General features: G+C 43.4%; 157 protein-coding genes and 2 tRNA genes (2 of these 159 cut by a window edge). 71 read left to right on the top strand and 88 right to left on the bottom strand.

Going from position 1 to position 177329, the window contains the following annotated elements; translation table 11 throughout:
- Together gppA and rhlB are read right to left on the bottom strand one after the other, a co-directional pair.
- Positions 1–1413: the 5' portion of a guanosine-5'-triphosphate,3'-diphosphate diphosphatase gene (gppA, locus tag JF50_RS20745; protein WP_039611270.1), read on the bottom strand. It extends 90 nt beyond the left edge of the window; 1413 of the gene's 1503 nt are visible here — the first part of the coding sequence; its start codon is at positions 1411–1413; its stop codon lies beyond the left edge, outside the window.
- Between the two features lie 30 nt (positions 1414–1443).
- Positions 1444–2727, bottom strand: coding sequence for an ATP-dependent RNA helicase RhlB (gene rhlB / locus JF50_RS20740; RefSeq protein WP_039611269.1), 1284 nt, complete (start codon positions 2725–2727; stop codon positions 1444–1446).
- Between the two features lie 92 nt (positions 2728–2819).
- On the opposite strand from rhlB, the gene trxA reads away from it, so the two are divergent.
- The 3 genes from trxA (at position 2820) to JF50_RS20725 (ending at position 6022) form a co-directional block, all read left to right on the top strand.
- Positions 2820–3146, top strand: coding sequence for a thioredoxin TrxA (gene trxA / locus JF50_RS20735; protein ID WP_039611268.1), 327 nt, complete (start codon positions 2820–2822; stop codon positions 3144–3146).
- A gap of 210 nt (positions 3147–3356) precedes the next feature.
- On the top strand, positions 3357–4616 hold the full coding sequence (gene rho / locus JF50_RS20730) for a transcription termination factor Rho (RefSeq protein WP_023399073.1): 1260 nt from the start codon (positions 3357–3359) through the stop codon (positions 4614–4616).
- 131 nt (positions 4617–4747) lie between these two features.
- A complete protein-coding gene (locus JF50_RS20725; RefSeq protein WP_039611267.1) occupies positions 4748–6022 on the top strand; it encodes a methyl-accepting chemotaxis protein in 1275 nt (424 codons plus the stop codon).
- Here JF50_RS20725 and JF50_RS20720 read toward each other — a convergent pair.
- Positions 5993–8848, bottom strand: a complete 2856-nt coding sequence (locus JF50_RS20720) for an ATP-binding protein (RefSeq protein ID WP_080760316.1) — start codon at positions 8846–8848, stop codon at positions 5993–5995. The two genes, JF50_RS20725 and JF50_RS20720, sit on opposite strands and share 30 nt — an antisense overlap.
- A 68-nt stretch (positions 8849–8916) precedes the next feature.
- On the opposite strand from JF50_RS20720, the gene JF50_RS20715 reads away from it, so the two are divergent.
- Positions 8917–9519, top strand: coding sequence for a DNA-J related domain-containing protein (locus JF50_RS20715; RefSeq protein WP_235423488.1), 603 nt, complete (start codon positions 8917–8919; stop codon positions 9517–9519).
- 15 nt (positions 9520–9534) lie between these two features.
- Here JF50_RS20715 and dbpA read toward each other — a convergent pair whose 3' ends face one another.
- Positions 9535–10917: an ATP-dependent RNA helicase DbpA gene (dbpA, locus tag JF50_RS20710; protein ID WP_039611265.1), complete on the bottom strand. Its 1383-nt coding sequence runs from the start codon at positions 10915–10917 to the stop codon at positions 9535–9537.
- Positions 10918–11135: 218 nt separating this feature from the next.
- On the opposite strand from dbpA, the gene JF50_RS20705 reads away from it, so the two are divergent.
- Both JF50_RS20705 and JF50_RS20700 read left to right on the top strand, forming a co-directional pair.
- Positions 11136–12545 carry a M20/M25/M40 family metallo-hydrolase gene (locus JF50_RS20705; protein WP_039611264.1) on the top strand — a complete coding sequence of 470 codons (1410 nt, stop codon included), beginning with the start codon at positions 11136–11138 and terminating at the stop codon, positions 12543–12545.
- Between the two features lie 78 nt (positions 12546–12623).
- Positions 12624–13400 carry a sel1 repeat family protein gene (locus JF50_RS20700; RefSeq protein WP_039611263.1) on the top strand — a complete coding sequence of 259 codons (777 nt, stop codon included), beginning with the start codon at positions 12624–12626 and terminating at the stop codon, positions 13398–13400.
- On the opposite strand, the gene JF50_RS20695 is transcribed toward JF50_RS20700, so the two are convergent.
- Positions 13385–16000 (bottom strand): GGDEF and EAL domain-containing protein, encoded by a 2616-nt coding sequence (locus JF50_RS20695; RefSeq protein ID WP_080760317.1) that lies wholly within the window; start codon positions 15998–16000, stop codon positions 13385–13387. The two genes, JF50_RS20700 and JF50_RS20695, sit on opposite strands and share 16 nt — an antisense overlap.
- Before the next feature lie 288 nt (positions 16001–16288).
- Between JF50_RS20695 and ubiD the strand changes: the two genes are divergently transcribed.
- From ubiD to JF50_RS20680, 3 genes are all read left to right on the top strand, one after another.
- Positions 16289–17761, top strand: a complete 1473-nt coding sequence (ubiD, locus tag JF50_RS20690; protein ID WP_039611262.1) for a 4-hydroxy-3-polyprenylbenzoate decarboxylase — start codon at positions 16289–16291, stop codon at positions 17759–17761.
- 145 nt (positions 17762–17906) lie between these two features.
- Positions 17907–18620 (top strand): NAD(P)H-flavin reductase, encoded by a 714-nt coding sequence (fre, locus tag JF50_RS20685; RefSeq protein WP_039611261.1) that lies wholly within the window; start codon positions 17907–17909, stop codon positions 18618–18620.
- 129 nt (positions 18621–18749) lie between these two features.
- Positions 18750–19160: a CBS domain-containing protein gene (locus JF50_RS20680; RefSeq protein WP_039611260.1), complete on the top strand. Its 411-nt coding sequence runs from the start codon at positions 18750–18752 to the stop codon at positions 19158–19160.
- A 13-nt stretch (positions 19161–19173) separates the two neighbouring features.
- Here JF50_RS20680 and add read toward each other — a convergent pair whose 3' ends face one another.
- From add to cyaY, 7 genes are all read right to left on the bottom strand, one after another.
- Positions 19174–20169, bottom strand: coding sequence for an adenosine deaminase (add, locus tag JF50_RS20675; RefSeq protein ID WP_039611259.1), 996 nt, complete (start codon positions 20167–20169; stop codon positions 19174–19176).
- Positions 20170–20335: 166 nt separating this feature from the next.
- A complete protein-coding gene (locus tag JF50_RS20670) occupies positions 20336–21460 on the bottom strand; it encodes a heme biosynthesis HemY N-terminal domain-containing protein (RefSeq protein WP_039611258.1) in 1125 nt (374 codons plus the stop codon).
- Positions 21457–23280 (bottom strand): uroporphyrinogen-III synthase, encoded by a 1824-nt coding sequence (locus JF50_RS20665; RefSeq protein ID WP_039611257.1) that lies wholly within the window; start codon positions 23278–23280, stop codon positions 21457–21459. The genes JF50_RS20670 and JF50_RS20665 overlap by 4 nt, the downstream gene beginning before the upstream one ends.
- A 1-nt stretch (position 23281) precedes the next feature.
- Entirely contained in the window at positions 23282–24220 is a 939-nt protein-coding gene (hemC, locus tag JF50_RS20660) for a hydroxymethylbilane synthase (protein WP_039611256.1), read from the bottom strand.
- Between the two features lie 18 nt (positions 24221–24238).
- Positions 24239–25084, bottom strand: coding sequence for a DUF2914 domain-containing protein (locus tag JF50_RS26425; RefSeq protein WP_052262604.1), 846 nt, complete (start codon positions 25082–25084; stop codon positions 24239–24241).
- Positions 25085–25100: 16 nt separating this feature from the next.
- A complete protein-coding gene (locus tag JF50_RS20650) occupies positions 25101–25754 on the bottom strand; it encodes an alpha/beta hydrolase (RefSeq protein ID WP_039611255.1) in 654 nt (217 codons plus the stop codon).
- Positions 25754–26074 carry an iron donor protein CyaY gene (gene cyaY, locus JF50_RS20645; protein ID WP_039611254.1) on the bottom strand — a complete coding sequence of 107 codons (321 nt, stop codon included), beginning with the start codon at positions 26072–26074 and terminating at the stop codon, positions 25754–25756. Before cyaY ends, JF50_RS20650 begins: the two co-directional genes overlap by 1 nt.
- 132 nt (positions 26075–26206) lie before the next feature.
- Between cyaY and lptM the strand changes: the two genes are divergently transcribed.
- The 9 genes from lptM (at position 26207) to JF50_RS20600 (ending at position 34716) form a co-directional block, all read left to right on the top strand.
- The gene (gene lptM, locus JF50_RS27945) at positions 26207–26386 is read left to right on the top strand and encodes an LPS translocon maturation chaperone LptM (RefSeq protein ID WP_039611253.1); all 180 of its coding nucleotides are present in this window, start codon (positions 26207–26209) and stop codon (positions 26384–26386) included.
- Positions 26387–27643: a diaminopimelate decarboxylase gene (gene lysA, locus JF50_RS20635; protein ID WP_039611252.1), complete on the top strand. Its 1257-nt coding sequence runs from the start codon at positions 26387–26389 to the stop codon at positions 27641–27643.
- 46 nt (positions 27644–27689) lie between these two features.
- Positions 27690–28520: a diaminopimelate epimerase gene (gene dapF, locus JF50_RS20630; RefSeq protein ID WP_039611251.1), complete on the top strand. Its 831-nt coding sequence runs from the start codon at positions 27690–27692 to the stop codon at positions 28518–28520.
- On the top strand, positions 28517–29143 hold the full coding sequence (locus tag JF50_RS20625; protein WP_039611250.1) for a DUF484 family protein: 627 nt from the start codon (positions 28517–28519) through the stop codon (positions 29141–29143). Before dapF ends, JF50_RS20625 begins: the two co-directional genes overlap by 4 nt.
- Complete coding sequence (locus tag JF50_RS20620; protein ID WP_039611249.1) at positions 29140–30060, top strand: tyrosine recombinase XerC; 921 nt, start codon at positions 29140–29142, stop codon at positions 30058–30060. Before JF50_RS20625 ends, JF50_RS20620 begins: the two co-directional genes overlap by 4 nt.
- Positions 30061–30136: 76 nt before the next feature.
- Positions 30137–30841 carry an HAD-IA family hydrolase gene (locus JF50_RS20615; protein ID WP_039611248.1) on the top strand — a complete coding sequence of 235 codons (705 nt, stop codon included), beginning with the start codon at positions 30137–30139 and terminating at the stop codon, positions 30839–30841.
- A gap of 158 nt (positions 30842–30999) precedes the next feature.
- Positions 31000–32523: a peptide MFS transporter gene (locus JF50_RS20610; RefSeq protein ID WP_052262602.1), complete on the top strand. Its 1524-nt coding sequence runs from the start codon at positions 31000–31002 to the stop codon at positions 32521–32523.
- A 151-nt stretch (positions 32524–32674) separates the two neighbouring features.
- On the top strand, positions 32675–33553 hold the full coding sequence (locus JF50_RS20605; RefSeq protein WP_039611247.1) for a dTDP-4-dehydrorhamnose reductase family protein: 879 nt from the start codon (positions 32675–32677) through the stop codon (positions 33551–33553).
- 23 nt (positions 33554–33576) lie between these two features.
- The gene (locus tag JF50_RS20600; protein WP_039611246.1) at positions 33577–34716 is read left to right on the top strand and encodes a retropepsin-like aspartic protease; all 1140 of its coding nucleotides are present in this window, start codon (positions 33577–33579) and stop codon (positions 34714–34716) included.
- Positions 34717–34738: 22 nt separating this feature from the next.
- Here JF50_RS20600 and JF50_RS20595 read toward each other — a convergent pair whose 3' ends face one another.
- Together JF50_RS20595 and JF50_RS20590 are read right to left on the bottom strand one after the other, a co-directional pair.
- A complete protein-coding gene (locus JF50_RS20595) occupies positions 34739–35476 on the bottom strand; it encodes a hypothetical protein (RefSeq protein ID WP_039611245.1) in 738 nt (245 codons plus the stop codon).
- Positions 35477–35709: 233 nt separating this feature from the next.
- Complete coding sequence (locus JF50_RS20590) at positions 35710–36015, bottom strand: DUF6482 family protein (protein WP_039611244.1); 306 nt, start codon at positions 36013–36015, stop codon at positions 35710–35712.
- A 115-nt stretch (positions 36016–36130) separates the two neighbouring features.
- Here JF50_RS20590 and JF50_RS20585 point away from each other — a divergent pair, with 115 nt between their 5' ends.
- Positions 36131–36835: a pseudouridine synthase gene (locus JF50_RS20585; protein WP_039611294.1), complete on the top strand. Its 705-nt coding sequence runs from the start codon at positions 36131–36133 to the stop codon at positions 36833–36835.
- Between the two features lie 15 nt (positions 36836–36850).
- On the opposite strand, the gene JF50_RS20580 is transcribed toward JF50_RS20585, so the two are convergent.
- A complete protein-coding gene (locus JF50_RS20580) occupies positions 36851–37234 on the bottom strand; it encodes an MAPEG family protein (RefSeq protein ID WP_039611243.1) in 384 nt (127 codons plus the stop codon).
- 287 nt (positions 37235–37521) lie between these two features.
- Here JF50_RS20580 and JF50_RS20575 point away from each other — a divergent pair, with 287 nt between their 5' ends.
- Together JF50_RS20575 and JF50_RS20570 are read left to right on the top strand one after the other, a co-directional pair.
- Complete coding sequence (locus JF50_RS20575; RefSeq protein WP_039611242.1) at positions 37522–38403, top strand: DMT family transporter; 882 nt, start codon at positions 37522–37524, stop codon at positions 38401–38403.
- 122 nt (positions 38404–38525) lie between these two features.
- Positions 38526–39593, top strand: a complete 1068-nt coding sequence (locus JF50_RS20570) for a GGDEF domain-containing protein (RefSeq protein WP_039611241.1) — start codon at positions 38526–38528, stop codon at positions 39591–39593.
- An 11-nt stretch (positions 39594–39604) separates the two neighbouring features.
- Here JF50_RS20570 and JF50_RS20565 read toward each other — a convergent pair whose 3' ends face one another.
- Positions 39605–41905 carry a penicillin acylase family protein gene (locus JF50_RS20565; protein WP_039611240.1) on the bottom strand — a complete coding sequence of 767 codons (2301 nt, stop codon included), beginning with the start codon at positions 41903–41905 and terminating at the stop codon, positions 39605–39607.
- Positions 41906–42129: 224 nt separating this feature from the next.
- On the opposite strand from JF50_RS20565, the gene JF50_RS20560 reads away from it, so the two are divergent.
- The 6 genes from JF50_RS20560 (at position 42130) to folX (ending at position 49063) form a co-directional block, all read left to right on the top strand.
- On the top strand, positions 42130–45459 hold the full coding sequence (locus tag JF50_RS20560) for an ATP-binding protein (RefSeq protein ID WP_039611239.1): 3330 nt from the start codon (positions 42130–42132) through the stop codon (positions 45457–45459).
- Between the two features lie 97 nt (positions 45460–45556).
- Complete coding sequence (locus tag JF50_RS20555) at positions 45557–46174, top strand: YceH family protein (protein ID WP_039611238.1); 618 nt, start codon at positions 45557–45559, stop codon at positions 46172–46174.
- Between the two features lie 89 nt (positions 46175–46263).
- A complete protein-coding gene (nadE, locus tag JF50_RS20550; RefSeq protein WP_039611237.1) occupies positions 46264–47097 on the top strand; it encodes an ammonia-dependent NAD(+) synthetase in 834 nt (277 codons plus the stop codon).
- Between the two features lie 250 nt (positions 47098–47347).
- Positions 47348–48055 (top strand): dihydromonapterin reductase, encoded by a 708-nt coding sequence (folM, locus tag JF50_RS20545; protein WP_039611236.1) that lies wholly within the window; start codon positions 47348–47350, stop codon positions 48053–48055.
- Positions 48056–48111: 56 nt separating this feature from the next.
- Positions 48112–48669 carry a GTP cyclohydrolase I FolE gene (folE, locus tag JF50_RS20540; RefSeq protein ID WP_039611293.1) on the top strand — a complete coding sequence of 186 codons (558 nt, stop codon included), beginning with the start codon at positions 48112–48114 and terminating at the stop codon, positions 48667–48669.
- A gap of 19 nt (positions 48670–48688) precedes the next feature.
- Complete coding sequence (gene folX, locus JF50_RS20535; RefSeq protein WP_039611292.1) at positions 48689–49063, top strand: dihydroneopterin triphosphate 2'-epimerase; 375 nt, start codon at positions 48689–48691, stop codon at positions 49061–49063.
- Positions 49064–49108: 45 nt separating this feature from the next.
- Here the strand turns inward: folX and JF50_RS20530 are convergent, their stop codons facing one another.
- Positions 49109–49534, bottom strand: a complete 426-nt coding sequence (locus JF50_RS20530; protein WP_039611235.1) for a YqaA family protein — start codon at positions 49532–49534, stop codon at positions 49109–49111.
- A 98-nt stretch (positions 49535–49632) separates the two neighbouring features.
- Here JF50_RS20530 and JF50_RS20525 point away from each other — a divergent pair, with 98 nt between their 5' ends.
- Together JF50_RS20525 and JF50_RS20520 are read left to right on the top strand one after the other, a co-directional pair.
- Positions 49633–50136, top strand: coding sequence for a TlpA family protein disulfide reductase (locus JF50_RS20525; RefSeq protein WP_039611234.1), 504 nt, complete (start codon positions 49633–49635; stop codon positions 50134–50136).
- Entirely contained in the window at positions 50127–50594 is a 468-nt protein-coding gene (locus JF50_RS20520; protein WP_039611233.1) for a DUF2721 domain-containing protein, read from the top strand. Before JF50_RS20525 ends, JF50_RS20520 begins: the two co-directional genes overlap by 10 nt.
- Before the next feature lie 214 nt (positions 50595–50808).
- Here the strand turns inward: JF50_RS20520 and JF50_RS20515 are convergent, their stop codons facing one another.
- The gene (locus tag JF50_RS20515; RefSeq protein ID WP_039611232.1) at positions 50809–54876 is read right to left on the bottom strand and encodes a S8 family serine peptidase; all 4068 of its coding nucleotides are present in this window, start codon (positions 54874–54876) and stop codon (positions 50809–50811) included.
- A gap of 364 nt (positions 54877–55240) precedes the next feature.
- Between JF50_RS20515 and JF50_RS20510 the strand changes: the two genes are divergently transcribed.
- Positions 55241–55690 carry a c-type cytochrome gene (locus tag JF50_RS20510; protein WP_039611231.1) on the top strand — a complete coding sequence of 150 codons (450 nt, stop codon included), beginning with the start codon at positions 55241–55243 and terminating at the stop codon, positions 55688–55690.
- Between the two features lie 54 nt (positions 55691–55744).
- On the opposite strand, the gene JF50_RS20505 is transcribed toward JF50_RS20510, so the two are convergent.
- Complete coding sequence (locus JF50_RS20505; protein ID WP_039611230.1) at positions 55745–55927, bottom strand: PA3496 family putative envelope integrity protein; 183 nt, start codon at positions 55925–55927, stop codon at positions 55745–55747.
- 347 nt (positions 55928–56274) lie between these two features.
- On the opposite strand from JF50_RS20505, the gene JF50_RS20500 reads away from it, so the two are divergent.
- The gene (locus JF50_RS20500) at positions 56275–57063 is read left to right on the top strand and encodes a DUF2884 family protein (protein WP_039611229.1); all 789 of its coding nucleotides are present in this window, start codon (positions 56275–56277) and stop codon (positions 57061–57063) included.
- 33 nt (positions 57064–57096) lie between these two features.
- Here JF50_RS20500 and JF50_RS20495 read toward each other — a convergent pair whose 3' ends face one another.
- Positions 57097–58530: a PLP-dependent aminotransferase family protein gene (locus JF50_RS20495; RefSeq protein ID WP_039611228.1), complete on the bottom strand. Its 1434-nt coding sequence runs from the start codon at positions 58528–58530 to the stop codon at positions 57097–57099.
- A 113-nt stretch (positions 58531–58643) separates the two neighbouring features.
- Between JF50_RS20495 and JF50_RS20490 the strand changes: the two genes are divergently transcribed.
- Positions 58644–59567, top strand: coding sequence for a DMT family transporter (locus tag JF50_RS20490; protein WP_039611227.1), 924 nt, complete (start codon positions 58644–58646; stop codon positions 59565–59567).
- Here the strand turns inward: JF50_RS20490 and JF50_RS20485 are convergent.
- Positions 59545–60429 carry a diacylglycerol/lipid kinase family protein gene (locus JF50_RS20485; protein ID WP_039611226.1) on the bottom strand — a complete coding sequence of 295 codons (885 nt, stop codon included), beginning with the start codon at positions 60427–60429 and terminating at the stop codon, positions 59545–59547. The two genes, JF50_RS20490 and JF50_RS20485, sit on opposite strands and share 23 nt — an antisense overlap.
- Positions 60430–60671: 242 nt before the next feature.
- On the opposite strand from JF50_RS20485, the gene JF50_RS27275 reads away from it, so the two are divergent.
- The 4 genes from JF50_RS27275 to JF50_RS20470 all read left to right on the top strand — a co-directional run bounded on the left by JF50_RS27275 (position 60672) and on the right by JF50_RS20470 (position 62147).
- Positions 60672–60821, top strand: coding sequence for a hypothetical protein (locus tag JF50_RS27275; protein WP_160290503.1), 150 nt, complete (start codon positions 60672–60674; stop codon positions 60819–60821).
- A 200-nt stretch (positions 60822–61021) separates the two neighbouring features.
- Positions 61022–61112, top strand: a tRNA-Ser gene (locus tag JF50_RS20480).
- 18 nt (positions 61113–61130) lie between these two features.
- Positions 61131–61223, top strand: a tRNA-Ser gene (locus JF50_RS20475).
- 156 nt (positions 61224–61379) lie between these two features.
- The gene (locus JF50_RS20470; protein WP_039611225.1) at positions 61380–62147 is read left to right on the top strand and encodes an MBL fold metallo-hydrolase; all 768 of its coding nucleotides are present in this window, start codon (positions 61380–61382) and stop codon (positions 62145–62147) included.
- Here the strand turns inward: JF50_RS20470 and JF50_RS20465 are convergent.
- Positions 62140–63249: an aminotransferase class V-fold PLP-dependent enzyme gene (locus tag JF50_RS20465; RefSeq protein WP_039611224.1), complete on the bottom strand. Its 1110-nt coding sequence runs from the start codon at positions 63247–63249 to the stop codon at positions 62140–62142. The genes JF50_RS20470 and JF50_RS20465 overlap by 8 nt on opposite strands.
- Positions 63239–64432: a PrnB family protein gene (locus JF50_RS20460; RefSeq protein ID WP_039611223.1), complete on the bottom strand. Its 1194-nt coding sequence runs from the start codon at positions 64430–64432 to the stop codon at positions 63239–63241. Before JF50_RS20460 ends, JF50_RS20465 begins: the two co-directional genes overlap by 11 nt.
- 137 nt (positions 64433–64569) lie before the next feature.
- Between JF50_RS20460 and JF50_RS20455 the strand changes: the two genes are divergently transcribed.
- The 4 genes from JF50_RS20455 to JF50_RS20440 are packed head-to-tail and all read left to right on the top strand — an operon-like array spanning position 64570 to position 70199.
- Positions 64570–65031, top strand: a complete 462-nt coding sequence (locus JF50_RS20455) for an Lrp/AsnC family transcriptional regulator (protein WP_039611222.1) — start codon at positions 64570–64572, stop codon at positions 65029–65031.
- A gap of 20 nt (positions 65032–65051) precedes the next feature.
- Positions 65052–67802 carry an ATP-binding protein gene (locus JF50_RS20450; protein ID WP_039611221.1) on the top strand — a complete coding sequence of 917 codons (2751 nt, stop codon included), beginning with the start codon at positions 65052–65054 and terminating at the stop codon, positions 67800–67802.
- A complete protein-coding gene (locus JF50_RS20445) occupies positions 67778–69049 on the top strand; it encodes an alpha/beta hydrolase (RefSeq protein WP_052262599.1) in 1272 nt (423 codons plus the stop codon). Before JF50_RS20450 ends, JF50_RS20445 begins: the two co-directional genes overlap by 25 nt.
- Positions 69045–70199, top strand: coding sequence for a GNAT family N-acetyltransferase (locus tag JF50_RS20440; protein ID WP_152614620.1), 1155 nt, complete (start codon positions 69045–69047; stop codon positions 70197–70199). The genes JF50_RS20445 and JF50_RS20440 overlap by 5 nt, the downstream gene beginning before the upstream one ends.
- On the opposite strand, the gene JF50_RS20435 is transcribed toward JF50_RS20440, so the two are convergent.
- Positions 70176–70766 (bottom strand): DUF938 domain-containing protein, encoded by a 591-nt coding sequence (locus JF50_RS20435; RefSeq protein WP_039611219.1) that lies wholly within the window; start codon positions 70764–70766, stop codon positions 70176–70178. The two genes, JF50_RS20440 and JF50_RS20435, sit on opposite strands and share 24 nt — an antisense overlap.
- Before the next feature lie 197 nt (positions 70767–70963).
- Here JF50_RS20435 and JF50_RS27270 point away from each other — a divergent pair, with 197 nt between their 5' ends.
- From JF50_RS27270 to JF50_RS20415, 5 genes are all read left to right on the top strand, one after another.
- On the top strand, positions 70964–71134 hold the full coding sequence (locus tag JF50_RS27270) for a hypothetical protein (RefSeq protein ID WP_155735588.1): 171 nt from the start codon (positions 70964–70966) through the stop codon (positions 71132–71134).
- Between the two features lie 95 nt (positions 71135–71229).
- On the top strand, positions 71230–71601 hold the full coding sequence (locus JF50_RS20430; RefSeq protein ID WP_046354893.1) for a hypothetical protein: 372 nt from the start codon (positions 71230–71232) through the stop codon (positions 71599–71601).
- Positions 71602–71609: 8 nt separating this feature from the next.
- Complete coding sequence (locus tag JF50_RS20425) at positions 71610–72986, top strand: class II fumarate hydratase (RefSeq protein WP_039611218.1); 1377 nt, start codon at positions 71610–71612, stop codon at positions 72984–72986.
- Positions 72987–73177: 191 nt separating this feature from the next.
- Positions 73178–73774: a hypothetical protein gene (locus JF50_RS26420; RefSeq protein ID WP_052262598.1), complete on the top strand. Its 597-nt coding sequence runs from the start codon at positions 73178–73180 to the stop codon at positions 73772–73774.
- On the top strand, positions 73771–74154 hold the full coding sequence (locus tag JF50_RS20415) for a hypothetical protein (protein WP_039611217.1): 384 nt from the start codon (positions 73771–73773) through the stop codon (positions 74152–74154). The genes JF50_RS26420 and JF50_RS20415 overlap by 4 nt, the downstream gene beginning before the upstream one ends.
- A gap of 316 nt (positions 74155–74470) precedes the next feature.
- Here JF50_RS20415 and JF50_RS20410 read toward each other — a convergent pair whose 3' ends face one another.
- Positions 74471–75463 carry a zinc-dependent alcohol dehydrogenase family protein gene (locus JF50_RS20410; RefSeq protein WP_039611216.1) on the bottom strand — a complete coding sequence of 331 codons (993 nt, stop codon included), beginning with the start codon at positions 75461–75463 and terminating at the stop codon, positions 74471–74473.
- A 98-nt stretch (positions 75464–75561) separates the two neighbouring features.
- On the opposite strand from JF50_RS20410, the gene JF50_RS20405 reads away from it, so the two are divergent.
- On the top strand, positions 75562–76452 hold the full coding sequence (locus tag JF50_RS20405) for a LysR family transcriptional regulator (protein ID WP_039611215.1): 891 nt from the start codon (positions 75562–75564) through the stop codon (positions 76450–76452).
- On the opposite strand, the gene JF50_RS20400 is transcribed toward JF50_RS20405, so the two are convergent.
- On the bottom strand, positions 76449–77261 hold the full coding sequence (locus JF50_RS20400; protein WP_039611214.1) for an SDR family NAD(P)-dependent oxidoreductase: 813 nt from the start codon (positions 77259–77261) through the stop codon (positions 76449–76451). The genes JF50_RS20405 and JF50_RS20400 overlap by 4 nt on opposite strands.
- A 161-nt stretch (positions 77262–77422) precedes the next feature.
- Positions 77423–78136: a DUF2306 domain-containing protein gene (locus JF50_RS26415; protein ID WP_052262596.1), complete on the bottom strand. Its 714-nt coding sequence runs from the start codon at positions 78134–78136 to the stop codon at positions 77423–77425.
- A 188-nt stretch (positions 78137–78324) separates the two neighbouring features.
- Between JF50_RS26415 and JF50_RS26410 the strand changes: the two genes are divergently transcribed.
- Complete coding sequence (locus JF50_RS26410; protein ID WP_052262594.1) at positions 78325–79539, top strand: helix-turn-helix domain-containing protein; 1215 nt, start codon at positions 78325–78327, stop codon at positions 79537–79539.
- 2 nt (positions 79540–79541) lie between these two features.
- On the opposite strand, the gene JF50_RS20385 is transcribed toward JF50_RS26410, so the two are convergent.
- From JF50_RS20385 to JF50_RS20375, 3 genes are all read right to left on the bottom strand, one after another.
- Positions 79542–79760: a TIGR02450 family Trp-rich protein gene (locus tag JF50_RS20385; RefSeq protein WP_039611213.1), complete on the bottom strand. Its 219-nt coding sequence runs from the start codon at positions 79758–79760 to the stop codon at positions 79542–79544.
- A gap of 98 nt (positions 79761–79858) precedes the next feature.
- Complete coding sequence (locus tag JF50_RS20380) at positions 79859–81877, bottom strand: methyl-accepting chemotaxis protein (protein ID WP_235423487.1); 2019 nt, start codon at positions 81875–81877, stop codon at positions 79859–79861.
- 254 nt (positions 81878–82131) lie between these two features.
- Positions 82132–83319, bottom strand: a complete 1188-nt coding sequence (locus JF50_RS20375; RefSeq protein WP_039611212.1) for a cellulase family glycosylhydrolase — start codon at positions 83317–83319, stop codon at positions 82132–82134.
- A 302-nt stretch (positions 83320–83621) separates the two neighbouring features.
- Between JF50_RS20375 and JF50_RS20370 the strand changes: the two genes are divergently transcribed.
- From JF50_RS20370 to JF50_RS20300, 14 genes are all read left to right on the top strand, one after another.
- A complete protein-coding gene (locus JF50_RS20370; RefSeq protein WP_039611211.1) occupies positions 83622–84233 on the top strand; it encodes a biliverdin-producing heme oxygenase in 612 nt (203 codons plus the stop codon).
- Positions 84202–84717 (top strand): YbaN family protein, encoded by a 516-nt coding sequence (locus JF50_RS20365; RefSeq protein ID WP_080760312.1) that lies wholly within the window; start codon positions 84202–84204, stop codon positions 84715–84717. Before JF50_RS20370 ends, JF50_RS20365 begins: the two co-directional genes overlap by 32 nt.
- Before the next feature lie 168 nt (positions 84718–84885).
- Positions 84886–85416 carry a TlpA disulfide reductase family protein gene (locus JF50_RS26405; RefSeq protein ID WP_052262589.1) on the top strand — a complete coding sequence of 177 codons (531 nt, stop codon included), beginning with the start codon at positions 84886–84888 and terminating at the stop codon, positions 85414–85416.
- Between the two features lie 472 nt (positions 85417–85888).
- Entirely contained in the window at positions 85889–86392 is a 504-nt protein-coding gene (locus JF50_RS20355; RefSeq protein WP_052262586.1) for a sigma-70 family RNA polymerase sigma factor, read from the top strand.
- Positions 86393–86406: 14 nt separating this feature from the next.
- Positions 86407–87372 carry a FecR family protein gene (locus JF50_RS26400; RefSeq protein ID WP_052262584.1) on the top strand — a complete coding sequence of 322 codons (966 nt, stop codon included), beginning with the start codon at positions 86407–86409 and terminating at the stop codon, positions 87370–87372.
- Between the two features lie 111 nt (positions 87373–87483).
- The gene (locus JF50_RS20345; RefSeq protein WP_052262582.1) at positions 87484–89991 is read left to right on the top strand and encodes a TonB-dependent receptor; all 2508 of its coding nucleotides are present in this window, start codon (positions 87484–87486) and stop codon (positions 89989–89991) included.
- Between the two features lie 21 nt (positions 89992–90012).
- The gene (locus tag JF50_RS27055) at positions 90013–91905 is read left to right on the top strand and encodes a choice-of-anchor tandem repeat GloVer-containing protein (protein WP_152614618.1); all 1893 of its coding nucleotides are present in this window, start codon (positions 90013–90015) and stop codon (positions 91903–91905) included.
- Positions 91906–92034: 129 nt separating this feature from the next.
- The gene (locus JF50_RS20330; RefSeq protein WP_052262581.1) at positions 92035–92652 is read left to right on the top strand and encodes a heme acquisition protein HasA; all 618 of its coding nucleotides are present in this window, start codon (positions 92035–92037) and stop codon (positions 92650–92652) included.
- Between the two features lie 55 nt (positions 92653–92707).
- A complete protein-coding gene (locus tag JF50_RS20325; protein WP_039611210.1) occupies positions 92708–94600 on the top strand; it encodes a choice-of-anchor tandem repeat GloVer-containing protein in 1893 nt (630 codons plus the stop codon).
- The gene (locus JF50_RS20320) at positions 94600–96309 is read left to right on the top strand and encodes a type I secretion system permease/ATPase (RefSeq protein ID WP_039611209.1); all 1710 of its coding nucleotides are present in this window, start codon (positions 94600–94602) and stop codon (positions 96307–96309) included. Before JF50_RS20325 ends, JF50_RS20320 begins: the two co-directional genes overlap by 1 nt.
- Positions 96306–97589 carry an HlyD family type I secretion periplasmic adaptor subunit gene (locus JF50_RS20315; protein WP_039611208.1) on the top strand — a complete coding sequence of 428 codons (1284 nt, stop codon included), beginning with the start codon at positions 96306–96308 and terminating at the stop codon, positions 97587–97589. Before JF50_RS20320 ends, JF50_RS20315 begins: the two co-directional genes overlap by 4 nt.
- A gap of 85 nt (positions 97590–97674) precedes the next feature.
- The gene (gene exbB / locus JF50_RS20310) at positions 97675–98385 is read left to right on the top strand and encodes a tonB-system energizer ExbB (protein ID WP_080760311.1); all 711 of its coding nucleotides are present in this window, start codon (positions 97675–97677) and stop codon (positions 98383–98385) included.
- 1 nt (position 98386) lies between these two features.
- Positions 98387–98806, top strand: coding sequence for a biopolymer transporter ExbD (locus JF50_RS20305; protein WP_039611207.1), 420 nt, complete (start codon positions 98387–98389; stop codon positions 98804–98806).
- A complete protein-coding gene (locus tag JF50_RS20300; protein WP_039611206.1) occupies positions 98807–99631 on the top strand; it encodes an energy transducer TonB in 825 nt (274 codons plus the stop codon).
- 100 nt (positions 99632–99731) lie between these two features.
- On the opposite strand, the gene JF50_RS20295 is transcribed toward JF50_RS20300, so the two are convergent.
- The 37 genes from JF50_RS20295 to JF50_RS20190 all read right to left on the bottom strand — a co-directional run bounded on the left by JF50_RS20295 (position 99732) and on the right by JF50_RS20190 (position 132509).
- The gene (locus JF50_RS20295) at positions 99732–100010 is read right to left on the bottom strand and encodes a helix-turn-helix transcriptional regulator (RefSeq protein ID WP_039611205.1); all 279 of its coding nucleotides are present in this window, start codon (positions 100008–100010) and stop codon (positions 99732–99734) included.
- Positions 100011–100944: 934 nt separating this feature from the next.
- Positions 100945–101067 (bottom strand): thiazolylpeptide-type bacteriocin, encoded by a 123-nt coding sequence (locus tag JF50_RS27050; protein WP_152614617.1) that lies wholly within the window; start codon positions 101065–101067, stop codon positions 100945–100947.
- A 98-nt stretch (positions 101068–101165) separates the two neighbouring features.
- On the bottom strand, positions 101166–101288 hold the full coding sequence (locus tag JF50_RS27045) for a thiazolylpeptide-type bacteriocin (protein WP_152614616.1): 123 nt from the start codon (positions 101286–101288) through the stop codon (positions 101166–101168).
- A gap of 98 nt (positions 101289–101386) precedes the next feature.
- Complete coding sequence (locus JF50_RS27040; protein ID WP_152614616.1) at positions 101387–101509, bottom strand: thiazolylpeptide-type bacteriocin; 123 nt, start codon at positions 101507–101509, stop codon at positions 101387–101389.
- 98 nt (positions 101510–101607) lie between these two features.
- A complete protein-coding gene (locus tag JF50_RS27035) occupies positions 101608–101730 on the bottom strand; it encodes a thiazolylpeptide-type bacteriocin (protein ID WP_152614615.1) in 123 nt (40 codons plus the stop codon).
- 60 nt (positions 101731–101790) lie between these two features.
- Positions 101791–101928, bottom strand: coding sequence for a thiazolylpeptide-type bacteriocin (locus JF50_RS27030; protein ID WP_152614613.1), 138 nt, complete (start codon positions 101926–101928; stop codon positions 101791–101793).
- Positions 101929–101990: 62 nt separating this feature from the next.
- Positions 101991–102125: a thiazolylpeptide-type bacteriocin gene (locus tag JF50_RS27025; protein WP_152614612.1), complete on the bottom strand. Its 135-nt coding sequence runs from the start codon at positions 102123–102125 to the stop codon at positions 101991–101993.
- 62 nt (positions 102126–102187) lie between these two features.
- Complete coding sequence (locus JF50_RS27020) at positions 102188–102325, bottom strand: thiazolylpeptide-type bacteriocin (protein WP_152614614.1); 138 nt, start codon at positions 102323–102325, stop codon at positions 102188–102190.
- 69 nt (positions 102326–102394) lie between these two features.
- Complete coding sequence (locus JF50_RS27015; RefSeq protein WP_152614613.1) at positions 102395–102532, bottom strand: thiazolylpeptide-type bacteriocin; 138 nt, start codon at positions 102530–102532, stop codon at positions 102395–102397.
- A gap of 62 nt (positions 102533–102594) precedes the next feature.
- Positions 102595–102729, bottom strand: coding sequence for a thiazolylpeptide-type bacteriocin (locus JF50_RS27010; RefSeq protein ID WP_152614612.1), 135 nt, complete (start codon positions 102727–102729; stop codon positions 102595–102597).
- Positions 102730–102791: 62 nt separating this feature from the next.
- Positions 102792–102926 (bottom strand): thiazolylpeptide-type bacteriocin, encoded by a 135-nt coding sequence (locus JF50_RS27005; RefSeq protein WP_152614611.1) that lies wholly within the window; start codon positions 102924–102926, stop codon positions 102792–102794.
- A 43-nt stretch (positions 102927–102969) separates the two neighbouring features.
- Positions 102970–103104: a thiazolylpeptide-type bacteriocin gene (locus JF50_RS27000; RefSeq protein ID WP_152614611.1), complete on the bottom strand. Its 135-nt coding sequence runs from the start codon at positions 103102–103104 to the stop codon at positions 102970–102972.
- A gap of 43 nt (positions 103105–103147) precedes the next feature.
- A complete protein-coding gene (locus tag JF50_RS26995) occupies positions 103148–103282 on the bottom strand; it encodes a thiazolylpeptide-type bacteriocin (RefSeq protein WP_152614610.1) in 135 nt (44 codons plus the stop codon).
- Between the two features lie 53 nt (positions 103283–103335).
- A complete protein-coding gene (locus tag JF50_RS27725; RefSeq protein WP_235423486.1) occupies positions 103336–103470 on the bottom strand; it encodes a thiopeptide-type bacteriocin in 135 nt (44 codons plus the stop codon).
- Between the two features lie 102 nt (positions 103471–103572).
- Positions 103573–103695, bottom strand: coding sequence for a thiopeptide-type bacteriocin (locus tag JF50_RS27720; protein ID WP_235423485.1), 123 nt, complete (start codon positions 103693–103695; stop codon positions 103573–103575).
- A 53-nt stretch (positions 103696–103748) separates the two neighbouring features.
- Complete coding sequence (locus JF50_RS27265; RefSeq protein ID WP_160290502.1) at positions 103749–103886, bottom strand: thiopeptide-type bacteriocin; 138 nt, start codon at positions 103884–103886, stop codon at positions 103749–103751.
- 136 nt (positions 103887–104022) lie between these two features.
- Positions 104023–104142, bottom strand: a complete 120-nt coding sequence (locus tag JF50_RS27715; RefSeq protein WP_235423484.1) for a thiopeptide-type bacteriocin — start codon at positions 104140–104142, stop codon at positions 104023–104025.
- A 1-nt stretch (position 104143) separates the two neighbouring features.
- A complete protein-coding gene (locus JF50_RS20285) occupies positions 104144–105214 on the bottom strand; it encodes a hypothetical protein (RefSeq protein WP_039611203.1) in 1071 nt (356 codons plus the stop codon).
- Positions 105189–106034 (bottom strand): thiopeptide-type bacteriocin biosynthesis protein, encoded by an 846-nt coding sequence (locus JF50_RS20280; RefSeq protein ID WP_039611202.1) that lies wholly within the window; start codon positions 106032–106034, stop codon positions 105189–105191. Before JF50_RS20280 ends, JF50_RS20285 begins: the two co-directional genes overlap by 26 nt.
- A gap of 705 nt (positions 106035–106739) precedes the next feature.
- A complete protein-coding gene (locus JF50_RS20275) occupies positions 106740–109157 on the bottom strand; it encodes an ABC transporter permease (RefSeq protein ID WP_039611201.1) in 2418 nt (805 codons plus the stop codon).
- On the bottom strand, positions 109147–109851 hold the full coding sequence (locus JF50_RS20270) for an ABC transporter ATP-binding protein (RefSeq protein ID WP_039611200.1): 705 nt from the start codon (positions 109849–109851) through the stop codon (positions 109147–109149). The genes JF50_RS20275 and JF50_RS20270 overlap by 11 nt, the downstream gene beginning before the upstream one ends.
- 10 nt (positions 109852–109861) lie before the next feature.
- Positions 109862–111115: an efflux RND transporter periplasmic adaptor subunit gene (locus JF50_RS20265; protein ID WP_039611199.1), complete on the bottom strand. Its 1254-nt coding sequence runs from the start codon at positions 111113–111115 to the stop codon at positions 109862–109864.
- Between the two features lie 262 nt (positions 111116–111377).
- Positions 111378–111833, bottom strand: a complete 456-nt coding sequence (locus JF50_RS20260) for a hypothetical protein (RefSeq protein ID WP_039611198.1) — start codon at positions 111831–111833, stop codon at positions 111378–111380.
- Positions 111834–111844: 11 nt separating this feature from the next.
- The gene (locus tag JF50_RS20255) at positions 111845–113239 is read right to left on the bottom strand and encodes an MATE family efflux transporter (protein ID WP_039611197.1); all 1395 of its coding nucleotides are present in this window, start codon (positions 113237–113239) and stop codon (positions 111845–111847) included.
- Positions 113226–115688, bottom strand: a complete 2463-nt coding sequence (locus JF50_RS20250; protein ID WP_039611196.1) for a lantibiotic dehydratase — start codon at positions 115686–115688, stop codon at positions 113226–113228. The genes JF50_RS20255 and JF50_RS20250 overlap by 14 nt, the downstream gene beginning before the upstream one ends.
- A gap of 12 nt (positions 115689–115700) precedes the next feature.
- Positions 115701–116117 carry a hypothetical protein gene (locus JF50_RS20245; RefSeq protein ID WP_039611195.1) on the bottom strand — a complete coding sequence of 139 codons (417 nt, stop codon included), beginning with the start codon at positions 116115–116117 and terminating at the stop codon, positions 115701–115703.
- Positions 116096–116905, bottom strand: coding sequence for a hypothetical protein (locus JF50_RS20240; protein ID WP_039611194.1), 810 nt, complete (start codon positions 116903–116905; stop codon positions 116096–116098). The genes JF50_RS20245 and JF50_RS20240 overlap by 22 nt, the downstream gene beginning before the upstream one ends.
- A 3-nt stretch (positions 116906–116908) precedes the next feature.
- A complete protein-coding gene (locus tag JF50_RS20235; RefSeq protein ID WP_039611193.1) occupies positions 116909–118573 on the bottom strand; it encodes a YcaO-like family protein in 1665 nt (554 codons plus the stop codon).
- A complete protein-coding gene (locus JF50_RS20230) occupies positions 118557–120056 on the bottom strand; it encodes a hypothetical protein (RefSeq protein WP_039611192.1) in 1500 nt (499 codons plus the stop codon). The genes JF50_RS20235 and JF50_RS20230 overlap by 17 nt, the downstream gene beginning before the upstream one ends.
- A gap of 227 nt (positions 120057–120283) precedes the next feature.
- Positions 120284–121345 (bottom strand): sigma 54-interacting transcriptional regulator, encoded by a 1062-nt coding sequence (locus JF50_RS26395; protein WP_052262579.1) that lies wholly within the window; start codon positions 121343–121345, stop codon positions 120284–120286.
- A 724-nt stretch (positions 121346–122069) separates the two neighbouring features.
- Positions 122070–122207, bottom strand: coding sequence for a hypothetical protein (locus JF50_RS27260; protein ID WP_160290501.1), 138 nt, complete (start codon positions 122205–122207; stop codon positions 122070–122072).
- A gap of 629 nt (positions 122208–122836) precedes the next feature.
- Positions 122837–125044: a winged helix-turn-helix domain-containing protein gene (locus JF50_RS20220; RefSeq protein ID WP_039611191.1), complete on the bottom strand. Its 2208-nt coding sequence runs from the start codon at positions 125042–125044 to the stop codon at positions 122837–122839.
- A gap of 897 nt (positions 125045–125941) precedes the next feature.
- The gene (locus JF50_RS26390; RefSeq protein WP_052262577.1) at positions 125942–126535 is read right to left on the bottom strand and encodes a condensin complex protein MksE; all 594 of its coding nucleotides are present in this window, start codon (positions 126533–126535) and stop codon (positions 125942–125944) included.
- A 2-nt stretch (positions 126536–126537) separates the two neighbouring features.
- Positions 126538–127956, bottom strand: a complete 1419-nt coding sequence (locus JF50_RS20205; protein WP_039611189.1) for a hypothetical protein — start codon at positions 127954–127956, stop codon at positions 126538–126540.
- Entirely contained in the window at positions 127957–130872 is a 2916-nt protein-coding gene (locus JF50_RS20200) for a hypothetical protein (RefSeq protein ID WP_039611188.1), read from the bottom strand.
- Positions 130865–131650 carry a Wadjet anti-phage system protein JetD domain-containing protein gene (locus JF50_RS20195; protein WP_039611187.1) on the bottom strand — a complete coding sequence of 262 codons (786 nt, stop codon included), beginning with the start codon at positions 131648–131650 and terminating at the stop codon, positions 130865–130867. The genes JF50_RS20200 and JF50_RS20195 overlap by 8 nt, the downstream gene beginning before the upstream one ends.
- Before the next feature lies 1 nt (position 131651).
- Positions 131652–132509 (bottom strand): WYL domain-containing protein, encoded by an 858-nt coding sequence (locus JF50_RS20190; RefSeq protein WP_039611186.1) that lies wholly within the window; start codon positions 132507–132509, stop codon positions 131652–131654.
- A gap of 273 nt (positions 132510–132782) precedes the next feature.
- Here JF50_RS20190 and JF50_RS20185 point away from each other — a divergent pair, with 273 nt between their 5' ends.
- The 3 genes from JF50_RS20185 to JF50_RS20175 are packed head-to-tail and all read left to right on the top strand — an operon-like array spanning position 132783 to position 140978.
- Positions 132783–133862 (top strand): hypothetical protein, encoded by a 1080-nt coding sequence (locus JF50_RS20185; RefSeq protein ID WP_039611185.1) that lies wholly within the window; start codon positions 132783–132785, stop codon positions 133860–133862.
- Between the two features lie 2 nt (positions 133863–133864).
- Entirely contained in the window at positions 133865–138367 is a 4503-nt protein-coding gene (locus JF50_RS20180; RefSeq protein ID WP_039611184.1) for a hypothetical protein, read from the top strand.
- A gap of 40 nt (positions 138368–138407) precedes the next feature.
- Complete coding sequence (locus tag JF50_RS20175) at positions 138408–140978, top strand: hypothetical protein (protein ID WP_039611183.1); 2571 nt, start codon at positions 138408–138410, stop codon at positions 140976–140978.
- Between the two features lie 146 nt (positions 140979–141124).
- Here the strand turns inward: JF50_RS20175 and JF50_RS20170 are convergent, their stop codons facing one another.
- Genes JF50_RS20170 through JF50_RS20150 form a run of 5 tightly spaced genes read right to left on the bottom strand, consistent with a single transcriptional unit; the run spans position 141125 to position 148824 of the window.
- Entirely contained in the window at positions 141125–142753 is a 1629-nt protein-coding gene (locus JF50_RS20170; protein WP_039611182.1) for a Tn7-like element transposition protein TnsE, read from the bottom strand.
- A complete protein-coding gene (locus JF50_RS20165) occupies positions 142740–144257 on the bottom strand; it encodes a TnsD family Tn7-like transposition protein (protein ID WP_039611181.1) in 1518 nt (505 codons plus the stop codon). Before JF50_RS20165 ends, JF50_RS20170 begins: the two co-directional genes overlap by 14 nt.
- 1 nt (position 144258) lies before the next feature.
- Positions 144259–145929, bottom strand: a complete 1671-nt coding sequence (locus JF50_RS20160) for an AAA family ATPase (protein WP_039611180.1) — start codon at positions 145927–145929, stop codon at positions 144259–144261.
- Complete coding sequence (locus JF50_RS20155; RefSeq protein WP_039611179.1) at positions 145926–148013, bottom strand: Mu transposase C-terminal domain-containing protein; 2088 nt, start codon at positions 148011–148013, stop codon at positions 145926–145928. Before JF50_RS20155 ends, JF50_RS20160 begins: the two co-directional genes overlap by 4 nt.
- Entirely contained in the window at positions 147997–148824 is an 828-nt protein-coding gene (locus JF50_RS20150) for a heteromeric transposase endonuclease subunit TnsA (protein ID WP_039611178.1), read from the bottom strand. Before JF50_RS20150 ends, JF50_RS20155 begins: the two co-directional genes overlap by 17 nt.
- A gap of 339 nt (positions 148825–149163) precedes the next feature.
- Between JF50_RS20150 and JF50_RS20145 the strand changes: the two genes are divergently transcribed.
- On the top strand, positions 149164–150087 hold the full coding sequence (locus JF50_RS20145) for a hypothetical protein (protein WP_039611177.1): 924 nt from the start codon (positions 149164–149166) through the stop codon (positions 150085–150087).
- A gap of 171 nt (positions 150088–150258) precedes the next feature.
- Here the strand turns inward: JF50_RS20145 and glmS are convergent, their stop codons facing one another.
- Together glmS and JF50_RS20135 are read right to left on the bottom strand one after the other, a co-directional pair.
- Complete coding sequence (gene glmS, locus JF50_RS20140) at positions 150259–152079, bottom strand: glutamine--fructose-6-phosphate transaminase (isomerizing) (protein WP_039611176.1); 1821 nt, start codon at positions 152077–152079, stop codon at positions 150259–150261.
- Between the two features lie 30 nt (positions 152080–152109).
- Positions 152110–152886 carry a DeoR/GlpR family DNA-binding transcription regulator gene (locus JF50_RS20135; RefSeq protein WP_039611175.1) on the bottom strand — a complete coding sequence of 259 codons (777 nt, stop codon included), beginning with the start codon at positions 152884–152886 and terminating at the stop codon, positions 152110–152112.
- Positions 152887–153142: 256 nt separating this feature from the next.
- On the opposite strand from JF50_RS20135, the gene JF50_RS20130 reads away from it, so the two are divergent.
- Positions 153143–154042 carry an aspartyl protease family protein gene (locus tag JF50_RS20130; protein ID WP_039611174.1) on the top strand — a complete coding sequence of 300 codons (900 nt, stop codon included), beginning with the start codon at positions 153143–153145 and terminating at the stop codon, positions 154040–154042.
- Positions 154043–154228: 186 nt separating this feature from the next.
- Here the strand turns inward: JF50_RS20130 and JF50_RS20125 are convergent, their stop codons facing one another.
- The gene (locus tag JF50_RS20125) at positions 154229–154522 is read right to left on the bottom strand and encodes an ABC transporter permease (RefSeq protein ID WP_039611173.1); all 294 of its coding nucleotides are present in this window, start codon (positions 154520–154522) and stop codon (positions 154229–154231) included.
- A 139-nt stretch (positions 154523–154661) separates the two neighbouring features.
- Between JF50_RS20125 and JF50_RS20120 the strand changes: the two genes are divergently transcribed.
- Complete coding sequence (locus JF50_RS20120; protein ID WP_080760309.1) at positions 154662–155414, top strand: LytR/AlgR family response regulator transcription factor; 753 nt, start codon at positions 154662–154664, stop codon at positions 155412–155414.
- Between the two features lie 159 nt (positions 155415–155573).
- Positions 155574–157568 (top strand): TonB-dependent receptor, encoded by a 1995-nt coding sequence (locus tag JF50_RS20115; RefSeq protein ID WP_039611171.1) that lies wholly within the window; start codon positions 155574–155576, stop codon positions 157566–157568.
- A gap of 25 nt (positions 157569–157593) precedes the next feature.
- On the opposite strand, the gene JF50_RS20110 is transcribed toward JF50_RS20115, so the two are convergent.
- Positions 157594–157890 carry a DUF6482 family protein gene (locus tag JF50_RS20110; RefSeq protein ID WP_039611170.1) on the bottom strand — a complete coding sequence of 99 codons (297 nt, stop codon included), beginning with the start codon at positions 157888–157890 and terminating at the stop codon, positions 157594–157596.
- A 176-nt stretch (positions 157891–158066) separates the two neighbouring features.
- On the opposite strand from JF50_RS20110, the gene JF50_RS20105 reads away from it, so the two are divergent.
- From JF50_RS20105 to JF50_RS20095, 3 genes are read left to right on the top strand one after another with little or no spacing between them, the layout of a single operon-like run.
- Positions 158067–159350 carry a LysM peptidoglycan-binding domain-containing protein gene (locus JF50_RS20105; protein ID WP_039611169.1) on the top strand — a complete coding sequence of 428 codons (1284 nt, stop codon included), beginning with the start codon at positions 158067–158069 and terminating at the stop codon, positions 159348–159350.
- 21 nt (positions 159351–159371) lie between these two features.
- Positions 159372–160076 carry a hypothetical protein gene (locus JF50_RS20100; RefSeq protein ID WP_052262573.1) on the top strand — a complete coding sequence of 235 codons (705 nt, stop codon included), beginning with the start codon at positions 159372–159374 and terminating at the stop codon, positions 160074–160076.
- On the top strand, positions 160055–160705 hold the full coding sequence (locus JF50_RS20095) for a pesticin C-terminus-like muramidase (RefSeq protein WP_052262571.1): 651 nt from the start codon (positions 160055–160057) through the stop codon (positions 160703–160705). Before JF50_RS20100 ends, JF50_RS20095 begins: the two co-directional genes overlap by 22 nt.
- On the opposite strand, the gene thpR is transcribed toward JF50_RS20095, so the two are convergent.
- From thpR to JF50_RS20040, 12 genes are all read right to left on the bottom strand, one after another.
- Positions 160695–161219: an RNA 2',3'-cyclic phosphodiesterase gene (thpR, locus tag JF50_RS20090; RefSeq protein ID WP_039611168.1), complete on the bottom strand. Its 525-nt coding sequence runs from the start codon at positions 161217–161219 to the stop codon at positions 160695–160697. The genes JF50_RS20095 and thpR overlap by 11 nt on opposite strands.
- Complete coding sequence (locus JF50_RS20085) at positions 161219–161737, bottom strand: hypothetical protein (RefSeq protein WP_039611167.1); 519 nt, start codon at positions 161735–161737, stop codon at positions 161219–161221. Before JF50_RS20085 ends, thpR begins: the two co-directional genes overlap by 1 nt.
- Before the next feature lie 101 nt (positions 161738–161838).
- Entirely contained in the window at positions 161839–164985 is a 3147-nt protein-coding gene (locus JF50_RS20080; RefSeq protein WP_039611166.1) for a lantibiotic dehydratase, read from the bottom strand.
- Positions 164986–164995: 10 nt separating this feature from the next.
- Complete coding sequence (locus JF50_RS20075; RefSeq protein ID WP_039611165.1) at positions 164996–166216, bottom strand: lanthionine synthetase C family protein; 1221 nt, start codon at positions 166214–166216, stop codon at positions 164996–164998.
- Between the two features lie 186 nt (positions 166217–166402).
- Complete coding sequence (locus JF50_RS20070; protein WP_039611164.1) at positions 166403–168532, bottom strand: peptidase domain-containing ABC transporter; 2130 nt, start codon at positions 168530–168532, stop codon at positions 166403–166405.
- A 29-nt stretch (positions 168533–168561) separates the two neighbouring features.
- A complete protein-coding gene (locus JF50_RS20065; RefSeq protein WP_039611163.1) occupies positions 168562–169806 on the bottom strand; it encodes an HlyD family efflux transporter periplasmic adaptor subunit in 1245 nt (414 codons plus the stop codon).
- Positions 169807–169940: 134 nt separating this feature from the next.
- Complete coding sequence (gene glmU, locus JF50_RS20060) at positions 169941–171302, bottom strand: bifunctional UDP-N-acetylglucosamine diphosphorylase/glucosamine-1-phosphate N-acetyltransferase GlmU (protein ID WP_039611162.1); 1362 nt, start codon at positions 171300–171302, stop codon at positions 169941–169943.
- Between the two features lie 738 nt (positions 171303–172040).
- A complete protein-coding gene (locus JF50_RS26385) occupies positions 172041–172724 on the bottom strand; it encodes a helix-turn-helix transcriptional regulator (protein ID WP_052262569.1) in 684 nt (227 codons plus the stop codon).
- Between the two features lie 757 nt (positions 172725–173481).
- Positions 173482–174033: a hypothetical protein gene (locus JF50_RS20050; RefSeq protein ID WP_039611161.1), complete on the bottom strand. Its 552-nt coding sequence runs from the start codon at positions 174031–174033 to the stop codon at positions 173482–173484.
- Between the two features lie 701 nt (positions 174034–174734).
- On the bottom strand, positions 174735–174917 hold the full coding sequence (locus JF50_RS20045) for a hypothetical protein (RefSeq protein ID WP_039611160.1): 183 nt from the start codon (positions 174915–174917) through the stop codon (positions 174735–174737).
- A gap of 57 nt (positions 174918–174974) precedes the next feature.
- Positions 174975–175130 (bottom strand): hypothetical protein, encoded by a 156-nt coding sequence (locus JF50_RS27255; RefSeq protein WP_160290500.1) that lies wholly within the window; start codon positions 175128–175130, stop codon positions 174975–174977.
- A 425-nt stretch (positions 175131–175555) separates the two neighbouring features.
- Positions 175556–177329, bottom strand: partial view of a winged helix-turn-helix domain-containing protein gene (locus JF50_RS20040; RefSeq protein WP_039611159.1) — the 3' portion only. 407 nt of this gene lie beyond the right edge of the window; 1774 of the gene's 2181 nt are visible here — the last part of the coding sequence; its start codon lies beyond the right edge, outside the window; the stop codon is at positions 175556–175558.

Raw genomic sequence — 177329 nt, 5'->3', positions numbered from 1 at the left:
AAGCCAACTTTTAGGCATAGTAAGTGTTAACGTTTCTGGCTCAGATGCCGTCAGAAACAATTCGGGTAGCACATCATCCTGACGACGCATTGATAGTATTACCCCAATACGTAATAGACGAATTAATACTTCAGCCAAATGTTGATGAACACCTAATTGCGAAAATGCATCAGTATCTATATCTAGACGATGGCAACTCACCAACGCTGCTATAAGCTGTTTTTGCGCGCGCGTGTACCCTGGCATCACACTATTATCTAATATATATGCGCTATGAAGATGATACTCTTTAAAATCAATCAAAAGGCCAATTTCATGCATAACAGATGCGGCTTTAAGCGCATCACTTCCGAAACGCATATCGACAGACCAATAACCTTCAAGCTGATTTAAAAAACCATTGCTAATTTCAAAGACACGCTGAGCTTGCAAGTTGTCTACATGATAGCGCGAAATAAAGCAGTTCAGGGTACGCTTTCTAATATCTGCCACACTCAGGTCATCGATCATGCTATATAAGACACCTTCACGCAGTGCCCCGCCAGCCAATCCCATGTATTCAATGTCCAATGATTCAAACAACGCAATCAAAATTGCTAAGCCTGAAACAAATACCAACCTTCTCTCTTCACTTAACCCCGGTAGATCAAGCTGGGGAATTGTCTTACATTGAATAGCGAGTGATTTGATGTGATAAAGCTTGTCCAATGACAGGTATTCATCCAACCCTAATGCAGAAAATATTTCCTGTATTGCCTGAACCGTGCCCGATGCACCAATGGCAAGCTCCCACCCGACTTGCTGAAAGGCAGGAACATGGGGACCTACCGTGCTTTTAGCCTCTGCAATAGCATTCGCAAAGTTCTCTTCGCTTAAGCGATCGTCTTTAAAAAACTTTTCAAGATAGGTCACACACCCCATATTTAGGCTGTGATAAATCTCAGCATCAAAACCTCTACCAATAACAACTTCGGTACTGGCACCACCAATATCTACCACCAGTTGCTTGCCATGACACGCAGAGGTATGCGCAACGCCCTTGTAAATAGTGCAAGCTTCCAATTCACCACTAATAATTTCGATTTTATGGTTCAGTATACTTTCAGCCCGCTGTTTAAATTCTTGCGCATTCGTCGCCAAACGTAATGTAGCGGTGGCAACAATTTTGATATTTTGCGCTGGAATATCCTGCAATCGCTCTGCAAATAAGGATAGACATTCCCACCCGCGCTCCATCGCCTCTTGTGATAAAACATATTGTTCATTTAGCCCTGCGGCTAATCTCACTTTGCGTTTTACTCTGCCAATCGTATGGACCCCTCCAGCCATATGTTTTGCAATTAACATATGAAAACTGTTAGAGCCCAAATCTATAACGGCATATACATTATTCAGTGGTGAGTTGTATCCCACGCTTGTGACCTCTACTTACCTTTACTACTTTTAACTGTGCTTAGGCGATGCTTTTTTATAATTACCTTGGCGTCGTGTATTTCCACGCTTTCTAGGGCCTGATTGGTAATTTCTACGATGTTGCTTTACAGGCGCTTTTAAATCATCTAACAATGCTGATTTATCATACTGAGAAATAGGGATTGCATGCTCGATGTATTCCTCAATCTCATGTAGGTTGTAAGCATATTGTTCACACGCAAAACTAATCGCATGACCCGATGCACCAGCTCGACCGGTACGTCCAATTCTGTGTACGTAATCTTCTCTGTCATCTGGCAGATCAAAATTGAACACATGGCTCACTTCAGGAATATGCAATCCTCGTGCAGCAACATCCGTCGCTACCAATAAGTCCAATTCACCTTTTGTAAACCTTGTCAGAATTGATAAACGCTTTTTCTGATTCACATCGCCTGTCAATAAGCCGACACGATGGCCATCTGCTTTTAACCATTCATAAACGTTTTCACAGCTATGTTTAGTATTCGCAAACACAATTGCCTTCTCAGGCCAATCTTCCTCAATTAGAGTCAGAAGTAAAGGCAATTTGTCCTCTTGTGAAGGTTGGAACAGCTCTTCTTGAATGCGCTTGCCAGTTTTAACATCTGGCTCAATTTGAACATGGATAGGGTTGTGCATATGCTCAAAAGCGAGCTCTTGTACGCGATAAGATAAAGTCGCTGAGAACAATAAGTTCATGCGCTCTTGCGTACCAGGCATGCGGTTAAACAAATACCTAATGTCTTTAATGAAGCCCAGATCGAACATTCTATCTGCTTCATCCAATACAACGACTTCAATACTGTTTAAATTGAATGCGCCTTGTTTATAAAAATCAATCAGCCTTCCAGTTGTGCCAATTAAAATATCAACACCTTTTTCTAACTGCGCCCGTTGTTTTTCATATTCTTCGCCACCATATACTAATCCTAGATTTAATTTACAGTGCGGTGCGATAATTTGAGCATCTTTGTGAATTTGAATTGCAAGCTCTCGTGTCGGTGCCATGATAATAGCTCGCGGCTGTCCTGATGCTTGCTGCTCTGGTTGCGTTTGCATTAAACGATGACAAGTCGCGGTTAGGAACGCCAATGTTTTACCTGTTCCTGTTTGCGCTTGACCCGCAATGTCCCTGCCTTCACATACGTAAGGCATACACTTTGCTTGAATTGGCGTACAATGTTCGAAGCCATTCGCTGTTAAACCGGCGACCACTTCCGGTGCTAAAGCAAAGTCTGAAAATTTCGTGTTGGTCAAATGTGTCTTAGTCATAGCAATAAAGCATAACGTTTAAACTTGCAATAAGAAACAAGAGTGTTTAAATACGCACTAAATAATTCGCCAAATTTCTATCGGAGAACGTAATGAGCGACAAAATAATTCAATTAACTGACGATAGCTTCGAAGCTGACGTACTAAATGCAAGCGGCCCTGTTCTTGTGGACTTTTGGGCTGAGTGGTGTGGTCCTTGTAAAATGATCGCGCCAATCCTTGATGAAGTTGCGGAAGAGTTTGCAGGTAAAGTGAGCATTGGTAAACTAAACATTGACCAAAATTCAGGTACACCTGGTAAGTTCGGTATTCGTGGTATCCCTACTTTACTTCTGTTCAAAGATGGTGCTGTTGCTGCGACTAAAGTAGGCGCATTGTCGAAGACTCAACTTGTTGAGTTCTTAAACGACAACGTTTAATACTTCTGCGAAAAAGCCCAAACACGATATGTTTGGGCTTTTTGTTCACTAACTAGCGACCATTTATTAGATTAATGGATTTATTTTTTGTATAAAGACTGGACGACTCGCTAGCTAGCTGCTAACTTATAGAGCCACTAACCTTTTATCAAATATCAACTCAATCCCTCGTGCGACGAGAAGACAAAGTTAATTAAAGAACCCACCAATATGCATTTACGCGAACTTAAAGACAAGTCAATAAATGAGCTTGTAAAACTTGCCGAGTCAATGGGACTCGAAAACGTAGCCCGTCTAAGAAAACAAGATATTATTTTTGCTATTTTGAAAGCGCATGCTAAAAGCGGCGAAAACATTTACGGCGGCGGTGTTTTAGAAATTCTCCAAGACGGCTTTGGCTTTTTACGCTCTTCCGAAGCTTCATATTTAGCAGGACCAGATGACATCTATGTATCGCCGAGTCAAATCAGACGCTTCAGTTTGCGTACTGGTGATTCAATTAGCGGTCTGATCCGTCCACCTAAAGACGGCGAGCGTTACTTCGCACTTTTAAAAGTGAACGAAGTTAACTTTGATAAGCCAGAAAACTCTAGAACAAAGATCTTATTCGAAAACTTGACGCCGATTCATGCAAATGAGCGTCTAGTTATGCAGCGTGGTAATGGTAGTACTGAAGATATTACAGCGCGTGTATTAGACCTTGCCTCACCGATTGGTAAAGGTCAACGTGCACTTATCGTAGCGCCACCAAAAGCTGGTAAAACAATGTTGCTACAAAACATTGCGCAATCTATCTCTTACAACAACCCTGATGCAACCTTGATGGTACTGCTTATCGATGAGCGTCCGGAAGAAGTGACAGAAATGCAGCGTTTAGTACAAGGAGAAGTTGTCGCTTCTACCTTTGATGAACCAGCGAGCCGTCACGTGCAAGTTGCAGAGATGGTTATTGAAAAAGCAAAACGCCTTGTAGAACACAAAAAAGACGTGGTTATCTTGCTTGACTCTATCACTCGTTTAGCACGTGCATATAACACCGTTATTCCTTCATCAGGTAAAGTCTTAACGGGTGGTGTTGATGCAAACGCACTACATAAGCCAAAACGCTTCTTTGGTGCTGCGCGTAACGTTGAAGAAGGCGGCAGCTTAACCATTATCGCAACGGCACTGATTGATACCGGCTCTAAGATGGATGAAGTTATCTACGAAGAGTTTAAAGGTACTGGTAACATGGAATTACACCTAAATCGTAAGATTGCTGAAAAGCGAGTGTTCCCAGCGATTGACTTTAACCGTTCAGGTACTCGTCGCGAAGAGTTATTAACGAAGCCTGATGAGTTACAAAAAATGTGGATCTTACGCAAGATCGTACATGAAATGAGTGAAATAGACGCCATGGAATTCCTTATCGACAAACTGTCGATGAGTAAAACGAATGATGAGTTCTTTGATTCCATGAAGCGAAAATAGTGAAGAAACCTGCTCCGGCAGGTTTTTTTTCGTCTAACACCAGCTTGGATTTCTTTTTGAACTAGACTATACCTATTAATCTAATTGGAAAAAGTCTAGTTTTTAAACCCATAGAAAGGAGTATCAAGTATATGCGTTTAAACGTCGGTGTTGTTAGTACCACGTGCGCCAATATTGTCATTACGGTAGCTTGCGCCGCCTACTTTGATTTCACTTTAACCGCAACACTTCTTCTCTGTACTCTCATGGTCATCAGTGCAACGATGATTTATTACACCATTTCAAAGTATCATGATAAAGGCGGTTATCTCGATAACTTAGTGAATGCCTTATTGGCTGAAACGCATATTGATCTAACGTATCGATTTGACGACCAAAATAAACACATCCCGCCAGCTTGTTTAGCACTTAATGCGGGCTTAGCGACAATTGAACATCTGATCTGTGAAGTGTATACCTGCTCAGCACGACTCGCACCGATGGCAGATGACCTCAGGGATACGTATGCATCAATGACACAAAAAGCCACCATACAGCATGCTCATGGCGAAGATCTCGCGGAATCAATTAATCGCATGTTGGTGGTTTCTCGAGAACTTGATGAAAATCTGGAAAAAATTTATAACTCGGTCGAAAGTGCCACTGAGGCTGTCAAAAAAACGCGAATAGACACTGACAACAGCCAACAAAGTTTGCTGAGTCTTGCCAGCCATATTCGCCAAACTAGCGAACAAATTGAAACATTAAAAACGGACAGTGATGCCATTAGTGCCGTTATCGATGTGATCAACTCAATTGCCGAGCAAACCAATTTACTTGCGCTAAACGCTGCAATTGAAGCCGCTCGTGCCGGTGAACAAGGCCGAGGGTTTGCAGTCGTTGCAGACGAAGTTCGTAATCTAGCTGCGCGTACCAGTCAATCAACGCAAGAAGTCCGTTCCATGGTAAGTAAAATACAGGCGGGCACTGACAGTGCACATTCGTTAATGTTGCTCGCACTAGAAGAGACTGATAAAACAGTGCAACTGTCGGAAGAGTCTACCAAAGAAGTTGACCAAATTGAGCATGCCATGTTAGATATCAATGCGATGTCGCACAGTATTCACGCTCAAGTGTCTCAGCAAAAGCTGGTATCAGATGAAGCGCAATCAAGTATAGAATCTATGGTAGAGCTTAACTCTGATGCATTATCAAGCTCAAAAATCCAAGCCGTTTCAAGTGCCGATTTGTTAAACTTATCCTCCAGCATTCATGAAAAGCTCAGTATTTTCAAAACTGAAACACCTGATCCTGATTTAGACCCTAGGGTTGATAAAAGCCGCTCTACCCCCGCAGCGGCACCCGTTACAAGCCAACCCAAAGCACAACCTGATGACTCAGACTCCAGTGACATCGAATTGTTCTGAGTAGGCTTGCACCTTCAGTTCATCACACAAAATCAAAAACAAATCTTGATATTGTGCCTGCTTTTGCTCTTTAAGGGCTTGCTCAAATTGTTTCGCTATGTCAGCAATGGCAGTAAAACCAAACACGGCCGCCGCACCAGCGATTTTGTGACAATGATATTGTAACCCATCATGATCTGAGTCTTGCCAGAGATCAATTAACTTATATCGCTCTTGCTCTAAAGTTGATGCAAAACTCTGTTTCAAGTCACTCATATCTAAGCACATTTCAGCATGATTGTTTTGCTGTTCATTCTCTTGTAATTCTTTGTGCAACACGGTCACTAACTTGTTATGCTCAATCGGTTTGCTTAAGTGTCCACTAAAGCCATTTTTAAGATAATAACTTATTTCATGTTCCATCACATTCGCAGTAAGTGCATAAACAGGCCCCTCATATCCTGCTTGGCGAAGTAGTTTAAGTGCCTCCAAACCATCCATTTCTGGCATTTGTATATCCATCAGTACTAAATCAGGAAAGCTACTTAAACACTTTTCTACAACCTGTCGACCATCCGCTGCCGACTCAACTTTCACACCAAGTTGATGCAAAATCCGCTCAAATAGCGCACGATTATCATCATGGTCTTCCGCGACCAATACTTCACCACTAAACATTGCCGCAGGCCTTACCTGAGATTGTTGTGCCGTATTTTCACAATGTGAAGCATTTAAACGTTTGCAAGGAAGCCAAAACGAAAACCGACTGCCTACATGCAGTTCACTCATCGCTCGAATGGTCCCCCCCATCATGTTGGCTAACTGCTGAGATAAGCTTAGGCCCAATCCAGACCCGCCAAAACGGCGAGAGATACTGTTATCTCCCTGCTGAAAGTAATCAAAAATTTTATCCAATTGCTCACCAGACATCCCAATCCCTGTATCCGTTACTGTAAATCTGATCCCCCCTTCTGAAGGTTCTGCTATCAGCTCGACATGCCCTTTATGAGTGAATTTTATGGCGTTACTTAGCAAATTAATAAGTACTTGTTTGACGCGTACATAATCTAGACACACCCAATAGGGTGTCTCCAGGTGATGATCAACGATTAACTCGAGTGATTTTTCAATGCAGGGATGGTGAAACATATCCGTAATGTCGGTGAGTAGTGCCTCTACATTAAACTCGGTCATTTCTAACTCAAGTTGCTCAGCTTCTATCTTACTCAGATCTAGTACATCACTAATCAATTCTTTTAAATGCACACCCTGCCTAAGCAGCACTTCCAGCGGCTCTTTCAACTCAAGGTTGTGCTGATTTTCACGCAACATATTTTCACTGTACCCAAGAATTGCGGTCAATGGTGTTCTAATCTCATGACTGATATTTGCTAAGAACTGGCTTTTTATTTGATTTGCACTGCGCAGTTGGTCTGCAGTCTTTTGCAATTCCGCCGTGCGCAATGCAACCTCATGACGCAAATCCAGTTTGGCCTTGTGTTCAAGGCTTCTTCGATACCAAGCAATGGATGCTAATAGTGCAAACCCAACCACAAGCATGCTCATCCAAATCAACTGCTGCTGTTGTTTACTCTTGAGCTCTTGAAGCTGCTGGGCTTGTTTTAATTTTGCCAACTCTTGGCTTAGCTCGCTCTCTTCAAATTGCTTTTGATATTTTTCAGCTTCTGAGAATAACGCCTGATTTAGTAGCTGTGTCCGCGCTTTGTTATATTCCACCATAATCGACAAAGCATTGGCTGTTTCACCTTGTGCCGCTTTTGTCAGTGCAAAAAGTAACATGGACTCTTTTTCTCGTAAGGAGCTACCTAAATCGCGACTTATTTCCATACTTCGCTGAGCAGCTTCCATTGCCGCTACAATCTGGCCTTTGATTAAATCTACCTGCGCTTGTACATGAAGTGCTTCAGCCATATTCGCCAAGTTTCCTGATTTTTCGGCGTAATATATTGCGAAGTTTACTTCCACTTCAGCCCGTTCAACCTCACCTAAAACCACACTTACTCTTGCCAAGTTTGCATACTCATAAGAAAGATGTTTAATATCATTGGCCGCTTCATAATAATCTACGGCTTTTTGCAAAAAAGTACGTGCTTCCTCATATCGCCCAGTATGGGTATACATCACACCCAGATTAGCCTGAGCTAACGCAAGACCATAGCTATCAGAGAGCACATTGAATAATTTTATGGCTTTGAGAGACAACTCTTCCGCTTTTTCGTATCGCAGCAAACGAATATAAACACCTGCAATATTGAGAATAATATCGGCTTCATCTTGATCGTCACCATGGGTTTGATATATCGAATACGCCTCAGTAAACGATGACAAGGCACCGATTAAATCATGCATCTGTAAACGCGCTAGCCCAAGGTTATTAAGAATGTGGCCAAGTTCAATGGAAGGTAAATGCAGTCGCGCCAGCACCAATGCTCGTTCATATTCAGTGACCGCCGCTGAAAAACCACCAGAGTGGTACCAGCCAATGCCTTGCATTTTCATTGCTTGATATAAGAGTTCAGGGTCAAGATCACCATCCACGGACAGTTCCAACTCTTTAAAATAACCTATACCATCTGTAATTTGGCCAGAAGAAAAGGCGGCACTGCCCATATTTTGAAGTAATGTAATACGCTGTTTTGACAATAACATAGGGTGATTAAGCAATTGCTCAGTCGCCATTTTCTTTTCTTGCCAATCATCTAGTTGCGTAATATTTTCGATTTGCTGTTGTAACGACTGAACCTCACTAAGCGGCTCAGTTGCCATGGTGTAAAAACTGAATCCTAATGCCACTATCAACATACAGCATGTCTTTATAACTGCCATCCGTGCTAATCCCAATTTGCAATAGCGTAATATTTAATCAACAATATCCTATGCAATGAAGATACACTATGTTTACAGACCGAACAATGACCAACCCATTACTAGATGTTATTTTTGAAATTCTCTCCACTGGAACACACTACAAAGTTCATGAGTTAGCAGCGCAGATCACCTCACATAAGGCGCTCCCTAACTTAGACTCTGATCCACACAAAGAATTGTTTAAGAAAAACTTTTTAATCATGAATGCGCTATATCAATTACAAAATGAACTACATGAATATGGTCATCACTTGCACGTATCAAATATGGATATCTACCTTCATCAAGCCGCAGTGGATACACCCAATTCAAACGCACCTCAAGTTGAAAGCTCAGCAGCGCTTAGACATTATTATTTAGATTGGAGCAATTATGAAACAAGTGAAGAGGACATCGAAGCATTGTTAACGAGCTTTTGGCAAAAGTATCTCCTCACTACCCCAAGCCTCGGTTCTGAAGCGCGCGCACAGTTACAAAAAAAATGGCAGCTACCAACACAGTATTCTGCAACTGAACTGCAAAAACGATGGCGTCAGCTAGCCATCGAAAACCACCCTGATAAAGGCGGTGATGCAGCCATCTTTAAACAAATAAAGCAAGAATATGAGCAGCTCAAAAGCACACTATAAGCTGCTCTTAAATAACTAAACTAGCCGTTTTGCTTTGATGCGTTTACCTTTTATCTTGTCCGCCTGTAACTTACGAATAGCAGGCTTAACCGCATCTCGATATACCGCCACATAAACCTGGTTGTCTTGTACCGTGATATTGCCAATTTGCGCAGCACTGATGCCATTTTCACCAGTTAAGCAACCGACGATGTCTCCAGCCCTGACTTTTTGCTTTTTACCAACATCAAGTACCACGGTAACCATGCTCGGTTTATATACTGGTTTATCCAATAAGCTCAACGGTGGTGTGGGAGAAGGATTAAATTCTCTTTCATACAGCTCGCTGAGCTGTTTGACTTTGAATGTTTCATTTTCTCCATACAAAGAACACGCAAACCCTTTTTTGCCCCCTCTGCCCGTGCGACCTACACGGTGCACATGAGTTTGTGGTTCAAGTGCCATATGATAGTTAACAACCATATCGATATCATCAATATCGAGCCCTCTGGCCGCCACATCTGTGGCAACAAGAATAGAGGCACTTTTATTAGCAAAGCGGAGTAACATGCGCTGACGTTCAATTTGCGCCAAATCACCGTGCAATACCACAACTTGTAAACCCGTTTGTTGTAATTCAGTATACAACTTTTTGGTCTCAACTTTGGTGTTACAAAATACGATACAACTTTGCGGTTTGTGCTGTAATAACAATAGTTTTAAAGTATTAAATCGCAGCTTATTATTTTTTAAATGATAAAACTGTTGTTTGATCTGCTTGTTAAGCGCTTCAGTTTCGCCTTTCACGACAACTGGCGATTGCATAAACTGCTTTGCGAGCTTTTCTATGTCTTTAGGGTATGTCGCGCTAAACATCATCGTTTGACGAGTAGGTGATAAATAGACGGCAATGTTTTCAATGGCATCGATGAATCCCATTTCTAACATTTGATCGGCCTCATCCAAAACAAAGTGACTGACACCGGTTAAATCTAATGTCCCTTTAAACAAATGCTCTTCAACACGACCTGGAGTACCCACCACAATATGTGCACCATGTTCTAATGAGCTGACCTGTGGACCAATCGGTTCTCCGCCACAAATCGTCAGTACTTTGATATTCGCCAATGATTTTGCCAGTTTCCTGACTTCATCCGCCACTTGCGATGCTAATTCGCGTGTTGGAGTCAGAATTAGCCCTTGAATTTGCTGTGCATGCGGGTCCAATTGTTGCAACACCCCCAGACTAAAAGCCAGCGTCTTACCAGAGCCCGTTTTAGCTTGTGCGACAACATCCTTGCCACTTAATAACTCCGGTATCGCCTGCGACTGAATCGGCGTCATTTTATTAAAGCCGGCGTTTGACAAAGAAGTAAACAACTCTTGGCGCAGGGGAAGTTGAGAAAATAGCAAATTCACATGGATGTCCTAACAAATCAAATTACGTCAATTTTACCAAAAACCTCGACTCTTAGTATATAACTGTATTCTGGCATTCAAAGCACAATACACACTGTCATCCCACACAAGACAACAATAATCCTACAGTGCATATTCATGTCATTCATCTTATTAACGTTTAAATTAAATAGTTTCGATGTCAAAATAAAACTCAATTTATCTATCAAGGATTATTCATGAAACATGCATTTCGTACGCTGATTAAATCCAGCATACTGCCGCTTGTCGCACTCTGTACCAGCCATATCGCTTATGCCCAAGAGTTTACAAAAGCAGAGTTGGAGATGGTTGAAAAAGTGCGCGAACACGCTCGACAAAGCGACCTCAGCTGGCAGTTGGTTGAGTCCCTTACAACCGAGGTAGGCCCACGCTTACCGGGTACTGAAAATGATAAAATGGCCGTTGCATGGGCTAAGCAGAAGTTTCAAAAACTTGGTTTTGATAAAGTGTGGTTGGAACCTTCCAAATTTCCAGAGTGGCGTCGCTACCACGAATCCGGTTTTATTCTAACGCCAAGTAAGCAACCACTCCATTTAACTGCGCTTGGTAATAGTATCAGTACACCTGAAACAGGCCTGTCTGGCGAAGTCGTCTTGTTTGAAACTTTCGATGAATTAATTGCAGCACCTGCTAACAGTTTGCAAGGCAAGATAGCTTTTGTGAACTATCGTATGAATCGTGATATCGACGGTAATGGCTATGGGCCTGCTGTTAAAGCACGTAATAAAGGTGCCGTTGAAGCCGCTAAAAAAGGCGCTATCGCCTACATGATGCGATCGGTCAGTACCAGTCATCACCGATTTGCGCACACTGGTGGCAGCCACTACACCAAAGGGGTAACAAAAATCCCAGCAACCGCAGTTGCAAACCCTGATGCGGACCAATTAGCGCGCCTGATCGCGCTTGGAAAGCCAGTCAAAGTTGAGTTAAATATTCAAACTGAAGATCTTGGTGAAGGTACGAGCTACAACGTCATCGGTGAAATTACCGGTTCTAAATACCCACAGCAATATGTCTTACTGGGCAGCCACCTAGACTCATGGGATTTAGGGACTGGCGCACTCGATGACGGTGCAGGGGTGGCATTAACCATGGCTGCGGCTAAGCATATCGCCGACCACACCCGCCCAGAGCGCAGTATCCGCGTTGTGTTATTTGCCGCAGAAGAGCTTGGTTTGTGGGGTGCTAAGGCCTATTTCAAACACTATGAAAAACAACTCGATAATATTGTTGCTGCCGCAGAGTCTGATTTTGGCGCTGATATCGTGTATGCATTTGAGTCAAACGTGAATGCCGCGTCGCTCCCAGTCGTCAGAGCCATCGCTGAGCAGTTAAAACCGCTTGGGGTAAAATATATTCGTAAAAATGCAGCCCGTGGTGGACCTGACCTTATTCCACTCAAGCAAACTGCCTCGGCACCAATTTTCGATCTGCATCAAGTCGGCACTGATTACTTCGACTATCACCACACTGCCGATGATACTCTGGATAAAGTAGACCCAGATAAATTGAAGCAAAACACGGCCGCTTATGCCGTTTTTGCTTTGATGGCAGCCAATGCAGAAACCAAAATGGCAGGTAAATAAACCCACTTTGTGCCAAGACAAAGGCATGCTATCTTTGTCTTGGCAATACAATAATCATAATCACCCACGGAGCTGGCGATGATCAAAAACGCAATTTTTCGTTCTCATGACATCATTTCGGAATTACTGAGTCGCTACAAAGCCATTGCGATCGCGTTTATCCTCATTGGTGTGTGTGCCCATTGGATTGTGCAACACCAACGCACTCAACAATTGCAGCATGCTTGGTTAGAAACTCCTAAAGTGGATGATGTGATCATGGTTGATATTGGCAGGATGCAAACGGACAGAGTCTATCAACCACAATTTCGTATCGCTCAAGTCATTGCCGTCAATGATACCCAATTAACCCTCAAGCAGGGCCGTTATACTTACTCGCGAAAGCGTGATGCAAAGCGTGCTATTCAGCTTGATAACTTAATGGTCGATGATTACTTTCAGGCAGAACCTTGGCATATCCCCAGAGCACAAATCATGCCCTACTACCAAAGTGGCGCAATCTACGCAGCCTATCGTCCAAATGACATTTATGTCATGGGCGGTATTGTCAAACAGCGTGCACTGCCGCACTTTCCGAAACATCAACGCGCGGTATTCTCTGCAGCCAATAGCCAAGGTATTGGCTTTTATCAACGAGGTGATTTAGTCGCGGCAAGGGCTGAGTTTGAGATCGCGACAAAAAATAAAGATCAATGGGGTATGTATAACTTAGCGACCATGCTGATCGCAGCAGAAGGTGGAGAGCAAGATTTACAACGCGGTTTTGAATTGCTCAAAGCCGCCCATGAACAAGGTAACGTCAAAGCCAAAGAAGCGCTTGCGTCACTGTGTATGATGCATCAAATCTGCGAATGAGTCGGTGCATCGTAATATTGTCTTAAGAATACTTCAAATTCATCGGCACTGCAGGGCTTGGCATGCAAATACCCTTGGGTAAAGTCACAGCCAAGCTCTTGCAACAAACTTAATTGCGCCTCGGTTTCTACCCCTTCAGCTATGACTGTCAGCTTCAGCTTGCTGGCCATCGAAATAATCGCGCTAATCAGCGTTTTATCTTCTTCATCATCGGGTAAATCTTTGATAAACGCACGGTCAATCTTAAGTTTAGAAAGCGGAAAGCGTTTCAAATAACCCAGTGATGAATACCCCGTTCCAAAGTCATCTATTGCCAACCCAACACCCATCGCTCGCAGTTGCTCTAGTTGTCTTTCGATATCGTCTGAATTGTCAGCTAATACAGTTTCGGTGATCTCAAGCGTCAAGCACTCCGCTGGTAACCCTGTGTCCTTAAGTACTTTTGCCACCAAAGCAACCACATTTTGACGCTTAAATTGTATACTAGACACATTGACCGAGACAAAGAATGGCCGTTGGGTCTTCGTCAGCCATGCGCGAGCTTGTGCACAAGCCTGATATAGCACCCACTCGCCCATTGAAATAATCAGCCCCAACTCTTCACTGATGGGGATAAAATCAACGGGAGATACCTCGCCCAATGTGTCATTATGCCAGCGCAATAACGCTTCACATCCCAGCTTTTGCTCACCCACAATAGGCTGATAGACCACTCGCAACTCTTGATTCGCCAATGCACGGTGCAGGGCCCCTTCAAGCTGACTGCGTGCTTTGGCGTGCTCGTGCATTGCGGTAGTAAAAAACTGATAGCAATTACGACCGCTTTCTTTTGCTTTATACATCGCACTATCTGCGTTACGCAATAATACTTTGCGATCCTCACCATCATCAGGGTAAAAGGTGATCCCCATACTGCCTGAGACATATGCCTCATGACCTTCAAGATGAAACGGCGCACTCAGTGCAGTCAGAATCTTTTCCGCTAACTTTTCCATATCACTGATCATATCCATATCGGGCAATAACAAGGCAAACTCATCGCCACCCAAGCGCGCTACAGTGTCTGAATTTCGTGTACACTCTCGGATCCGGTTTGCCGCCTCTATCAACAGTAAATCGCCAATATGATGGCCTAGCGTGTCATTTACTGCTTTAAATCGATCAAGGTCAATGAAACACACAGCCACTCGTGATTGTTTACGTTGCGCTTGTGCCAAGGCAATATCAAACTTGGCATGATAGTGATGGCGATTGGCAAGATCCGTTAAATTATCAAAATTAGCCTGCTGCCACATCAATTGCTCATTGCGCTTGCGTGATGTGATGTCATTAAACAAAGCAACATACATATCTATATCACCATGCTGATCAAATACCGCAGAGACTTGCAACCAACTAGGGTACACCTCTCCATTTTTGCGCTTATTCCAAATTTCTCCTTCCCAGTGACCTCGCGTACTTAACGCATCATATAACTGGGTAAAGTAGGCGGTGTCATGACGCCCGGAATTAAAGATTGCAGGTGTTTTCCCCATCACTTCGGGCCCGCTGAATCCGGTAATATCGGTGAAGGCACGATTGACCATCTGAATACAATTATCTTTGTCAGAAACCAATACCCCTTCACTCGTCGTTGAGAAGACGGTGCTGGCTAAACGCTGTTCTTTCTCATCCGCCAGACGCTGGGTGATATTTTGGAGCAAGAAGATATGCCCATACAGCCCCCCATTGTGATCCAATACATCTGTTTTGCTTATCTCTACATCCAATGTGCCAAAATTGGTCGTGATCTGACATTCTTTGGGCTCAAACTGGAGCTGCTCAAGGCACACACACTTGGATAACACATCCCCTATCGGTTTGTTATCCAATTCACCTAAGTCTTGATATGCCGCACGATTGGCAGACAGTACCTTATCATTTACATCAGTAAAAATAAGATAGTCACCAATGGCGTCAAAAATGGCATTGAGTCTGGCACGATGAAATTCAGAGCGCTTTTTGGTTTTTCGTAATCGGAGAAACCCCCAGCCTAATATCACGGTCGTACCGACAAAAATGCCAATGACACTGCTGAGTAAAAAGACTTGCACTGTGCTGCCATGCTTAATTTCCCGTGTTTGCTGAGCGACTTGCTGCTCAAGATTACTCTGGTAGTGCCACAATGCATGCTCTAGCTGGCGTCTTGCACTGATATCTTGTATCACTGAGAACAACAGGGCTTCACCATTGCTAGCCATAAAAGGAGAGGAATACACAGACACGGTTCGATTTTCACCGCTCGCTAAACGATGTTGAAAGATAAAATAATTTCGTCCTTCATTGAGCGCAGAGAGCCGCTCTTTTTCCACTTGCTGAGGTGAGAACTGATTAATTTCTTGGATATATAAGGCTTCGAGCTGCGTTTTGTTATAACCATAAAAATCAGCCGCAGCTTGATTGGCCCGTACGATTTTTCCGCTGTCAGGCTCGATTAACAGCATGACTGCACTATGATTATCAAACACTTCTGTTGGCAATGTTTGTGCGAGAGATTGTGTGGCATGCAGCCCAATACACGCAAAGAGTAAACGCTGCGCTATTTTTGTTATTGTCTTCAAGCCGCCTCCACCCAATACTCCGTCGACTCTGACAGAATATAGCCTATAGACTAGGGCAATGAAACCTAAGAGTGCATAACATAGACAAAAATATGATCAGTGTTAAACCAAATACTTACTTAATTCGTACCCAATTTAACCATTCTCTTCGCATCGTAAACGTATGCGCATAGTTACATTATGACATGTCTCAATTATGGCTGTTGAACCGTTTGACTATGTGCTGTGTTGTTGGGAATTGATATACTCCACTTACCAATAAGCGTACTCACTGCGTAAAAGGCAAAAATGAAATATAAAGACTTAAGAGAGTTTATCGAGTTGCTTGAAAAGCAAGGTGAACTCGTGCGCGTCAGCCAACCCATTTCGACAAAATTAGAGATGACAGAGATCGCCGACCGTACATTGCGAGCTGGCGGGCCCGCTATTTTATTTGAAAACCCCGAAGGGTTTGATATCCCTGTGTTAGCGAATCTCTTCGGCACGCCAAAGCGCGTTGCTATGGGGATGGGACAAACGGATGTCAACGAATTACGTGAAGTTGGCAAATTACTGGCATTTTTAAAAGAGCCTGAGCCGCCAAAAGGCATCAAAGAAGCCATTGGCCAGATCCCTGTCTTTAAGCAAGTGCTGAACATGCCTGCAAAAGAAGTGAGAAAAGCACCATGCCAACAAGTTGTGCTGTCGGGCGATCAAGTCGACCTCACTAAATTACCAATCCAGCATTGCTGGCCTGGTGATGCAGCTCCTCTCATCACTTGGGGCTTAACCGTCACAAAAGGTCCGCACAAAAAGCGCCAAAACTTAGGTATTTATCGCCAGCAATTACTGGGTAAAAACAAGATCATCATGCGTTGGCTATCCCACCGCGGTGGTGCACTGGATTTCCAAGAGTGGTGTAAAGAGCACCCTGGCGAGCCTTACCCAGTGTCGGTCGCGCTCGGTGCAGATCCAGCCACGATTTTAGGGGCCGTGACACCAGTGCCAGATACGCTCAGCGAGTACGCATTTGCGGGCTTACTGCGAGGCAGCAAAACCGAAGTCGTTAAATCTGTCTCTAATGATTTACAAGTTCCAGCCAGTGCAGAAATTGTACTAGAAGGCTACATTGAGCAAGGTGAAACCGCACCTGAAGGCCCATATGGTGATCACACCGGTTATTACAACGAAGTCGATGATTTCCCTGTGATGACTGTTACGCATATCACGCATCGTGAAAACCCGATTTATCACAGCACTTATACAGGCCGTCCACCTGATGAACCTGCAATTTTAGGTGTGGCACTAAACGAAGTATTTGTACCCATTTTGCAAAAGCAATTCCCTGAAATTGTTGACTTCTATTTGCCACCAGAAGGCTGTTCATATCGCATGGCGGTCGTGACAATGAAAAAGCAATATCCGGGTCACGCTAAACGCGTAATGATGGGGGTATGGTCTTTCTTACGTCAATTTATGTACACAAAATTTGTCATTGTCTGTGATGATGATGTCAATGCGCGCGACTGGAATGATGTTATCTGGGCAATTACCACCCGTATGGACCCTGCCAGAGACACCACCATGATCGAAAGCACCCCAATCGATTACTTAGACTTTGCATCACCGGTATCTGGACTCGGGTCAAAAATGGGGATGGACGCAACCAATAAATGGCCAGGTGAAACCGACCGTGAATGGGGTGTGCCTATCGTCATGGATGATGAAGTCAAACGTAAAGTCGATGAGATCTGGGATAGCTTGGGGATCATGAAGAAGTAAACACGGTGTCATACGATGCGCACTGATTACCTGCACATGTTTACAAGTTGGGTAAACAATCGCGGTGGACGATATATCAAATCGACAACCAAATATGTTACAGTGCGCATACTTTCGCCAAGGTGCTTAATTATTAAGGTTTGAAATGCAAATACTAAAAGCGCGTGTAGAGGCCATTTCTCCTCTCACTGAATTTGTTCATAAAGTGCTACTAAAGCCACAACATGATGCAGAATTTTCTGCGGGTCACTATTTACAACTCGTACTTGGCGAGAAAGATAAACGTGCTTTCTCTATTGCCAGCAGCCCTTCTAGAAAACAAGAACTTGAGCTGCATATCGGTGCATCTGGTGCTGACTCTTATGCAATGCAGGCACTTGATCATTTGAGAGAAGCGCACAGCAATAATGTTGAAGTTGATCTTGAAGTGGGATTGGGTATCTCACAAGTTCGCCCTGAACACTCAAGACCTTTAGTATTGCTCGCGGGCGGAACTGGCTTTTCTTATGTTAAATCAATGGCCGATTATCTAGCTGAAATTGACTACGACCAACCGGTTTTATTCTACTGGGGTGTGAAAGAAGAATCTGCACTCTACGCGAAAGCTGAAATGGAAGCGTGGGCTAACAGCAAAACGCACTTCCAATTCATTCCTGTTGTCGAAAACGCATCTGACACTTGGACAGGTCATACTGGCTATGTACACCAAGCCGTGATGAAAGACATCGTATCATTAGAACCATACAGTGTTTATATGGCAGGACGTTTTGACATGATTGGTATTGTACGTGATGACTTTATCAATCACGGTGCACAGCGCGACTTTATGTTCGCGGATGCCTTTGCATTTATCAAATAATGCACCCTATGCGCGGTGACCAAACCGCGCATTCAATCTATAAAACCTATCAATATAATATAAATAATCAATTTTAAAAATGATTACCCATCGCCCATACTAGCTCTATCACTCAACAGGAGAGCTATCATGGCAAAACAATTTATCTCTGACATCATGTCGGCGCAATTTCCAAAAATCACACCGGATACTGACATTACGGATGCGATTGCACAATTACAACAATTTGGTTTATTTGGTGCCCCAGTGCAAGACAGCGAAGGCCATCTCGTCGGCTTTATTTCTGAGCAGCAGTTACTTGCCCCGCTTCTTCAAAGTAGTTATTTCTGTGATGGGAGTAGTCAAGTTGCCGAATTAATGAGTACAGAGACGCTATCAGTCACTAAGGCAACCACAGTGGTAGATTTAGCCACTCAAATGCAGCAAAACAAACCCAAGATTTACCCAGTCCTAGAAGATGAAAAAGTGGTTGCCATCGTGACGCGTAGTCAGGTCATCGCGGCATTGAAAGAGAATTATTTGAGCTGCTCAGCGCACTGAGCAGCTTAATGAATTAGGCGTATTTGTTCATAAGCGCTTGCTTGTCCGCATCACTCAAAAATGCGATTTCGATGGCATTGTGTTGTGCTTTAATGATGTCTGATGCGCTCAAGCCAGCTAATGGCGCCGCTTTTTCAAACTCATTATCAAGCTCTATACCTTGCACAGCTGGGTCATCGGTATTGATGGTCGCCAATATACCATGATCTAAGAACTGCTTGAGTGGGTGTGTTTCAATGCTTGCAACTGTGCTGGTTTGTAGGTTACTGGTTAAGCAAGACTCAATACCAATGCGGTTGTCACGTAAATAGTCCATGAGCTTAGGGTCTTCAATGGCCTTTACACCATGACCGATACGTGTGGCACCGAGCTCTTGAATGGCCTGCCAAATACTGCTTGCGCCTTTTGCTTCACCCGCATGAATCGTCGCGCCAAGGTAGGCATCGCGAACTTGCCTAAAGTGATCAATGAATAACTCACCAGGGAAACCGATTTCGTCACCCGCCAAATCAATCGCAACCAAGTCATTTTTAAATGCCAACAATGCATCTAGCTCGTACTGACATTTTTCGACACCAAACGTACGTGACATAATACCGATTAAATTCACTTTGATATCACGCTCGGCACTGGCTGACTTTATGCCATCCACAACCGCTTCTACCACACCTTGCGGATGTAAATTATGTGTTTTTGCCATGTAATATGGACTGAAACGAAGTTCTGTGTAATCCATATTTTGCGCGATGGCATCTTCAACATTCTCAACTGCAATACGACGACATGCGTCATAATCACCCAGCACCTTCACACCCCAATCTAATTTGGCTAAAAATGCCATCAAGTTTGGTGCGTTATCGAGTACTTGCACATGCGGCCTCAGGCCTTCAACATCCTGTGCTGGCAACGGCATGTTAAATTTTTGACCGAGGTCTAAAATTGTTTCAGCACGCACATTACCGTCTAAGTGGCGGTGTAAATCAAGTAAAGGTAGTTTGGTATTGATCATAAGGCACTCGGTTTGCAGATAAAATTTTTCAGATCATACGCATCTTAAGTTTAGATACAAGGACAATTATCCGCAAAAACAAACTAAACAGACCTCTTAGAATTAATTGTCCACGTACAGATAAGTATTGAGATACAAAAAAGCCAGCGTGATAGCTGGCTTTGAATTAGTGATACTGGTCGCTCAACAGTAAATAGGCCTTTTCATACTGCCCTGTTTTGGCAAATGCCCTCTGTGCCTGATACTGCCATAACGTTTGCCACGGTTCACTCGATAGCGTATCGAAAATTTTTGCAGCCAGGCTATGATCTCCCTCACCATTGGCTAAGCATGCTAAGCAAAACAGTAAATCGCTTTGCTCTGGCTGTTTTTTCAATTTACTTTGTACCAGTTTGCGCAATTCGATATCCGCACCATCTAGGTGCTGTAAAATCTCAGCAAGCTCGCTAATTTGGTCTTTTTTCAAAAGTTTGACCAACTCTTTACGCACTGGCGCTAATTGACCTGTTCGTACACACACTGCCATAAATGCAGGATAACTCATTGCCCTAAGCCCACGCGGCAATGACCCCTGCAAGGCTTGAAGATCTTTATCTGTGTGCTGTGCAATGGCAGAAAAATAATCAGTAAAGAAACCATCCCACTGCGATTCACTCCAGTGTAGCTGCTTATGGCGCTGTATAATTGTCGACTGTAAGGTATCCCAATCTTTCGCTTGCAGCAGCGCACTCACATACGCATGCAGTTGCGTCGGGGTGGCTTTTTTCATCTGTGCTTGGGGCGCCAAACTCTCCAGCGCTTGTCCCTCTTGCTCTGCTGCCAGCCACAATTGACTAACCTTACTTTGCGCCGGTTCACTCAGTTGTTGCAAATACTCCCTGGCCACCACTTTTTTCCCGGCATACAGTGCCGCTTTCGCTTGGATTGCACATTGCATATCACGCCACTTCTCGGGAAACTCGGCTTTTTGCAGGGCGTAACTCAAACTGTCTTCTTGACCATTGATCAACGCCCACATGCTCTGCTCCAGCGCCGCTTCCTGACGCGCATTACGCTTTTTGCTGCGGCGCTTAGAAACGCCAACAACCACACGCCATATGGCTTTACCTATTTTTAAGATAATCGCGCCAATAGCGAGCGCCAAACACAGCATGAATACTAAGGAAACCAATGTGCTCTCTATGGTATACACACCCGCCGATACTAAGACGTAGCCCTTTTCATCGATCAACATATGTGCACCAGCCATCACAATGAAAAACAGTATGGCCACCAATAACCAGCGTATCATTGTAACCACTCCTTCAGTGCTGTGGGTGTCGCCAACTGAGGAGATTGAGCCACTGGATGTTCTGTTCGTTGCAACACCTGTAATTGCTCCATCACCATATTGCTCGCTGACTCATTTGTTCGGTAGTAGCGGTTCAAAGTCGCTATCGCGCCCGATAAAGCTTGGTCAAAAATACTCGCTTGCTGGTCTAAAAATGCGGTTTGTGCTTGCTGTAAATAACTGCGTAGCTGGGCTCGGATCAATTGTTGCTCTTGTGCATCTAACAGCGGATCAATCACAGGTCTATCATGCTGACGGATGGTTAAAAAGTCCGCCTTAATTTTTTGCCAACTACGAATAATGTTGGCTTGCCAGTCACTGATATCACGGCTGAGTTCGGCACTTTCAACTGCGCGCTCTTTGGGTTTATCAATGGTTTTAAGTGGTAATTTATCCACCTGAGAAATCAAGCCCGCCAGTGCCATATATACCGCTTCAGTACTGGGTTTTGGCAAGGCGCGAAGCATCGCAATATCTTGATTAATGGCAAGCTTTAAAGCATCTGTTGCAGGTTCTTCTGAGAGCGCGCCATCTAAGCGTTTCAATACCATAACAGCACCTAAATAATCTCGCTCACTGGCCGCTTTAAACTCAGCATAGCGGGCCAATGCACGCAATTCAGAGCTGACCGCACCACCGACCTGCTGGCGTGCTTGTGACAGGGTTTGTTGCAATGTTTTCTGCACTTGTTGCTGCTGTTGTTGCAATTGCGAAGTCATCGACTTTTGCTGAGCTTGCCACTGATTTTGTAAGCCGTTCAATGTCGATTGAGCCGTCTGCAACTGCGACAGTAATTGCGAATTCTGCGCGCTTAGCTGCGCTATCTGTCCACTTTGCTGTGTTATTTGTTGCTGATTATATACGTAGACTCCCCCAGCAGCGCCCACTCCCGCCAAGGCGACCAATAAAGCAAGTACCGCTGTTTTGCTCAATTTAGCCGTATTGTTATTCGCCTGGGTTTCCACCTGCTGCGGCTCATTCGTTGGGATTGAAGCCGGCGTTTCTTGCTGTTTTTCCGTCATTGCATTGCCCTGTTGGGAAATTAAAGCACCAATCGTCTGAGCCAAGGCATCATTGCTCGCACCTGAACTCACCACGATCTGTGTATCGGTTATTTTATACTGAATTTTAAGATGTTGCGCTGTCCGCTCACTGACAACCACAAACATACATGTTTGCAACCAAGCTTGATTGGCTGCTTGTTGCGTGTTGAAAATCGCATCAACCGCTGCGTTACTGGTGACCACTATACCGTCAATTTTAGATGCCCGCCAGAGGTCTAACCAGTCATCCGAGCTACTTTGTTCTGCAATTCGTTCATAGACATTACAAGTACTTAGTCGCGCGCCTCGGGCTTTTAGGGTTTTTGCAATATGCGTGCGACCACCTCGGCCTTTGATGATCACCACACTTAAATCTTGTATCTCTTCGAGTTCTGCAAGCGCCACTAGCCCCTCAGAATCTTGCCGTTTGGGTACTTTGGCCCGGCGAGATAAATACTCGCTCACCGCATCAGCTGTTTGTGTGCCAACTGCAAATATTTGGCAAGTAGAGGATAATGACAAGCTATCCGCTTGTAATTGCAACGCAAAATTAAGCACCGCATCTTGCGAAATAAAAATGAGGATATCAGCGTCACAGGCGCTGAGTAATTGTTGAGGTGATGCTTGAACTGAACAGAGCTTCAGCACTGGTGTACACAGTGCTGATAGATGAGATTTTGCCAACTCAGTGGCAAGCGCCTCTCCCTTTCCTTGCGGCCGAGTGATGGCAAACTTCACATTAAGCGTCTCTATACACTTCCGCTAAAATACTGTCCGCACCTTGCGCTAAAAGTGCTTCAGCAAGTTCGATACCCAGTGCTTCAGCATTGGCAATATCACCGGTGAGCTCTGCACGCAGAATTTGACTTCCATCCACAGCGCCCACTAAGCCGCGCAAGTATAACTGGTCTTGTTGTAGTTCAGCATACGCGCCGATAGGCACCTGACAACCCCCTTCGAGGCGTCGATTCATCGCTCTTTCTGAAAGAACACGCGCTCTCGTTTCGGCGTGCTCCAAAGGCGCTAGCAACCCTTGAATGCGCGTATCATTGCTGCGACATTCAATGCCAACCGCACCTTGTCCATTGGCAGGCAATGACTCTTCGACTGAGACAAAGCTTGCAATGCGCTCTGGCATTTCCAAGCGGATCAGACCCGCAGCAGCCAATATGATTGCATCATATTCACCCGCGTCTAATTTAGCCAAGCGCGTGTTTACATTGCCACGCAAATCCTTAATGACTAGATCAGGGCGTGCTTCGCGGATCTGACACTGGCGACGTAAACTGGAAGTGCCCACCACGGCACCTGCTGGCAATTCACTTATGTGCTTGTATTGATTAGACACGAAAGCGTCACGTGGATCTTCACGCTCACAAATGGTGTGCAGTTCTAACCCCTCTGGGAAATCTACGGGCACATCTTTCATTGAGTGCACGGCAATGTCTGCGCGGCCTTCTAACATGGCTTGTTCAAGTTCTTTTACAAACAAGCCTTTACCACCAATTTTAGCCAAGGGCGTATCCAAAATTTTATCACCTTTGGTCGACATCGGCACCAATTCCACTACAAGTCCAGGGTGAAAGTGCTCTAGTCGCGCTTTAACGTATTCTGCTTGCCAAAGTGCCAGTGCGCTTTTACGTGTCGCAATGCGCACAGTATTTTTTGTATCTGTCATGTTTTGCCTTGTCGGCTCCTAGGGAGCCTTCGCTAAAATTCGAAATGATTTTTGTGCCAACAGCTGTCCACCCTGGGTGATCACTTCAACGCGCCATTCTCCGGTTTGACTCGGCATAATATTCTTGCTCGAGTAAGTGCGGTATCTCGGCGTGCTGACTGGCAAAGTAATGTCTGCCATCAATTGGTCTTGATGAAACCACAAATGTTGCACCACTTCGCCTTGAAGTCCTTTGATCTCGGTAAAGAAATAGAGTTTTTCTTGAAATCTGCTGGGTTCAACTAAGTGCTTAAGCACGTTGATTGGCTCTCGATTTTCAATGCCAGAGGTCAATACGGCTCGGCTGATATGACTGGTATCTACCTTGGCATTGAGCGCAACACTGGCCACTTGTGCATCAGCGGCAAATTGTGTTTGTACTGGCAGCGCATTTTGTGGGGCTGTCATTCTCGGTTCAGTCGGTATTTGTTCTTCAAGCACAACGGTAGGTGCAGACTTTTCCTGCCCTACAGTCTCGTTAGTTACCTCTACCGCTTTTTCAGCTTGTACTGTCAACGCATCTGCCGATGGTGCTGAATCCTCGATATGCGTGCTCTGCACACTCCCCTCTGCCATAGATGCTGACTCAATCATGTCAGACGATGGCATGGCCACTGCGCTTACCGGCGCACTCATTGGTGTCTGTGCTTCATCAGCATAAACAGACGTAAACACACCATATGACAACGCAGTCACACCAAAACTTGCCACACACACCGCGCTGATAATACGCCGCCAATGATATTGATACCCGACGGTTTCAATGCGATGAGGCTGAGATTTAGCCTCTGTCATTTTGGTTTTGATCACTATACGTTGAGTCATATGTATGTCCTGTTCACTATGACAAGCGTGCGATTAGCCACGCTCGGATCGCTTTAAGCTCTTCGATGCACACTTGGTGCTCCATTGGGTAGTCTTGCCAGCTGACCTCATACCCTTGCTCAACCAGCGCATCGTGTGCAGTGCGCCCCGCTTGCATCGGTACAACTGGGTCGTGACTGCCGTGCGCCATAAAAATATTTAATGCCGGTTGGGTGGCTTCTGCACTTAGCTTTTGTGGTGCGCACATATACGTAGACAATGCCATCACGCCAGCCAATGTATGTGATAAACGCGGAGCCAAATGAAGACTGATCACGCCACCTTGTGAAAAGCCTGCTAGGATAATTTTATCTGCCGGGATCCCTGCTGCCATTTCTTGTTCAATAAGCGCAGAAACGGCTGCCGCCGACTCGCGTACACCAACTTCATCAGCACGGTTTTCAAGATCCATACTTTTAATGTCATACCAAGCACGCATTTCCATACCGCCATTTACTGTCACAGGCTGTATCGGTGCATGTGGGAAAATAAAACGCACACCCAGTGAATCAGGCAAGTCTAACTCTGGCGCAATCGGTAAAAAACCGTTACCGGAGTCGCCTAATCCATGTAACCAAATCACTGTTGCTTTGTGCTGCGCTTTAGCAGCATATTCTACAAATTCTAACATCAGTCGTGTTGCCACTCTATTTTTTGACCCGCCTGACGTGTTGCCGCGTCGGCCATAAACTGCCAAAACTCGGAGCCAGAACGGTTATCTATCCATTTATCATCACGTAATTCAAAGTGATGGCCATTAAATTTGGTTGCTACCCATACTTGATGCAGTGGTGCTTGCTTATTGATAATAATCTTAGAACTATCAGCAAAAATGATCTCTAAAATACCGGAAGCAGATTCATAATCTAAATCAGCATCACAATCGTCGATCTGCTCTTCAATTGTTAACATTAACGCTTCGGCTAACTGATGATACTCGTTATCTGTCATGACGAACTCCTTAAATACGGCTAAGCGACAACCAGCTTTCCCGATACAGGGAATAAATTTCAACCGCAAAAGCTGCTTTTTTCGCGAATTCTGTTACTCTGCGATTATAAAGGCACTGACATCATTAATCTAATGAAAGCGACATACACTCAATTTAGCTTACTTGCCCTAGCATTGACTAGCACCTTAACGTTAACAGCTTGCGGGCAACGTGGTCCACTGTATTTACCTGAAGACGCAGATAAAAATCGCGCCTCCACCACGCAACCATCCTCGCAAGAAACGAAAAAAACTGACGAAAAGGATAAGTAAATGGACTTTTTCCAGTATCAAAATAATGAATTGTACGCAGAACAAGTCGCTATCAAAGATATCGCGGCTCAATATGGTACACCTTGCTATGTATACTCTCGTAAAACGCTAGAGCGCCACTATCGCGCATTTACTGACGCTGCCGCCAGTCACAAACACTTAGTTTGCTACGCTGTTAAAGCGAATAGCAACCTTGCTGTACTCAATGTCTTGGCAAAAATGGGCGCGGGCTTTGATATCGTCTCTCAGGGAGAGTTAGCACGTGTATTAAAAGCAGGTGGTGATGCTAAAAAAGTGGTGTTTTCTGGGGTAGCGAAAACACAACAAGAAATCATTTACGCGCTTGAGCAAAATATCAAGTGCTTTAATGTCGAATCTAAGGCAGAGCTAGAGCGTATCTCTGATATTGCCACGCAAATGAACGTACAAGCGCCAGTATCTATTCGTGTAAACCCAGATATTGATGCAAAAACACACCCCTATATTTCAACGGGGTTGAAAGAAAATAAGTTTGGTATCGATATCAAACAGGCATTTGACGTTTATCAATTAGCTTGTGCCCTACCGGGTATTCAAGTGGTGGGGGTTGATTTTCATATCGGTTCGCAACTCACTGAAGTTGAGCCCTTTTTAGCTGCATTGGATAAAGTATTAGACTTGGTCGACACCTTAAAATCAGCTGGGATCACCCTACACCACCTCGATATTGGCGGGGGACTTGGTGTACCTTACGATGGTGAAAAACCACCTCACCCAAGCGCATACGCAGCTCAGGTAATTGCACGACTTGAGTCGCATAGTGAATTGGAATTAATTTTTGAGCCTGGGCGTGCTATTGCGGCCAATGCTGGCCTGCTAGTCACCAAAGTAGAATACTTAAAGCCAACAGCGGATAAGCACTTTGCCATTGTTGATGCAGGTATGAATGATATGTTGCGCCCATCATTATACCAAGCATGGCAAGAGATCATTGCTGTCAGCCCACGTAATGATGGCACACCAGAACATGCTTATGATGTTGTCGGGCCAGTCTGTGAAACAGGCGACTTTATTGGTAAAGATCGAACCTTGGCCATTTTACCTGGTGATTTACTTGCTCAACGCAGCGCAGGTGCTTATGGTTTTACCATGAGCTCTAACTATAACTCGCGCCCTAGGGTCGCTGAGATCATGGTTGATGGTGATCGCGCTCAAGTGATACGTGCCAGAGAATCACTTGAATCGCTATGGCAGGGCGAAGCCTTACTTTCAGAATAATAAAAGCGATAGTGCATCGCATTGAGCGGCTAAATAGTAAAATAATATGTTTGTAAATTTTTCAAAAATGCATGGCTTAGGAAACGACTTTGTGGTGATTGATAACGTCACACAAAACGTTTTTTTGTCACGCGATCAAATTAAAAAGCTCGCAGATAGACATTTTGGGATTGGGTTCGATCAATTATTACTCGTAGAGCCTCCTTACTCTCCCGATCTTGATTTTCACTACCGTATTTTTAATGCCGATGGCACCGAAGTGGAGCAATGTGGCAATGGTGCACGCTGCTTTGCTCGCTTTATCAGAATGAAAGGACTAACCAACAAGCACAAAGTCAACGTTTCCACCAAAGGCGGAGATATTACGCTTTATACAGAAAAAGACGGCCAAGTGACGGTCAATATGGGCACCCCCCAGTTTGCGCCTCAGGATATTCCATTTAAAGCCCAGCAGAGTGAACTTACCTATGTACTTAGGGCACAAGAGCACACCATTTTTTGTGGCGCAGTCTCCATGGGTAACCCACACTGTATCATCGAGGTTGATGATATAAGCACCGCCGACGTCGAGACCCTAGGTCCGCTCATTGAGCACCATGAACGCTTTCCAAAACGCACCAATGTGGGTTTTATGCAGATCATCAATCGCGAGCATGTAAAGCTGAGAGTGTGGGAGCGCGGTGCAAACGAAACTTTAGCATGTGGCAGTGGTGCTTGTGGTGCCGTTGCAGTCGGTATTGCCCAGGGTAAACTGGCCGATACTGTACGTGTTGATTTGCCTGGGGGGACATTACAAATACGCTGGAACGGCGGAAATAAACCAGTCAAAATGACAGGCCCCGCTGAACATGTTTTTGATGGACAGGTCGCTATATGAGTAATAAGTCGCATCCTTTAACAGCTCAAGAAGTCATGGATTATTTACAAAAAAATCCGGGCTTTATGCTGGAACACCCTTACTTGTTGCTGGATATGAATCTGCATGTACAGCATCAGGGTGCACCTAACCTTGCACTCATGCAGCAGCGTGTATTACGTGAAGAAAATGCCAAACTCAAAAAGCAAATAGCCGCAATGGTGGACTCGGCTAGAGAAAATGAGCTGATCTTTAAATTGTTCAGTGATTGTCAACGCGCATTGTGGTACTGCAATAACTTTCAAGAACTCGCCGACATTCTCGCTGATACATTATCTCAATCTCCGAAAATATCTGTCTGCCAGCTCATCCCTTACGACAATACTCTTGAAGAGCTGGTGAGCAGACGACTCAATAAATTGTCTCGTTACTTAGGGCGATTAGACTTACAAGAGCAAACACTCCTATTCAGTGGATTTGCCTGCAATTCAGTTGCTTTGTACTTACTTGGACCGAGCGATAAACCCACTGCAATTTTAGCTTTTGCCAGTGAATGTGCCGATCACTTTTCACCTGATAATGGCAACCTGTTCGTCAATGAGTTGGTCTCTTCGCTGCAAATTAGACTGAAGGAATTAGCATGAGCGAGACATCGCTCAGCGCACAATGGCAAAACCCAATTGATGAGTTTATGGCCTACTTGCGCTACGAAAAGCAGTATTCTGCTCACACCTTGAAGCAATATCAAACCCAGTTGCTCCTAGCTGCAGAGTTTTTTGCACCACATTGTCAAAATTGGTCCTCAGTCAGCAGTGACCTGATCCGACGTTTTTCAATGCAACTGCGTTCGCAACAATACAACCCAAGGAGTATTAATCTCAAACTCAGCTGCATTCGCAGCCTGTATAAGTTTTTAAAAACCAAGCATCAAGACTCCCATGGTTTACACGACCCAGCTGCAACCCAAAAAGGTCCCAAGTTCCAAAAGCCCCTGCCAAAAAACCTTGACGTCGACCAGATGATGCAATTACTCGATATTGACGATGAAGATGCTTTGGCTGTGCGTGATAAAGCGATGATGGAACTGATGTATTCAAGTGGGCTGCGGATCAGTGAACTGGTTAACACCAATTTATACGATATTCGCGAAGGCGAAATTCGGGTCATAGGTAAAGGTAACAAAGAACGTGTCGTGCCAGTGGGGAGCAAAGCCCGTGAAGCCATTGCTGCATGGTTAACACTGCGCCCAATGTATGCGCATGAAGAAGAGCTTGCTATGTTTGTTAGCAGCCGTAGATCGCGTATTTCTGTCCGTCATGTCAGAGCAAGAATGAAAGAATGGGGTATAAAACAAGGGATCAGTGCCAATGTACATCCTCACAAACTGCGCCACTCCTTTGCCAGTCACTTATTGGAATCCAGTGGTGATTTGCGCGGTATCCAAGAAATGCTTGGCCACAGCAGCTTATCTGCAACCCAGGTATACACGCATGTAGACTTTCAGCACCTTTCCAAGGTGTACGATCAGGCGCACCCAAGAGCTAAGCAAAAGAAGTCTTAACACTGTATTTTACAGACTTCACTCACCTCATGCTTTTCGCATACAATAGAAAAATTGTTGCCCTACTTCACTGTGTATTATGCGATTTAATCGATCAATTTCACCCATTCAAGTTTTAAGTTTTGACTTAGACGACACGCTCTATAATAACCACCCCATTATTCTTAATGCCATCAATGCCATGCAAACCTATTTACAGTCTATCCCACAGTGGGCGGCTCAAAATAGCGACTATTGGCTAGTCTGTAGACGCCATGTAAGTAAGATACAGCCTCACTTACAAAGTGATGTCACTCAGTGGAGGAAAGTCGCGCTAGAGTATGGCTTGTCGCAATTAGGCTTAGCAAAAGAAGAAATTACACGACATACACACCTTGCCTACCAAGCATTTTCCGATGCCCGAAGCCAAATCACAGTTGCAGATTCAGTGTTGACTCTATTGGATAATTTAGCGAAAAAATACACGTTAATTGCCATCACCAATGGCAATGTTGACGTCGATAAATTTAACTTGGCCGGAGTATTTTCACGTGTTTACTTAGCGGGCCCAGATGGTGAAGCAAAGCCCAGTGATGCGCTATTTAAACGCGCCTGTCGAGATTTGAAAATACAACCCAACCAGATCTTACACATCGGAGACAGCTTAGATACAGATGTTCAAGGTGCGAATCATGCCGGATGCCATAGCGTATGGCTAAATAATCAAGGGATAACCTACCAATATCAAGGACTCGCAGACATCGAAATCTCTGATATCCACCAGCTTAAGGCACTTTATTAACCTCAAAGATGACGCGCTCAGCCAAGCGATGTATGACGTAAATGGCAATAATACTGAGCGCTGTCAATTCGCCATTAGTCTGCTAAAGTTGCATTCACAGTACAGATAACGTACTAATATTGGCTTTCAACTATAACAACATAAAATCGGAAGTCATTATGTCATCTCACGAAGCAGCTTCTGCCGAGTCACCAGACAACAAGCTAGACACGGGATTTTTTGGTCATCCACAAGGCCTTTCAACCCTGTTTTTCACTGAAATGTGGGAGCGTATGAGCTATTACGGCATGCGCGCACTGCTGGTCTTATTTATGACCGCCAGCCTGCAAGAAGAGGGCCTAGCCTTCACCGTTGCCACCGCAACCGCCATTTATGGCCTATATACTGGCGCGGTTTATTTCCTAGGCCTGCCAGGTGGTTGGATAGCAGACCGCCTACTCGGTGGACAACGCACCGTCTGGTACGGTGGTATCATCATTATGCTCGGGCATATTGTCCTCGCAATTCCCGCACAAAGTACCTTTTTCATCGGCCTGATATTAGTGGCAATGGGTACTGGGTTATTAAAACCCAATATCAGTGCGATGGTCGGCCAATTATACAGCAGTGAAGATGTGCGCCGTGACAGTGGCTATGCCATATACTACATGGGTATTAACATCGGCTCGGTGATTGGCTACATGGTATGCGGCTACTTTATGGAAAATGTTGGCTGGCACTGGGCATTTGGTGCAGCGGCGGTGGGTATGGCCATTGGCCTTGTTCAATATCGTTTGACGCTTGGCAACATTGCAGGGGTTGGTGACAAACCGAGCCACCCGTTAACGCCTGCAGGCAGCAAGAATGCATGGTTTGCAATCGGTGCCGTGCTGGCAGCGACCACGGCGATTGTAGCCATGACTTATGCAGGCATAATCGTGATTGAGCCGGTCACGCTTGCACAATATGTGGCAGTTGCCTTTACCGTGATTTTTCTGGGCTATTATGGCTACATCTATTTTGCAGGTGACCTTGATGAAGGTGAAAAGAAAAAGCTGTGGGCACTGTTTTTAGTCTGTGTGGCATCGGCGTGCTTTTGGTCTGGTTTTGAACAGGCGGGCTCCTCTTTAAACCTATTCGCGCAAGATTATACTGACCGAGTGATCGCAGGCTTTACCGTCCCGACTGCATGGTTCCAATCTTCTAACTCATTCTTCATCATTATTTTATCGCCCTTCTTTGCCGCACTTTGGATCAACCTTGCCAAACGTATGATCACCCCCTCATACAGCCTTAAATGCGCGGTTGGCCTCATCATCATGGCAACAGGCTTTATTGTGATGTTCTTTGCCTCTCAGTACGCAGCACAAGGCTTAAAAGTCGCACCAATGTGGCTTATTACAACTTATTTCTTGCATACCGTTGGCGAGTTATGCCTAAGTCCAGTGGCGCTGAGCGCGGTAAGTAAGTTGTCACCAAAACGTTTTGCAGGACAAATGATGGGGATATTTGTACTGACTTACTCTATCGGTAATATCATTTCTGGGTTGTTAGCGGGTAACTTTGACCCAGAGCAAGTGGATCAAATCCCAAATCTTTACCTACAGATCAGTTTATTTGGTATTGGTGTCGGTATTCTGATTTTACTATTCAGCTTCAGAGCGAAAATTTGGGAAGGCCAAACACAGCAACAATCGACTTAATTTGTTCCAGCCAGATACGGCATCTTAGATAAGGTGTCGTATCCCTCTCTAGCTACGTATCTATTTTTCTCATTTATTTCACCGCATTTTCGCTTCTTTACATGCAATCCTAGCGTTAAGATACTTATGTGATAAAAAAGATGAGAAAACAATGAATAAAATTGTCGTTACAGGTGCAACGGGACTACTCGGACGCGCTTTGGTAAAAGTATTATCCCAATCAAATACCGTCATTGGCACAGGGTTCAGTCGAGCGGCTCCCCCCATTGAGCAATTAGATTTGCATGACCAGGCGGCTATCACCGCATTTTTAGATACTCATCGACCCAACATATTGGTTCACGCAGCCGCTGAGCGCAAACCAGATATATGTGAAAATGATCACCAAGCAACCATTGCTTTGAATGTCCAAGCAGCTGAGTTTCTCGCTCAACTGTGTAAAGACAGGGATATCCAATTTGTATTGGTGAGTACTGATTATGTGTTCGATGGCAAATCTGCACCTTATATCGAAAATGCAGTAACCTCGCCAGTCAATTTTTATGGCGAAAGTAAAGTACAAGCAGAGCAAGCCGTTTTAGCGGTAAGCCCACAGCATACCGTCGTGCGAGTTCCGGTATTATATGGCGATGTGGAATACCTAGCAGAGTCTGCGGTGACCATCATTGCTGAACATGTGTTAAATAATCCACACAGTGAACACGACCACTGGGCTATACGCTACCCCACTCATGTAGAAGATATTGCACTCACCCTAAACGATTTGTTTGCCCAATTACCGGAAAAGCAAGCAGGGATATTTCACATCTCAGACAACCAGTCAATGTCGAAATATGAGATGGCTGTACATATCGCTAAAGCACTCAACCTAGATACTCAAGACCTAGTTGCTTTGCCAGAGCCATCACAGACAGCTGCAAGACCCTATAACTGTGCGCTTAAAGATACCCGACTCAATGCCATGGGCATTGCGCATCATAGAGACTTTGCCACAGCCATTGCCAATGTGCTGAGCAAGCACACTTTATAAAATCATTAAAGGAGCACACAGCGATGCGGTACTTAACTTGGCTATTACTGGTGTGCTCTTTAACGCTTAATGTCTATTTCGAATGGCAGCGTCCTCATTCAATTTTACAGCGCCTTTTCAATGCCCAGCCTGTACAGCAAACCGCAAGCGTGGATATACCAGCAATAGCGGTTGAGCCGCATGCAGATACCCTGCAGTCACACGAACCGCTCGCTGACGCCATACGCGACTTCAAACAAGGCAATATTTTAAGCGCAGTTAATGAGTGGAGCGATACCGACCATCCACTCCAACACCTTGAACAGGTGTATCGTTGGCTAGAACAACTCAGAGGTAAGTTAGCACACCAAAATACCCAACAATTAGCTGACATCTTATTATTCGTGCAGCGTGTTTTATCTATTTCACCAACCGACTTTTCGGCCCTGCAATTAGAAGCTGATGTCTATTTTGCACAAGGCGAATACAATGAAGCCATTGATCGCTATATCAAGCTGCTACACCTTTACCCCGAATACACGCAGTTACAAGACATCATCACCAACTTAATTACACAGCAGTTAGCGCACCTCAAAAAACAAAACAACTGGCATGAAACCATTGCTCAGGGGCAGATATGGCTTAGTGAGCAGCCCAGTAGCATCCCTATTATTGCCGCCATGGTCGAAGCACACTTAGCACTTAACAATGCTTTAGAAGCAGAATTATTACTCTCACAACTCAGTGAGCAGCAACGTCAGCATCAAGCCATTGCACCACTCAAAAAAGCCTTGGATAACACCACCCAACAGGTAGAGAGAATTCCCCTTGTTCGCCAAGGAGAGCATTATGTTTTAAAAGCAAAAATAGCGGGTCAAGACATTGCGCTAATGATAGATACTGGCGCCAGCGTAACGGCTCTTACAGCAGCGCAGTTTGAGCAACTGGCTTATGATGTAAGCTATATAAACTCTCGACGCGTCAGTACTGCCAATGGCATTACAGAAGTGCCATTTTACCAAAGCACAGGCATTCAAATTGGCACAAAGCAAAGAACCCCATTTGAATTTGGAGTGATGGAGCAAAGCCATTATGGGCCAGGTTTACTGGGTATGAATTTTTTACGGCATTTCGATTTTGAAATCGATCAACAAAAGGCTGAGCTAATATTAAAACCTAGATAGGATTTCGTTTAGCACATATTGATCAGCGCGAGAGTCTTTTGTTCATAAAGGTCAATTCTAGGGGCGCTTCCAAACAGCCCACAGAAGACACTTGGTCAACATCAACGCCATTACTAGAGACATTAACAATATCAAAGCAGTTAGACAGCTGGTTTATCAACCCCTCAACCTCATTCATATTGGTTGGTAAAGGTGTCAGTTCAATAGTAACGACACTCAGCATACTCTCTAACGCAATGATGTCTTCTAGCAAGTGGCATTGCTGGCAAGACATAGTGACATTTAACATCGTCGCGTTGTCATCAATCGTGCCATAAACTGCAATTAAGGTTTCTAAACTAATATCGACTTCATTGGTTTGGTTACTCACACGGCGGCGCAGTAAACGGTTGCTGCTGTTGTAAAAGATGTACAGTAAAACCTGATTGAGCAGCGTTTGTGCATGTCGTTTGCTTTGTTTTATTTTACCCAACAAAGCACTACGTAACAGCTTAACGCTACTGCTCAATGCTTCACTCAGTACTGACGATAAACTGAGGTTATGATCTACCGCAACAACTTGGCACTCAGGGTTTAACTCCTGAAATGCTTTATCGAAGCGCCAGTTATCATTCACGCCCAAAGATAATAATGTCTTAGTTTTTGAAATCGCACGAGCGGGGATCAAATGACCACGTTCGTGTGGTCCACCTACTCGAACGAGATCACCACAATGGCTCAAACGCCTTTGTAATTGATTGATCTCCACAACAAGTAACACCAAGTTAACCCAAGTTGTATTAAGTGTAACTCCAATATATATGATTGTTTTAATAAAGTGTGAAAAAACTTTGGTAATAAATTTTTTTATACAAGGGTACGTTCTCTTCAAAAATCATAAAACCCATATTTGTCATCACTTTAAAGAAAGATGCACAATTTTAAAATTTTAATTAATTAAACAGTACTTAGGTCACAAAGAGTAAAAAGTAACACATTGTGTCAACATTTAATCTAATATAGCTTGTTGTCGCCAAATGGTACTTCAAGTTGGTTGCTGCCCTCACGCAGTGGCTGCCCTATCATTTCGTCATATGCGCTTTGCTGACGTAGTGTCATTTTTTGATAAGGTAAATGCTGAACTCGCTTTTGCAACGCCAGCGGGTTATGTGCTCTTAGGGTCTCACCGCGCTCATCAACCACCACATATTCAGTGTCTCCAAGACAGACTGTCAGTTGATACAATGCCTGATCGAGGGAATTTACGACAAATTTATCTATGGTTGCTTTGTCGCCCAGCGCCGCTAACGTAATTTTCATTTTTTCACCTCCAAAAATTGTGTTATACGGGCCACGACGGTGTATAGTTTATTGCGCACAACGGGTCCTATTTTTGTTATCATGCCAGCCCTATTTTTATAACTCGATGTCACTGATGAGCGAACCGATATCTCACCCACCTATGCGTTTGGCAAAATACCTCAGTCACTGTGGTATTTGCTCAAGGCGACAAGCTTCAAGACTCATTGAGCAAGGACTGGTACAGGTAAACGGGCGACCCGCAAATCATATTGACCATGTCACTGAACAAGATGACATTTGGGTAGAAGGCAAAAGGATAGCGGGACTTGCACCTAAACGCTTATATATCTATCACAAACCCGTTGGTATTGACTGTAAATTGAATACGGATGATCCCGCCAGTTTGGTGCATTATTTACCATACACTACTCGGGTTTATCCAATAGGTCGGTTAGATAAAGATAGTCGCGGGTTGCTCTTACTGACCAATGACGGTGAACTATGTCATGCATTGATCCACCCAGACCAACATCAAGAGAAAGAATACCGAGTCACCGTTGATAAAGAAATTGACGAGGCATTTTGTCTTGCAATGTCTCAGGGGGTCCCCGTAGATGGACAATTAACATTACCATGTTCAGTTAAAAAAATAGGCCCAAACACCTTTATTATCATCCTCAAACAGGGGTTAAATCGACAGATCAGGAAAATGGCGAAACACTGTAATCGCCGCGTCGTCGATTTATATCGCACCCGCATTGCCAATATCACACTAGACCCTAATACCTTACCTGAAGGGGATTACTGCCAGATAGATATCGATACATTAACCCTATAACTTAATCCGCCATTTTTAGAGGCACATCACAATCATTGCGATTGGACACAATACGCCCACAGTCCAACTGATAGAGCGCAATAAATCCAAATCACACCAGTAGCAAACACAATATACACATCGTGCAATGATGTGCGCGATGGCTAACCCCTGTATTGTCATGTTTATTGTTCCTGTTGAAAGCACAATCGCCACCGCGATACCAAAAACAATTAAAGACTCAAAACAATTATAATGGGCGGCAACGGCACGAGCACCAAGCCCGGACAACTGACTCTGCTGTGCGCGCGGCTGTTTGTTGTCATAGCCACCCACTTTATTGGCAGCGATGATGATAGGGACTTTGGCCAAGTACGGCAGGAACACGGCAATTAATGCACACATGATAATTACATTCATAGTCACTCCTTGAAATTCAACCTGAGTGCTATTTAATCGCATTTTATCTAAATATAAAACAAAAGAAATTGCCATAATTGAGGAAAATAAAGCCACTCAAATACATAGCTGTGGCTTTATGAGTAACATCCATCACAGTATAGATAACTTACCCCCCGCTGACACTGCGACAGATTGTCGCACTCGTGTCTAGTCACGCTTTGAAATACTCGCCATCACAAAAATTCATTATGGATACAAGCGCTAACATAGTAATTTAAATAACAAATAATCAATGAAGGTGATCTATGGGGTGGATTTTATTTACGTGTTTAGCAGCATTCAGTCAAGCGTGGCGCAATGCCTTGCAAAGCCAACTCAGCAATCATGCCAGCGTCAGTGTGGTCACCTTGGCAAGGTTCCTATTTGCCACTCCTATCGCCGCACTCTATGTCTATCTGCTCTATGCATTTGAGCCCGCACCGGCTATACAGCCCTCATTCACTTTAGGTGCTTATGTACTCGCAGCCAGCCTCATGCAAATCACTGCAACCGCCCTGATGGTGGTGCTGTTCAAACAAAAGAACTTTACAACCGGTGCGGGCTTAGCAAAAAGTGAAGCGTTAATGGCTGCGATCTTAGGTATGTTATTCTTCGGTTCCACCTTAACGCCTTTTGGCTGGATGGGCGTTTTAATCGGTGCAGTGGCAGTTCTACTACTGAGCGGTTTCAGTTTGAAGCAGTTTAATCTAAAAACGGCCGCCATCGGCTTACTATGCGGCACCTGTTTTGCCTTAACCTCACTTTGGGTGAGAGAGGCCGCACTTGCTTCAGGGTTGCCCTTTCCGCACAGTGCGGGGTGGGTATTGTTATACGTACTGGGCTGTCAAACACTCATTTTAAGTCTTTATATCAGTATCAAAACACCTCAAGCTTGGGGAACACTCAAGTCGCATTTGCCCTTGGTACTGTTGATCAGCACCACCAGCTGTATCGGCTCAATTGGCTGGTTCAGTGCCATGAGTCTCCAGCATGTTGCTTATGTCAAAACACTGGGGCAAATTGAAGTCTTCTTTACACTCCTGATCGCTGCTTTTTGGCTTAAATCTCCTCCTAAAAAACGCGATACGCTTGGACTTAGTTTAATCGCGATAGCCGCCGTCATGGTCATGTGGGGTGATGTATTTTAAGCAACCATCACACACGACTTTACCATATGGGATCTGCTTGAACCTTGTCCCTTAGGGACAAGTGTTCAGCTTGAGATCCATCTTCTATACTGAAGTAATCATCACATATTCTTGGAGTTGGTGTGGCAACACGTCAACATTATTTCAGTCAACCTGACACCGTAGAACAAGTTAAAAATAGGCTCTTCAAACAGCTGGCATATTATTGCTTAGGGCTGCATTGCCTATTATTGGTGTTGTTTTGGTATTGTGACATTACCATATTGGCGATGGTCAATGTTGGCAGTGTGATCGCTTGGGCAGTGGGCATCATGCTTCTATATGAGCACAAAAGCCACCTTGCCCTGAGACTGTTTTGTGTTGAAGTCACGCTCCATTCCATATTCGTATGTGCAGTGCTTGGCATGGGCTATGGCTTTCAATATTATCTATGGACCATCGCGAGTCTCATCTTACTCGACTACCAACTCAAGTTAAAAATTGCGTCAGCATTAGCGCTATTGCTCATCCTCACCTTTGCCGCTTTATTTGAGCTTTTTGGCAGCGTTCAAGACAGCTTTGTATTGAGTCATCTCGCGCCCTACATCCACTTCATCAATGTCTTGATCTGTGCACTACCGAGCATATATACCATTGGTCATATTCGTGAGGTCACCTTTTCTAACCGTTATCAACTGGCACAACTCGCAGCCAAAGATCCGTTAACGAGCCTGTTTAATCGCCGCTATGCCAAGGAGCTCATCAAAAACGCACAAGAAAATTGCGTCAATACATCGCAGCAGCTCACCATTGTGATGGCGGACATTGACCATTTTAAGGGCATCAATGATAAATATGGCCATGACATCGGTGATGATGTATTAATCGAAGTGGCACTGAAAATAAAACACCACACACTGCACTCTGATATTGCCGTTCGGTGGGGGGGCGAAGAGTTTTTATTGGTGTTTGTCAATTGTGATTTGGAGACCGCACAAGCGCGAATTGAAAGCCTACGCCGCGAAATTGAAACGCATACTTTCAATGCCGATGCGCTGCAAGTGACCATGAGTTTTGGTATCGCCCAATGGCATCCCGCACTGCCTTTTCGGATGGCCATAAAACTGGCTGACGATGCCTTGTATATAAGTAAAACACAAGGGCGTAATCGAACGACTAGCGCCCCGTCAAAAACAGTGCAAAGTACCTGACGTTTTAAGTCCTATTTATTTGAAAATTCAATTACATGATGTGTTTCACCTGGCAGTAATGGCGTCAACTCCCCTTCCGCGTATGCCGCAAACCCACTGCGGTAGTAAGGTGATAATGGGTGACCGCTTTGCCCTCCAGCAACAGTCATTACCGCCTTGTTTAAGTACCCTGGCTGAGCAATAAATCGTTGCGATGCGCCAAAGCTTCTCCTTTGGACTGCCGGCATAAAGCTATCTCCAAACCCCGGCACTGAAGGCATATCTAAAAAGTGGCTCAAAAATGGCATCTGCTGACTGAATGGGTGCTGTACTTGGAGTTGGTTCACGTTACCCCAGCGCCAATTTGCCATATTCGCACCAAAGCGGCTTTGTAAGGTGTGTTGAGCCTCAGAAAAAGAGCGCTCCAGTACCGCCTGCCAATCTTGATGCCCAGCCAACCAATTGTGTGGCTTAGTTTCGATCAGCTGCCAAAGTGCGGGTTCAAAATAACGCTTAAGATGGCTGAGCGTTTCCTCTTTTGCTTTTAAGTGATTTTCAATTGGGCTAAATACGGTGTCTATCACACGCATTCTAAAATACTTCACTAAGGTATAACCTACGGAGTCACTGCACGCACACGCTCGCCAATTTGCCAAATACTCGAGTGCTTGCTGGTATTCATCTTTTGGCTTTGCAGAATTGGTCAGTGTATCTACCAAGAGTGCATGCCAAGGCAATAAAAAGCGTGCTTCATTATCAAGCTGTAGCTGATTAAAATCAGATTCACTGAATTGATTTTGTGCAAGTAGTCGATCTCGAATTTGTACAGCGCGGGCACCTAAAGCATACCCACCATCACCAAAGCGACGATGTGCTATCGCAGACATCACTCGAGAGTTCGCCGTCCATAACTTACCATTATTCGGATTAATCACTTGCGGTCGTACCAGCTCATTTTTTTGCCATAATGCAGGCTCCGCACGATTAGAAGGCACAGCTAAGTCACTGGGAAAGACCCGCGCAGGCACAGCACCAATAGGCTGCCAAGCAGCATTACCTTGCTCATCTACAACCATCAAGTTTTGTACAGGGATCCCAACATGGTTAGCAACATCCAGCACCTGTGCTACCGTCTTGGCGGTCTCTAGTTTGAGTAAGTTTAAATTCACCGCGTAAGGCTGGTGCGCAACCCACTGTAATGCATAGCGCTTGCCATTGAATTGCTGTACAGGCCCAAACTCACTCATCATCAGTTCAAAGGCATGTGATTGGCCGTCTGGTAAGAGAATTTCTTCTGTGACTGTCTTCACGGTATCTTGTGCGGTCAGTTCAACCCAATCAGCAGTGTCTAAATAGCCGTTTGTAAACCCCCACGCAATGTGATCATTACTTCCCACCACAATCGCGGGCACGCCAGGTAAGCTGACACCAGTCACCGTCACAGGCTGGTTATCTGTTGTTTGGTAATTTAATTGGGCTCGGTACCAGATAGAAGGCACATTCAGACCTAAGTGCATATCATCAGATACCATCGCAGCGCCAGTTGCCGTCAATTGCCCCGTTACAGCCCAATTATTGCTGCCATAAAGTGGCGTATCTTCAATGTGTGAGATATGTTTTGCCACAGAATTAGGAGCCTTAAGCGCAGGGACTAAGATTGACGTCGCTGGCAACTGACTGTCATCCAGCGCCGCTTGATAGCTGCTTGGTTGAAGCATAAAGTCGACCATTGATTGACCAAAATGCTCAGCAATATGGATGAGCGTTTTATCACGTTTATAAGTCACTGACTGCAAGTCCAAATACATACTAAAAATCACCAGCAACGAATCTGCGGGCTGCCAAGGCTGCGCATCCACACCGAGGAGTAAGTATTCAAAACTCGACATGCCGGCTTGCAGACGACCATCATTAACACCTTGGGTATAGACGCTCAGCAGGTTCCTGTCTGTGTCATCCATGGCGGCAACGATCTGCTCGCTGCGCTGTCTGAATTGGTGAAAACGATGAGCCTCATCCAGCTTCAAGGCCGCTGAGCCAAACAACTCACTGAGTTCTCCGGCTGCATTGCGACGGAGTATATCCATCTGGAAAAACCGATCTTGACCATGGGCATAACCCATCGTGTATGCTGCATCTTGTCGATTTTTGGCATGAATTATCGCCTGTCCCATACTATCTCGACTTAACCTACTCGGTGCGGTAATTCTATCGCTAAGGGCGTGTCCATCTAATGCCGGTAAACTGAGTGAGAGCACTCCATAAACAGTCGCAGTCACTATTAATACCCCAATGACAACAACTGATATGCCTAATTTAAACCATTTAAACATATATGTTCCTTTGTGTTCCTTTCTAAACGTGAGCAAGCGAGTCTTGCTAGCAACCTTCTCCAATATGTCCACCAGTTATAGCAAGTCATTGAGTCAGGTTCAAAGACACTTTTGAGACATAATAACTATCATGCTTTTTTGCGGTTCATTTACCCGAGTTTGATTTGGCGACTTTTTAGCAAGGCAACTATAGTTAAGATATTCATGGAACCGACAGACAAGACATGCAAACAGAGAATGTTGTGCCGCCAAGGAAAGCAATACTATCCAAGTTTGGAGTACTCATCCTATTAGCTGTGATCATTGCCACTGGCTGGTATGTTGATCGAGTTAATCATAAACACCTCATCGAAGTGCAAAAAAACCGGGCCTATGAACAGGTAAACCTTTACCGAACCCGTATAGAAGGTCAGCTGGCTGCCAATATTCAGCTGGTAAGGGGGCTCGCAATCGCCCTCGGCAATACAGATAATCTCACGCAACAAACATTTGCCAATATTGCTTCGCCGCTATTCGAGTCAGACGAGGTCCTGCGTAACTTGGGCGCCGCGCCAAATATGATATTAAAATTTATCTATCCACTGGAAGGCAATGAGCAAGCGCTGGGTTTAAACTACAGCACCCATCCCATTCAACGCGTCGAAGCACTCAGAGCACAAAGTACCGGTGAAATCGTTTTAGCCGGTCCATTACGGCTTGTTCAGGGAGGCGATGCATTAATCGCCAGGGTCCCAGTTTATGACGCACAAAAGCAGTTTTGGGGGCTACTTTCGGTGGTCATTGATATGCAAAAGCTGTATCAAAGTGCCAACCTAAGTGAATTGGAAGACAATTATCAAATTGCAATGCGTGGGCAACATGCTCGCGGTGAACAAGGTGCCTACTTTTATGGTTCCAGTGATATTCATCAGCTCAATCCGTTGAAGTTTGAAATCAATGTGCCATCGGGGTCATGGGTATTGTATGCTGCGCCTCGCTTTGGCTGGTCTGGAGAAGACTCTGCGTTGTGGCCATTTCGCCTAGCGCTACTCACCATTGTAATTATCTTTATGATTGCATTTGTCTTTTTCACACGGCTGTTAAAGCAATTGGAAGATCAAGCTAACTCCCTCACCAGCATGGGCTCACTGGCTGAAGTCGGTGCTTGGTCTGTTGATTTAAGTGACCATCACATTGCCTGGTCCACGGTCACTCAACAAATTTTTAATGTCCCCACACACTATCACCCCTCTTGGATGGGCAGTACTGAGTTTTTTAAAGAAGGCCCACAGCGGAAAAAGTTTCAAGATGCCATGGGTCTGGCTATTAAAAAAGGGAAAAGCTTTCAAGGTGAGTTTTTAATTGTGCCTAAAGATAAGCCTCCCTGCTGGGTGCTTATCAAAGCGCAAACAAAGCGGGTGGGTCGCAAAACGCAGGAAGTGTTTGGTTCTATTCAAAACATACACCAACGTAAAACCATGGAGGTAGAACACGAAAAAGTGGCAAAAAACAATGAGCTACTAGCACAGCTCAGTACACATGAAGCCATTTTGAACAACCACCTTGACCGTGCTCAAGAGCTGTGTATCGATACCATTTGCCATGGTGTTAACGCTGCGCGAGCGAGTATCTGGCTATTCAGTGAAGAGCAAACACATTTATACCCAGTGTGCTTTAGCAATACCAAACGAGACAGTCTGCAACACTACCCACCTTGGCGAAAAACGTCACAATCCGCACTTTTTAGCGCTTTATTGAACAAAAATAGTGTTGAAGCTTGGTCAGCTAAAAGCCATGCCGTGACACGTACAATCAATGAGCAATATCTTTCACCTTTTGAAATAGATGCCATTGTATTCGTCCCCATTTTTTTCAAAGACACTTTGTATGGAACGCTAACCGCAGAGTTTAATACGCCCTATCCACAGTGGACACAAAGTGATAAACGCTTTCTTAAAGCCATTGCCGCCATGTTGGCCAGTTTATTTAGCAGCCAACAACAGCAGCAAGCGCAGCATAAAGCGGTTATGGAGAAAGAACTCGCTGAACAATCAGCAAAAGTAAAAGCCTCATTTTTAGCGAGTATGAGTCACGAGATCCGCACACCTATGAATGGGATCTTAGGCATGCTGAACATTTTAAGCAGTTCTAATTTAAATGAAGGTCAACAACGCCACCTCACTCTGGCTCAAAGCTCAGCGGAATCTCTACTGACCATCATCAATGACATTCTCGATTTCTCGAAAATCGAAGCAGGCAAAATGTCAATTGATACTATCCAATGTGACCTCATCCAAATCATCAGCGATTGCTTTGCCGCCTTCGCGCCAAAAGCCATTGATCAACATACAGAGCTGTTTTTAGATAGCCGAAATATGCAGTATCAACTCGCAAAGACCGATCCACACCGCTTGAAGCAAATTTTAAATAACTTAATCAGTAATGCCATTAAGTTTACTGAAAACGGTAAGATCACGCTGACTTGTTACACTGAGCAAAGTAATAAAAATACGCGTTTGTGGTGCAGTATTGAAGATACGGGCATTGGGATAAGCAAAGCACAACTCGATAAAATCTTTGATTCATTTACTCAGGCTGATCCCTCGACTACACGTAAATTTGGCGGTACGGGATTGGGCCTGACCATCGCCAAGCAACTGTGTGAGCTACTCGGCGGCGCGCTGCATGCATACAGCAAACTGGGGGTCGGTAGTACATTTACTTTTTATATCGAATTACAAGAAGCTCAGCCAATCAAGGCATTAGAAAGTAATACTGACAATTTATTGATCATAGATCAACACCCGCAAACGGAGCTCAGTGCAAGGCACATGCTTAACGCGTGGCGAGTGCCCACTGAGCATTTCTTAACGATACCTGACGCACTGGAGTTTTGTGAATCGCAGAACAATGCACATCCAGCGCTCATCGTTACCGCAACGGTGCTGACGCAGAGTTCAGAATTGATCTCTCAAGCTTTATTTTCTTTTATAAAAAAACATCAGCTCAACTATGCGATTTTATGCCACACGCCAGATGAATTGGCTGCACTACCAAAGAGTCATGAAAGCAATACTATTCTTGCCCCATTAACGCCAGCTAATGCTTTGGCCTTGGTGCAGAAAAAGCAAGCCTCACATACTGACAAGCAAGACATTCAGCTCAACTGCTCTGTATTATTGGTGGAAGATAACAAAATCAATCAGACCGTGGCACTCAGCTTATTATCAAAAGTCGGTATCAAAGCCGACTGTGCTGCCAATGGGCGATTAGCCATTGAACAACTACAAAAACTAGAGAGGCCCTACGATATCATTCTCATGGACTGCCAAATGCCTGAAATGGACGGTTACACCGCAACCAAAGTCATCCGCCAAGGTAAGAGCGGTCAGCAGCATCAAAATACGGTTATCATTGCGCTGACAGCCAATGCGATGGAGGGGGATGAAGAAAAATGCCTTGCGGCAGGTATGGATGCGTATTTGAGTAAACCGATTAATTTTGAACTGTTGATAAAATCGCTACAAGAATGGACTCGCTCAACTAGGAAAATTTCTTTAAATAGCATAGAGTAAGGTCATTGCATTGGTTCTAACTCTATGTTCACAGACGCTTACATGTCGATAGAGAAAGGCCTCGTTTCATATTACGATATTACTGAAGAGGGAAACTATGAAGCTCACCACAATCGAACAGCGCTTAATTGGTTGTCTACTAGAAAAAGAAACCACAACCCCCGATCAATACCCGCTTTCTTTGAATGCCCTCACGAATGCTTGCAACCAAAAATCCAATAGAGAGCCTGTACTATCGCTCACAGAAGCTGATGTACTAGATGGGTTGGAGCAGCTCAAGGATCAGCGTTTAGTGATGTCGGATGAGGCATTATCTGGACGTGTGACTAAATATACACATCGTTTTTGCAATACCGAGTTTAGTAGCTTACAACTAGACGAGCAGCAACGTGCCATCGTTTGCTTACTGCTGTTACGAGGGCCACAAACACCAGGAGAGTTACGAACTCGTAGTGGTCGTCTCGCTGAGTTTAGCAATGTTAGCGACGTTGAAGCCGCACTCAATAAGTTACAAGAGCAAGAACTCGTCATAAAATTGGAGCGAGAACCAGGCAAGCGAGAAAGCCGTTACCAACATTTGTTCGGTGATGCACCGACTGCGCAAGCAACGCCGCAAGCCGATATTAATCATCCCAATGAGTTAAATTCTTTGCTTGAAGAAATCAATCAGCTGAAAGCAGAATTGAAAGTCATCAAACAACATCTTGGGCTTTAAAGCATACCGCCATGAAAACATCATTGCCCAGAGACTTGAGGATCAATTACACTATTTATGAAGATAATAAATAGGTCCGAGGATATTCAATGCGTGACGCAATAATTGCCGAAATGAAAGTTAAGCCTAATATCAATGTGGCTGAAGAAATAACCCGTCGAGTACAATTCATAAAACAGCGATTGCTATCTGCACACTGCACAAGTCTTGTCCTAGGGATCAGTGGGGGTGTTGACTCTTCAACCTGTGGCAGGCTTTGTCAGCTGGCAGTTGATGAACTAAACCAAGCTCACCCAGATAAATCTTACCAGTTTATTGCAATGCGTTTACCTTATGGTATTCAAGCGGATGAAGATGAAGCCCAACTTGCCATGGACTTTATTCAACCGACCCAGCGCCTAACTGTAAATATTAAGCCTGCTGCTGACGCTATGCATGAACAAGCGATTCAAGCGATGCATGATGCTCGCCTCTCGCTACCAGCACAAAATCACGTCGATTTTGTCAAAGGCAATGTCAAAGCAAGGCAGCGTATGGTCGCACAATATGAAATCGCAGGGTTGACCGCTGGGTTAGTAGTGGGTACCGATCACAGTGCAGAAAACATCACGGGGTTTTACACTAAATTCGGTGATGGCGCCTGTGATTTAGCTCCATTATTCGGCCTTTCCAAACGCCAAGTTCGTGCCCTTGCTGCACAGTTAGGTGCCCCCGCTCAGTTGGTTGAGAAAGTGCCTACCGCAGACCTGGAGTGTGACAGACCGGGTTTAACAGATGAAGCCGCATTAGGGCTAAGTTATGACAACATCGACGACTTTTTAGAAGGCAAAGATGTGCCCAAAGAGGTTGAAGACAAACTCACAGCTATTTATCTGCGCACTCAACATAAGCGACAGCCGATCCCAACGGTGTACGACGAATAAGAAAGATACAGCTAAAGATTGGGTGCACTGAGCACCCTTTTTTATCTTACCTAAGCCACACATCGACTTTAACATTATTGTAACAACATGCTATACAGCCAGTGAAAAGCCATGATAAGTTAGTGATCATAAAGGTAACTAACCCCGTATTACAGAGGGAATCGTGTCACTTTTAGCCTTAACTACATCATTTTATCAGGGTAAGCATGAAGTTTATGACCATACGACACACAGACTTTAAGGAATTCTTATGGCAGCCCCAATCTTAATTACAGGCGGAGCACAGCGTATCGGGCTGGCACTTGCGCAGCACCTCATTAAGGCCGATGCACCACTGATCGTCACGTATCGTACCCGACATAAGGCCGTCGACGAATTAGAAGCCAGCGGAGTAAAGTGTATCCAAGTGGACTTCAATGAACATAATGCCATTGAGTCGCTGGTTGACGAGGTAAAACAACACACCTCAACGCTGCGTGCGGTCATACACAATGCCTCGAGCTGGGATTGCGAAAAGCTTAACCCAGACCATAACGCGCTTTTTGACAACATGATGCGTATCCACGCTAAAGTGCCTTACTTGCTTAATATGGCGCTTGCCCCGCTACTACAAGCATCGACCGAGGTCAGCGACATTATCCATATTACTGATTATGTCGCTGAAAAAGGCAGTCCAAAACACATCGCATACGCGGCAAGCAAAGCCGCCTTAGATAACTTAAGCCGCTCATTTGCGGCCAAGTACGCGCCTCAAATTAAAGTCAACTCGGTCTCTCCATCACTGATCATTTTCAATGAACATGATGATGATGATTATAAGGTCAAAACCTTAAAGAAATCTCTCATGGGTATTGAACCAGGCTGCCAAGAAGTCATTGCCAGCATTGAGCTATTGCTCAATAGCAACTATATAACAGGTAGAACACTCGCCGTAGATGGTGGTAGACACTTAAAGTAAATTTGAGCAAAGCACCTTTTAGCTCGAATTCAAATAATGAAATTGTGAGTCACATTATGCATGAAGATTTAAAAAACAGTTACACAGAGATCATTAAAGCCGTTGGCGAAGACGCTGACAGAGAAGGGTTATTAGACACCCCTAAACGTGCAGCCAAAGCCATGGAGTATTTGACCCAAGGCTATCGTCAAACTTTGAATGAAATCACCAACAATGCGGTATTCTCATCAGATGCGGACGATATGGTACTTATACAAGACATAGAACTCTATTCCATGTGTGAGCACCACCTATTACCGTTTGTCGGCCGCTGTCACATTGCTTACATTCCCAATGGTAAAGTGTTAGGCTTGTCTAAGTTTGCTCGAATCGTAGACATGTATGCACGTCGTTTCCAGATCCAAGAACAGCTAACACATCAAATCGCAAAAGCGGTTGAAGAGGTCACTGGAGCAAGAGGTGTAGGGGTTATCGTCGAAGCTAAACATATGTGCATGATGATGCGTGGTGTAGAAAAGCAAAACTCCAAAATGCGCACATCAGTCATGCTAGGTAACTTTAGAGAAGATGCAAAAACTCGCAATGAATTTTTACAGCTTGTCAAACACGGCTAAATAGCAAGGATAGGCCATGATGCATAATGCGATAATCAATATCACAAACCTCAGGTTGCGCACTTTTATTGGATTCAATGATGAAGAGCGTGAAAAGAAACAAGATGTCGTCATTAATATTGAGATACATTATCCCGCTGACACGGAATGCGTGCAGCTGGACGAAGTAGACCATGCTCTGAACTATAAAACGATCACCAAATCAGTGATCAAGCTCGTTGAGACTGGACATTTTCTTTTACTTGAAAAGCTGGTTGCCGACATATTGGCCGAATGTCACCAACACCCTGATGTGACCTTCGCACGCGTGCGTGTTGATAAGCCTCATGCACTCAGATTTGCAGACTCAGTATCACTCACGCTTGAGTGGCAAAAAAAGCGCAACATTGATTGACGTTTTCTCTGCTCCAAAGTCACTGCTTTGGAGCACTTCATTGGTCTAAAATAACCCTAAAGCCAACGCTATTACTAACCCATACCTCAGCCCTTTACCGATACTCACCAGCAATAAGAACACACCAAATTTCACTCTAAAGACACCTGCAATTAATGTCAGTGGATCACCTACCACAGGCAGCCAAGCAAACAATAAACTTGCACTGCCATATTTTTGAAAGTGACCACGCGCTTTTCCCATCGCGTTTTGTGATACAGGAAACCAGCGATGATGGCTAAACCGCTCTACTTGCCTCCCCAAATAGTAATTTACGCAACTCCCAAGCACATTGCCCAGAGTCGCACTGAGCCACAACAGCCACAGCTGTCCTGACTGATTGGCAACCATGCCCGTGAGCAACAATTCTGACGACGCAGGAAGTAATGTAGCAGCAATGAACGCACTGAGAAAAAGACTGAGATAAGCCATAAATAAACATCAACTGTAGTGAAAACACGCATCGCGAAGCTTGCTATGTAATTAAAAATACGCGTAAATAACGCCAGCCTACCATAAGGAAATACACAATGATAAAAAGTCTGCTCACAATCAGCTTAATTACCACCCTCAATTTAACACTCAGTGCCTGTGGCACAATGGATACAGCCCCTCAAGATTACGAGACTTATATTCATCAAGGAGACACATTTAAACATTTATCCCTGACTGATATTCATGGACAAACATATGACTTATCGAAAATTAACTCTAAAAAACTGGTGATTTTTTTCGCTACATGGTGTTCGGATTCACAGCGAATGTTTAACCAACTCAACACCTCTTCTTTAATCACCGACAAGACACTCACCATTCTCGCCATTGGACGAGAAGAAACAAATGCATCACTGGCGCAGTTTGCTAAGAATTATCAGCTGACCTTCCCTCTTATCAGCGATGAACAGCGCATTATCTACAGCCAGTATGCGAATAAAGGGGTGCCTCGATTAATCTTACTTGATGAACATAACCGTGTGGTCAACACTTTAATTGGCGAGACAGATAATATTATTGAGCAAGTTAAATGGAACTAAATTCTGAAGTAGTGAGCATATTAACCATGGCTAAGGTGATCCAAACCGCCGTTGCCCCCGTCTTTTTATTGACAGGGATAGCTGCGTTTTTAGGGGTTTTATCAAATCGACTAGCGCGTATTACGGATAGAGCTCGATTACTAGATAGAAAACTGAATGCCAATCAAGATGAACCATTAAACTTTACGCTCACGCAAGAAATGCGTGCTTTATTAAAGCGCTCTCGCTGTATTCATATCGCCTTTAGTATGAGTGTGCTCAGTGCATTGATGGTATGTGCTGTCGTGGTCTTCTTATTTATCTCTCATTTATATACATGGCCGCTTGGGATCACTGTTTCAAGTTGCTTTATCGCAGCGATGTTTCTGCTCATCGGGGCTTTTCTCGCCTTGTTAACTGAAGTCATGCTAGCGACACGCAGTATGCGCCGCGGTATGATTTTTAAAGACATAGGCTAAAATCCAGCAACTCGACCTACTCCAATAGTGACATCCCCAATCGCTTAAAACCAGAATATAAGCCATGGTCCATCGCCCTAATTTAGCTAACTAAACAGGTCTTCCATGGACACCAAGGCTATTACGCCGCATATTTTGGATATAAAAAAACACCGGCTTGAAGCCGGTGTTTATTACATATTGTCGTTATCAGACTAAGCTGATATCGATATGATTATTTTTGCTTACGGCGACGTAATGCAGCAAATGGTGCAGCAAGTAATGTCAACCAAGCTAGTGAACCTGAGTCATCATCATCACCATTGTCTTCATCAACATCCACCAAGCGAACTTCTACACGAACTTCATCTGAGTATTTGTCTTGTGCATCTTTTGCTTTCACATCAAAGCTGAACTGACGGTCATATTCAAAGTCTAGGTTGCCCGCAACAATTAATTGACCTTGCTCATTCACTGTAACTAGCGAAGTACCCGCAACTGAGAACTCAACAACATCATTGTCGAAATCAGAGAAAGTTAACTGACCGATAACCGTACCGATTGGGCTGTTTTCTTCGATGTTGAAGCTCTGGCCTTCTTCGATCATTGGCTTACCTTCGTACTCATCTTCTTCAACATTGAATACGACAGTAACAGCTTTAGACTCTAAGCCATCTTCATCAACTGCTTTAACAGTCACTTCAAAAGACGCACCTAGGTCAAAGTCAACTTCACCAACCACTGTGATTAGGCCATCAGCGTCAATTGCGATGACGTCTGAACCGTCTACCACAAACTCTGCAACGTTGTCGTCTTGGTCCATAAACTCAAGGTGACCTACTTCAGTGCCAAGCTCTGCGTTTTCATCAACGTCGAATTCCTGACCTTCAGCAACATATGGTGCTTTTTCAGAGTCTTCATCAACCGCATTTAGAATATCAACGATGATAGTTGTCGGCTCTGATTTGAAGCCTTTTTCATCATGTGCTACCACGGTAAGTTCAACATGCATTAGACCTGCGTCGTAATCAAGCGGAGTATCGCTTTCAGCAACAACTACAGAACCATCTTTGTGAACCGTGATGCCTGAATGTGACTGAGCAACTAGCTCAAACATATCAAGGTTCGCGCCACCATCTTGTTCAACCAGCGCTAGCTGACCAATGACATGACCCACTTCAGCATCTTCAGATACTTCAAGTTCAACATCAGCAACCAGTGGTACTACGACTTCTGGTAGTAAGTCTGACGTGACACTTGCAAGGATTTGGTTATCAGATGAAACCGTCATCGGCATGTAGCTCATTGCATATGCAGACGCGCCAGGTGCAAGTTCAGTGACTCGATTACCTGCGTCATCAACAAGCGCAGAAGCTGTGCCATCAAATCTCGCGTAACCAGTTACTGAGTCAGTCACTTCGTAAATACCTAGCTGATAGTTGTTGTGACCAACCATCGCTTGGATCATCATGTCTTGACCAAGTGACGCACCGTCTAGACCGATGATATCACTACAACCTGAGAACTTAACTGTGTTAGAACCACCTTCATGGTACATCGCAGTTAGGAATCTCCACTGTGGTGCACCGTCAACAATTGGACCACTCACTGTACGTGCACGACCAACAACTGCTGCGCTACGACCTACATCATAGTAGTTAGCTAGTGCGTAGTCATAAATACCGTCGTTATCGATATCTAGGTTCATTTGGTAACCAGCGCGACGGTGAATTGTTAGCTCATCACGCATTTCAATAGATGCATTGAAGAATAGGCCAGTGTCACAGAATTCATTTGCGAATAGGCTAAATGAAGAACTGATGATGTTATACGCTTTATCTTCTTTCGTTGCTTCTACACCTGTTGCAATCAATTGCTCAGGATACACGTTCAGCGTTGTGAAACCGTCATTGGTAACTTTGATACGGCCTTCATCTTCAATAAGTTCAAGCGCGACGCTCTCTGCTGCACGCGGTAACACGTGGTAAACCATGTGAAGGTCGTGGTCACCGTCAAGCGATGTATCATCAAATACAAGTGCACCATCAAGCTCTGACAATGTCAGTGCATCTGCACGTGCCGTTAAGTCATTCGCGCTTTGTGGGTTAGGTAGACTCCACGCAGGTAGCTTGCTTGGATCAATGGTTAGCTTAACTTCAAATGCAAGTTGCTCACCTGCAGGCACTGTGATTGACGCTGGGAATTCCCAAGCTGTTGCACCCAATGCTGCGTCATTATCAAAACGTGCTTCAGTGCGAAGGTTATACGTTTTATCAGTCGCAGAGAAGTTCTTAACGTGAACCGTCTTCGTGTAAGTTGTTGTTTCATCTAGTACATCAAAACCAAATGATAGCGCAGCTTGTGCTGTGTCATAATCAGTTTGATTAACCCAAGCAACCGTTTGTGAAGCCACTGCTTTTTCAACATCAACTAGACCCGCACCAATGATACTGATCGGCGCTAATGCCGCATCTGCATTGATTGACTTAGGCTCCATGAATACATTCAAGTTCGCTGTATTCATCAGTACCGCTTTAACTTGTGATGCACTTAGTTCAGGACGAGCTTCACGTACAAGTGCAACCGCACCCGCAGTAATTGGACCAGAGAATGAAGTACCCGTCGCACCGTCTAGCTCAGTGTATGTACCTGTTGCTGCAACCTGAATGTTTACGCCTGGCGCTGTAATTTCTGGCTTCAATAGGCCATCCATTGAAGGACCACGAGAAGAGAAGTCAGCGACCGTGTCGATTGCAAGGTGAGCTTCAATACCGAACTTGAAGACTGGTTGCTGACCAGCAGCAAGTGTTGCTTTAAGCTTAGCACCGTCATCTAAAGTAACTGAGATTGTCGGGATAGTCACTTTATCATCTGAACCACCAAGACCTGGTGCGCCACCCGCGACATTGTTCGCAATGATAACGTACTTAGCACCTTTCTCTTGTGCATTAAGTGCTTTTTCAGTGAATGCACACGCACCACGGTCGATAAGTACAGCCTTACCAGTGAAGTCCATACCGTCGAATGGATTTAACGCGCCATCTGCATCATTCGGATCAGGCAAGTCACAGCCATTTTGGTTAGTCTCAGGGTACACAAGTTCAGTGTCTTCGTTTGAGAATGTAAACGGGTCTTGTGGACCAAAGCTAGCTGTACCTACTTCAACCGCTTCGCCGCCGATAGTACCTAGTGCAAATAGCTCATTCAGTGTTGGGTGACCCATTGCGCCTACTGAAAGTGCATTTGGCGTTGTGCTTGGACCACCGATACGGAATGGATGGTTACCATCGTTACCCGCAGAGATAACCACGTTTGTGCCCATTTTAACTGCTTGGTGGATAAGGAATTGAGTACCTTCTTCACGATCAGTTGAACCAAACTCACCACCCAGTGACATGTTGATTACATCTACGCGGTCACTGATATCGCCGTCGCCATTTGGATCCATTGCGGCTTCTAAAGCACCAAGCTGAGCAGCGTAAGGACAACCACCACCACATACAGAGTAAACATATAGCTCAACATCTGGTGCGATACCTGTTACTGAGTGAGATACCGACGTACCGTGATTAGAAGCACCGTCGTCTGGGCTTGTTGGATCAGGGAAGTTTGGATCATTTTCAATTGGATCCGGGTCGTTACGCATAAAGTCATAACCGCCTTTCACCTGACCTTGTGGCCATTCTACTGCACGCGGATCTGCCTGCGCAGCTTCATAAGCTTCTTTAGTACCACCTGCTGGATTGAAAACTTGGTGTGTGTAATCAATACCAGTATCTAGTACCGCTACTTTTTGACCTTTACCTGTGAAACCAGCAACGTTAACTGGCGCGGCCTTGATGTAATCATTTGCAGCAGCTACGTGCAGCTCATAATCGTATAGCGGCAGGACACGCTCTACGCTTTTATTCTTTTTAATCTGAGCAAGCGCTTCATCAGAAGCTTCTACGATAAGTGTTGATGCGAGTAACTTAGTTGAACCTACTACTTTGATGTCTGCATTCAACGCCGCTAAATCACGTTTAACAGACGTCTGTAACAACTCAACATCGGCAACCATAGTACGTGCGTCATTAACAGAGTAGTTACCGCGCGCCATTAAATCTGCTGCTGTCTCTTGCTTTAAGATCACTAAGAACGCTTCTGCGCGATTTTCTTTTAATGTTGCTTGGTCAACTTTAGAGATTTCTGTATTAAATGCGCGATGATGTGTATCTACCGTTGCAGCATTAACTGCTGCTGCAGTTAGCGCACCTGAGACAGCCATAGCTACCGCTGTCGCTTTAAATGAATACTTGGCCATAGTTTCCCCTAGGACTTGTTGTTTAATTTGGTGTTTATTTATATTTAAGAGAGTAGAATCATTCATCAATATAATGTGACTACATGGTTAATTGCAATAATGGAAATACAATTAAGTTACATTTTTTGAACTTTAATTTTATTCATACTCTTAAGTAACTGTTTTTATTAAAAAAACTACTATGTAAAAGAAAGTAAATGAAATTAAAATAAATATACTGTAAACAGGAACTCCAGACAGGACCTAAAAAAGCAACAAACCATTTTCAATGACTAAAAACCCCCCTCCCATTAACCTCAGAACCTTGCTAAATAAGAAAGAAACCCTTAAAAAGGTATGGAATTAATTATTTAAGGGGCGATTAATGAAGAAATCATTAACACTATTAACGCTACTTGCGGGCATCAGCCTCCAAGTACAGGCGGACTCCATGTTCGAAGAGAAGGAAGACGCCATTGAATATCGAAAAGCAACCTTTCAATTGATCCGCTATCAAATAGGCGATATGGGTGACATGCTAAAAGGAAAAGTGCCGTTTGACGCAGAGCGATTCAAGCAACGTGCCCACAATGCTGCGCAGCTTTCGGGTATGCCTTGGGAAGCATTCATCGCAGGCTCAGATAAAGGGGATACTAGCGCACTGCCTAGTGTATGGAGCGACAGAGCCACCTTTGATAAGAAAGCGGCAGACTTTGCTCAATATGCGCAAGCACTGGCCGTCGCATCAGAGTCTGGAGATAAAAAAATGATTGCACCCGCCTTTAGAAATTGGGCAAAGGGATGCAAGGACTGCCACAAGTCATTCAAAGACTAACAAGATGCTTGCGATCTAATAGAGCGCACAGTTATGCGCTCTGTTATACATGTATTAATCGTCTAAGAAATCAAAGTCATCATCACCTAAGTGCCGCCGTAGCCTTTTTTGCTCCAAGTAATCATCTAACTTTTTCCTGACTTTCTGCCGCTGCTGATTCACATCTTTCTCATTTAACGCGCCCAAGTCATCTTGATATTCATCATCCAATGGATCATAGGAATATGTTTTACCCATGATAAGCTCCTATTTACATAAAGAGATTCACTTTATAAACACGGATATCTGAGCCTACTGGTCGTTACCTGTAGCATAAGCACTCGCCGTACAACGACACACTGAAGCTTATAAACTATTTAGCTTGAAATAGAGCACTTTGACAGTGAATGATTTTTATCGTCACGATTCAATAAACTAATCATGCTAACTATTAATCAGAAAGACTAAAATTTAGTTAAATACAGTGTACTAATTCAAAGTACAGACCAACCAAAAAATCTAAGCGATTGAAATTATGACGGTTTTATAATTGGCATCATATTTGGTTATCACTATGTATCATCAACATAAAAAAGACCCAAACCATGAAAACAACATTATTATCTATCGCTATGCTTTCTTCAGTTTCTGCTTACGCCCATGCTGATCATCAATTTTCTATTACCCATGATGACTGCCAACTTCAATTTCAAAATGACGTAAAAATCACCCCTGAAGAGGTATCAATTACGCAAGCAAACAATCAACATATGCTGATCACGGCCGACGGTAGTCTACTTATAAATGGTCAAACAATCACGGTGACACCAGAGCAACAGCAAGCACTCTCTGTCTATGCAGACACATTACGCGCAGAACTCCCCAAAGTTGCCGAAGTGGCTACAGACGCTGTCACACTGGCAGGCGTCGCACTAGACGAAGTTGCCGCCACGTTCAATTTACAAAGCCTGGATGAGCTATCGGTTGTATTAGAGGAATTAAACGAGGAAGTTCATAATACTTTCTATCAAGAAGGTAGCTTCGTCATGGGAGAGCAAACCATGGAGAACTTTGGAGAGCATTTTAGTCATGAATTTGAATCTCGAATAGAAAGTGCAGTAAAAAGCGCAATGTTTGAATCGATTGGCACATTACTCATCTCCCTGGGCTCTGAAATGAAAAATGCCAATGGCGATATCAGCACCTTTGAGCAGCGTATGGAGCAAATGGGTGAAAACATAGAGCAACGTGTCACCGCACATGCAGATCAACTAGAAACACGCGCAGATGCACTGTGCCAACAATTTACACATATTGCGCAACAAGAGACTAGATTATCCCTCTCAATGCCTACCCTATCTGGGTACGCATTAATGCACAAAAATCAATATTAACAACTCATTTCCAACCCACTGCGCGAGTGCTTATTACGGCTCGCGTTCGTCATGCATCATCGCGATCAATTCGCCTAACCGTTTTATGCTCATCTCATGCGTTTCATGCCAAGGCAATCCATAGCTCAATCGAATACAATTTTGAAACCGCTCTGACGCACTGAATAACTGCCCAGGCGTCACGCTGATCCCCTCAGCCATCGCCTTCTTAAACAGTTTGCCACCATCAATCTTACTGTCTAATTCTACCCAAATTACGCAGCCCCCTCGGGGATCGCTGATCCGCGTGTGCTCTGGAAAATAACGGCGAATACAACACAACATCTTCTGTTTATTTTCTTGCAACCTTAAACGTAACTTTTTTATATGGCGGTCATAAGCGCCTGATGCCAAGTATTCTGCGAGTACCCATTGATTTATCAGTGACGAAGAGCAGCTCAAAGCCCGTTTAAAGCGTCTTGCTCTTTGCGCATATCTAGGTGCTAACATCCAGCCGATACGATAACTCGGTGCTGCCGTTTTAGAAAATGAGCCACAGGTGATCACCTGACCCGGCTGTGCATGAAACTGAGCGGGCTTTGCACGATGTTTGGTAAAATGTAAATCGCCATATACATCATCTTCGATAAGCACTACTTCATGCTCTACCAACATCTTCAGCAAACTTTGACGTCGTGCTTCAGGCATGACACTGCCAATTGGATTATTAATACTGGTAGAGCAAACACAGGCTTTGACATCATGCTGAGTGAGCGCATCAGCTAAGTCTTCAAGCCACAGGCCATCATCAGGACACACAGGGATCTCCAACGCTCTCAATCCCAGATTTTCTATCAATTCTATAATGCCAAAGTAACACGGAGACTCAATCGCAACCACGTCGCCAGGCCGTGTCACACATTGTAATGCGATGGCCAGTGCTTCTTGAGCGCCATTGGTGATCACCATGTCATCCAACGAAACCGATAGGCCCATACGCAGATAACGCTGCACTATTTGCTGCTTGAGCTTCATCAGCCCGTCCATCGCACCATAGTGTAGAATTTGCTCACCAGCTTGCTTTAACGCACTGCGCATCATTTTTGCCAGCACGGCCTCATTACTCATCGCCGTGACAGGATTAGCAATACCAAACTGGGCCTGATGCGGCGCATGTATTCCTTCATAAACTTGCTCTATTAAAGATTGCTTATTCACTTCAGTTGGGTTAATTGGCAATTGACAGCGTCTAGGTAAAGCATTTTGTTCCGCATCCGATAAGAAATACCCCGACTTTTCTTTCGAGTATATTCGACCCTGACCTTCTAAATGATAATAAGCTTGCTTCACCGTCGGAATACTCACTGACAATTGCATCGACAGTTTGCGCAAGGATGGGAGCTTTTCACCCGGCTTTAACACTTGCTGTGAGATCATGTCATTGATGACCTCTATCACACGCTGGTAGAGAAACTGTCCATTTTGCATATAATCCACCCCATCTGTATAGGTTAAAAATACATTTTTCTGTATCTATTATATACAGATTATCCGAGTAAACTGCTACCTGCTGCAATAATCCAATCACACAAGGAGCAATAATGAGAAATTGGCTGTTATACATTATGACCGTTCTTATTTGGGGCTCAACTTGGCTGGCAATCGAATTCCAATTAGGTCAAGTCAATGAAGTTGTTTCCCTTTTCTACCGTTTTGCTATTTCGGCAATCTGCATGTGGGGGTTTGTGCTGTGGCGAAAATTACCCATGCAATTTAACCTCATTGATCATGGCTTTTTTATTCTCCTAGCCATTGGCAATTTTGGTCTCAATTACTTGTTGCTTTATTGGGCGCAGGGCACATTATCCTCAGCCATGGCCTCAATCGCATTCTCGTTTATGTTGATATTAAATATGATCAATACACGACTCTTTTTTGCCAAACCCATCGCATTCAAAAGCTACATCGGCGCAGGCCTTGGCGTAACGGGGATCGTCAGTCTATTTTGGCACGAGCTTGGAGGGACGGATTTATCTTCGGCTACATTGATCGGATTAGCATTAGCCCTGCTGGGCACGTTTGCCGCCTCACTCGGCAATATGGTGAGTATTCGTAACTCAGATCATAAGATTGGTGTCTTAGAGGGCAACGCATGGGGCATGCTTTACAGCAGTCTATTATTAGGCGCATATACCCTATTTAGCCCACTGTCTTTTGTTATCGAAGCAGATACCAGCTATTGGGTTTCTCTGTTCTACCTTGCCATTTTTGGCACTGTTATCGCTTTTGCGTGTTATTTCTCGTTACTCAAAAACATCGGCCCAGAGCGTGCCAGTTATATCATTGTTTTATTTCCTATTGTTGCTGTGATACTCAGCACCTTATTTGAAGGGTTTACCTGGCAGGTCAATACCTTTATCGGCTTTGGCCTAATATGCGCAGGGAATTTATTAGTGCTGCTTCCCAAACAGGTAGTCACGAAATACATGCCATTTTCTGCGGCTAAGTACTCTCACCCGCACTAGGCATATTTAATCGCAGCGATGCCGCAAGTATGGATATCTTCGCGGGTGTTGCTGCGATCACATCTCCATCCGCCTCAATACTGACGCCTTTAGTACTGATCTCAAAACACTGCCCACTGCTAACTTTGACCCAGGGTAATTTGGTATGTAAACCCACTAACATCAAGGCAAAGCACACTAATCGCTTAGGCAAGGATACCGCAGATATCGTGAGTACCTGAAATACTCCACTGTTTACGTGTGCACTGGGCGTAGGGGTAAGCCCAGCAGCAAAATATCGCCCATTGGCAAATAAGCACATCATTATTTGCAGCTTATTGCCATCTAGCATGATTTCCATGCCTCGGTAACTCAATAACTTGACTATGCCATATAATGTATAGCTCAATGCACCAAAGCGCTTTTTCCCCGCCATCGCAGCAACTACTTCAGCATTAAAGCCAACCCCAGCCATATTAATAAAATACCGCGCATTCACTTTACCGACATCAACATGACGGGCAAAACCCGAAAAGACAGATTCACGCCACTGTTTGTTTGAATACCCAAATGCGCGCGCAAAATCATTGCCTGTACCGCATGGTAATATGGCCATCCGCTTCTGTGTTGCCACGTGAGCCACGTCATTTCCACTCAAGAGCGCATTCACCACGACATTGACCGTGCCATCTCCCCCCAATACAGTGACCTGCTGGTGATGTATCAGCAAGTCTTTTAATTGCGCAACATCATCAGCAAAACAGCCACACGTTGCATACCATTGTAATTTTATTTTCCGTTCCATGGCGTTTTTCTCAAGCCATACCTTGTGCGACAAAAATTGTTTGCCGCGATGCGGCCTATATACAACCAACAAAACCATACCCCAAATATAACTTGTTTGAATAACTATTCAATAGATCGCTTTAAGACCACTAAAACCCAGAAAATAGCGATTAAACCATTGAATAAATATTCATTAGATCAAATTTAAACCCATAAGGATATTTTATTCATTAGATTATCTAATGATTCAACGACAATTTTTATCGTTTTAATTTTACGCATATTGGATGCAAAATAGCCAAGTAAATTATCAATACGTCAATTACTTGGAGTACAACTATGCTTAATTCAGCTGCAACATGCGGCAATACACAGACCGCGCCCGAAACGATGAATACCATGACAACACAACCTCAGATCCAGTGGATGGCATGGTTTAGTAAAATCGGACGAGCACTTAGCCTCAACCATGCGGTGATGTATAAGTAACTAGTGACTCCATGCACCTTGATGATCATGAAGCCATGGTTATCAAGGTTGATTTTCTGCCAAAAAACTCACCTCACCATATCAAAAAGTATAAATTTCAGGCAAACAATTCAATAACTTCGCCTTTTTGTCTATTTTTTCAGCAAACGGTTAAAAAACTATTTACAGCGACCCATTCCATAAGTATTATCGTTGCCCATGGAGAGATGGCTGAGTGGTTGAAAGCACCGGTCTTGAAAACCGGCATACGTTAATAGCGTATCTAGGGTTCAAATCCCTATCTCTCCGCCATATTTAAAGTTTTGCGTCGGAGAGGTGGCCGAGTGGCTGAAGGCGCTCCCCTGCTAAGGGAGTATAGGGTTTGTAGCCCTATCGAGGGTTCGAATCCCTCCCCCTCCGCCATTATCTTGTAAAAAAACCGTCCATTGGACGGTTTTTTTATGTCCAAAATTTACTTATCCCTTTTCAAATACCTTATCACCCCATCCATGTTTACGCTGCACAGACTGGTCAGATGTGTTATGTATATAGATATGATTAGCGAACTGAATAACTCAAATGCAGATCCATTTTATCGAAGGCTATATTCAACAGATCTACTTGGTTGAATATCCAGACCGGTTACTCCTGCTTGATGGCTGTACACGAGCAGATGTTGATGTTGTCTGTGACTATATCCGTAATCAACTGTCACGATCATTGGCCGATCTTAAACTGATCGTCGTCACACACATGCACCCAGATCATGCTGGCGGTGCGCATATATTGAGAATGCGCACAGGGGCTAAAATAGCCGCGGCCAAAATTGACGGACATTGGTATAGCGGTATTGATGGGATCTTGATGCATTGGTCTGATATTATTCTTGCCTTGTGGGTTGCGGGACGAAAAAACAAGGCACGTAAAAACTTATGGTATGACAGGAAACTCCAGGCAGATTATTACCTCTGTGATAAGGCATACCTGCCTGAATTTCCGCAATGGCAAGTCCTGCATACGCCAGGACATACAGATAGAGATCTTTCTCTTTATAATCAGACCACACAACAGCTGTATGTGGCCGACCTCTTTGTTAAAGTGAGAGGCCAATTTATTCCGCCTTACCCCGTTTTTTATCCCAATCGCTATCGCCACTCATTGCAACGGATCCAACAGATCAAACCCGCATATATCATTTTGGCTCACCAAGGAGAGATCCCCTTCGGTGAGATCGACTTTGCGCGTTTAGAGCAATTAGCGCCAACAGAGCCCGTGACACACTGGCGATCGGTTAAGGCTAAAACCAAAAAAGCACTGGGATTAAGTAAGCCACTTAAGATTAAATAGCCGATTTCACGGCTTGAATAAACTGCTCAACCTCTAACTCGGTATTATAAATATGAGGTGACACGCGCAACCCATATCGCCTTGCATCCACGGCAATATTTTGTTCAGTCAACACGGCTAAGCACTGGTTGAGACTGTCTCCTGTATCCACAATGACAGTGCCTGAGCACAGCTGCGCATCTGTTGGTGAGCTACAATAGTGTGGTAGTGCCTGCCAAATACGCGCCAGTAATTGTAGATTGTGCTGGCGAATATGGGACACCCCAAAATGCCCTAACCTTTCAATGCTGTTGGCCGCCATAATATAGGGCGCAACTGACGGTGTTCCCCCCCAAAAACGCAGTGCCGTCTCATGTGATGCAAAATGATGAATATCAAACTCAAATGGATTTTGGTGTGAAAACCAACCCACGTCTTTTGGTTGGCATTCAGCCAAAGACGCGGAAGACACCCAAAGAAACCCTGCCCCCGGGCCACCGCACAACCACTTTACACAAGACCCAATCACACAATCCGCTTGCCATGCGGATAAATCTACCGCCAAAATGCCCGCAGATTGCGCAATGTCCACAATCACTTTACACCCCAATTGTTTCGCCATCGGAATAATATCTGACACGGGCGCCTGCTGACCGGTGTTAGAGTAAACATGACTGACAAAAACCAAATCATAGTGCTGATTTAAATGCGCTTGCCAACTCGCAATATCACTCATGTCTTGTCCCATGGGTATAAAGCATAGCTCAACCTCACCCAGTGCTTGTTGTAATACAAACCCCATACTCGGAAAATCATCTTCACTAAGCAAAACCCGCACGCGCCGATTTTGTAACGATGCTTGGCTCATTAACCACTTTGTCAGTCCACTGGATAAGTTAGCTTGAGGACAAAAGTTATCTGCATGGCTATTGAATAACAGCGCCAATGCCTGGTTAAACTGCATCACGCCTTCCAACCATTGAGCCCAGGGTTCGCGATTTTGCTGCTGCCACGGAGCAACAAACTGCTCATTAAAATGCGCCGGCGCGGTTTTCAGCATGCGTCCAACTGAATGGCTTAGTAAATAAGTCCCCTGGGGCATAAAAAAGTCATCAGCTTGCATGGTCTACCTCAGCGTTTTTCAAAGCCTGACGTAATATCTTTAAATCAGTATATCGTGTGTCAAGATCACTGCGTTTCGCAGCAGCTCTTTTATCTCGTAGGGTTTCAAGCTGAGCCAATAGCACCTGCAATGGCGGTCCACTGGCAGTTACTTTATCGAGATGCTGATTGGCTAAGTTTTTAGCCGGGCCACAAATGTATTTTTCAACCAATTGATTGTGGTGCTGAATGGCGGTATCGCCATGCAATTTACACGCTTGTAAAAACACTTTCAGGGACGCTTGATACCAACTTTCATGACTGTGCTGCTGCGCGGCCAAAAATGCATCGAGTAGATTTGGCAGCCGCATACACTCTTTTAATGTCGCCTGATCTTCTGGCATCATATACAGCAACTTTTCAACCAAAATTTGCGCATAATCGACGTCATTTGCCTGGCATAATCCCAACATCATATCGATGACATTGATCCCTGCAAAATCTCCGGCATTCGCACCTCGGTAAATCTCTTTGCCCACCCTATAAGGCTTATAATATGGCCTCACAACATAGAAAAATGCGGCAGTATCTAATTGTTGAAACAGCGCCTGATTCGACTTAATCACATCCACTAATGCACGTTTCACCTCTTCCAATAACATCGGTGCCATGGGGTGTGAAATGCCCAGTGGTTGTAATTTTAACAACGCCTCTGCTGCACGCTTATAAGCCAAAATACCGCGGGTGTTATAGTCAATAAAGAGCTTTTCGGCCGGATCGCTGGTAAAACGCTTGTACACACCATTAATAGCCGTATTGTGGGTTGTAAGATGTGCAGTAGCAAATCTTGGTGTCACACCAATAGATGAACCGATATGCATTGCTAATGCTGAAGCTTCTTTTAATGGTGAATGTCGCTCTTTACTTGGCTCTGTCAACTCATGACGACGACATGCAGCCATATACAAGCCAACATTACCAAGTAGGTCAAATGCATTGTCAAAGCCTTCGTCAGTATTACCCTCTTTCAGTAACGCTTCAATATACTGTTGACCCTGTAACAGCAACTGCTGCTTTACTTCGTCACCAACTCCCACCACGTTGGCCGGATCGGCTTGCTCACGATAGAGTGCCTCTAACCTATCGTTTAGCATGACAAACTCAGTTCTTATCCAATCATCAAAGTTTTTTGTTTTTTTTGTCATGATTTAAATCCTGAAAAATACATCAGTGACAGGCTAACAAATCATCAGAAGGGATATTTGCCAATTATTTATTAATCGTTAAACTCAATTAGTGGAATACCAACTTTAAATACAAAAAAGTAGCAGAATTAACTAATATGCCTGACATTGACAATAAAGATAGGATTTTACTCAGCGCATTACAGCAAAATGCCCGCCTGAGTAATGCCGCACTTGCGGAGCAAGCCAGTTTGTCTGATACCCCCTGCTTGCGCCGAGTTAAAAAACTTCAGCAAGATGGCGTCATTTTGGGGTATCATGCCGATATATCGCCGCCAGCTGTCGGCTATTCTGTACTTGTTTATGCATTTATTCGCTTGACGAAAAACTCAGTCAAAGCAGCAGAAAGCTTCGAAAATCATGTCGATGGACTACAACAAGTCAGAAGCTGCTCCGTCGTGTCAGGTAGCCATGACTACTTATTGGAGATCCTCGCTGAGGATTTACCTAGTTATGAGCATTTTGTTAAGCATAGTCTCGCCTCTTTAGAGTTTATTGCAGCTGTTGAATCAACCATTGTGTTGAAGCAGACCTTTAACAAGCGCGGAGTGCCACTATGAATTTTAAAGGCATTTAACTTATGCACATTCAGTTCCGCTCGCCACTGCATCATGCTTTTGCCTACATCGGCTTAGCACTGGGTTATTTTGGCTTTGGAAAACTCTTCACACTCATCGCATTTCAAGACCAAGTTTTGCCCATTTGGCTGCCAGCAGGCATCGCCTTGGTTGGCTGCTTTTTATGGGGTTGGCGTTTTGCACCAGCCATATTTATTGCGTCAGTCTTGTTCAATTGGACCACCTATTTTGGACTGCAAACACACATTGCACATTATAGTGACGTTATTCAAGTGACAGTGGTTGCATTAGGCGCGGTGATACAGGGCTTACTCGGCGGATATTTAATGCGGTTATGGCTTGGCGACCCACTATTAATGCGTTCAAGAAAGAATATTGCTTACTATGTCTTCTTGGTTGGCATATTTGCCAATGTCACTTCAGCCAATATCGGCATGCTCGCGTTAAGTCTATTTAATCCACAATATGCCTTTTCACAGCATTGGCAAAATGTCATTGCTTGGTGGTTAGGTGACAGCTTGGGCATATTAATTTTCACGCCTTTGCTACTGATGCTTCTGAACTTAACTGTGTTTACTCCGCGTGGCTACCAACATAAACGGATTTTATTAGCGACTTGCTCCATTCTGTTTATTTCAGTGACAGCAACCACTTACTTGTATAATCAAGGGAATTTACAAGCTGCACAAAGAGAAGCGCAGCGAGAGGTCAATATCATCGAAAATGTGGTATTACGACATGTTAATCTCAGCATGCTTGCGATACAAGGTGTTGCGGCTAAGTTACAGTCCCAGCCACAGTTTGATCACAACAAATTTATGCAAATTGCGCAGCAACAAAGGTCGCGTTATCCATTTTTGTTTGCCGTTTCTTGGGGTCAACGTATACCACAATCAGACGCAGCGGCCTTGCAAACGGAGCTCGATACGCTCTATCGCAAAGAAGTCTTATTGCATGGCCCGTCGCTCAATGACACCGATCCCATGGTGGTGGTGAAGTATGTGTCGCCCCAAGCTGAAAACTTTGCCTCTTTGGGCTTTAATATTTACTCCAGAGCAAATCGCAAGGCCGCTTTGGAAGACCCTGAAATTATTTTGCAGCCAAGGGCAACCAATATCGTCAAGTTAGTGCAGACCCAACCAGCAAAACCAGCTTATGTGTTATTTTCGCCTGTCTTTCGCCAGAACGACACGCAACAACACACGCTCAATGCCGATATCATAGGGTATGCCATTGGCGTGGTACAAACCGACGTCTTACTGACCTCTGTACTCAAAATGACACAGGCCAGCAATTACGATCTCGCCTTTTACGATGGCAACAGCGAAACACCTTTTTTTAGCAACTATGATACTGCGCAAAAACCGTATCATGCAGATACCCACTACAGCACACAAATTCGCTTTGCAGGTCAAACCTGGCGGCTAACTTTAGCTATCAAAGACAGTTATATTAGCCACTTGAACCACCAGCAAACGATTTGGCTGTTGACGTTACAGCTGTGTATTTGTGCCCTGATCACCTTTATTGTTTTGCTCTACAATTATCAAAATATCGCCCTTAACCACTTGGTTGCTGAGCGCACAGAATCACTCAATGTTGCCTTACAAGATGCACAACAGGCTAACCAAGCCAAAAGCCGCTTTCTTGCCAATATGAGTCATGAAATCCGTACGCCACTCAATGCGGTGATCGGCTTCGCTTCTTTGACGCAAACCTCACACTCTTTAGACGTTGTAAAAAAATATATTGAACACATCAATATGTCAGCCAAAACCTTGCTGGGTTTGGTCAATGACATTCTCGATATCACCAAAATCGAGTCCAATAAACTGCATATCGAACAGCACAATTTTGACTTACAAAAGCTGCTTGAGCACATGGACAACCTATTTTCTATCAGTGCCAAAGAAAAGGGGTTAAGTTGGCGGGTTTACAGTAATGTCGATCATGCCGTCTGGCTCAAAGGTGATGAACTAAGAATAGAGCAAGTCCTGATCAATTTATGCAGTAATGCCATTAAATTCACTGAAAGTGGTCAAGTCAGTTTGCACTGTGAAGTGACGGAAAGTGAGTCTGATTATCGCGTACAATTTAGTGTTTCAGACACAGGGATAGGCATTGATTCAGCCCACCTTAAACATATCTTTTCACCATTTGTACAGGCTGATAATTCCACCTCACGACGCTTTGGTGGCACAGGATTAGGCTTGGCGATCAGTAAAGAGTTATCAGACAGAATGGGCGGGAGTTTGCAGGTAGATAGTCAAGTGGATATCGGTAGTCACTTCCACTTCTCTATTCGCTGCCCATTTGGTGAAGCCATCAGTCCAGCGATGCCTAAATTTGATGACACGCACATTGCCAAGCTCCGCGTCTTAGTGGCCGAAGACAACCCAGTGAATCAAATCGTGATCAAGTCTATGCTAGACTCTTTTGGCGTAAACTACGAATTGGTTGCCAACGGTCAGCAAGCTGTTGCCGCCGCGCAACAAGGCAAGTTTGACTTGATCTTAATGGACTGCCAAATGCCGATATTAGATGGCTATCAGGCCACGTCAACACTGCGTCAGCAATACGATCAAAAAACATTACCTATTGTGGCGCTCACCGCAGATGTTATGCCTGAAGACAAAGCCTATGCGTTAGCCATTGGATTTAACAGCCATCTTGCAAAACCCCTTGATCGCGATAAGCTAGGAACATGTCTGGCTCATTACGCTCAAATATGCTCAAAAGATTCATCGGCTTAATATCAACACTGTGGGTAGTCAGTGCCGTCGCACAAGACTGCACAACACTGCCCACAGATCATCAACAATACTTAGAAGGCATGCAAACAGGCGAATACCGCTTTGCCAATGATGTCGGCCCCGCCGCCCTGTCCCTGACCGAAAATATGGCGTATGCGGATTATATCAGTGCCACCAGAGCCCTAATCTTAAAGCGTAACAAACGCGCAACGCTGCTCTGCCCACTGCCTTCTGTGATGCCCACCCAGGCGCAGCAAGCGCAGGTTATTGATCACATCGCCCCTTACCAACTTTTACATAACAACCAAGACAAAGGCATTTTATTGATCCATGGCTTAACCGACTCACCCTATATTTTTAATACCATTGCGCAAGATTTATATCGCCAAGGCTTTAACGTCAGAACCTTACTATTACCTGGCCATGGTACGGCAGCAGATGATTTACGGCACGTGACCAATGATGACTGGCAACGTCATGTACGTTATGCCATCAAACGTACCAGCCAAGATTTCAAACATTTTGCCATCATGGGGTTTTCTACTGGTGCCGCTTTAGCGACCCTCGAGATCGAAAAACACAGACCGTCTAACCTACAAGCCTTGGCATTGGTAGCCCCTGCCACAGAGTCACATAACAAGAACAGCTGGATGGCGCAGTGGGTTGATTGGCTACCGCTGATGAATTGGCTAGATGAGGATGCTGATCTGGATTTTGCCAAGTATGAGTCTTTCCCACTTGCCGCTGCGGCCTTGGTACATAATGTCATGGTTGATATGATGCAAAGTGACGTGCCTGCAGATCTGCCCATCTTAACCATACTCAGTGATGTTGATGCCACCATAGACAGTCAAGCCACCTTGCAGTTGCTAACGCGATGGGCCAAAACACATCGCGCGCCCTTGGCATTAAGACTCTATGCCAATAATCCCATTGAACTTGACCAACGTATTGCACTCACACACATTGATAAGCTAGACAAGGTCATTGATATGTCGCACGTTGGTTTGCTGATACCACAACATCACCCCTACTACGGCGAGCAGGGCGCGTATCGCCACTGCGGCAGCTATTTTGCAGATGCAGCCGCCTACCAAACCTGTAAATCTGCAAAGCAAATCATCTTTGGCGAACACCACAGCACCAATAAAGCGGCATACACACCACTTGCCAGAGTCACTTTTAATCCTGACTACGCAGGGTTGACCAAGCAACTGAGTGAGTTCTTAAATCGCCATGTCCATTAAACCGTATCATCATCAGTTTGTGACCAGCATCAGTGCCATAGAGCAATCACATTGGCAGCGATTGGCTGGGGATAGCTTATTTACCAACTATGCGTGGTTGTCAGCCCTTGAATTCAGTGGCAGTGTTGGCCGCCAAACAGGCTGGCAGCCATATCATTTAGTGATATATCAGCAAGGTAACACGCACCCAGTCGCCATTTTGCCTGGATATATTAAAAGTCACTCATACGGAGAGTATGTATTTGACTGGGCATGGGCCGAAGCCTATGAGCGCCATAACCTAGATTATTATCCCAAATGGTTATCTGGTGTGCCATTTACACCGGTTGTCGGTGCGCGGCTTTTATGTGAAGCACCCACAGAGACACTGTATTCATTCATTCAATCTGTTCTCGATGACGAAGCGGCGCAACAAGCTTGGTCTGGCTGGCATGTCAATTTCCCGCGCCAAGAAGAAGCTTGGTCCAGTACGCAGTTACTTGAACGCCATGGTGTGCAATTCCATTGGCATAATCAAGGTTATGCGGATTTTGATGCCTTTTTAGCGACGATGAAAGCACGTAAGCGCAAAATGATAAATAAAGAACGCGACAAGGTTAATAGTTCAGAGCTGTCCATTGTCTGGCTGGAAGCAACGCACATTGATAAAAATATCATAGATCTTTTTTATCAATGTTACTGTCATACCTATCGCAAGCGCTCAGGGCACAACGGTTACTTAACTCGTGCATTTTTTGAGCTGTTATTTAATGCCATCCCAGAGCAGGTAAAGCTCTGCTGTGCCTATCGAAAACACGACCAATCTGATAAACAAGAATTGGTTGCTGCCAGTTTATATCTTCAAGACAATGACACATTATATGGAAGGTATTGGGGAGTACTAGAGCATAGTGAGCACTTACACTTTGAACTCTGTTACTACCAAGGGATCGACTATGCCATTGCGCATAAATTGGCGCGTTTTGATGCCGGAGCACAAGGAGAACACAAACTGCTAAGAGGATTTGAGCCGGTGTTTACGCGCTCGTATCACACCATCTGCCATCCTTTATTCAGTCAGGCGATTGACGACTTTATCAATACCGAACGAGGCCAAATTGCCCACTATGCGCGCCAGTGCACAACATTACTGCCGTATAAAACACAATAGCCGGTTATTGGCTGGCATGGCATGATCAGCCACTAACTTAAGACCTGCTACTATCGCAAGTGTCATGACCCATTCAATGTCACGAATCCCACTGTCAGGGTCACGAGACTTTAAAAAAGCATCAAACTGAGCATTGCTTTGCGACGTAAATGCACCTTGATAATTAAAAGGGCCATAAATTATGACTTTACCGTCCGTATCAAGGTGACGCTCAACACCTGTAAAAAAGCGCTTGACCAGCGCTTTAGAAACGATGTGCAAAGTATTGGCCGTATAAATCACGGGCACTTGTGCCACAGGCCATTGCTGATTTAAATCCAACGCTAATGGAAGGCGCAAATTATCCAGCGCCGCCTCTTCACACCAACTGATGATCCCGTCATGATTGCACGGCAAGTCAGCGGTTTGCCAGATCACATGGGGGAGTGCTTTGGCAAAGTGCACCGCATGCTGGCCAGTCCCAGAGCCCACTTCTAATACACTCTGTGCCTTACCGATGAAGGGTGCTAAATGGGCTAAAATTGGCCCCTTATTATTTTCACATGCTTGCGAGTATGGCTTTGTCATTTTGCACCTAAATAGACCACTTACGCGCCGAGTTGGCGCAATGTGATTCCCATTTTGCAACGAGTTATTCGCAATGTCTATTTACTGTACTGATAAATATAGATAAAAAAATTTTGGTATATGGTATGCAAAAAACATAGGTATTGACTATAAGTACCTAGTGTACCCGTTCAAAAACCTGTATGGAGATGCCAAAAATGAAGTACTCAAAAGTGACACATATGCCCAATCAAAGTTTAGGCCATATCCCAGAGGAACAAGCCGCTGAGTCTAAGCAAACCTATCAACAAGAAGTCGCTGATCTGCTCAGCAGTAAAGAGCAAGAAAAAGATCAAACCACAGAGCAGTTTATCTTGGGCTATAACTGACAATAACACCATCACTTACAATCCGCATAAGGGTTGCTAATCTCCTATTTTAGTGTAATGATAATAATTATCGTTACACTAAAATATAATACGTCATGGTTACACCACAAGTTCTATGTCAGTTTCAACCCCGCTTAGATACACAATGTCAACGCCCCTATTTAGATGCCCCAGTGCATGTGGCCAACTTTATCGAAGATGGATTCAAGCTGGCTAAGTGGTATGAAAAAAAACCCTGCGTGTTATTACAAGAACTTTATTTACGACGTGTCTTTTTTGAATTGCTTAACCACATCGCCGATCCGCTCGTACATCAGAGTTTTCGGCAGCAATGCTTTGAGCAGCTTCATAAACCGCTTCTAGCACTCAAACGCTTTTATAAAAAACAGCACCGCTCTATGGCGCCTTTTTACCGCCTAGAACGCGAAGCTAGGATCATCAGTCACGAATTCAATCCTTTTAACTAGGAGTCAGTATGACCACTTACCGCACCGCATCTGATAGCATGGGCACTTTAGAAGTACCAGAAACCGCACTGTACCAAGCACAAACACAGCGCGCAGTGAATAACTTCCCAGTCAGCGACTTAACCATGCCAACCAGCTTTGTACGCGCACTGGCTTATATCAAGCAGGCCGCAGCAGAAGCGAATGCGCAGCTAGGTCACCTAGATCAAGACAAAGCCAAAGCCATTGCGGCAGCATGTCAGCAAATTATTGATGGTGCTCACCTAGACCAATTCCCAGTAGATGTGTTTCAAACTGGTTCTGGCACCAGCTCAAATATGAACGCCAATGAAGTGATTGCAACCCTTGCAAGTCAACAAAGTGGTTTAAATATCCACCCCAATGACGATGTCAACATGGGGCAGAGCTCGAATGACGTGATCCCAACAGCAATCCATGTCAGCAGTGCAACGTCGGCGGTCTATGAGCTACTACCTGCGCTGAAGCATTTATCACAAACCATTGAAAGAAAGAGCAAAGAGGTTGGTCACCATGTAAAAACAGGGCGTACACACTTAATGGATGCGATGCCAGTGACGTTTGCCCAGACACTCAGCAGTTGGCAGCAGCAAATTGACTCGGCATACGAAGGCATTTTGTCATCTCTAGAAAAAGTCTATCAGTTAGGTCAAGGTGGCACAGCTGTCGGCACTGGCGTAAACGCAGACAAGCAATTTGCAGCGACATTTAACACCCATTTAAGCAGCAATGTCGGCATTCGTTTCAACCCAAGTCCGAACTTTTTCTACAACATTGGTTCGCAAGATGCCATTGTTGCACTTTCAGGCCAATTAAAAACCTTGGCCGTCGCGAATATGAAAATTGCCAACGACCTACGCTGGATGAACTCAGGCCCCCTAGCTGGCTTAGCCGAGATTGAACTACAAGCACTACAACCAGGCTCGTCAATTATGCCGGGTAAAGTAAACCCTGTGATCCCAGAAGCAGCAGCCATGGTAAGTGCACAAGTGATCGGTAATGACGCCACAATCACAGTGGGTGGTCAGTCTGGTAACTTTGAACTCAACGTGATGCTACCTGTCATTGCCTATAACATTTTGCAGAGCATTGAGTTGTTGGCAAACATCTCTCGTTTAATCGCAGATAAAGCCATCGCAACGTTCAAAGTCAACGAAGAGAACATCCAACGTGCGCTATCACGTAACCCCATTTTAGTCACTGCCCTGAATCCGGTGATCGGCTATGAAAAAGCAGCTGCGATTGCGAAATTAGCCTATAAAGAAGGTCGCCCAATTATTGAAGTGGCTGCAGAGCACACTAATCTGAGTGAAGATGAGCTTAAAACACTGCTTAATCCACAAAAACTCACTGAAGGTGGTCTATAAGCGAAAAGCGCTCTAATCTTATAAGGGTTTGTGCAACGCTCGCCTGAGGCTATTCAGCCATGATACAGGCGAGCTATGGCTCACTGAAGCAGTTCGATTTTCACCCAATTAGTTGCTCAACCCCTAGCGTACCGTGCTTGTATCTCTGCGCAAAGCACGGCACACTGTTAAAAAAAAAAACAGGATAGATTATGAACGCATTTAAGCTAACACTTGCTAGCCTATTGGTTATTTCAGGATGTTCAAGTACAGAGGCCGGCTCTGACACAACGCAATCACAACAAACCCAGCCACCAGTCGCTGAGCAACCGGCTAAGCAAAATAAAAAACAACTGGCACCGGCGAAGCTACAAACTAAATCAGCAGTGCGCCATGATACCGGCCATGGTAAGCCCGCACCGGCTAAAATGATCACCAAAGCGGAACCCATCGCGCATTATAACGAGGATGAAATTTCTCAAGCGGGGATCCAAAATCAACACAAATATTTAAACTTCATCACCAAGGACAAAAGCTGTGACAGTAACAGCCAATGTTTGGCCATTCCTGTTGGCAGCCGTGCATGTGGTGGACCGTCAAGCTACTTAGTATTCTCCACTAAAACCGCAGATCAAAACACAGTGTATGAACTGGCTAAAAAGCTGACCGATAGCGAGGCGCAGTATAATGCCAAACACGGGATGATCAGCATTTGTGAGCATTTACGTCAGCCAGCAACTCAATGTGTTGAAAATACTTGTGTTACACTAGGTGGTACTAATAAATCACCAACTAGGGACTATCGATGAAGTGTAAACTCGGCATTGCTTTTGGTCTATCACTGACGTTTTTGACTGGCTGTGTAACCACAGACTCAGGATCACAGTCTACCACGACCCGCTCCGGCGATTCGCTTGAGCAAATAATTGCTGATAAAGGGTGTGATGCCAGCTTTCAATGTAAAGTCATTGCAGTTGGTGAGCGATTGACATGTGGCGGACCGAGCCGCTATCTAGTGTATTCGTCACGGAATGTGAATGAAGAAGATGTTGAGCGTGCGGCAAAAGCCGTCACCTTAGCTGAGCAGTCTGAAAACCAAAACAAAATTGCCAGTGATATTTGTGAGCCCGTATTACCGGTTCAAGCCTTATGTATTAGCAATGAATGCCAGTCCATCGTATTAAAATAATCTGATAGGCAGTGTCGTTTTTCACTGCCTACCCCGCTAAAAAATGGTTCAGTAACAACAAAGGGACGACCAGTAAAACGCACAATCCCGCCGATCCCAGATAAGATAATACCAAGCGCTTTTTGATCCAATAGCAATACATAAAGCGCAACAAATAAGTGGATGCCACGCCAAATAACGCAAACATCAACAATAACGATAGTAGATAAAAAGACACTGACAACTCATACGCTTAGATACATAATTTTATCATAGCGGTACATTGTTAAATCTGCACCTAATTTTAATTGCTGCAACAAACAGTGCCCAATAATGGCTACCAAAGATTGCTCACGACCACTTTACCCATGGCCTGACCGCTGGCCAAACGCGCATGCGCTTCGCCCACTTGCGCAAAACTCAAGTCTGATGCATCCAAAACAGGGCTCAGTTTACCTACGTCGACAATCTCTGCCATACTGGCCAGAATATGGTGATGCTCAGCGCGTTTCACATTGTGGAGCATTGGAATAAGCATAAAGACCACATGCAAAGACAGCCCTTTAAAATGCGCCACGGATAAATCAATCTCAGCCAATGATACCGTTGTTGCAATCTGACCGTTAAGCGCAGCCGCTTCAAATGAATTCAACAAGTTTGCTCCACCGACCGAGTCATATACTAGATCAAAGCCTGCTCCTTGTGTGTGCGTAGCCACATAATCTGATACCGATTCGGTTTGATAGTTGATTGGCGTTGCGCCCATGCGTGTTATCAAGTCAAGCTGATCCGGTTTGGAACCTGTTGCATACACCTCGGCACCAAAATGGGCCGCTAATTGCACCGCAACATGCCCGACGCCGCCAGCGCCACCATGCACAAGTACACGCTGACCTTGTGCCACCCCCGCACGTACCAACCCTTCATATGCAGTGATCCCAACCAATGGCAGGGCTGCGGCCTCACGCATACTTAATGACGTCGGCTTATGTGCAATTAAATTGGCATCGGCAATCATATACTCAGCCAATGCGCCAGGTAACTCTGCTAATCCACCTGCACAACCATAAACCTCATCACCGACACGATAACCGTCCACTCCCTCGCCAACTGACTCAATCACACCGGCAAAGTCCATACCTAAAATCGCAGGCAAAGCAGGCGATAACGGTAGAGCCGCTCCCATTTCACGGATCATCATATCTACCGTATTAATGCTGCTCGCCATCACCTTAACGCGAACCTGCCCAGCGCTGACTTCTGGTTTTGCTACTTCTGTTTGTGTAAATACGTCTGTACCGCCAAATTCATTGATGACCATTGCTTTCATGATTAAACCCTCGTTCAGTGAATACAAACAGTCTACTTTTTAACTATACTTTTGATAATATCGATATAAATACAATCAGTTTTTAGATTTGATTGATAATGAACATTGCACATTTAAAATTATTCACTCGCATCGCCGCCACGCATAACATTAGCCTTGCGGGTAAAGAACTCGGGCTCTCTGCAGCCGTTGCCAGCGCCCATATTAATAAGTTAGAAGAAGCGCTGGAAACACAACTGCTCTATCGCACCACCCGTAAAGTGGCATTAACGGAAGAGGGATTGGCTTTTTTACCGCATGCAGAATCCGTTCTCGAAAGTGTTGAAGTCGCCAAAGCCGCCATTGGCGCAGGCAGTCATACACCTCAAGGGACATTGCGGATCACAGCACCGGCCTCATTCGGACGGATGCACATCGTGCCGGCATTGGCAGATTTTACACAGCGCTATCCAGAACTGAAGATAGACCTCCGCTTAAGTGATAGTATCGTTGATATGGTAGAAGGTGGCTTTGATGTGGCTATCCGTAATGCCGCGCTGAGTGATTCTTCACTGATCGCCAGTAAGCTTGCCAGCGATACGCGTATTTTATGCGCATCACCTGAGTATATCGCCCAGCATGGTGCGCCCGAGTCCATAGAGCAGCTTAACACTCACCCGCTGATTAACTTAACTGGCATCGATCACTGGGTGTTTGAAGGTGACTCGCAGAACATTAAGCTCAAACCCATCAGTGGCTTGCATATCGATAATGGGGAAGCCATTCGTGATGCCTGCATACGCGGTATGGGGATCACACTGTGCTCAATGTGGTGTGCCTATCAAGCGCTACAAGAAGGCAAGCTGGTTCAAGTGTTGAAGGATTCTCCCCTCGTAAACGACACGGCACTGTGGGCGGTCTACCCAAGCTCTCGCATGTTAGCGCCCAAAGTGCGGGTGTTTATTGATTACCTCAAAGCGTATATCGGAGAGGTCCCTTATTGGGATTAAATTGAATTCGCGTGTTGATTTAACTGCGCCAAGGTCTCCATTAACCTCGTCTGTAACGCCTGCTCCTCAGCACTTTGATGGGGCGGGCTAAATTGACCAATGTCATTGTCAAAATACAACCCGCCTGCATCAGCAAAGCGCTCGCTCAAGGCCGCTTCAACTAAAATATCCGCCCCCAATTGCACGCTACTGCCTTGCATGCCATAGGCTTCCTGCACCATTTTACTGCCTAAAAAAGATTTGGGGTTGACCGCAACCACACATGGACCACTCGCTTTTAATTGTGTCCCCAAGCTCATTGACCACATAGTCAACGCCAATTTACTTTTTGCATACACCGCCCCCGATGACAGGTTACTAGGTACTAATAGTTCGCTGACCTCAAATGGCGACTGGGCTGCAGATGATAAATTAATAACGCGCCCCTGCTTTGGCACAATGGCCAGCAGTGCTTGCGTCAAAATATAAGGCGCAATGGTGTTAACCATGAAGCGCATGTCATACCCATCACTGCTGAGCGTTTGTGTGGTTTTGAACACACCCGCATTATTGATTAACACATCTAACTGCGCATGATCTGCCCTAACCGCCTTAGCCAAAGCACAGACCTCGGCCAACACAGATAGGTCCGCACAATAACCGGTAACACGATCACTGCCAAAGCGTGTGGATAGTTCATCACGCAGTGCATCTAACTTTGCTTGATTACGGCCATGTAATAACACACGATGTCCTTGCATCAACAAAGTCATTGCACAGGCTTTGCCAATGCCATCTGTCGATCCAGTAATTAAAATGGTTTTGCTCATTGCGCGCCCCTTTGCCCATTAACCGTGTCAATAATGTCTGCGGATCACTTTAATACACCTAACTCATATTGATAATAGTGTATGTTTTTAAATCAGTTTCAAAAATAAATTGATAATAAGTATCAAAACACGCTCAGAATCACTGTTTAAATGGGACATCGTTATTTGTCGAGCGATGACGCAGCTCTAAGCTCTGCGCTTGCTTCATCCGTTTGATGTGGCGGTTTACTTAACCATTCAACCACGACTAGGTTAATGCACATGGCAATCAATCTGTCGTAGTCACGGTAAATCGTCAGTAGAGATGCAAATGTGTCTTGCCAATGGCCCAATACCAAGTGCACTATCGCACCAATAAATAGCGGCGTAATGGCAGCTAAGCTTATCGCCACCGCACGCATCATCCACTTTTTATGGCCTGTCACTTGGCCGCGCACTATCTGCCAAACAGCCACAGAGAATGCCCCCACAATGGCGATACTCATCACGACCAACGAAATAAATCGCCCACCAAGCTCATCTGGAGACGACACAAGGTGTAACCAAACTCCCGATAGCGCCAACACGCAGCCAGAAAGTACCGCAATGCGTCCAGCAAGCCTGTGCCAACGCGGGTAACGCACACGCAAGCGAGGAGAAAACTGCCAAGGCATAGTTAAAAAGAAGATTACCCCCGCTAAAGCATGGGTTAATATCGCAGCAGGCGCTGCTATGTACTGAGGGTTTATGACATCAGTCATGCCAAAAACACCTGCTTGACCCAACAGCACTAACGCAATAATGATGATGGCCGGTAAACCGGGGATCGCCATAATAACAAGCAGGCCACTGACCACCGGCCAGTTAAACGCAATGGGTTGATTGTATCTATTCATTTTACTCACTTAACTCATCTGGTGAAGGATGCGATGATTATGTAAGATGATTGAATAAAGGTCGTCCTCGCTGATTGGGAAGGACAAAAACACCAGGACTGCCCGGCTTGATTAATACGTAAAAAACCATTTAATATGTTGTTTTATATGCTTATTTTTATTTTAATAAAAAACATGTTGTCAGACGGATGATCGTTGAGCAACCCGCCCTATTTGCCCTCAATGTAGCCACGCTCTGTGTCATCATTTTCAGTGCACATCAGCTTATTTTGCGGATGCACTCGCAACACGTGTACCGTCCTTTGGCAGTCTGTTTGCTCTCCATTGGACTCATTGCTATGTTACCCATCAGCAAAGTATTACTCCCAATCGAGTGGCAAATTATCAACCTATTAGTGTCATTGCCTGCCTTGTTATTGATTGCACCCAGCCTATGGCTATACACCAAAGCACTCACCAGCAATACACCTTGGCAGCTTTCACGTCATGATATAAAGCATCTGATCCCAGCATGCATTGGCTGCACCATTACACTTATCGCATTGTGTTTACCCGCACCCTATCAGCATGCAATTTTGGTCAACGACAATCTCGCGTTGATTGAGCAAGCCCCAAGCCTACTGCAAATTTTAATCTATGGCTTATTAATCATCACATTTATCAGTGTGCTCGGCTGGGTGCTGCAATCTGCTTGGTACTTTTACAAAATCATTAAACAGCTGCGTGATTATCATGCCAAACTCAAAGATGTCTTTGCATCAACCGAGCAAAAAGAGCTGCACTGGTTAGTTTGGTTATTAAGTTCAGTTGGCGGGGTATGGCTGTTTATCGCCACGAACTTAGTATTTGATAACCTGCTGAGTCCAATTCCACACAGCCCGCATTTACATGCCACTTTAGTCTTGTTACTCGTATATAGCCTATCGTTGTGGGGCTTAAGGCAAAAACCAGGCTTTGTGGAATGTTATGATCTTGATAAAACGTCTGAGCCTGACAAGCCACCGCTCAATGCCCCTTCAGCAAGCCGTGATGAAAAGTATCAGCGCTCCGCTTTGGACGCCCAGCAAGCGCAAAGAATTGCCACAAAATTACAGCGTGCCATGCAAGGTGATAAGCTCTACTTAGACCCTGCTTTGTCACTGCCAAAGCTCGCAGCGCACATTTGTGCACCGAGTCATTATATCTCTCAAACCTTAAACGAAACGCTGGATATCCGCTTTTTCGATTTTGTGAATCAGCACCGTGTCGATGCGGCAAAACACACGCTCGTACAAAGTGATAAGACCATATTAGATGTCGCCATGTTGGTTGGCTTTAATTCTAAATCTGCATTTTATGCCGCCTTTAAAAAACACACCGGCATGACTCCCAGTGCCTATCGGCAACAAGACAGCACGGATTAGGACTACTTCCAGCCCATCTTCCATATTTTAGGGTCTTTAAGTGTACGCCAATTAATGGCAATTTCACGCTTAGTCATCAGCGCTTCAATCACGCACTCGATCACTTTGCCATCTTCATCAAACTCAACTGACGTGACCATAAAATGCTTTTCTTTGTGTGTTGGGCTAACTGACGTCCACTTACTGTGGAGCAACTTTTTTGGAGTAAGTGTGTGCTGCATAAATCAAGTTTTAAATTAATTTGCTGTTTCATACGCCAAATTTATCATCCCAGATCAACATAACAACAGGCATACCTGATCAGCACGCCTGCATAGGATCAGCGCACTGACTGACTCACCGTGTATTCAGCTATCAATTTATCCATCATTTGTGCGGCTCTAGCAATGTCTGTGGCAGCAATATTGATTTGTTCAGCCCCGCTGACATTCTCCGTGGCTTTTTGGAATATCCCATTGATGTTTTTGCTCACTTCATCAATGGCGTTGCTTTGCTGCTGAGTGTTACTCGATACAGACTCGGTCACCAATTCAACTTGCTGAGCCTGTTCAACTATTTGCTCAAGGGCACGCTTAATTTCTTCCGCACGCTGCGCCGCTTCCAGCGCATTCTCTTTACCTTGTGTGATCACATCAGACGCCTCTGAGGAGCTGGTTTGTAATTCACTCACCAAGGCTGAGATTTCTTCTGTCGACTTTTGGGTGCGGCTGGCAAGGCTACGTACCTCATCAGCCACCACGGCAAAACCACGCCCTTGCTCACCAGCACGGGCCGCTTCAATGGCGGCATTCAATGCCAGTAAGTTGGTCTGCTCTGCAATACTTTTGATCATTTCAACCATGGAAGAAATGCTGCCTACACGCTCATTCAGTGCATCCACCGATTGTGCAGAGCGTGCCATATCATCTGAGGCTTGCTGGATCACTTGCACTGCATCAGCCACTACTTGCTGACCTTGTAATGATTCTTGGGTCACGGTTTTTGCAGCCGCCGCGTTTTCGTTCATCGAATTGGCAATCACTTGAATGTTGGCGCTCATCTGCTCAGAAGCAGACGCAATCGTTTGAATACCAGATTGCTGACTCACTAAATTTTCTTGGCTTTGCTGTATCGCCGTTGCCGTTTCTTGAGAGGCATTTGCAATGCTGGAAGACACCCTGGCAAACTCAATCAAATCGTCTTCAAATTGGCGGGTTAATTTATTGATATTATTGGCAGACTTACCCAGCTCATCTTTAGAGATGACGCCAATCTCATGGCCAAGGTTTTTGTTTAGCATGGCAATGTCTATGCCTTCGGCAATTTTTGCTGACTGTCGGCGACGCAGTCGGATCGCAAAAAACAATGCCGCGGTGATCACCAAGCCAACGACTAAAATGATCAGCTCTATAACCAACACCCACACCGCATGCTGCTGAATTTTAATGGCCGTTTCATCCACCAAGCTGAGCGCTTTTTCTTCCGCTGCTTTCAGAGCGTTAATACGATCTGTGGCCGCTTTGAACCAACTCTCCGCATCCAGTCCAAAATTGTCATTTTTACTTTCAACGCCACTGCGATAACGGGCCACTTCGCGAAAGGCACTGCCACTGAGTGCCTGCTCTAAGATGCGTTTCATTTCTAGAGGCGAGGCCTCCAAGGCTTCTTCTAAATACACGTCTTGTTTTGTCATCAGCGCAACATGTTTGGTTTTCAGTGCTGGCGTAAAGCTATCTCGACTCAATACATTAGATAAAACGGCACGTTCAATACCTGCGGATTCTTTGGCGCTAGAAAAGTTGTAGATGGCCACCAATTCAGTGGCGATGGTGTGATCGTTACTCAGCCGCGATGCGGTGATCACCATATGTAATGCTTTGAGATTGATATCTGTGTAAAACTTCAATGCTTCAGATAACGGGATAGACAAGTCATCTACACGATTTCGAATTTGCGACAAGTTACCAAACATGCGTTCAAACTCGGCCAACTCTTTGGCCATTTCTGGGATCAGATCCCACTTTAGTTTTTCCTGTTTCAATGTGGAAAGTAATCTGTCTGTTTGTGTGCGCTGCTGATGCAAGTTATCTTTAAACTTAGTGCCTTTAGAGCCAATGAACCCCGCAGAGGCCCCCCGCTCTTTTTGCGTCTCGTGGATAACACTTAATACCATATGACTCAAAAACGCGTTGTACTCTGCATCATAGGCGTCATTCATCCGTTTAGCCGACATGGATACATCGTAAAAAATCACTGCACCTAAGAGTAAACATGGTAGTAATACAACGGTTGTCATATGGCTAGAAACCAATCGAGCAATTGCTTGTAACATCACTGCACCACTATTTTTCTTAAACATTTTTTTTACGAATTAAACTATAGTACAGCTCACCAGATTGCAAAATTATTTATTTTTTGTTATTAACTAAATGAAAATAAATGAATTAATCAAAAGACATCAAGAATACCGATAAAAGGTAAAAAAGTGCAAATATAGCAATAATTTGAATGAGATAACTTTAAACTTAACTGCACTGACGCGTCACCAAGAAAATCGCAGCAAAAGAGCGTGACCGTGCTCTTTTGCCACCGCTAAACCGGCTTGTGAAACGACTAACGCCCGTCTAATATTTTTGCTTTGATCCATGCACCGGCTTCTTTAAGCTCCGAATCAGCAAAGTTTTGCGACGCACAGCTTCCTACCTTAAACGCCGCACCACTGAGTGGGTCGTCTGAGTAATTCCAGTTTGTCCAACTGATTTTTTTTCTTGCCATTAAATCAATGTATTTCTGCGAACTCACAAAGTCATTTGCGCCGCCACCTGTGTAATGCTGTGTACCAAACTCACTGACAAATACAGGGAAAATATCCGACGCTCTATCGAGCATATTGCGGTGATAATCCGTGTGTGCGGCAGCATAAAAGTGGAAGGTATACATGATGTTATCAAACGGCACCGGGTCATCGATTACATCCTGTAAATCGCCATCCGACATGGAGGCACCAAACGTTGACCAACCATGTGTACCAACCAGGATCAAAGCATTAGGCTGGATATTTCGGATCACCGGAATAACTTGCTCGGCGTAGTGACGCACCGCAGACCAAGGCACGCCATTAGGCTCGTTGGCAATATCATAGATAAGGTTATTGCGGTGCTTGTGTTTGGTGACAATTTCAGTAAAAAACGTTTTGGCAGCCTCAACGTTATAATTGGGATCGCCCGGGTCGAGTTGATGCCAGTCCACTAAGACATAAAGCCCGCGCGCACTCGCCATCTCAATAAGCGTATGCATTTGATTGGTAAAACCAACCGGATCTGTTTCATAGCCGCCTTCTTGCACATATAAACTCAATCGCAGCACATCGGCTTGCCAATCATAGCTCAGCACATCTAAGCTTTTGTCAGTCAAACATTTACCCAAGCCATGCCACTGTAACCCATGGCTACTCATGCCACGTAATTGTATACGCTGGTTGGTTTCACTGCACAAACCCGTGCCACACACTTGCAAGCGGCCATACTTTTCAACCGGCGTAATATGGACGCCAGTGTCACAGCGACCCAAATATTGCCACGCGGACCCAGTACCGGGCTCCGAGCTTGTCCACCATTTAGCTTGATAAAGCGTATTATTGTGCACCAGTTTATCACCCGTACCAGCATGACTTGGTTGCCCTTGCCAGTTCTTTTGTGGCCAATCTGGATAGGTATTTACGGTGCTGCAATCAGCAGCATAAACCTGACTTGATATCAGTCCGAATGCCAATAAGACAGCACTCAAATCGTGTTTTTTCATCTCTTTCACCTTTACATATTATTTACATAGTTGTTCCTGATTGAGATATAGAGGTTACCAACCAAAAAGGCTATTATATTTCGCTAAATTGATCGTAAAGTATTGAAAATGGATTGAAATGTGCTGAAAATCATCACTGGAGCACTGTTTTCTTATCGCGTTATTTGGGCCAGGCTTTCCAACATGCAATGACAGGCATATAAAACAACTCAATCAGCTAGTTACAAAATAAACACCAATTATATTATGGGTTTTAGCCACTCGCGCGTTCTTATTTATATGATGAATTAAATAGAAAAAAAATGAGTAACTTACGATCTGCTAACTACCCGAGAATGAGTAAACTGAGGGCATCCACATCCAGTGTCCATGACCAATTAGATAAAAAAATCATGGCGCAATCGCCATTTGATAACAAAACAAACTATGGTCACTTTTTACGTTACCAATTTCACTTAATGCGTCATGTTGAGTCACTCTACTTAGACACTCAGCTCGCCAAACTGGTCCCTGATCTAGTCGCACGTAACCGCTTCAAAGCACTCAGCCAAGACTTCCAAGATCTCAATATAGCGCAACCTGCGCCACTCCCCAACACGACCAATGTGGCCCATTGCCACTATGCTAGTTTAGGTTGGCTATATGTCATAGAGGGCTCAAAACTCGGCGCGGCTGTTTTGGCAAAAGAGGCTGAAAAGTTAGGCTTAAATGGTGAATTTGGCGCTCGCTTTTTAGCAGGTTCAGAAAAAAGTAGAGGGTCTCATTGGCGCCAGTTTATGCAAGGCATTGAAGATGCCCCACTGAACGCGCAACAAGAACAAGCAATGCTCGAAGGCGCACAAGCCGCGTTCAAATTTGCCAATGCGCTTGTTGAGCTAAGTTATGCACAACCAGAAAATGCGCATGTCGCGTAATATTCGTCAAAACCTAGTGAAATATACCTACCAGCTTGGTGGGGTTATTTCATTGGGGCTCGCATTCATTGGGGCGATTTTGCCAATCATGCCAACCACGGTTTTTCTGATCATCGCATTGTGGTGTTTTTCAAAGTCCTCTGCTCGACTTGAGCTCTGGCTGCTAACACACCCCAGATTCGGCCATATACTGAGGAATTGGCAGCGACATCAAGTGGTACCAAAACCCGCCAAGTACTTTGCAGCAGCAGGGATGAGTGCCAGCCTGATAATATCTGGTCTGCTGTTTTCGTTTGGTTGGTTACAAGTCGCTTTGTTTTTGCTGTTTGCCTTTATCTGCAACTACTTGTTTGCCAAACCCAACTGTCCAAACTCGCAAGGCAATTCTCAGCAAGAGAAGTGTTTAAATATCGTGCTCAGCGCGGTTTCTTGTTTATTACTGTGCTACTGGTTTTTCGTTGAGTATTCACCCACCACCTACTAAAACATTGGCCACCTAAGCTATTCAACTACACCCTCACTCCCTCCTTGTCGCGGAGATAAACAAACAAAACACAGTCAACCTGTTATCTTGTCATAAAAATATCGTTCTACTTCTATAACACGTTACAATTCATGAACATAACAGGTTCAAAATGACAAGGAGCGAATTATGCTAAGGTATAGTGTGATTTTATTTATTTTGTGTTTTACAACAACAGCAAACGCAGATGTAGAGCATATAAGTGCTGATCAAGTACTCGGGTTAAATCAGCACGAAGCACCGATTTACAGAAGCAGTACCACGCCTACCATTGTCACCTTTTGGGCTTCATGGTGCCCATACTGTAAACAATTACTACCATTACTAGAGGGGTTACAACGCAAATTAGGTCACGATAAAGTGAGCGTGATTGTTGTTAACACCAAGGAGGAAGGCAATCTGGGGCAAACCCGAAGAACGTATAAAAGCCTCTTAAAGCAATTTGAAAAGCGTGGTCTGCAAGTCACTTTTGTTTTCGACAAAAAGCATACGCTCTATAAGAAGTTAAAAAAGCCCGGGTTACCTTTCACCCTCGTTATAGATCAGCAAGGCCAGGTTACCTTCGCCCAAGCAGGCTATAGTGAACGAACAGCCCAACCCATGCTTAAAGCCATTGAAAAAGTATTGACGAGTAAGCCGTCGCTCGAAGAGCAAGGATAACACTACGCGTTTGGTTTTCAGAACAAATCAACATAGTGTCTGAAAACCTTGCAACTTACCTCGGTATAAAGGCATTCATATATTGTATAAAATTAAATAATTAATATTGTACTAGGGCTCAATTGACGACAACAAAAACACATCTTTAGAAAATGATGACTGCCTAATGTATAAAAATAACAAAGACCATTTCCCATCAATATGAACACGCTTCTAAATAGCAATTTTCTAAACTTTTCAATACTTTTAGTATCAAATTACCACAGATACAATCTATATTCAAAGGTCAATCCAGTTATCACTATCAACCGTCTTCACGTCATTTTTATCGTCTCTAATCGCACTTTAAACCCTGCTAATTTTTTACTTTGCCAACTTTTATCTTAGACACAATAAACTTGCCCCAATACTTTATTAATGGTACCGTTAATGATAATTATTTACATTTACGCACTATAGTAAGGAACAAACGGTGTCAAATTCCGCTGGTATAGATCTGTTTATTCGCGATAACCAATTTTGGCTAGTGAGGTTTTTACAGAACAAGTTGAAACTACACTCACATCACGATGCACAAGATTTATCTCAGGACACCTTTATCAGGGCCCTGACTTCATCGACCGATTTGCTCGAGGTCAAAGAGCCTCGCGCCTATTTAGCGACAATTGCAAACCGCCTGATCATAGATAAAGCACGTCGAAAACGTATCGAGCAGGCTTATATCGAGGCGCAAAGTGAGCTGCCACAAGCGCAGGCCCCCTCTTGTGAAACCGTATTAGAGACGATGCAAAGACTGGAAGCGCTCTCTCGTTTACTTGAAGGATTAGCAGATAAGCCCAGACGTGCTTTTTTAATGGCCCGTTTAGATGGGATGAAGTACAAAGAAATCGCCACTGCACTTGATGTCTCTGAAAGCATGGTACAAAAATACATTGCTCAGACACTATTGCATTGCCACAGCCAACTGATGGATTAAGCCCAGAGATCATTATGTCGGCACACAACTCTAGCTACCAACATAAACTCAAACAAGCCGCAGATTGGTGTGCCTTATTACATTCGGACGCGCCAACTGACGAAGATATTCAAGCACATCATCAATGGCTAAACTTACACCCAGAGAATCAAAAAGCATATGATGAATTAACGGCTCTATGGGGTGAGTTTGAAGCGCCCACAAATGCGGGGTTAAATGGGCGCGTTTTAAATAACGTATTAGATAAAAAGCCACCAAAGCGTCATGGTGCAGCAAAAGCCTTTCTCAGTATCGCCTTATTTTCGGGATTTGGTTTGTTGTTAAACCACCTTGGTTTTAGCGGCATCACAGCGGATCACTATACCCTCAAAGGGCAAACTCAAACGATTACACTCCAAGATGGCAGCGTACTCACGCTCAATGCACAAACCCAAATTGACATTGAATTCGATGACGAGACCCGCTTGATTCGCCTACATCAAGGTGAAGTACATATCGACGCAACCACCAATCCATCCTGGCCGTTAGTCGTTCAAACACAGGACACCAGCGCAACCGCACTGGGTACAAGCTTCTCGGTCAAAGCACGCGGACAAGATACTTACGTCGTCGTCACAGAATCCAAAGTAAAACTGTGCTATTTGCCACAAAATAACTGTGTAACAGGCAAGCAAGGCGAAGCCATGGAAGTAGAAGATAGATACTTAACAGGCCCTTACCCAACCAACCCGAGCACCCGCTTAGCTTGGTTAAACCATCGATTGGTCGCTAATGATATTAGCCTCACTGTGTTATTGGAATCACTCGAGGCACATTATCCGGGCATCTTAATGTATCAAAGCACAGAACTCAGCCATATTCGTGTTTCTGGTGTCTACCCGACTGACAATATCGAACTCGCGATGAAAATGTTGGCATCCGATCCAACCATAAAACATCAATCAGTAGCCAATCATCTCCACTTTATCTCATTGAAATAATTAAAATAATCCAAAAACTAAAAAAAATTCTGAATTTTTTTAGTTTTTGGGTACTGTTTTTTTTGACTGCCCCGTCCTATATGTAGCTCTAAATAATAATGAGAACCATTTATGATAGGCGATCGTACTCCTCGCTCAATTTTAACTGCATTGCTGTGCTCTGGACTGGCTTTACCAAGCGTAGCCTTGGCACAACACGCACACCAACTTGATATTCCAAAAGGTAGTCTCGCTAACGCATTAAATACCTTAGCACTGCAAACGGGCGTCTTACTACAATTCGATCCCAACCAAGTTGGCAGCACACAGACGCTTGGATTAAAAGGCGAGTTTGAATTGCGAGAGGGTTTCGATCAGCTACTCACAGGTACTGGATTGTATGCCGAAAAAACAGCAAATGGCAGTTTCATCATCCGTTCAATCGCTGATGACCAAGCCGTAGTGCTTGATACACTTGATGTTTATGCCAGTAATAATGCACGCACGGAGATCTATCAATCGGCTTCTTCCGACACAAAGTTAGGACAAGCACAGCTTACCCGCGTCGCACCGAGAGATACATCCGATATTTTTTATAATGTGCCCGGTGTGGCCACCTCACAATCGCGCCAAGAGCCAGGCGTGGCGGTCAACGTCCGCGGTATACAAGACTTTGGCCGCGTGAATGTGATGATCGATGGTGCAAGACAAAACTTTCAACGTAGTGGTCACGGCGCAAATGGCACGGTTTATCTCGATCCACAGTTACTGTCCAGTGTCGATATCTCCAAAGGCCCTGTGGGTGATGCCGGTGGTGCAGGCGCCATTGGTGGCGTAGTCAACTTCAAAACACTTGAATTTGCAGATTTAGCAATCGAAGGAAAAGCGCATGGCAGCAAACTTTCTTTGGCAACAGGCAGTAATGCCTACCACCTGCAAGGGCTATTCGCATCGGGTATTCGCGTGGGAAAGAATTTAGAACTGGTTGCAGCCATTGGCCGAAAAAGCGTCGGACGATTTGAACCAGGTCAAAGTGGCGGCAATGCAGGTAAAAGTGAATACTTCGATGCGTTAAGCGCGTTTACCGAACAAGATCAATGGTCTTCTCTACTCAAAGCCAGTTATAAAATTGATGACCAGCAAACAATCAAATTGAGCTATATCGGCTTTTACGCCGACTTTGAAGAAGGCTCAACCACGGATCAAACCAACCCCGACAGCGAGCCAGGTGCAACCAGTAAGCTGAAAAATGACACCATTAAATTAGATTATACTTGGAATCCGAATTCCGATTACCTCGATGTCAGTGCCAGTATTTATTATAACCGCACCAATATGCGACAGCACCGTTTTGAGTCAGGAAAAGAAACCAACCCATACGGTGAGTTTGCGTTGGAGTTTGAGACCAATACCCTTGGCATGGCGCTAGAAAACTATGCATTTTTCAGTCTCGAACATCCATGGTTACCAGAGGCTGACTCTTTATTAATTCTTAATAGCGGTGCCGAATACTTTAGAGATTGGACACAACCTCAAGCGATTCAGCAAACACCCGGTTCCGGCGATCCAACTTGGTTCACAGGTGCAACACCGGGTGGCGATCGTGCCGTTGCCAGCGTATTTACTCAGGCAGAATGGCAATATGGGGAGCATGTATCCATTGAAACAGGCGTGCGTTACGAGCACTTCTCAATCGAAGGTGAAGGGGAAATCAACTCAGGATCAATCCTCAACCCGCCAGGTGTCACGCCGTCTAAAACGCTGATTTTTACTCATTTTGATGTGGCACGCCATGATGAATACATATCACCTAATGTACGCGTAGCCTATCGCTTTACCGATGAAATACAGGCGTATGTAAGCTCGGCCAAAGGGGTGAGACACCCAGCCATTACTGAAACTCTGCTTTTTGGTATGCATGCGGGTAATAGCTTCCCATTTTATCCAAACCCCGGTTTAAAAGCTGAAAAGTCGCTCAATAACGAGGTCGGCATCAACTTCGAGTTTATGCAATTAGCCAATGAGCATGACCTCATGATTAAAGCGGGCTGGTTTAGCAATACGGTTGATAACTTTATTGTTCAAGGTACTGTCATGAGTCCAACGTCCGTCAGTGATAGAAGCAATATTCGCAGCTATGTCAATTTACTCGATGCGGTTCGCTTTGAAGGGCTTGAGCTCCAAGCCGACTATGAGTCAAAACATATTTTTGCCGAGCTGAACTACACCAAAATGAACTTTAACCCAGGCCAAGGCGACTATGACCCGTTTCCACTGGGCAGCCAAGTTGGGTTCCCGAAAACAAACCTAGGTCAAACAAAATCTGGAGGCTTACTTTATATCGAGCCTGCAAAGCATAGCGCTGCCTTAACGATTGGCGTCAAGCTACTCGAAGACAAATTGAAATTTGGTACGCGCGTACGTGTAGAAGATAACGATGGTCGAGGTGGCTCAGCATATAAAGATGTTGTTGACTGGGAAATCTACGATCTATGGCTAGATTACCAGTACTCACCACAGCTCCAACTGCGTCTGTCTGTCGACAACCTTAAAGACCTCAATTATGCCGAGGCCAATGGTACTTCATATTGGATAGCACCAGGGCGCAGTGTGATTGGACGGATCAACATCAAATTCTAATTTAAGATAAGGGTAAAAATCATGCAAAAAGCTTTTAGGCTCGCGCTTATCAGTAGCGCTGTAATGAGCGCAAACGTGGCAACTGCCGCTGAAATAAACCTGCAACAATTACATGTATTTGGCAACCCACAGACCATTATGTTCGGCGGAGACAAAGGCATGCTGCCTACCAAACCACCGGTGTTGCACCCTAAAAGTGGCAAGTTGATCGGTAGCATGATGTCTGGCGCAGGCAGCACGATGACAACGCTTGCGCAATCCGGGATTTATTACTTTACTCCGCAATTGAGCGAAGGAAAGTTAACTGATTTTAATACACAAATTAATACCGTAAACAACGATATAGGTGCGTTCACGACCAATGTCGTAGTCAACAGTCAAGGCGCGGCATTTGGTGGCGCAAAATCCAGTTTATTCACTTGGACCGAAGAAGGCGGCATGCTAGATGCGCTATCAGGTCTAGATCTGAGCCATATCAATGGTGGTAGCTTTGAGGTCAGCGGCCTTATCACCGTCGATGCGCAAGACAATATTTATTTCGCAGCCTCACAGCGCAATGATGAATTTTTTGCGTTATTACGCCTAAGCTCAGAAGGTGAATTGGCGACATTGGTCGACTTCGGCCGCGATGAATATAAACAAGCCTCAGGCGATTCATTTATTTATACTAAGGGGCAATCTCCTGCGGCCTTGATCTTCAGTGCAAGCGACAATGCCATTTACGGCCTTGCACACAAAAATGCAAATTCAGCAGGCGCAGGCAGCCATGACGGACTGGACAATGATGATTTTGCCAGTGGCACCGTATTTAAACTCGATCTGGCCTCTGTTACGACAGATGGCAGCTCAGAAGTCACTGTACTTCATTCATTCTCTAATAAGCTTCATGGGTTAATTGATGACCACTCTTTGGCAACCAATGCCGTCGTTGAACATGAAGACTGGTTATATGGTACGTCTGCAAAAACTGTATGGCGTCTCCATAAAAGTAAAACAAACAGTTTTAGCCTGATCCACACCTTCGGCAATGAAGAAAATGGCATTACGGCTGCGCAAGATGGTCATTTACCTGCGGGCCCACTGGTGTTAGCTGCAGATGGAAACATTTACGGTACGACGCGATCCAATGGCGGCGATGAAACGGGAGCAGGTACTTTGTACCGTATCAACTTAAGCGCAGATACGGCAGATCTAAATAAAGCGAAAGACAGCTTTGAAATTGTAAAACAGTTTGATGGTCAAGCCTCTATCAGACCTGTCGGCCTTGCTCCAGGCGCACTCGTTGAGGCGCAGCAAACCCTCTATGGTGCCACCAATGGCAACAACACCACAGACTCAGGTGGCGTCTTTGAATTTACCGTCAAACAACATGCTTTGAGTTTTACCACTGAAACAACTGAACTGACGGTTGGAGAGCGCCTAGAGTTAAGCTGGCAATCAATTAATATCAGTGACTGTACCGCCAGTGGTGATTGGGAAGGGGTAAAAGAGAGCAGTGGACAAGCGTCTATAGAACCTGACTCTGAGGGCGAAAAGTTCTATGTGTTGACCTGCCAGGATACTGATCAAAAGATGTATACCCAAACACTTGAAGTGTTCGTCAACCCAAAACCTGAGCCAGAGCCAGAGCCAGAGCCAGAACCAGAACCAGAACCAGAACCAGAACCAGAGCCTGAACCAGAGCCAGAACCTGAGCCTGAGCCTGAGCCTGAGCCTGAGCCTGAGCCTGAGCCTGAGCCTGAGCCTGAGCCAGAGCCAGAGCCTGAACCTGAGCCAGAACCAGATACCAGCACAACACCTGAACCGACGCCAGAGCCTGAAGCAGATAAAGGCAGCAGTGGTTCATTTGGCGGCTTGATGCTTGCACTAGGTGCATTGGTGATAGGTCGCCGTTTACGCAGAAAAGCGCAATAAACCAAATTCGAATTGCAAGGGCATGCCCTTGCCAATAACAACGGAAGTATCAGCATGGCGCGCAGCAGGTACTTCTCACAACGACCTTTAGGTCAACAATATTAAATAATTAACGATTAAGGATTTACCATGTCTATACAAGTAACTTACAGTGCAAACTACACGTTCAGTAACCTAAACGACTTCTTCTCAGATGCATCTCGTTTCTTCAAAAACACCGATTACAATGAAAACATCGGTAGCTTTGCAGGTGCAGAGAACCCAAATCCAACTGTAGATCTTGGCTTCTGGGGACTATTTGGCACTTTCTCTGGTACTCAATATGTTCAAGAAGGTCAAGTAGGTACTGAAAGCCTAGGCTTTATCATCCAAGCAGCTGACGGTTCATACGTAGACTACACATTCTTCGCAGGTCCTTCACACACTATGTACGGTGAAATTGCTTCAATTTCATTCGGTCGTGGCCTAACGCAAAATGCAAATGGTGAATACAGCTTCGCAGAAGATCTCGTGAGCTTCGATGGTCTAGACACAATCGGTCTAAATGCTGGCTTTGATGCAAATGGTGGTGTCATTGGTCGCCATGAAGGCACGAACACAACTCATAACATTGTTGATGGCTTAAAAGACTCTGAGTTCACTTACTTCACAGATCTACTCACACAACAGGGCATCGATCTCACTCAAAACGACACTGTTGGTACAGTTGGTGTAGCAGGCTTGGCTGATTTTGACCTAGTCGCTTAACCCATAAAGCACTGCAGCTTCGCTGCAGTGCTATCTGCAATCTATTGAGTCTACTATGAAAAAACTTTGTATCTGCTTATTATCCCTATCATTCTCTAGCCTTGCCACCACGGCTGTCGATGGCGTCAGCGTGAATTACCTCACTTCGCTTCACTACACCGGCCCAGAGGGTTGGCCAAGTGCAGGTAAACCATACGCTCCCCCTGTTTACAATGCGACGCGGGATCAATTAATCGGTCTTTCGACCGTGGGACGTTATGACAGTGACATTGTGGCGCCCAGTATGTGGGGATTAGCACCAGTACAAGGACATTATTTTGCATTAGCAAAAGACATCAAGGGATTCGTGGGTTTTGTGCAGCACCCAACGCTAGATAGGCTGTATAGCATTGATGACTTGGGTAATATATTTTACGTGCACTCAGATGGCAGCAATAAAACCATCGTCTTCGATAATGCTGATAGCACGCTCAATCAATACCCAAATGTCCACCCTATTTTTGATGACCAAGCACGCCTACTGTTTATCGATACAGACCACAAAACATACTCAAGACTGATGCGTCTTGAAAGCGATAATACTCTCACAGAGTTACACCAATTCACGCAAAATCCTCACGGTGATTTTACCGCCGCAGGAGGTATGCTCCTCAGTGGTAATACCCTTTATGGCTACTTGGGTTACCCCAGAGGTTATCCATTTTTCAATACCAAATCGAGTGATGATAATTTTGCTGTGGGTGCGATTTATGCGGCCGAGCTCAGTGACGACTCAAGTGTTGATATCAATTTAATTCACGACTTTACGCTCAACCAAGGCGAAGTACCTTGGGATACGAGTGGCCATGCAGAGAACCGAATCGCAACTTATTTAGCGGAAGATCAAGCTGGTTACTTATATGGCTCAACCTCAGTTGGCACCTGTAAAACACAGGGTATAAGTACATTTACCGGACAACCCATCGTCTATGCCAATGGCTTATGCGGGGGCAAGTATATGCATTACTCAAACATGCAAGACGCCGCTCAGCTCATCCATACCGAATTCCCTCATTACGATGGCAGTAACCCACATGGTTCACTATTTAGACTAAAAAAAGACGGTTCAGAGTTCACCCTACTGCATACATTTAATGGCCAAGATGGCAGCCAACCCAGAGGGCCAATGGTGATCACAGATACAGGCTTCCTGTATGGCACCACCATGAGTGGGGGCGCGCATAAAAGTGAGCTAATCAAAGTACGTAAAGGCGATACATACCCATCCCAAGCGCAAAATATGTCAGGAGATGGGACCTTATACCGTATTCAATTAAACAAGATTAAGATTGAAAATGGCAATATGGTACAAAGTGGCTTTGAACATGTGCACTCTTTTAAAGGCGGCATCGGCGAAGACGTCGATGGCAAAGTGCCCACAGGTCTAAACTTAGCAGAAAATGGGCGTATGTATGGTACCACCTTACACGGTGGCCGCAGCTTTATTGATGAAGCGGGTTGGGAATGGGAAAACGATATTTTTGGCACTGTATTCGAAGTCGACCTCAGTGGCATGAAACCAACCGGCTCGGTGACACTGAGCATTACCCCAGGCACCATCAAACTGGGTGAAGAAGCAGAAGTCACTTGGGCAGGTAATAACATAGAAGACTGTGTTGCGACTGGTGGGGTAGCCAGTGGCGATTGGATACCTAACGAAGCCATTGCGACCCAAGGCAGCATTAAAATATCGCCAGAAACTGGCGTGTACACTTTTTCTATCAACTGCAACGATGCCGATGTTGGCGCTCGATTGGGCTCACTGGCCACTTTATATGTCAATGCAGAGCCAAAAGTAACACAAAGTGAAACGCTCAACTATGGCAATGGCGGTACGTTGCACTGGGGCATACTGGCATTATTAAGCGCCTTGGGCATGACAAGATCGCGTCGTAAAGAGGCCAAATAATGAAGCCTTTTACAGCCCCAAATGAAGCCTTGAAACAGGCATTAAGCAAACAAAAGCGTAGCTTAATACACGTCGCCGGATTTAGCGCTGTGATTAACTTATTGATGTTGATCCCCGCAATCTATATGCTTCAAGTTTATGATCGTGTTTTAAGCTCTTCAAACTTAGACACTTTATTAATGATATCCCTCATCGTCGCTGGATTTTTCATGCTGATGGGTGCATTAGAGTGGATACGTAGCCGCGTATTGATCGGTATTAGTGAAAGCTTTAACAATGATTTGCATGCCCGTGTATTTGATGCTGTTTATCAACATCAACTCAAAGCTGGAAACGCCAACCCAAGCCAGCTAATTAACGACTTAAATCAAGTCCGTCAGTTTATGACGGGCACCGCAGTCTTTGCCTTTTTTGATGCCCCTTGGGCCCCCCTCTTTCTGCTATTACTGTTCTTCTTCCACCCGATACTGGGCACCATCGCGTTAGTCGGGACCGTTATTCTGTTTATCTTGGCACTGCTTAATGAGGTCTGGGCTAAAAAGCCACTACAAGCTTCTTCAAGCGCCACCGCCAATGCCACACGCTTAGCAAGCGGGATCATCAATAATGCTGAGGTGGCGCATGCTATGGGCATGCAACACAGCTTACAATCTCGCTGGCAAGCACAACATCAAGCCAGTATCAGTCACCAAAGTGAGGCGAGTAATTTAAGCTCGGTATTAACCGCCATCAGTAAAATTCTACGCCTCGCGTTACAGTCTGTCATTTTAGGTGCGGGTGCTTGGTTAGCTGTTGATGGCCAGATCACCGCAGGCATGATGATCGCAGGTTCAATTATGGCCGGACGTATGCTATCACCTGTTGAACAACTTGTTGGCGCATTTAAACAATGGCAAAGCGTCAAGTTATCTCGTCAACGACTTGATGCGTTATTGCACCAATACCCCGCTCAAGAAGTCGGGCTTGATTTACCGGCACCAAACGGAAAGCTCACCGTCGAAAATGCGACTTTGATCCCACCCATGTCACATACCCCGGTGCTCAACAATATCAATTTTGAATTAAATGCCGGTGAGGTATTAGCAATTATCGGCCCTTCTGGTGCAGGAAAATCATCAATTGCACGCCTTATCACAGGTATTTGGGCACCACGCGCAGGCACGGTGCGTCTAGACGGTGCTGACATTTTTCAATGGAATAAGCAGAGCCTAGGCCCACACTTGGGGTACTTACCGCAAGATGTGGGCTTATTTGCAGGCACTATCCGTGAAAACATCGCACGATTTGGCAGCATGGATGATGAAGCCATCATCAAAGCCGCCCGTTTGGCTGGCGTACATGACATGATATTAAAATTACCTAAAGGGTATAACACGGTACTTGGCGAAAGCGGCATGGGGCTATCTGGTGGTGAAAAGCAGCGCATTGGCTTAGCCAGAGCCCTATATGGCAACCCTAAGTTAGTGATTTTAGATGAAGCAAATTCAAATTTAGATGATGCCGGAGAAGCGGCGCTCGCTATCACCATTAAAACGCTAAAGCAGTCAGGTTGCAGCGTAATTTTCATTACACACAGAGCCAGCATTTTAGGCCTAAGTGACAAAATATTGCTATTGAATAAAGGCAATATGCAGGCCTTTGGGCCCAGAGAAAATGTCCTTGGTGCCATGCAACAAGCTAGGCAAAGTCACAGAGGAGTTGCAGCATGAGCACACAACATGACATTGCCGGAGGCAAACACATTCGCCTTGGCTGGACGGTGGTAGCGCTCAGCCTCGGTATCTTTCTTATTTGGGGCACGTTTGCGCCTCTCGACAAAGGCGTTGTTGTGGAAGGTCAGGTCGCTGTATCCGGGCATAAAAAACAAATACAAGCACCACAACACGGCGTGATCTCAGCGCTGCTGGTGCAAGATGGTCAATGGGTCAATCAAGGCGAGCCTTTGCTGGTGCTAGATAGCAAAGTGGCAAAAAGCCAACTTGCCGCTGCAACCACACAGTATTACATGGCACTGGCTGAAAAAGAGCGCCTCGATGCTGAACTGCATGATGCAAACGCACTGGTTTACTCAGACGCACTCACCACGGTCCATTTACCACAAGCCACCCAAGCAATGGCACTAAATCAACAGTTATTTGAGCAACGCCGCGCCGCATTGCAAACACAGTTACAACTGATGCAAGACAGTAAATACACCACGCAATCACGTATTGAGGGTCTTGAACACGTTGTAGCAAGCCACAAGCAACGCGCTGATGTCTATGATAATTGGGTCAATGATACCCAGGCACTGGTTAAAAAAGGGTTCCAATCGCAAGAGCAACTGTACCAACTCAAAGCGCAAGCTGCGGAGATCCGTGCAGACTTAGCTAATGCGCACTCTGAACTCTTATCTCAACAAGCAAGATTATTAGAGCTCGATACGCAACACCAGCAAACACTCAAAGGCTACCGTCAAGAAGTCAGTCAGCAAAGAGCGAAAAACCAATCTAGCATCAGTGACTATAAGCAGAGAATGACGGCAGCACAATTTAGCTTGGACAACAGTGAAATTCGAGCGCCTGTCGCAGGACAAGTCATCGGCTTAGATGCCTTTGGTGATGTGGTATCGCAATCACAGCTTTTAATGGAAATTATGCCTAAAGGGCAAAGGTTGATTGTCAATGCACGGATCCCCAGCAACCTCATCGACAGTGTTGCCTTAGGGCAAGATGTGGACCTGTTGTTCAGTGCATTTAACACCAGCACCACACCTAAGGTCAAAGGGCAAGTTGAGCGCTTAGCGCAAGATACCATCAATGATGAGCGCACTGGACAGCCTTATTACCAAGTTGCTATTCGGGTAAACCCAGATGCGTTGACAGAACAACTCGTGTTGCAACCCGGCATGCCTGTGCAAGCATTCGTCAAAAATGGCGAGCGATCCATGCTGAGCTATTTGCTCAAACCACTCACGGACAGAATTCCCAATGCGATGGCAGATATTTAATGAAAAAAACATTACGGCTTTTTCAATCTCATTCGTTCTTTAAGTATCGGGGTTCGTTTTTAGAGAAATCAGGGGTGAATAACCAATGAAACACGCTTTCGCTTTTTTAGCACTGTCACTCGCTTTTAATGCATCAGCCAGTGGAGCAGGCTCTCTGACTGCCTATGCGATGTTTATGCAAGCAGACTGGGTCGTAAAAAGTGTGATGTTGATGTTGGTTGCTGCATCTATTGCATGCTGGGCCGTGTTCATCACTAAGCAAAAACAGATTAAAGCAGCACGCGACAGGCTCGCGCATCTGTTAGCACAAAGTCGTCAGCAAGATGACCTCTCTCAATTAAACAAGTCACATGCTTTGGAAGCGCAACTAGTCGAAGAAGTAATAATCGAAATGGCCTGGGGCGCAGAAAATAATGCCACAGCTGAAGGGGTTAAGGAGCGATCTCTGCAGCGCATGAAAACCCGTGTCGACGAGTTCACGGATGGCCTAACTCAAGGCACAGGTTCTTTGGCTTCCATTGGTTCAACCGCGCCATTTATCGGCTTGTTCGGCACCGTTTGGGGCATTATGAATAGCTTTATCGGCATAGCCGCAACCAATAGCACCAACTTGGCCGTGGTCGCCCCAGGCATCGCAGAAGCACTATTGGCCACAGCACTGGGCCTAGTGGCCGCCATCCCTGCGGTACTCATGTATAACCATTTTACTCGCCACATTGCCCTCTATCGCAAGCAACTCGGGGCACTTTCAAGCCAGCTTTTGGTCTTAGCAGGTCGTCAACTGGAGCTGCGTTAACATGGCAATGATGAACGACGATGAACAGGACGAATTTGCGCTCAATAATGAGATCAATATGACACCTTTTATCGATGTGATGTTAGTTTTACTGATCATCTTCATGGTTGCGGCGCCCTTATCTACGGTGTCAGTGCCGCTCGAACTGCCAGGTGCCAAAGCACAAGCGCATACCTTAGATCAAAATCAATTGATTTTGTCTCTAGATAAAGATTTACAGCTTTTTTTAGGCGACCAAGCCGTATCCCACTCTGAATTGGCAGCTGCCCTGAATGCTGCAAGCCAACATAACCCAGATAAAATCGTCTTTATTCGTGCGGATGAACAAGTCGATTATGGCAATTTAATGGCCACGTTAAACACACTCAGAGATATTGGCTACCTTAATGTCTCTTTGGTCGGTGAAGAGGATTTAAATTAGGTGCTCACTCGGCGTGATTGGCTGTTCGGATTTATTTGGGCGCTCGGACTACACCTTGCTATTTTGGGCATTGTGATGTGGAGCTGGCAACCACACACGCCAGCTCAACCCAAAGTATCCACAGCCCCTTTTGTCGTTAAGTTAGCACCTTTGGCCAAAGCCGCCAGTCAGTCTCAAGAGTTGCACAGCTCGCAAGCGCAATCAGCCAGCATACCTGCACCGCTGGAACCCCAAAATACCACGGCGAATAATATTGGATTGGCACATGATGGGCAGCTCGACATAGCTAAAAAACCAGAGCCAAAAGCGGTAGATCCGGCACCAAAACCAGAAACACATAAACAACGTGAGCCTAAAAAAACGGCCGAGTTAGCGCCTCAAAAGCCCCAGCCGATTCAGCAACCTGACATGCCAAAACACGTGACTGATCAACCTGAACAGCAAGAGAGTATCGCCAGTGCCGCAAAAGAAATACAAGCAGATACCAGCGCACAACAAAATCAAGCCCAGCAACAAGGTCAGGATACGCAACTGACCGTGGTTGCGACACAACATTGGCAAGCACAGCTGATTGCGCACCTTGCTAAGAAAAAACGCTACCCTGCAATGGCGCGTAAAAGACGTCAAGAAGCCACGGTCATGGTGAGCTTTATCATTGATGACACAGGGCAAGCGCTGGATATCGAGGTGGTGCACGCTTCTCGCTATCCACTTCTCAATAAAGAAGCTAAACGTGTGATCAAGCGCGCACAACCACTGCCCTTACCGCCTGAAGACATGTTAAACAGCAAAGTAATGGTACCTGTGCGATTTTATTTATTGTAAGCAACAAGTGCAGCGCTCTCGCTGTTATCCGTAAAGAACCGCCTTATATCAGCCTAAGGTATAATCAATCAGCGCCTATATTAACAGCCATATAAAACGACTAAATCCCGGGTATAACTTGGCTGTCTTTGCCCGTATATTTTATAAATGGGCAATTAAACTCATCACCAAAAATCAAGTATATTTCATACAACTGCGCGACTGTCATCACCGTCCTGCCCGTTTCAAAATTGCTGATCGTTGCTTGATCTACACTCAGTTTGGCGCCAAGCTGAGTTTGCGTCAGATTATTTCTTTTTCTGAGCCTGCGTAAATTATATTGCACCTCAGACATTAGGCTATTCACTTTAACTTTTCGTCTTATGACATTGTTTTTCATCGTTTCCTTCGAAAACATCACCAACAAATTGCTCTAACAACTGTTCTGTTATTTACTTATGAAAATACATTGTTAATAATATAAAATGCTTAATGTGGAAAAACCTTCGAATTTTATGAAAAGGACTATTTATGAGAAATTTTCTGCCTTCAGCATGTTTGTCAAAACTCAAAGCTTGATATAGATGATCAAGATAGAGCAGCGTAACTGAGTATGTAACGCCTAACATGATGCTATTAGACAAAAACCTTTGATATTTTTCTAAAAGGAAATCAAATGTGATAAGCGGTGACGACCTCAAAGCCATGCGCAAAAAAGCAGGCTTCACGCAAAAGCAAATGGCCGATCAAAAAGACATTAAAGATAAGGAATAATTATGAAACCACTTCATTCAGAATCACTCAATAAAGTTGTTGGCGCTTCTGTCTATAGACCAAACCAACCTCACGCAGTGAAAAAGGTGATACTTCCAAATAATCATGTTTCGTCTTCGACTCAATGCAGAGTATCACTGCCAACAAAGTGAAAAAGAAACAGACTCTGAAATTAGCACACCTGATATTTGCGACGGTAATTGCCCTTACGGATTTCTATATTCAAATTGGCAACCCAGATAAAGTCATATACCTTTATATTGCAACCTTAGCATTTTTCTTTGCCTATGGCATATATAAAAGCAAACCGAACATCTGACACAGTAAAAGATGACCGCTTACAAAAGTGCCTCTTAAAAGCGAATAGAGATGTATTAGATAAATGCAAAGCAGGGGAAAACACGGTAGGTTAAAATAGTGGTTAACAAGAGAGGCTTCCTCATCCGTTTATTGTAAACAAGATACCTATTCAGATACATTGTTCATCGAACGAGGAGCGCTCTTGCTTGATCTCATTGAAGCGGCGGCATAGGTGAGTATTACCAACACCACCCTATCAATTACTTAGGCTGCTGACCTGAGCTGCAAGATGAGCTTGCGCCGATACCGCTTGATGCACCCATTTCTTCTAGTGCTGTTGCTTCAGTAGTCTCTAAAACATCAAAGTTTGTTTTGTTAGTCATGGTTATTTCCTTAATATTTATAATTATTTATGTTTTTCACTGCCACTTATCTCATATGATCACAGACAGGCAGCGATTGAATACATTCAGTATTGAGATTACTTAGGCTGCTGACCTGAGCTGCAAGATGAGCTTGCGCCGATACCGCTTGATGCACCCATTTCTTCTAGTGCTGTTGCTTCAGTTGTTTCTAAAACGTCAAAGTTTGCTTTGTTAGTCATGGTTATTTCCTTAATATTTATAATTATTTATGTTTTTCACTGCCACTTATCTCATATGATCACAGACAGGCAGCGATTAAATACATTCAGTATTGAGATTACTTAGGCTGCTGACCTGAGCTGCAAGATGAGCTTGCGCCGATACCGCTTGATGCACCCATTTCTTCTAGTGCTGTTGCTTCAGTTGTTTCTAAAACGTCAAAGTTTGCTTTGTTAGTCATGGTTATTTCCTTAATATTTATAATTATTTATGTTTTTCACTGCCATTTATCTCGTTTGATCACAGACAGGCAGCGATTGAATACATTCAGTATTGAGATTACTTAGGCTGCTGACCTGAGCTACAAGATGAGCTTGCGCCGATACCGCTTGATGCGCCCATTTCTTCTAGTGCTGTTGCTTCAGTTGTTTCTAAAACGTCAAAGTTTGCTTGCTTAGTCATGGTTATTTCCTTAATTTTAATTGTTATGTATTGCAAGTGCCTGTTTAAGCACCCAAGCCATTAGTTAGGCTTGCTGATTTCAGGCTGGTTACCTGAGCTGCACGATGAGCTTGCGCCAATACCGCTTGATGCACCCATTTCTTCTAGTGCTGTTGCTTCAGTTGTTTCTAACACATCAAAGTTTGCTTGCTTAGTCATGGTTATTTCCTTAAGTTTTTAATTGTTATGTATCTCAGGTGCCTGTCTAAGCACCCAAGCCATTAGTTAGGGCGAATTTCAGGCTGGTTACCTGAGCTGCACGATGAGCTTGCGCCGATACCGCTTGATGCACCCATTTCTTCTAGTGCTGTTGCTTCAGTTGTTTCTAACACATCAAAGTTTGCTTGCTTAGTCATAGTAATTTCCTTTAATTTTTAATTGTTATGTATTGCAGGTGCCTGTTTAAGCACCCAAGCAATTAGTTAGGCTGCTTGATTTCAGGCTGGTTACCTGAGCTGCACGATGAGCTTGCGCCGATACCGCTTGATGCACCCATTTCTTCTAGTGCTGTTGCTTCAGTTGTTTCTAACACATCAAAGTTTGCTTGCTTAGTCATAGTAATTTCCTTTAATTTTTAATTTTTAATTGTTATGTATTGCAGGTGCCTGTTTAAGCACCCAAGCCATTAGTTAGGCTTGCTGATCTCAGGCTGGTTACCTGAGCTGCACGATGAGCTTGCACCGATACCGCTTGATGCACCCATTTCTTCAAGGGCTGTTGCTTCAGTTGTTTCTAAAACATCAAAGTTTGCTTGCTTAGTCATGGTTATTTCCTTAAGTTTTTAATTGTTATGTATCGCAGGTGCCTGTCTAAGCACCCAAGCCATTAGTTAGGGCGAATTTCAGGCTGGTTACCTGAGCTGCACGATGAGCTTGCGCCAATACCGCTTGATGCACCCATTTCTTCTAGTGCTGTTGCTTCAGTTGTTTCTAAAACATCAAAGTTTGCTTGCTTAGTCATGGTTATTTCCTTTAATTTTTAATTTTTAAGAATTGCAGGTGCCTGTTTAAGCACCCAGGCCATTAGTTAGGGCGAATTTCAGGCTGCTTATCACAGCTACAAGATGAGCTTGCGCCAACACCACTTGATGCACCCATTTCTTCAAGGGCTGTTGCTTCAGTAGTTTCTAAAACGTCAAAGTGAATTTTTTTAGTCATGGTTAATTCCTCAATTGTTATGCTGTTTGTTCGCTGCTGAGAATTAGTTAGGGCGAATTTCAGGCTGCTTATCACAGCTACAAGATGAGCTTGCGCCAACACCACTTGATGCACCCATTTCTTCAAGGGCTGTTGCTTCAGTAGTTTCTAAAACGTCAAAGTGAATTTTTTTAGTCATGGTTAATTCCTCAATTGTTATGCTGTTTGTTCGCTGCTGCGAATTAGTTAGGGCGGATTTCAGGCTGCTTATTACAGCTACAAGATGAGCTTGCGCCAACACCTGTTGATGCACCCATTTCTTCAAGGGCTGTTGCTTCAGTTGTTTCTAAAACGTCAAAGTGAATTTTTTTAGTCATGGTTAATGCCTCAATTGTTATACTGCGTTATGCTGTTCGTTCGCGGCTGCGAATTAGTTAGGACGGATTTCAGGTTGCTGACCTGAACTACAAGATGAACTTGCACCAACTGTGCTTGATGCGCCCATTTCTTCTATTGCAGTTGCTTCAGTTGTTTCTAAAACGTCAAAGTTAATTTTGTTAGTCATGATTAATTCCTTAATAGTTATAATTTTTTATATTGCTCATTCACAGCCACCTAATGCACATGTCCCCAGGCAGGCAGCGATGCAATACACTCATTGTTAAGATTACTTAGGCTGCTGACCTGAACTACAAGATGAACTTGCACCAACAGTGCTTGAAGCGCCCATTTCTTCTATTGCAGTTGCTTCAGTAGTTTCTAAAACGTCAAAGTTAATTTTTTTAGTCATGATTAATTCCTCAATTGTTATAATGCGTTATGCTGTTCATTCGCTGCTGCGAATTAGTTAGGCTTGCTGATTTCAGGTTGCTGACCTGAACTACAAGATGAACTTGCACCAACAGTGCTTGATGCACCCATTTCTTCTAGTGCAGTTGCTTCTGTTGTTTCTAAAACATCAAAGTTAATTACTTCTTTCATAAAATAACCTCTATAATTTCCATTATTAAAAATTAAAAAATTCTACTTATATTCCATCTAGAGCATTTGAATCTGATGGCAGCTCTAAATTATCAAAATCAATTATTCTTACTTTTCTTTCGTTCATAAAAACCACCTATTTTGAAGCACAACTACAGCTTGAACTCGCAAATGCACCACTGGAAGCACCCATTTCTTGACAAGCAGTCGCTTCGGTGGTTTCCATTACCTCAAATAAACCTTTAAAATCATTCATATTAATAACCAAATTCACCAATCTTAATGCTTTCTCTGAATTGAGAGATCAAGCTTCTGTTGTTATCATCAAAGTTAAATAATGCGTAGTTTAAAAACTGTCGGTCCATCGCACTACAGCCAATAAAAGGTAAGTTTTTATAAACAATATTCATCAACCACCTATATCCAGAAAAAATATGCGGGAAGCGATACACACTGCCATCATCATTATAAAAAAGAGACTGATGAAAACCTGACAACTCTTCCTTTGGTTTTAACATCTCTAATGGATGAGGTGATCTTTCATGTATATACCCCTGCTCAGCCATTTCTGTAAAATATAAATACAATTCATTCAGAGATTTTGAAAAGTCTGTACTTCGCGAACTTTTACCAACCAAAAACTCATTTATAACTTCAATATATTCACTGTATTTTTCTGAAAACTTACTCTCAATATAACTTTTATCTTCTTCATTTAATCCGTGAAGCCAAAACTTATAGTTTGCTTTAAAAGAAAGAAATCCATTATATTCATCCACTTCAGGTAACGGGCTTGGATGAGGGCTAAATGTACACGCAGTCATTAACATCACTTTAAGCGCAATGTCTAATGGCTGTTCGTCATTCGCCCTCATTTTGATGATGTAACTAGATAGCTGACACTCAGCATTAAACACACTTTCCATTTGCGCTTCGTTCTCAAACTTTTTATATATATTAGAAAGTGTTATTTCATCGACTGACAAACTGTTGTTATCAAAAACAACTTTATGATCTAACTCTTTATTTTCTATCTTTTTAAGCTGCTTTTGCTTCTCAACATAGGCATCTTTATCATAGTTTTCACTAGGGAACTCTTTGATAAAGCTTTCAATCATACTTTGGACTGTATTCACTAAATCCTGGCTAAAAAAATGGCTTTTTTTATTTATCAAAAGATTAAAGTGAGGACCATATTCCCATCCTTTATTTAAGCTCCAACTTGTCATATCATTAGATACAAACGTTTTTAAAACCTCATTAAAAAGACGAGAGTAAACGACATTTTCATTTGAGTTATAATTAATTCTTATTCTTAGAAAACTCATATCCATCCTCAATAATATTTTTAGAAAACCTTCGGATAACCCCCTCCTTTAGAGGAGAAACACCTATGCGATTAAAGCTCATATGTAAAAGAGAATTTAATATCTCTTCAATATAGTTGACATTCAACTCCATTAACCTTTGAATTAATGAACCTAAGAACCCATCCAATCCATTTATTAATGGAAGGTCATAACCACCTTCTACTGCTGAAAAATAATCAGACTTATTTTCAGAATACTTCCTATCAACCTGGTTGATAGCATAATTCCAACCGCTGTCCTTTGGTGCAATACCTTCTATATCAACTAAGCTCATTCCGTTTAGCCCGTGGTTATTAGCAACCTCAATGTATTTAATTGTATATAGAAGCATAATAAGCTCATTATCATACCCTTCATTAATAGCACTAAATAAATTCTCACTATCTAAACAAAAGAAATCTTCACAAGCATATATAGCTTTATTACCACCATATCTATTTAACTCTCGCTCATATGGCGTTTCAATTACATCGCCATAGTTGTAAAATGGTAAATCCTTTGAATCACTGTAGTATTTATAATTTTCATAATATTCATCTTTATTTATATAAGTTGACTTATGATTTTTAACAAACTTCTCAACAGCTGAAAAAACTTTAAACTTATTATCCTCACCTTTGAATCTAAGTCTTAAATGAGGACCACCAAGCCAATACCTAATAAAAAAAGAATCTTTATAAAAATCTTCGCCTAATGAATTATAAACATACTTAACCAGCGGACTTACCAGATCAAAATCCCGAGTATAAATATGTAAAGAACACCAGTTATTATCCATTTCAAAACTCTATATCCTAATCTTGATATATATAATACAAACTGCGTGCCAACTTTTTAACGCTTAAAAATCAACAACTTACAAAAAGCAAATCCAATAAAGAAGAAATAAAGCCATCAAAATCAATAACATTTATTAATAACCAATAAATCAAACGCAATCATTGAATAAAATCACAGATTAATTAGAAGTTAATAGAGGGGAGCTCCGACACGGTGCCTCATTTACGTTATAAAGCGTCATATTGTTGATAAATGACAAAACGATTGGCACGTTTTCGTGTCTTTGGCAGGGTTTAACGTTTCACTCTGTCATATGACAAAACACAGTACCCTTTGACAGCACATTTATGAAACAGGGTATAGCGACTCAAATTCATACCACAGGCTGACTCGATTCAAAGCAGTGAAGTACAAATAAGAATGGTCAATGTAGCTAGAAATGAGCGAACCATTCCTCTGGCCCAAATCTGCAAAGATTTGCTAAGTAATTAATAAAAAGTGAGTCTAAAGAAGTGAAGTCAGCTAACGAAGTGAGGGCGAACTAAAGGTTCCGAGCGCTTGGGCCTTTATTAAATTTATGAATTCTGTCTGAGAACATTTAAACATCTTTGCAGCTCATCTCGCACCATTGCATTGGTACTGATGACCGCATGACGCAATAAAAAAGCGGTGGTCACTTTTGTCACACACCGCCTAGGTTGAACTATTCACTACGTAACGCCGCGTTGGGCCGCTCTAGGGCCGTTCTAAGTGTGATGGCTGTCACGGTAAGATAAGTAATTAAACCAATTAACAGCAACGCGATAATATAAATAATAGGCGTTTGCTGAACCCGCAGATTAAAATAACTTAACCAGTCAAGTACAATAAAATAACTGATTGGAATTGCAATGGCAGCCCCTACAGCCACGAGTACAAGGTACTCTTTGCTCAGTAAATTTAATATCGACAAACTGTTTGAGCCCAGGACTTTGCGGATCGCAATCTCTTTTTTACGCCGCTCAGCACTAAAAATTGCTAAGCCTAAAATGCCCATACAGGTTAGGAAAATGGCCAATAGCGTAAATGTTAAAATGACCGTGCTCTGTTGGCGTTCTGCGCGATAAATATTGTCAAAATTTTGCTCTACCGTCTCGATAATCGGATGGTGTACATCCAAACGCTGCGCAATGACCTGAGATATATTATGTCTCATCTCGATATCAAGCGTGTTGTCTACGTCCAATACAACATGGCCCACTGGCTGTATGCCAAATCCACAGGCGATAAAAAATGCATTTGTCTCCACTTTTGCAGAACCAATTTTAACGTCTTTAATTACGCCAACGATTTTAGCTTCATCTTTTTTACCAAAGCCAAAATCGGCATAAATAATTTGGCCAATGGCATTACGAGGGTTATTAAAACCCGCAAGTCGCGCGAGCTGTTCACTGACTATAATGGCATAGCGACCGCTACCATCATTTTGTCGTTGATAAAAATCCGCGTGATCTTGCGAAAAATCTCTACCGGCCAGCAATTCTAGGCCCAGTGTATCCACCACATTATACGTTGCAGCAAAATTACTGATGCTCTGCAGCGTCTCACCATTGCTGAGATCTAGACTGGCCACACTAGATAACACACCGGTCATTTCTGTCGTGGTTGCAGCCGCATTATTTACCCCAGGGATAGCCGCTAACGCATTAAACAAATTATCGTTATATACATACAATAAATGTTCAGCCGCGAGATCCTTGATCACAATACGTTGCTCTTTTTCATAACCCAGTGGCGTAGACTGCAAAAAGTTTAACTGTGCGTGTAAGGTATACGCAAAGATAATCAATGCAATAGACAAACCAGACTGGCACACCAGCAGTGATTTTCTGATCAGTACAGACGTTTTACCCCGATTAATATCGCCACTGAGCAGTGCTTTACTATTTTGGTGCGCTATAAATAGCGCTGGATATAAGCTCGATAACAAGCCTAGCACCACAACGATCACCAATAATATGACTCCGAATTCAGAAAACAGATCGAACTGCAATGTGCGCCCAACCAGTTGATTAAACCACCCTAAGCTCAATTGACTTAGTAGTACCGCAGCCAAGGTAGACAGTAAAACCATAAAATAAGATTCAATAATGACTTGGAAGACGACATCACTTTTGGTCGCTCCCAGCGCCTTTCTCACGCCAATCTCTTTCGCTCTTTGACCTGATTGCGCGATCGTCATATTGATAAAGTTAGCTGCGGCAACCAAAATTAATATGGCACTCAAAACAATGGTAATTTGTACCGTTTCAAACGAGCCACTCTCTTTCATTTCAAATGCTGTATTGGAATGCAAATGGATATCAGCAATGTTATGTAAACTCACTTCATACACAGGGCTTTGTGCATTTGCAGCCAGTATTCTGGCGTTGAGTAATTCAGCGATCTGCTGGTTGATATCCGCAGGGGCTGCATGATCATCTAAACGAAGATAGGTATACACACGATGGTTTTGAAAGTTCTTCTCATATAACAATTCATTATCGTGTCGTGTTAAGCCCGTAAACGAAAAATGCGTATTATTTGGTAAATCAGCAAATACAGCCCCAACCTGCAAAGTGCGCTGGGCCATTTTGATATTTAATCCCAACACATCCGTTGAACCAAACAACCGGATCGCTTCAGACTCGGACAGTGCAACTTTATTCGGTTGACTCAGTACCGCGTTTAAACTTCCCTTCAATGTGGGCACATCGACAAAACTGGTAAAGTGCTCGTCCGCAGAGAGCCAGGCACCAATGAGATGGGCTTGTCCCTCAATGACGATTTCGCTTTGCTTAGAAAATAAATACAGCGGGTAGACACTACTTACTTTTTCTACCCCATTCATTTCTCGTATTAAAGGCGCCATGGCTGCACTCAGCACTGGCGCACGTAAATCCATATTTTCATTATAGATTTCTGTTCTATAACTGTGTTCGTAGTGCGGCAAAAAGCGATCATATTGAGATTCATAATGTGCATACAGTGTCACCAGAAATGCAGCACATAAGCCAATGCTGAGGCCCGCAAGACTTAAAATAAAGTGCAGTTTATTTCGTTGCCAATATCGCAATGCCGTCAATATATAATTAACTAGCATATTGCATCTCCTGTACTTTTTGCGCAGCTTGATCCGACACAATTTGGCCATCATGCAAGCGAATTATCCGCGAGCCATACTCTGCGTCTTCTTCGGAGTGTGTAACCATGACAATGGTCGCCCCTTCCTGATTAAGCTGTTGCAACATAGACATGACTTCAAGTGAGTTTTTAGAATCTAAGTTACCCGTTGGTTCATCTGCCAAAATCAATTTGGGGTTGATCACCAAAGCACGCGCCACTGCTACACGCTGCTGCTGACCACCGGACAATTGCTGAGGAAAATGAGCAGCACGGTGCGCGATATCTACTTTTTCTAAAATCTGTGTCACACGCTGCTGTCGCACGTCTTTATTCACCCCTTGATACTTAAGCGGTAATTCAACATTTTCATAGACGGTTAGCTCATCTATCAAGTTAAAACTCTGAAATACAAAACCTAAATGCTGTTTTCTCAGTGCTGCCAATTGGCTTTCACTGAACTTTTCGATAGATTCATCAATGAACTGATACTGCCCATTTGAAGGGGAATCAAGCATCCCTAAAATAGACAATAATGTGGACTTTCCGCAGCCAGAAGGGCCCATAATCGACACAAACTCTCCAGATTCAATCTCTAAGTTGATGCCATTAAGTGCTTTTGTGATCACGCTATCCGTACGAAATTCTTTACCTAATTGTTGTATATTGATCATCTCAATTCCCCTAATTCAATTTTATTCTTTGGGCATTAGAAAATGAGGCATAGCTTGAAATAACAACTTCGTCTCCACGCTCTAATCCACTGACTATCTTGTAATAATTTTTATTTTTACCCGCGACTTTGATCGCTTTTCGGTGTGCATAGTTAGGATCATCACGGTCAACAACGAATACCCAGTTTGCACCCGATGTCGATGTATATGGTCCTCTTTTCAGCAATAACGCATTTTCTTCTGAGTCGCTCAATTGCAAGTTAACTGACAAGCTTTGGCCTCTGGTCAGTCCTTGCATACCGCTTGGTAGGTTGAGCTCAATGGTAAATTGTGACTTTTCAACAGCACTGTCGACTTTGCTGACTGTCAATTGGTGTGGCTCACTATCAATCAAAACCGCAGCGCGCATACCCACTTCAACGTCATTGATATAAAACTCATCGACCTTCGCAACTAATTTATAATTGTCTGGTAGATCAATTTGGCCAAGCCTTGCGCCACTGGGTTTTGACTCACCCAGATCCGCATCAAACTCACTTAAATGCCCAGATACTGGCGCTGTGATCAACAGGTTGCTGAGGTTTTCGCGGACCAAAACCAAAGAGGCCTGCAGCATTTTCGTACTTTCTTTTAGCTGCTCTAGTTGGTCTTGACGAATGGCGCCTTCTGTCTCCATGCGCTTTAAGGTCAGTGCTTTGCGTTTTTTGTAATACGCTAATTTTTCATCAAGCACTTTAAGCTTTTCCGCTTCAATCACGCCTTGCTTGGTCAATGGCGTCACCTGATTAATTTGTCGGACTAACTGCTGGATCTGATACTCATATTCGGTCAAATCACTTTGCAAATTTAGGTTCGACGTTTCAATCGCCAGCTGGGTATTTCGCAAGAAGTTGAGCTGCTCAGATACTTGTGCTTCGCGTGTGATGGCCTCTAATTGCAACGTCCGATTGGACAGTTGTAATAGAGGCTGGCCTTTTTCAACATACTGGCCCTTTTCAAGAAACTTTTTTTCTATGCGTCCACCAGAGACCGCATCTAGAAACACCACTGATTGGGGCTCTACTTTCGCACGCAGTGCTAACGCGTCGTTGAATACACCATGCTTCACCTTCGCGGTGGTAAGCGTTTGACGAGTGACCTTTTGAGTTGCACTGTCGGTAGAGCCAACCGAATAAACACTGACGATGGTCACCAACATAAGTGCACTGGCCGCGCCAGCCCATTTATGCCAAGAACGCTTCTTACTTTGAATAACTACATCCATATTTTCACCTACAATGCCTCGTACTAAGAGAATTAACTAGAGTTATTCAAGCAACCTGCATACCAAAACAAAAGTATATATAAATCATATAGTTAAAATATAGGTCTCGGAGAAATTATTGCTGAAGCAGCATAAGTTCTGCGTTAAGAAGCAAGGTGATTGATTGGAATTGAAAGAAATCGAATAGTACAAAAAACGACTCAATTCAAAGAAAGGAGTCGTTTGCATAAGACAAGGTAATTTGGTCAACCTAACCGTACTATTAAGTGAGTGTGATAGATCCAGTTTTCACCTTTACGTTAAGCCGATTAATCGCTGATTTCCCTAACATTTTAGCGCTTTGCCCAGTAATGAAGCGCCTGGTATCATGTTGAAAGCCCAAGCGGTTACTGATCCCACCACAAGTGACACTGCAATCCAGTTCTGCAAAGTGTTCTTGTACATTGTCTGCCAGCAAAAAGACGCTACCGGCGCGCAATGACACACTCAAGTCTTCCGTAGCGGGAACACGCACTTGATAATGCACTCTCGTTGCCTGGTTATTAAACGAAAATAACGGCCTGTTATTGCTCAATAACACATCATTGTTTGCGCTTATCTCAACACTTGCAGTCGTCGGCTCGCCTTCGAGTAAAGTGACTTGCGGCGTGATATCCACCGCATCTTGTGCTGCCACAAATTCAATGCTCAACGTGCCACTGTCCATACTGATATTCATACACCCTCCTTTTATGCCGCAGCAGAAGCCAATTCAGGCTGTGTTGTTTGCTCTGCTGCAACCAATTTACGCATTCGATAGATAAAGTAGCCATAACACCCAACGAAGGTCATAACATGCGCAAACACATCCGAAATGGCGACATACATAATGTTTTGTTCAACAAAAAACATCACAACTAACAATGGTAAAACATTACATAAGTACATGGACCATACGGTCGTAAATGTAATGCCTTTACTATCACCAAGGCCGACTATCCCCAATATATAAGGGAAGCTCGCAACCATTAAAAACCAAGGGAATATTGTGATTTGGTTATATAGAATGCTCATCTCCCATACCGCTTCTGAGGAAGAGATAGACTGCGCCAAATACGGAAATATAAACCAATATACCGCAGCAATTGCAACCCCAATCAGGAGCACCCAACGCACCATCCAGTGCACCCCTTTCTCGATGAGATCATAGTTACCTGCTCCGGCATTTTGCGCTGAAAATGGCACCACAATACCGATAACAGACATGAACAACGCAAAGATCAACCCAGTAACGTAATTCGTAATCGTGACCGCTTCTAATACACCGTTATCGAAGTAGCTCAAAATGAACACAATCAATAACATTGACAGTGTCAGTGACACACCACTGATGGTTTCACTCATGGATAACTTTAAAAAGGCACGCAGATCCGACACGGCCTGACGAAACCGTAGCGAAAAGCCAAATTTAAACCCGTAATCTCGCGTGTTGACCTGTCGCCAAATGTATATCATCGCAATTAATCGAGAGAAGAGTGTTGAGAAAATCGCGCACTCAATCACGCCATAGTCAAAATGCAGTGCCAAGAAAATAAAGCCTGGCGTACATAAAATATTGACGATAAATGCCAGTACACGGAACTTGATGATCAGCGACAAGTCCCCTGTCATTTTCACCAATAGTGCACTGTAGGTATAAGTGAGTCCCAGTACATAGCCATAAAAATAAAAGCTTAAATACGATGAGGCTTGATCAACTATTAGCGGAGAGGCGCCAAACATCATGGATAATTTATGCGCCAAAAAGTCCCCACTGACTGCCACTAAAATAGCAATCACACAGACGCTGGTAAAACCAACTTGAATAAACAAGTTGGTGGCCGAGTTATCTTTGCGGCCGTAAGCTTGGTTTGCATATATGTAGAATACTGACAAACAGCCGATGAACACAGATTCAATCACCGCCACTACAGAACCTGCAATTTTAAATGTCGCGGGTAACTGCGTGAGGTCCGTTAATGTCATCAACCAAAACATATCAACATAAATGGCGACATAATCTAGTGCAGCTAACAAAATCATCGGGACAGACATGGTTAGCAACACTTTTTTATAATTAGGCGAAGTAAAATCAAGCTGCGACATCAGCGGTTTCTCCTGTATTTGTTTCTATGATCAACTCACTGGCATACCCTCTATCGGCGATCACTGAGAAATCATCCTTCATATCCGGCAATGACTCTTCAAACACGTAAAAGTCAAAGTCGGAGCGACATAGCTTCATAATTGAGCGAGCCATAATGGGTGAAAAGAAGTCGACGTAAATCGGCTTTCGATTATTCGAAATATTGCGCTGCCCAGACTGAGCCTTGTTATAGACCCGCATAAAACATCGACTCGGTATCCCGTTCTCTTCTCGCCATTGATTGAACTCAAGTAGAAAATCCTCATCCGACAGCTGATTCGATAGAGGTGGCATTTTGCCTTGTGGTACCCAGCTTTGCTTTCTCAGCACCACCAAGTTGCGGAACTTGAGCCTTGGGAAATGAGCAATGTTGTCAGCGGGGTAATTCATCATCGACATCAGCAAACCCGCACGCATGGTGTAGTACTTCGCTTCCCCTAACGTTGACAATGCCATAATGAATTCGAGCAACTTTGGATAAAGCTGAGGAATAAATAAAGCGGTATGGCGTATATTGACGACCTCACCTGAGTGCATATTAAATAACTCTGGTTGATCTAAGGCCGTATTCCAACGCGCGCCAAGGTCCTTTAAACAAATGTCTCCGTTTTTGGCGTTTTCGGTGTTATCTAACCAAATACGGCCTTGAGCAAGACGTGGTCTGCTCGCCGTGTTAAACCCAAAACTTTCATAAAAATCATATGCATTTGTCAATTTATCGCCATAACTTTCAACGCATTGCTGTACTTCTGATGACAAATTTGCGAACGTGAAAAATCGCGAATAAGTGCGTAAATAGCCACTGTCTATATTATTTAAAACAAATTCATTTCCCACCAAACTGCCATATGCCGACAGCGTCGAAATGCGCTGATCGCTTGTCGCGTCTTTGGCCTGAATTTCTATTTCCTCTTTGCCTTGGTTTGTCCACAGCGACGCATACAATTCATAAACAGGGTTGTTGCTATCGTAAGGGTCATATTTGCCCAAACCGCCATACTTCTTCACTAAGTCAAACAGCGAAAATATATCGCTTGTTCCCACTTCTAATAAGTGCGCTTTTATTTTTTCTAAGCAAGGCGTATTAATGTAGTCAATGACCGCTTTACCAAGATAACTATCGTAGAATGCACGCAGATCATCACCAATCTTTGTAACCACTGAGCGTGGCACATTGCCTTCATAATGTGCATAGGTATTGTGATATACAAACCCAGAGTGTTTAACCGAGTTAATGCCGTATAAACTCGCGCAGCGCAGCATGATTTGATCAAACTCATAGACTAGCTCACTCAATTCGGCGTGGCTTCCGTCATTCAACTGTTGATAGACATGATTGAGGTCATTTAAATATGCCACGAGCTGCATCACTTTCTCGCTCTTAATGGGCGCCAAGAAGGCCAGCATCTTTTCAATAATGGCCTCTGACATATCATCAATATGTATGTCAGCAACAATTAAACCTTTTTCTATTAAGTGCGCGATTGCTGCGTGTGCCCCCATTTTGGTTGCACCTTCAATCAGTTCCTTACCGCTACGCACAGGTGACTTAAACAGGTCATATAACCACTGACGTTCTACCAATTTCAACTCATTGACCTGTGCGTTAAAAGAGTAAGACTCCTGATTATCAGCAAAACAATAAAACAAAAGCTCACCGTTTTTCTCAACCACATTGCCGGTAATTTTATAATTAAAACTGCCGATTTCTTCTGTGGTTACTTTTCTCAAGACTTTAAGTAACAGGGACTTATCTATATTGTACGAGCCATATACCCATTTTGAGCGCGACACCGGTTTACGCTGCGTATTGGCTATTTTTGAAAAGCCAACGGAAGTAAAGCCAGAAAATGGACTCACCTTGGTGATTGCACGGGAAATATACTTCAGTAAGGTTTCTTCATCATTGAGGTTTTTTTTGTTTTCAGCAAGCGCACTGCCTGGGTACTTCTTAGCCAACCGCACCAAATTCAGGCCACTAAAACACAATGATTTATAAAACAGATCGTTTTGCAAAACATCAGAAATGAAATCTCGAGAGCGCAACTTCGCGCTCAGTATTTCGGTTTTAAAATGCTGCTGGAGTCGCGCATATTCGTCCTGCTGCTCAACCCAACTCGCAGTCAAAGGCAATGCATCCCTACACTCAAGTGCATTAAATAGCTTGCCAATATCTTGCAGCTTGCCACTTGTGACTTTACGTTTAAATTTAATGATTTGCTTGTGATACTGTTCGTTCTTGGCCGCCATTTCATACAGTTCATGCTCGACCTCTACTTGCGCAGATGCGAGTCTCTTTTGTTCTGTTTGAATTTGAGAGTACAACGCTTCTATACGCTCTGATGACACGAGCTTTGACAAATATTCAAGCGGAATATTGTTCGATCTGATCACTGCATAAGGTACCATATTAACCTCCACTTAAACTAAATATGCGCGCTGCGCTACCGCTCTGTTTTTTGCCGACATCAAGCCATAACCGATGATTTCATGGTACTGGCCCGCATTAAGGTAACTGTCTAACTCACGCTGATTGAAGCTCTTAAATGGGCGCGAAAATAAGCCTTGTTCTGAGAACAAGTTAATAAAATACTGTGATAGATAACCAAGACACTGAGCGATTCGCTGTGCATCTGCCCCTTTTAGCGCCAAGAATTTATAGGGGACCGCTATATATAAACACGACGATAAGGTGCTAAAAGACGAGTTGTTATAGCTAAACGTTTCTTGTAACCGCTCTGCGATATCACCTTGCTTAACAAGCTCAATTTGATAGTGCGCCAAGCGGTATAATTTTGACTCACCGTCTTGCGTGTTTATCCAAGCATACAGAGCCATGTCTTCGACCGAGATATCATCAAAGCGCGTTGATACTTCAGCAATGGCCTTGTACCAGTGAAATGACAGCGCTTCGATGTCATAGTCCAAACTTGCATATTTAGGGAAATTACCCACGAATACTCACCCGAATTACGCGCTCTCGCCTTACGCATGTACCTGTGCAATAACTCAAGCTTAGGCTCATTCACCACATTCAATGCGAAGGTAAATAATGCGCTGGCAGAGCGGTTTTCTATCTGGAGCCCCAGTAAATTGGCTAGTTCATAAGCCTGTTTTGTTAAGTGGCCTAACTCAAGTGACAACAAGCTTTTTCTAAATAAGTTGTATATCTCGTTGTAGCTATCAAATCGAGGTTTGAGTATGACCCCACAGCCAGCGCCATGTTCACCGATCCGGACGATCGACATCTCTCGCTCACTAAACTCATATAAACTGCCACCATAATAAAATTGGCTGATAAACGGATAATATGAGCGAGGCGATGGATATGTGCGATGTCTCATAAACGCCATGCTGGGTGTAATACTCAAGTTAGTCGACAATAAATAAACAAATAAGCACAATTGATCCAATGGGCTCTCTGCATTTATCTGATTGCAAAGCAGATTATCAACAAGCCCATCAAAGTGTGCGCACACCTCATCCTGTGTGCCCGTTTGCACCTGATGAACGACTGACTGCTCCCACTCATCCATTGGCCAAGGCGTCTCAATATCCTCTTTTGGGTATAGGTAGCGAAACGCAAACTCATTTTGCAATATATTGTTGTTATCTCTATGCTTCATAATCTACCCCAACGGTTGTAGGTCTTCGAACTGCAAATGACTTGCATCATTTATCCAAGCTAATTTACTGGCAGCTTTGTCCACACGCTGCGAATTGACGTGGATCGGGTGGTCACCAAAAATAAGATTGATTGCACCTGGGATAAACGCGCGAGTAAAATACAAGCCCTGATTCTGTATGTAAGAAGGTGTCGACTCGGCAACATAAAGGTCATAACCATTATCGACAAGCTGCGCCTTTAAATAGGCATAGGCCGTATCCATAGATGAAACATCCGCCGCGTACTGCTCACAGAACGTGTCTACATCAACGGTGTTGCCTGTATTTCGCATAAAATCAAATTTATGTAGCTCTTGCGGGTAGCAATACGTCATATATTGATTTTCAGTGGCCTGAAAGTCAGTGCCAGCTTTAAACGTCTCGTAATCAATCGCTTTTCTGAAGAAGTTAAGTTCACAGATCCCAATCAAAGAAGCACCCTCGGCCAATGCACTATCTAACGCCTCAAGCGGATTGGTATGTGCTGAAGACGTAACCAGCGCGGCAATATTGTGCTCACTGCGGCCGAGCATTAAACACAACACCGACGGAATGCCTATATCCGTGGTAATGTCATAACACTCAACATCATATCCCTTGATATCAATCCATTTTAAGTGTTCTAAAACGGACTTTTCTCGGCAATTGCTTAGGTCGATACGTGATGGTGCTGATTTGGTATACCATGTCACCATCAATGCATCGCGCTCAATGATCTCCAAAGCACTGTAAAAAGCAGACTCGTCGGCGCTATTACCAATGGCGCACCCGCTACTGTTTGGGTTATGTAAAAACTGCTCTGGCATCACTTTTAAATAGTTCACCATGGCAGACGGTATATACACCGCTTCATCAGTTAATGCATTACGCCCACTTACCCATGAATAAGGCTTATCATCATCATAACTTGGGAAAAATTGCGCTTCTCGATCTGGCTCCACACCCCATAATTGTGCTGGATTAACAGTAGGGTACTGACCAAGTGCATGTGAGGTTTGGATCGAATCGTCTTTATCATAGTGCGCTGAAGCACGTTCAATATACTCATAAATCGCACCACGGCGCATCGTACTCATGTCTTTACCTCTACCCACACCCAGTAAATTCAATCGATTGTTGTAGCAAAAGTACGATGACTGATCTGGAGAGAAAGAGTAATTAAGATTCTCGACAGCGTGTTGGCCAAATAAGTTCTCTATCTCGTTGGCACTCAAATTTCCAAGTCGGTAACCTGGCATTGCGAATACTTTTGGCTCATCTTTTGCGATATTAGAAAAATACTTTTTCGTAAATACGCCATTGCTATATAAAAACAATTCATGGGCTTTGGGCTTATCTTTCACCACAGATAAAATCGCTAAACACTGTGCTCTAAGCATGGGTGAGTCACGCCACTTTCTTTTCCATTTAGGGTATACATTGAAATTGTCTGTGATCATATTAATCACATTGCACACCTGCTCAGACTGAGAGAATACTGGCACCAATACCAAGAGGTCGTCATTCACGATAAACACATACTCGGTATTGAGTTGCTCGCCACTCATGTCACTGGTGACACCCAAGTTAAGACCTAGTGCCTTTGCTTGTTGAGCGATAAAGTCTTGGAAATTAAGCTGCTGAGTCATGAGCCACCTCCATGACTACGCTTGAGTGCACTTTAAAATGTGCGCAACACTGCGAATATAACTCTAATAATGCTTGTTCCCACAAAGCGTCAGATGCATGCTCGGTGACACTGCTAAAGTGAACTTGGTTACCACCGACACTGACCGTAAACAGGTATTTGCCATCGATATTATTGCTGCGCTTAACTTGCACCGCGGCATCGAATTCACTGATGATAGAAAAATGGGTATAGCTCGCTTTGCCCGACAGTTTTGGTAACTCAATCGAGTAACTTGGCACCGATTGCACAGCACTGTGTACTGACTTAGCGAACGCAACTTGCTCGCGCATTTTGTCAGCGTTACGTTCATTGCTGAACCATAACTCATGTTCAATGGCCAGCTTATTTAAAATATTGTCGGCAGCTTCTTTTGCATTAAAGCCTGCCCCAGTGATCAGCAATTGTGCACCACCACGCACTTGAACGGTCACTTGGAAAACCTTCAAATATTGCTGTGACAGGTCTAACTGCTCAAAATTGACCAGTGGTGATAATGGTACTTCACATAGCTTTTGAAAATCATTGATAACGTCTACATCACCATTTTCTGCATCCTCTAATGGCAACACATCGAACTGCTTTGCCGATCCCACCATCTCTGTCATGTCTAGGCGGTAATAAAGATAACCAGGTGTGTTGTGGATCCCTAACATCATGTCGATGCCAACTGCGGCAGTCGTTGCCCCAAGCAAAGACAGGTCTCCTTTTGATGTCACAGGCTGATGTCGTTTTTGCTGTAAATTTATTCCTTTGTTCGAGATCACCGCGCATCCGTTGTGACCAACGGCTTGTACAACAAATTTTTGAGCGCCATTTTTAACAAACTGATATAGCTTTGAGTCAAATTTATCGTGCACCTGCAACACATGTGCATGTGATAAACAGTCGGCTAAGTCGCTAAAAGGCAATATCTCACAAGATTGTGATTCACTGGCTGCATGATCCGCAAACACGGACTCCAGTGTTTCATTTGTTAAGGTAAAAATGCCCAACTCATCTGCATTGATAATTTGCACATTCAGTATACCTGCTTGTGCAATCGTCTTGATTGCACCTAATAAGCTGTATCCGCTACCAATAACCAACAGCGGGCTCTGTGTCACTGACTCAACAGCAGCGATCGGAGAATCTAAATACTGAGCCGCATGAGTAAGCAAGGAAGTGCCAGCAACATGTGCGACGTCATCAGCAATGTTGAACACCATTTTGTTCTGTACTAAAAATTGATAAAAGCCTTCGAGTAATTCTTTATCTGCTTGCTCAAAGCCCTCCAAAGCCTGTTCTAATGTTCTACTTCCATCACACAATTCTATAAAGTTAAATACAACAAGGTGCTTATCTTTGCCCAAAGTCAGGATAAAGTTTTTGTTTTTAAAATTGATGTGCATTTTATCGCCGGCAGACTTGACGAATATGTCAGGTCTAACTTGTACTTTGTTCATGTCTGAATACTCCAAATTTTAGTCTCATAAACTAAAGCAGTGAGCATGCCAACTTAAAAACACTTAAAAATCATAAGCTTATAAAAATCATTGCTTTCATTATTACGCACCAAGCATGATTGTTATTGCTGTGCAATGAATACGCATAATTGACGATAAAGGAAAAAGCGATAGGCACAAAAAAAGGGGCTAATGCCCCTAAAAACAACAAGGATAGGAAATGAAAATTAGTATTGTGCACCCATGAGGTTATATTTTCGGCGCTTAAAATCTAGCTTACCCCGAGTTAGATTCAGGTTATCTAACACAGCATTAATTGATTTATTTTTACTCAATGCAAACTTAATAATTGAAGACTCGACGTTGTCGATCAAGCTCTCCAGATCAATTTGACCTTTTTCGACTCTGGCTAACTCAAGCACCAATTCATGCAAGAAGCTAGGTAAATCCCCCCCCAAATGCGCGTTGTCCGTCGCTTCAACATCTAGGTCATTCATTATACTGTCCATATTGAAGTGTTTTACGTAATCTGTGCTTTGACGAATTAACGCGTTAAACTTCATGATCTCCAGTGACTTGTAAAGCTGTCGGACATTCCCAGGCCAGTGCAACTCGCTACAAATTTCAATAAGTTGACACCGTTGTTTATGACCAAGATAAAGATTGTGTTGCTCAAAAAAGTTATCGATGAATAACGGCAATTCATCACGGCGCTCTCTAAGTGGCAATAACTTCACTTCAACACCTTGGATACGCATAAGTAAATCGAGTAGGAACTGCTTTTGTTTTACCAACTGAGGTAAATTCTGATTTGTAGCAACGACGAGTTGAAAATTACTTTGACGCTCTACAGATTCACCAACACGTGTGTAACGACCTCGATCAAGCAGTCGTAATAATTTACGCTGTGTATCCATACTCAAACAATGGATTTCATCTAAAAATAAAATGCCACCATCGGCTTCACCAACCGCACCAATGGACGAGTCTTGTGCACCGGTAAAAGCGCCCTTCTTATGACCAAATATGGTGCTATCTGCAACATCTGAGTTTAACATTGCGCAGTTAACAGAGATAAAAGGGTGCTCACCAAGAAACAGGCGTCGTTGTTGGTGTAAATGTTCTGCAAACACCCCTTTACCAGTGCCCGTTTCACCAAAAATCAAAATTGGTATATCAGGATATTGCGCTAACCCGTTTGCCATATTATAGAGCTCGTCACTTAACACAGCGGTACAGTGACTGTTTTCATGATTGGTATCATCATGCATGTCAAAAGAAGACATCATAGTTCCGTCCTTTAAGCAGTTATTGTGTGTTGTTTTTATTTTCTGGCACTCATTATGACGAAAAAGAAACGCAGGTCAAATTAGCAAAAAACCAAACATAAGCATTAAAATCATAAGCTTACAACAAAAATAATAAATGGGTAATGGCGATATTACGTCATTATATCAATCTAAATAATGAGGTAATGGCAAAGACAATTATCACCTCAGACTGTATTTATATATGCGTTTATGAAACGTGGGATCGCACCGACCGATTTATACGGTTGGTATTGTTTTATCTACAAGCAGCGCATCTCTCACCAATGCCTTTTGCTGGTATAAGATGCAATATCAATTAGCAAACCCCAATAGTGTGACCTAAAAACATCGCGCAAAACAACAGGCCTTGCACTGAGTGGCTTTTGGTGGCAAGTGCGGACTTAATATCAACAACATCATTGTATTAGGGATTTTCACTGCATTGATCAACAAGACCCTGTATTGGCAGCCTATTCTTGATGACTCATCAGTATGCATTGCACCGATTGAGCACTCAGTGAATGAGTGAAAAATATGTATTTTAAGAAGTAAGTTGAGGAGAAAGGTGAAAAACACACGTAAAAAAGCCATGATAAGCATCCCTGCCCTATCATGGCCGTCAAGTCGAACTCAAATCCAATACAAAACACGCAATAACGGGTTTTGCCGTCGCTAATCTAGCTTTAGACTTGAATCTATAAAATCAGTTAAATACACAATCTGTGATTTCTGTCGCTAAGCGAGCATCTCTCGTACCACCGGCAATTTCACGTGTCATGTCTTTGTTAAGCTCTTTTTTATTAACGATTTTGATTACTTTTTTATTAAGCTTTAGTTTCATTTTCTATGACTCTCAATCAATTGCATATACATGCGGGTTATAGTTTTTTTAGTTCATCATAAAGCAACAGTTTTGTATTTGTTGCCTCACGTTTGATGCAATCTACTTTATCAAAGCCAAGTTTTTTGTCGCTTATTTAAAGCTAATATAGTCATCAACAAAAAACATAAATAATTGATTTTAAAGCTTATAATTCACATAATAATTAAATCATATTCTAAACCTTGTTTATCGCACCTATTTACCTCCATCATTCGTGCATTCAGTCAATCGCAACTATGCCACTCAAGCTACACACACGACTCACCCAAGCGCACTCAAGACCAAAACCTGGTCAATATATTCAAACATGCAGCCTCCCCTCATCAGATAAAAACACCATCAAGTGTTAAAACCGTCAGTTTCTAAGTGGCATAAATCAAGAAGGGTTTTGTGACAAGCTAGTTGAAGAAAACAGGCATACTGATAATGGATAACAAGACTGGGATAAACCAATATAGGCAACGCACATTAAATCTAAATTGCACGCATTTAAATGTGTTAGATATAAAGTGGTCGAGGCGATACGCCTCCCTGTTAACCATTAGACTTTGTGGTGCACAGCAATGACGCACCGCGCAATGACCCCGTTATTCATTCTCAATGGGGATAAACTTACCGAACTGGTTACCGCTATTTTTTAACACGCCGATGTAAATCTGTGCACTTTGTTCTTGCGCAAAGCCATTTACTTGTAGAGATTTTATCATCGCAGAGTCTTTATCAATTTCATAAATGACTTGCTCTTGACCCGACTGCGATAGCGGCTTTTTATACACCGCAATATTATCTGTAAAATAAAGGTGGGTTTGGTCACTAGACCAAATTAAGTCTGAAAGATCAAGACGCTCAAACAACAGCGTTTTTGTATTATCAATGGTGTTATAAAGATAAAAACGATTTTTAGCGTCAGTAAATAACACCACATGCTCTTGAATAAACTTCGCCTGTGTCACCGTTCCTTGCAACAGCTCTTTATGGAAGCCACTTTCAAAGTCATACGCATAGACGTAATTTTTATTACCATGCACAACAGACTTAGTGTAAATGATACTGTGTGAATCATTCCAAAAAGCAGATTGAATACTGCCTTTAATAAACACCTCATTTTTCCATGTACCCGCTTCTAAATCATATACATGCAAATGACTTGTGGTGGTCACTAATAATGACTTTCCATCAGCAGAGACATCCAGCCCAATGGTATTTTCAAAATCTAAATCTGTCAGCTTGTATCGATTGTCGCCCTCAACACGCCACAATGAATGACGGCTCCCCTCAAGCAACATAATAAATTGGTCAGCAATGTTAAGCGGTGCAACAATCCGCTCTTGTAGTTCAACATTAGACACGGTTTCAACACGTTGAGTTGTAACATCCAAGCTCAACAAATCATAGTTTGCCCAGTCACTTGTATAGAAAAACTCACCATCGCTAAACGGTACCATTTCCCTGACTTCCGCACTGACATTAAGAGAAGACTTACTATGCGCACTCGAATCTAAGTCAAAGAAATTAAGCTCTTTATCTAAATGATTAAACCAAAAAAGAGAGTTTCTGCTTGGCATCCATTGCACGGTACGTACACGATAGTCCAAATCAGCCACCATATACTGCTCACTACCATCGACATTGGTGACAAAGATTTGTGTACCGTAAGGCTGAAAACGTAAAAATGCCAACTTATCACCTGCACCAGAAATAGACGTGTAATAGTCTCCATACGATAAAATCATCGGAGAGGTGATTTGGTACTCATTACCGCTGTTTTTTTCCCATGCAACAATGGCAGCGGCACCTTTTTTGTTGCGATAACCAAATTTACTATATATCACAACATCATCTAACCCCGTTGCACTCATCTTGTAAGATGAGTCACAATCAAAGAGTTTAGCGTGGTTACTCGGTTCATTATTGGCATCGATACTCACCTCCCACACTTCACAAACACTATTCTCACCAACGCTTATGATTTGATAAAACAAGGTATTTTGATTGGCTTTCCACCCAATTGGATAGGCATCGTAATCACTCTGAACGACAACAATATCTTGGTGCGAGTTTAAGTTTTTTAAATGAATACTACTGACAGCCTCCCGCAACCCTTTAAATGAGTATGCTACAAACTCTTTAGTATGTGACACAATCGGGTATTCATAAGTCCCCATTTTCCACACCAACGGCTCATCTTTAAACTCATACTCTGTGTCTTGTTCTGTACTCTGGAAATACTGCGCAATAAAGGCTAATACAACGACTATAAAGATCGACAGCACCAACCCTATATAGTTTAATTGTTTTGTCGTTTTTGGTGCCACCCTGTCATCCACACCGCTCTGTGTAGGTGCTGATGCCGAATTGAGAGTAAGGCTCGGCGAAGCAGATGATGGAGGACTGATATTGAGCGCCTCTTGCGATAAGCCCTTGCTCTGCTCTTCTGCTTCCACAGCGTCAAACGTTACCAACTTGACTTTTGGAACTAAGCTGTAGCCCTTTCTGTAATGCGTTTTGATAACTGTACTTGGATCATGTTCAGACTTACATGCTTTACGCAGCTCAAATATCGCCCTATTTATTGCATTATCATCAACAAACGATTGCTGCCATACGTTATCAACTAACTCTTGGCGTGTCACAATCGCATCATTGTGTTCAATGAAATAAAGTAAGGTTTTATAAAGAAGTGGCTCTAGCTCTCTGGTCTCATCACCATCAAAAATAGTCTGACGTTTAAGGTCTAGTATCCAGACCCCAAAATGCACCTCCTTTACCATTTCTAATAGACCATTATCATTCATGAACTTCAGCTATGCGTCCGTAATCTCACTCATAACAATCAAAATGCATCTGTAAGATTACATTCGATAAAGTGACTATATTTACCCAATACGAGTAAGGATAGTAATTTATTGTGAAACCTTTATCAATATATTGTTGTACGCTTGTAGAGTATAAGTCAAAAATCACCGTAATTAATAATAAAAAAATTAATAAAAACAATAAAATAATGACCATTCTTATTTTTAAGAATACTTTTACTTCTGCACGATAGTTTAAAATCTAATCGAGTTGAAACCAAAAAATAAGCAATTAATTTCGTATCAATCAACTATTAAATACACATCGCAGTGACCAGAAATCTTTTCGGTCAGTACCAGAGGAAAATACGCACTATCACACCCACAAATTAAGCCGCCACCACAGAGACATAATACGAATAGAAATATGCTAATAAAATTAGAACGATAGCAGTACTGTGGGTTTATATTTAGAATATTGTTGATCAAAAAAGGCGCTTGCGCGCCTTAATTGTGGACTAGCAATAAAGTTTCATACTAACCACCCCCAAAAGGCTCGCTATACTATAAGTTTTTCCAAGCTTTAAAAAATAAAGTTTCATACTCGATTTCTGTATTCTCAAAAAACATCAAAATTTTGAGTAATAGAGTATCATACTGAAAATTACTTTTTCATCGCTACAAATTTGAATAAAAACACCTTAATTTATTACCCACAGCACAGATATTGCCTGCTTTGTGTTTATCAGGCAGCTCACTGTAGCTGCTTACGCACCTAGTCCCTCCGGCTCAGATTAAACGCAAATAAACCCGATCTCTGACGCACTTTTGTAACTCCAACCAAATTGAAAAGAGCAAAACTCTTGTCTGGAATTCCTACGTTAAGGATGGCCTGCCTTAATTTACTGAAGAGGACAGCTCTTTCTCTCGCTCAATTAGAGTATCTATCATTGTCATGGCTCCTTTGCTTAAAACGTATCGGCTTTGACTAATTCGAAAGGCAAAGCCTCTTTTTTTGATGAACTCAAGTGCATCAATTGGGGTTTTTAATTTTAAAGTTTTAATAATTGCAATCGTTGTTTCATCATCTGCCAGCGCTGCAATATCATTACCTGTGATTCCCTGTACAGGCTCGCTTAAAAAAGCTAGCGGTTGCCCTCGCTGTGTCATGATTCGGCTAATGAGTGTTAAGATCGCAATGATTTTTAAAGACGTTTCATCAAACACGGTATCTTCGCTTTCTCTTTCAGCTATTGATTTAATTGAAAAAAATTCGCCTTCTTCGTCATGAATGAGTTCATACCCCAAGTGTCGGTATAGCTGATTGTAATGATCTTCATGCTGGCGAATTTCAAGATAAGTCTTGGACTCCACAAATTGCGCTTGTGAGATCATATATTCCTTTCGATTAATAACACTGCCGGTGTAGAAGGCACGATAAATGGTCTGCGACAATTTCTCATCAGCTTCTAAAAATGTATTACGATCCATACTCAATTAACTTCCGCCTGTTGGCTGCTTAACGAAACCAGATGACGTACCCTGTACTGGAGTTCGTATACATCATCTATAATCTTTTGATATTCATTTCTCAACTCCAGCTGATAGTTAGGTGAGTTGATAAGTCTAGACTGTACTTCGAATAGATCTGGCAATTTAAAATCCGGCCATTCCTGGCTTAGCTCTTTATGAGCCAAGGCAAGGAAGTCTTTGTTTAACGGCCAGTCAAAATTATCAACCCATCGAGCCAAGCGTTGAGAATACTGCAATTTCTTAGCTGCCTCTTTACTGATGCTTTCGGATAAAAGTACTTTTTCAATATTTTCAGGGGCATAACTTTGGACACGAGTAGCCAATTCATTGAAAGCGACTTCTAAAAATGAGGGAGATTTTTCTGTCCTGAACGGAGCTATCCTACCAAGGGCAGGACACTGAACTGACGTACCCAAGGGCTTTAAATCAGATATATCAATGAATTTGTTACGCAGATCGCCCCCAAGCGTATTTTCAAAGGCAGCAAGAACTACTGAATATGCACGATCGATCGCGCTGTGCTCGTGTAATGATTGCTGTGTTTTTTGCAGGTAAATACTGACCTGATTAGCGACTTGCTTAATTGGAGAAAATAGATCCAGGTACTGTACTTCGTAGCTCAACATCAAATATGCGCGACTCGTATCGTTTACCGTATGAAAAAAAGAACGAAAATATTCCAGAGTAAGAAAAATACCATCCCCTTCCTCATAACGGGTATGCTTATCAAGAAACACCTTCAATGGATCTATTTCTCTCTGATATAACTTAGCTGCCATGTTGTATGATTCACGCTTTGCTTCTAGCTGGGAATAACCCTGAGGATCCACTGTGGCGGATTTTTCAAATTCAACTCCAACATTTTGAAGCTTCGCAATATTAGCTCGGATCTTTCCCAGTAAATCGCTAACTCTATATATCAAATCGTCCACCCACTCTAGGTAGTCATCAGTTCCTGGTGTCGTACTCAGCTTACCGCGCTTAACCTGTCGCATCAAAGACCACAACGGTGTCATGGCTGCATTTAACGATACTTTTGTTAATGGACGGTACAGACTTACTCGGCATAACCGAAATACCTCAAACACGCTAGTATTGAATAATAACTTCGTTACTCCATCAACATTGCGGCGGTCATTGATGATCCGCGCCTGTAACAGATTATCCACATCAAATACTAAACTCACTTCATTTGCCTGTTCATCAGAAAGTTGATCCTTCAACGCTATTACAAATGAGTAAAATATTGTCTCCGGGATAGCACCAGCATGATTAATGTCTGCAAATTCGATGGTTTTGAACATCACTTCACGATAACGCAGCAATCTCTGAAGTGTCTCCAGTGTGCTAAACTGTTTATTAGTGATTTTGCCTGCCATTTACGCACCCTCAAAGGCAAGTTGAGTTGAGAGCTTACGGATGAACTCTTGCTCAGGAGAAAAGCACGTTTTAACCCGCTTTGGATCATAAGGTTCTGCTGTACTCATCTCATCCATGAAAAGGTATTGCCCGAATGCATCAATCAGATCCGCACTTTTTCCATGAGTAGTCGCACCAATCAGTGTATGGCCTTTTTCATTGAGAATTCTTGTAAGCGGTGGAATTTGTTCAGAGCTGACGGTGCCCACTTCATCCAGGATAAGCGGAAACGAAATAGCGCTGATATCATCGCATAGCCGCTGGATGAATATTTCTGCGAAGTGCATATTTATCAGGATCTGCGTTGAGGTTGATTGTGCTTTTTCATCCCACATTTCCCCCGGCTTTTTAGTCATATAGCTGGCTTGTTTAATAATATTTTCCATGCGTAATTTGCCGTCTAAACTATTTACTGCATCGGAATGTAAGAACTCTTGGAGTCTGGCATACCAGCTTGCGGGCAGAGTTGCTGCTGCATTCAAATCATCAAACTCTCGCCAACTCAGTACTAAGTCATCAAAGGCTCCATTGAGCACAACTTTAAGTTTGACTGACTCTAAGTCATTAATTGTTGCATTAGCCAGTTCCTCATTAATGCGCTGAACTGTCTGTTCTATTTTGACCTTTGTTTTATCTAATCGTTCCAACCGGTTGCGCAAGTAGCTGTTATGTAGGGCCGTATCTTTTTCGAGTTGGCTTTGTGACTGGTCAAGCGTTTGGAATTTTATAGAGAGTGTATCAAAACTCTTGCTAATGGCGGCTTGTGAGCGGTTGCTTTCCATAATTCCGTGTTCATCTTTTATTATCCCTTTTATACAAAACTGAACTAGCTGGGTATAAACGCTTTCTCTTGCGTCTTTGCTTCGTTCTAGCTTTTGGCCATAGGCTTGAAGCTCTTCCTGAAGCGGAAGCTGAATGTTTTCTGGAGAATCTGTGGGCTTTAATGATACAGTAAGATGCTGTACTCGTGGAAAACGCACACAGTCGCTCTTGATTCTGTCGTTCAACCGTGAAATTTGTAAGCATAGCTCAGCAGCTGTTTTACGCTCCGACTCAGCTTTTTCATATGCTTGTTGTGAACTTTCTAAATTCTTAAGGTTTCTCTCTTCCTCGACTTCATTCGAAGCTTTGATTTTATTTAGTATTTCTAATTCTTCTTGTACTTCTTTTTTTCGTTGAAATGACAATTCAAAGCTTTTAAGCGTGTCCAAATCTGATTTAGTCAGAATTATCTCTTTTTCTACTTTAGATACTTCCGATGCGTTATGCAGCGTGGAGTTATCGTTAAGGCGTAATAACTCCTTTTCTTCACTGATATAGCTAATCAGCTGTGCGTCACAGTCAGAAACCTGCTCACTTATTGAGCGCTCAGCAGCGTAAGCAATAAGATCAATATTTTCATCAAAAAATTGAAGATGCGCTGCGTTCAATGTAAATAGCTGAAGAAATTTTGAAATGGTTTGTATTTCATCTTCATTAAGCAAGCGCCCTGGGTTTGCGTTAACCAAAAGAGGATTGATCGAATACAATTTTCTGACTTCGTTTTCGGCTAATTGCGCCTTGATTGCCAAGGCCTCGTTATCCTCTCGTTCTTTTAGCTTTTTGAGGTTGCCAGTTTCCCGCTGGATCAGCTCCTTCAGTTCTTCTAGCCTGATTTGACGTGCGCTGGCATCTTGATACTGAGTTAACTTTTCCTTCCTTTCTTGAAGGTGCTCTTCTAAAGCATCGAGTACTTCAGATGTAGAAAGGCCTGGGTATGGCTGACAAATAAGTTCGCATTTTTCTAATATTGACTCACGCCGTTTTAGCTCTCTTTCACAGTTACCGATATCGTGCCGGTTTATCTTGAGTGTCTCTTCGCCCTCCTTTAACACTTTATCTGCTTCTTCATAGGCCGATTTTAACGGCTCCACTTTCAGACAAAGTAAACCGTGCTTCTGCTCATGATACTGTCTCAACGCGTCAATATTTATCATTAGCTGAGCGTAATCCAGTTCGTGTGTTTGTTGTGCTTTTTGAATTTCAAACTCTTTGGTTAATGCTTCAAAAGCAGGAATATTGGCTTTTAGCTGATCCAACTCAACCCGTTCGTTCTCCAGCCTGTCGTGATCATTAATAAGCTGTTTTACATCTACTTCCAGAGGTTGCGAGCCTTGCTCCTGAGAATCAATGGCCGTCGCCGTCATTAGTTGTAGGGATTTTCCGTCTTGGTTAAAGAGTAACTTGACCAACGCACGCAGAGACTCAATTGAGTTTTTTGACAAATCATGCAGCGGGTAAATTACAAATGGACACTCATCCGGATGCAAAACATCGATATTATATAGCTGTTTTTTGAGCTCATCTGTATTGCGAATAAGCGCCGTTGTTTTGTTGACTTCTTTCAACGCGCTAAACAAATTTTCCCCAGGGGGGGAGTCTGGTCTTCCACCACTTGTTCCTTTTGATTTGTCCCAAAACAAATGCGCGATATCCTCAAATGGAGACGCTATAAAAAGTCGGTTAAGCTTGTAGTTGTTACCAGCAGAAATAATCTGACAATGACGCCGTATTCCACCCCCAATAAGCTTGTGCTCCACCTCTAGGATCAGCTTGCTATGAACCGACTGGAAGTAATAGTTTTTCACCTCATCCTTAGTGTAATACTCTTGTTCGGTCGTGCTCTCGGGAGTTTTAAAGGCAAATTTTTTATCACAATCATTTAGGTTAAGCTCAGGAAGCAAGAAAAAGCGCACAGCATTTACGATGCTTGTTTTCCCCCAGTTGCCTTTAGCTAATAGGACGAGGTTGCTATCCAGTGGAACCTCGACATAAGCAAAAGAAGCAGAATCAACGGCGATTATTCGCTTTAAATTTACAGAAAACCTATTATTCATATTCTTCTCCTAAGAATATTTCTTGCTCAATAAAACCCAACCCTTTAGAAAACAAAGAAGCTAATTCGGCAAATTTCCAATGATGTGCCTTATCTAGTGCCTTTATAAATTGCTTCTGCTTGTCAGGTTTCTGGCAATAGCCGTGGTAACAGGCAAGGTTTGAAGGCATTGTGAATATTATTCTGTCGCCGAGTTGCTTCTGTAATGTTTCAAATATCTCTAACCCGGCCAAGTCGTAGTCTGGACAGTAATACACTTTTTCAAATTGTGATAAAAACCGCTGTGTTTGCTTGTGAGTGATAGCGTTACCTGAAGAAAAAATAATTAGCGATTCCACGCCAATATCTTCAAGCTCCATAGCAACAAGGAAGTCTTCACTGAACGTAAAACAGTCACTGTTCTCAATAAGAATAACCGACGTTAAGTGGTCAAAATTGGACATTTCTTCCGGCGCTTTCTCAGGGGAGCACTCAATGGCAATATGGGTTTGAGCTTTTAGACCAAATTTCGCTGTGAGGTATGCAGAGTGTGTGCTATGACGATGAGAGTTGCCTTGTTTAGCCGCGTGTATGCGTGAGCGACTGGGAGCATACTTTGCCAGTAACTTATCAAATAAACCATAGTTGGAAATGCGTATAAAATATCGTTCCGGTCGAACAAATTCAGCCACGCCCAGAGAATCAAAATTTACATGCTCATTATTAAGTAGCGTTATAAAACGAGTTGCGTTTATAGGCCTACCGGACTCAATCGCTTTCAAATAAGGATACAAGTTCATTTTATGCCTCAGGGAAAAAATATTCGTTGATGTCGTCTGAATTCAAGACAACCAAAGGAAAGGCTTTTCCGGAAACTTTCTCAGGATCTTTAGCTATTCTGTAATACTGAATAGTGTAATCAACCAGAGCTCCGCGAGTACGTATTTTAAATGGTTTGTCATAGCCAAAATCATTGAGTACCAAATTTTGTTCTTCTTGAGTCAGTTCGGGGTGTGGGCCTATTTCAATGTCGACAAAAGTAAACCAAATAATATCTTGCTGAAAGCTGATGCTGGACTTTCCTTTAAGTTCTACCCTCATAATTCGGCCTAGGTTAAAGTCAGCAAAGCATTCCCGAGAATGACAATAAGCTCGGCAATGCCAGCGCAAACCATCATTAGCAATTGCGAATGGCTTAATCAGACGGCTTTGTCCAAGAGGATTAGTGCGACTCCGATAATCAATCATCACTTCTTTTCCCATCCGGATAGCTTTAAATAGCAGCCTTGTTACTTCTGGATTAGGAGACTGAATAGGAGTTAAGCCTTTTGAGAATGCCGATAAACCATATGTCTGTGATACGTATTGATTGGCGTTATGAAATATAAAGTCCACGTAGTCAGACCATGCAGGCCGCGTAAACTTTGGAGTAAACTTAGCAGTCGGTATGAATACTTTTTCAGGATCTTTGCCATCGAATACAAGATTGCCTGGGTGTGCTTGACGATACAAAAGAATAGCTTTTGAGATCACATTTACATGCACACCGAAGAAACGGGATAAGCGTGTGGCATTTGTCCCACCTTCCCAGTAGATCATGTACTCTAGGGCTTTGAACCTTTCGATTTGTTGGCTAGTTAATTTTCTTTTCGTATCCATTTATATGATGTACACAATTTTAGTGTATACAATACTCTGTTTATTTTATAAGCTTGTAAAGCTGTTTTTTTGTTCAGCCTAGAAAAAAATACTAATCGAGTCTACGGCTACCTTTATAAAGTGCTGGCCTGTGTTTAATGAAAGTACATACATTCACTGACTATCCATAGATTGATATCGTAAGAAGGAAATTGAATTTAAGAGCTCTAACCATTCAAATATTCTGAAAATAGAGAAGGACTTTTACCAAAAAAGCATAGGAAGTTTCACCATATGAAAGAATATAAAACCGCCAGAGTAAAATTAGGGCGACTGAAAGTGGACAAAACACTGCAGCACAGAATCAGGGCAAGAGGTCAACTATTTGGTCGAGAGTTTCTTGATGAACTAAAGGAAAATGTCAAAGACATAGGCGTCGTAAGGGCTATCAAGGTGGTTGAATTATCAAAGAATGATGTGAATCCACTGACCGAAGAAGCCTATACAAAGGGGGATCTCATAGTTTTCGATGGCATTCACCGAACCATCTGCCTGCGCGAGATACTGGACGAGGAAGGCCGTGACTATAATGATGAGGAAACCATTGTAGAGATTTGGTCTGGTGGCTCTTTCTCGGATGCAGTCAGTCTAAGCTGCTCCGCCAATGCAGACAATGCACACTCATACCGTCGTAACGTAGGTGATAAGAAGCAAGCAATTATTGACTACATCGAGTTTATGAAGGCTGATGCAACATCAAAGGGCAAGATTATCTTCCCATTTAAGTACGCTGATTGGGCCGAGAAGTTTAAATGCAATGAAAAATCATTAAAGCAGTTGGGTACATCATCCCGCCTATTCCGTGAAGAACTTCGTGCCAAAGAACTTCAGTGGATTACCGAGCTAAAAGGCAAGGGATTTACTAACGTTGAAATCTCGCAATTGAGCCGCCAGATTTGTTACGAAGGTTTAGGTCTCAATGAAGATAAGATCAGAAAGACCAAACCGGAAAAAAGTCCAAAGGCAACTTTTTTCCGGAGTTCAACTGAACAACCTGATTGTAAGCAAACTGCTGCTAAAGCCCGCCCGGAGCCAATAAAAACTGTACTGCACCATATCGACACAGTCCCTCGTTCCATAACTGCTACATACCATGAACCTACCAGTATTAAAGATATACGAACCATGTCCGGCGATCTTGTTGCAGACCTTAACTACAAACAGTTCCGTGATGCTCTCAAAGCGATGCCCGGTATAGAACGTGCAAAAACTGGTCGCCTCGTTTACCAGCTATGCAAAGCACTTGCTATGGATGGCTCTCTTCCCAAGCAAATGCGTAACATCGAATTCAACTTCAAGACAGAAGAGAAATAATAATGTTCAATGAAAACCCTGTTAATGAGGGGAATATATCACCGTTGTTCCGTGCTATTCGTGACACATTCAATGAGGCTCAAAAAGAGTTTCATGTAGTGCGTGACGTTGAAGTAAATACTGTTGATAGTAGAAGTGCTAACACCTGTGAAGGGTTCTTCCTGCCGTTCACCCCGCAAACAGGGACTGGTAAAACATTTAGTTGCAACCTGCTCATATTCACAAAGCTGTACGACTTGGCGTCACACCGTTACAGTTTCATTTTAAAGGCACTCTCACTACTGAAATTTATTGCAGACAGTGGAGTTGTAGTAGCAGAACGTAATGCATTAAGAGCAATTTCAAAGATAAATGATGGTAAGGTCTATCTGTGCAATGCTGATGTGGAATCTGATTATGAGAGGCTTAATAAAACTGTCCTTTCAGTTGTCGAAAAGGCTGAAGCCAATTGCAACGATGAAAACCTCAAAAGTGAGATAAAAACCAAACACAAAGAGTTTCTTACGAGCCTGGAAAATGAAGACGATGACCACTCCAGCTCGCAGTCATCCAAGAACATAGTCTTTATTACGGATACCCGTGATAATGTCTCCCAGTCTTATCACGAGTTGCTGGAGCTGATTGAAAATCTCTGCAAGACAAAGCTAGAGATTAAGATCATGAAGAGCATGGTTGTGATTGTGATGGGAAAGGTCGATCAAGCCAAAGCAATGGGGAAAGGCATAAGCGGTCTAGTTGAGTTCATCAAAAACAACTCAATCTCACCAGCTGTTGCGAAGGATATTAGTCAAAAGTACGAAAGATTTGTTCACTACCATGCTAAGGTTAGTCGTTCCAAATCCAGGCCTGACAAGTACGAGGAGGAACAGTTTGAGGCGACCGCAATAGATATCTACAATGCTGTGTACGACGGAATTCGTGCTATAGCTGCGACGGAGAAAAACGGCTACCAGAGTTTTCCGACCGGTGTAAGAGAACAACTAATCGCGCTTTACCCTGCCTCACTGGTCTCAAGTGGTCGTGCGGTTGTCTGCTATATGACAACTGCCAAATATCTTGGTTCGATAATGGCAGTACCTGGCCGCTTTCGTTTCTCTGACGATAAGCTTAGCAATCATATTCTGTTTATTGACGAGGTAGATAAACAGCATGCCGTCGTTCGTAACAAAATTCTGGAGGCCGACCCCATGCTACTTGTACGCGGGGTTAAGACCGCTGCACAAACAGACGTTCTCCACTTCCAGCAAGGCAAAGATGACTTTAAGGGTGTTGGAGACATCATGCACGATGCTATCAACACACTCAAAGATGTCGCTGATGAATGGCGTACTCAGTATTCATATGACTTTGATGAAAGTTACGACGGTGGCAATCGCGCTGCCGAATTGTTTTCAGTTCCCGGCTCCGTTTCTAGTATCGTTACAATGTCTGGCAAAAGGAAGCGTGTTGAAATTATCCAGGATGATGAAAAGATAAAGAAGGATGCCTACTACAGTGTATTCCTTGAGCTGGCTGATAGTGATCCTACATCCAACAAGATCAACAAAAACATCCTCCAAATGAAGCTGGTCTCTGATAGTGACGGAGATGATAATGAATTTGTAAACGGTTTCCCTAAGGTCATTAACTCTCTTAGCAAAGCATACAAAACTTTCCTTAGCAAGTCAGTTAAAGCTGTTCGGAAGATTTATCAAAATAAAAAAGACGCTCACAACACTCAAGTCAATGCGCTGAAGGCTCAAAAGTCTGAGTTTGAAAAGACTGGTAGGCTGGTTCTAGGTGAGCAGTGGGTGAAGGTTGATAGAGAACCGTCATTGATAAGCTGCCTGAATGACTTTACATACCAGTTGAATATTGACGATGGCGTAAAAGCCGATATTCGGAACAAGCTTTTCGGTACTCAGGGTGGATCAGGCTCTCTGCTTGGCCAAGATGAAGCCATTATATGTAGTGGATTTCATGGTCAAGGTTGCTCTTTCGACACAATTCTTCGCTTAAGTGACAATTTTGTCGACTTTGAAAACTACAGCATCCCGCACTCTGGAACAGGCTGGATGGCCTCCTTAGTTGGCCGAGGTACTCAGATAGTTGCAATCAGTGCTACTGCTAGAAATAAATCCCAGATCCACAATTTCTCCCAAGTAACTCTGAAGGCTCAGCTTGGCAAGCGTTATGTGGAGTTCACAAAGGAAAGAAGTCTCGATATCTATAACTTCTACTGCCAAAAGCGTGACTACGATTCTCACAATGTGAATATTGCCAGCCGGTTCCTCAAGTATGAGCCAAACACTCTTGGACAATTCTTTGCCGACAGTAATGTGATGCTGATGAAGCTGGCTGTAGCATTCCCGCCACCGAGCAGGAAGGGTTCAAATCAAGATACGAATCATAAAACTAATAAAGAGGTTAAGGAAGCTCACAAAAAGGAGAATAGTGACTACCTGATGAATGTAGCCAGCCAGTTGAGTAAGATGTGGCAGGCCATAGAGCTATTTGTTGCCCACCCAACCAACAGATACATGCTGACATTCAGCACCCGAAACTTTGGCAAGACTCCCAAAGAGAAACGTTTCTTCAAGACCTACCTGATTAAGTTCCTTGAAGAAAAGTATGGTAAAAAGATCGATATTCACTTTGCCATCAATGCTGAAAAAATGCGTCGGGGCGATCTTCAAAAGCTGCTGACAAAAACGATGCGAGAAGATGGCAGGATTAACATCAAAACGATCGTCATGACTTCCTATGCAAGCATGGCGGCTGGTACAAATCCTGATTGTTACTTCCACGATGATGACTTGAATCGTCTTGTGTATGTGGATGAGAGTGATTTCAAGCAGAAAAAAAGGACAATGGATGCCGACTGTATTTATCTCGCTAGACCATCAAATATGTTCAATATTTCTGACAATGACGACGACTCAGATTATATAAACACTAAGTTCAAAATAGCCTGCCTTTATAACATTATGTGCTTGTATGAAGGGCATTTCATTGATGCTCATATTGCCAGAAAGTTTATCCGCTACATACTCAGCACTAACGACAAAGGCAAGATGACAAATGTATTGGCATCTGCTTATGCATCCGGTGAACACTCCAAAATGACGTTCGAAAATGGCGATGACTATCTTGCCAGCATCCAAATGATAATCGAACAAGCAGTAGGCAGGACTGGTCGTACCCCTTGGAAGTCCAGAGAAGTCCAAATCCTTGCTGATGCTGCTCTCGCGCCTGCTCTGGCTCATGATGAACGTCAGAAGCATGAGCTGTCTCATGAGTATTTCTCCCTCCGTGAAGAGGCGGTGACTGTTCATGACAGCGGCATGACAACTGCTATCTGCATAGGAAATCCGGAACAGAGATTACGCCGAGCCGCTATCGCAGATAACAAAAAGAGCCTTCAACACTTCAATACCGAAGTGCCAAAGCTACTAGGCAATTATCGCTACGAAACGTTTAGAAATGCTGATGTACTCGATTACCTGTTCGGCATAATCAGTCGAATAGGGGAGCCTACATATAAATCTATCGAAGAATCTATCAAAGAGGCCCAGCAGTATGCGATAGAAGGTGGCATGAGAATCGGCTCAGAGGGCATTTGGGACAACTATACAACAACTCTAAGAAACATGAAAAACCGGATTGTTAAGGGTAAGGCTGCGCCTGTTCCACCTAATATTGTTGTAGATAAACTGAAGGTAAAACTAAAGCAGGAAGCAAAATCTCGCAGAGAACGAGCCAATGCTGTTGCTGAAAAGTGGGCTGAGCTTCGTGAATATGTCCTGAAGAATCCGACTATTTCTGAATCTGAAGTGATCCCTCGCTTCCAATACGTTCATATTGAAGTGCCGAGAGATACAGCGGGTAATGCTGTTGCTGAGTATGCATACGATGGCATACCAGAGATTGAGTACGCTGATAACTACGAAATGTTCACAACCACAAAAACACCTAAGATGGTTTCTGAACTATCCTCTGAACTTAGGGTGATGCTGGGCAACTGTGATATTCGTAAACATTTCAGTAAGAATGGTTACTGCCTGAAGTGGAAACCAAATACTCACATTGTAAATCCGGCAGTCTATTGCAACGTGTATCGCCCTGCATTGGCTGAGCAGGCAGTTGAGGCCATCTTGAGTGCCAACGGCTTCAAGTGGAGCAAACTGCCTCATGGTCTGGAGGAAAAAATGGACGGTGTTATAGAAGATCGTCATGGCAACAAAGCATTAGTGGACGTAAAGTTTTGGTACTGCAGCCGCGTTCTGAAGAATAGTGCCGAAAAAAAGATGAAGGATACAATGCTTAAAACAGGTATCCGAAACATTATTTACATCAACATGTTCAAGAATGACCCTAGGCAAGAGTGTCTTTACAAAACCTTCGAGAATAATAAGACCTCATTCATGACAGCTGACTTCATGGAAGTCCCAGGCATCATGGATAAAACTACATTCCAGCCTCTGCATATTGCAGAAATCACTAAGTTTGTTTCCCGAGAAGTTTAATCATTAAGGAGAGGTCAGTGCGATCGCTGGCCATTTTGAGATGGAAAAAAAGTTACAGTTTAAAGCAATGTCATCAGCACCGGAGAAGGCTCTGGTTGCTCCCAAATCCGTATATACAAGCAATCTTGTTCAAAAGGTTGATATCGATTGCGGCTACTTCAATGAGCACTTTGATTTTGGCTATATCGAGATACATGCTACATCAAAGGCAGAGTACCGAGAGTTAGTTATCGAGTCATCCGCTATTCTGAATAAAAGCGGGAGCGTGCTGTCATCGTTCCATTACAAGAAAGGAAAAGCACATTTTTTCATGACAAAAAAAGGGGAGTCCGGAACGATTGTCTGTGGTAACGTTAGTCTTAAGGTGACCTGTGAAGAATTGCCGTTTATTAATCCTCGGCATGAATTCATTCAAATGATCTTAATCAGCAATGCATTGCCATCCTTGATGAGCAAGGAGATCGTCAGTGAGCGTAGGGCGTTCTACAATAACGAAAAGTACTATCGGGCAGCGTATTCAGAACACAAGGAAAATGGCGTAAATGTGGTTGTCTGTATTGAGTCAAAGATTAGCCCTGATTGGACAATGTCAGCTAACAATGTGCCCTCAGGCAATATTTTCAATGCAACCACTGTAACATTTACCCTGCTTTCTGATGTTGAGAAGTTTGTACCTCGAAGCCGGAACATGGCTAAACGTAAAGCTAAAATGTTAAATGGCGAGCAGTTTAAGCTAGGTGAACATGGGTTCGTTGTGCCAACCAAAAAAGGTGGCAAGACCAAATCCAGCAGCAACGACGTTTATGTCAAAGGTAGCATCGAAGACTACACCAACAACCGAACTGATGCCTACGTAATTGACCATGACAAAATCAAAATGAATGCCAAAGGCGATGTAAATGAGAGCAGTCCTGATACCAGCCGAGCTGCACACGCATACACATTCTTAGATGACCTGTCTGAAATCTATGCTGGCTCTACTAGTGTTGCTTTTGGAAGAACTGAATTTGACCGCTGCTACTCTGGCGTCAAACTAAAGACAAAGAGCAATAATGAGTACAAGGCAATCATGCAAGTCTTGTCTGAGTACAACATTCGTATTGTTAACAAGACTACCGACAAGACCATTCTTCCAGAGCATATAGCTCAACTTGAAGAGCTTTCATCTTACAGCTACAAAATTCAAAAATGTAAGAAACAAGGCAATATTAAATACCTTATTGGTGAACAGAAGAATACAGATGGAAAACCAGAGCTTATCCTGCTTGTCACTGAAGGTGAAGGGTATTATAGACGGCACAAAGGTTTGGAAGATCCATATGCAGACTACAAGAGCACCAATCCAGATAAAATCATTCAGTCTGTGGAATACGGTTCTTTGTTTCGTACCTTGAAGGTTCGCGATCTTGACGACCAAGTGATTAATGAAGTACCGCTTCTAGCTGGCCGAGAATATAAAAAGGAAAAGGAGATTGTAACTGGCGGCTGTGCGATGCTAGATTGCCTGTTGGCACAACTACATCTTAAGCTAGAAGTTCATAGTAATCAGCTCTTTATTGACCGTAAAACCGGAAAGCTTCCCGAGGACTTTTCCTTTATTTACCCGTTCAGAGTCAAAACTAAAAAGAATGAATCAAGCGATGATGAAGTCACACTTGAAGAAGGAGAGGATCTGACTGAGGAAATCGAGGGAGAAGATACTCCTTTCTCTGGTTATCGTTATTGTGCTGTGACTACAGATAGTATGAAGTTGAAATTTGAAGAGCTTTCAGAATCTAAGCTGGAGGATATTCAGTATCAATTGGGTGGCCACTGCCACCTGGTATTTGGCAAGAAGAAAACCTCCGAGAATGGCAGAGTTAAATACACTCACCATCGCCACCCTTTCATGTTCAACTTCGAGACAGGCCACTACATGGTTTTCGTCAGAACCAGCGCTAACGCCATGCCAGATCATGAAAAATTGGAGACATACCGCCACAGCTTGATTGCTGGTCGCAAGGAATCTGTTAGCCGCTCTTGGTTCAAGGAGTACATCACTCGCTCAGGCGTGTCCGAGAATGTGGTTAATACTGTCACCAGTATGCTTGAAAGTTCAGAAGCAGATTGTTTTTACTACCACCAAGTTCGAGAATGTTTCAAGAAGTTCAAGCCAAGGATCGGTAAGCGTCTTAGCAATAACGATAAAAACATCATCCTATATGTGATTGAGCAAGAACTTGGTATACGCTGGTACTCTGGAATCAAAACTTCAGAAATGAAAGACCTTGTTGCTCATCAAGAAGGCTTCATGTTCAGTCGTTCTGACAAGTGTTATTGCGCCGGCAGTGTGGGCTCTTTCAGAGCTGGCTCACAAGAAGGCTTCAGCAAGATTTACAAACTCATCACTAATTTTGGGCTTATTGAAGACATGGATCACTGGTTCCTGTCAATGTCAGTTCGTAATCGGCAAACGACAGTTTACCCATTCATCTTTCAACATGCTAAAGAGTATGCCAGCATGACTCAATTCGAAACTTGTGCTTCTGACAAGCCGAAAAAGGTTGAACCCGATAACGATACTAAATATGCAAATACCGAGTATGAAAATTATGACGACATAGATTTCTAGAAATCTCTCTATTCGCGTGCGGGTATGCACTCGCACATTTCAAAATCAAACGCAAAAACAATGTCTAAAATATTTTGAATTTCTTCAAAAGAGCGCTATCGGAATACAGTTCACCTCCCCCTATTCCTATCACATATTCCTTAACACTAGTTAAATAAGTGAGTTAATACACTAATGAACCGAACAGCCCACCTGTTCATCTCTTCATCACTTAATTTTCCTTCATTTTTAGATTTCTGATGCGAAATGCCCTTATGATTACCCTCACCAACAAGCTCATCAAAATATCTCTTCGGCCAACAAAATTGGTTACTAAGCAATCCTCTTTCGATCTCTACTATAAAGTCACGCAATTTACCTTTTAATGCTAATGCACGCGCTGAAATGACTTTGGTGGCAATAGAAGCTCTTCCATCTGAGGTGTCCACCTCTAATAAGAAGTAACCTTCGTTTTGATACTCAACTTTTACAATCGCCATACATCGAGCAGAACCATTTTCCATCATATGACTTTTGCTGCGACCTACTTCTGGTAGCTTACGAACAATCGGTTTACTTTGATTAAAACCATACTCTTTTTCTAATATCTCTAGCATTTTGAAAAAGCTATCAAACTTATTGAGGTACAAATGAGTATTATCTGTTTGATCATCCAAACCATCGACAGCGGCCCTAGGTGTATCACCTCGTGAGTTTGGATCTTCGGTGCTAACTTCAGGTGGTAAGGGATTGGGCTTATCTTCGTTCTCTTTACTGCCAGAACCCTTTTTAGTTTTTGCATAGACTTTTCGAGTACGTGGGACTCTGTTATATATGCGCTGCGTTGCATCACAAAAAATCAATGCTGATTCGTTATCTTCACTCCCATCACTATCTTCATCTATTTCTCTTTGTGTCGGCAGTTGTGGGTAAGTCCCACCCTTACCACTTTCAGAGCCTGACTTTCTTCCAATTGTTCTGGGATGAGAAAAACCAATATCTGCAATGTCTGGAAAGAACAAACCATTTAACAACTCGATTCGATTTATAAACCATGTACTTGCATCTGAAGACTTCCAACCTCTTGCTACTACTTTTACCCCTTCTAACTCAGGCGGTTCAAACCGAAATGTCCAATGTTGGTATTTAGGTGTCGTAACTAGCTCTTGAGAAAAATACTGATAGATGCTGTTGAATGAATTTTTTATGTCTCTATTAAGCAATATCCAAGCGAGTTGATGCTTAAAGCCTTCATTCTCAAATAATATTTTTGGGCATTGTGTTGTCGGTAGGGCATTAATAACTATATCGAGAGGAAACTCCTCATCGTCTTGTTCGGGGCTATAATCAACATCAAACTCAAAGTCGAGCGCATTACTAACTAGCGCAGCATTTGCCAAGTAGTTATTTGTGAAAAACAAGGCTCTGGCTAATTCTAACTGAGGTAAAAATATCGTCTTATCATCATAGCTAAACTTAAAGCATATTTGAGACTGCTCATCTCCTAGTTTGAACTTTACTAGCTCTGACTCTCCAACTAAGGCCGTCTGCCACAAAGCTCGCGCAGGCAAAGTAAACTCTATAGGATAACCTGGGGGAATGGCTGATACAGTTTGATTTAGAACAACTTGTCGACTTAGGTATGGTAGCTGGCTGAGCTTAAGTGATTTACGCGTGGTATTTTTAAAGCGAACGCCAATATCCCACGTTTTACGATCGTGGTATTTGAAAATATTACCCATGCCTTGAATTCTTGCGTTGTCAGGCAGAGTTTTAAAGCGATCAGCTTGAGTCATACGCTACTACATATCCCAATAATTCTGCCGCTAGGGGGCAGATCCTATCCTTACTGAGCCGAGCGAATCGCAGTATGCGCCATTTCCTTAAGTCGTGATGATTTCTTTCACTTTTGATGTATGCCACAGCGATACGACGGCATTGGTACTCTTCTATAGTTTCACAATATTTAGCCAAAAACAATTTACATAATGGTAACTTATCAATATGTTTGATCTGAGATAAAGAAATATCAGCGTTGATAAAGTACCAATTTTTTGAAAAGTGCTCCGACTCTAAATGCATTTCAGTCTGGTTGCGAAGACTGATAAATCGCTTCACATAACATAAGTCTCTTGCCTTCCAATTAACTCGCTTATTAATGCTTACAGTTGGCAGACCTAGTTTAGAGTTAGTATCCAAAAGCCACTTTTTATCATGCCGATATAGCCAGGCATAAAGGCTGCCAAACCCTAATAACCTAGCCTGTTTAATGCCTAATTTAGTTGCTGAGGTCTGCCAAAGTGCTCTTTTATTTTTATCTATTACTACCTCTTGAGCCGAATCATAACTTTCAGGCGACTTATCTAAACTTTGGTTAGAGGCTTTTCTTAGAACCGCTTCGATATTTAACCCATTACCAAAGAAAGCTTGCCAAACTAATAAGTGTTGAAGGTAACTAAATGACTTCCTATGCTTTCTGAATATAGACCTAAGCCAATTAGTGTCTTTGCAAGCATCCACTTTTAAACCTAATTGCTCCAAGAAGTTACTTTGCCAATAGCTTTCTACCTGTTCAAGAACCCTATCATGATCAATATGCTCGCCATGGTAGTAACCACGCTCTAACGCGAGCTTTTTGTAGAATAAAGTCCATTGCTCTGGATATATCTTTAGTGCTTTTAACTCTAAAAATCTTACTGCATTTGTAGCAAGTGATAGCTGCTTACTGCTGCCATATTGGATAACTCCGCTTTGCAATGAGCTTGGGTTTAAAGCAATGAATTCATGCTTGTGTAGTCCACTAATCTGCACATTACTATTCAATAAAATACAAGCATGTTTGGGACAAACAGACATGCCTGGTATTTGCAAACCGCGTTGCCAGAATGCTTCGCCATATCTATTTAATTGCTCACTTACACAATCAGGACAATACCTTAAATATACCGGGCTCTTTACGCATGACGCAGCTTTACCTAATTGCACATCGGCTGAGTGAGACTCATCTTTTAACAAGGCCTGTTTTGAGAGGTAAGCCTTCTCTGGATGTACAAAAGGCGCATATAGGGGGTAAAGCGTATGCTTCTGTAAAAGCTTGTGCGGGGTTAAGTTAGGATTACCTTGATAATGTGATGAGATCTTACCTAAATGCCCTTGAAAGGCTACTGAAGCAACAATTTGTCTATTTTGAAACACATCATCCAATAGCTGCTTTGGTGAAGTAGTTAGTGTATGAACCCCATACCTCCCTATAACGCTATAAAGCAATTCATCTGGGTAAGGTATGGGTAAACATGCCATGTTAAATGCTTTTTTTAAGCCATGATGTCATATCAAATACATTTCCTTGTTGTTTATAAAACTGATGTAGTTCCGCAGAGCGCTTTTTGTGTTGAGAGTAGCCATAACGTAAGTCATCACTAGGTAACGTATGCCAATTTTTTGCATTGACCAGCCTTGGCTTTTCCTTTATCTCTTCTGTTTCATTTGGTTTTTGTTCATACCACTCAAGAACAAGTGGAATAAGCGCTCTGACTTGTAAATTTGGGTGTTCTGTTATTGCTCTTTGCACTAAAGGAACTAGTAAACTAGATTCGCAGCCCATACCTAACAGTAGGTTATAAAGCCTCACCCCTTCAGAGTTACTCGCAAAAGGTAACGTTTCTGTTTTTGATATCTCTATTTCCGAAATTTGCTTACTAAGTTCTAGTAAGCGTTTATCGATTGCTTTGTATTTTAAATCTGAATATTTAGCGATAGTGGCTGCTTTACCTGATTTAAGCGCCTCAATCATAGGGTGGATTGGCTGTAATTCAGATTCGTATACTTTAATGAGTAATTTTGAAGATAACCTTTCAACACCAGTAACTATTGCGCGAAGTTGTGCTAATACGAATAACTTCACAACAATATCTAGCACGCCTTGTGATAGCTCAAACCAAGTATTGCGGATCTCTTCGGTTAGTGGCTCATCACGATGAATAAGCCACTGGTACTGCCAAAGTTTATCAGTCAGCAACCGCCACTCCGAAGGTTTTGGCTTACCTGTCACCTTATCAATCTTATTTTTATTTTGCGGTAGAGGCTCCCAAACCATTGAACCAATTCCTGTACTTCTTCTTGCCGATTGCAATTCAAGTTCAAAAATAGGTCTTGCTTTGGGAGTACCAACCAAAATAACAGGCACACCAATAATATTCACCAAGGCTACAAAAAACTCGAGCATTCGCTCTTGTCCTGCTTTTTGTTTGCGACTTAAGCGCTGGATTTCATCAATAACGAGAACGCCAATGGCATATTGGTTTGCTACTTGCGCCATGAAAGACAAAAGCACTTCTGTACTGTGTCTTTTGCGTCCATATCGCTCAGTTAGGTCTGTATGTAAATGTTTATCTACCTCTTGGAAAAAGTTTAAGCATAAACTTTTTAAAGAACCATCTACAGGGCACTCTATACGCAAATACGACAGTTGATATGTATTGTATTTCTCATGATAAATAGCCTGAGGGTAAGTGGCTAAAATGCGCATCACACTTGAGCTTTTACCACTTCCAGAGCAACCTATAAGTGACAAGCATCGAGCCGTAGAGGGCGCTTCAGCGAAACGAAAACTGGTAATATCACCTGTCATCATTCGCTCATAGCCATTTTGTAAATGCTGCTGTAATTGGCCAGTTTCTATGTTTCTTGCAACATAGCCCCCTCTCATCATTAGAGATATCTTTTCTTCAAGCGCAACATGCATGGATAAAGGCTGAAAAAAGTCATCTAGTAACCCACATAACTCATGCGCTCTTTGCCTTGCATCGAGATAACTCGCAGTTGGGTTATATATTACTTTCCCTTCAAGCTTACTTTTGATGTCTCTAATTGTACTTATTGCAGGTAGTGCCTCAATGAAAGGGTTTCCTTTATAACGCGCTATATCTGACTCAGCATAAACAGCTCGAAATATATTATGCGGTAAGCTCATGACTGATCATCCTCACCAAATAATTCATCTGAAAAATCAGGAAAATCTAAATCGTCATCCTGCTCTGCAAGATAGTGTACCTCGGCTGATTGACTAGTATCGATTTCTACAGGCCTATATGCTCGCGCTTGTCGCTCTTTTGTTTTTTCTGCATTTCGATTTTCTCGAATATTCTTAATACGTTCAGCATCGGAAAGCCCTGAATTAACAGGTGCTGCTTTTTCAGCTTGTTTTATGGTTTCTATTATCTTTCTTTCGAGCGCTCGCTCTTGTTCATTCGCAACTAACTTAGCCTGAGCTTCTGTATATTTTAAGGCTTCATTCTGCTCCCAAACATCCCAAAAGCTAGCACCTGTAAACTGCCTTGAGCGTGTTGACAACTGACAAACAAAGTACTTGTTACTATTAGCCTCTGGGTAGACATATATGTACTCAGCCGTTGCTAAGTCGTAAGCAACATCAACTTTTTCTGGCCTTTTAACCTCTTTTCCTCGATGCATCCAACCGAGCTGCATAAGCTCAGAACTCGTGTAGTACAAGCCAAAAATACAAACGCCTGATTCAGACACAGTTCCACGTATACGAGGCATAAGTGCCACACGCAAATGCTCAGGTTCAGATTTTTTTAATCGACCAGTACGGTGCTGAAGCCCCCAATTCCAAAGAGCTAATGGGTTATTAGGTAAATCCGTCGGCATATCAGAAGCTTTATCATAGCGATCGATAACATGATACTGATTGTGATAAAGCACAGATGCTAAGATTATCTTAGTGAAGTCTTCTATCGTAACCTTAGCATCTAAACGATAGTCACGGTCTCCTTGCTTTTTAATTTTGGTACCAGTAACCACGCCAGGTGCAAATGGTTTAAATACTTGCTGAAAAGAGCGGAAAGACCTTTCAACAATGCCTTTTGCTTCACTCCTGAAAGGCGGTGTATTTTCAAGGCGGACTCCAAAGCCTTTTTCTAAACACTCAATTTGATGGCCCATTAACTCGCCCCTGTCAGCCAGCAATGCAGAAGGTAAACCAATACATGGCCACTGCTCGGGCTTTACTTCAAAGCCCAGCTCTCGACAATATTCTGATTTATCTGTAGAAGCCATATACAACGCTTGGATAGCAGCAGTATAAGAAGGGTTTTCAAAACCAATATAGAATCCAGCTACCATACGACTAAATACATCTACTACCATATAAACGACCGGGCGGCCGACTATGTTGCCTCGTTCAGAGCTGGATACTAGATATATATCAGCAATCGTTGCATCAATCTCATAACGCATACCAGGGCCTAAAACATCAGCTGTAGCAGTACCAAATAAAGGACGAATGTCTTTCTTAGATCTGATATCTCCAGCTTGAAGCTCGAGCTTTTCTACTTGCCGATACTCACGTTTATAAAAGTGCTCCATTTGCCAATATGTAGGCAGTTCTTCTTCTGGTAGCTCAGGGAAGTACTGACTATAAATATCTTTAAGCCGATTATGCGCATAACGAAAGGACTTGCTTTTATCAGTCATTACATGACGATCGATAGCGACTCTGAAGAGCTTTTCGGTAAAATCATCGATTAAAGCACCAACACCCGGCATATATACGCGGGGACGCCCTAACTTTTTAGTCGTTGCTCTTCGCTTTTGGCCTTTACCGCCTGAATTTTTATAGTCTGGTAAGAGTGCATTGGGGATCTGGCCACGCTGCCAATACCTTCGAGCAAAACGATATATTGTTTGTTTTGTTTTTCCTGTCTTAGCAACAATTTGATTGACGATTTTGCCTCGAGCCTTTGCTTGGTAGCTATTTTCAAAATCTACTAGCGGTTTAATTACTTCATAATTTTCATCACGCTTTATCTGAGCTGTAGAACCATATTCAGGAGTTACAGTGATTAAGTAACTATAGGGGTCATCCACTCGTTTTAGTATTTCATCTTGAAAGCCTTGTTCTAACTCAGCAATTTCAATGAGCTGAGGAAAAGCCTTATCATCATGTATTTTTATCCAGAGTACATAGTATTCAAAAAGCATTAGTGTGCGATATAGAGTTTGCTCGTATTGCAATACTTCATTGATTCGAAACACGGAAAGCCTCCTGAATGATACCCACGTCACCTAGCTTAAAATCACCTACATGCACCTTTTGAACTGGCTTGAAAATGTCAAAAGTGAAATATCGATCAGCCAGTAAACAGCGAATTTCATACAGTGACTCACCTAAGTCTAGTCCATAGGCTGTATCTATCTCTTTGCAGGCTTCTATTAGTGTTTTAGTTGGGTATTTAGAAAAGTAGTCTGCGTAAAAAAGAGCTTGATCTACAGCTGAATGAGGGGCTTCTTCATAAGCGCCCTGCATAGGGTAAATCCACTCAATATTGGTTTTAACGACTTTGGGGATTTCTGCTTCAGTCACTATTTGCCAAGGTATATTTTTCTCTAACCAATAGCGCCTCTCTAACTCAAGAATTTCTATCTTTCGCTGCTCTTCAAGTGCATTGGTGTATTTCACTTGTAATGCAAAATAGGGGAGTTCTGTTGATGATGTTTCAACAAGAAAGTCGCTCGACATATATTGGTTAACACCTCTTACACTAGGGTGTTTTATACCCGCAGACTTAACCAACTCAGCGGTTAAGTCTCGCTCCAATGGAAACTGCTCTTTAATTTGTAGTACTTCTTTGCGCCACTCGAGCAAATAGAACATTGATAGTTCAAGGTCAGATAATAAATGATGAGTTCTTTTAGTCTTATAACCAAAGACGCGATGCACACGACCATCTGATGGTGAATCATAAACCGTTAGCCAAGGCTTATACTCCCGATATTCACCCGAACCTCGACCTTCTTTAATCCACTTACGATATTGCGCCTCAGTATGGCCAATCTTTCTAGACATAATATACCGCTATAACTGATCGAAACCCCAACCAAGTTAAGACCATAGCATTAATATAAAATAAAAAACATAGAACTTAGTAGCAACGTTAAGACCAAGTATTGACCATTCCTTATAAGCCGTTTAGTCTTGTAACGCTTCTTTTTTAACCGCCTAATCACGATTGCGTTAGGTCGTTTCGAAGTAGGTTTCAAAAGCCTGCGTATTGCTTTGGGTCCAGACAGCTGGATATTGGTAAATTTCTCGAGTTCTTTTTCACAATATTTCTTTAATTGAGAAGTGTTGAGATGAAAACCAAAGCCCCCTTAACAAATTCTCACCAATTAAAGAGAGAACACTGTGCATAACTCTATTTTTCCTCAATGTAATAAGTCGTTTAAAGACTTTATATCAGCTCTAAACAAAAAGTTAATTGATGGCTCGAATGGACAATACCGGAGAAAGCCTACTTTTTTATCTGCTATGGTGGCTGAATCTCTTCCTGGGAAGCCTGACAATTACAATATCAACACGCTTAAAGCCGAATTGAAGAGCAATGACACTCATTCAAACCAAAATCGCGCTGGATTCCTAACATTCAACTCAAATACTCTGCTAAAAGTTACAAGTTTGGGTAGAAAGCTTAGAAAAAAGGAAGGCATTGAGCTCGAAGTTGCTTACAGAATAGCAGCGGAGGGACTTGCACTGCAAAACATTGAAGAGATCATTTATGCATGCAGAATCCCTGTCCCAAAAGATGAATTTCACCGTGTTTGCCTTGATGGGTTAATCTTTTCTCTATCTGTAGGTAAAGGCTATCCAAATAGCAATGTTAGAGATCTCGTTATAACTGGTTATCGCTCCCCTTCCTATTGTGTACATAAGTCAACTGAATACGCTTTAGGTTGTGTGTCATATGGTGACATGCTGAAAATAACTTACCCCTCTCCACTTAGTCGTCGAGTCGAAGATACTGATTTATCCACCCTATACATATGCAAATATTCTGCTGGAGAGCCTCGCATTCCTCTACCTCTGTTAAGCCGGGAAGTGGCATACAATCTATCTGAGCATTTGTTTATCGATTTTGTTACGGAAGAATTAAGTGCACCTTTGGAACCATATTTTATAAAAATCACGGAATCGGAGCTCTTTTTACACCTTCAAGAATGGGCTATTAGACACCCAAAAACAGCAAGAAATGCAACTAGCCCCTATTTTGAAAACTGGGGCAACCTAGCACTGGACTTACCAATGAAGGCGAAACTAGCAGTCGGGAAATAAGAATATAGATAAAGCCGCATTGTGAATTACTTACAAAAACGAAAAAAGCCGATTGTAATTTAATCGGCTTTCTTGACTCAGTGTGAAACTTTATTACTTAGGATGATACTTTAATACTAAGTATGAATCTTTATTCCTAAGCCACATTAATATAAAACCCTTTAAACCAAATTATTCAACTGTCACTGATTTTGCTAGGTTTCGTGGTTGGTCAACGTCTGTCCCTTTAATCACAGCGACATAGTATGACAATAGCTGTAGTGGGATTGTATAGACAACGGGTGCAATAATGTCTTCAACGTGATTCACATTCATTACACGCATCGTATCATCTGACGCAAACGCAGAATCTTTATCAGCGAATACATAGATGATCCCGCCACGCGCGCGTACTTCTTCGACGTTAGACTTCAATTTTTCGAGTAGCTCATTGTTTGGTGCCACAACAATGATTGGCATGTCAGCGTCAATCAACGCTAGCGGACCGTGCTTTAATTCACCTGCCGCGTATGCTTCTGCGTGAATATACGAGATCTCTTTAAGCTTCAATGCGCCTTCCATTGCGATTGGGTATTGTGAACCACGGCCAAGGAACAGAGAATGATGCTTATCTGCAAACTCTTCAGCCAATGCTTCAATGCCTTCAGCCATGCTTAGTGCTTCTTCTAGCTTGTTAGGTAACGTCTTAATAGCATTAACAATCACGCTCTGATCGCGACCTTTTTCCTGCGCGATAGAGGCAGTTAGCATTAATAGGCCAACCAGCTGCGTTGTAAACGCTTTGGTTGAAGCAACACCAATCTCTGCGCCCGCTTTGGTCATAAACGCCAAATCAGATTCACGTACCAGTGATGAGCCAGGTACGTTACAAATGGTCATAGACGCCATGTAACCTTGCTCTTTTGCTAAGCGCAATGCCGCTAACGTATCCGCTGTTTCACCAGATTGAGAAATCGTGACTAATAAGCTGTTTTCGTGCACAAACGACTCGCGGTAGCGGAATTCTGAGGCAATTTCCACATTACAGCTGACGCCTGCAAACTGCTCTAGCCAATAACGCGCCACCATACCTGAGTGATAAGATGTACCACATGCGATAATCTGAACATGCTTCACATCTTTAAAAATCTGGTTTGCGCTGCCACCAAACGCATCTACTGTTACACGGTCGTTTTCAAGGCGGCCTTCAAGGGTATTACGCACAGCCAATGGCTGCTCATAAATCTCTTTTAACATGTAGTGACGATATTCACCTTTACCAGATGCATCTTGCGTGATGTTCGACTCAACGACTTCACGCTCAACCGCATTGCCATTCACATCATAAATTTCAACCGTATCACGGGTAATACGTGCAACATCACCTTCTTCTAAGAAGATAAAGCTGCGTGTCACAGGTAACAACGCGAGCTGATCTGACGCAATGAAATTTTCACCCAGGCCTAGACCAATCACCAATGGGCTGCCTGAGCGTGCCACGATGATTTCATTGTCGTTTTCTTTGTCAAAAACAACCGTACCGTACGCACCTTCAAGCTGCTTAGTCGCGGCTTGTACTGACTCAAGCAAACTGCCATGCTGTTGGCGCAATTGGTGAATAAGGTGCACCATCACTTCTGTATCTGTATCCGATAAGAACGTATAGCCATCTTCTTTTAACGCGTGACGCAGCGCTTCATGGTTTTCAATGATGCCATTATGTACCAGCGCAATTTGCTCATTAGACAAATGTGGGTGAGCGTTCGCTTCGGTTACACCGCCATGTGTAGCCCAGCGCGTGTGCGCAATGCCGGTAGTGCCTTTAACTTCTGCACGTTCAAGTGCACTGGCTAAATTAGCCACTTTACCTACTGCTTTAACCGTATTTAGTGTGCCTGCACTGCTCAGTGCCACACCGGCTGAATCATAGCCACGGTATTCTAGACGTTTTAAACCTTCAATTAGAATTCGGTTAACCGGGCGCTCTGCCACAGCTCCTACGATGCCACACATAATCTCTCCATTCGTTGCACGTTTGTGTGTTTACTCTTGTGTGATCTCTGCACAGATCACGTTTACGCCATGTGCCTCGATCGCTTGGCGCATCTCTGGTGCCAAGGTGTTGTCGGTGATCAAGGTGGTGACTTGCTGCCAAGGCAGCTCTAAATTTGGAATTTTGCGACCAATTTTTTCAGACTCAACCAGCACTATCACTTCTCTTGCAGTTTCCGCCATCACCTTGCTCAATCCAATCAACTCATTGAATGTGGTGGTTCCCCTCGCCACATCAATGCCATCAGCACCGATAAACAGTTGATCAAAGTCATATGAGCGTAGCACTTGTTCGGCAACTTGGCCTTGGAAGGACTCTGAATGTGGATCCCACGTGCCCCCGGTCATCAATAAGGTGGGTTCGTTCTCGAGTGATAATAAGCGGTTAGCAATATTAATGGCATTCGTCATCACGACTAAGCCTCGCTTGGTCGCAAGCTCTGGGATCATGGCCGCAGTGGTTCTGCCACTGTCAATGATGATGCGATTATGGTCACGAATAAGCGCTGCGGCTGCACTGGCAATGGCCACTTTGCGCTGCGGGTCTTGCTTGTCTATCCCTGTTGCGACTATCTCTTTGGGCAGCGCCACAGCGCCGCCGTAACGACGCAGTAATAAGCCGCTTTTTTCTAATGCGGTTAAATCCTTTCGAATCGTAACTTCTGATGTTTCGAACTCAGCAGCCAATGCCTCTACACTGACTTCACCTTCGCTGTTTACCCGGCTGACTATGGTATGGCGACGCTGTTGAGTATTTCGTTTTGTCATTTATCTTTCACATAAGTTTCGATTCGAAATTTATGTGTATTCTAGTCGAAACATTGAATAATGTTCAAGTTTAAATTTGGCTAAATAGTTTACAACTTGCGCCCACATTTTCTACTCTACAATCATAACAAAATATTAAAAAGGATTTAAATTAGCATGGTAATCTTACACAAAACCTACAAAACCACATTGCGACACACGTTTGAAATGCCTAAAATAGAAACAAACAACATATAACACAATTAATCCTGATTTTATGAAATTCATTACGCTAGTTGCTGGGCTGCTAATTAGCCCCCTTTCCTACGCTGCGGTATCTCCTTGGTTAGATTTCACCTATCAAAATGGGCTGATCACCATTCCAGTCAAAGTTTCCAACATAGACAGCTACGCCGTTTTAGACACAGGCGCAAACACTAACGCCATTAACGAAAATTTTGTCGCCAAGCATAACCTTAAATATAACCACACTGGTAATATTGAAATAGAAGGGGCATTTGAAACAAAGCGCAACAAAATCTATCAAAAAGTACCGGTCTCATTTTTTGGTATAGACACACATCTAGAAAGGTTACCTTCACTGGATCTCAGTATGCCTAACAATGCCGTGTTGTTTGGCCAAGGTTTTTTTAAGCTCTTTAATACACAAATAGATTATCCAAATAAGCGCATGCGCCTACTTACGCATGATCACCTCAATATTAAAGAGTATGAAAATATCGATTTCAAACTGCAAAAAGGATTTGAACAACCTATCGTGAAAGTTACATTAGAAGATAAATCGATGTGGATGCTACTCGATACCGGTTTTACAGGTGGAATGTTAATCGAACGCCGCATTGCAAAAAGCTTTGGCTGGTTAAAGAAACAAAATCCAAAAACCTATTTTGCAGGAGCCAATACCACAGAGAAAATGGAAAATGTAAAAGCTCAAGAAGTCAAATTTGGCCCATTTACACTCTCTAACGTGCATGTGGCGTTTCCTGCAGAAGGCAGTAAGGTCAATGTCTCTAGCCAATACCGCCATACTAGCAGTAAGATTAGAGGTGTGAGAGTAAGCGGCATCGTAGGTTATGACGTGTTCAAACATTTTGTCATGACCATGGATTTAAAAAACGGCAACCTACATGTGGGTGTGCCAGAGAAGAAACTTTAAACCTCAGAGCCAGCGCTTAGCGCTGGCTCCTTTATGTTATTCGTAACGTAAAATCAAAGACGGTCGTATTGTCGCAGCTCTAAACGCCAAGATAGCAACAGTCAGCTAAGTACTTAGCGCCACAAACCCAGCACTCAGTACATACACCCAGAGTGCCGGTGAAATACGCTCGTTAAAATGGTTTAGCTATCCATCAAGTACCCAATAACTGAGTGGGAAAGACAGCAGTACCGCCGCGCCAATCAAGACTACATATTCCTTTGCTAATAAATTCACAATGCTGACTCGTGATGCACCCAAGACCTTGCGTACAGCCACTTCTTTTTGCCTGCGCAGCACTGAGAAAGAAGCGAGGCCCAATACACCCAAGCATGTTAATGCAACCGCTAATGCGCTGAAAAATAAAACCAACTGCTGTATGCGTCGCTCACTTATATGCGCGCTAGTATTCACCTTCAATGCGAGTGATTGATACTTCATGTAATTTCAATTGACTTGCAAGTAAGGCGCTTGCTTTCGCTGTGTATTTGGCTAGCTCCTAGGTCAAAATAGCAGCAATTTATATAGGCAAATTGAATTATTCGCGTACACTATCACTGCGTTTCTAATTTAGGGTTTCATGATGACAGCACAACTTAAAAAGGAATGGTTTATCTCCTGCATAGGGTGGAGTGCCTTTATTCTCTTCATGTCTGCCACTTATGTACTCTATGATTGGTCTGTGCCACCAGCAGAAGAGATCAATAATCGCCCTTGGTGGGCTTTACAAGAGTGGGGGCTTTGGTATCTATTAACCCCCGTGGTATTTCGCCTGCTCACGCAGTATCACCTAGCCAATCAGCTGACCAAGCAAAAGTTTATTCATATCCTAGCTTTGATGTTATGCATTTCGATGACCTATCAAGCCATTTTTGATTTTTGGATATTGTGTGATCCCATTCCTTACACCATGCTGTACTTCGCGCCCACCCACCCTGTGGTGCTATTTGTATTGAGCTATCTTTGGCATACTTTTTTGCGACCTGACAAACCCGTTCATCATAATACATTTGAAGTCGAATCAGGTAACACCACGACACAACTGAGCTTTAGTGATATCACCCACATCAACTCGGCCAGTAATTATGTTGAGCTCCACACAGAGCAACAACATTACCTTAAGCGGATCACCTTAAGACAAATCGAGCAGCAGCTCCCTGATTCCCAATTTATTCGAACACACCGCTCACATTTGGTTAATTTAGACTTTGTTGAGCGCATCCAAATAAAGCCTTCTGGTAGCGGCCTTGTACTGCTCAAAAATGGTAAAATGGTGTCGCTGAGCAAAGCCTTTAAGCCCATCGTTAAAGCCAAACTCCAGCACGTTGCTTAACCGTCGATACCATACTCGTCCCAGCCCTGTAGGGACGAGTGAACAACACCATGCCATTCGTCCCAAAAACCCACCAGCCATCCCCAGGTTGTTGATTATAAAAGATTGATTTATTTCAATATCCACAGTACGTAAGTTCAAAATGGAAATACACTCACCATGAAAGTATCCGCTTATTCAGTGATAACCTTGCTTGGTTTATGCGCCAATACCTTCAGCAGCGCCACTGTCGCAATAACCGATGCACACACAACACATAAACAACAAGTTGCTGCAACGCACTATGAAAATGAAACCCTTGAGGCATTATATGGACAAAATGCACTGGACAAGATCAATCAGCTACCTGGGTTCACACTCACACAAAGCAACAACCAACGAGGGCTTAGTGCAGCAAGCGGCAATGTGCTTATTAATGGTGCCAATGCGGCATCAAAGTCTGAATCACTGACTGATATTTTAAGACAGTTACCCAGTGACCAAATCGCCGCCATTCATTTCTATAGTGCAGGTCACCCATTTAGTACAGCAAGTCAATTTAATCAGCTGGTCAATATTATTACCCACTCGCCTAAGCTTGGTGCGCATTGGCAAGCCAGAAGTAAGCTAACTTCCGCTTATGATGACTACCGTCCGAGTGAATTAGCCACGCAGATATCCTTACCGGGTGAGCGCTGGCAACATCAACTCAATATGCATTACCAAGATGATCGAAGCCAGTCGACCTCCTTATTTCAAGCCGTCAATGCCTTAGGGAGGATGGTAGAGCAAGGTCATGAAGCACTATTTGAAAAACGTAATGGCCGGTTATTATCTATCACCAGCCAGCCAAATTTAGTTGATAGCCGGCTCACTTTCTCAGCCAAAGCCATACTTGACGACTTTCAGCTCACGCAAAGCAGAGAAAACGGTTCGCCTTTATCATGGCAATTGAATGAATCAGAGTCTCGTGCTGAATATGAAATGAGTATGAACTGGCAAAAAACCAGTAACAACGATAGTCTGTTTCAATTAGTTGTGCTGCACAACCGAAAGCACACGGATGTTCGCAGTGAGCACTTTGAGCACTCTCTTCTCGCTGTCCCCTATCAACAACATAAAACGCAACAAGAGCAGGTTATTCAGTTCAATACCTCACTGCCCAATCGCACTTACTCACCTGAGTTCGGGATAGAGATCAGTCGTAACCAGCTAGCGGCAAGAACCGACAGCGACGGGGACTTTGAACGCGCCCAAGTTAGCGAAATCAGGTACCAACCTTACGCAGCCATCACTACCCAGCTCACTGCACAGTGGCAACTTTACACACGCTTAAATACGGAACATACCGTACTTAAAAGTCGAGCTCGAAAAAGCAATCAAACCCAACTGGGATTCATTAAGCCACTCATTAGGCTCAGCTATGACCCTCAGTCTAACTGGGATATGACAATAACCGCACAGCATCAAGTAGATCAGCTAGATTTCGATGATTTTGCACAAAGCCAAGATACCGAGTTCAATCGCACCCAATCTGGCAACTTGTCACTCAAACCAAGTCAATATAGTGAATTGGGCACGGAGTTTAATCTCCGTTTGTTTGAGACCTTATTTTTGAATATCAATGTTTATCATCAATGGCAAAAGGACGTCCACGAGTTCATACAACGACCAAACGGCGATGCGATGATTGGCAATGCAGGGAACGCGCAGAAAATAGGGGGCACATTGAGCGCAACGTGGGACACAGCGACATGGCTGTCCGATAGCCAATTAACGCTCAACTATGATTTCGCCAGTGCTCGATATCAAGATCCACTGACCGGACAACGCCCCATTGATGGTCTGATCCCACATGATGCCACGATTGAATTCCGACAAGACAGTCAATACTACAGCTGGGGTATCGATGTCTATTTACCCTTCACAGAGACCAACTACTTTGTTGACGAACTGTATGTCGAAGAAGATAACGTTGAGTTCAGTGCATTCATGGAATATCAATTTACCCATACATTGCGGGTTCGCACATCAATTGCGACCATCAATACGGCGAAGTATAGCTATATACAACACTTTTACGACACAGACAGAAGCGGCGCATATACTGGAACCCTTCGCTTCGATGAGCGCATCGACCCAGTCGTTACACTGTCTTTCTTAGGGCAACTTTGAACAGGGGCATTCGCCCCTCTCATCGCTAATGCACTAAAGGTAATTTAAAACGACAATGACCGTCACTGACACTCCCCACCATTTCATCATAGGCGGTCTCCATATCTAACGTCGCCTCTTTGGCCCCCAAATCGGCCAATTCAACTTCTGCTTCTCGCAAAGAGTTATAGGTCACGATTTTGCCATGTTTATCCGTGATCAAATGATAATTGCCCAACACATCCAGGCCGCCTGCTAAATAATGGTTTGAATCTGCATAGCTTAATATCACCGGATCCATGTAACTGTGTTCAAATTGCTCTTTCAATTCTGTGCGATCCATAAAAAACACCTCTCTTAATGGAACTACCTATATAAACGCACTCAACCCCAGTTTAGTTCAAAAAACAAGCAGCCTCTATGTTGAGCATATTCTATGTCCCAATTATTTTAACTTGTGTATTTATTTCACTAACTTATAAAATAGCGCAACCAGAATAATAATAACTCGGTGCCGCTATGTTCAAACGCGCTTTTATCATTGCTTGTATGCTGTCTCTTACCGCCTGTCAGTCGACCAAAGAAGGCCCTCAAGAAAGTGAGCTAACTCCACAAGTCACCGAATTGCATACAGTGCCAAGCCAGATGCAGCCACACCATCCTATAGAGCAGCAACCTTTCCCTACAGCCCCTATCCATGCTGAAGATGTCTGGCAGCGGATCCGCCAACAAATAAGCTTTGCGCCTTCCAGCCACCCTAGGGTACTCAAACGCGTTAATTGGTATTTGCAGCACCCGAATTACATGGATACCATCAGCCAACGCGCACAGCCTTTGCTGTATTACATCGTCACTGAGATTGAGAAACGTGGCTTGCCTATCGAATTAGCATTAATGCCATTGATCGAAACTGACTTCGATATGCAGGCCTATTCACATAAACATGCCTCAGGGCTTTGGCAATTGACTCCATTGATAGCCAAACACTACGGTATTGAGATCAACCCTTGGTATGATGGACGTCAAGATTTAATTGACTCGACACGCGTCGCACTCGACTTTTTAACCTATTTACACAAACGCTTTGACGGTAACTGGTACCATGCTGTCGCGGCCTATAATACAGGTGAAGGGCGCGTATTAAGAGCCATAGCAAACAATCGCAAAGCAGGGAAATCGACAGACTTCTTTGCTTTACAACTGCCACGCCAAACACGTCACTATGTCCCTAAGCTCATCGCTGCTACGCAATTGCTCAAACAACAATTAATGCCATTTCCAGCCATTGCCAATACGCAGGCCATCACCACCGTGTCATTGCCAGCAGCAACCATTTTAGACAGAGATCCAAATTGGTCTATGTTGGCCGAGCTTAACACCGGGTATGCGCGCTTTCCCGCTTTACTTGGCGGTCCCAATCGACTCATTATGCCAATCGACAAAGCCCAGCAATGGCAGAGCTATGCCAAAAACCTGCCCACAATGCCAAGCAATCAATGGCAAACTTACACAGTACGCCGAGGCGATAGCCTCAGTGTCATTGCAGCTAATTACGAACTGAGTGTGAGCCAACTTAAATCATTTAATCAATTACGCTCAGACACAATACGCATAGGGCAACACTTGGTATTACCGGTACTGGCAGATCAACACTACACCTATACCGTTAAATCAGGTGACAGTTTATGGCGCATTGCCAAGCAATTTAATGTCTCTGTCAATAAATTGAAGCAATGGAATGAACTCTCTGGCTCTACACTGCAAATTGGTAAGCAACTGACTATTTTTTTAGCCGCGCCCTAGACATATCCAAAGGAGGTGAACATGTCTTCACAGCAAGACGACACAGTGGAACAATCTGACGCCACAGAATCGCAGCATAGTCAGCAGCCGAAGTTTAAATTGCGTTTATCACGCTCTAAAATGAACAGCATCTTGGCGCTGTGTGCCATCTTTATTTCTGCGGCATCCTTTTATGCCACATATATGCAAGCAAAGGCCGCACAAGAGCAAGTCACTGCCGCAGAAAGGCAGCTGTATGCGGAAACTTGGCCATGGCTACAAGTCAGCTATAGCGACTATGATATTGAAGCAGAGCGGTCCCACATGACGGTCAAAGTGAAAAACTCCGGCACAGGACCTGCACTGATAAAATCCATGCAATTTGAATATCAGGATACACAGTACGATACCCTCGTCGCACTGTTGAATGATTGCTGTAACCTCGATGCTTACCGAACTGCGCTTAAAGAGCTACAAGCAGATAATGGTGATATCAACTACCTGAAGCAATTTGGCTGGTATGTTACCAGTAACCCCAATAACTCGCTGTTGGCCGATGGCAATGATTTGGTCTTATTTTCCATGGTAAGAAGTAAATTTAATAACAATTTATGGGAAAAAATCGGTGAAATAGCCCATGATATTGAAGTCAATACTTGCTATTGCTCCTTGCTCAAGCAATGCTACACAGTGAATAAAGCGTCAGAAGTAAAAAAGGTTGCGAATTGTTCCAATTCAACACAATAAATCGTCGAAAAGCGGCTAAACACATTTGTTTATACGAAGGGGTCATTGCACATTTATATGTCGATACACGCGGCAATGTGACCTTAGGCGCTGGCTTTCATATTACCAGTGCCAAAGCGCTAAATAAATTTGCACTGCGCGAAAAATCCACCCACAAAGCGGCAAGTCGAGCACTTAAAATACAAGAGTTTGAGACCATTTCTCGCCTACCAGCAGGGCGTCTGGCCAGTTGGTATGAGTCACACTGCAAATTGTACTTGCCACAGCGAGAGTGCATCAAATTATTAGAAAAAAAGGTCGAGGAGTTTGAAGCCGAACTTAGCCGCCTTTTCAATACGAAAAATGGCTATATCCCCTTTCACCGTATGCCCTCCAATGTGCAACTCGCGTTGCTCGACATGGCATACAACTTAGGTACACCTAATTTAAGCCGTGCTTGGCCAAAGCTACTACATGCCATTCGCACTGAGAATTGGCAGCTCGCAGCCCAAGAATGCCACCGAAAACACGTGAGTAAAGCCAGAAACAACGCCACAGCGCGCTTGTTCAAGCAAAGTGGTACCACCAGTTTATTGCAAAGACTCGGTCACTTTATCCTTGCCAAAGCACTCTCTAGATTTAAGCGCTAAGCGCAAATGTTTCAACTGGCGTATAATGGAGCCCGTCATCCAAGGTGTGTGACTGGTATAAATGAAAGTGCGTCACATCAAGCGAGAAAGGTTCGATGGGCACATCAACGTGAGGCACCGGCTTAACACCACGAAACACGGTAATATGGGGTGAAAACGGATAAGGGTTACGATACAAGCCCAATTGCTCCCCATACTCTCGTAAAGGGTCTGCAAGACTGCGCAATGACGGATTTATGTGATCGGGCTGCAAATAAAATATCCCGTTATGAGACCAATACCCAGACTCCGCAAAGCGTAATTGAAAAGGCGGTAACTCCAACTCACTTGCCCATCTGATCAATGTTTCTTCTCGCTCGTTGTCTACCTGTGCAAGAAATGCCAACGTCACATGCCAATTGCGAGACAACGTCGGCGCTTTTTTCGCTGTCACATGCTGAGTGAGCCAACTTTGAATATGCGTTCTGTGCCTCGGTCCCAACCCTATACCAAAAAACAGTCGTTTACCCGACATTATTTAAACACCACAGTTTTATGACTCGGTTGGTACACTCGCGTTTGCGGCGCAGTCCATTTACCTTGCTTAAAATACTCAGTCGCAACGCTAAATTGACCAGCCTTAAAACGACTGGTCGACTTTACCTGCGTGATCCCATCTTGATTACCCACCACCTGTTCATAAGCTGCAAATTCATGGTCACTGATCACCTCTATGCGCCCAGAGGTGTAGAAACCAGCGGTGGTAAAATAATAAAACACCAAGGATTGCTTTTGCTTATCCCAGAAAATCAATGACTCGCCACCATAATCACCATTGTTGATAGAGTGTAATGTCCGGATCGCGGTACCGTTCAATGCCCGCTCCCAGCGGCTCACATCCTGCACTGCTGGCGTCTCTGCGGACATACTAAAACTGGCTTCCCAAGAGCCTAAGTATGGCGCGAATACCTTCAGCTCTTTAGCTAAATCCGCAGACCAAGCAAGTGGGTTGTATATACATATTAAACATAGCCCCCATCGCAGCACATTCATCCTCTTCCCCTCATAGTTTCAAGTGTGCTTTAACTGTAGTGTGTACATCCACAAAGCACAAAAAAAGCGCTCAGATGAGCGCTTTTTCAGGCAATAGATTATTAGACTTTTTTGTCTGACGAGAAATACTTACGACGCATTAAGTCATGTATTACCAGCTCTTGCTCGCGACCATATGCTTTAAACATGCGATTATTATGCATGTGCAGTAATGAGCCCAATAACGAGTCTTTAGTACAATTAAGCTGCTGCGCTGCGATCTGCTGATTTAACTTTTCAACCACAGGTGCCGCATTGTGTTGCCACTGCTCTAATATAGTTAATATTGCCGTTTGTATCTCATCACAGTGCTGTGCTTGCTCAGGGACCAATTTCACGAGATCATCATCAAGCTTTTCTTGATATTCACGATAACGATTACCGAGCTGTTTACGCAGTATGCTGGTCTCATTAAACTCGCGACCAAAGCCTTCTCGCAGCTGACTTACCAAAGCAAAACGTGCATCGTCGGTATACTCAAAGAGCGTGAATAATCGATGTGTACACGCCACGGCAACACGCCAACGGACATCCTCACCGTACTCGTCAATTAAACCACATGTTTGCGCAATCAAACGGCTATCAAACATAAAGAGTGACTCAACTAAACTCATCGACTCAGGGCCGCCGTACCGTTCAACTTCACGCTCATACGTCATCAGTTCAACTTTATGCAACTCACCTGACTCAATTTTTGGGTCTAACAGCGCATTCAAACGCGGCAATAGTTGACCACACAATTGTTGCGGATCACCATAAAAACGTAAGCGAATATGCCAATCTGGATCACCATAGCGAATAAAGAACCACTTATCGTATAGCTCACCACTTTGCTCAATCAAGGGGAATAACTCTTCCGTTAAGAGTTGCTCCACCAGCGAATTACCCGAGTAGATTTTTAAGCTTAACCACTCAGATCCTGCACTAAAACGTCGCTTAATCGGCGCAGCCGTGATATTGGCGTAAGGATCGTCTGAGAAATGTGTATGCACAGGTGCATGCTCGTTAAAAAATGGCACAATCACTTCATTACTGTAGTGACGCCCTTCACTGTCCACCACACGAGAACGATAATGACTGGTCAGTACTTCCTTTAATTCAATATCCGTTTGCCCTTTAGTCTCACTCAACAAAATAGCAAACATATCTGGGTTGCGGATATCCAGTTGTAATACATTATCCGACATGGCAAAGCTGACTTGTGCATCCAGCTGGTACTTCTGCATTAACGCGTCTAATTGTGCGCGGTTAAACTGGCCTTTTTTATTGATCGCTTCCAGTTCACTGCGCTCAATACGCCACGTTTTTTCACTTAAGATCAGATTGTCTAACATCACTCGCGGCACAAATGCGGCACGTTGAGTACTGGCAGGCATGCTGAAATGCGGCGCACGACCCTCTTGGTTTTGTAACATACATAAAAATTTGTATGCACTGAGACTGCGTGCGGAGTAATTGTGTGCACTCGATAAACGCGGTACCACTTGCTTATTCAAGCGCTTACTCCACAGCTTCACCTTTTGCCCTTCAACCCAAACATGTAGATCATTGAGTGGAATTTGATACTCATCCTCAAGTGCACTGTCCGCCATAAATACGATCTCATACTGCCTCAAGTGCGGTCGCGCGATCACGTTGCCCGGACGCCCTTCTGGCATATGCACAACTTCCGCAAAAATGACATCTTCATTGTGCGCCTGCTCTTGCTCTAAATGCTGGATCACCGATGCTTTTAGTTCGGTGTCGAGGTGACAAAAACGGCCTAACAAATTGGCGGCAGAGGGGCCATAACATCCATTGAATTTATAAACAGGATTGCCTCTATCATCTTGATATAAGCTCAACATGCTCGCAAACGAGTAAGGGAATTTGCTCACAGCATCTTGATTACTAATTTTTCCTTTTAGTTCTTTACTCTTTAAGACAACACAGCTTTTATCACGATTTTCAGGCAAACTTAAAGCCCGCTCTACCAGGTTATCAATTATGCTAAGCTCAGGGGCTGTGCCAGGGTTAGTGCTACTGCGCGCTAAATTTAACCCTGCAACCAAAGGCGCTTCATATCCGGTTTCTGTCGAAATGCCAATCCCAGATTCATCATCTAATATGACATCAAGCGGTACAAATTGACCTTCAAAGCGGCTGTTAAACTGGGTCATAAATTGGCTCAAACCCGATCCTGAGTTCGAAATGGAAAGCCCTGCGATGACCTCGAGCTGCTTCTGGACACGCTTGATCTCCATTTCAGAGATTTGGCACTGCTCAAACGCACGATAGATATCACTTTGGAACAGTTTGTTTTCTTGCGCTTTCACCGGCAAGCTTTCAAGGTGAGACAATAACTGTTTGTAAGGGGTGATTTCACCACTGCGTGCCGTGTCCAGTTGTTCTATTTGCGCCAACGCGGTTGCTAATTTATCTGCGGCATCAAGCTCTTTGATCCCTTCAATCGATTTGAGCAACGCAAGATCAGGGGAGTCTCCGGTCAGTGGTAAAGGAATATCCGCTAACAAGACCCCTTCATCAATCAAATCTTGTATGTAATTTTCGACTTCTTCTTTATCCGCTTCATCATACTGTGCGCAAAACCCCGCAACTAAGTCATTAAAGCTTAAACCCGGTTTAGCGAGCGCCAAAGCGAACTTAAAGTACTCGTCACTTTCTACTGCACTCAAACGATACTGCATCGCGTCATCTGAAAGGTAAGTCTCGATATAACGACATTGCTCAGCAATAAAATAATGTGATGAATTTGGTTTATAGGTCAGATGCTCAGAGCGCGAAGCATGTTTAATAAAATGCTCTTTCAGTGCAGATAAATAGAACATATCGAGGCGAGTTTTGCGTGTATCTTTTACATGCGCTGCCGGCGTTAATACCGTTTGAGCTTCAATCTGACCTTGATGGATACCCGAAAATAAGCCAAATGGCGTCGGACGAGAACACATGCGCACCATGTATTTAATCAACGCATGGGCAACCTTTTTACCCTGCTTAGACTCAGGCTTGGTACGCCACTGCTCAATACGCTCTAAAAGCGAAGGGCTAGCAAGATAAATCGCTTCTTCAACCCCTGGAGTCGCCAACCATGCACTCAGCAACGTATTTGTATCTTGCTCCTCATCACCAAATGCAGCCAGCTGCTCAAGCGCCAAACGCGGTGTACGAATAACAAAGAACTTATCGTTTTTTAATTGTTTGCTAGACATTTCTGTACTCCTAAGCCATCAACAAGCAGTCAGTCCAACTCACGTCATCATTCAACAAGCTGATCAGTCCACAACCAACCCCTGCATACCCCATTAAGAAACCAAAATCTTGCTCGTGCGTTTTACTCATCCCATTGTAGGAATGCAGCGCAGCCAAACCTCGCTCGCGATAAGCTGTTAAGCTGTAATCAACCCAATATTTAGCGGCTTCAGCCAGTTTGGGGTCGGGGATCACTTTATTTACGATTTGAAATATCAACGCTAAACCAACGAAGCCATGACATAAACCAGCATCATTGATATAACCACTTTTGTCATCTCGTTTGGCGGCATGAATCGCGATTTCACGTGCTCGCTCAACATAACTTGGTCTATCTAATGCGTGACCCGCTCGAGCTAAAGTCAGCGCTATTGTGATGTCACCATAACACCAACCCAAACGTGAGGTTGGCTCACTCTCTTCTACACACGTGCCAAAGCAAGAATGAGTATGCTCATGCCCGGATTGATGTGCTAACAACCAGTCACATGCTCCCAACACTAACTTAGCAACGCGTTCTTTTAAGGAAGGAATGGTCAGTGCGGGTAATAATGCGGCGATGATCCCTGGGACGCCATGTGCAAGACCCAGATTAAACTCTGCTTTTTCTCGGTCATCAGTATCAAAACGATAAACAGACTCTTTTGGCTGTGACCAAGCAATATGGCCGTTATCAAAATACGTCGCGGTGCTCTCTAGCCCTTTAACAATGACAGCGTACAGCTTAGATTGATCTGAAAACTGGCTGCGCCTTGCCGCGTAAGGTGCGTAGCCTGACAACCCGAGTACCATTTCGATTTCACCTGGCCACGGGTCGTAATCTAATGCTTGTACAAATAACTCGTCGACATCTTCAAGCAGTTCAGGATCATACTCTTCCCTATCCGCCTGATTGAAAAACTCCAACACCCAAGCTTGGCCCGCTAAGCCTGAACTTAATTCAAAACTTTGCTCGGACAGTTGCTCTTGTAATAATTCTAGTTTCTCTGAAAACAGGGCCTCATCAACAGTACTTGAGTCCATCTGATGGGCTTTAAACAAAAATAACAGCTGGCCTGCAAGTCCACTCAGTAAGCCGTTTTTTAACTCGTTGTTTGTTTGCAGGTGACTGCTTACTTCTTGTGCAAGCACGGAGATGATGCTACTAATCTCCTGGCGCTGATTATCTGTGATCAATAGTTGCTCTGACATTGTCTTCCTTAATCATAAAGCTTTATTTTTTTTATTGTCTCAATAAAAACTATCTTAATTCATGTGCGAGCTCAATAGGGCTGCCCCCACTTACTATCATCTAGCCACATATATTGTCTCTATATATGTTTCCTACTCTGTGCGACAATTACCAACTCACAAGCGATGGGATTGCCATTTCGTCCATTACTCACTCTCTTGAGCTAACTCTTCTGCGTGTACTTTCTGCAAGCGGATCTCTCTATCTGCTGAGGCAATGGTTTCTTTACGATGAGCAATGATCACTCGGGTCATGTCTAAACGGCTCACCGCTTCGTTGATATCAGACTCTAAAGTGGTATCTAGGTGGCTCGTTGCTTCATCCATAAATAAGATCTTAGGTTGCTTATACAGCGCACGTGCAAGGATAATACGCTGTTTTTGACCCCCTGATAGCGAGGAGCCCATATCCCCTATTAAGCTGTCGTAACCCATTGGCATTTGGCTAATATCATCATGTATGGCAGCCAGTTGCGCGCAATACACAACACGCTCCATATCTATGGGCGTATCAAAAAATGCGATGTTATCTGCGACTGAGCCAGACAATAACTCATCATCTTGCATCACTGCCGCGATTTGCTGACGATATTGACGGGCACCGATCTGCTCAATCGGCACATCATCAATCAACACCTCTCCACTTTTAGCTTGGTTTAACCCCAACATAATTTTAAGAAGTGTTGATTTACCACAACCAGAGGGCCCGGTAATCGCCACTGACTCACCCGGTGAGATGGACAAATTTAAGTTATGTAATACATCAGGTGTCGCATCCGAGTATGAAAAGCAAATATTTTTTAGTTCAACTTTGCCTTCAACTGAATGCTTTTTAAGTTGCTCAGGTTGCAGTGTTTCTTTTTCTGTTAATGCGATATCTGCGATACGATCGAAATGCAAACCAACCATCTTAAATTCAATCAGTTTTTCTATTAGGTTTGCGGTCTTATCCATAAACTGACGCTTGTACGACATAAACGCAAAGAGCATGCCCGTACTAAATCCTCCGTCCAGCACCAAGTGCGCAGCCAAATAAACGACTAGGATATTTTCAATGCCAAATAAAGCACGGTTGATGGCATCATACCCAATTTGGAAATTACCCAGACGAATACTTTGATTGATGGCATTGGCGTAACGGTTTTGCCACTGCCCTTCACGCTTCACCTCCGAGCCAAATAACTTAATTGTCTGAATGCCGCGTACCGTCTCCATAAAGTTAGAGTTTTCTTCTGCGCGGGCCATGATCTCTTGTTCACTGATATTCCTAAATGGCTTGTACATAGCAATACGAACCAAGGCATAGGCAATCACCGCGGTCAGTACCACCACAGATAAGGTTGGACTATAAAAGAATATCATCGCCAAAGTGATGATAGCCATCAACCCATCGATAATGGCCTCTATGACTCCAGTGGTTAAGATCTGCTTGACCTGTTGTAAAGAACCAAACCGAGACACCACATCGCCCATGTGACGTTTTTCAAAGTAAGAAATAGGTAGTCGGACTAGATGATGAAATAGATTCGCCCCTAGCTGAATATTCATTTGATTGCCAAAGTGCAACAACGTAAACCCACGCAGTGCATTGGTGGCAATTTCAAATACTAAAACAAGGAAAAAACCGGTGGCCAATACCGTTAAGAGATTCGTATCCCCCGTCAACACCACGTCGTCGATGACTAACTGGATGTAATAGGGCGCAGCAAGCGTGAACACTTGTAACAATATCGACAAGAGAAATATCAACAACAAAGAGCGTTTGAGGCCCGTGATCCGACTCCAGAAATCAGCGAATCTTAAACTGGGCTTTTTCTCTTTCTTTTCGAAACTCTTTGTGGGGGTCAGCTCTAGCGCTACGCCAGTAAAGTGCTTAGACGCCTCTTCAATCGTAAAGGTTTTTTCGCCGTAGGCTGGGTCATGGATCACGATGCGCTTTTCATTGGCTTTTTTAAGCACCACAAAGTGGTTCATATCCCAGTGTAAAATACACGGCGTTTGCAATGCATCAAGATCTTCCAACTCTATTCTTAGCGGCCTCGAGCTCAACTCTAACTGCTCAGCGAAATGCATGATATCGAGCAGTGTCGCACCTTCAATCGAAATACTGAATTTTTGCCTCAGTGTCGTCAAATCACTGTGGTACCCATGGTATGCAGCGACCATAGCCAAGCTGGCCAACCCGCATTCAGCCGCTTCTGATTGCAAAATAACCGGTAATGAATTCCTTGACCAAAACTGTAATTTTTGTACCGGTGAGTTATCTTCCTGGTGCATATAAAGCCTTTTTATTATCGTTATTGCAGCTACAGCTGTCCTTTAATACTAAATACGGGATCAAACAACCAACGTAGTAATGATCGCTCCTCGATAATGATATCTGCATCCAACATCATCCCTGCTCGCAACGGCGTCGATTTACCATACGCCTGAATATGCTGCTCAGACAAAGACACAATGACTCGGTAAGCAGGTTCACTGATCATGCCAGGAATAATTGCCTCCTCAGGTAAGATCAAAGAACTGCTGATCTGCTTTATTTCACCACCATAAATACCAAACTTTTCGTATGGAAAAGCGTGGTAGCGCAATTTTGCCTCTTGCCCAGACTCAATGAAACCAAACGCCGATGTCGGGACATAAATGACAGCCTGCATCTGACTATTTTCTGGGATCACACTCAGTAACCGCTCTCCGGTCACCACGTTTTTACCGACTTTGGCCAATAGACCGGTCACCACCCCTGCTTTTGGCGCTCTCAGCTCCCCTAATCGCTGCTGCTCGACCGACGACAATTGCATTTTCATGTCAGCACGTTGTGAATTCAATTGATTGATACGCTCCGCATGTTGCAAAGGTAACTTTTCCAGCTGGGTCTCATATTGGGCGATTTGCGATTGCAAACTGAGTTTTTCAGCGCGCATCGATGAGGACTGTTGTTGTAGTGACAGTAAGGTGTCTTTTTGTCGCTGTAGCTCTAATTCTGAAATATACCCAGTCCCTTTCAAGGTACTGATTTGGCTGACCATTTGTTCATTTAACTCAAGTCGTTTAGTGAAGGTTTTCGACTGGTTATTCAATTCAATCAAGCGTTTTTGTGCCGTCGCTTTTTGTTGTTCCAACTCAGTTAGATCAAGTTGGTTTTGTTGCTCCTGCTGCGCAATTAAACGCTCAAGGTTTTGTAATTGAAATGCATATTGATTGAGTAAAGCCTGATTCAACTCAAGTGCTTGTGTACTGTGTTTGGCAGATGCTATACGTAAAATAGCTTGATTTGCTTGAACGAGCTGCCCTTCCTCTACGAGTACTTCCGCTATGACACCTTCTTGTGACGCCACCATGCTCAATACCCCGGTATTAGGCTCGAGTACACCTGTAACACGCTCTTTTCGCGCATAACTGCCTAAGGTAAGGTAAATGATACTGATGATCACTACAGATAAGATCAAGAAGGTAAGTGTTTTAAACACTGGCGGCTGAACTAAACTCACAGCGCCTTCTAATCGGTGTCGCTTATTCTCAAGTACTTCTTTGCGAAAGAGATTTTCCATAATAACTTGTACACTCGAATGAATTGTTTTTATTGTTAAATTTTATTTAACCTCAAAGCTAATGTATCACTTTAGTCTAAAGAAAGGAATCAGGGACAAAAAAGGGAAACGTGTTTCCCTTTTTTATTGAAAAGTTACGATTTTTTCACCGGTCTTTGCCAGCCTGCAATATTACGTTGCTTACCTCTGGCAACCGCCAGCTGCTCGTCTTGTACTGTGCTGGTGATCACAGAGCCTGCAGCAATTGTCGCTTGTGCGCCAATTTTCACAGGCGCAACCAATGAAGAATTAGAGCCAATGAATGCACCATCTCCAATGATAGTTTGCGATTTATTTACCCCGTCATAGTTACAAGTAATGGTGCCTGCACCAATATTTACTTTTTCACCCACTTGGGTGTCACCTAGGTACGTGAAGTGATTGGCTTTTGATCCGGAACCAAGGCGCGATTTTTTCATCTCAACAAAATTACCAACATGAGCATTTTCTTCCATCACAGCGCCTGGACGCAATCGTGCAAAAGGCCCTAAAGTGCACTTCGCTTTTACTTCAGCTTCTTCAATAATTGAATTGGCCTTAATGACAACGCCATCCCCAATGGTACAGTCTTTTAACACACAGTTGGGACCGATATGTACATCATTGCCTATAGTGACTTTGCCTTCGAAAATAACATTGATATCAATTTCAACATCTTGTCCCGTTGTCACTTCACCACGCACGTCAATTCTTGCAGGATCAGCGAGACTCGCGCCGTTGAGCATTAGTTCTGTTGCTTCACGTTCTTGATAGGCACGCTCTAACGCAGCCAGTTGCACACGATTATTTGCCCCTTCCACTTCCATTTCATCGTCAGGTTGCGCTGATGTGATTTCAATGCCCTCTTGGTGCGCCATCGCAACAATATCCGTCAGATAATACTCACCCTGTGCATTGTTATTTGAAAGCTGACCCAGCCACTTTTTCAAAAGCTCGCCGTTAGCGGCCATTATGCCGGTGTTGATTTCTTGAATTTTAAGCTGCTCAGCTGATGCATCTTTTTGCTCAACTATCCCGACTAATTTGCCATTTTCTCGCACCATACGGCCATAGCCAGTCGGGTTATCTAATGTTACGGTTAACACTGCTAAGCCTTTAGCAGGCGTTACAGCAAGTAACTTCTCTAATGTTGACTGCTTGGTTAATGGTACATCCCCATACAAAATTAATACTGTATCGTCATCACTTATATGCTGCTTTGCAACTGCGACCGCATGACCAGTACCTAACTGTTCTTCCTGTAACACCCAGTTCACGTCATTATGAGACAAACAAACTTTTAATTGCTCACCACCGTGCCCATATACTAAGTTGGTCGACTTTGCCCCTAACGCTTTCGAGTTATCTATTACGTGCTGAACCATAGGTTTTCCAGCAATAGGGTGTAACACTTTAGGTAATTTTGAACGCATGCGAGTACCTTTACCCGCAGCAAGAATGACAGTATTCAATGACATCTGTGATGGATCCTTTTTTAAAACTTACGATTTCTGCCCCCTATCTCTTACTTTAAGGTTGTCACTCCATGTGCCCAACCAAACTCAACCGCAGGTTTAAATATTGCGCAGAAATAATTGACGATATTTTAACTCGATTTATCCAAATTGATAGTCATAAAGATGTTTTTACGTCTCAGAATATGTATAAAAATACCTGCATATATTGCCTACTTTTTGACTTGGTTATTCCCTTCGCGCCTAAAGCGTTCCTTTTACACCGCACTTATCACTTTTTCTAATTGTAAACCTGTAACATTTAACGGCTTTTTTCTAAACAAAAACCAGTTAGTATGTCGCTATCGAAAATAAAAAAATGAGCCCAAAGTGCGGACCTACTCTGACGCATATACACCGTGATCAAGTATGCAATCGCTTTAAAATAGGGACTCATTAATTTGTCGCCCCAATGGTAGACAACAGACCCGAGTGTCCTAACAGGCTTTGCAAGGAAGCAGAGCCTATTTCTTCCGATTAATTTACGTGGCTTTTATAGCACAAAGGAGAGGATGCACAGATGCCTTACACTCAGCCTGTTTTAACTCAAAGTACACTCACAAACACACGACCCTATGATCAGCTGAATAAGTAAACCCACACAGCATTGTGTGTCACACATCAAAAAGCCTCATCCAACAACTTAAGCGATATTCTCAGTGTCAAATGAGGCGGAAATAACCAATGGCAACTCTATGTTCTTTAAATCAGGTTATTTCTAATACACCTTGCAATCGCTTGCTGCCGATTCGCACTCTGCGTTTTAGTAATACAGTTAGTGAGATGAAAATTCACGGTCCGCTCACTGATCCCTAGAATTTGGCTTATCTCCCATGATGTTTTGCCCTCTGAAACCCAAAACATACAATCTCGTTCTCTTTTAGTAATACTGAGCTTTTCCTTCCTGCATCTCAAAGCTGCACTCAATAAGTACGGCGACAAAATAGTCCAATACCAATCAATAAGCTCAGCACTGATATGTATGGATTTAATATTTGGCATACTGAATACTAACGCCCCCACAATGCCTTTGATCCCACGCAGTGGCAAAATATATAAATGCGCATTCAAGTTCGTCACACCTGTTAGCTTGGCAAGTGCACTCACTCTAATCCCTGACTTTGCATGTGACATGACTTTTTCACACTCAAAATGATGCGCCAACTCTTCTTCGTACAGGCCATAAATTTGAGTTTGTTGAGCCTTATTCGGCATAGGCCCATAATCGATGAATGACAGGCATTCATACCCTGTGTTTTGCGCGATTTTTTTTAGTGCATCCCTTAGTTGCTCAGGCTGCTTTACAGTATCAAATAAATCAATAGATTTTCTGATGGATTCACCATCAATAAATGGATTGTAGCTATCTTGATCAGTAGGCTTCATTTTTTCCCTCACATTCAAGGCATCGGATGCCACTTAGAAGTTATGAGTCCTAATTTATCGAGGACCACCTTTCTAGTCAAAACACAAAAAATAAAAATAAAACAATATAAAACAATAGTTTAAACCTAATTATTCGCTTTAAAATTAACTATGTATTGTTTAATAATAAGCAAATAAATATTCACAGCATGCGTTTTTGGGAAAATTAACGTTGCCAGATACAAGTTGTTTTATCGCCATTGACACTCGATGCATTAAAACGCAAGTACGATGTTGTTTATCAATAAAAACCCACTCGTGTTTATCACTTTTTTGTACAGAAAAGCGAAGTTATGCGCAACGGAAACCCTAATAAATGTGCACAGATAACAACACACTTTATAGGGCATAGCCTAAACTTGGTGCATGTTAGACCTGCAATATTTAACTCGACCGAATCCATATTATCTTTAAGTATCTGGTGAGTTGAACAAGGGGAGCTTGGTGACTAAACCGCATTTTGAACGTACATATTTCGTTTTTGGAAAAGCGACTTAAAGCGAGTCTTGAACAGATAAACGAGCGTCTATGTGACGTTTATATGTCCAGCAAGATACAACGCTAGATATGCTAAACGGATCAATATATTTAAACGTAAAAGGATTAAAGAAATACAGACAAAAAGTAGATAAAGAAAAGCGTAAAACGCACACAGCCGGAATACTTACACGATACCTTTAGTGTATTGGGGATTCTCTGTCTATTCCGTTCGAATTATTTAATCGGGTACACACGCGTGCTTGTCAGTGAATAATTGTAGATGATTGGGTTCAGAGAGTTTTTCAAGTTCACTGAAATGAATTTGACTCAGCTCAACAGAAATCAGTAATTTATCCTTCAGCACACTATCCACGTTGAACTTCACAGGTTTTGACTGCATACAGAGCCAGAGAGATCCTGATAGCGCACTTAAATCATAGCTTTTATCTAAGTTATAATTACCAAGAACATAATTTGAAGACACCTTAAGCAAGAGATCCCCCACAGCAACAGGTGACTCAGTATTCACTCTTTTATTAATAAACTCGATGTACCCTTTCGTATTGGCCATGAACACTTTGTCTGACACATCCATCGCAGAGGGCTCAAGCTTAACCAAAGGATCTCCTTTTTCTACCACCTTGCCAACCTTAACATCTTTAAAGGCTGTGGCGATCCCAGACTCTCGTGTGAAGTAGTATTCGATGGCAGGTTCTTGCAGATATAGTTGACCAATCAAGGGGGGGTGAATGGTTGATAATGCTAAGGACAAAGTTAATAAGCTGTTCATGTTTTTCCGTAAAAATTCTTATCAATCATCAATTTAAATTAAATTTATTCCTAAATTTATAACTGCTAATTGTAATTGTAAGCGAAGCAAGTGATAAGCGATTGAATAGCACACCACTTGCTTGCACGCTTTTAATGCGTTTATCTTCAACTCACATAGATACCGCTACGTACTTGGATTTACATCCATAATGCACGCTTGCCCTGTACACGCGTTTTTGTGATGACGCATTGGGTATAGTGGTAGGGTTTAAATGCCTGTCACTATGAGAGATGCAATAACCGTCATTTGCTGCGTTTCAGACTTTCCAGTGACCGTGTTTGTACCTCCACCGATTTGTTTGTCCTGCCCCGAGTAACGCTTCATTCGATAGTTTTTTCAGCTTCTTAGCTTTTAATACCAACATACTCGCTTATTCCTTGACTGATATTGTTATTATGTCTTGTTGTTTTTCTTTTATTGGACAGAAATTCTCGAGGTTGTCGTGCATTTCGAGGTTGTCGTGCATTTCGAGGTTGTCGTGCATTTCGAACTCACGGATCCAGTCACTGTATTTGTGTTCGTACTAAGCCCGCCACCAATTTGCTGTGTTTGTCGTGGCATAAGCGTTGCTTCATTGGTGAGTTGTTTGAGCTTTTTAGTTTTTAATACCAACATACTTTCTTATTCCTTAATTATTATTATGTCTTGTTGTTTTTCTTTTATCGGACAGAAATTCTCGAGGTTGTCGTGCATTTCGAGGTTGTCGTGGCTGTCGAAGTAGCGGCTCCAGTCACTGTATTTGTGTTAGTACTGAGCCCACCACCGATTTGCTGAGTTTGTCGTGGCATAAGCGTTGCTTCATTGGTGAGTTGTTTGAGCTTTTTAGTTTTTAATACCAACATACTTTCTTATTCCTAAATTATTATTGTTATTGTTGTTGTTATTGTTTTTATTATTCTTTAGTAGCCTGTGCCTGGTAAAATAATCGTACCAGTCACTGTATTTGTGCCAGCACTCGACTTAGCGCCACCACCGATTTGCTGTGTTTGTTGTTGCCCAAGTTTTGCTTCGTCTGATAGTTTTTTTAGCTTTTTTGTTTTAAGAGTAAGTAACATTATGTCGCTCCTATGACTAATCATTTTATGTGTATCAAGCTGTGCATCACTGTGTGCAGTTGATGTTTCTAAGATAAACAAGCCTACCGGGTTATGGTAGTTATCAAATCTTATATAACCTCCAATAATATTTTTTTAAATTACTGTTTTTTATGGATATAAATTTAATTTTTTAAAACGTTCGGAATCATAATATTTTATCAAGTGGTTATTCGACTACTTACGCCTGCATATTAAGCAATCACTCAAAATAAAGTCTTATTTACAACTCACAGTGATGCAAAAACATATGCCTTGTGACAAATTAGACTTAAGCTATCAAGCTTGATACAGGCGCCAAATTAGTAATCATTGCTGAATATTAAGGCAGGAGTATCTGCCTTAATCAAGTGATAGGATTTAATAATCAATAAAGTCGACAGTATTTACTGTGCAGTTAACGACGGGTCCACGTATGAGACTTTCAATAACTGATTCTCCACCATTTCAATCACATCGATGATTAAACGTTCAGAGTCTGAGCTGCGGATTTGATCGATGACAAATTGAGATTCATTGACAGTATAAATAGGCTCGATAGTCCCTGCTGCTGATAAGTCAATCTTATATATACTCTTGCCATCGGAGTGATAAATATGTTCATTGGATACTGCAACTGAATGTCGGTAAATAGCTGCGGGAAGGTCCAGTTGATATGAGATATTTCCTGTACGTAGATCAAACACCGATAAGGTATCATTTGATGATAGGGTAACGAGCTTATCATCACTCATCCGATCTAACCATAATGCACTTTGAGTTGGTAACTCTCGTACCTTATTATCTAATCTGGATAATACATAGGCCTTGCTGTTGATTTTCGTTTCATCCACAACCGTATAGCCAATCTCATTTTCATCAAGATATTCTGCAGATACGATTGTACCATTGACCGACTTTGATTGTTTTAGCGTCAAGTTGCTTAGCGTATAAGTTTCTATTTTGTGCGTATAATGAACAAGCAATTCATCTGCGTTATCGTTGTATCTAATCGACTTAAAATCAGCATCTGGTAAACCTAACACCTCAACTTGACCATCATTGCGCTTCAAGTTGAGCCTGCTCAACGCACCTACTCGAGTCAAGAACAAGTATCCATTTGATACTTTTATGGCATTTTTGTCTTCACGTGGCGTTTTAACCAAGGGCACAAACGCTTTGCTATTCAGATCTAATGTATATACGTCCAACTGGAACGGGTAGCTGGTCATTAACAGATCACCTGAGCTAAGCGTTTCATATTCTGCATACGGCTGCTCGGTCACCAGCTTTTGTAAATTCACCAATCTATTTTCTCTTAATGAAAAACGGTAAACAATATTCTTATTATTATCGAACCAGGTGACAGAGTCAGTCTCATTGTCATAATTGAGTGCCCAAATACGCGACCGAGTTTCATACAGCTTTATTTGATCTCCCCCATCAGGGTCGGTCATATACAATTCATTGGTATTATACTGGCGCCGCTCAAACAAAATAATTTCTTTTTCAGGCACATAAGCTAAGAATCGATCACCATAGGAGTTTAAATTTGGAGATGTGATTTGAAACTCTTCGCCAGAAATGAGGTCTCGATTGGTAAGCGCAGAGAGTTCATCACGGCTGCGATAGCCTTTTTTGGCGTAAACAAGGCGATTCTGATTGATCCCCCCACCCGTCATACCGTTACTGCTATTACATTCAAAAAGAAATTGGTTGCCCGAATTAAAATCCGCACTCAATTGCCAAACTTGGCATTTATTTCCATCTTCAATACTGTAATAAATCGTGTTTGAATCGGCAGACCAACCTAACGGATAATAATTAGCTCCAGGCTCTCCTAATCTGCGCTCATGTCCATTTTGTAAGTTTTTTACAACTAATGCAAAGTGCTTCATCCCCTCTTGCACAAAAGAGTATGCAACCATAGCATCATTAGGTGATAGGTTAAGTAACGTATAACGACCTTGTACCCAAGACAACACGCTTTCTTTGATTGGTCGCTCTTGTGCGACCAAAGTTGTCGGGCTGGTGCTTTGTTTAGATAAACTGAAGTACTTAACACTTGCTCCTGCAATAAAGGCCGCGCTGATCGCCAAAGACGACACCATAAACCAATTGAACCTAAGTTTGCGCTCAGGGCTTGCTTTAGCCTGCTCAAGCTCATTGTGTTCAATAGAA

The organism is Pseudoalteromonas luteoviolacea (assembly GCF_000814765.1).
GTDB lineage: Bacteria > Pseudomonadota > Gammaproteobacteria > Enterobacterales > Alteromonadaceae > Pseudoalteromonas > Pseudoalteromonas luteoviolacea_H.
This window is presented reverse-complemented; position numbering and strand designations above follow the sequence as displayed.

Bases quoted from the DNA above. Each gene is read 5' to 3' on its own strand.
- rhlB (WP_039611269.1), bottom strand. From the start codon at position 2,727: ATGACTAAGACACATTTGACCAACACGAAATTTTCAGACTTTGCTTTA.
- trxA (WP_039611268.1), top strand. From the start codon at position 2,820: ATGAGCGACAAAATAATTCAATTAACTGACGATAGCTTCGAAGCTGAC.
- rho (WP_023399073.1), top strand. From the start codon at position 3,357: ATGCATTTACGCGAACTTAAAGACAAGTCAATAAATGAGCTTGTAAAA.
- JF50_RS20725 (WP_039611267.1), top strand. From the start codon at position 4,748: ATGCGTTTAAACGTCGGTGTTGTTAGTACCACGTGCGCCAATATTGTC.
- JF50_RS20720 (WP_080760316.1), bottom strand. From the start codon at position 8,848: ATGGCAGTTATAAAGACATGCTGTATGTTGATAGTGGCATTAGGATTC.
- JF50_RS20715 (WP_235423488.1), top strand. From the start codon at position 8,917: ATGTTTACAGACCGAACAATGACCAACCCATTACTAGATGTTATTTTT.
- JF50_RS20705 (WP_039611264.1), top strand. From the start codon at position 11,136: ATGAAACATGCATTTCGTACGCTGATTAAATCCAGCATACTGCCGCTT.
- JF50_RS20700 (WP_039611263.1), top strand. From the start codon at position 12,624: ATGATCAAAAACGCAATTTTTCGTTCTCATGACATCATTTCGGAATTA.
- ubiD (WP_039611262.1), top strand. From the start codon at position 16,289: ATGAAATATAAAGACTTAAGAGAGTTTATCGAGTTGCTTGAAAAGCAA.
- fre (WP_039611261.1), top strand. From the start codon at position 17,907: ATGCAAATACTAAAAGCGCGTGTAGAGGCCATTTCTCCTCTCACTGAA.
- JF50_RS20680 (WP_039611260.1), top strand. From the start codon at position 18,750: ATGGCAAAACAATTTATCTCTGACATCATGTCGGCGCAATTTCCAAAA.
- add (WP_039611259.1), bottom strand. From the start codon at position 20,169: ATGATCAATACCAAACTACCTTTACTTGATTTACACCGCCACTTAGAC.
- JF50_RS20670 (WP_039611258.1), bottom strand. From the start codon at position 21,460: ATGATACGCTGGTTATTGGTGGCCATACTGTTTTTCATTGTGATGGCT.
- hemC (WP_039611256.1), bottom strand. From the start codon at position 24,220: ATGACAGATACAAAAAATACTGTGCGCATTGCGACACGTAAAAGCGCA.
- JF50_RS26425 (WP_052262604.1), bottom strand. From the start codon at position 25,084: ATGACTCAACGTATAGTGATCAAAACCAAAATGACAGAGGCTAAATCT.
- JF50_RS20650 (WP_039611255.1), bottom strand. From the start codon at position 25,754: ATGTTAGAATTTGTAGAATATGCTGCTAAAGCGCAGCACAAAGCAACA.
- cyaY (WP_039611254.1), bottom strand. From the start codon at position 26,074: ATGACAGATAACGAGTATCATCAGTTAGCCGAAGCGTTAATGTTAACA.
- lptM (WP_039611253.1), top strand. From the start codon at position 26,207: ATGAAAGCGACATACACTCAATTTAGCTTACTTGCCCTAGCATTGACT.
- lysA (WP_039611252.1), top strand. From the start codon at position 26,387: ATGGACTTTTTCCAGTATCAAAATAATGAATTGTACGCAGAACAAGTC.
- dapF (WP_039611251.1), top strand. From the start codon at position 27,690: ATGTTTGTAAATTTTTCAAAAATGCATGGCTTAGGAAACGACTTTGTG.
- JF50_RS20625 (WP_039611250.1), top strand. From the start codon at position 28,517: ATGAGTAATAAGTCGCATCCTTTAACAGCTCAAGAAGTCATGGATTAT.
- JF50_RS20620 (WP_039611249.1), top strand. From the start codon at position 29,140: ATGAGCGAGACATCGCTCAGCGCACAATGGCAAAACCCAATTGATGAG.
- JF50_RS20610 (WP_052262602.1), top strand. From the start codon at position 31,000: ATGTCATCTCACGAAGCAGCTTCTGCCGAGTCACCAGACAACAAGCTA.
- JF50_RS20605 (WP_039611247.1), top strand. From the start codon at position 32,675: ATGAATAAAATTGTCGTTACAGGTGCAACGGGACTACTCGGACGCGCT.
- JF50_RS20600 (WP_039611246.1), top strand. From the start codon at position 33,577: ATGCGGTACTTAACTTGGCTATTACTGGTGTGCTCTTTAACGCTTAAT.
- JF50_RS20590 (WP_039611244.1), bottom strand. From the start codon at position 36,015: ATGAAAATTACGTTAGCGGCGCTGGGCGACAAAGCAACCATAGATAAA.
- JF50_RS20585 (WP_039611294.1), top strand. From the start codon at position 36,131: ATGAGCGAACCGATATCTCACCCACCTATGCGTTTGGCAAAATACCTC.
- JF50_RS20580 (WP_039611243.1), bottom strand. From the start codon at position 37,234: ATGAATGTAATTATCATGTGTGCATTAATTGCCGTGTTCCTGCCGTAC.
- JF50_RS20575 (WP_039611242.1), top strand. From the start codon at position 37,522: ATGGGGTGGATTTTATTTACGTGTTTAGCAGCATTCAGTCAAGCGTGG.
- JF50_RS20565 (WP_039611240.1), bottom strand. From the start codon at position 41,905: ATGTTTAAATGGTTTAAATTAGGCATATCAGTTGTTGTCATTGGGGTA.
- JF50_RS20560 (WP_039611239.1), top strand. From the start codon at position 42,130: ATGCAAACAGAGAATGTTGTGCCGCCAAGGAAAGCAATACTATCCAAG.
- JF50_RS20555 (WP_039611238.1), top strand. From the start codon at position 45,557: ATGAAGCTCACCACAATCGAACAGCGCTTAATTGGTTGTCTACTAGAA.
- nadE (WP_039611237.1), top strand. From the start codon at position 46,264: ATGCGTGACGCAATAATTGCCGAAATGAAAGTTAAGCCTAATATCAAT.
- folM (WP_039611236.1), top strand. From the start codon at position 47,348: ATGGCAGCCCCAATCTTAATTACAGGCGGAGCACAGCGTATCGGGCTG.
- folE (WP_039611293.1), top strand. From the start codon at position 48,112: ATGCATGAAGATTTAAAAAACAGTTACACAGAGATCATTAAAGCCGTT.
- folX (WP_039611292.1), top strand. From the start codon at position 48,689: ATGCATAATGCGATAATCAATATCACAAACCTCAGGTTGCGCACTTTT.
- JF50_RS20530 (WP_039611235.1), bottom strand. From the start codon at position 49,534: ATGGCTTATCTCAGTCTTTTTCTCAGTGCGTTCATTGCTGCTACATTA.
- JF50_RS20525 (WP_039611234.1), top strand. From the start codon at position 49,633: ATGATAAAAAGTCTGCTCACAATCAGCTTAATTACCACCCTCAATTTA.
- JF50_RS20520 (WP_039611233.1), top strand. From the start codon at position 50,127: ATGGAACTAAATTCTGAAGTAGTGAGCATATTAACCATGGCTAAGGTG.
- JF50_RS20515 (WP_039611232.1), bottom strand. From the start codon at position 54,876: ATGGCCAAGTATTCATTTAAAGCGACAGCGGTAGCTATGGCTGTCTCA.
- JF50_RS20510 (WP_039611231.1), top strand. From the start codon at position 55,241: ATGAAGAAATCATTAACACTATTAACGCTACTTGCGGGCATCAGCCTC.
- JF50_RS20505 (WP_039611230.1), bottom strand. From the start codon at position 55,927: ATGGGTAAAACATATTCCTATGATCCATTGGATGATGAATATCAAGAT.
- JF50_RS20500 (WP_039611229.1), top strand. From the start codon at position 56,275: ATGAAAACAACATTATTATCTATCGCTATGCTTTCTTCAGTTTCTGCT.
- JF50_RS20495 (WP_039611228.1), bottom strand. From the start codon at position 58,530: ATGCAAAATGGACAGTTTCTCTACCAGCGTGTGATAGAGGTCATCAAT.
- JF50_RS20490 (WP_039611227.1), top strand. From the start codon at position 58,644: ATGAGAAATTGGCTGTTATACATTATGACCGTTCTTATTTGGGGCTCA.
- JF50_RS20485 (WP_039611226.1), bottom strand. From the start codon at position 60,429: ATGGTTTTGTTGGTTGTATATAGGCCGCATCGCGGCAAACAATTTTTG.
- JF50_RS27275 (WP_160290503.1), top strand. From the start codon at position 60,672: ATGCTTAATTCAGCTGCAACATGCGGCAATACACAGACCGCGCCCGAA.
- JF50_RS20470 (WP_039611225.1), top strand. From the start codon at position 61,380: ATGCAGATCCATTTTATCGAAGGCTATATTCAACAGATCTACTTGGTT.
- JF50_RS20465 (WP_039611224.1), bottom strand. From the start codon at position 63,249: ATGCAAGCTGATGACTTTTTTATGCCCCAGGGGACTTATTTACTAAGC.
- JF50_RS20460 (WP_039611223.1), bottom strand. From the start codon at position 64,432: ATGACAAAAAAAACAAAAAACTTTGATGATTGGATAAGAACTGAGTTT.
- JF50_RS20455 (WP_039611222.1), top strand. From the start codon at position 64,570: ATGCCTGACATTGACAATAAAGATAGGATTTTACTCAGCGCATTACAG.
- JF50_RS20450 (WP_039611221.1), top strand. From the start codon at position 65,052: ATGCACATTCAGTTCCGCTCGCCACTGCATCATGCTTTTGCCTACATC.
- JF50_RS20445 (WP_052262599.1), top strand. From the start codon at position 67,778: ATGCTCAAAAGATTCATCGGCTTAATATCAACACTGTGGGTAGTCAGT.
- JF50_RS20435 (WP_039611219.1), bottom strand. From the start codon at position 70,766: ATGACAAAGCCATACTCGCAAGCATGTGAAAATAATAAGGGGCCAATT.
- JF50_RS27270 (WP_155735588.1), top strand. From the start codon at position 70,964: ATGAAGTACTCAAAAGTGACACATATGCCCAATCAAAGTTTAGGCCAT.
- JF50_RS20430 (WP_046354893.1), top strand. From the start codon at position 71,230: ATGGTTACACCACAAGTTCTATGTCAGTTTCAACCCCGCTTAGATACA.
- JF50_RS20425 (WP_039611218.1), top strand. From the start codon at position 71,610: ATGACCACTTACCGCACCGCATCTGATAGCATGGGCACTTTAGAAGTA.
- JF50_RS26420 (WP_052262598.1), top strand. From the start codon at position 73,178: ATGAACGCATTTAAGCTAACACTTGCTAGCCTATTGGTTATTTCAGGA.
- JF50_RS20415 (WP_039611217.1), top strand. From the start codon at position 73,771: ATGAAGTGTAAACTCGGCATTGCTTTTGGTCTATCACTGACGTTTTTG.
- JF50_RS20410 (WP_039611216.1), bottom strand. From the start codon at position 75,463: ATGAAAGCAATGGTCATCAATGAATTTGGCGGTACAGACGTATTTACA.
- JF50_RS20405 (WP_039611215.1), top strand. From the start codon at position 75,562: ATGAACATTGCACATTTAAAATTATTCACTCGCATCGCCGCCACGCAT.
- JF50_RS20400 (WP_039611214.1), bottom strand. From the start codon at position 77,261: ATGAGCAAAACCATTTTAATTACTGGATCGACAGATGGCATTGGCAAA.
- JF50_RS26415 (WP_052262596.1), bottom strand. From the start codon at position 78,136: ATGAATAGATACAATCAACCCATTGCGTTTAACTGGCCGGTGGTCAGT.
- JF50_RS26410 (WP_052262594.1), top strand. From the start codon at position 78,325: ATGATCGTTGAGCAACCCGCCCTATTTGCCCTCAATGTAGCCACGCTC.
- JF50_RS20385 (WP_039611213.1), bottom strand. From the start codon at position 79,760: ATGCAGCACACACTTACTCCAAAAAAGTTGCTCCACAGTAAGTGGACG.
- JF50_RS20380 (WP_235423487.1), bottom strand. From the start codon at position 81,877: ATGTTTAAGAAAAATAGTGGTGCAGTGATGTTACAAGCAATTGCTCGA.
- JF50_RS20375 (WP_039611212.1), bottom strand. From the start codon at position 83,319: ATGAAAAAACACGATTTGAGTGCTGTCTTATTGGCATTCGGACTGATA.
- JF50_RS20370 (WP_039611211.1), top strand. From the start codon at position 83,622: ATGAGTAACTTACGATCTGCTAACTACCCGAGAATGAGTAAACTGAGG.
- JF50_RS20365 (WP_080760312.1), top strand. From the start codon at position 84,202: ATGCACAACCAGAAAATGCGCATGTCGCGTAATATTCGTCAAAACCTA.
- JF50_RS26405 (WP_052262589.1), top strand. From the start codon at position 84,886: ATGCTAAGGTATAGTGTGATTTTATTTATTTTGTGTTTTACAACAACA.
- JF50_RS26400 (WP_052262584.1), top strand. From the start codon at position 86,407: ATGTCGGCACACAACTCTAGCTACCAACATAAACTCAAACAAGCCGCA.
- JF50_RS20345 (WP_052262582.1), top strand. From the start codon at position 87,484: ATGATAGGCGATCGTACTCCTCGCTCAATTTTAACTGCATTGCTGTGC.
- JF50_RS27055 (WP_152614618.1), top strand. From the start codon at position 90,013: ATGCAAAAAGCTTTTAGGCTCGCGCTTATCAGTAGCGCTGTAATGAGC.
- JF50_RS20330 (WP_052262581.1), top strand. From the start codon at position 92,035: ATGTCTATACAAGTAACTTACAGTGCAAACTACACGTTCAGTAACCTA.
- JF50_RS20325 (WP_039611210.1), top strand. From the start codon at position 92,708: ATGAAAAAACTTTGTATCTGCTTATTATCCCTATCATTCTCTAGCCTT.
- JF50_RS20320 (WP_039611209.1), top strand. From the start codon at position 94,600: ATGAAGCCTTTTACAGCCCCAAATGAAGCCTTGAAACAGGCATTAAGC.
- JF50_RS20315 (WP_039611208.1), top strand. From the start codon at position 96,306: ATGAGCACACAACATGACATTGCCGGAGGCAAACACATTCGCCTTGGC.
- exbB (WP_080760311.1), top strand. From the start codon at position 97,675: ATGAAACACGCTTTCGCTTTTTTAGCACTGTCACTCGCTTTTAATGCA.
- JF50_RS20305 (WP_039611207.1), top strand. From the start codon at position 98,387: ATGGCAATGATGAACGACGATGAACAGGACGAATTTGCGCTCAATAAT.
- JF50_RS20295 (WP_039611205.1), bottom strand. From the start codon at position 100,010: ATGAAAAACAATGTCATAAGACGAAAAGTTAAAGTGAATAGCCTAATG.
- JF50_RS27050 (WP_152614617.1), bottom strand. From the start codon at position 101,067: ATGACTAACAAAACAAACTTTGATGTTTTAGAGACTACTGAAGCAACA.
- JF50_RS27045 (WP_152614616.1), bottom strand. From the start codon at position 101,288: ATGACTAACAAAGCAAACTTTGACGTTTTAGAAACAACTGAAGCAACA.
- JF50_RS27040 (WP_152614616.1), bottom strand. From the start codon at position 101,509: ATGACTAACAAAGCAAACTTTGACGTTTTAGAAACAACTGAAGCAACA.
- JF50_RS27035 (WP_152614615.1), bottom strand. From the start codon at position 101,730: ATGACTAAGCAAGCAAACTTTGACGTTTTAGAAACAACTGAAGCAACA.
- JF50_RS27030 (WP_152614613.1), bottom strand. From the start codon at position 101,928: ATGACTAAGCAAGCAAACTTTGATGTGTTAGAAACAACTGAAGCAACA.
- JF50_RS27025 (WP_152614612.1), bottom strand. From the start codon at position 102,125: ATGACTAAGCAAGCAAACTTTGATGTGTTAGAAACAACTGAAGCAACA.
- JF50_RS27020 (WP_152614614.1), bottom strand. From the start codon at position 102,325: ATGACTAAGCAAGCAAACTTTGATGTGTTAGAAACAACTGAAGCAACA.
- JF50_RS27015 (WP_152614613.1), bottom strand. From the start codon at position 102,532: ATGACTAAGCAAGCAAACTTTGATGTTTTAGAAACAACTGAAGCAACA.
- JF50_RS27010 (WP_152614612.1), bottom strand. From the start codon at position 102,729: ATGACTAAGCAAGCAAACTTTGATGTTTTAGAAACAACTGAAGCAACA.
- JF50_RS27005 (WP_152614611.1), bottom strand. From the start codon at position 102,926: ATGACTAAAAAAATTCACTTTGACGTTTTAGAAACTACTGAAGCAACA.
- JF50_RS27000 (WP_152614611.1), bottom strand. From the start codon at position 103,104: ATGACTAAAAAAATTCACTTTGACGTTTTAGAAACTACTGAAGCAACA.
- JF50_RS26995 (WP_152614610.1), bottom strand. From the start codon at position 103,282: ATGACTAAAAAAATTCACTTTGACGTTTTAGAAACAACTGAAGCAACA.
- JF50_RS27725 (WP_235423486.1), bottom strand. From the start codon at position 103,470: ATGACTAACAAAATTAACTTTGACGTTTTAGAAACAACTGAAGCAACT.
- JF50_RS27720 (WP_235423485.1), bottom strand. From the start codon at position 103,695: ATGACTAAAAAAATTAACTTTGACGTTTTAGAAACTACTGAAGCAACT.
- JF50_RS27265 (WP_160290502.1), bottom strand. From the start codon at position 103,886: ATGAAAGAAGTAATTAACTTTGATGTTTTAGAAACAACAGAAGCAACT.
- JF50_RS27715 (WP_235423484.1), bottom strand. From the start codon at position 104,142: ATGAATGATTTTAAAGGTTTATTTGAGGTAATGGAAACCACCGAAGCG.
- JF50_RS20285 (WP_039611203.1), bottom strand. From the start codon at position 105,214: ATGAGTTTTCTAAGAATAAGAATTAATTATAACTCAAATGAAAATGTC.
- JF50_RS20280 (WP_039611202.1), bottom strand. From the start codon at position 106,034: ATGGATAATAACTGGTGTTCTTTACATATTTATACTCGGGATTTTGAT.
- JF50_RS20275 (WP_039611201.1), bottom strand. From the start codon at position 109,157: ATGCTAGTTAATTATATATTGACGGCATTGCGATATTGGCAACGAAAT.
- JF50_RS20270 (WP_039611200.1), bottom strand. From the start codon at position 109,851: ATGATCAATATACAACAATTAGGTAAAGAATTTCGTACGGATAGCGTG.
- JF50_RS20265 (WP_039611199.1), bottom strand. From the start codon at position 111,115: ATGGATGTAGTTATTCAAAGTAAGAAGCGTTCTTGGCATAAATGGGCT.
- JF50_RS20260 (WP_039611198.1), bottom strand. From the start codon at position 111,833: ATGAATATCAGTATGGACAGTGGCACGTTGAGCATTGAATTTGTGGCA.
- JF50_RS20255 (WP_039611197.1), bottom strand. From the start codon at position 113,239: ATGTCGCAGCTTGATTTTACTTCGCCTAATTATAAAAAAGTGTTGCTA.
- JF50_RS20250 (WP_039611196.1), bottom strand. From the start codon at position 115,688: ATGGTACCTTATGCAGTGATCAGATCGAACAATATTCCGCTTGAATAT.
- JF50_RS20245 (WP_039611195.1), bottom strand. From the start codon at position 116,117: ATGGCTCTGTATGCTTGGATAAACACGCAAGACGGTGAGTCAAAATTA.
- JF50_RS20240 (WP_039611194.1), bottom strand. From the start codon at position 116,905: ATGAAGCATAGAGATAACAACAATATATTGCAAAATGAGTTTGCGTTT.
- JF50_RS20235 (WP_039611193.1), bottom strand. From the start codon at position 118,573: ATGACTCAGCAGCTTAATTTCCAAGACTTTATCGCTCAACAAGCAAAG.
- JF50_RS20230 (WP_039611192.1), bottom strand. From the start codon at position 120,056: ATGAACAAAGTACAAGTTAGACCTGACATATTCGTCAAGTCTGCCGGC.
- JF50_RS26395 (WP_052262579.1), bottom strand. From the start codon at position 121,345: ATGATGTCTTCTTTTGACATGCATGATGATACCAATCATGAAAACAGT.
- JF50_RS27260 (WP_160290501.1), bottom strand. From the start codon at position 122,207: ATGAAACTAAAGCTTAATAAAAAAGTAATCAAAATCGTTAATAAAAAA.
- JF50_RS20220 (WP_039611191.1), bottom strand. From the start codon at position 125,044: ATGAATGATAATGGTCTATTAGAAATGGTAAAGGAGGTGCATTTTGGG.
- JF50_RS26390 (WP_052262577.1), bottom strand. From the start codon at position 126,535: ATGGATCGTAATACATTTTTAGAAGCTGATGAGAAATTGTCGCAGACC.
- JF50_RS20205 (WP_039611189.1), bottom strand. From the start codon at position 127,956: ATGGCAGGCAAAATCACTAATAAACAGTTTAGCACACTGGAGACACTT.
- JF50_RS20200 (WP_039611188.1), bottom strand. From the start codon at position 130,872: ATGAATAATAGGTTTTCTGTAAATTTAAAGCGAATAATCGCCGTTGAT.
- JF50_RS20195 (WP_039611187.1), bottom strand. From the start codon at position 131,650: ATGAACTTGTATCCTTATTTGAAAGCGATTGAGTCCGGTAGGCCTATA.
- JF50_RS20190 (WP_039611186.1), bottom strand. From the start codon at position 132,509: ATGGATACGAAAAGAAAATTAACTAGCCAACAAATCGAAAGGTTCAAA.
- JF50_RS20185 (WP_039611185.1), top strand. From the start codon at position 132,783: ATGAAAGAATATAAAACCGCCAGAGTAAAATTAGGGCGACTGAAAGTG.
- JF50_RS20180 (WP_039611184.1), top strand. From the start codon at position 133,865: ATGTTCAATGAAAACCCTGTTAATGAGGGGAATATATCACCGTTGTTC.
- JF50_RS20175 (WP_039611183.1), top strand. From the start codon at position 138,408: ATGGAAAAAAAGTTACAGTTTAAAGCAATGTCATCAGCACCGGAGAAG.
- JF50_RS20170 (WP_039611182.1), bottom strand. From the start codon at position 142,753: ATGACTCAAGCTGATCGCTTTAAAACTCTGCCTGACAACGCAAGAATT.
- JF50_RS20165 (WP_039611181.1), bottom strand. From the start codon at position 144,257: ATGGCATGTTTACCCATACCTTACCCAGATGAATTGCTTTATAGCGTT.
- JF50_RS20160 (WP_039611180.1), bottom strand. From the start codon at position 145,929: ATGAGCTTACCGCATAATATATTTCGAGCTGTTTATGCTGAGTCAGAT.
- JF50_RS20150 (WP_039611178.1), bottom strand. From the start codon at position 148,824: ATGTCTAGAAAGATTGGCCATACTGAGGCGCAATATCGTAAGTGGATT.
- glmS (WP_039611176.1), bottom strand. From the start codon at position 152,079: ATGTGTGGCATCGTAGGAGCTGTGGCAGAGCGCCCGGTTAACCGAATT.
- JF50_RS20135 (WP_039611175.1), bottom strand. From the start codon at position 152,886: ATGACAAAACGAAATACTCAACAGCGTCGCCATACCATAGTCAGCCGG.
- JF50_RS20130 (WP_039611174.1), top strand. From the start codon at position 153,143: ATGAAATTCATTACGCTAGTTGCTGGGCTGCTAATTAGCCCCCTTTCC.
- JF50_RS20125 (WP_039611173.1), bottom strand. From the start codon at position 154,522: ATGAAGTATCAATCACTCGCATTGAAGGTGAATACTAGCGCGCATATA.
- JF50_RS20120 (WP_080760309.1), top strand. From the start codon at position 154,662: ATGATGACAGCACAACTTAAAAAGGAATGGTTTATCTCCTGCATAGGG.
- JF50_RS20115 (WP_039611171.1), top strand. From the start codon at position 155,574: ATGAAAGTATCCGCTTATTCAGTGATAACCTTGCTTGGTTTATGCGCC.
- JF50_RS20110 (WP_039611170.1), bottom strand. From the start codon at position 157,890: ATGGATCGCACAGAATTGAAAGAGCAATTTGAACACAGTTACATGGAT.
- JF50_RS20105 (WP_039611169.1), top strand. From the start codon at position 158,067: ATGTTCAAACGCGCTTTTATCATTGCTTGTATGCTGTCTCTTACCGCC.
- JF50_RS20100 (WP_052262573.1), top strand. From the start codon at position 159,372: ATGTCTTCACAGCAAGACGACACAGTGGAACAATCTGACGCCACAGAA.
- thpR (WP_039611168.1), bottom strand. From the start codon at position 161,219: ATGTCGGGTAAACGACTGTTTTTTGGTATAGGGTTGGGACCGAGGCAC.
- JF50_RS20085 (WP_039611167.1), bottom strand. From the start codon at position 161,737: ATGAATGTGCTGCGATGGGGGCTATGTTTAATATGTATATACAACCCA.
- JF50_RS20080 (WP_039611166.1), bottom strand. From the start codon at position 164,985: ATGTCTAGCAAACAATTAAAAAACGATAAGTTCTTTGTTATTCGTACA.
- JF50_RS20075 (WP_039611165.1), bottom strand. From the start codon at position 166,216: ATGTCAGAGCAACTATTGATCACAGATAATCAGCGCCAGGAGATTAGT.
- JF50_RS20070 (WP_039611164.1), bottom strand. From the start codon at position 168,532: ATGCACCAGGAAGATAACTCACCGGTACAAAAATTACAGTTTTGGTCA.
- JF50_RS20065 (WP_039611163.1), bottom strand. From the start codon at position 169,806: ATGGAAAATCTCTTTCGCAAAGAAGTACTTGAGAATAAGCGACACCGA.
- glmU (WP_039611162.1), bottom strand. From the start codon at position 171,302: ATGTCATTGAATACTGTCATTCTTGCTGCGGGTAAAGGTACTCGCATG.
- JF50_RS26385 (WP_052262569.1), bottom strand. From the start codon at position 172,724: ATGAAGCCTACTGATCAAGATAGCTACAATCCATTTATTGATGGTGAA.
- JF50_RS20050 (WP_039611161.1), bottom strand. From the start codon at position 174,033: ATGAACAGCTTATTAACTTTGTCCTTAGCATTATCAACCATTCACCCC.
- JF50_RS20045 (WP_039611160.1), bottom strand. From the start codon at position 174,917: ATGTTGGTATTAAAAACTAAAAAGCTCAAACAACTCACCAATGAAGCA.
- JF50_RS27255 (WP_160290500.1), bottom strand. From the start codon at position 175,130: ATGTTACTTACTCTTAAAACAAAAAAGCTAAAAAAACTATCAGACGAA.